At 47.8% G+C, this 230,686-nt stretch carries 202 protein-coding genes, 1 pseudogene and 1 riboswitch (1 of these 204 cut by a window edge); of the genes and pseudogenes, 77 read left to right on the plus strand and 126 right to left on the minus strand.

The window, feature by feature from the left end; translation table 11 throughout:
• Positions 1-214 precede the first annotated feature (214 nt).
• A pseudogene (gene rlmD, locus FN808_RS02080) lies at positions 215-970 on the plus strand (23S rRNA (uracil(1939)-C(5))-methyltransferase RlmD); the annotation flags it as partial.
• An 84-nt stretch (positions 971-1,054) separates the two neighbouring features.
• On the opposite strand, the gene FN808_RS02085 reads toward rlmD, so the two are convergent.
• On the minus strand, positions 1,055-2,197 hold the full coding sequence (locus tag FN808_RS02085; protein WP_142712897.1) for a lactonase family protein: 1,143 nt from the start codon (positions 2,195-2,197) through the stop codon (positions 1,055-1,057).
• Positions 2,198-2,529: 332 nt separating this feature from the next.
• On the opposite strand from FN808_RS02085, the gene FN808_RS02090 reads away from it, so the two are divergent.
• From FN808_RS02090 to FN808_RS02100, 3 genes are all read left to right on the plus strand, one after another.
• On the plus strand, positions 2,530-3,963 hold the full coding sequence (locus FN808_RS02090) for an SDR family oxidoreductase (protein WP_142712898.1): 1,434 nt from the start codon (positions 2,530-2,532) through the stop codon (positions 3,961-3,963).
• A 161-nt stretch (positions 3,964-4,124) separates the two neighbouring features.
• Positions 4,125-4,466: an SRPBCC family protein gene (locus FN808_RS02095; RefSeq protein ID WP_221929879.1), complete on the plus strand. Its 342-nt coding sequence runs from the start codon at positions 4,125-4,127 to the stop codon at positions 4,464-4,466.
• Positions 4,467-4,487: 21 nt separating this feature from the next.
• The gene (locus FN808_RS02100) at positions 4,488-5,969 is read left to right on the plus strand and encodes a phytoene desaturase family protein (protein ID WP_142712899.1); all 1,482 of its coding nucleotides are present in this window, start codon (positions 4,488-4,490) and stop codon (positions 5,967-5,969) included.
• Between the two features lie 19 nt (positions 5,970-5,988).
• On the opposite strand, the gene FN808_RS02105 is transcribed toward FN808_RS02100, so the two are convergent.
• The gene (locus tag FN808_RS02105; RefSeq protein ID WP_142712900.1) at positions 5,989-6,486 is read right to left on the minus strand and encodes a metallophosphoesterase family protein; all 498 of its coding nucleotides are present in this window, start codon (positions 6,484-6,486) and stop codon (positions 5,989-5,991) included.
• Between the two features lie 225 nt (positions 6,487-6,711).
• Here FN808_RS02105 and FN808_RS02110 point away from each other — a divergent pair, with 225 nt between their 5' ends.
• The 4 genes from FN808_RS02110 to FN808_RS02125 all read left to right on the plus strand — a co-directional run bounded on the left by FN808_RS02110 (position 6,712) and on the right by FN808_RS02125 (position 10,125).
• Positions 6,712-7,746, plus strand: coding sequence for a glycosyltransferase family 2 protein (locus tag FN808_RS02110; protein WP_142712901.1), 1,035 nt, complete (start codon positions 6,712-6,714; stop codon positions 7,744-7,746).
• Positions 7,747-7,920: 174 nt separating this feature from the next.
• A complete protein-coding gene (locus tag FN808_RS02115) occupies positions 7,921-8,757 on the plus strand; it encodes a universal stress protein (protein ID WP_142712902.1) in 837 nt (278 codons plus the stop codon).
• Positions 8,758-8,813: 56 nt separating this feature from the next.
• Complete coding sequence (locus FN808_RS02120; RefSeq protein WP_142712903.1) at positions 8,814-9,704, plus strand: DUF1684 domain-containing protein; 891 nt, start codon at positions 8,814-8,816, stop codon at positions 9,702-9,704.
• Positions 9,705-9,819: 115 nt separating this feature from the next.
• The gene (locus tag FN808_RS02125) at positions 9,820-10,125 is read left to right on the plus strand and encodes a hypothetical protein (RefSeq protein ID WP_142712904.1); all 306 of its coding nucleotides are present in this window, start codon (positions 9,820-9,822) and stop codon (positions 10,123-10,125) included.
• A gap of 516 nt (positions 10,126-10,641) precedes the next feature.
• Here the strand turns inward: FN808_RS02125 and FN808_RS02130 are convergent.
• From FN808_RS02130 to FN808_RS02140, 3 genes are all read right to left on the minus strand, one after another.
• Positions 10,642-13,053 (minus strand): ribonucleoside-diphosphate reductase subunit alpha, encoded by a 2,412-nt coding sequence (locus FN808_RS02130; protein ID WP_142712905.1) that lies wholly within the window; start codon positions 13,051-13,053, stop codon positions 10,642-10,644.
• Between the two features lie 86 nt (positions 13,054-13,139).
• A complete protein-coding gene (locus FN808_RS02135) occupies positions 13,140-14,126 on the minus strand; it encodes a ribonucleotide-diphosphate reductase subunit beta (RefSeq protein WP_142712906.1) in 987 nt (328 codons plus the stop codon).
• A gap of 233 nt (positions 14,127-14,359) precedes the next feature.
• Positions 14,360-14,506: a hypothetical protein gene (locus FN808_RS02140; protein ID WP_142712907.1), complete on the minus strand. Its 147-nt coding sequence runs from the start codon at positions 14,504-14,506 to the stop codon at positions 14,360-14,362.
• Between the two features lie 142 nt (positions 14,507-14,648).
• Positions 14,649-14,861: riboswitch (cobalamin riboswitch) on the minus strand.
• A gap of 514 nt (positions 14,862-15,375) precedes the next feature.
• On the opposite strand from FN808_RS02140, the gene FN808_RS02145 reads away from it, so the two are divergent.
• The 4 genes from FN808_RS02145 (at position 15,376) to FN808_RS02155 (ending at position 17,262) form a co-directional block, all read left to right on the plus strand.
• A complete protein-coding gene (locus FN808_RS02145; protein WP_142712908.1) occupies positions 15,376-16,020 on the plus strand; it encodes a 3-keto-disaccharide hydrolase in 645 nt (214 codons plus the stop codon).
• Positions 16,021-16,084: 64 nt separating this feature from the next.
• The gene (locus FN808_RS02150) at positions 16,085-16,288 is read left to right on the plus strand and encodes a hypothetical protein (RefSeq protein ID WP_142712909.1); all 204 of its coding nucleotides are present in this window, start codon (positions 16,085-16,087) and stop codon (positions 16,286-16,288) included.
• 122 nt (positions 16,289-16,410) lie between these two features.
• On the plus strand, positions 16,411-16,587 hold the full coding sequence (locus FN808_RS18815; protein ID WP_185958201.1) for a YegP family protein: 177 nt from the start codon (positions 16,411-16,413) through the stop codon (positions 16,585-16,587).
• Positions 16,588-16,701: 114 nt separating this feature from the next.
• Positions 16,702-17,262, plus strand: a complete 561-nt coding sequence (locus tag FN808_RS02155; RefSeq protein ID WP_142712910.1) for a tetratricopeptide repeat protein — start codon at positions 16,702-16,704, stop codon at positions 17,260-17,262.
• A 465-nt stretch (positions 17,263-17,727) separates the two neighbouring features.
• Here FN808_RS02155 and FN808_RS18820 read toward each other — a convergent pair whose 3' ends face one another.
• Complete coding sequence (locus FN808_RS18820) at positions 17,728-17,874, minus strand: hypothetical protein (protein ID WP_185958202.1); 147 nt, start codon at positions 17,872-17,874, stop codon at positions 17,728-17,730.
• 153 nt (positions 17,875-18,027) lie between these two features.
• On the opposite strand from FN808_RS18820, the gene FN808_RS02160 reads away from it, so the two are divergent.
• Entirely contained in the window at positions 18,028-18,573 is a 546-nt protein-coding gene (locus tag FN808_RS02160; protein WP_185958203.1) for a hypothetical protein, read from the plus strand.
• Here the strand turns inward: FN808_RS02160 and FN808_RS02165 are convergent.
• Complete coding sequence (locus FN808_RS02165; protein WP_185958204.1) at positions 18,566-19,957, minus strand: M20/M25/M40 family metallo-hydrolase; 1,392 nt, start codon at positions 19,955-19,957, stop codon at positions 18,566-18,568. The genes FN808_RS02160 and FN808_RS02165 overlap by 8 nt on opposite strands.
• Before the next feature lie 148 nt (positions 19,958-20,105).
• On the opposite strand from FN808_RS02165, the gene FN808_RS02170 reads away from it, so the two are divergent.
• The 7 genes from FN808_RS02170 to FN808_RS02200 all read left to right on the plus strand — a co-directional run bounded on the left by FN808_RS02170 (position 20,106) and on the right by FN808_RS02200 (position 25,078).
• On the plus strand, positions 20,106-21,332 hold the full coding sequence (locus tag FN808_RS02170; protein WP_142712913.1) for a dipeptidase: 1,227 nt from the start codon (positions 20,106-20,108) through the stop codon (positions 21,330-21,332).
• A 73-nt stretch (positions 21,333-21,405) separates the two neighbouring features.
• Complete coding sequence (locus FN808_RS02175; RefSeq protein WP_185958205.1) at positions 21,406-22,512, plus strand: alanine racemase; 1,107 nt, start codon at positions 21,406-21,408, stop codon at positions 22,510-22,512.
• Between the two features lie 180 nt (positions 22,513-22,692).
• On the plus strand, positions 22,693-23,622 hold the full coding sequence (locus FN808_RS02180) for an acyl-CoA desaturase (RefSeq protein WP_142712915.1): 930 nt from the start codon (positions 22,693-22,695) through the stop codon (positions 23,620-23,622).
• Between the two features lie 167 nt (positions 23,623-23,789).
• Complete coding sequence (locus FN808_RS02185) at positions 23,790-24,389, plus strand: hypothetical protein (protein ID WP_142712916.1); 600 nt, start codon at positions 23,790-23,792, stop codon at positions 24,387-24,389.
• An 80-nt stretch (positions 24,390-24,469) separates the two neighbouring features.
• Positions 24,470-24,616, plus strand: coding sequence for an oxidoreductase-like domain-containing protein (locus FN808_RS02190; RefSeq protein WP_142712917.1), 147 nt, complete (start codon positions 24,470-24,472; stop codon positions 24,614-24,616).
• A gap of 17 nt (positions 24,617-24,633) precedes the next feature.
• Entirely contained in the window at positions 24,634-24,858 is a 225-nt protein-coding gene (locus FN808_RS02195) for a translation initiation factor (RefSeq protein WP_142712918.1), read from the plus strand.
• A 34-nt stretch (positions 24,859-24,892) separates the two neighbouring features.
• Positions 24,893-25,078 (plus strand): hypothetical protein, encoded by a 186-nt coding sequence (locus FN808_RS02200; RefSeq protein WP_142712919.1) that lies wholly within the window; start codon positions 24,893-24,895, stop codon positions 25,076-25,078.
• A 51-nt stretch (positions 25,079-25,129) separates the two neighbouring features.
• Here the strand turns inward: FN808_RS02200 and FN808_RS02205 are convergent, their stop codons facing one another.
• From FN808_RS02205 to FN808_RS02220, 4 genes are all read right to left on the minus strand, one after another.
• Positions 25,130-25,624, minus strand: a complete 495-nt coding sequence (locus FN808_RS02205; protein ID WP_142712920.1) for a putative metallopeptidase — start codon at positions 25,622-25,624, stop codon at positions 25,130-25,132.
• 173 nt (positions 25,625-25,797) lie between these two features.
• Positions 25,798-26,622: an endonuclease VIII gene (nei, locus tag FN808_RS02210; RefSeq protein WP_142712921.1), complete on the minus strand. Its 825-nt coding sequence runs from the start codon at positions 26,620-26,622 to the stop codon at positions 25,798-25,800.
• Positions 26,623-27,049: 427 nt separating this feature from the next.
• Entirely contained in the window at positions 27,050-27,763 is a 714-nt protein-coding gene (locus FN808_RS02215) for a lysophospholipid acyltransferase family protein (RefSeq protein ID WP_185958206.1), read from the minus strand.
• A 48-nt stretch (positions 27,764-27,811) separates the two neighbouring features.
• Positions 27,812-29,371, minus strand: a complete 1,560-nt coding sequence (locus FN808_RS02220; RefSeq protein ID WP_142712923.1) for a DEAD/DEAH box helicase — start codon at positions 29,369-29,371, stop codon at positions 27,812-27,814.
• 167 nt (positions 29,372-29,538) lie between these two features.
• On the opposite strand from FN808_RS02220, the gene bamJ reads away from it, so the two are divergent.
• A complete protein-coding gene (gene bamJ / locus FN808_RS02225) occupies positions 29,539-30,294 on the plus strand; it encodes a BamJ family beta-barrel-assembly machinery protein (protein ID WP_221929880.1) in 756 nt (251 codons plus the stop codon).
• Between the two features lie 90 nt (positions 30,295-30,384).
• On the opposite strand, the gene FN808_RS02230 is transcribed toward bamJ, so the two are convergent.
• The 6 genes from FN808_RS02230 to FN808_RS02255 all read right to left on the minus strand — a co-directional run bounded on the left by FN808_RS02230 (position 30,385) and on the right by FN808_RS02255 (position 42,457).
• A complete protein-coding gene (locus FN808_RS02230; RefSeq protein ID WP_221929881.1) occupies positions 30,385-31,038 on the minus strand; it encodes an inorganic pyrophosphatase in 654 nt (217 codons plus the stop codon).
• Positions 31,039-31,225: 187 nt separating this feature from the next.
• Complete coding sequence (locus FN808_RS02235; RefSeq protein WP_142712925.1) at positions 31,226-32,560, minus strand: hypothetical protein; 1,335 nt, start codon at positions 32,558-32,560, stop codon at positions 31,226-31,228.
• Between the two features lie 339 nt (positions 32,561-32,899).
• The gene (gene recD / locus FN808_RS02240; RefSeq protein WP_142712926.1) at positions 32,900-34,738 is read right to left on the minus strand and encodes an exodeoxyribonuclease V subunit alpha; all 1,839 of its coding nucleotides are present in this window, start codon (positions 34,736-34,738) and stop codon (positions 32,900-32,902) included.
• Positions 34,731-38,345 (minus strand): exodeoxyribonuclease V subunit beta, encoded by a 3,615-nt coding sequence (gene recB / locus FN808_RS02245; RefSeq protein WP_185958207.1) that lies wholly within the window; start codon positions 38,343-38,345, stop codon positions 34,731-34,733. Before recB ends, recD begins: the two co-directional genes overlap by 8 nt.
• Position 38,346: 1 nt before the next feature.
• Positions 38,347-41,586, minus strand: coding sequence for an exodeoxyribonuclease V subunit gamma (gene recC, locus FN808_RS02250; protein WP_142712928.1), 3,240 nt, complete (start codon positions 41,584-41,586; stop codon positions 38,347-38,349).
• Positions 41,587-41,707: 121 nt separating this feature from the next.
• Entirely contained in the window at positions 41,708-42,457 is a 750-nt protein-coding gene (locus tag FN808_RS02255; protein ID WP_185958208.1) for a DUF1499 domain-containing protein, read from the minus strand.
• 231 nt (positions 42,458-42,688) lie between these two features.
• On the opposite strand from FN808_RS02255, the gene FN808_RS02260 reads away from it, so the two are divergent.
• The gene (locus tag FN808_RS02260; RefSeq protein WP_142712930.1) at positions 42,689-44,674 is read left to right on the plus strand and encodes an alpha-ketoacid dehydrogenase subunit alpha/beta; all 1,986 of its coding nucleotides are present in this window, start codon (positions 42,689-42,691) and stop codon (positions 44,672-44,674) included.
• Between the two features lie 146 nt (positions 44,675-44,820).
• Positions 44,821-45,780 carry a YihY/virulence factor BrkB family protein gene (locus FN808_RS02265; RefSeq protein WP_142712931.1) on the plus strand — a complete coding sequence of 320 codons (960 nt, stop codon included), beginning with the start codon at positions 44,821-44,823 and terminating at the stop codon, positions 45,778-45,780.
• Positions 45,781-45,803: 23 nt separating this feature from the next.
• Here the strand turns inward: FN808_RS02265 and FN808_RS02270 are convergent, their stop codons facing one another.
• Both FN808_RS02270 and FN808_RS02275 read right to left on the minus strand, forming a co-directional pair.
• On the minus strand, positions 45,804-46,526 hold the full coding sequence (locus FN808_RS02270) for an SDR family NAD(P)-dependent oxidoreductase (protein WP_142712932.1): 723 nt from the start codon (positions 46,524-46,526) through the stop codon (positions 45,804-45,806).
• On the minus strand, positions 46,526-47,173 hold the full coding sequence (locus FN808_RS02275) for a 7-carboxy-7-deazaguanine synthase QueE (protein ID WP_142712933.1): 648 nt from the start codon (positions 47,171-47,173) through the stop codon (positions 46,526-46,528). The genes FN808_RS02270 and FN808_RS02275 overlap by 1 nt, the downstream gene beginning before the upstream one ends.
• 205 nt (positions 47,174-47,378) lie before the next feature.
• On the opposite strand from FN808_RS02275, the gene FN808_RS02280 reads away from it, so the two are divergent.
• Positions 47,379-48,110, plus strand: coding sequence for an SIMPL domain-containing protein (locus tag FN808_RS02280; RefSeq protein WP_142712934.1), 732 nt, complete (start codon positions 47,379-47,381; stop codon positions 48,108-48,110).
• A 32-nt stretch (positions 48,111-48,142) separates the two neighbouring features.
• On the opposite strand, the gene FN808_RS02285 is transcribed toward FN808_RS02280, so the two are convergent.
• From FN808_RS02285 to FN808_RS02305, 5 genes are all read right to left on the minus strand, one after another.
• Positions 48,143-48,538, minus strand: coding sequence for a 6-pyruvoyl trahydropterin synthase family protein (locus FN808_RS02285; RefSeq protein ID WP_142712935.1), 396 nt, complete (start codon positions 48,536-48,538; stop codon positions 48,143-48,145).
• 180 nt (positions 48,539-48,718) lie between these two features.
• On the minus strand, positions 48,719-48,988 hold the full coding sequence (locus FN808_RS02290) for an MGMT family protein (RefSeq protein WP_142712936.1): 270 nt from the start codon (positions 48,986-48,988) through the stop codon (positions 48,719-48,721).
• Positions 48,981-49,874 carry a Rossmann-like and DUF2520 domain-containing protein gene (locus FN808_RS02295; RefSeq protein WP_185958209.1) on the minus strand — a complete coding sequence of 298 codons (894 nt, stop codon included), beginning with the start codon at positions 49,872-49,874 and terminating at the stop codon, positions 48,981-48,983. The genes FN808_RS02290 and FN808_RS02295 overlap by 8 nt, the downstream gene beginning before the upstream one ends.
• Positions 49,867-50,637, minus strand: a complete 771-nt coding sequence (gene amrB, locus FN808_RS02300; protein ID WP_142712938.1) for an AmmeMemoRadiSam system protein B — start codon at positions 50,635-50,637, stop codon at positions 49,867-49,869. The genes FN808_RS02295 and amrB overlap by 8 nt, the downstream gene beginning before the upstream one ends.
• Before the next feature lie 19 nt (positions 50,638-50,656).
• A complete protein-coding gene (locus FN808_RS02305; protein WP_185958210.1) occupies positions 50,657-51,268 on the minus strand; it encodes a 4'-phosphopantetheinyl transferase family protein in 612 nt (203 codons plus the stop codon).
• A 193-nt stretch (positions 51,269-51,461) separates the two neighbouring features.
• On the opposite strand from FN808_RS02305, the gene lysS reads away from it, so the two are divergent.
• Both lysS and FN808_RS02315 read left to right on the plus strand, forming a co-directional pair.
• A complete protein-coding gene (lysS, locus tag FN808_RS02310) occupies positions 51,462-52,997 on the plus strand; it encodes a lysine--tRNA ligase (protein ID WP_142712940.1) in 1,536 nt (511 codons plus the stop codon).
• 77 nt (positions 52,998-53,074) lie between these two features.
• Positions 53,075-54,301, plus strand: a complete 1,227-nt coding sequence (locus tag FN808_RS02315) for an ABC transporter permease (RefSeq protein WP_142712941.1) — start codon at positions 53,075-53,077, stop codon at positions 54,299-54,301.
• 65 nt (positions 54,302-54,366) lie between these two features.
• Here the strand turns inward: FN808_RS02315 and FN808_RS02320 are convergent, their stop codons facing one another.
• The 4 genes from FN808_RS02320 to FN808_RS02335 all read right to left on the minus strand — a co-directional run bounded on the left by FN808_RS02320 (position 54,367) and on the right by FN808_RS02335 (position 58,832).
• Complete coding sequence (locus FN808_RS02320) at positions 54,367-55,356, minus strand: aldo/keto reductase (protein ID WP_142712942.1); 990 nt, start codon at positions 55,354-55,356, stop codon at positions 54,367-54,369.
• A 100-nt stretch (positions 55,357-55,456) separates the two neighbouring features.
• Positions 55,457-56,629, minus strand: a complete 1,173-nt coding sequence (locus FN808_RS02325; protein ID WP_246068262.1) for a tRNA-queuosine alpha-mannosyltransferase domain-containing protein — start codon at positions 56,627-56,629, stop codon at positions 55,457-55,459.
• 64 nt (positions 56,630-56,693) lie between these two features.
• Entirely contained in the window at positions 56,694-58,532 is a 1,839-nt protein-coding gene (mutL, locus tag FN808_RS02330) for a DNA mismatch repair endonuclease MutL (RefSeq protein ID WP_142712943.1), read from the minus strand.
• A 99-nt stretch (positions 58,533-58,631) separates the two neighbouring features.
• Positions 58,632-58,832 carry a hypothetical protein gene (locus tag FN808_RS02335; RefSeq protein WP_246068263.1) on the minus strand — a complete coding sequence of 67 codons (201 nt, stop codon included), beginning with the start codon at positions 58,830-58,832 and terminating at the stop codon, positions 58,632-58,634.
• A gap of 171 nt (positions 58,833-59,003) precedes the next feature.
• Here FN808_RS02335 and icd point away from each other — a divergent pair, with 171 nt between their 5' ends.
• On the plus strand, positions 59,004-60,251 hold the full coding sequence (icd, locus tag FN808_RS02340; RefSeq protein WP_142712944.1) for an NADP-dependent isocitrate dehydrogenase: 1,248 nt from the start codon (positions 59,004-59,006) through the stop codon (positions 60,249-60,251).
• Positions 60,252-60,323: 72 nt separating this feature from the next.
• Here the strand turns inward: icd and FN808_RS02345 are convergent, their stop codons facing one another.
• From FN808_RS02345 to uvrC, 6 genes are all read right to left on the minus strand, one after another.
• Positions 60,324-60,881 carry a hypothetical protein gene (locus FN808_RS02345; protein ID WP_142712945.1) on the minus strand — a complete coding sequence of 186 codons (558 nt, stop codon included), beginning with the start codon at positions 60,879-60,881 and terminating at the stop codon, positions 60,324-60,326.
• Between the two features lie 125 nt (positions 60,882-61,006).
• Positions 61,007-62,215 carry a S1C family serine protease gene (locus FN808_RS02350; protein ID WP_142712946.1) on the minus strand — a complete coding sequence of 403 codons (1,209 nt, stop codon included), beginning with the start codon at positions 62,213-62,215 and terminating at the stop codon, positions 61,007-61,009.
• Positions 62,212-62,955 carry a DNA repair protein RecO gene (gene recO / locus FN808_RS02355; protein ID WP_142712947.1) on the minus strand — a complete coding sequence of 248 codons (744 nt, stop codon included), beginning with the start codon at positions 62,953-62,955 and terminating at the stop codon, positions 62,212-62,214. Before recO ends, FN808_RS02350 begins: the two co-directional genes overlap by 4 nt.
• A 78-nt stretch (positions 62,956-63,033) precedes the next feature.
• Positions 63,034-63,669: a hypothetical protein gene (locus tag FN808_RS02360; protein WP_142712948.1), complete on the minus strand. Its 636-nt coding sequence runs from the start codon at positions 63,667-63,669 to the stop codon at positions 63,034-63,036.
• Positions 63,653-64,300, minus strand: a complete 648-nt coding sequence (locus FN808_RS02365; protein ID WP_142712949.1) for an RNA polymerase sigma factor — start codon at positions 64,298-64,300, stop codon at positions 63,653-63,655. The genes FN808_RS02360 and FN808_RS02365 overlap by 17 nt, the downstream gene beginning before the upstream one ends.
• A 323-nt stretch (positions 64,301-64,623) precedes the next feature.
• Positions 64,624-66,483: an excinuclease ABC subunit UvrC gene (gene uvrC / locus FN808_RS02370; protein ID WP_142712950.1), complete on the minus strand. Its 1,860-nt coding sequence runs from the start codon at positions 66,481-66,483 to the stop codon at positions 64,624-64,626.
• A 345-nt stretch (positions 66,484-66,828) separates the two neighbouring features.
• On the opposite strand from uvrC, the gene FN808_RS02375 reads away from it, so the two are divergent.
• From FN808_RS02375 to FN808_RS02395, 5 genes are all read left to right on the plus strand, one after another.
• Positions 66,829-67,062, plus strand: a complete 234-nt coding sequence (locus tag FN808_RS02375; protein WP_142712951.1) for a hypothetical protein — start codon at positions 66,829-66,831, stop codon at positions 67,060-67,062.
• On the plus strand, positions 67,062-68,540 hold the full coding sequence (locus FN808_RS02380) for a sodium:solute symporter family protein (protein WP_142712952.1): 1,479 nt from the start codon (positions 67,062-67,064) through the stop codon (positions 68,538-68,540). Before FN808_RS02375 ends, FN808_RS02380 begins: the two co-directional genes overlap by 1 nt.
• Positions 68,540-69,265, plus strand: a complete 726-nt coding sequence (locus FN808_RS02385; RefSeq protein WP_142712953.1) for an RluA family pseudouridine synthase — start codon at positions 68,540-68,542, stop codon at positions 69,263-69,265. Before FN808_RS02380 ends, FN808_RS02385 begins: the two co-directional genes overlap by 1 nt.
• Positions 69,262-70,137 (plus strand): class I SAM-dependent methyltransferase, encoded by an 876-nt coding sequence (locus FN808_RS02390; RefSeq protein WP_142712954.1) that lies wholly within the window; start codon positions 69,262-69,264, stop codon positions 70,135-70,137. Before FN808_RS02385 ends, FN808_RS02390 begins: the two co-directional genes overlap by 4 nt.
• Positions 70,138-70,239: 102 nt before the next feature.
• A complete protein-coding gene (locus tag FN808_RS02395; protein ID WP_142712955.1) occupies positions 70,240-70,482 on the plus strand; it encodes a hypothetical protein in 243 nt (80 codons plus the stop codon).
• 86 nt (positions 70,483-70,568) lie between these two features.
• Here FN808_RS02395 and FN808_RS02400 read toward each other — a convergent pair whose 3' ends face one another.
• Positions 70,569-71,924: a DNA recombination protein RmuC gene (locus FN808_RS02400; protein ID WP_142712956.1), complete on the minus strand. Its 1,356-nt coding sequence runs from the start codon at positions 71,922-71,924 to the stop codon at positions 70,569-70,571.
• A gap of 505 nt (positions 71,925-72,429) precedes the next feature.
• Between FN808_RS02400 and metG the strand changes: the two genes are divergently transcribed.
• The 8 genes from metG (at position 72,430) to FN808_RS02440 (ending at position 82,378) form a co-directional block, all read left to right on the plus strand.
• The gene (gene metG / locus FN808_RS02405; protein WP_142712957.1) at positions 72,430-74,460 is read left to right on the plus strand and encodes a methionine--tRNA ligase; all 2,031 of its coding nucleotides are present in this window, start codon (positions 72,430-72,432) and stop codon (positions 74,458-74,460) included.
• Between the two features lie 223 nt (positions 74,461-74,683).
• Positions 74,684-76,042 carry a sodium-dependent transporter gene (locus FN808_RS02410; protein ID WP_142712958.1) on the plus strand — a complete coding sequence of 453 codons (1,359 nt, stop codon included), beginning with the start codon at positions 74,684-74,686 and terminating at the stop codon, positions 76,040-76,042.
• 68 nt (positions 76,043-76,110) lie between these two features.
• Positions 76,111-76,686 (plus strand): elongation factor P, encoded by a 576-nt coding sequence (gene efp / locus FN808_RS02415; protein WP_142712959.1) that lies wholly within the window; start codon positions 76,111-76,113, stop codon positions 76,684-76,686.
• A 9-nt stretch (positions 76,687-76,695) separates the two neighbouring features.
• Positions 76,696-77,205: an acetyl-CoA carboxylase biotin carboxyl carrier protein gene (accB, locus tag FN808_RS02420; RefSeq protein WP_142712960.1), complete on the plus strand. Its 510-nt coding sequence runs from the start codon at positions 76,696-76,698 to the stop codon at positions 77,203-77,205.
• Between the two features lie 13 nt (positions 77,206-77,218).
• On the plus strand, positions 77,219-78,568 hold the full coding sequence (gene accC / locus FN808_RS02425; protein WP_142712961.1) for an acetyl-CoA carboxylase biotin carboxylase subunit: 1,350 nt from the start codon (positions 77,219-77,221) through the stop codon (positions 78,566-78,568).
• Positions 78,569-78,582: 14 nt separating this feature from the next.
• A complete protein-coding gene (gene gcvH / locus FN808_RS02430; protein WP_142712962.1) occupies positions 78,583-78,963 on the plus strand; it encodes a glycine cleavage system protein GcvH in 381 nt (126 codons plus the stop codon).
• 50 nt (positions 78,964-79,013) lie between these two features.
• Positions 79,014-80,564, plus strand: a complete 1,551-nt coding sequence (gene guaA, locus FN808_RS02435) for a glutamine-hydrolyzing GMP synthase (protein WP_142712963.1) — start codon at positions 79,014-79,016, stop codon at positions 80,562-80,564.
• Positions 80,565-80,626: 62 nt separating this feature from the next.
• Positions 80,627-82,378, plus strand: a complete 1,752-nt coding sequence (locus FN808_RS02440) for an ABC transporter substrate-binding protein (protein ID WP_185958211.1) — start codon at positions 80,627-80,629, stop codon at positions 82,376-82,378.
• A gap of 33 nt (positions 82,379-82,411) precedes the next feature.
• Here FN808_RS02440 and mltG read toward each other — a convergent pair whose 3' ends face one another.
• A complete protein-coding gene (mltG, locus tag FN808_RS02445; protein WP_185958212.1) occupies positions 82,412-83,473 on the minus strand; it encodes an endolytic transglycosylase MltG in 1,062 nt (353 codons plus the stop codon).
• A gap of 15 nt (positions 83,474-83,488) precedes the next feature.
• Entirely contained in the window at positions 83,489-84,208 is a 720-nt protein-coding gene (locus tag FN808_RS02450; protein ID WP_142712966.1) for a Bax inhibitor-1/YccA family protein, read from the minus strand.
• Between the two features lie 502 nt (positions 84,209-84,710).
• Between FN808_RS02450 and FN808_RS02455 the strand changes: the two genes are divergently transcribed.
• The 10 genes from FN808_RS02455 (at position 84,711) to pckA (ending at position 97,705) form a co-directional block, all read left to right on the plus strand.
• Complete coding sequence (locus tag FN808_RS02455) at positions 84,711-85,238, plus strand: RNA polymerase sigma factor (RefSeq protein ID WP_221929882.1); 528 nt, start codon at positions 84,711-84,713, stop codon at positions 85,236-85,238.
• 9 nt (positions 85,239-85,247) lie between these two features.
• On the plus strand, positions 85,248-86,513 hold the full coding sequence (locus FN808_RS02460) for a hypothetical protein (RefSeq protein WP_142712967.1): 1,266 nt from the start codon (positions 85,248-85,250) through the stop codon (positions 86,511-86,513).
• A gap of 60 nt (positions 86,514-86,573) precedes the next feature.
• Entirely contained in the window at positions 86,574-87,482 is a 909-nt protein-coding gene (locus FN808_RS02465; RefSeq protein ID WP_142712968.1) for a hypothetical protein, read from the plus strand.
• Between the two features lie 30 nt (positions 87,483-87,512).
• Positions 87,513-87,959 carry a c-type cytochrome domain-containing protein gene (locus tag FN808_RS02470; protein ID WP_142712969.1) on the plus strand — a complete coding sequence of 149 codons (447 nt, stop codon included), beginning with the start codon at positions 87,513-87,515 and terminating at the stop codon, positions 87,957-87,959.
• A gap of 8 nt (positions 87,960-87,967) precedes the next feature.
• Positions 87,968-88,537 (plus strand): YceI family protein, encoded by a 570-nt coding sequence (locus FN808_RS02475; protein ID WP_246068264.1) that lies wholly within the window; start codon positions 87,968-87,970, stop codon positions 88,535-88,537.
• Positions 88,538-88,550: 13 nt separating this feature from the next.
• Positions 88,551-89,396 (plus strand): DUF5777 family beta-barrel protein, encoded by an 846-nt coding sequence (locus tag FN808_RS02480; protein WP_142712970.1) that lies wholly within the window; start codon positions 88,551-88,553, stop codon positions 89,394-89,396.
• 478 nt (positions 89,397-89,874) lie between these two features.
• Positions 89,875-90,450 carry a sigma-70 family RNA polymerase sigma factor gene (locus tag FN808_RS02485; protein ID WP_142712971.1) on the plus strand — a complete coding sequence of 192 codons (576 nt, stop codon included), beginning with the start codon at positions 89,875-89,877 and terminating at the stop codon, positions 90,448-90,450.
• A gap of 211 nt (positions 90,451-90,661) precedes the next feature.
• Positions 90,662-93,040 carry a serine/threonine-protein kinase gene (locus FN808_RS02490; protein WP_142712972.1) on the plus strand — a complete coding sequence of 793 codons (2,379 nt, stop codon included), beginning with the start codon at positions 90,662-90,664 and terminating at the stop codon, positions 93,038-93,040.
• Between the two features lie 50 nt (positions 93,041-93,090).
• The gene (locus FN808_RS02495; RefSeq protein WP_142712973.1) at positions 93,091-95,856 is read left to right on the plus strand and encodes a serine/threonine-protein kinase; all 2,766 of its coding nucleotides are present in this window, start codon (positions 93,091-93,093) and stop codon (positions 95,854-95,856) included.
• A gap of 250 nt (positions 95,857-96,106) precedes the next feature.
• A complete protein-coding gene (gene pckA, locus FN808_RS02500; protein ID WP_142712974.1) occupies positions 96,107-97,705 on the plus strand; it encodes a phosphoenolpyruvate carboxykinase (ATP) in 1,599 nt (532 codons plus the stop codon).
• Positions 97,706-97,763: 58 nt separating this feature from the next.
• Here the strand turns inward: pckA and prfA are convergent, their stop codons facing one another.
• Positions 97,764-98,837: a peptide chain release factor 1 gene (prfA, locus tag FN808_RS02505; protein ID WP_221929895.1), complete on the minus strand. Its 1,074-nt coding sequence runs from the start codon at positions 98,835-98,837 to the stop codon at positions 97,764-97,766.
• Between the two features lie 186 nt (positions 98,838-99,023).
• Here prfA and FN808_RS02510 point away from each other — a divergent pair, with 186 nt between their 5' ends.
• Entirely contained in the window at positions 99,024-100,184 is a 1,161-nt protein-coding gene (locus FN808_RS02510) for a 5-(carboxyamino)imidazole ribonucleotide synthase (protein ID WP_142713231.1), read from the plus strand.
• Between the two features lie 61 nt (positions 100,185-100,245).
• Positions 100,246-100,737, plus strand: a complete 492-nt coding sequence (gene purE / locus FN808_RS02515) for a 5-(carboxyamino)imidazole ribonucleotide mutase (protein ID WP_142712976.1) — start codon at positions 100,246-100,248, stop codon at positions 100,735-100,737.
• Positions 100,738-100,779: 42 nt separating this feature from the next.
• Here the strand turns inward: purE and FN808_RS02520 are convergent, their stop codons facing one another.
• From FN808_RS02520 to FN808_RS02540, 5 genes are all read right to left on the minus strand, one after another.
• Positions 100,780-102,165 carry a putative oxidoreductase C-terminal domain-containing protein gene (locus FN808_RS02520; protein WP_221929883.1) on the minus strand — a complete coding sequence of 462 codons (1,386 nt, stop codon included), beginning with the start codon at positions 102,163-102,165 and terminating at the stop codon, positions 100,780-100,782.
• A 259-nt stretch (positions 102,166-102,424) separates the two neighbouring features.
• Entirely contained in the window at positions 102,425-103,837 is a 1,413-nt protein-coding gene (locus tag FN808_RS02525; protein WP_142712978.1) for a Gfo/Idh/MocA family oxidoreductase, read from the minus strand.
• Between the two features lie 73 nt (positions 103,838-103,910).
• A complete protein-coding gene (locus FN808_RS02530; protein ID WP_185958213.1) occupies positions 103,911-105,914 on the minus strand; it encodes a ThuA domain-containing protein in 2,004 nt (667 codons plus the stop codon).
• Positions 105,915-106,014: 100 nt separating this feature from the next.
• Positions 106,015-107,676: a RagB/SusD family nutrient uptake outer membrane protein gene (locus tag FN808_RS02535; protein WP_142712980.1), complete on the minus strand. Its 1,662-nt coding sequence runs from the start codon at positions 107,674-107,676 to the stop codon at positions 106,015-106,017.
• Positions 107,677-107,694: 18 nt separating this feature from the next.
• Positions 107,695-110,610 carry a SusC/RagA family TonB-linked outer membrane protein gene (locus FN808_RS02540; protein WP_185958214.1) on the minus strand — a complete coding sequence of 972 codons (2,916 nt, stop codon included), beginning with the start codon at positions 110,608-110,610 and terminating at the stop codon, positions 107,695-107,697.
• Between the two features lie 535 nt (positions 110,611-111,145).
• Between FN808_RS02540 and FN808_RS02545 the strand changes: the two genes are divergently transcribed.
• A complete protein-coding gene (locus FN808_RS02545) occupies positions 111,146-112,189 on the plus strand; it encodes a LacI family DNA-binding transcriptional regulator (RefSeq protein WP_142712982.1) in 1,044 nt (347 codons plus the stop codon).
• A gap of 967 nt (positions 112,190-113,156) precedes the next feature.
• Here the strand turns inward: FN808_RS02545 and FN808_RS02550 are convergent.
• The 23 genes from FN808_RS02550 to FN808_RS02660 form a co-directional block, all read right to left on the minus strand.
• Entirely contained in the window at positions 113,157-113,972 is an 816-nt protein-coding gene (locus FN808_RS02550) for a methyltransferase domain-containing protein (RefSeq protein ID WP_142712983.1), read from the minus strand.
• A gap of 44 nt (positions 113,973-114,016) precedes the next feature.
• Positions 114,017-115,135, minus strand: a complete 1,119-nt coding sequence (locus FN808_RS02555; RefSeq protein ID WP_142712984.1) for a DUF4837 family protein — start codon at positions 115,133-115,135, stop codon at positions 114,017-114,019.
• A gap of 21 nt (positions 115,136-115,156) precedes the next feature.
• Positions 115,157-115,969, minus strand: a complete 813-nt coding sequence (gene trpA, locus FN808_RS02560) for a tryptophan synthase subunit alpha (RefSeq protein WP_142712985.1) — start codon at positions 115,967-115,969, stop codon at positions 115,157-115,159.
• Positions 115,970-116,045: 76 nt separating this feature from the next.
• Positions 116,046-117,239 (minus strand): tryptophan synthase subunit beta, encoded by a 1,194-nt coding sequence (gene trpB, locus FN808_RS02565; protein WP_434084125.1) that lies wholly within the window; start codon positions 117,237-117,239, stop codon positions 116,046-116,048.
• A 74-nt stretch (positions 117,240-117,313) separates the two neighbouring features.
• Positions 117,314-117,988: a phosphoribosylanthranilate isomerase gene (locus FN808_RS02570; RefSeq protein WP_142712987.1), complete on the minus strand. Its 675-nt coding sequence runs from the start codon at positions 117,986-117,988 to the stop codon at positions 117,314-117,316.
• A gap of 4 nt (positions 117,989-117,992) precedes the next feature.
• Complete coding sequence (gene trpC, locus FN808_RS02575; protein WP_142712988.1) at positions 117,993-118,802, minus strand: indole-3-glycerol phosphate synthase TrpC; 810 nt, start codon at positions 118,800-118,802, stop codon at positions 117,993-117,995.
• 4 nt (positions 118,803-118,806) lie between these two features.
• A complete protein-coding gene (gene trpD / locus FN808_RS02580; protein WP_142712989.1) occupies positions 118,807-119,838 on the minus strand; it encodes an anthranilate phosphoribosyltransferase in 1,032 nt (343 codons plus the stop codon).
• Between the two features lie 40 nt (positions 119,839-119,878).
• Positions 119,879-120,466 carry an anthranilate synthase component II gene (locus FN808_RS02585; protein WP_142712990.1) on the minus strand — a complete coding sequence of 196 codons (588 nt, stop codon included), beginning with the start codon at positions 120,464-120,466 and terminating at the stop codon, positions 119,879-119,881.
• A gap of 57 nt (positions 120,467-120,523) precedes the next feature.
• Positions 120,524-121,513 carry a tryptophan--tRNA ligase gene (gene trpS, locus FN808_RS02590; protein ID WP_142712991.1) on the minus strand — a complete coding sequence of 330 codons (990 nt, stop codon included), beginning with the start codon at positions 121,511-121,513 and terminating at the stop codon, positions 120,524-120,526.
• A 64-nt stretch (positions 121,514-121,577) separates the two neighbouring features.
• Entirely contained in the window at positions 121,578-123,056 is a 1,479-nt protein-coding gene (gene trpE, locus FN808_RS02595) for an anthranilate synthase component I (RefSeq protein ID WP_142712992.1), read from the minus strand.
• 251 nt (positions 123,057-123,307) lie between these two features.
• Positions 123,308-124,105: a CDP-diacylglycerol--serine O-phosphatidyltransferase gene (pssA, locus tag FN808_RS02600; RefSeq protein WP_142712993.1), complete on the minus strand. Its 798-nt coding sequence runs from the start codon at positions 124,103-124,105 to the stop codon at positions 123,308-123,310.
• 1 nt (position 124,106) lies between these two features.
• Positions 124,107-124,757 (minus strand): phosphatidylserine decarboxylase family protein, encoded by a 651-nt coding sequence (locus tag FN808_RS02605; protein ID WP_142712994.1) that lies wholly within the window; start codon positions 124,755-124,757, stop codon positions 124,107-124,109.
• Positions 124,758-124,761: 4 nt separating this feature from the next.
• Positions 124,762-126,099, minus strand: a complete 1,338-nt coding sequence (gene rseP / locus FN808_RS02610; protein WP_142712995.1) for an RIP metalloprotease RseP — start codon at positions 126,097-126,099, stop codon at positions 124,762-124,764.
• Positions 126,100-126,117: 18 nt separating this feature from the next.
• Complete coding sequence (locus FN808_RS02615) at positions 126,118-127,269, minus strand: 1-deoxy-D-xylulose-5-phosphate reductoisomerase (protein ID WP_221929884.1); 1,152 nt, start codon at positions 127,267-127,269, stop codon at positions 126,118-126,120.
• 103 nt (positions 127,270-127,372) lie between these two features.
• Positions 127,373-128,272 carry a histone deacetylase family protein gene (locus tag FN808_RS02620; protein ID WP_142712997.1) on the minus strand — a complete coding sequence of 300 codons (900 nt, stop codon included), beginning with the start codon at positions 128,270-128,272 and terminating at the stop codon, positions 127,373-127,375.
• A gap of 5 nt (positions 128,273-128,277) precedes the next feature.
• Positions 128,278-129,042, minus strand: coding sequence for a peptidoglycan editing factor PgeF (gene pgeF / locus FN808_RS02625; RefSeq protein WP_142712998.1), 765 nt, complete (start codon positions 129,040-129,042; stop codon positions 128,278-128,280).
• Positions 129,023-129,937, minus strand: coding sequence for a shikimate dehydrogenase (locus tag FN808_RS02630; RefSeq protein ID WP_142712999.1), 915 nt, complete (start codon positions 129,935-129,937; stop codon positions 129,023-129,025). The genes pgeF and FN808_RS02630 overlap by 20 nt, the downstream gene beginning before the upstream one ends.
• Positions 129,938-129,961: 24 nt before the next feature.
• Entirely contained in the window at positions 129,962-130,459 is a 498-nt protein-coding gene (locus FN808_RS02635) for an SRPBCC family protein (protein WP_142713000.1), read from the minus strand.
• Between the two features lie 236 nt (positions 130,460-130,695).
• A complete protein-coding gene (tmk, locus tag FN808_RS02640; protein WP_142713001.1) occupies positions 130,696-131,310 on the minus strand; it encodes a dTMP kinase in 615 nt (204 codons plus the stop codon).
• Between the two features lie 129 nt (positions 131,311-131,439).
• Entirely contained in the window at positions 131,440-132,138 is a 699-nt protein-coding gene (locus FN808_RS02645; RefSeq protein WP_246068265.1) for a PspC domain-containing protein, read from the minus strand.
• A 66-nt stretch (positions 132,139-132,204) separates the two neighbouring features.
• On the minus strand, positions 132,205-132,780 hold the full coding sequence (locus FN808_RS02650; RefSeq protein WP_142713002.1) for a 5-formyltetrahydrofolate cyclo-ligase: 576 nt from the start codon (positions 132,778-132,780) through the stop codon (positions 132,205-132,207).
• Positions 132,781-132,782: 2 nt separating this feature from the next.
• A complete protein-coding gene (gene bshC / locus FN808_RS02655; protein ID WP_185958215.1) occupies positions 132,783-134,399 on the minus strand; it encodes a bacillithiol biosynthesis cysteine-adding enzyme BshC in 1,617 nt (538 codons plus the stop codon).
• Between the two features lie 4 nt (positions 134,400-134,403).
• Positions 134,404-134,976, minus strand: a complete 573-nt coding sequence (locus FN808_RS02660; RefSeq protein WP_142713004.1) for a bifunctional nuclease family protein — start codon at positions 134,974-134,976, stop codon at positions 134,404-134,406.
• Positions 134,977-135,131: 155 nt separating this feature from the next.
• Here FN808_RS02660 and FN808_RS02665 point away from each other — a divergent pair, with 155 nt between their 5' ends.
• From FN808_RS02665 to nuoH, 9 genes are all read left to right on the plus strand, one after another.
• Positions 135,132-135,506 (plus strand): Mth938-like domain-containing protein, encoded by a 375-nt coding sequence (locus FN808_RS02665; RefSeq protein WP_142713005.1) that lies wholly within the window; start codon positions 135,132-135,134, stop codon positions 135,504-135,506.
• A gap of 184 nt (positions 135,507-135,690) precedes the next feature.
• Entirely contained in the window at positions 135,691-136,068 is a 378-nt protein-coding gene (locus FN808_RS02670; protein ID WP_142713006.1) for an NADH-quinone oxidoreductase subunit A, read from the plus strand.
• 21 nt (positions 136,069-136,089) lie between these two features.
• Positions 136,090-136,572, plus strand: coding sequence for an NADH-quinone oxidoreductase subunit B (locus FN808_RS02675; protein WP_142713007.1), 483 nt, complete (start codon positions 136,090-136,092; stop codon positions 136,570-136,572).
• Between the two features lies 1 nt (position 136,573).
• The gene (locus FN808_RS02680) at positions 136,574-137,086 is read left to right on the plus strand and encodes an NADH-quinone oxidoreductase subunit C (RefSeq protein WP_142713008.1); all 513 of its coding nucleotides are present in this window, start codon (positions 136,574-136,576) and stop codon (positions 137,084-137,086) included.
• 8 nt (positions 137,087-137,094) lie between these two features.
• Positions 137,095-138,387, plus strand: a complete 1,293-nt coding sequence (gene nuoD / locus FN808_RS02685; protein WP_142713009.1) for an NADH dehydrogenase (quinone) subunit D — start codon at positions 137,095-137,097, stop codon at positions 138,385-138,387.
• A 4-nt stretch (positions 138,388-138,391) separates the two neighbouring features.
• On the plus strand, positions 138,392-138,946 hold the full coding sequence (locus FN808_RS02690) for an NADH-quinone oxidoreductase subunit NuoE family protein (RefSeq protein WP_142713010.1): 555 nt from the start codon (positions 138,392-138,394) through the stop codon (positions 138,944-138,946).
• A gap of 2 nt (positions 138,947-138,948) precedes the next feature.
• Entirely contained in the window at positions 138,949-140,238 is a 1,290-nt protein-coding gene (gene nuoF, locus FN808_RS02695) for an NADH-quinone oxidoreductase subunit NuoF (RefSeq protein ID WP_142713011.1), read from the plus strand.
• Between the two features lie 147 nt (positions 140,239-140,385).
• Complete coding sequence (locus FN808_RS02700) at positions 140,386-142,122, plus strand: NADH-quinone oxidoreductase subunit G (protein ID WP_142713012.1); 1,737 nt, start codon at positions 140,386-140,388, stop codon at positions 142,120-142,122.
• Between the two features lie 15 nt (positions 142,123-142,137).
• On the plus strand, positions 142,138-143,142 hold the full coding sequence (gene nuoH / locus FN808_RS02705) for an NADH-quinone oxidoreductase subunit NuoH (RefSeq protein WP_142713013.1): 1,005 nt from the start codon (positions 142,138-142,140) through the stop codon (positions 143,140-143,142).
• A gap of 89 nt (positions 143,143-143,231) precedes the next feature.
• On the opposite strand, the gene FN808_RS02710 is transcribed toward nuoH, so the two are convergent.
• The 7 genes from FN808_RS02710 to FN808_RS02740 all read right to left on the minus strand — a co-directional run bounded on the left by FN808_RS02710 (position 143,232) and on the right by FN808_RS02740 (position 154,468).
• Entirely contained in the window at positions 143,232-144,314 is a 1,083-nt protein-coding gene (locus tag FN808_RS02710; protein WP_142713014.1) for an NAD-dependent epimerase, read from the minus strand.
• A 279-nt stretch (positions 144,315-144,593) separates the two neighbouring features.
• The gene (lhgO, locus tag FN808_RS02715) at positions 144,594-145,805 is read right to left on the minus strand and encodes an L-2-hydroxyglutarate oxidase (protein ID WP_142713015.1); all 1,212 of its coding nucleotides are present in this window, start codon (positions 145,803-145,805) and stop codon (positions 144,594-144,596) included.
• Between the two features lie 133 nt (positions 145,806-145,938).
• A complete protein-coding gene (locus tag FN808_RS02720) occupies positions 145,939-147,738 on the minus strand; it encodes an ABC transporter ATP-binding protein (RefSeq protein ID WP_142713016.1) in 1,800 nt (599 codons plus the stop codon).
• A gap of 39 nt (positions 147,739-147,777) precedes the next feature.
• Entirely contained in the window at positions 147,778-148,302 is a 525-nt protein-coding gene (locus FN808_RS02725) for a hypothetical protein (protein WP_142713017.1), read from the minus strand.
• A gap of 50 nt (positions 148,303-148,352) precedes the next feature.
• Positions 148,353-150,695, minus strand: a complete 2,343-nt coding sequence (locus FN808_RS02730; protein ID WP_142713018.1) for a GumC family protein — start codon at positions 150,693-150,695, stop codon at positions 148,353-148,355.
• 140 nt (positions 150,696-150,835) lie between these two features.
• Positions 150,836-152,764 carry a polysaccharide biosynthesis protein gene (locus FN808_RS02735; RefSeq protein ID WP_142713019.1) on the minus strand — a complete coding sequence of 643 codons (1,929 nt, stop codon included), beginning with the start codon at positions 152,762-152,764 and terminating at the stop codon, positions 150,836-150,838.
• A 489-nt stretch (positions 152,765-153,253) separates the two neighbouring features.
• Positions 153,254-154,468, minus strand: a complete 1,215-nt coding sequence (locus FN808_RS02740; protein WP_142713020.1) for a DegT/DnrJ/EryC1/StrS family aminotransferase — start codon at positions 154,466-154,468, stop codon at positions 153,254-153,256.
• A 667-nt stretch (positions 154,469-155,135) separates the two neighbouring features.
• Between FN808_RS02740 and FN808_RS02745 the strand changes: the two genes are divergently transcribed.
• The 4 genes from FN808_RS02745 (at position 155,136) to FN808_RS02760 (ending at position 158,285) form a co-directional block, all read left to right on the plus strand.
• Complete coding sequence (locus tag FN808_RS02745) at positions 155,136-155,864, plus strand: porin family protein (RefSeq protein ID WP_142713021.1); 729 nt, start codon at positions 155,136-155,138, stop codon at positions 155,862-155,864.
• A 606-nt stretch (positions 155,865-156,470) separates the two neighbouring features.
• Positions 156,471-156,656 (plus strand): hypothetical protein, encoded by a 186-nt coding sequence (locus tag FN808_RS02750; protein WP_142713022.1) that lies wholly within the window; start codon positions 156,471-156,473, stop codon positions 156,654-156,656.
• 23 nt (positions 156,657-156,679) lie between these two features.
• Entirely contained in the window at positions 156,680-156,865 is a 186-nt protein-coding gene (locus tag FN808_RS02755) for a bacteriocin (protein ID WP_142713023.1), read from the plus strand.
• Positions 156,866-157,754: 889 nt separating this feature from the next.
• Entirely contained in the window at positions 157,755-158,285 is a 531-nt protein-coding gene (locus FN808_RS02760) for a CPBP family intramembrane glutamic endopeptidase (protein WP_185958217.1), read from the plus strand.
• Between the two features lie 219 nt (positions 158,286-158,504).
• On the opposite strand, the gene FN808_RS19330 is transcribed toward FN808_RS02760, so the two are convergent.
• The 28 genes from FN808_RS19330 to rfbF form a co-directional block, all read right to left on the minus strand.
• Positions 158,505-158,633: a hypothetical protein gene (locus FN808_RS19330; RefSeq protein ID WP_281280759.1), complete on the minus strand. Its 129-nt coding sequence runs from the start codon at positions 158,631-158,633 to the stop codon at positions 158,505-158,507.
• 355 nt (positions 158,634-158,988) lie between these two features.
• Entirely contained in the window at positions 158,989-159,618 is a 630-nt protein-coding gene (locus FN808_RS02765) for an acetyltransferase (protein WP_142713025.1), read from the minus strand.
• On the minus strand, positions 159,619-160,227 hold the full coding sequence (locus FN808_RS02770; RefSeq protein ID WP_142713026.1) for a sugar transferase: 609 nt from the start codon (positions 160,225-160,227) through the stop codon (positions 159,619-159,621). It abuts the gene before it with no gap.
• Between the two features lie 12 nt (positions 160,228-160,239).
• Positions 160,240-161,238, minus strand: coding sequence for a sugar-transfer associated ATP-grasp domain-containing protein (locus tag FN808_RS02775; protein WP_142713027.1), 999 nt, complete (start codon positions 161,236-161,238; stop codon positions 160,240-160,242).
• Positions 161,239-161,509: 271 nt separating this feature from the next.
• The gene (locus tag FN808_RS02780; RefSeq protein ID WP_142713028.1) at positions 161,510-162,625 is read right to left on the minus strand and encodes a polysaccharide deacetylase family protein; all 1,116 of its coding nucleotides are present in this window, start codon (positions 162,623-162,625) and stop codon (positions 161,510-161,512) included.
• A 71-nt stretch (positions 162,626-162,696) separates the two neighbouring features.
• Positions 162,697-163,578, minus strand: a complete 882-nt coding sequence (locus tag FN808_RS02785; protein WP_142713029.1) for a hypothetical protein — start codon at positions 163,576-163,578, stop codon at positions 162,697-162,699.
• 130 nt (positions 163,579-163,708) lie between these two features.
• Positions 163,709-164,587 (minus strand): DUF3473 domain-containing protein, encoded by an 879-nt coding sequence (locus tag FN808_RS02790; protein WP_185958218.1) that lies wholly within the window; start codon positions 164,585-164,587, stop codon positions 163,709-163,711.
• 59 nt (positions 164,588-164,646) lie between these two features.
• Positions 164,647-165,681 carry a sugar-transfer associated ATP-grasp domain-containing protein gene (locus tag FN808_RS02795; protein WP_185958219.1) on the minus strand — a complete coding sequence of 345 codons (1,035 nt, stop codon included), beginning with the start codon at positions 165,679-165,681 and terminating at the stop codon, positions 164,647-164,649.
• Between the two features lie 67 nt (positions 165,682-165,748).
• Entirely contained in the window at positions 165,749-166,474 is a 726-nt protein-coding gene (locus tag FN808_RS02800) for a hypothetical protein (protein WP_142713032.1), read from the minus strand.
• Positions 166,475-166,481: 7 nt separating this feature from the next.
• Positions 166,482-167,216, minus strand: a complete 735-nt coding sequence (locus FN808_RS02805; RefSeq protein ID WP_142713033.1) for an adenine nucleotide alpha hydrolase family protein — start codon at positions 167,214-167,216, stop codon at positions 166,482-166,484.
• 57 nt (positions 167,217-167,273) lie between these two features.
• Complete coding sequence (locus FN808_RS02810) at positions 167,274-168,032, minus strand: adenine nucleotide alpha hydrolase family protein (RefSeq protein ID WP_142713034.1); 759 nt, start codon at positions 168,030-168,032, stop codon at positions 167,274-167,276.
• Positions 168,033-168,071: 39 nt separating this feature from the next.
• Entirely contained in the window at positions 168,072-169,067 is a 996-nt protein-coding gene (locus tag FN808_RS02815) for a GNAT family N-acetyltransferase (protein ID WP_142713035.1), read from the minus strand.
• A 21-nt stretch (positions 169,068-169,088) separates the two neighbouring features.
• Positions 169,089-169,892: a glycosyltransferase family 2 protein gene (locus FN808_RS02820; RefSeq protein WP_142713036.1), complete on the minus strand. Its 804-nt coding sequence runs from the start codon at positions 169,890-169,892 to the stop codon at positions 169,089-169,091.
• Positions 169,893-169,924: 32 nt separating this feature from the next.
• A complete protein-coding gene (locus FN808_RS02825; protein ID WP_142713037.1) occupies positions 169,925-171,049 on the minus strand; it encodes a glycosyltransferase family 4 protein in 1,125 nt (374 codons plus the stop codon).
• Positions 171,033-172,133, minus strand: coding sequence for a glycosyltransferase (locus FN808_RS02830; protein ID WP_142713038.1), 1,101 nt, complete (start codon positions 172,131-172,133; stop codon positions 171,033-171,035). The genes FN808_RS02825 and FN808_RS02830 overlap by 17 nt, the downstream gene beginning before the upstream one ends.
• 168 nt (positions 172,134-172,301) lie before the next feature.
• Positions 172,302-172,961 (minus strand): hypothetical protein, encoded by a 660-nt coding sequence (locus FN808_RS02835; RefSeq protein WP_142713039.1) that lies wholly within the window; start codon positions 172,959-172,961, stop codon positions 172,302-172,304.
• A gap of 458 nt (positions 172,962-173,419) precedes the next feature.
• Complete coding sequence (locus FN808_RS02840) at positions 173,420-174,745, minus strand: leucine-rich repeat domain-containing protein (protein ID WP_142713040.1); 1,326 nt, start codon at positions 174,743-174,745, stop codon at positions 173,420-173,422.
• A gap of 192 nt (positions 174,746-174,937) precedes the next feature.
• Positions 174,938-177,730 carry a leucine-rich repeat domain-containing protein gene (locus tag FN808_RS02845; protein WP_142713041.1) on the minus strand — a complete coding sequence of 931 codons (2,793 nt, stop codon included), beginning with the start codon at positions 177,728-177,730 and terminating at the stop codon, positions 174,938-174,940.
• A 729-nt stretch (positions 177,731-178,459) separates the two neighbouring features.
• Positions 178,460-179,461 (minus strand): ATP-grasp domain-containing protein, encoded by a 1,002-nt coding sequence (locus tag FN808_RS02850; protein ID WP_142713042.1) that lies wholly within the window; start codon positions 179,459-179,461, stop codon positions 178,460-178,462.
• A complete protein-coding gene (asnB, locus tag FN808_RS02855) occupies positions 179,458-181,353 on the minus strand; it encodes an asparagine synthase (glutamine-hydrolyzing) (protein WP_142713043.1) in 1,896 nt (631 codons plus the stop codon). Before asnB ends, FN808_RS02850 begins: the two co-directional genes overlap by 4 nt.
• Positions 181,354-181,356: 3 nt before the next feature.
• Positions 181,357-182,484: a hypothetical protein gene (locus tag FN808_RS02860; RefSeq protein WP_142713044.1), complete on the minus strand. Its 1,128-nt coding sequence runs from the start codon at positions 182,482-182,484 to the stop codon at positions 181,357-181,359.
• A 75-nt stretch (positions 182,485-182,559) separates the two neighbouring features.
• The gene (locus FN808_RS02865; protein ID WP_142713045.1) at positions 182,560-183,861 is read right to left on the minus strand and encodes an EpsG family protein; all 1,302 of its coding nucleotides are present in this window, start codon (positions 183,859-183,861) and stop codon (positions 182,560-182,562) included.
• 10 nt (positions 183,862-183,871) lie between these two features.
• The gene (locus FN808_RS02870; protein WP_185958220.1) at positions 183,872-185,017 is read right to left on the minus strand and encodes a glycosyltransferase; all 1,146 of its coding nucleotides are present in this window, start codon (positions 185,015-185,017) and stop codon (positions 183,872-183,874) included.
• A gap of 91 nt (positions 185,018-185,108) precedes the next feature.
• The gene (locus tag FN808_RS02875) at positions 185,109-185,981 is read right to left on the minus strand and encodes a glycosyltransferase family 2 protein (protein WP_142713047.1); all 873 of its coding nucleotides are present in this window, start codon (positions 185,979-185,981) and stop codon (positions 185,109-185,111) included.
• 1 nt (position 185,982) lies between these two features.
• Entirely contained in the window at positions 185,983-186,960 is a 978-nt protein-coding gene (locus FN808_RS02880) for a glycosyltransferase family 2 protein (RefSeq protein ID WP_142713048.1), read from the minus strand.
• Between the two features lie 53 nt (positions 186,961-187,013).
• Entirely contained in the window at positions 187,014-188,324 is a 1,311-nt protein-coding gene (locus FN808_RS02885) for a protoporphyrinogen/coproporphyrinogen oxidase (protein ID WP_142713049.1), read from the minus strand.
• Between the two features lies 1 nt (position 188,325).
• A complete protein-coding gene (locus FN808_RS02890) occupies positions 188,326-189,252 on the minus strand; it encodes an NAD-dependent epimerase/dehydratase family protein (protein WP_185958221.1) in 927 nt (308 codons plus the stop codon).
• Between the two features lie 50 nt (positions 189,253-189,302).
• Positions 189,303-190,148, minus strand: a complete 846-nt coding sequence (gene rfbF, locus FN808_RS02895; RefSeq protein WP_142713051.1) for a glucose-1-phosphate cytidylyltransferase — start codon at positions 190,146-190,148, stop codon at positions 189,303-189,305.
• A gap of 583 nt (positions 190,149-190,731) precedes the next feature.
• Here rfbF and FN808_RS02900 point away from each other — a divergent pair.
• Positions 190,732-192,429, plus strand: a complete 1,698-nt coding sequence (locus FN808_RS02900) for a PQQ-dependent sugar dehydrogenase (RefSeq protein ID WP_185958222.1) — start codon at positions 190,732-190,734, stop codon at positions 192,427-192,429.
• Positions 192,430-192,706: 277 nt separating this feature from the next.
• Here FN808_RS02900 and FN808_RS02905 read toward each other — a convergent pair whose 3' ends face one another.
• Both FN808_RS02905 and FN808_RS02910 read right to left on the minus strand, forming a co-directional pair.
• Positions 192,707-193,540, minus strand: a complete 834-nt coding sequence (locus FN808_RS02905; RefSeq protein ID WP_221929885.1) for a nucleotidyltransferase family protein — start codon at positions 193,538-193,540, stop codon at positions 192,707-192,709.
• Between the two features lie 123 nt (positions 193,541-193,663).
• Entirely contained in the window at positions 193,664-194,944 is a 1,281-nt protein-coding gene (locus FN808_RS02910) for a class I SAM-dependent methyltransferase (RefSeq protein WP_350354182.1), read from the minus strand.
• A 734-nt stretch (positions 194,945-195,678) separates the two neighbouring features.
• Between FN808_RS02910 and FN808_RS02915 the strand changes: the two genes are divergently transcribed.
• From FN808_RS02915 to FN808_RS02925, 3 genes are read left to right on the plus strand one after another with little or no spacing between them, the layout of a single operon-like run.
• Complete coding sequence (locus FN808_RS02915) at positions 195,679-196,233, plus strand: hypothetical protein (RefSeq protein ID WP_142713054.1); 555 nt, start codon at positions 195,679-195,681, stop codon at positions 196,231-196,233.
• On the plus strand, positions 196,205-196,735 hold the full coding sequence (locus FN808_RS02920; protein WP_142713055.1) for a hypothetical protein: 531 nt from the start codon (positions 196,205-196,207) through the stop codon (positions 196,733-196,735). Before FN808_RS02915 ends, FN808_RS02920 begins: the two co-directional genes overlap by 29 nt.
• The gene (locus FN808_RS02925) at positions 196,713-197,348 is read left to right on the plus strand and encodes a hypothetical protein (protein ID WP_185958223.1); all 636 of its coding nucleotides are present in this window, start codon (positions 196,713-196,715) and stop codon (positions 197,346-197,348) included. Before FN808_RS02920 ends, FN808_RS02925 begins: the two co-directional genes overlap by 23 nt.
• A 322-nt stretch (positions 197,349-197,670) precedes the next feature.
• On the opposite strand, the gene FN808_RS02930 is transcribed toward FN808_RS02925, so the two are convergent.
• The 5 genes from FN808_RS02930 to FN808_RS18825 all read right to left on the minus strand — a co-directional run bounded on the left by FN808_RS02930 (position 197,671) and on the right by FN808_RS18825 (position 202,518).
• Positions 197,671-198,696, minus strand: a complete 1,026-nt coding sequence (locus tag FN808_RS02930) for an NAD-dependent epimerase/dehydratase family protein (RefSeq protein ID WP_142713057.1) — start codon at positions 198,694-198,696, stop codon at positions 197,671-197,673.
• A 33-nt stretch (positions 198,697-198,729) separates the two neighbouring features.
• Positions 198,730-200,130: a nucleotide sugar dehydrogenase gene (locus FN808_RS02935; RefSeq protein ID WP_142713058.1), complete on the minus strand. Its 1,401-nt coding sequence runs from the start codon at positions 200,128-200,130 to the stop codon at positions 198,730-198,732.
• Positions 200,093-201,190: a GDP-mannose 4,6-dehydratase gene (gmd, locus tag FN808_RS02940; protein WP_142713059.1), complete on the minus strand. Its 1,098-nt coding sequence runs from the start codon at positions 201,188-201,190 to the stop codon at positions 200,093-200,095. Before gmd ends, FN808_RS02935 begins: the two co-directional genes overlap by 38 nt.
• Positions 201,191-201,244: 54 nt before the next feature.
• On the minus strand, positions 201,245-202,192 hold the full coding sequence (locus tag FN808_RS02945; protein WP_142713060.1) for a GDP-L-fucose synthase family protein: 948 nt from the start codon (positions 202,190-202,192) through the stop codon (positions 201,245-201,247).
• Positions 202,193-202,380: 188 nt separating this feature from the next.
• Positions 202,381-202,518, minus strand: coding sequence for a hypothetical protein (locus FN808_RS18825; RefSeq protein WP_185958224.1), 138 nt, complete (start codon positions 202,516-202,518; stop codon positions 202,381-202,383).
• Between the two features lie 55 nt (positions 202,519-202,573).
• Between FN808_RS18825 and mtaB the strand changes: the two genes are divergently transcribed.
• The 3 genes from mtaB (at position 202,574) to dnaB (ending at position 206,373) form a co-directional block, all read left to right on the plus strand.
• Positions 202,574-203,908, plus strand: coding sequence for a tRNA (N(6)-L-threonylcarbamoyladenosine(37)-C(2))-methylthiotransferase MtaB (gene mtaB / locus FN808_RS02950; RefSeq protein WP_142713061.1), 1,335 nt, complete (start codon positions 202,574-202,576; stop codon positions 203,906-203,908).
• 8 nt (positions 203,909-203,916) lie between these two features.
• Entirely contained in the window at positions 203,917-204,732 is an 816-nt protein-coding gene (locus FN808_RS02955; RefSeq protein WP_142713062.1) for a uracil-DNA glycosylase, read from the plus strand.
• Between the two features lie 183 nt (positions 204,733-204,915).
• Complete coding sequence (dnaB, locus tag FN808_RS02960) at positions 204,916-206,373, plus strand: replicative DNA helicase (RefSeq protein WP_246068269.1); 1,458 nt, start codon at positions 204,916-204,918, stop codon at positions 206,371-206,373.
• A gap of 34 nt (positions 206,374-206,407) precedes the next feature.
• Here the strand turns inward: dnaB and FN808_RS02965 are convergent, their stop codons facing one another.
• Complete coding sequence (locus FN808_RS02965) at positions 206,408-207,415, minus strand: glycosyltransferase family 2 protein (protein WP_185958225.1); 1,008 nt, start codon at positions 207,413-207,415, stop codon at positions 206,408-206,410.
• 420 nt (positions 207,416-207,835) lie between these two features.
• The gene (locus FN808_RS02970; protein WP_142713066.1) at positions 207,836-209,779 is read right to left on the minus strand and encodes an ATP-binding protein; all 1,944 of its coding nucleotides are present in this window, start codon (positions 209,777-209,779) and stop codon (positions 207,836-207,838) included.
• A gap of 838 nt (positions 209,780-210,617) precedes the next feature.
• Between FN808_RS02970 and FN808_RS02975 the strand changes: the two genes are divergently transcribed.
• Positions 210,618-211,418 carry an AAA-type ATPase lid domain-containing protein gene (locus FN808_RS02975; protein ID WP_142713067.1) on the plus strand — a complete coding sequence of 267 codons (801 nt, stop codon included), beginning with the start codon at positions 210,618-210,620 and terminating at the stop codon, positions 211,416-211,418.
• A 168-nt stretch (positions 211,419-211,586) separates the two neighbouring features.
• Here the strand turns inward: FN808_RS02975 and FN808_RS02980 are convergent, their stop codons facing one another.
• From FN808_RS02980 to FN808_RS03050, 15 genes are all read right to left on the minus strand, one after another.
• Positions 211,587-212,225 (minus strand): response regulator, encoded by a 639-nt coding sequence (locus FN808_RS02980; protein ID WP_142713069.1) that lies wholly within the window; start codon positions 212,223-212,225, stop codon positions 211,587-211,589.
• A 22-nt stretch (positions 212,226-212,247) separates the two neighbouring features.
• Positions 212,248-214,110 carry a PAS domain-containing protein gene (locus tag FN808_RS02985; protein WP_142713070.1) on the minus strand — a complete coding sequence of 621 codons (1,863 nt, stop codon included), beginning with the start codon at positions 214,108-214,110 and terminating at the stop codon, positions 212,248-212,250.
• A gap of 115 nt (positions 214,111-214,225) precedes the next feature.
• Positions 214,226-214,669 carry an anti-sigma regulatory factor gene (locus tag FN808_RS02990; protein ID WP_142713071.1) on the minus strand — a complete coding sequence of 148 codons (444 nt, stop codon included), beginning with the start codon at positions 214,667-214,669 and terminating at the stop codon, positions 214,226-214,228.
• Positions 214,670-215,551: 882 nt separating this feature from the next.
• Positions 215,552-216,571 (minus strand): sigma-54 interaction domain-containing protein, encoded by a 1,020-nt coding sequence (locus FN808_RS02995; protein ID WP_142713072.1) that lies wholly within the window; start codon positions 216,569-216,571, stop codon positions 215,552-215,554.
• 277 nt (positions 216,572-216,848) lie between these two features.
• Positions 216,849-217,598 (minus strand): ribonuclease III, encoded by a 750-nt coding sequence (rnc, locus tag FN808_RS03000; protein WP_142713073.1) that lies wholly within the window; start codon positions 217,596-217,598, stop codon positions 216,849-216,851.
• A gap of 2 nt (positions 217,599-217,600) precedes the next feature.
• Entirely contained in the window at positions 217,601-218,845 is a 1,245-nt protein-coding gene (gene fabF, locus FN808_RS03005) for a beta-ketoacyl-ACP synthase II (protein ID WP_142713074.1), read from the minus strand.
• 41 nt (positions 218,846-218,886) lie between these two features.
• Complete coding sequence (locus tag FN808_RS03010; protein WP_142713075.1) at positions 218,887-219,123, minus strand: acyl carrier protein; 237 nt, start codon at positions 219,121-219,123, stop codon at positions 218,887-218,889.
• Positions 219,124-219,261: 138 nt separating this feature from the next.
• On the minus strand, positions 219,262-220,011 hold the full coding sequence (gene fabG, locus FN808_RS03015) for a 3-oxoacyl-[acyl-carrier-protein] reductase (RefSeq protein WP_142713076.1): 750 nt from the start codon (positions 220,009-220,011) through the stop codon (positions 219,262-219,264).
• 66 nt (positions 220,012-220,077) lie between these two features.
• Positions 220,078-220,965: an ACP S-malonyltransferase gene (fabD, locus tag FN808_RS03020; protein ID WP_142713077.1), complete on the minus strand. Its 888-nt coding sequence runs from the start codon at positions 220,963-220,965 to the stop codon at positions 220,078-220,080.
• Positions 220,965-221,960 carry a beta-ketoacyl-ACP synthase III gene (locus tag FN808_RS03025; RefSeq protein WP_142713078.1) on the minus strand — a complete coding sequence of 332 codons (996 nt, stop codon included), beginning with the start codon at positions 221,958-221,960 and terminating at the stop codon, positions 220,965-220,967. Before FN808_RS03025 ends, fabD begins: the two co-directional genes overlap by 1 nt.
• 12 nt (positions 221,961-221,972) lie before the next feature.
• Entirely contained in the window at positions 221,973-222,956 is a 984-nt protein-coding gene (gene plsX / locus FN808_RS03030; RefSeq protein WP_142713079.1) for a phosphate acyltransferase PlsX, read from the minus strand.
• Between the two features lie 21 nt (positions 222,957-222,977).
• On the minus strand, positions 222,978-223,157 hold the full coding sequence (gene rpmF, locus FN808_RS03035) for a 50S ribosomal protein L32 (protein WP_073065333.1): 180 nt from the start codon (positions 223,155-223,157) through the stop codon (positions 222,978-222,980).
• Positions 223,158-223,181: 24 nt separating this feature from the next.
• Positions 223,182-223,688 (minus strand): YceD family protein, encoded by a 507-nt coding sequence (locus FN808_RS03040; protein ID WP_142713080.1) that lies wholly within the window; start codon positions 223,686-223,688, stop codon positions 223,182-223,184.
• Between the two features lie 46 nt (positions 223,689-223,734).
• Entirely contained in the window at positions 223,735-224,403 is a 669-nt protein-coding gene (locus tag FN808_RS03045) for a deoxynucleoside kinase (RefSeq protein WP_142713081.1), read from the minus strand.
• 4 nt (positions 224,404-224,407) lie between these two features.
• Entirely contained in the window at positions 224,408-225,694 is a 1,287-nt protein-coding gene (locus tag FN808_RS03050; protein WP_142713082.1) for a glucose-6-phosphate isomerase, read from the minus strand.
• A 149-nt stretch (positions 225,695-225,843) separates the two neighbouring features.
• On the opposite strand from FN808_RS03050, the gene FN808_RS03055 reads away from it, so the two are divergent.
• Genes FN808_RS03055 through FN808_RS03065 form a run of 3 tightly spaced genes read left to right on the plus strand, consistent with a single transcriptional unit; the run spans position 225,844 to position 229,995 of the window.
• Positions 225,844-226,863 (plus strand): polyprenyl synthetase family protein, encoded by a 1,020-nt coding sequence (locus FN808_RS03055; protein WP_142713083.1) that lies wholly within the window; start codon positions 225,844-225,846, stop codon positions 226,861-226,863.
• A gap of 26 nt (positions 226,864-226,889) precedes the next feature.
• Positions 226,890-227,675: a UDP-2,3-diacylglucosamine diphosphatase gene (locus FN808_RS03060; RefSeq protein ID WP_185958227.1), complete on the plus strand. Its 786-nt coding sequence runs from the start codon at positions 226,890-226,892 to the stop codon at positions 227,673-227,675.
• Positions 227,668-229,995 carry a penicillin-binding protein 1A gene (locus FN808_RS03065; RefSeq protein ID WP_142713085.1) on the plus strand — a complete coding sequence of 776 codons (2,328 nt, stop codon included), beginning with the start codon at positions 227,668-227,670 and terminating at the stop codon, positions 229,993-229,995. Before FN808_RS03060 ends, FN808_RS03065 begins: the two co-directional genes overlap by 8 nt.
• A 280-nt stretch (positions 229,996-230,275) precedes the next feature.
• Here FN808_RS03065 and atpC read toward each other — a convergent pair whose 3' ends face one another.
• Positions 230,276-230,686, minus strand: partial view of an ATP synthase F1 subunit epsilon gene (gene atpC, locus FN808_RS03070; protein WP_142713086.1) — the 3' portion only. The gene runs 9 nt beyond the window's last position; only the last 411 of its 420 coding nucleotides appear in the window; the start codon falls outside the window, past its right edge; the stop codon is at positions 230,276-230,278.

The raw sequence follows: 230,686 nt of genomic DNA on the forward strand, positions 1-230,686 counted from the left end.
AATCCATCCTGCATACTGGCTCGAAGCCTACTGAACTGTTCGTGGTTACACGGCGGTGGCAAATGGGCAGGGCAATCATTGCGCTCGAGTTCTATGGCTCAATGTCGTCTGACTGGTTCCCTGCCTGCCACCAACCTTCGGTTTGTAGGAATGTCTGCTCATCAATAATACCAGTCAATACGAAGTGCATTAAACATAGGATGTCGTTGTTCGAAGTTCTGAATATACTCCCGACCTGATGGTTAACTTAGTAACCAGCGAAGACCGGCCGGAACTGGTGCGGGAACTGTCTGATGCCCTTCTGGAAGCATTCCCTGCCATAACCACGGTCATCAATAACATCAACGACCGCCCGACTCCGACAGCGGTTGGCCGGTATGAACATATTCTTCATGGTCCCGGCTACATTACCGACCATATCGGGCCCTATGAATTCGAAATAGGCGCCAATGCATTTTTCCAGACAAACACGCGGCAGGCAGAACGCCTGTATGACGTCGCTCGGCGATATGCTGAAATCCAGGCCGGTGATACGCTCTATGATCTTTACTGCGGGGTCGGTACGCTGACGCTGTTTCTAAGTGATAAAGCGAGTAATGTACTGGGTATCGAGTTATCGGAAGTAGCCATTGGAAATGCCCGGCAGAATGCGAAAAAAAACGGGGTTAAAAATGTGGATTTCCTGCAGGGAGATATCCAGGAGGTTTTCAAAGAAGAGGTCGTCAGCCGGCACGGTATGCCCGACTGTCTTATTACCGATCCTCCCAGAGCGGGTATGCACCCGGATGTCGTAGACCAGCTAAATAAACTGAAAGTACCCAAAATGGTTTACGTCAGCTGTAACAGTGCGACGATGGCCCGGGACCTGAAAAAGCTAAATGAAGTATACTGCATAGAGGAGATTCAGCCCGTAGACATGTTTCCGCAGACGTACCATATAGAAACAGTGGCACGGCTGCGCCTGAAATAATTAGCACAATCCTGTTGAAGCCACCAGTCTGCGGTCCGATCATTTTGCAATGATGCCCCTTCAGACTGCAAGAGCCATAGTTTATTATTTTGCCGGGATCATTTTCAGGCACACCGGCATAGAGACCTGCAGTTCTGTACCGGTTTCCGAAAGCATCCCGGTCTTTTTGTCGCGCTTAAAGACAACAATATTATCGGTATTTCGATTGGCCACCAGCAGGTATCGGCCGGTGGGATCAATCATAAAGTTCCTGGGATGCACCCCGCCGGATTCGTGCCTTCCCACCTGCGAAAGCTGACCGCTGGATGGATCCACAGCATAGATTACAAGGTCATTCAAATCTTCCCTGTTGGACGCATACAGAAATCGTCCATCAGGAGACAAGTGAATATCCGCTCCCGTGACAGGACCTTCGTACCCCTCGGGAAGCGTTGATACCTGCTGGACCCTTTTCAGTTCTCCCTCTTCATAGCTGAAGACTTCAACAGTTCCCCCTAGTTCATTGATCAGATAAGCATACTGCCCGCTGGGATGGAATGTGATATGTCGCGGCCCCGATCCGGGTTCCGCACGGTAAGTAGCCGCGGGCTCCGGACGCAATTCCCCCTCATCGGCGTTAAACTTGTAGCTTCTCACTTCATCAGTGCCCAAATCAGCCACCAGAAGGTGTCTATTATCTGGAGCTACGTAGGTACAATGAACGTGCGAACTCTGCTGCCGGTTTTCAATGACACTGCTTCCCCTGTGTTCAAAATAGGCTTCCGCTTTCTGCAGGCTGCCATCACTGTTCACAGGCAGCATTGCCAGCGACCCTCCGGTATAATTACCGGCAAAAACCCACTGTCCCGTGTCATCCACCGATACATAGCAGGGATGGTCTCCCCGGCTCGACTGCCTATTTAGAAAAGTAAGCTCCCCTTTCTGCTTGTCAAAGGAAAATGAACTTACCGAACCGCCTTCCTCGCCGGCGGTTTCATTAACCGCATACAAGTAGCTTTGATCAGGTGAAACAGCCAAATAGGAAGGATTTTCAACCCCGGCCTCCTCACTGACATAACGAAATTCTCCTGTCTCCGCATCAAAATTATACACATAGATGCCTTCACTCTCAGCTGAAGTGTAGGTTCCAACAAAAAGATAAAAATCACTTGCAGACTGTCCCGAAAGGGAGGCTGGTGATAAGAACACACATATTACAACGCCTAAAAGACCTGCTGTTCGTTTCATGAACCGACTACCCATTTATAACTGTTACTATTGCCGTTTGATGATTAAAATACACATTATCATCACAATTGGTACCAAAATCTACAAAGTGTCGCATGAATCCTAATCTGGCGGCGGCTGTAAAACCTCTACTCTGGTATTGATGTGTTTAGGAACGAAGAGACGGGAGATAGTCGTTAGATTATTTTCTCTCACAAAGGGGCACAGGCGGATCATGCTGGCTGCGGACCGGGAGAAATCACAATCTGCCTATTCATCCCCTTGATTTATGATACTACAGGGTAACCGACCGAAAGGGTTAATGACTGAACAATTTAGATGAGTATACCCCTATGAATATTCTGCTCACCGGCGCAACCGGATATATCGGACAGCGGCTTCTTCCCGTGCTTATTGAAGATGGACACCGTGTCATCTGCTGCACCCGCGATAAACAGCGGTTTGACAGCTCTAAATACCCTGATGAACAGCTGGAGGTAATTGAAGTTGACCTGCTGGACCAGTCTACCCTTGAAGCCATTCCGGTAAAGATCGATGTGGCCTACTACCTTGTTCACTCCATGTCGTCCCAGAATGATGATTTTGAGTCGCTTGAACAGCAATCGGCACAGAATTTTGTATCCCGGCTGGAACACACTGAGGTTAAGCAGGTTATCTACCTGAGTGGAATCATCAACAGTGCAAACCTTTCCAAACACCTGCGTTCGCGCAAAAAGGTGGAGCAGATTCTCGCATCAGGTACGTTCCACCTCACCACCCTTCGTGCGGGCATTATCGTCGGCTCGGGCAGTGCCTCCTTTGAGATCATTCGCGACCTGGTTGAGAAACTGCCCATCATGATTGCCCCCAGGTGGCTCAACACACGCACCCAGCCTATCGCGATTCGCAATGTGATTACTTTCCTCAGGGGCGTACTCATGCATTCAGAAACCTTTGATCAAAGCTTCGACATCGGGGGTCCTGAGATTCTGACCTACAAGCAGATGTTGCTTCAATTTGCCGAGGTTCGAAAACTGAAACGCACCATCATCAGCGTACCCGTCATGACACCCCGCCTCTCCTCCTACTGGCTTTATTTTGTCACTTCCACCTCCTACCGGCTGGCCGTCAATTTGGTCAACAGTATGAAAGTAGAAGTAATAGCCAGCGAGAACAAACTGAATGAACTGCTCGATATAACACTAATCTCGTACAAGGATGCCATTCGGCTGGCCTTCGACAAAATAGAACAGCAGGAGGTATTGTCGAGCTGGACGGATGCACTTTCCAGCGAGGTGCTTAAAGAAGGGATCTCAAATCTTATTGAAGTACCCTCCCACGGTTGTTTTAAAGATAAAAAACAGCAGCCGATTGATGATGAGCAACGGGTGCTTGACCGCATCTGGTCGATAGGAGGAAAAAATGGCTGGTACTACGGCCACCGTCTCTGGGCCCTCCGTGGATTCCTGGATAAAATAGTTGGGGGCGTCGGATTGCGGAGGGGACGCAGGAGCAGTACAGAGCTGACCGTCGGCGATGCGCTTGATTTCTGGCGGGTAATCTATGCCAGCAGAAGTGAAAAGCGGCTGCTGCTCTACGCCGAGATGAAAGTGCCCGGCGAGGCCTGGCTTGAGTTTAAAATAGCCGACGGTACCCTCTACCAGACTGCCACCTTTCGTCCACTGGGGGTCTGGGGACGTCTTTACTGGTATATGCTCCTTCCCATCCATCTGTTCATCTTCAAAGGAATGATTCACAAAATAGCCAACCCCGCTCCAACCCACTGACTATGGCTTTTTACCAGCTCGTACGCACACAGCTACTACACGCTGAGATCGATGCCGTCTGGGATTTCATCTCTTTACCAGACAATCTGCAGATAATTACCCCCGATTATATGGGATTTCAAATAACCAGTGGTCCATAGCCAAGAGAGATGTATGAAGGAATGATCATCAGTTATGAGGTACGCCCCCTGCTGGGCATCAAGACTGCCTGGGTTACCGAAATCACGCACATCAAGGATAAAAAATTTTTCGTAGATGAACAGCGTATCGGTCCCTACAGAATGTGGCATCATGAACACCATATAGAAAAGGTGGCGAACGGAGTAAAAATGACGGATATTGTTACTTATCAGCCACCCTTCGGACTGTTGGGAGCTTTGACTAACAAACTGGTTATTCGGAAAAAATTACAGCAGATTTTTGATTACCGCAGGCAGGCGCTCACACAGCAGTTTACCTCTCAACACCGGGCTGCCCGTACCAAACCGGGCCTGCCGTCATAAACCTCATTCTATCCGTTGCCTATGAAAGTTATTGTAATTGGTGCAGGACTGGGCGGCTTGGCGACCTCCTGTTTGTTGGCTTATGCAGGACATCAGGTAACCGTGTTGGAAAAAAATGACCAGCCCGGGGGTAAAATAAATGAAATACAAGCCAGTGGATACCGCTTTGATACCGGTCCCTCTCTGCTAACCATGCCTTTTGTGCTTGAATCCCTTTTTGAGCGATGCGGGGCTGACCTTGAAGACTATCTTGCCATAAAACCACTTAGCCCCATCTGCCGCTATTTCTACAAAAACGGGAACCGCTTTGACTGTTACCAGGATGCCTGCTTAAACACAGCTCAGATTCAGACCTTCGCTCCCGAAGATCTCTCAGCCTACCGGAGGTTCATGGAATATTCCCGAAAACTTTACCATCGAACGAAGGAGGCCTTTCTATTTAACCCGCTTTATGGCTTCTCCGATATAAAATCGCTGAAGTTTTCAGATTTTCTTAAAATTGATGCCTTTAAAACGGTAGACCAACGGGTCGACCGGTATTTTGAATCGCCGGAACTAAGGAAGTTTTTCAAGCGCTTTGCAACCTACAACGGCTCCTCCCCCTATCAGGCGCCGGCAACCTTAAATGTAATCCCGCATGTGGAGCTCAGCCTGGGGGGCTATTACATCCCGGGAGGGATTTACCGGCTCATCAAAGCCCTCGTAAGTCTGGCCGGTACGCTGGGCGTAACCCTGACAACGGGCAAAGAGATCCGGCGGATTGTGACAGAGCATGGCCGCGCCGTTGGTGTAGAGAGACGGGATGGCCAGTTGCATCCGGCAGATATTGTTGTTTCCAATGCAGATGCCCACGAAACGTACCTCAACATACTGGATTCCTCTGACCTCCCGTTGGGGAAGAAGAAAAAACTAACCAGCCTTGAGCCCTCCTGTTCCGGGTTTGTACTCTTGCTCGGCATTAATAAGACATATCCGCAGCTGGTACACCATAATATCTTTTTTTCAGAGAATTACGAACGAGAGTTTGAGCAGATTTTCAAACAGCAGCAAATGCCGGAAGATCCCACCATCTATGTCGCCAATACCTCCCATTCGGACCCCGGTCATGCCCCACAGAACGGATCGAATCTTTTTGTGCTGGTAAATGCGCCATACCTGAACAGGAAGACCCCCTGGGAAGCTGCTCAGGCTGAGCAATACAGCAATCTTGTTATCCGCGAGCTGGAACGGCGGGGACTGGAAAAACTGAAGGACCATATCTGCTATTCAAAAACGATTACCCCGTCAGACTTTTACCGGAAATATCGCAGCAACAAGGGCAGTATCTACGGTACATCATCAAACAGCAGGTTTTCGGCCTTCCTTCGCCCCCGTAACAAATCGCGCTCGGTGGAAGGACTTTACCTGGTGGGCGGAAGCACACATCCGGGCGGCGGGATCCCCCTGGTTGTTCTGTCCGCTTTCCATGCCGCAGAGCTGATCGGACGATACGAAAGGTCGTAGATTGAATGATGGTTGGGGACTATTTTTCTCCCAGGTTGATCACTTCCATTTCATGAATCTTACCATCTTCAATGGTAAACCGCACACAGGTCCGGTATACCTGAACCCCATACCGCCCCGCGGCCCCGGGGTTGATAAACAGCATTTTATTCTTTTCCTGATCGCGTCCGATTTTGAGAATATGAGAATGGCCACATATAAAAACATCCGGGGGATCTTTCTCCATCTCCTCCCGGATAGGCAAACAATAACGCCCCAGCACCCCACCAATATGCGTCATCCAAATATCGATACCCTGCCGGTTAAACCGTTGATGAAGGGGGTATTCCTGGCGAATGTCCCGGCCGTCAATATTCCCGTACACACCTATCAGCGGGGCCATGGCTTTGAGTTCATCAGCAACGGCAAGAGTCCCGAAGTCACCGGCATGCCATATCTCATCGCGGTCCGCAAAATGTTCGGCCACCTCCGGATCGAGATAACCATGGGTATCCGAAATTAAACCAACCTTTATCATCTTAAATCTCCATTTTACTGATCTCAAAGATTCTTAAAGTACAAAATTCTTTGCTCTCTACTAACAGTTAGATTTAATAAACAGTTCTGGTTTTTTGATTGATTTTCATTCAAAGGAGTACTCTCTCATTCGTGATATCTGGGATGTTTTTATTATTTTAGAACAAATTTTTTGGCGGATGGTATAACGTTTCTGTTAATTGAGATCTTCTACTTTATTTTAAATATGCCCTTTTTCAGTATTATCATCGTTTCTTGGAATGCCCTCTCACACCTTAAAAAGTACCTTCCAAGTGTTATGGCTACCGAATACAGCAACTTTGAGGTGATCCTGGCCGACAATGCTTCCAACGATGGCTCAAAAGCATGGGTTGCAGATAAATACCCGGGGGTCAGGATTGTAGAACACGATGATAATTATGGCTATTGCGGCGGCAACAACCGTGCGGTCCCGCATGCCAGCGGAGAGATACTGCTTTTCCTGAACAATGATGTGCGCGTGGATCCTGAATGGCTTCAGGCTCTTGCCAAGTGCTTTTCGAATTCAAAGACAGCGGCTGTCCAACCCAAGTTCAGGGCTGACGAGAATCCGGAGTATTTTGAATACGCCGGTGCAGCCGGTGGTTTTCTCGACCGCTACGGCTATCCCTTTTGCCGGGGACGTATTTTTGATACTGTGGAGAAAGACCATGGCCAGTATGACGATTCGCAACCGATCCTGTGGGCAAGCGGGGCCGCACTGGCTGTGCGCAAAAAGCTGTTTGAGGATTTAGGGGGATTTGATGAAGATTTTGAATTCCATATGGAGGAGATTGATCTGTGCTGGCGTCTTTGGAATGCAGGCTATGAAGTTCGATACTGCCCCGAAAGCCTGATTTACCATCTCGGGGGCGGGTCGCTGCCTATGGGTTCACCGCGCAAGGTCTATTACAACTATCGAAACAACCTGATGATGCTTTGGAAAAATTGCAGCAGTCAAAGCCTAACCCGGCGGTTTTGGGTACGCTACGGCCTCGATATCATTGCGGGCATGCGCTCGTTGGTTGGCGGTCACTGGGCAGAATGCAGGGCCATAGGCCGTGCCCATTACCATTTCTGGCAATCCTTCCCGGACACGCATCAAAAAAGAGCTTTGCTCCAACAGCAGCGGGCGGTTGAGGAGGATCCCCCTACCCTGCTGCCAGTGAATATCGTCCTGGAATATTTTGGGAAAGGAAAACAAACGTATGAGGCGATTTTCTCATCTGGCCCGGGCCAGTGACCAACCCGGTCCAACGGAGAAGTGGACAGCATTATCTGAAATCGAGACTACCACTCAATTCTTTCGGGGCCTTGCCATTAGTAGCAATAGATTTTAAAAAAGTTTATTCTGATTTTATTTAATCCTGGTGAACACCTAGGTTTATAGAGTTGTCATGAAATCGTTTTTATTAATATGAAAGAATTGAAAACAATACTATTCCCAACGGATTTTACGGAAGATGCGGCCCAGGCCTATACCTATGCCCTGAAAGTAGCTGCACGGACCGGCGCAACCCTGCACCTGCTTCATGTCATTGAGGAACCCTTTGATTTTGCCACACGTGTCGAAGAAACGGTTGAAGCACTTGTGGAACAAGCAGAAGGTCGCTTTGAAACGCTGGTGTCTGATGCACGGGCTGATGAAGAGATAGATATTCAAATTGAGACCCATATCGCCCGGGGCGAACCCTATGGAGTTATCAATCAAAAAGCGGAAGAGGTCAGGGCTGATCTTTTAATCATGGGCACCAAAGGAGAATCGAGCCTGAAGCGGATCCTGTATGGTGACGTCACTTCAGATGTCATTCTGGATACCCAGGTCCCGGTTATGACGGTGCCCGTCAACAGCAAGGAACCTTATCTCGACCGCTTTCTGTTTGCCACGGATTTCCGTTCCAAAGATATGGAAGCGCTGCAAGCTACTGTAACTCTGGCCCGGGCTTTAGATGCTGAAGTCCATGTTCTGCATGTATCCGAAAAAAAAGACCTGGATGTTGATCTCCGGTTCCGCGGATTCAAGGATCTGGTAACCGAAAAGATTGCCTACGATTCCATGTTCTTCCACCATATCGAAGCTGAGCGATTTTCAAAAGGTGTCTCGAATTTCCTGGAGGAATATCCTATTTCATTAATCATACTTATTCGCTACAAAAAGGTTTTCCTCAGAACCCTTCTGTGGGCCAACAATACTCAGGAACTTACCTATCATACGCACGTACCGATGCTGGTATATATTCCAGAATCGTTGTAATAAGTATTAAAAGGCATTAAAATGCTCAGCCATTGAATTGCAAGATCATCGTCATAATGCTTCTTCTGGCGGGAGACCTTGTTTCCTGCAGTTCATCCGAAAAAAAGCCCCCGTCCCGGGCTGAATATCGCCAGCGTATCGAACAGTGGCATGCCCGGAGAGCAGAGTCGCTCCGTCAGGAAGACAGCTGGCTGAGCCTGGCAGGATTGTATAAAATAGCCGCTGGCCGGCATACCATCGGAGCCGATTCATCCCATGATATTGTTTTCCCGCCGGAGGCTGCCCGGCATATTGGCACCATCACCCGTAACGATACGGTCTTTACCTTCCGGTCCGGCCCCGAGACCAGCGTGACCTGGAATGGAGAAAAAGTCACCGAAAAAACCCTCCTGACAGATAATCCGGGCCGTCCCACTGTTCTTGCCCAAGACTCTTTTTTCTGGTATGTCATTGAGCGTCGCGGCGACTATTATCTGCGCCTCAAAAACAGGAATCATCCCGCTTTCAGGTTTTTTAACGGCATTGACCACTTCCCAATCTCCCGGGATTGGCGAGTAAAAGCAAGGTTCCAATTCTTTGAAGAACCCCGGACGCTCTCTATTCCGGATGTGCTTGGGAATGTATATCAGGACTCTCTTTACGGGATGCTGAACTTTACCCTCAACGGCAAACCATTCCGCCTGGCCCCGCTGGGGAACCCCCGGACAGATAACCAACTATTTATCATCCTGGGAGACAAAACCAATGGCAAAACAACCTACGGCGGTGGACGATACCTCTATATAGCACCTCCTGATGCTGAGGGTAGTACCTACATCGATTTCAATAAGGCCTATAACCCGCCCTGCGTGTTCACCTCTTTTGCCACCTGTCCCCTGCCTCCCGTCCGAAATCGACTCCCCATCCCTATACAAGCCGGTGAAAAAATGGTCAATCTACAGAACTAAATCACCATTGGTCGTCATCACAACCGGCTGGCAGACCCGCATCGCACAAACATGCTATTTAAAAGTGAAGCCCTGCTGTTCTTATTGGAGTGAACCGCAATCAGAACAACGTAGTATGACTGATCAAACCCTTACCCTTTTGACAGTAATGGTCGTTTTAACCGCAGCAGTGCTTTTTTCAGGATGTTCACACGGGCGCCTTATTCTTGAAGGTGAAAGAGGAGGCGTTACCATTGAAAAACACGAGCGCAGACCCTATTACGAACGAGAAACCGGGCGGATCCCCCCGGGCCATATGCCTCCTCCCGGAAGCTGCAGGATTTGGTATCCCAATACGCCACCCGGACAACAGCCTCCGCCCGGTGACTGTTACACCCTCTCCCGCAATGTGCCACCAGGTGCATGGCTTATCAGGGGATAATGTGATACAACTTATTAATTTTTTTCTGCATCATCGGGGGCCTGTTAAAACGACAGGCCCTTTTTTTAAAAAAAGCAAAGTGCCTTCGTCCTTTTCAGGATTTGTCCTTTTTAATACAATTATAGTGCTAAGCGCTTCTACTGCGGCCTATCTTACCTAAGCCTCGGAACCAGCGATATGGGCTGGAATAAATTCGTAAATTTAATCCGCGGCGATATGATCGGTCTCTTCCGCTGATGAGGGCTAACGGACCTCTCCTCGTCTGACAGAAATTTCAAGAGCTGGAGAGTTGTCACTTCCCGGAGAGTTATAACCAGAGGATGCATTATCCATTTGACCCGATAAATTCCGTAGAACTGCTGTAAATAATAAGTAAACCGCTTGCTTAGTTTTTATAAAACAATAATAAAAACCGCACCGCTGCTGAGCGGCGATGCGGGCTACAGGAACAACAATAGCGAGGGACAATTACCACCCTGTCTATTGTTGTTCTGCTTAGGTAGTTGATGAGGCCCGCTATTCACAGGCCGGACAAATTCTGCGCAGCATGGGGTCCGTGGGACAGGAATCGGCATCGGCTTCCAGGGCCTGGTCGACAACGTCATCACCAAACTTTTCACGCGCCTTTGCTTCCAGTTCCGCTTTACCCTCTTCTACCGGATCTGTCTTCTTTGGGGTTACGTTACTACCAGATGATCCGGGAGCTCCGAACCCTTTACGCGATCCGCGTTTGTTGACCTTTTGGGTGTACTTCTCCCCTTTCACTACTTTATCGATGAAGCAGTAATAGGTGGATTTCAGCTTCTTCTCCCACGCATACAGATAGATCTCCTCCATGTCATTGCGCAGTTGCTCATCGATGTACAGCGACTTCGAAACCGCCTGGTCGATGGATTCCTGGAAGGCGGCGGCAATATCGATCTGTCGCTTGGGATGGATCTCATAAGCCGTCTTATACAACTCCTTATTGATGATGCCATCAAGTTCATCAATACGCTGTACCGAGCCGTTATTGGCTTTGATAGTATCGGCCATCTCATCACTCCACTTCCCCTGCTCTTCCAGGTCTTGAATCAGCTGACGATTGATGACGATGTGCTTTCCGGAAAGGGTATCCCGCGAATAAAGATTACTGAAATAACTGTCGATGGATGAAGTTGTGCCGGTAATAATAGAGATCGACGCTGTTGGGGCAATGGCCAGCAATACGGCGTTGCGCCGCGGCGGGTAGCTGTAGGGACTGCCCCGTTCTTCCATCTCCTGGTAGTGTTGGAAGGCCCCCCGTTCTTCGGCCAGCTCTTCGGAAGTACGGTAGGCCACTTCACGCATAAAGAAGCCCAGTTTACGCGCCAGGATGACCGCTTCCTTGGAGTCGTAGGCGATCTCCAGGTCGATGAGTGCCTCGGCAAAGCCCATCATTCCGATACCCAGCGGACGCAGATCCATGGTGTTTCGTCGGGCCGCCTCGGAGGGATAGAAATTCTTATCCAGGATGTTATCGAGCCCGCAAACCATCACTTCAAGCGTATCTTCGAGCTTGTCCCAGTCGATGTCGTCCTGTGCTTCATTAACATGTTTCGACAGATTCACTGACGCCAGTGTACAGACAGCCGTGGAGTCCGGTCGGTTGGGAATGGAAATCTCCGTGCACAGATTTGAGCTGTTGATAACACTGTACTGCGGACAGGGATTATGCCGGTTGTGTTCATCTTTGAAGATCAGCCACGGGTGACCGGTCTTTGCCAGCTTAAACAGGTATTTCTTAAAGAAGTTCTGACTGTCCAGCTTCTTGAACTGCTCCAGCTCACCCGCTTCGGCCTGCTTAATACGCTTCTCATACTTTTGCTTAAAATCCTCGCCTGTTGCATCTACCAATTCTCCACAGACTCTGGGATCAAAAAGATAAATGGGTTCCCCCTCCTTGATCCGGTGCATCATCTCATCAGGCATCCAGAGCTTGGTGTTGAGTGAAGGGGTTCGGAAATAGGCATTGCCCGTCGTCTCGCGCAGGTCCATGAAGCCGTCGATATCAAGGTGCCAGGGCTGCATGGAGATCACCTGTGAACTGCGGCGACGTCCCCCCTGCTGGATCGAATTCACCAGCGTATCGAAGATCTTGATGAACGGTATAGCCCCCGAAGACGGAGCATTCAGGGATTCAATATTGGAACCTGTCGCCCGGATGCGAGTGACATCCGTCCCGACACCCCCTGCATACTTCGCCAGGAAAGCTGTTTCGCGGGCCTTATCCATGATGGAATCCAGTGAGTCGTCGACCACGCTCACGTAGCAGGAAGAATACTGCGAGGTGACCGTGCCCGAGTTAAATAGTGTGGGCGTGGAATGCAGATATTCCAGCTTAGAAAGCTTGTTGTAAATTTTAACAATCTCTTCATTGGAATTACCGATCCCCATGGCTACCCGCATAAAGAACCACTGCGGCTTTTCGATTACCTGCTGGTCACGATTCTTCATCAAGTAGCGGTCGTTGAGGGTCGTTAGACCAAAGTAGCCCAGCAGCCCGTCGCGCTCAAAGTTGAGTGAATCGGCCAGTAAATCCAAGTCAAATTCTTTCAGTCGTTTATCCAGCAATTCCTGTTCAAAAGCCTGTTCAAGGAAATCATGAAAATCATCCAGGCGCCGGTCGATGCCCTTGTTGATAAGCTTCAACAGCTGACGGGTGGCCAGCGTATCGTACACCGGGTGTTTGGGTATAAGCTGCTCAATAGCTTTGAGGACCAGCCGGTCAAGTTCTTCGGTAGTAACCCGCTCCGGGACCTTCAGTTCCAGCTCTTTCATAATCAGGAAGACGACTTCGTAGTCATCCTCCACTTCCAGTCCCTGGATGATCTCAAAAATAGCGTTGATAATTTGTTGCGTACGGAAAGGTTCTTCGGTGCCGTCTCGTTTTATAACTGTTCGTTTCATAGTAGTTGGGTTAATTTTATAGTGGCTGCTTGTAGAACATGGCTGCGCGTTATGCCGCCTCCCTAGCGAATAGCATCCGCGTCGTATTAGTAATTGGTGTATTCGGTGGAGGATACTTCGAAAAAGTTGATCAGCTTCTTGACGTCTTCTTTCTGCAGAAACCGCAGCGGATTTTCATTAATATGGAATTCCTGCTGAAAACCCAGTTCCTGCAACCTTCGGTCGGTGATGTACTTCAGGTAGCGCTCCAGCTCGCCGTATGAAATGCCGAGGATCGTACGGTTTCCGAATTTATGCTTTACATATTCGATTTCGAGGGACGTACCTTCCAGAATGACATCCCGGATGTCCTGCACGTACTGCTGATCCTCTACAATCTCCGGGTTCTCATCCAGCATGATGAGGATCGCTTCAATGCCGTTCTGCAGGTGCAGCGATTCATCAATCAGTACCAGCTCTACACCAGAAACCACGTTCTTCATCTTGGCCATATCCTTGAGGGCAAAAAAGTGCGCAAAGGAGGAGTAGAAAAAAATACCCTCCAGGATAATATTGTTAAGCAGGATAGCCCGCAGGATCTGCTTCTGTCCCTCGAGCGTATTGGGATCAATCTGCCCGTAGCTAATCTTATCGATTTCATCCACGATGAGCGACTGTTTCTTCCGCAGGATGGGATCGTCAAAGGCTACGTCGTACATCTTCTCACGGTCCATGCCGAACGATTGCAGTACAATCTCGAAGAAATCGCTGTGGATATTCTCCATAAACAGCTGCGTGCTGAAACTCATCTTGGCATGGGGATCGGTAAGCAACGGAAAAAAGGAATTAACCAGTACATTCTGCACCAGCAACTCCGATGAGCAAAAGTAGCCGACGGCAGTATCAAAGAGATCTTTTTCATCCGCCGATAGCGTGTGATAGTCTAATGCATCCTGTTGAATATTCAGCTCTTCCGGGAACCAGACAGCTTTTTTCTGCTTTTCATACAGCTCCTTAAAAATCGGATATGAGGGGTCTTCACTGAGTTTAATATTATCACGTACGGAAGTACGTCCAATGAGTTTGTTGTTCATAAATAAATAAGGTTTGTCGGGACGTATCATGGTACGTCCTCACATATTAAAATTTTATCCTTTTTCCGGATCAGGCGGGCCGCTTACATTATATTATCCAGGATGGCAGGGGCCCTTCCCAACCGCGCTTCTTGACGTCGGCAGTTACGAAAATTCCTGGGGGAAAATCGTTTCGAGCCACTGGTCGCAGCGCGAACCGTCGGTTACGGCGTCGGCCCAATACCAGCTTCTTTCTATTTGGTCCTGTTTAGGATGTTCAGGGCTTCCCGGGGTGCCATCAACTGTGATTTATCGATCCCGCCTTTCCAGTAGGATTCGACAATTTTTTTAAGGTCTCTTTTAATACCTATCCGCGGATATCCAAGGTTGTGAGTAAACATAAATATGTCGGTTGTTTTAGCTATAATTATTCGAGGAGGGAATACTAAAACATTGAAGAAGGCAGGAATAGAGATGCTTATCTAATTAATAAAAGAATACAACCTGTCTGCCTTTCAACAACGCCTTAACTCCCGAAGGCCTCGTTTACTCGACTTAAAGGCAGGTCTCCTGGCTAACCGACAGACTCTTTTGACCTTCCCGCCTCGTTTGGGGCTGAGACAGTGGTTATTCAAAAGATACATCGGCTTACAGTTGCGGGAACAGCTCCGGATTTTCCTCCCAATCGTTCGGGAGAATCACCGGATTCCCTTTTCACCCCGACCGTATCGGGGCACCTTTAAATCTTACTTCCAAGTAAATAGCTCAGCAGCTCATTGTCAATCAATACTTTTCCACATTTCCGGCAAGTTGTCAACATTTCAGGGATGCCTTCCTCATAGCGTGCCCCTCAACGCCGGTCTTGGGCCGGGAGCCATGCATTTATCACAACAATCTATTTTAAGTTCTGAAGAAAGCAGAGCAGCATGCAGGAGACGCTGAATTAGATAAAAGGGACAAAGAACAAACGCTCGGATGAGCATAAGACAATCAGATAGCTGACATCAGAGGTATTATGTTAGCGTTTTAAGGATTCAACGGATGAATCTACTACTATCACCTGCATCTATAGGATCATAATGTGATAATGATAAGCGCCAAGGGTGTACCATGGAAACAAAGCACATGGTCTCCCGCATTACAGTCCCGGAACCGATCACCGGGAAACGACTGTTGAATGGCATACATAAAATACGTATGGTAAGGCATGTAATCATATTTATTCTCAAAAGATCCTTATCCATCAATTTTAACATTCATTCACCTCATTATGACTACTACCAAAAAATTATGTGCGATCGCCGGAATTATCGGGCTGCTGCTGGGTGGAATGACCAACGTCTGGGCCCAGCAAATGGAAGAAGAATGGATTACCCTTTTTGACGGACAGACGCTGAACAACTGGAAAGCCAGTGAAAATCCGGGAACCTTTTCTGTAGAGAATGGCAAAATCGTTGTTGACGGTCCGCGTGCCCACCTTTTCTATGTGGGGCCCGTTGAAGATCATGATTTTCAAAATTTTGAATTTAAAGCTGATGTCATGACAACGGAAGGTTCCAACTCCGGAATCTATTTCCACACCGAATACCAAGAAGAGGGCTGGCCGGAAAAAGGATACGAAGTGCAGGTAAATAACACCCACGACGATCCGCGAAAAACGGCCAGTCTCTATGCTATCAAGGATGTGATGAACGACGCTCCCGCCCGGGACGGCGAGTGGTTTACGATGTATGTCAAGGTCGAAGATCGGGACATCACCATAAAATTGGATGGAGAAACGATGATCGAATACACCGAACCGGAAGAGGTGGACCGCGAGGGACGCGTGCTTGACAGCGGTACTTTTGCCCTGCAGGGGCATGACCCGGAAAGCAAATTGTACTACAAGAATATTCGGGTAAAACCACTGAACTGACATCATTCCGCCAAGCATACCCCGGTGACAGTAAACAATTTCAATTGAAAGCCAAAGCAGTATAATGGAAAAGATGGATCGCCTGCGCGATACGATAACCAACTATATCTATGAAAACGGGACCGAATACCAGCGATTGCTGGTCTCAAAAGAATTTCACCAGGCCCTGCTGACGGAGGCCGAGGAGCATGATACCCAAGTGGATCTGCCCCGTCTTGAGGTCAAAGAAAATGTTGATTATGACTTTAAGCTCCTTCCCCAATATTAACATATTCGGCCCAAAGGGGTTATATAGGCCGGTTCGAGAGAAGTCCTTGTTTCATAATTAGGTAAAAAGTGATTATGTTATGGGGGTATAACTTTAACTACTAAAAGATAAGCAGAATACTTATGCCACGATGTGAAATTTACAAGGATGTTAAAGGCGAATGGCGATGGCGTAGAACCGCCAAAAACGGTGACATCCAGGCTTATTCCGATGGCGGCTTTGAGGATAAAGAGGAATGCAAAAAAGACGGCAAAGAAAAAGGTAACTGTACCAGCTATACCCGCAGTAACTCCTACTAAAAGCAGGAACCACCGCATTGACCGGGCTGTTCAATATCAATTGGACAGCCCTAATTTTTATACGACAGCTTACCATCTCTATTAACTTACTTTGACTCACTACACAACAGAAAGATGGGACAACGTACCGACCAGATGTTTGAGCGTGGCCAGCTCTTCCTGAATAACGGTAATTATGAACAGGCCCTGCGCTTATTCAACCAGGTGCTCAACCGGGAACCGACCCACAAGGGGGCCCTTAAAAACAAAGTGCTTATTCAAATCGCTGAAAGGGAAACGGACAAAGCCAGGGAAAGCATCGAGTTTGCCTTGTCAGAAAATCCGAAAGATGATGAGCTTCAGGAAATTGCGGGATCTTTCTATATAAATAATAATGATATTGAATCCGGGGTAGCCCACCTCAATCGTGCGGTTGAGCTCAATGACGGCAATGTACTGGCTCATTACGGGCTGGGGATTGTAACCGCCAATCAATATGAAGATCACCAGCAGGCCGTGTTCCACTTTAGCAAAGCAATAGAACAGGACCCTGAATTCGCAGATGCATTTTTTAACCGTGGCTGCAGCTATCTTATTGAAAAACAGATGAAACAGGCCAGAAAGGATTTTGTCAGGGCCCGGGAGCTGGGTCATGAGGAAGCACAGGATCTTTTGGATTCCTATTTCATGGAATGACGCCAGACTTCTTCACAAACAACAGCTTGAATTGCTCTTTCAAGAGTGTTAGCACAGCTGGACCTTTCCCTCCCTTCGCCTGTTTTTAACCCCGATATAAAATACCACCTTCCACTGCCTGTACAGTCATTCCATAGCTTAGACATAGCTTTATGCCTTTATCATAACCACTTGATGTTAAACATATTACCCCATATGCCAATAATTCTCTCCCTTCCCTCTTTTAGCTGGGATCAAGAGGGTACCTTGACATTCTATTTTTCAAAAACAGTAAATCGGTATAGATCTGCATAGCCTAACAACTGCGTTGACTGCATTCAGATGCACCTTCCAGCCAACGCCTCTCCGTCCTTAGCCCTCTGGCTATGGCATCAAATAAAAAGCAGAACATATTCCTTAACTTTGGTTCCCGAAAATAGTACTGTAATGGTCTCCCGTTTCTTTTCCAGGAGTTAATCCATAGCCTTAGAGCCCCGGGAAAAAATAGTCAATTAAAAACTTTATCGCATAAACTATGCCAACCGCACCGGCTGTAAACAGCAAAACCGAAATGGCTATTGCCTTGCCTTCAGACATCTCTTTTTTGGGGGGCGATTTTTTCTTTTTACCCATAAGCTTTTCTTTACGGTTTATAAGGCTTTAACAGCAATCTATCAGCCCAATCCCCCAGTTGCAACTATTAATACAGTAATGGGTGCTTTTTTCCTCTACTTTTTTCCTCTATTATTGGGTGGAACCGGAATATAAGGCAGCACCTTGGATACTTTGAACAATATTATAACGATTACAGAACAGCGCCACCGGATATGGTGGACGGGAACAATCATCGCAGCCCTGTTTACTGTTTTACTTACCATGCTTTATTGGAATCAGAGCAACCCGCTCTGGATTGGTATTTTACGACTTGCCGCCTTTATTCTTTTTACGCTGACTGTTTTTGGCATACTCAAGCTTTCCAATGGCCCCCTTAGCATTGTTGTTGAACATACGCCTACTCATCTGACCATCGATTACCGACAAAAGGAAAAAACGGTCCGGCATGAACAATTTGAACAGACATCTATTGAAGAGCTGGTAATTTCTCAGAAGGAACAACCGCTCTGGCGACAGTATGTTCAATCTTCTTCAGCCACAATCAAAATCCACTTTTCTGAAGAAAAGAGAAACCATTACCTCTTCGAATTCAGCGGACGACCCCTGATCTTCAGTAAATCGGACCTGCTGCGGCTGAAGGACTTTATCACCTCCCGCAGAAGTACGGTTGGCCATTCAGACACCAGCCCTCCCGGTGAGCCTCAAACTTCTATCTGACAGGTAACGGGTAGACAGCAGGACTTCGGTTTCCGTACTGGTCTATGGCCCGCACCCCGAACAGGTAATTGTCTTTGGAGACGCCTGGAACAGTAAATCGCGTGGTATCCCCTGCAAATTCAGTATGCTCCCAAAAGGGCTGATTCGTTGATCTCCAAACTATCTCATAGCCTTTGAGATCTGGCTCGCTGTTGGCCTTCCAAACAAGTGTGGTGCTATTCTCCAGGCGCGAAACATCAATGCCCACTTCACGGGGCCTGGCCGGAGCATTAGCCAGTGTAGCCAGTACCGCTGCATTAAGCCTGGCAATCTTCCCCACATAGGAGTAGTCCACAAATTTTGGCAGATCGCCATATTGTGTGCCTTCCTCTTTCCGGACATCCTGGTGCTGGCGTTCATAGTACTCATGCGGTTCACTGAAACGCACTGCCGGGTACCCGTGCTCCAAAAAGGGCGAATGATCCCCACCGCGCAGATACCGGTCCTTCCGGTAGATAACATTCACCTTGAGTCCGGGCATGTATTCCCGGCCCACCCGGTGAATAAATCGGCCAAGCTGCCGGGAAGGAGTGTCATTTTCTCCGCCTGTCTGCAGCAGCAAACGCTGGTGTCGCGAAAGGCTGTCGCCCGGAGGAATTCCCTGGGCAAACACACGGATTTCATTATCATGCACCGAACCATCGGTACTCTTGATCGTATTACCTATAATATCGTTGGTAATCATGGCTTCTATATTCAATTGCTGCCTCCTTGCTTGTTCGGCATGGTAGGTTGACCCCAGCAGTCCCTGCTCCTCCCCTGCAACGGCCATAAAAACGATGGTGGCATCGAACTCCCTGCCCGACATCACCCGTGCCAGTTCCATGACTGCAGCTGTGCCGGAGGCATCGTCGTTGGCACCGGGTGCGTAACTGCTGTCATCCATTACATCCGAGACCCTCGAATCATAGTGACCACTGACCACATACATCCGCTCCTTGCTTTCCAGCTGGGTCCCTGGCAATATTCCGACGATGTTAACAATTCGAGTGGGTTCCTCTATGCGCGGATTATCAGTTTCTAAATAACTCTCATAAGAAACCTGCAGTCGACTGCCGGAGAGGGTGCCGTATTGTTTAAACCTATCATATATCCAGCGACGGGCAGCTCCAATGCCCGTGGTATCGCTTGTGGTGTCGGAAGAAGTGTGACGTGTATGGAAATCTGCCAGAGTCCGGATATTTGACTCTATAGAATCCACCGAAATAGTTTCCAGAAGCTCCCTTAGTTCTTGGTTTCCACTCTGCTCTCTTTCGCGGCCCGGCCGGCTGTCACAGCCCGTCATGAGCAGTGTCACAAAAAAAATAAGAGAGAAAACCGATACCTTTTTATTAAAGAATGCCATATGTAATGCCCGTAAAAATTCAGCTGTCGTGGATTTGAAGAATAAGGTACTCACCATCCAAATGTTGTAAAATATTTTATAAGATTTGCAAAGCAATAATTATTTCTGCAATCTTTATCTTCAGCTTTAATAAAGAAAAACAGTTTTCATGCGATTTGTAAAATGGTTCTTCACAGCCTTACTGTTTGCAGCACTGGCAACCGGCTGCTCCTCATCAGCCAAGGATCGGAAAAAGCAGATCCCAACAGGTCAGGAACTGGCCCAAAAATTCATCATCGTCGATGGTCATATTGACGTTCCCTATCGCCTGGAGAACAACTGGGAGGATATTTCACAAAAAACCGGGACCGGTGATTTTGATTATCCCCGTGCCAGGAAAGGTGGGCTGGATGCCCCCTTTATGTCTATTTACATTCCCGCCCGCTACCAGGAGACGGGCGGTGCCAAAGCCGTCGCTGACAGCCTGATCACCATGGTGCAGCGCATTGCCAGCGACCATCCGGATAAATTTGCACTGGCCAATGCCCCGGAGGATATCAGGAATCATTTTGACCAGGGACTTATCTCCCTGCCGATGGGCATGGAAAACGGGGCTCCCTTGGGTTCAGACCTTTCAAATGTCCGCTACTTCTACGATCGTGGGATCCGGTACATTACGCTGGCTCATTCCAAAGACAACAAGATAAGCGACTCCTCCTATGACATGAGCCGGGATACTCATGGCGGACTCAGTGACTTCGGAAAAGAGGTCGTCCAGGAAATGAACCGAATTGGAATGATGGTGGATGTCTCACATATCACAGACGAGGCCTTCAACGATGTGATGGAGGTCACCCGGGCCCCGGTGGTGGCCACCCACTCCTCCTGCCGTCACTTTACCCCGGGATTTGAACGTAACATGAGTGATCCCCTCATCCGGCGTCTGGCGGAAAATGATGGTGTTATCATGATCAACTTCGGATCCACTTTCCTGGACAGCACTTCCCGCATGAGCGCTGATCTGGTGCGCGATGAAATTGAGGCTGAAATTGAAAAGCGGGGCCTGAAGCCGGGCAGCGAAGAAGCTCGTTCGTTCAGGACCGTTTATTTCGAGGAAAATTTCCACTACAGCAATGTCGAAAAAGTTGCCGATCATATTGATCACGTCGTCGACCTGGTGGGCATAGACCATGTCGGTCTCGGTTCTGATTATGACGGTGTGGGCAATACCCTTCCCGCCGGACTTAAAGATGTCTCCACCTATCCCCATCTTTTATCGGAACTTTTAGACCGGGGGTATACCGGGGAAGAAATTCAAAAAATATGTTCGGGCAACCTCTTCCGGGTCTGGAATGCCGTGGAACAGGTGGCTCGGGATATACAGGCTGAAGAATAAATAACCGCTATAGGTTCCCCGCATGCCAGTGGACCCACGCGGGCCAGGACGAAACAATAACCATTTTGATATTATGCACTCAGTTAGCGAGCCAACCCTGCTGCTTAATGAAACAATCTGCCAAGCAAATATTGAGCGCATGGCCCATAAAGCTGCGACGCGGGGTCTCCAGTTTAAGCCGCATATGAAGACCCATCAGTCAGCGGTGATCGGCCAGTGGCTGAGATCATACGGTGTTACCGCTGTTACGGTTTCATCCGTGAGCATGGCCTCTTATTTTGCCCGCCATGACTGGGAGGACATCACAATTGCGTTTCCCTGCAACCTGCGCGAAACAGAGAGGATCAATGCTCTGGCCGAAAAGATATCCCTGACCCTTCTTGTCAACCGGATGGAAACGGCAGACACACTCCAGCAGCAGCTCAGCCATCAGGTGGATGTCTACATTGAACTTGACACCGGCGCAGGCCGTACCGGACTGCAGCCTTCCCAAACTTCATACATTATTCGCCTGATCAATTGTTTTAAGCAGGCTGACAAGCTGAACTGGAAGGGATTTTACTCCCATCCCGGTCACTCCTACACTGCCCGGTCAGAGGCAGAGATACAATCCATCCACCAAACGGTTTTGACACAGATCAACAGACTCCGAAGTAAACTGGGTACATCCCATGGTCCCTTTGAGGTCTGTATTGGAGATACTCCCTGCGCTTCAAAAGGAACTGAATTCAACGGTATCGATGCCATTAGCCCTGGCAATTTTGTGTTCTATGATCTGATGCAGGTACAGATAGGGAGCTGCGCCGTCTCTGACATTGCCACCGCGGTCTGCTGCCCGGTTGTTGACCGGTATCCCAACCGCAACCAGCTGGCCATTTATGGCGGTGCAATTCATTTTTCCAAGGAGCCACTGTCTGAAGATGATGAGGTACACTTTGGTCTTGCGGCAACAAAGCAGGGGCACGCATGGAACCCGATCGACGATCATACCCACCTTACACGATTGTCGCAGGAACACGGTATCGTTCAGTGCTCGCCGCGCAGTTTTGAACAGTTCTCCGTTGGAGATACGATCACCATTCTTCCCGTCCATTCCTGCCTTACCGCACACCTTCTGGGCCGTTTTGTCTCTACCGGAGGTACCACCATTCACCAGGCCCAGCTAAAAGATAGGATTTAAAAAATATCTTAGTCTCTTGACTTATAGATAGTTACATCATTCATCTATAATTATTTTATATATTGTCCCTTTCGATTTATCTTTATTTCCAGACTTCCTTCCCGGTCGGAAAACACTTTATTAAAACCTGCTACATTCATTATATTTGCTCCGAATTTTACTTGGCACGAAAATTGGTTTATGGAAGCACCCTATACCCCCAAAAAATATGACAAGAATCTCGATAAAATAAACTGGGTAAGTGGCCTCCCCTTCATACTGCTTCATCTGGCCTGTGGACTTGTTTTCTGGGCCGGTTTCAGCTGGGTCGCTCTGGCTGCGCTTTTGGTAAGCTATACAATACGCATGTTTGCCATTACTGCCGGTTTCCACCGCTATTTTTCACATCGTACCTTTAAAACCAGTCGCCCCTTTCAATTCATTCTGGCATGGCTTGGCACCACCTCCGCCCAGAAAGGACCTCTCTGGTGGGCAGCCCATCACCGCCACCACCACAAGTATTCGGATACGGAGAAAGATGTTCACTCTCCGGTGCAGCGCAGCTTCTGGTGGTCGCATGTGGGCTGGATCCTCAGCAACCGCTTTAAAGATACCAATTACGACATGGTCAAAGACCTCAAAAAGATACCTGAACTCAAATTTCTGAATGATTTCCACCTGGTCCCCCCCATTCAATTGGCTGTGGGAACTTATGTACTGGGTGAATTGCTCGACTATTACTTTCCCTCACTGGGCACCTCGGGCTTTCAGATACTGGTCTATGGGTTTGTTCTCAGTACGGTCCTGCTGTATCATGGTACATTCACCGTTAATTCCCTGGCGCATGTCTTTGGCAAACGACGATTTGAAACCAAAGACGACAGTCGCAACAACTGGTTTATCTCACTGATAACGCTGGGCGAAGGATGGCATAATAATCATCACCGTTTCCCCTCCTCCGAACGGCAGGGCTTCTACTGGTGGGAATTTGACTTTTCCCATTATATCCTCAAGGTTCTTTCGTGGTTTCGGCTTGTATGGGACCTGCGCGTACCCCCTGAGCGGGTCTATGCGGAGAGTAAATTTTTAAAGCGACCCCCGCATGTGATCGAGCATCCCCAGGGAAAATAACCTCGGCAACAGCAGTCCGGTAAACCCTCAATGACTCGTACAGCACGTATTTTAGTGATGTTCTGCCGGATAGTATTTGTTATATTATTCTCATCTCTTACAGAGACAAGGCAAAGCCAGAGTGGGTTTTGCTGAGACGACCCTATTGAATCCGAAAATTATTGTTCATGGACATTCAAACAGCTGACAATAAATTTCAAAATGTAACATTTGGAGAGGCCTCTTTCAATGAGCTTGAAGATGAGCTTAGCCGAACAGCCAATGACCGGCAGCATCACCTTTCGCTTTTCCTGGGGCTTTACGAGCCCAACAAGCAGAAGGCCCTGGACGAACTGGCCCGGAAGCTGAATCGAGAAGTTAAAGTCATCCACACCGAGGAGCTTATCACGAAAATCGAATCCGAAACGTTTGGCAACCTTGATAAGCTTTTTGAAGGGCTGGACCAGTCGGATGTTATCCTTTACTTTAAAAACGGCGGAAAACTATGCGGCACCTATACCGGCTACTCCCATTCGCGCATCAAGTACGCCACTCCACAGGAGCGTTATTTTTTAAACAAGGTCAAGGATTTCAACGGCCTGGTTATTGTCGACATCGATGAGTTTACCGATGCTGACAAGACCCTCCGGAGAGCCGCTCAATCGGTCGTCTCCTTTGTTCTGCCCGGTTCCAAGTGGCAGCGATTTCTCTGGCACCTGAAGCACTACAGCTTCCATGGTTTTGAGCTGAAGACGAAGCGCCCGGATGCCTACGGTGAAGCCAGTTAATATCTTTGAATACCATCAATAGCTTTGGCTATGATGAAATCAGCTGATATTTTTATCTATACCAATTCATTTCAACCATCATGAGAAAGCCTCTTAAACCTTTACCCACCGATTGTTGTGGCAGCGGCTGCACCCGATGTATTTTTGACATCTATCGAGACCAGATGGTCCAGTATAAGAAATGGAAGAAGGAACAGCAGGAAGAGGATAACAAAACCAACGAATAACCAATCATACTACTTTTATGGCCATTAAAATAAGAAAAGAGACGGGCGGTCGTCGGGGAAAGACGGTGACAATGATCAGCAATATCAAACATAATCCCCAGGTGATCGAAGACCTTGAAAAAAAGCTGAAAAAACACTGCGGAGCCGGTGGCACCAGCTACGCCAAGACGATTGAAATACAGGGCGATCACGTAGACAAAGTGCGAGCCTTTCTCCAAAAAGAGGGTTTCGAAGTACAGTAGCCCCTATTTTTCTCTAAACCCAAGTTGAATAGTTATGGATCTCAACATACCTGACGAACAATTCCAGGAAATTCTCAACCAAATAAAAAGTGAAGAAAGTCCCGTGGGCATTGATGCGGGTAAAACCCATGTACTGATTCTCCAGAAACTTCTGGATATTGAAAGCCGGCTCAACGACCTGGAAAAGGCATTATCCCGCCGCAATAAAGACGATAATTAACAAAAGGCGCAGCCAAACGACTGCGCCTTTTGTCGCTGCAATTGGTTTTTATTATAGGGATACTTTACTCTCCCGTTTGGGGTCAAGATCATACAGTGATGAGACGGTTGCCTGTACGGTCTTATACCAGTCATTACCGTATTTGTCGTTAATTTCATAAAAATCAGAAAAATCCGGTTTTCTGATTTTCATTTTCCATTCCTGGTTTTTGGCCTTGTACACCGGGTCCACATGCAAGAGCTGATGAAAAAGGACCATCTCACGTGTTTTTTGGTCCAGCATGTCCCACATCTCACCCGATATTTCAATCAAATAGTTGTTTCCGGAATAGTACTGCACCTCGCGGGAGGCTTTCACGCATTTAGCCGCTTTATATTTCGAGAGGTTGGGGTATACTAAAAAATATCCGATCTCGGCCGGACCAAAATCCAGGCTTTCCCGCTCAATTACCGTTTCAGCTATTTTAGCTATCTCGGGAGACTCCATCAGCTGTTTATTGCTGTGGGCAATAGTATCTCCCGGTTTCAATAAATCATTATCTTTCATGAACGATCTTCCAGTTTGTGATTCAAATTTTCAAGGGTATAAAGGTATGATTCTGTCGACATCTTTTCACCCGTTTTTGTGATAATTTGTATGACCATTGCAAGCTATGGTCAACTAATACAACAGAAGGCGAGGGGAAAGTTCATCCCCGTACCTAACAGCATTGGTCAGTCTTACTCTTCTATCTGGCAGCTGGGACAGTAGTAAATCTTTCGTCCTCCGGTTTTTTCCTCCTCGATCACAGCACCGCACTTGTGACAACGGCGTCCGGTCCGTTTGTAAACGAAAAATCGCTGATCCGTTTTATCGGCATTTTCCCGCTGCAGTGCCTCGATGATCGAGGGATCGTTCGTATGCCCTCCCCTTTCATAGGAACGCTCTGAAAGCTTAATCGTAGCTTTTGCCAGGGCTTCTTTCTCACTATCCGGATAAGAACGCAGCTTTTGGTGAGGATCTACTCCTGCATAAAACATGATTTCACTGCGCAGGTAGTTTCCAATGCCGCTCACAAATCCCTGGTCCAGCAACAACGTTGTCAGCTTCCTGTTTTGGAAAGTATCCGCTGTAAACTGGCCAATGACATCCTCATACGAGGTATCCGGGTGCAGCACATCAGGGCCCAGCTTCTTTATATAGGAATGCTCAGACACCTCTTTCCTCTCCAGCATCTCTATCTGCGAGGCAGAATAAAGATACGCTGAGTGTCGGTCATTGTGAATAGCCACCCTTAATTTGCGGTTGGTGTCGGGCTCCTCGCCATTGTCGCTCAGCATCCACTTTCCATAAAGTTGATTGTGGCTGTACATGACATGGCTGTTCCCAAAAAAAGTAAGAATGGCCTTGCCCCGGGCCTCAACCTTTTCAACTTTTTTTCCCTGCAATTCCGTCTCGTACTCCTTCAAACGGTCGAAAGCAAAATAAAGATTCGTAACAGGCTCTCCCTGCAGTGCATCACTCAAAAAATCGGCTGTACGCCAAATTTCAGGTCCTTCTGGCATAAATTTTATTTATTTAGAATAAGAATTACAGTTACACCGTCTACAAGTATCTCTTGTCAATCGTTCACAGATTTATCATCCGCCGTTGCTTCCGGTTATATCGCCCCTGCCCTATGTAATCTGCGGCGGAGGGCCAGTGTCCCGTTGTATCTTCGTTGTGAACTATCACTACCGGACATTAACCCTATCGCCAGTGTTGGCCCGGATACATCATAATTTGCCTGGAGGTTCCGGGCAGCCCTGCTGGCCTGATCTCAGCCACAGTCAGCCAATAAGCCTATCTTGAAATTCTGGTCCCTCTGCTGCTCACAGGGGCAAGCCACAACATCTTCTTAGATGAAAAGAAGAAGTACTGCCGGAACCAGCACGGTAACAGTCCTTCCGAGAGCTGATCACTTCCCCTGGTCCAAGAGATTTCCCTGAAGCGCTACAACAGATTATCAACTTCCTCCACAGGCTTTCCCCTCCATTCGGCCAGCTGGTGTGCTATGCGTGAACGCACCTCCCTGGAGGTCTTCTTGATGTCTCCATATCCAAGATCAGCGGTATCAAGGGGTTCCAGTATTTTTAATTTGATATGTTTGGCCTCACCAAATTTCCAGCTCCTCTTGGGCAGGGTGTTCTGGGTGCCATCAATCACCATGGGCAATATGGGGACCCCTTCTTTTATTGCCAGGTCGAAAGCTCCATTGGTAAATCGATTAAGTTTTCCGTTGCGCGATCGCGTTCCCTCCGGGAAAAACATGACCGAGCAGTTGCGTTGCAGGTAATACCGGGCCTGCCTGAACGTTGACTTTCGCCGGTTCCGGGCCCGCCGGTCAACCGCGATATCCCCGGCCAGTCTCATCATCCATCCAACAACGGGAACCTCAAAGAGCTCCTTTTTTGCCACCCATTTCATTTCCCATGGCAAATTGGATATCAGGGGAATATCGGCCTGGGACAAGTGGTTGCAAACCATTACATAAGGCCGTCGATCATCAATATCAGTCTCTCCGGAAATAACAATTTTCCAATTGGGATTAATCCTTGAAATAGCTTTTCCCAAGTTTCGAAACAGCTTTCCCGTATTATAGTAGGCTGGGTCACGATCAAAGAAACGACGCAGGGCCAGCATCGGCAGCCAGAAGATGATTAACAAAGCTACTCCTATCCATATGAACAGCGATGTAATACGGCTTACCATTTTTCAAAAAAGCTTGGGAATAAAACTTTTAATTACGCCCACGAATCCTTTGGCCGGTTTCAGGGAACGTCTATTTCTAACAACCGCCTGCTCTATGACTTCAGGCTGGAAAATATCTTCTTCCTGGTAGACCGGTTCCGAATACTCCTTTTTGTCAGAACGTCCCGAGCGGCCAGACGTTTTTTTCTTCCCGGATCCTTTGTTTTTCTGCCCCCCATTTTCCCGATTTGAACGTTTTTTATTTCGAGAACCGTTCTTTTGAGGCTGTTTCTTCCTAGTCTCCTGCTGTGATGGGGAGTCCTTTTCGGGCTTTTTCTTTTCCTTTTTCGGTCTTTTCCCGTTACTTCGGGAATCAGTGCTTTTCGACTCCTTTTGTGGCTTCCCGGCTTTTGAGTCACGACTGGGCCGTTCCTTACGTTTGGATTTGGATGTGGAAGGTTTGGATTCTTCATTCTTCCCTGGCAGGTCACGGACAGATAGTTGATCTCCCACGACCTTCTTAATACTGTAATAGTATTTTTTATCTTTATTACTGACAAACGTAATTGCCGTACCCGATTTGTCATACCGTCCGGTCCGCCCGATGCGGTGAATGTAGTCTTCCGGATTGTTAGGGACGTCAAAATTGACAATTAGCGATACATCGTCAATGTCAATCCCCCGTGAAAGTACATCCGTAGCCACCATTACCGGATGCGTCTTATTTTTAAAGAGCCGCAATGCTTCGTTACGCTCTTCCTGGTCGCGGTCACCATGCATACTCACCGCATTGACGCCCCGCTTTTTGAGCATTCGCTCCACTTCATCCGTACCGCGCTTGGTCGCACAGAAAACGATAGCCGTTTCATATTTGTCAGCATCAAAGAGCTGCTCAAAAAGATTCAACTTCTGCTTGGGATGCACAAAATAAATCTGCTGGTCTACGCTGTCAGCCGGTTTGGATACTTCGAATTCCACCTCTACGGGATCTTTCATCACCTTGTCAACCACCTTCTGCACTTCCTCAACCATCGTGGCGGAGAAAAGCATTGTCTGACGTTCTTTGGGCAGCTGATCAACAATTTTCATTACATCGGGCAGGAAGCCCATATCAAGCATGCGGTCGGCTTCGTCCAGTACCAGGTATTTCAAATGACTAAAATCAATATTCAGCACCTTCATCTGGTCAATCAGCCGACCCGGGGTGGCCACAATAATATCTACGCCGGCACGGATGGCCTTTACCTGCGTGCCATAGTCACTGCCGCCGGTTACCGTTGCCGAACTAATGCCGGTATGGTAACCAAGTGCAAAGATCTGTTCCTCAATCTGCTGGGCCAGCTCGCGGGTGGGCGATAATATCAGGGCCTGGGTGTCATCCGAGGGCTCATCGATAATTCGCTGCAAAAGCGGAATTACAAAGGCCCCTGTCTTTCCAGTTCCTGTTTGTGCCGCCCCGATCACATCCCTTCCCTCTAAAATCAATGGGATACATTCTTTTTGTATCGGAGTTGGCTCTTCGTAACGCAGATCCCGCAGCCCAAGGTGGAGCTGATCGCTCAATGTAAACTTCTTAAAACTCAAAAGTAATCCTGTTGTGTTTATTATCAATTATGCCTGAATAGCATTTATTCGCCCGTAAAGATACGATTTTATATCCAAAGCGCTTAACTTTGCACCCAAATTTTTTATAGGCCAAAATTTTGGATAAATTGGAAGCTTAACTGCAAATTTAAAATTCAACAATTGAAATGATTTCACAAAAGATTACACTCTTATTTTCAATGCTATTTGGTGCAATCCTTTTTTCGTTTGCGGGCTGCAACTCCGATTCCGGCTCCGCCACCACGGACGTGTCGCTGGAGACCAACATTGACAGTGTGAGTTACAGCCTCGGGTACCAGATTGCCTCCATGTCCTTAAAAAGACAAGGCATGACCGATATTAATGCTGATAAGTTTGCCAGCGGCCTCAAAAGTGCCCTTGAAGACAAGGATGCTGCTATCTCTCAATCCGAAATGCAGCAAGTTGTGCAATCCTATCAGATGAAAGCCCAGCAGCAAGCTCAACAGCAGCAACAGCAGGAAGCACAGGAAAACAAGAAAAAAGAAGAAGAATTTTTAGCTGAAAATAAAAATAATGAGGGTGTACAGGTAACCGAATCCGGCCTGCAGTACAGAATATTGGAAGAAGGTTCCGGTGTTTCGCCTGACTCTTCGGATGAGGTTCGTGTTCACTACGAGGGTACCCTTTTGGATGGAACTCAGTTCGATAGCTCTTATGAAAGAGGGGAACCTGTGGAATTTCCCCTGAATCAGGTTATTCCCGGCTGGACCGAAGGCCTACAGCTTATGAAAGAAGGAGGAAAATATAAATTCTGGATTCCTTCCGCTCTTGGCTACGGTCCCAATCCCCGACCCGGTGGTCCCATAGGTCCGAATGAAACGCTGATTTTCGAAGTGGAGCTCCTGGAAGTGAACCCTTCTGATTCTGCTTCTGCAAACTAAGCGTCTATCGTACACCTTTTACATCATTATAAAAAAAGGCAGGTTGCATAAACCTGCCTTTTTCATTTGTCTTCAGTAATTGACAGAAGACTATTTAAGGCCCGTCTGAATCATCTTCAAAAGCTTTCGCTTATCCACATCAAACCTGTTGTTATAGTCTTCCATGCTGCGTTTTATGACCTCCTTGGCTTCATCGCGACCATAGATGTGCGTAATTTCACATTCACGCTCTTCGTCGCTGAAGGGCTTTTCCTTGTACGTAAGGAAATAATGTGACAAACGGTCAATCATATGCTTGGGCACCTCTTCAATATCGCGCATCTGTCCAAAGGAAGCATCACCACTCAGAACAGCAATAATCTTATCGTCAGCTTCCTCTCCGTCAATCATCCGGAGCCCTCCCACGGGAATCGCATCGAGAATGAGGTTTCCATGCGGGATGTTTCGCTCGGTGATCACACAGATATCCAAGGGGTCGCCATCACCGACAATACCCTCTCGCCCTGTTTTCTCCATGCAAAATTCGCCCACCCGATCGGAGCATAACGTTTTGGGCACAAAACCGTACGGCATGGGGCAGATATTTGAAAAGCGCTGCGGACGGTCCACCTTGAGATAACCACTTTCCTTGTCCAATTCATATTTCATCGTGTCGCCAGGCACCAGTTCAATAAACACTTTTATCTTGTTGGGCGCATCGTCGCCAATATTAATACCGTGCCAGGGATGGGGTTTTGAAAACAATTTACTGGTTTCTAGAAAACGTCGGATTTGGTCTCTTTCCATTCTGTAACAATCGATCAATAGATTAACAATTAGATTGCCTAAAAATACAAATTTTTTGGCGTCAATGAGTAATGGAATGACAACAAAAAAAGGAGCCGACGTTCATGCCGGCTCCTTTGCAGCGGTTTCCTTTTAGGTAATTGTGTTAGTTGCCAATATTGATCAGAATGAGAAGATCGGCAACCACTTCTGCCTCAGCATCAGAACTCAAGGTCAACAAATTGTCAACCAATGATTCTACCGTTGAATAAAAGGTTGTGTAGGCCTCTACAATCGCCTCCGTATCCGCACTGGCTTCGATATTCGATTCCAAAGTGGCTTTAGCACCGGCAGTACCGTTGACCTCACTGTTAATGCTAACTATGGTCTCTGAGCTGGCAGAAAACTCCTGCTTAAGCAGATCCATGATGGTCTGGTTATAGGCAGCAAATAAACTTTTGACCTCACTGGCTCCTGCCATGGTCTTCGTCCTCAGCGCCGAACGCAATTCCATTCCTGCATCAACGGCGGCCTGAACCGAAGCATCGGCTGCCTCAGCGGCTTTCATGCGCGCCTGCACGGCATTGTCAACCGCGACAGCTACAAGAAGCGCAGCTTTGGCCCGGATTTCTGACTGAGCTGCATCCGAAAGCTCCGCCGCTTTCTCTACGACCAGGGTATTGGCCGCTTTTTTAGCTTTAGCGTAGGCATCGGCATCGACTCCCGCTTCCACATGGGCAGATGCAATGGTACTGATGAAGGTTCCATATGCTTCAGCGCGGGCAGACTGGCTGGAGGAGGCGTAGAGCGAGGCGTTAAGGTTCGCCAGCGCTTCAGCCTTGACATCCTTTATCTCTTCAAGCTGCTCCTCCGTAACCTCTATTCCCTGATCAGCAAAATATCGGGCGCGGGCATGGGCCTCCTCAACCAGCGCTTCCGCAAAAGCCGAGGCAGCCTCTCCATTTTCCTTAATAGCTGTTCCCGCTTCAGCATCAATATAGGCTTCAATATCAGCCTTTGACACCAATCCTGATTCGTCGTTGGCAACAACCTCCTGATAAACATTCGCTTCACCGGTAGATTCGACAGTTAATGGCTTGAGCTCAATGGACGATCCATTCTGCAGTTTATCATAAAGGAATGCTTTCCATTGCTGTCCAGATTTCTCGGCTCTGACAATAATTTTTTCCGAGGCATTGGTAGCGGCATTGGCATCAACCTCCAGGCTGAACTCTCCCTGCGCGTTGGTCTTTGCCTGCGCATTTCCAATGGACTCCAGACTTCCATCGGTGGTTATACGTGCTACCGTAACAGTAGCTCCCTCAACGGAAGCATGTCCACGGGAACCCGCAGCTTTGTTGGCTTCACTCTTTTCTACCTGCCCGTTTACAGTAGCATTGCCACTGCTGTTATCAGAGGAGGTGGTAAAGTCACTGCAAGCAAAACTTAGCATCGCTGTAGCTAGTACCAAAACGAGATTTCGTATCTGTTTAGATTTCATAATAATAACTGGTTAATTCGTATTTGTTAATAATTGCATGCCACTTCCATGGCATCATGTTAAAGGGGGATCGAAAAAGAGTTGTTCCAGAATTTCGGAAAAAAATCAGTAGAGAAAGGAGAAACAGCCCAAAAAATAAAAGGAACCGGGGTTCAACCGGTTCCTTTTTGTACGTTGGCTTTTCGGGGTACAAATCAATGGTCACAAAAGTAACCAAGGATCAGTATGTTCATCCATTCATACTGGCACCAGATAAATAAGTTCCGACTTTTCTCATTTTTTTTTAAAAAAAATTGTAAAGTGTAGAAAAATTACTGCCGGAAACACAGAGAATCTTTTTCAAGACCATAACTGATCGGACAACCCCGATGTTCGCTCTATTTTCTTTTCAATTCCCTGTCGCAATACCTCCGGGGCAGCAAAAATCCCAACCGACGTTCGGGCCCGCGTAATAGCCGTATATATCAGCTCCCGGCTGACAACCCTGGAAGGTTTGGCGGGTAGCGTCAACAGCACCTCATCAAACTCTGAGCCCTGGCTTTTATGAACTGTTAGAGCATAGGCCGTCTCATGATCCGGCAGTCGCCTTGGGGAGACCGCCCGGACCCGGTTATCATTATTAAAGTAAACGTTCAACACTCCCTCCTCATTCGGCAGGCATACCCCTGTATCTCCATTGAACAGCTCAATCTGGTAATCGTTCACATTGATAATAACAGGCCGGCCGGGATACCAATCCGCATATTTGGGAATCATTTCCCGTCGCTGCAGGAGCTTTTCAATCAATTGATTCAAATGGCGAATCCCCCAGGGACCCCTGCGATGTGCAGAAAAGATCCGGAAACGGTTGAAGGCTTCCAGCGCCTTAGCGGGACTGCCTGCCTCAACGATTGAACGAAAGTAGTCGGGCAGCCGCTGTTCCAGGACCTGTTCAAGGTCTGCAAGGCTGTCACTTTCATGCCATTTGATATCATTAAACTCTTTCGATTTCAGCAGAGCAATTGCCTCACTGGCATCTCCACTGTTAACCTGCCGGCTGAGGTGGGCAACTCCGCTTTTTTCGTCAAATCGATAGCTCTTGGTAAGGAGGGTGATATTATCTGTCAGCGCTTTGGGCTTCTCTGCCAAAAAGGTCTCGGGAACGGAAAGCGACATTTTTTTCAACCAGTTGATCTTTTCTGCAGAATACCGGTTTTGATTCACATTGCAAATGTCCCCCAAAACCGAACCGGCCTCAACGGAAGCAAGCTGATCTTTGTCTCCCAGCAGGATAAGACGGCTGTGCTCAAGCAACGCCTCCATTACCTTGCTCATAAGTGCCTGATCAACCATAGATGCCTCATCAATAACGACCAGATCGAAAGGCAGGGGATTTTCTGCATTATGTCGAAACCGGGAGCTGTATCTCTGCGCCCCCAACAACTGGTGCAGGGTATACGCTTCACTGGGAATAGCTGACAGAATATGTCCGGGAAGATCCAGTGTATCTAAAGATGCAGCAATGGATTCCTTCAACCGTGCTGCAGCCTTTCCGGTGGGGGCCGCCAAAACAACATCAGGAGACTGACCCTTCTGATCCGCTTCCTCCAGTATGAGAGCCAGGATCCGCACTACGGTTGTAGTCTTTCCGGTACCGGGTCCGCCCGAAATAATGGACAGCTTATTTTTTACGGCCGTTGCCGCTGCAACCCGCTGCCAGTCGACACCGGAACCGGCCGGACCGAATAACGTCTGCAATCCGTCGCGCAGCCGTGCATGATCTGTGAGTTCAACCTGCTGTTTACTTTTCCGGATCAGCTCTTTCCCCAGCGTATGTTCATAATGCCAGAGTTTGTGCAGATACAGGCGATGGACCTGATCGAGAATCAGCGGCTTGTAATCTCCGGGTGTTCCCACAGCGGGGCAAGAGCGTAACTGCTGAACCCACTCTTGTTGGGAGGGAGCCTTTAGGCTTACTCCGTCATCGGAATCGTCAAAAACCTGTTGTTCTGCGTATTGCCCTACAAGCAGGCATACATCACCCCGCCTGTAGAGGTAGCTGGTCAGGCATGCGGCCAGCAGAACCCCCCCCGGTATTTCGGGATGCTGTGTACAGAGAAAACGGCACAGTTCAAGATCAATGGGTCGAATAATCTCATTTTCCAGGAGTACCTCCAGCTTGTTCATCATATTATCCATTATCCCCTCCCCTGATGTATTGATCCAACTTTGTTATCACCTCTTTAACCGGCCGGTCAAAAAAGATCCCCTCTTTGCCCTCTTCATTAATTCCGCGTACAAAAAGATAGAATGCCCCGCCGAAATGATCATTGTAGGAATAGCCGGATATCCTCTTCTTCAGGTAACGATGCAATGCTAAGGTATAAATATGGTACTGCAGGTCGTAGGAGGCTTCCCGTATTTCGTGGGCCAGTTCATCCACCCGATAATCACGCACAGTATTTCCGAGGTAATTCGTCTTGTAATCCAGCAGGTAGTATTTACCCCGGAATTCAAACGTCAGGTCAATAAATCCTTTTAAAAATCCAGCCCCTGCCCTGCCCCTGTTTACCCAACCTGGAAGGTCATTTCCGCGGATGATGGAAAGCAGCTCTCTTGTCTCTATCTCCTCATTCTGGAAGTAAAACTCCATTTCCGGGATTTGGCAGTCTTTAACGGCCGCCAGGCTGAGACCACCGATTTCTGGATGCAGGTGCTTCGCCAATACCGTCTCCAGCATTGAAGATACCGTTTTTTTCCAGCCTGCATCGATACCGTGGAACTGCAACTGGTTAGCGATAACTTCATTCCTGTCTCCCGATTTGGAGTAGTAGTTTTCAAAGATATTATGGATGCAGGTCCCTGGCTGTGGGCCTTTTGGGAAGGTAAACATCGATTTTTCCCGTGGCGTGTCCTTCTGCCCGCTCCGGGCATCGGGATAGTCGATAAATTGATCGTAGTCATGAACATCCGGATCCTCTGCCTCCATCCAGCTGCTGAGCGAGGAAAAACTCGAAACCGCATAACTTGACCTGAGGGGTACAGGCCGGGTAAATAATCGAGGCTGCAGTTCGGAGCCCGAATCCAGACTCAGCAATTCCAGCTGCTGGTCTCCTGATCGCAAGCCGGAAGGAGACTTCCTGGTAAACAGCGACGGATACTCCTCACAAAATTGTTCTATGGCGTCTCGAAAACGCCGGTTACCAGCAGCATCATAACGTTTTTCAATGGTCTCCGTAAGTAACTCATGGAAAAAAGCAGGCTCAAGAAAAAGGTAACCGAGCGGTGAAAATTCAGAAGAGCGGGCATAGGCCCAGCTCAAATAGCACACTTGCTCGGCACGGGTCATGGCCACATAGGCCAGACGCAGGCTCTCAGCCAGCTCTTCCCTTGCCACCAGCAGTCGCTTATGACCGCGTTCCGGATCCGATTTACCGTTCAAATCCAGATAGGTCCGCTGCAGGTCTTCAGGATCATGGTACACCAACGGCTTGCCACCATCCTGGTACTGGGGGCCGTACCACAGGAACGGACAGAAAACAATGGGATATTCCAGTCCCTTGCTTCGGTGCATAGTCACAATCTTTACCAGCTCCCGATCGCTTTCCAGCCGCAGCTGCTCCTCATCCTGCTGTACTTTCTCTTCTTGTCTCTTTCGGGCAAACCACTTTAGCAAACCGCGCATACCGTTCTTTTGCCGCTTCGCCTCTGCCTGCATCAGCTCTCCCAGATGAAGCAGGTTCGTCAGACGGCGCTCACCATCATCAGACTGAATAACAAACTCGGCAATGCGGGCTTCCTTGATAACCGAGCGAAACATTACTGAAAATCCTTTTTCCTGCCACATCCTGTGCCACTTGTCAAACAGCTCCAGTACCGATAGCCATCGATCCTCATCTTCTTCTATTTCGAAGAGATCACGCCCGGTAAAGCTGGTGAGTGGTAATGCCAGTGCTGTGCGTACCCGTGATTCGCTTCCTGGTTCAACCACGGCCTTCAGAAAAATCGCGAGCTGCTCCGCTTCCTCACTCGAAAACACGCTTTCCTGGCTGTATTGCACGCTTTTTATTCCTTTTGAACGCAGGGCATCAGCCATTAGTGAAGCCTGTTTGTGGGTACGGACCAGAACCGCAATATCTTTGGCCTTTACGGCCTCTTTGCCAATGGTGATAGCTCCGCCTTTGCCATCCTCAAGGATCCGGTAGATCTCACTGGCAGTATCCCGGGCCGCCCATTCGGCCGCCTCATTTTTGTTGAACTGATCCCGTTCCCCCAGCGGCAGGCATCGAAACCTGATGGGCGGATGAACCTCGCCATATTCCCGGAGCCTCGAGTACGCTGAAAGATCCATGCCGGGTCGGACCCCTTCATAAGAAATACGATCAAGGATAAACGGATTTTCATGCTCCCCAAAGAGGGTATTCAGTCCTTTGAGAAGTTCAGGTGTGGATCTGAAATTCCGTCCAAGGTCATAGGTCTTCTCCGGGGGGGCGTCCTGTTTGGCTTTCAGGTAAGAAAAGACATCCGCCCCGCGAAAACTGTAGATTGACTGCTTGGGGTCACCGATCATGAAGAGTGCCGACTGTTCTCGGTCGGCATAAATCTGCCGGAAAATATCATATTGGCTGGGGTCCGTATCCTGGAACTCATCAACCATTGCTATGGGGTATTTTTCCCTAAGTTTATCAGCCAGTCCCTCCCCCCGCCCGGGATCGATGAGTGCTTTCCTGAGTCGAAGCAGGAGATCATCATACGACAACACTTGCAGCTCTTCCTTCTTTTGATCCAGTTCCCTGCTCAGATAGGCGAAGAGATTTTTTTTAAAGGTCACCTCTATTTCTCTTACTGAATCCAGTAAATCCAAATACTGCTCAGTCAGTTGAAAAAAGGGGTGGTATGGCGCTTCGGTGCATCCCTTGTTGAGGTTGTCCTCGAGCGTGGACATGGCAAAGTTGGAAAACTGCTTGAAAGGTATAATATCAAGAAAATCGGATTCTAAAAACTCTTCCATATACCCAAACCAATTGGCCAGGTAATCCTTTCGGTATTTTCGGCCGTTTAGCCCATCTGAAAGCAGCAGCTCCAGAATATCTTTTTGGCTGCCCGACCAGCTCTCCAGCATTTCTTCAAAAATGATTTTCAGTTTATCCAACCGGCTTTGTATTTCCCCTACGGACAGTGTTTCCCCGGGAAGGATATCCAAATGCGATTTCCCGAGATGGGGACCCAGTTCGCTAGCCAGTTTTTCCGGCTGATACCCCTTATCCAGGAGCAGTTTGAGCAGGGGCTGTCTTTTCGGCTGTTCAACAACACTCGCCACCCACTTTCTCCAGTAGTCATCTACTGCTTCCAGGATCAGCTCTGAATCGTCTCCTATGAGCTCAGCATCATACATCGCCCGGCTTTCGAACGCCTGCTCCTGCAGCGCCTGGTAGCAGAAGCCGTGGATGGTATACACGGCTGATTCATCAAATCCTCTAATGGCTTTTTCAAGACGTTCAACAGCCTGTTTGCGATTTCCCACATACTCCAGCAGTTCATGAAGAAACTGGTCATTTTCATCGTCAACCATTCCCTTTTTCAGGGTTGCAAGCGATTCCCTCATCCTGGTTATCAGGCGATCTTTGAGCTCTTTGGTGGCTGCTTCTGTGTAGGTGACAACAAGAATTTTTCCCACCGGGATGTCAAGTTCAACAAGCGCCCGGATGAAAAGGGACGTAATATTATAGGTTTTCCCTGTTCCGGCGCTGGCCTCTATCAGGTTGACACCCGCGAATGAGACATCAAAGGGATTGAGTGCCTTCATTTTAACCTCCCTCCCCGACGATAGCCTCGAAAAAAGGCTCCCAAAAATTCTCCGCGGCTCTTTTAAAAGCCTTTTTCTGCAGCGGATTTTCATCACCCAGCAGCAATTTATTATAAGGATCCTGTCCCTCCCCCGGATAGTCACTGTACTCCCGAATCCATTTGTTCCTGGCCCTGGACAGCCCGGTATCGGGACTGCCATTTTTATAACACACCTGCTCTGCATATGCAAAGGCAGACTCAGGAAAAAAGTAGCAGCAGCGCTGCAGTCCCCGCCAGTAGGTCATCAGCAGCTCCCCCAGGATCTGCCTGTACCCGGCTACACTCCCCAATTGGTATTCTGCATACCTCTTCTTTTTGTGCCGGGTAAACAGCCGGCTTGTGCCGCCTTGATTGCTTGTTTTAACCGCCTGCAGGCAAAGGTGCTTGATCCAAAGGTCAATCACATCCTTGGGACGCATGCTCCCAAACCGATAGTCAATACGATGATGATGCTTGTAGATACCCGTAAGCCTGCCAACTATACGAAAATCGCCCACCGCCAGATCGACCTCTTCATCCTCCATTTTCTGCCGATCGAGAAGCGACTTGAGGTTGTTTCCAAACTCCTGAACCTCCTGTACACGCTCAGTAAAATCATGTTCTCCAATCCATCCTTCCGGCAGCAGGTCGCGCGATTGAAAATATGGATAACATCCTCCCAGCGATTCTCCGCCAAAGAAACGATCCAGCAGTTCCTGTCCCACCTGGTAATTATCCAGGCCCGACAGCGTAAATGGCTCACGATCTTCAGTGACCACCCGCTCGTCCGTAAGGAAAATACCCAGTCGATTTTGAAGCAGGAATTTCGCCGGATGCTGAAAAAAAGAAACCAATTCATTGATTGAAACCTGTCGCCTTGCGTCATCGGGGTCCGGCAGATCGTTTTTCATGAAGATTTTTGCCCCTGCTTCGGTATACATCATCTTCCTGCTGATTTTATGCTGGGTCTGAGAGTAGCTAAACAGGCCCCGTTCCTTAAAATAGACAGCATCATAGGACTGCAATGGATGATCGGTCACCAAATCATCCAGATACAGGTCGTAATACTCCTCCAGGTAATCCAGGAATTCCCTTAGTACTACCGAGGGAGGAAATTGTGTATCCTGACGGTTACTCTGCCCCACATAGCTGAAGTACAGGCCATGACGGGCAGACAGGATATTTTCCAGAAACAGATTTCTATCTTGCTCGGAACGCACCGGATCACCCGGCTGTGGATCAAGGTACATGAGATCAAATTCGATGGGAATTTTAGAACGGGGAAAGGCCCCCTCATTCATGCCGATCATGCCAATCAGCTTGAAAGGAATGCTCCGCATCGGCATCAGAGAACTAAATGTCACCCCCTTTCCGATGTGCCCCCCACCGGTAGACTGTTCCTGCAGATGCTCCCCCAGCCAGCGCCTTATAACCGAAAATGAAATCCGCTGGCGATACCCTCCCAAATCAGCATCTTCGGCAAGCCGGCCAACCGACTCCCTGATTTTGGAAAGCTCCCAGAAATACTCCCTGGTATCCGGTAAAAACCGGTCCGCCATCTCATCCAGCAGTTGTTGCCACTGTCGCGGCCTGCGCGGTTCTCTCACTTTGTCAACAAGATCGAACATACGATGAAGTAATAGTGAAAGCCGACCGGCCAGTGCTGCATCGTCGGAACTCTCCACTTCACCGTAAGCGTATATCTTATTATACAGCTGGTCTTTCTCGGATTGCATCATATACCCCAATAAAATGCGTCGAAGCCCCGCTTTCCATGTAAAATGATCGCTGTCCGGCAGTCCCCGTTCATTTTTACTGTATCCGTCGACACCCCAGCGGATGCGATTATCCGCCACCCATTGTTCCAGCCGATTAAGTTCTTCATCCGTAAATCCGAATTTCTCCCGAATAGGATTGCTGTCAAGAAGATCCAGCACTTCCGTTACCTTGAACCGGCTTTCGCAAAGTTCCAATATCTTCAAAAATGCTTTGGTAGCAGGATTTGTCTGCCCCACTCCCCGGTCAGCGATAACATACGGAATATCAGGCTGCCCCTCATCAGGCGTACCGAAAACCGCATCGATCACAAGGGCATAGGTCTCGATATCCGGTGTCATAACAAGTATTTCATCAGGACGCAGTCCAGGATTCTCATCCAGCAGTGCCAACAGCTGGTCATGGAGCACTTCCACTTCGCGCATGGGGCTGTGGCAATTGTGAACCTGTATGGAACGGTCCGCAGGCGGCACCTGGAGATTGCGTCCATTTAACCGACTGTCCTTTTTTATATCGGATTGAATGGCTTGAAAGAAGCTTTTTTTTCCATGCGCTGATGTCCTGCTCTCCTTTCTCTCCATCTGTTCGATCAATTGTTCGCTGGTCTCAATATAAGACGTGAACAGACTCATAAAGCTGGTCCGTTCACGACCCATAGACTGCAGAAGGGGATTCCTGAACTGCCCGGTCTGCGTAACAGACGGGGCAAAAGACAACTGGTAAAAAAAGACATCCGTCAGCCGTGAAAGCCGGATCATTGTTTCTATGAAAGCGGGTGATACCGAGGAAACACCAAATACAGTAATGCGGCCGGGAAGCTTGTCAGCAGGCAGGGTTCCCTCGGCAATTGCATCCCAAAGTCCCTCCTGTAACTGTGCGCGGTGCAGGTATTGACCTTCATAGTTCTTCGTCCAGTGTTTAACCAGTGTTTTCCACAGTCGCGACTGCCACTGCTCCGCATAACTTGAAACTTGGTAATCATCCTTCTCCCAGTTAAGAATCATCCGGGGACGATAGATTAAATACTGGTCAAAGACATCGGCTATTTTCGAAGCCAGCTTCCAGCACCGCATGGAGCGCTGCAAGGGATCTTCTTCCTGGATATAATGATGCAGGTTATCAAATTTATTCAGGAATTGCCCGTCCCCGAAAAGCTCCATCAATGTCCAAGTCATCGGACCACGGTCGGAAGGAAGATGCTCCGGCAGGGTTTCATTCTGAAGTCGGATAAGACTCCAGATGCGCTCAGAGGGAAACTCAAATTTAAGATTAGCGGCAATGCCCTCCTTTTCAGCCATTCTAAGTGATAGCCACTGCCCAATGCCGTTATTCTGCACCACAAAAATTTCCTCGTCCAGGGGATGTGCCCGAGAGGGTTTTCCCAGCTCCTCAAAAAGTAGATCGGCAAGTTTTTCGAGTTCAGTACTGTGATAAAATTCGAGCATCTTTCCTTGCTTGATCAGCTAACTGCTGTGGTTTCAGGTGGTATCAAAAACCGAAAAAAGAAGGCAAAAGTAAATAGCCATCCTAAATCGCCCCCGGCTACGGGTCGGCCGCGCAGGGCAGCTACTGTTTTTTTACAGCTCTCAGATAATTGCGAATGCGGTGAGCATTGACCCCGATATCGCCTTTTCCGATACGAGAAACCGACCGTACATCGATCTTACTTCCCCTGTTCGATTCTGATGTATCAACCCGGATGACAACATCATCCACAAAGCCGAACCACGGCAACTGGTCGTATGCTTCAATAATCCCGGTTTTCTTGTCTGCCGTTACCACTTCCTCCCATGGCATCTCTTCCAATGCCCTCTCAGCGCGCTCAAAGGCCTCTTCATAAGGAATATCCAGGTACAGCGTCTGGATATCCGGATAAGCGTCGCGCTGGATTTCCGCCTTATCCTCGTCCCCATAGGTCGTATCGTTGGGAGCATCCGCCCGGAGGGGGACCACTGCCTGAAATCTGGGAGGATCGGCTATATCAGTCGTAATATCATGAATGGGCGGATACTGCTGGGCCTGATAAAACCAATACCCGACCGTACCCAGAACCCCCATCGACAGTACCAACCCCAGTATGGCCACGGTTGATCCCGTTTCATTTGGCTCCGCTGACCTCGCAAAGCTGTAAACCAAAGCCAGGGATAGTGCAATGAGTGCAATAATGGCACTTGCCGGTATGACCCAGGTGAAGGCCGTGCCAAGCCCCCACCAGTTCCACTGGTAGCCATAACCCGACACAAGTAGCAGACAGGCACCTGTGACAGCCAGGACAAGACTGAACAAGGCCCATTTGGATAACCTCTTCTTTTCCATAGTTCCTTTTTTACATTCCCTGTTGGCATCGTTGGGTAAGGTAATCAACATTCCTCATCGCAACAAAGAGAAAAAGGCCAGCTACACCTGCAAGAGTCCAGCCCGGCTTCCTCATGTAAAATAGCCCGTAAATTGTATTTTTCAGCCATTTCGACCTTGCAATTGATCCGTAACTGAACCATGTTTGAGATCAATCGCTGACACCAGAGTCTCTATATTTCACAATCGTACATGATCAGACCGGACCAGCCCCTGACGAAGCAACAAGCGCTGACTCTCTACAAGAAGCTGCTGCTGCCTCGACGTATTGAAGAGCGGATGCTGATGCTGCTTCGCCAGAATAAAATCAGCAAATGGTTTTCAGGCATCGGACAGGAAGCCATCGCCGTAGGAGTAGCCTCAGCCCTGTCTGAGGATGATTATCTGCTTCCCATGCATAGAAACCTTGGCCTCTTTACCATGCGTCAGGTGAATCTGTATAAATTATTCTGCCAGCTGTTGGGGAAGGCTGACGGCTTTACCGGCGGCCGCGACCGGTCATTTCATTTCGGCATCCCCGAAAAACGAATTGTGGGCATGATATCGCACCTGGCCGCTACCATGCCGGTTGCTGACGGCCTGGCTCTTGCCTCAAAACTGCGCGACAGCGGGTATGTAGCCGCAAGCTTTTGCGGTGATGGGGCTACCAGTGAAGGGGAGTTTCACGAAGCTTTGAATCTGGCCGCCGTCTGGAAACTACCGGTCATTTTTGTTATTGAAAATAATGGCTACGGGCTTTCCACCCCTACTGAAGAGCAGTACGCCTGCAAGGATTTAGTGGATCGGGCCTGGGGCTACGGTATTGGAGGAGTAAAAATTGATGGCAATGATATTTTCTCAGTGAGAGATGCAGTGAGGAAAGCCAAAAAACTGGCCCTCAAGGGACAACCCACGCTCATCGAAGCAAAAACGTTCCGCATGCGGGGTCATGAAGAGGCCTCGGGCACATTTTATGTCTCCGAGGATAAGATTAAAGAATGGAAAAAAAAGGATCCTCTCCTCCGGTTTGAACAGTGGCTGCTGCATGAAGATATCATTTCCGGCAGCGATGAAAGAACCGACCTCCAGGCGGAAGTGGATGAATACTTTATGCCCGTCCTCGAACGTGCGCTTGAAGCGGAAGAACCAGAATTTGACCGGCGGCAACAAGAGCAGCGCCTCTTTGCCCCGGTGGCAGTACATGATAAGCAACCTGAAAGTGAGAACGTCTCAGAAAAACGTTTTGTTGATGCCATCCGTTTTTCACTTGAGCAGGTCCTGGAGAAGCATGAGGAGTATCTTATGATGGGACAGGACATCGCTGAGTATGGAGGTGTATTCAAAGTCACGGAAGGCTTTGTCAATCGCTTTGGCAAAGAGCGTATTCGTAATACTCCCATCATTGAGGCGGGGGCACTCGGTTGTGCCGTGGGTCTCGCCCTGGAAGGCTTCAAACCCATCGTGGAAATGCAGTTCGCAGATTTCATTTCCTGCGGTTTTAACCAGGTTGTCAATAATATCTCCAAGGGGCAGTACCGCTGGATGCCCCCGCTCAACATCACCATACGTGCCCCACATGGCGCCGGTGTGGGTGCCGGCCCCTACCATTCGCAATCTCCGGAAGGCTGGTTTATGCAGCACCCGGGCCTCAAGATCGTGGTACCAGCCACCGTCGAAGATGCTCAGCACCTGCTCTACAGTGCGCTCATCGATCCCAATCCGGTACTTTTTTTTGAACATAAGAAGCTGTATCGAAGCATACGCCAAGTCACAAACGACCGGTGCATCCCCGAAGAGCTGGGAAATGCCAGAATCCATCGCCGCGGGTCGGATGTCTCGATTATCACCTACGGCATGGGCGTACACTGGGCGCACTCTATTGCCGATCAATACCACAAGCGAGAGATAGAAATCGAGATCGTGGACCTGAGATGCCTTGCCCCGCTCGACTTTGCCACCGTAAAAGAATCAGTCGGTAAAACCAACAGGGCGCTGCTGCTGCAGGAGCCCTCGGCAACGCTCGGTCCCATGAGTGAGCTCTCCTCCCTGCTCGGCGAACAGTGCTTTGAACAACTGGATGCCCCGATAATGCGGTGCTCTTCTCTCGACATCCCGGTCCCCTTCAGTCCCGCCTTGGAAAAACATTATCTGGCGGAAAACCGGTTAAAAGAAACGCTGGATCAGCTGCTGGCCTACTAAACAGGGAGATGCTATTACTGCTGTCATCGGATACTATGAAGACCAATCACCTGTTTGAAGAAGCTGCTTCCGTTTATAAACTCAACCTGAAACTCTGAACAACGTATTGGTGTATCAACAGTATTGATGAGTCACGACCAAGCATATTGCAGCTACTCGGAGACCTCATCGCCGGTAATACCGAGCGTCTGATTTTAAAAATGAAAATGACTGTCACACAGACCATAAAATGGTACCGCGACCTGCTGGTAGAAAGCTACAAGGAATTAAAAGCCAATGACCCGCTGCGGCTGAGTTCTTCCACAGCTTTCTTTGCCATGTTTTCAATCATACCCATGATCGTGCTTCTGCTGGATGTTACAAGTACCATTTTCAGCGTTGGACTGCTTCGGCAAGAAATATTCAAGACTCTGCAGCAGATGTTCGGCACCAGAGCGGCCGACTACCTCTCCTCTATTCTCGAGAACGTCCAAAACCTGCAGGACGGCCCCCTTGTAACCAGCGGAATCATTGTCTTCCTAACCTTCATTGTAACGACCCTCTTTCATGTGATCCACAATTCATTCAATGAAATTCTGAAGGTGAAACTCACAAGTTCCAGTCTTTTATTTTTTCTGAAGAGCAGGGGCTTTTTTTTGATCATTATCTTCTGTGGCAGCGTCTTGTTTCTTGCCACATTCATCATTGATGTGGCTCTCAGCTTTGCCGGAAACCGGCTTTTCGATTTTGCCACTATCAATCCCCTGTTGATATCCACCCTGGATATGCTTTTCTCAATGGCTGTTTTCTCGGTATGGCTGGCTATTATCTACAAATATCTTCCCGAGGTAAAATTTCCGTGGAAGCCGGTGTGGGTGGGCTCCCTCTTCACCACTATCCTTTCCCTTTTTGGTCAATTTATTCTGGGGAAAATCATGCTTTCCGGATCCCTTAGTAATATTTATGGCCCTTCAGCCTCCATCGTGTTGATACTGCTTTTTATTTTCTACTTGTCCTTTATACTCTACTATGGCCTGTGCCTGGCCAAGAAATATGCTGAAATGGAAAACTACGAGCTGCGTTCAACTGAGGTTGCCGTCAAATATGAGCTCAGGGAACTTGAATAGGTTTGACCAGGCATCCCGACGGACTACATGGGGGGAACGCGGCCGTGCTGTGGACTGACCAGGATTTCGTCAACCACCGTTCGCGTTGATAACTCCGCAAGGTTTAGAATAATCTTCGCCACATCATCGGGATCTATCAACAGGTCACGGTCAATCAGGGACCCTTCCCAGGAAGTCGACTGGGTCTGCCCCAGGTTTATGGCTGTGACTCCCACGTTGGTATCCATAAGTTCTTTGCGAAGCGAGCGGCTGTACCCGAGCAAGGCATGCTTGGAAGCCGAGTAGGCTCCACTATCCTTCAAGCCCTCAATCGCCCCGGCCGAACAGATATTAATGATGAGGGCATGTGACTTGCTTTTTAAGTCGTTCAAAAAATGCTGACTTACATTGACAGCCGAGTAGAGATTGGCCTGAACCTGCTGGACAAATTCATCGTGCCTGGTTTTTTGCAATGGTTTTAGCAGAAAAGAACCGGCATTATTAATGATGACCCTTGGTGCTGGGAAGCCGTTGGGCACTGTCAACCTGTCCACGGCTTTTGGATTAGCAGCATTGCAGGCTGAAATTGCAATTACGTTCTCTCCCACTTTTCTGCAAAGTGTCCTGGTATCTTCGAGGTCCGACCTGGTACGGGCAATCAAGAGAAGAGCATAGTCCGTTTGAGAGGCAAAAGCCTGGGCGATGCGACGCCCGATACCACGACTGGCGCCGGTAATGACGACGGAATGATGTTGCTGTACCGACACTACCGGACCCCCATAAATTTATGTGTCTGCAGACTGATCCCCCATTGGGGGTTGGCTTTCACATAATCGATTATAAGTTCCACTGCCCCTTCTTTTTCCCATTCAGGCTGAAGCAGCAGCTGGGTGTTTTCGGGGCATCGTTCCGCATTTTTCTCCGCCCACTCCAGGTCTTTGGAAGTCAACACAACCACTTTCAGTTCGTCAACACAGGGAAAAATTTCATCCAGCGGCTCTTTAAATCGCTTCGGAGAAAGGGTGATCCAGTCAAGGTAACCCGACAAGGGCGAAGAGCCACTGGTTTCTATATGCGTTTGCAAGCCGGCTTTTTTCAGCTGAAAAGTCAAGGCGTCAAGATCATGCAACAAAGGCTCTCCTCCGGTAATCACCGCAAATTCAGCACCACTCTGGCGGGCACGGCTTACGATATTTTCAACCGACTCGCTGGGATGTGCCCCCTCCTCCCAGCTCTCCTTGACATCACACCACCAGCAGTTCACATCACAGCCCGCCGTACGAATAAAATAGGCCGGGCGTCCGGTATGGGCCCCCTCGCCCTGAATGGTATAAAAGTCCTCCATCAGCGGATATTCCACTGCTCCTGCCTTCTCCGGCATATGTAATGTCTGCTGCACCTGCGATTTAAACATACTATATATTTTTTTACCTGCGAAGCCTAAAGATAGGCATAATTAAAGATAGTTAACATTATTTATAAGCCCATAACTGGCCCCTTCGTACCCGTAACGCAGCTGTTATTGAATTCTTGTCTTTATCGGCGAAGCTGATTATTATGGCTAAATAAAATAGTACCATGGCTGTTCATCGACAGCAACACTAATCAACCTCCAGTAGATGCCCGAATCGACTTCAACTAGTCTTCCTTTTGCCTTACTCATAGCCATCGGAATTGCACTCGGTGGCTGGTTCATTGGTGAAGGGTTTGTGGAAGCGCGAACCGGGGATCGTTTTGTAACCGTCAAGGGCGTTTCTGAACGCGATGTACTGGCCGATATGGCCCTGTGGCCCATCCGTTTTGTTGCCTCCGGGAATAATCTGGATACCGTCCAGGATAAAATTCGCCAGGATCGCAGCCAAATACAACGCTTTTTAACCGCTCACGGCATAGCTGAGGATGCCATCGAGTTGCAAAACCTTGAAGTTATCGACCGCACCGCCCAGTCTTATCAGGCGGGATCCTACGAAAACCGCTTTATTCTTGAACAGACCCTGATGGTTCGCTCGGAGGATGTCATGAAGATCAACAGGGCCAGCCAGGATATCGGCAGTCTGGTCGAAGCCGGGATAATACTTAACAGCCAGTATTCCGGGAGCGGGCCCACTTACCTGTTCAACGGTCTATCAGACCTTAAACCCGAAATGATCGCTGAAGCCACCCGCAATGCCCGGGAGTCTGCGCAGCAGTTTGCCCATGATTCGGGGAGTGACCTGGGAGGCATCCGTAATGCCAATCAGGGGGTTTTTGTCATTCTCGCACGCGACAAGGCTCCGATGCTCCAGGAGGAGAAACAGATTCGCAAAACCGTACGCGTTGTTTCGACTATAGAATATTACATTGAAGATTGACCTTTTACTCCTGTTAACTGACGATCAATCATTCAGTTCTCCCCATCCTCATCGGTATATTCAACCCAGCTGTTTTCTGTTTCCCAGACGGTGACATTCAGTTTAATTCCATCGGGAATACGCTGGAGCGTTTCCTTGTGGATAAATTCAGCGATCCGTTCAGCAGTAGGATTTACTGGCAGCTCTTCATTGAGGACCGAATGATCCAATCCGCCTTTTTCAGATCCTTTAGCTGCCCATTTCAGTTCATGAAAATCACAAACCATATCAGCACTGTCCAGATATTTCGATGGATTGAGCTGATTGGATGTTGCCGCAATATGTACTTTATAGCTGTGCCCGTGCATGCGGCCGCACTTGCCCTCATAACCCTCCAGAAAATGAGCTGCGTCAAATTTAAATTCCGTATGTAAGGTCCAACTTGGCATTGATTATCCAGGTTACTTTTTTTAGAAATTGCCATAGATCGTCCAATTGCAAAAAATAAGCATTTCCTGCGACAATTAGAACTGTTGCTGGTCCCGATCCCCCAACCAATAACGACCGGGTGGAGCGGACTGCCAGACGGTGCGAGCGGTTTTCATCTCAGTCCTCTGCCCAGCATGTATTCAATTCTCCCGCAGGTAAAGCGATGGATCCCACATGTACTCACTCAGATCCACGCGGTAATCTTCTGAAAAACGAACACCCTCCTGCTGCAGCCGTTCCCGCATGGTATCGTCCGGGAAGTGGCCTCTTCCCGTCAGCTCGCCGTTCCTGTTAACCACCCGGTGGGCCGAGGCCACTCCCAGATAGCGGGCAATGGCCCCATAGGTTGTCACTTTCCCTTCCGGGATAGATGAAACAACCTCGTAAACCCGTTCATGGTAATCACTCATGGTTCAGTATGGCTGAAAGAAGCTGACGAAGCTGCTTGGTCGATATGTCTTCCAGCAGGCCCGCTCCTTCAGCTCGGTTTACCGTTTCCATCCCGAGAACAGCGTATAATTCCCTCAACTCAGGTTTTCTACCTAACAGTTTCAAATGACTCTTCACAGTTTCAATATCACCGCGGACAACAGGTCCACTGATTGATTCATCAAAGGAGGCCGACTGTATGTTTCTGAGTGTCGTTTGAATCAATGGAAGTAGCACCTTTTGCACCTTTTCCTTGTCCAGTCCGCCCAGGGATCCTGCCTCCGTTGAGGCGTCAAGGAGGGTTACCAGGTAATTGGAAGCCATCACTGCGGCAGCATGCATGTGCGCCTTTTGCTCCTCGTTAATCTCCAGGGCATCTCCGCCCAAAAGGCCGGCAATATGCCGGAGCACAGGCATGGCCCCGGGGTGCCCCTGCAGACTGAAATAGATATCCTCAAAATCGGCGGGGACAGATTGCGGGGTGAACGTCTGCATCGGGTGCATGGAGGCCGTTCTCCCTCCCTTGGCACCCAGGGGCTGAAGAATGCCAGCCGACTCATTTCCGGAACAGTGAACAAACGTCTTACCGGCCAGGCTGCCCGGCAGGGCTATCAACCGTTCAGCGACTTCCGTTATCGCTGAATCCGGCACTGTCAGAAAGACCAGTTCTCCCAGCTCTTTCGCAGTGCCGGGAAAAGGCCCCGCTTCAGTTACTTCAAGAGAGGCTGTAATGCGTTGTACCGTTGCCCTGTCGCGGCTGAAGATACTGAAAAGTACGGCGCCGCGCGACACCAGCGCCTCTGCCAGCACAGAGCCCAACGCACCAAGGCCGATTATGGAAATAGAAGGTATTCGCATATCATCCATTAAAAACTGCGTGACAGCGCCCCGCATAGGCCGTCAACAAGCTTCCCCTGTACTGCTCAACCTCTGATTCAAGGAAAGTCAGATCAAGCTCCCATTTGCTGGCAACAATAACACCAGCAATAAAGGCGGTGGTTCCTCTTATGTTGGACGCGCCACTGTTCAGGTAATTCAACAGGCCGGAATGATTCTGCCTTTCTATCAGTTCGGTCACCTTTTGAAATTCATCGCGGTAGTGGTTTTCAAGCTCACAGCAAAACACGAGCAATGCACTCCTGGATGCCAACACCTCTTCCAGCACATAGGCCAGCTCCCTGACAATATCCGGATTGTCATCTGCAACCTGAATGCTTACCGCCGAAAAATCACCCGACAGACTTTGCAGAAACATCAGCTGCTGGAACAGGCTGATATCCTTGCCGAAGGCCTCATCATGGATATAAAAATCATCATCTTCATCACAAAATTCATTGCGCATAAAATCATTCACGGGCACAGTGCCCAACGGTGTCTCAAAATAAGCATTCGAAGCCATCGGAAGCTTTTTGTCCAGAGTTTCCTCATGCGACTCAATCACCACCACTGTTTCGCATGCCCTCAAGTCCACCTGGCTGTAAACGGTGCAGGCCCGTTCAAAGTTATCTTCATTGATGATTTTCGGAGCAAAGAGGAGCCGTGCATCGGTCATACCCTCCGGCTGTTTCTTCCGGGCCTTCTGGATTCCCTCTGTGATCTCCTGCCGACTAAAAGAGGTGATATTCTTCATGTGCTGTTCTGAACTGTCATTATTTGGAATAAAAAGCGATAGCTAACCAGTGTTCCTGATGTTGGAAACTACAAATTTTAGCCCTTTTGTAATGATTTTTTTCAATAAAGGTCTGGGCTGTTTCCTGCTCAATATGAACCCGGTTCATGTTCAATCGCAACCCCTCGCCCCGCAATTTAATATAGGCTTCCTTTATCGTCCATAAACGGATCATGGGCAGAACATCCCTGAGTCCATCCTCGCCGGGGTGCATGATCCGATCGCTGAGCTTCTGCGGTACGGCCCGTCCAATCGGTTCTATGTCGACACCTATGGGCTCTTCTCCGGATATACCACAAAAAACCCGTGTATCTGTGTGAGCGATACTTACGTAGTATTCCTGTTCCCGCCCTATCCCAAAGGGCTGGCCAAGCTCATCTTTCCGGATAGAAAAGGATTGCCCCGCTCCCCTTTCCCGGTACAGCTGTTTCAGGGCCAGCCGGGAGCTCACCAGCTCTTGCCGTCGTTTGGTGCTCTTGCACATATCTAATGCCCGCTGTTCCTGATCATCGAGCTGTTCCAGATCCTCCTCTGAAATCGATGTTATGCCGACCAGGGAAAAGGCAGCCTCAAACGGGAGCCGTTGTATCATTGCTGTAAGATAATCCTGCATGGGTATACTTCATTTCAATATCTCGACGTTGCCTCCGCAAAATCTCCTTTTTTAACCTTTTGTGAAACTATTTCCTTCGGTTGAGAAAAAAATCACAATTATGCATTGAATTCCTTATTTTTAGCGACTTAGCAAATCCCTGTAAAACAGAATTAAATAGTCTTTTATTCTCATGAGCAATACTGAATCTTCAGTAAGCGAACAACACGAAATCCGCCTGGAAAAACTACAAGAACTTCGGGAAATGGGACAGGACCCCTACCCCTATGCGTTCGAGGTCACCCACAAGAGTCAATACATCCATGAGCATCCCGAGCTGATCAAGCAGGACGAACAGGAAACAGACGAAGTGGAGCGCGTTTCCATCGCGGGCCGTATTATGACCCGTCGTATCATGGGGAAGTCCACCTTTTTCAACCTGCAGGACTCGCAGGGAGAGATACAGGTGTATATCCGTCGTGATGATGTAGGCAAGGAAAACTACAACAAAGTTTTCAAAAAGCTGACTGACATTGGTGATATCGTCGGTATCAAGGGATATGTGTTCAAAACCGGGACCGGAGAGACAACCGTCTATGCTGAAGAGTTTCAGCTGCTCAGTAAAACCCTCCGCCCCATTCCCGTGCCCAAGGAAGTGGAAACGGATGAAGGCGAAACCAAAGTGTATGATGCTTTTTCCAACAAAGAGCAGCGCTACCGGCAGCGCTACCTCGACTTGGTAGTGAACCCGGAAGTGCGTGAAGTATTTCAGCAGCGCACCCAGATGGTACAGGCCATGCGCAACTATATGAACGACAAAGGTTATATGGAGGTTGAAACGCCCATCCTGCAACCGGTCTACGGGGGCGCTTCCGCCGAGCCTTTCGTGACCCACCACAATGCCCTGGATATGAAGCTGTATCTCCGCATTGCCAATGAACTGTACCTGAAGCGGCTGATTGTGGGCGGCTACGACGGGGTCTATGAGTTTTCCAAAGACTTTCGTAACGAAGGCCTCTCCCGCTTCCACAATCCGGAGTTCACACAGGTCGAGCTTTATGTAGCTTACAAAGACTACAACTGGATGATGGACTTTGTGGAAGCGATGGTAGAGCATATAGCCAAAGCACTCCATGGTTCAACCAAAGTACAAGTTGGAGATCAAGAAATTGATTTCAAACGTCCCTGGCCCCGCATCCCGATGTTTGAGGCCATCGAAAATGAAACAGGGAAGGACCTGTACGGCAAAAACCTCGAAGAGCTTAAAGACATTGCGCGGGAACTGAATATTGAAGTTGAGGACAACTTTGGAAAGGGCAAAATTATTGATGAAATCTTTGAGGAATATGTAGAATCCAAGCTCATCCAGCCTACCTTTATAACCGACTACCCCATTGAAATGAGTCCACTGGCCAAAAAACACCGCGAGAAAAAAGGCCTGGTCGAACGTTTTGAGTGTATCTGCAACGGCAAGGAGATTGCCAATGCCTTTTCGGAACTCAATGACCCGGTAGATCAGCGTGAGCGGTTTGAGGAGCAGGCAAGGCTGCGTGCCGAAGGGGATGAAGAAGCCATGGCCCTCGACGAAGATTTCCTGCAGGCCCTTGAATACGGAATGCCCCCTACGGCGGGACTCGGTATCGGTATCGACCGGCTGGCAATGATTATGACCGACTCTGATTCCATCCGCGACGTCCTGTTCTTCCCGCAGATGAAACCGGGGCAGTAGTTCCCGCATAATTGTTACTGGTTGCTGAAAGCAGCCGCGGGGCCAACCAACCATGAACTGCTAACAAATGTAAATCCATGAATTTTGAATGGTACCTGGCCAGACGATATTTCAAGGGAAAACGGCAGGGCTCCCGTTTCCTGAGTTTTATCAAAATCATGGCCATTACTGGGGTTGCCGTTGGTTCGGCCGGGTTACTCATTGCCTTGTCTGTTGTTCATGGATTCAAGTCAGCCATCGACGATAAAGTACTGGGCTTTGCCCCCCACATCACCATTAGCCGGTTCAGCGACACCCCCATTTTACGTGCCGACACCCTCCTTTCTGACCTGGAGGCTTATCCGGAGATACAGCAGGCTCAGGCGGTCATTGAAGGCCAGGCCATGCTGCAGTCGCCGGAGGAGGTAACGGGAATTCTTTTCAAAGGAGTAGATCAGAAAGGAGATGTAACCGATATCCGACAGTACATTGACAGGGGTCGCTATTTCCTGGGCAAGGACAGTACCGGAATGCCGGGCATCGTCATCGGATCAAAACTGGCACAATCACTCAGTGCAGATATCAATTCCGTACTCACCGCCTATACTATTGAGGGTCTGCCTTCCCCGCTCAGCTCTCCTGAAATAAAGCAGTTCCGGCTCAGCGGCATTTATCAGACAGGCATTGGACAGTTCGACAACATTTTCGCCCTGGTCGCCCGCCCCCATGCGCAACAGCTGTTCCAGGTCCCCCCTGACCAGGCTTCTGTCATAGAAATCAGGCTCCACGACCAGTCCGGCATCGGCCCGTTCAAACAGCACTTGAGCGAAGATATCGGTTTCCCCTATTTCACGGAAAGCATATATGAAAAATACAGCAGCATTTTTGCCTGGGTAGACCTGCAGGAGGAAACGATTCCCTTTGTGATAAGCGTCATGATCATTGTAGCGGCGTTTAACCTGATCGGTACCGTGCTGATGATGGTTCTTGAACGCACGCGTGATATCGGTATACTGAAGACCATGGGAGCCAGCGACAAAAGTATCCGGTATATCTTTATGCTGGAGGGGCTCTTTGTTGCGGTTACCGGCCTTCTCATCGGCATTGGGATATCCCTGCTTTTTACCTGGCTGCAGTCCACCTATCACCTCATTCCCCTTTCCGAGCAGAATTACTACATGGCCTACGCCCCCACGGAACCCCATGGGCTCGATTTTCTTATTGTCACCGCCGTTACCCTGCTGCTCTGCACGCTCTCATCCTATCTTCCCGCCCGTATCGCGGCGCAAACCGACCCGCTCAAGGTGATAGCTTATGGCCGCTGATGGCCAGGGTCAGTTCCCGGTCGGCAGCAAATAAAAGCGACACTGCGGATGTGCCTCTCAGCTGACTAATACCGTCCACGGATATGGGACCGAATCTCCCCGTCATACAGTTTGCGAAGCTTCTTATGTACTACATCATTGAGCGGCTTGAGATCGGAAGCCCCCGTGTTGCTCGTAACATGCACTTTCTTGGTAGCCCCCGGAATGACCGTCGTTACCTGCGGGTGATCCAAAATCCATCGCAGGGCCAGTTGCGGCATATCGCCCTCGGGCATAATGTCTTCAATCTTTCGGACCAGCTCGAGTCCCTTGTCAAACGGAATACCCGAAAAGGTTTCTCCCACGTTGAAAGCTTCGCCGTCAGCATTGAAATTACGGTGGTCATCTTCGTCAAAGGTGGTATTCTCATCAAATTTACCGGTCAGCATACCACTGGCCAGCGGTACACGAACGATCAGGGCTACATCGCGTTCTTCCGCTTTCTCAAACAGCTCGTCAGCCAGGTGCTGTCGGAAGAGGTTAAAAATAATCTGCAGGGAGCTGATGCCCTCCTCATCCAGGCAGATCAGGGCTTCCTCGGTCGTCTCAACACTGGCCCCCCAGTGCTTAATGAGCCCCTCATCCTGCATTTTCCGAAAGTGATCAAAAACCGCTCCCTCTTCGAGCTGTTTTCGAGGTATGCAATGCAACTGATCCAGAAAAAGCTGGGAAACGCCCAGATTTTCAAGGGAACTCTCAACATGCTCACGCATCACCTTATAGGTAAAATTCTGTGGCCATCCATAACCGTTGTCCTGCCGGCGACCCAGTTTAGTGGCCACATAGATTTCCCGCTCGGAGCCACGCTGTTTCAAAAACTTGCCAATGGTACGCTCGCTAATGCCCATGCCGTAAATATCGGCTGTATCAATAAAATTACCCTCCTGGTTCACATAGGTCTGCAGGATGGACAGGGCTTCTTCTTCACCCACTCTTCCCCACTCACTGCTTCCCAGTTGCCAGGTTCCCAGTCCCACTTCAGCGACGGATGCTTCTTCCAATGTTCGATAGTTCATAAATGTTATCTGGTTTGATGTTATTTTAATTATTTTGAATATACATAAACAAAGGGTTCATGCCAGCCGGCGACATTGAACGCTCCACCCACCGGCTTCGCTACGACAAAGCCGAAGATATTGACATGCCGCTGCATTCTTCAAATACGGTGTCGTATTGCTCTATACGCTCATCCCAGCCCAGGTGTTTATTGATATTCTGAAGTGATGCCTTCGGCAGCGGATTGGTTTCACCGGTAAGTAAATCTTTGAGATAGTGAAACAAATCGTCTTCGGTGTCATAGAGCACCGGAGCATGGAGCAGCGGTTTGTGCAGACTCTTCGGAATCAGCTCCGGATAATGCAGACGGTTGGGCACCAGCGGATGACATCCACAATAGACGGCCTCCATAATGGCAACACAGAAAAACTCGTAGGTGGCCGTGGAGACGACGATATCACCTTTATGGAGCAGTTTGCTGTAACTTTCCTTATTCTCCACATAGCCGAAATGAGTGATATGCCGTCCATAGCGCTCCCAGGCTTTTTCAAACTCTTCCGGTTTCTCGTGCTGGGTATCCCCGGCCAGGATCAGATCAAACTTTAAATCGATGTCATTCAGGCGGTTGAGCACCCGGAAAAACATCGCGGGGTTCCGGTCAAACTGCCAGCGCTGATTCCAGACAATAACCGGGTTCTCATTGGAATCTCGCTGATCAGGCTGGGCATCAAAGCGTTTTAGATCAAGTCCCGGGTATAACACAATGCTTTTCGCCGCAATCTTGTCGACCGGATAATAGTGCAGATCATCGGGATAGTGCTGCAGAAATTTCGGGAGTGCATTCAAAAAGTCATCCCGGTGAAAATTAGAGGAAAAGATAAGCCGGTCGGCCGACAGCATGCTCAGATAGTTCAGGTAGCAATACGTCAGGTCCCGTTCTTCGCCCTCAGGTACCGGCTGTGTAAATTGGTTCTCATGCATATACATGACCTTGGGGACTTCTGAGAAACGCGGGTTGGTCAGCGACAAAAAGGAAGGCAGATCGGTCATGCTGCTTACCAGGAGCAGGTCGATTTCTGCCTCCACATCCTGAGCCATTCCCGCAAGCACTACCGCATTGCCGTGCATGCGCCATTTTCTGCCCTTGTAACTCAGGTTGACAGGAATGATGTTGTGCCTGGAATGCTCTTGAAGCCCCTTCAAAAAAGCTTTATGTGAACCGCTGTAAAAAGGTTCAACAGCTAATATATTCATGCGCTCTTCAAATTGATAATTGGTTGATCGAATGGGCACAGTATCTCAATAAAAGATCCTATTTCAAAATGATACACCCGGCCGCAGTCCCTCCGCCCCGGCCTCACCGGAACCGGGATTCAATGTCTTCCAGCGGAATATACTCGATGGTTGGTTTGTCCAGAGGATCCTTATAGGGTTCATCGCAGGCAAAAAGCTGATCCAACATATTTTCCATTTCCACATCGGTCAGCTTTTTGCCGCTGGGAATCGCGGTTTTGGAGGCAAACGCGATAGCCAGCTTCTTGCGCTCATCCAGCTCCACCTTGCCCTCCAGCTCTCGGTACTGGTATAACATGGATTTAAGAACAGACTGCTCATCCCCTACGTCGATATCCGCCGGGACCCCGCTTACCATGGCCGTGTTGCCACTGAGCAACTGCACATTGAATCCCATGCGCTGAAGGATGGGGTGCAGCTCTTCCAGCAGAGAAAATTCCGAGGCCGAAAATTCCACATTCTGGGCAAACAGAAGCTGCTGGGTGCTGGGAATAGCTTCTTCGGTAGCACTCAGTGCTTTTTCATAGACAATCCGCTTGTGTGCGGCATGCTGATCGATCATGCAGAGGCCGGAACGCGTCTGCGTTAGAATGTAGCGGTCATGCAGCTGCCAGAACCCCCGCTCGCGCATTCGCTCCGGGGCCGGATCCTGGTCCTGTTGACTTGAAGCAGCCGGTTGCTCCTCAAAGTCGTAAAGCTGACGGGAGAAATCGCTGTCTTTCTTCTCCGACTTCGATCCGTCGAAATTAATTCGGGAAGGAAATTTCATTGGCTCTTTTTTCCAGCTTTGTTTCTGTGACGATCCGCCAAAACTAAAATCGGAGGAAAATCCACTCGATGGGCTGGCCTGCCGCGAATGCTGGTTGTGACGAGGCACTTCCGGCACAAGGAACTGTTCATTCAAGGCTTTTTTAACTACGGATTTGGTCAGCTTGATAACACTGCGCTCATCCTCAAACTTGACCTCCTCTTTGGCAGGGTGTACATTGACGTCTACCTGCGTCGGGTCCACATTCAGAAAAATGGCATAAAAAGGATATTCTTTCTCCCCTGTCCACCGATCATAAATCTTTAGGATGACATGGGTCAGATACCGATGCTGAAATGGACGCCCGTTGACAAACAGGAACTGCTCGCCGCGGCTCCGTTTGGTCAGCTTGGGATCAGCCAGAATCCCGCGGACGCTCAGGTAGCTGGTCTGCTCCTCAAATTCTATGAGGCTGGCCTTGTAACTCTTCCCAAACATCTCGGCAATTCGTTCCTTCATCGGCTGCTCTTTGGGGAGATCATAGATCGTATCGGTATCAGCGACAAGCTTGAATCCCAGTTCCGGGTTGGCAAGGGCCGCCTGCTGGACGGCCTTTAGGATGTGCCGGAATTCCGTCGCATCTGTTTTCAGGAACTGCCGGCGTGCCCGCACATTGTAGAAAAGGTTCCGTATGGCCACGGAAGTACCGCTGTCCACCGCTGCCGGTTCAAAAGACTTCTCCTCGCCGCCCCAGATCTCATATTTATACCCTATGTCATCCCCGGGGCGCTTGGTCTTGAGGGTAACCTGGGCTACGGATGCGATGGAGGCCATCGCCTCACCACGAAAGCCCAGCGTCCGCACGCGAAAGAGATCATCGACATCCTGTATCTTCGAGGTAGCATGCTGTTCAAAACAAAGTCTGAGATCCTCTTTCCCCATACCGCAGCCGTTGTCGACCACCTGTATAAGCGTTCGGCCGGCATTTTGAATGACAATTTTCAACTGGTCTGCCCCCGCGTCAACAGCATTGTCCAGCAATTCCTTAACCACGGAACTGGGGCGCTGAATGACTTCGCCGGCAGCAATCTTATTGGAAATTTCAGGAGGAAGTTGATGTATGATGGAGTGTTGCGAATCCGTATCCTGGGTCAAAGTACGCGCTAATTTCTGGGTTGATTTTAATTAGGTGAAAAGACAGAGAATCACCGTCTCTGTTTGATGAAGGTCAGAATAACTACAAACGCTTGGAATCTATAACAGGTACATGATGTAGATCACCAGCGACAACCCGAGGGCATACATCAGCACCGAGCGGCCCTGATGGTACTTCTTGTGGTTGCGTTTGATTTGCAGACGCTCTCTTCTGCTTTTCTCCTTTTCCGGATCGTGATGGCGGAAAGGATAATTGAATTTCCTGGGCTTGGGCCGGTACCCGAACATTGGCTTAATCATGGCGGCTTCCTTTCTGTTGAGATAGAAGGTTTCCATTCAATATTATAAATATAACCAGAAATTTCATCAATTTGCAGCGGTTCTATTTGTTTCTTTTCATGCTGTGCACCTGCTTTATTTTTTTACTATACTTATAGGCAAATTAAATTCGAAATTTATTGCTGAAATCACATGAGTTACGACAAAATTACTGCACCCGAAACGGGCACAAAAGTAGAAAAAAAATCTGATGGTTCACTAAAAGTCGGGGATAACCCCATTGTTCCATTCATTGAAGGAGATGGCATCGGCGTTGATATTACTCCCACCATGCGCCATGTACTGGACAGCGCTGTAGAAAAGGCGTATGATGGCGAGAAGAAGATTGAATGGTTTGAAATATATGCTGGTGAGAAGGCCCTTGATCATTACGGAGACGACAACTGGCTGCCGGAAGATACTTTGAAAGCAATTGAGGATTATAAAATTGCGATTAAAGGCCCCCTTACCACCCCGGTAGGTGGCGGGATCCGTTCGCTGAACGTGGCAATCCGGCAGAAACTGGACCTTTTTGCCTGTGTACGCCCGGTGAAGTATTACCAGGGAACTCCCAGCCCGGTCAAGCATCCTGAAAAAACGGATATGGTTATTTTCCGCGAGAATACCGAGGATATCTATGCGGGTATTGAGTACCAGACCGGCACCAAGGAAAACAAAAAGCTCAAGGACTTCCTTATAAACGAAATGGGCGTCACCAATATCCGCTTCCCTGATACCACCTCGCTCGGCATTAAACCCATTTCCGAGGAGGGAACCAAGCGACTGGTGCGATCAGCTATCGACTACGCCCTTGAAATGGATCGCGACAGCGTCACCCTGGTACACAAAGGCAATATCATGAAATTCACCGAAGGAAGCTTCAAGAACTGGGGCTATGAAGTCGCACGTGAGGAGTATGATGCAGAAGTCATCGGTGAAGGCCCCTGGTGCAAGCTGCCCAACGGCCTGGTCGTAAAAGATGTGATTGCTGATGCATTTCTCCAGCAGATTCTTACACGTCCTGATGAATATGATGTCATCGCCACAATGAACCTCAACGGCGACTATATTTCCGACGCCCTTGCCGCTTGCGTGGGTGGCATTGGTATCGCGCCCGGAGCCAACATCAACTATAATACGGGTCTTGCAGTCTTTGAGGCGACACACGGTACGGCTCCAAAATACACCGGCCAGGACAAGGTTAATCCCGGGTCCATCATTCTGTCCGGCGTAATTATGCTGCGCTATATGGGATGGGGCGAAGCTGCCGATCTCATTGAAAAAGGAATCGAGGCTGCCATTAGCCAGAAACAGGTAACCTATGATTTTGAACGCTTGATGGAAGGAGCTACACTGTTAAAATGCTCTGAATTCGGCGACAAAATTGTTGAGAACATGTAATACAGCCCGCGCGCTTATTCAGAACCCGCAAAGTTGAATACACTTTGCGGGTTTCTTTATATGGGGAAAAAATTACAGATTCTGAAAGGCCGGGGACGCTTTAAGCGTATTCCAGATTTCCGGATAGTCGGCAAGTTTTTTACCGATCTGTTCGATAAGCTGCGCCTTTGAAAGCTCAACATTGGCTATTCCCCGTACTCCTCCCTCGCCTTCCAACGGCTTGGAATGCGTCTGCCGGGTAGAAACTTTAGCCGCGGCTGCTTCAGCGGCTTTCCGGTAGGCAATCAGGAATTCCGGATTGCCCAAACCCGACGCCTCCCCCGCTGATTGAGCTCTTTCAGCCCGAATCGACTCGAGCTTGTCGGATAATGAACGCATCAGCAGTATAGTGGCCCGGGAAACCGCTTTCGACTCTGCCGTAGCGGCATCGCTGCCAACTGCAGTTGCATAAGCCTGGATTGCCTCGTTCTCAAAGGTTACCGTCTCGCTGGTGAACCATGCGGGCGAGGGGGTTTCGGACACTGTGACAGAAGATTCATCGGTTTCGGGCTGGCGTGTATTGGAGGTACTGGAACAGGAAGATATGGCAAAAAGAACGGCAGCAAGTATAAGTATATAGTAGCGATGCATAATTTATTCTTGAAATTGCGCCGGCCGGGACCATCACGGGGATAATCGTACAGCCGGCTTGGGTTGGCCATTAAGATCACCTAAAGTTTAGGTACTGTCAAGCCTCCGAAAGGTTCCGCTTGAATCTACTCTTCCGCTGATGATGATAGTTCGGATTCCATCGGCTTCCTCTTCAGCATTCCCAGCGTGACATCCCGGACAAACTCCTCGCCGTCACGCCATATTTTAAGGGTCACCTCCTCCCCCGGCTGCAGTACCGCAATCTTCTGCTGCAGTTCATTTGACTCATTAACCGCAAAACCATCCACACTCAGCACTACGTCATCGCGCATCAGGCCTGATTCGTCGGCCGCGCCCCCAGGCCTGATATCCAGGATTTGGACGCCCCTGATGCGATCCATAGCCAGCTCACGGGCCACTGTGGCATCAACAGTATTTATGCTCACGCCCAGCAGCGCCCGCCGCACCTCTCCGAACTCGATGATGTCCCGGGCAACCTTCAAAGCCAGATTCGAAGGAGCTGCAAAACCATAGCCCTGATAGTTGCCGCTCATCGAGGCAATAGCCGTATTGACCCCGATCAGCTCTCCGCTCGTATTAACCAGCGCACCACCGCTGTTCCCCTTGTTGATAGCGGCATCGGTCTGAATGAAGCTCTCGATGCGCATCTGATCTTCGATAATCCGCATGTCACGGCCAAGCGCACTTACAATACCTGCTGTTACTGTTGACCGCAGCCGAAAGGGATTGCCAATAGCCAACACCCAATCTCCCACTTCCACTTCGTTGGAGTTCCCAATCGTTATGGCCGGAAGTTTCATGGCATCTATCTTCATAACGGCCAGGTCAGTGGTCGGGTCTCTGCCCACGACCCGGGCCGAAAAGGTACGTTTATCATGCAGTGTTATTTCAATGCCATCCTCTACAGCTCCGTCAATAACATGGTTATTTGTCAAGATATAGCCATCACTACTGATAATGATCCCGGATCCGACGGTCCGGGCCCTGCGAGGAAAAATTTGTCCCCAGAAATCCTGCTCACCGTCATGGAATTCATCATCCGGCATCTCGACCCGGCTCACCGGCACTTCCGTTTCAATATAAACCACCGTGGGTTTAACCTGTTCAGCTACATTCCTGAAAAGAAAGCGGTCATCAACTTGCTCCAGCTCTTCATTTGAAAAAATCGGCTTGCTGCTGTATTTGATCTCGGTGGCATTGACCTCCGCCCGGTCATCCGTATTCTCCCGGGGATACAGGACAATCACCATCCCCACCAGTACGCCAATCAAAAGCAATAATATCCCTGACAAATAACGATCCCGATTCTTCATAACGATTCCTGCAATATATGTTCAAATATGGCATCTGACTTTCGATCTTTTAACCCTTCAACATGGTACTTCAGATAGCGATCCAGATGCCCGATTAAGGCCTTGAGCTCCCCGTTTTGAAACGGGATGTCAAACAAGAGCGAACTCTTGGAACGAAGTGCAATCGCCAGAAACTGGTACTGGTTGTCTGTCAGCTTATAGGTATGTGACGTTACACTCTCGGTAGATATTAAACCAGATTCCAGGTTCAAATAGTTCGTTTGCCGGGGATTTGAGGATTCTCCAAGCTGAAGTCCGACCCCGACAAGCATGGCCAGTCGAACTTGAAGGTAGGGAAACAGCATCGGCGGGTGGATATCAGTCTCATCAAGCCAGAGCAACATCCTTCTGGTAAAATCGAAAAGCGGTTTGTTGACTTCGTTGTCATGGAGCAGCTGACTAATCAGCTCAACGGCTGATGTCATAGTTGCCATCTTCTCGAAGTCAGTACGCACGCTCCAAGTCTTTTCACTGTAACTGGCTTCACTCAGGATCTGTACCGACCGCGACCCCTTGTAATAATAAACCACATCCAGCAAGTTTCCCACCTCAATCAGGCCAGAAAATTTACTTTTTGGCTTTTTGGCTCCCCGGACCATGAGAGCTATTTTCCCATGCTCCCGGGTGAACATGGTCACAATCTTGCTTGACTCTTGATAATCAACGGCCCTGAATATAATGGCTTCGGTGTGGGTAATCATTCCTTTCCTATCATCATCGCATTATACACTTCTATAGAAAAGGACGTATAGTACCGTCAGAAATGCAACCGATAATTATTAATTGCCGGTCCCGGTCAGTTGTATCGACTTGACCGGCCGGTTGTTGATCACGGAATTTTCAATAAGCTTCAGTTTCTCGGTCGACTGTTCGATCAGGGCATTGAAATCTCCGTTACTCGGTGTCATTTGATCCTTAAAATAGAGGACATTCTGCCGGTCAACCCACGGCTCCACCCCTTGATCGCCGGCAGAAACCGTCTGGAATAGTGCTTCTTCCCCCTCTCCGAAGGAAAATACTGCGTTATTGCTGCCCGTCTGAGCCTCCACAGCAGCGGTCGTTGAGGCCGTCTGACTGCCCCCCTCCCCTGTATCCATAAAAAGCCATGCTCCCCCCGCTGTTATGGTGAGGGCCAGGGTAGCTGCCACGGCATATTTATAGACTGGCCTCACGGATGTGCCGGCCGCCCGGTTCTGTTCAGCTTTTTCAGCTGCCTGCGATAGAATACGGTCGCATAGTTCCGACGGAGGATCCTTCTGTGGCAGTTTATCGAGCTTGGCAAGCGTCTGTCGCATACTTTCAACTTCGATTAGAAGATTTTCATCCTCCATCATCGCCCGTTCCATCAGTAGCTCCTCCGAAGGATCCATCTCCTTCATCAGGTACCGAATACAATCATTATCCTCGTTGCGCATAATTTTGCTCTTCTTGTTCTTTTTCTTTATCAAAAAGTTTTCGAAGATTTATTAACGCATACCGCATGCGTCCTAGTGCGGTGTTTATGGAAACATCTGTCAAGTCGGCAATTTCCTTAAACGGCATTTCGTAGTAATGACGCAGCATTACCACTTGACGTTGTTCCTCAGGAAGTTCGGCTATATGTTTCATCAGACTACTTTTAGCCTCCTCTTTTTCAAGCTGTTCCTGTGCGCTGATAAGATCTTCATCAGGCAAACGATCGTAGAAGTCAGTGTTTGATTCCTCGTCGTAGTTAGAACTAACGTCCACAAACCGTTTTTGTTTTCTTAAATAATCAATTGTGGCGTTATGGGCTATACGCATAACCCATGCAATCCATTTACCCTGCTCATTGTAGGTATCGTCCATCTTCGTAATGACCTTGGTGAAGGTTTCCTGGAAGATGTCATCCGCCTTGCCGGCGCTTCCCACCATACTGTAGATATAGGAATAAATTTTCGTCTGATGACGATTCATTAACTCGCTGAATGCCTGCTCATCACCGTTTTGACGGTAAAATCGAACCAGATCCTTGTCATCCAGCTGTTGGTATTTTTTACTGATATGTTTGGATTGTTCAAGCTTCATAATATCCTCATGCCTGATTTAAGAATTTTTAGTCGGCAATGCAACTATTAATGCATTAAGATGCATCATGGTGACCGTATCTTATGATCAGAACAAAATTTGTTTGTGTTGGAATTCTCTTGTTTTGTTGTGGTTACTACTGAATACGTATTTCCTGTGCATTTTGTTCCATTTCGGTCAATAATCTATTTCCATGGTACTATCTCAGATTATCAATGTGTATCACATGATGATGTTACACGGGCATATAATTGCAATATTCATGCCGATCAAACAAATTCTGCCAGAATGGTGCAATGTGACTCACAGCCCCCCTCTTGCTGCTATTCCTCTTCGACGCCGTGATAATAGGCATACACTTTTTGTCCCGTCTTATTCCCGATCTCTTCCTGGAGCTGCTCCAGGGGCGCCTGCTGGACCGATTTAACAGATCCAAATCTTTTTAACAGCTGCTGAGCCGTTTTATCTCCGATACCCTCAATCTGGGTCAGTTCTGTTTTAATGGTTCTCTTTGACCGCTTATCCCGGTGAAAGGAGATGGCAAACCGATGGGCTTCGTCTCTGATCCGCTGCAGGAGCTTCAGGGCAGACGACTTTTTGGGTATCATGACCGGTTGCGACCTCCCCGGCAGGAAAACCTCTTCGAGCCGCTTGGCCAGGCCGACAACCTCACACTGCCCGTAGAACCCAATATCCCGCAATGCATTGACAGCACTGCTCAATTGTCCCTTGCCGCCATCCACAACAATCAAATCCGGGATCTGCTCCTTCTCTTTCATCACGCGGCTGTAACGGCGGCTGAGCACCTCTTTCATAGAGGCAAAGTCGTCTGGCCCCTCCACAGTCTTAATGTGAAACCGTTTATAGGAACTCTTGCGCGGACGGGCATCTACAAAACAGACCATGGAAGCCACCGGGTCCGTTCCCTGCAGGTTGGAATTGTCAAAACATTCAATGCGCCGGGGCAGGCGATCGAGCCCCAGCTGTTCCTTTAACTCTTTCACCGAATGCGGGATGCGTTTGCGCGCCGCCTTCTCTTTTTCAAGCTTCCGTTCTCCCAGCAGCAGTTTGGCGTTGGACAGCGCCATGCGAATCATCTTCGCTTTCTCTCCACGCTGGGGTCGATGAACCCGTACTTTCTTGCCGCGCTGTTCATACAGATACTGACGAAGTGGCTCATCGTTAACCAGGTCATCACTTATATAGACCTCGTCGGGAATAGCCCCCGCATACTGCCCGGTATAATAGTCCTCCACAAACGATTGCAGCATCTCTCCTTTTTCCAAGTGGCTGATATTCTTCAGGAACCGATGGAATTTACTGATCAGCTTTCCTTCCCGCACCTTGAATAACACGCCACAGGCCTCCGACAGTTCTTCATCCACTTTTATGGCAAAAAGATCCCGATCCACTTTCTTTTTGGCCACTACTTTCATCTTCCGGCTGTATTTCTGGACAGCCTGCAGGCTGTCGCGCAGCCGGGCGGCCTGCTCGAACGCAAGTGCGTCCGAAGCGATCTTCATCTCATCCTTCAGATCCCGGATCAGTGCATCGGTCCGCCCATTGAGCATGCGTTCAACCTTGTGAATGGTCTCGCGGTACTCCTCCAGCTCCCAGTCGCCGGAACAGCTCTCCAGGTAGTCGTCGAAACAGGAGTGCCAGCTGGGGGCTCCCCTCGTACGATCGATAGTCTTGCGGGAGACCGCACAGGTGCACAGTCCAAAAGCCTTTCGAATGGTCTCAAGCATCCGTTTCATATGCCTGACACTGTCGTACGGGCCGTAATATTTGCTCCCGTCGTTAATGACCGTGCGCGTGGGAAACACCCGTGGTCGGTCCGCATTGGTCACACAGATATAGGGATAGGTCTTGTCGTCGCGGTACATGACATTATACCGCGGCTGATGCTTTTTGATCAGGTTGTTCTCCAGGATCAGCGCCTCTGATTCCGAATCCGTGACTATCACCTCCAGGTCGTCAATTTTTTTGACCATCACCCGGATGCGCCCGTCATGGCCCCCGGAATCCTGAAAATAGGAACGCACACGATTGCGAAGGCGCTTGGCTTTGCCGATATAGAGCCGCCGGCCCTTCCGATCCTTAAACATATATACGCCCGGTGAAAGCGGCAGATGATCAACCTTGTCTTTCACATCTACATCGGGGCTGTGGTTGCTGCTCATATTACTCTGTATACAGTATTCCTTCCTCTTTGCACCGGCTAAACTTAACGACTCTGTTCCTGTTATGGAAGCGTCTATTTGCACATTCCGCCCCTTACTTCTAAAAACAAGCCGGTGAAGTTTTTTATTCATTCGGACTACAGCCCGGGCAGACGCCCAATGGGTAAGCCTCTGCCCGGTCATCCGTCATCATGCATAGGCATATTAATCCTCCCTGACTGCGGGGAAGCTTCAATACCTAAGAATGGAAAGATAAATAAAATTTCCCCGCCCTGAGGTTCAAATTGACTGGGAACTCAAAATTATTACCTTTGATAGGTACACGGCAACATCACCCTGCAATATATGACGCTGCGGAAAAAAATATTCCTTGGATTGCTGGTTACCATTCAACTCGCACTCATCTGGCCCATCTATGCTCTTTTCGGAGATGTTCATCTCATGGTTTTGGGACTCCCCCTTTCACTGGCCTGGATCATCGCAATGCTCTTTGCCTCCTTCTTCCTGCTTCTCTGGTACTACTGGACCGATCCGTCCCGTACTTCTTCTCCCCGCCCTCCCAAATCCAAGAGGCCCTGATGGAGAACTGGATCCTTATCCTTATCATATGCGGCATCTACCTGGCAATTACGCTGGCCATGGGGATTATTCCCGGGCTCAAGGTTTCCGACAGCGTCACGGGCTTTGTAGCCGGCGACCGCAGCATGAACCTCTTTATCCTCTATTTTGTAATGGGCGCTTCGGTCTTCTCTTCTTTCGCCTTCCTGGGCGGACCCGGCTGGGCCTATTCCCGGGGCGCAGCGGCCTTCTATATCATTGCGTACGGGATAACCGGCATGATTCCAATCTATTTTTTCGGACCCAAAGTTCGACGGCTGGGCAAAAAGCACGGTTTTGTGACCCAAGCTGAAATTCTGCAGGACCGCTACAACAGCAAGACCCTCTCGGCACTGCTCGCCGCACTCAGTATCCTTGTCTTCATTCCCTACCTCACTCTCCAGATGAAAGGAGCCGGCTATGTAATTACCACCGTAAGCGAAGGCGCCATCCCGCAGTGGCTGGGGGCTGGCGTCGCCTACCTTGTGGTTTTGCTATACGTCTATTTCAGCGGCGTTATGGGGGTCGGGTGGACCAACACCTTCCAGGGCATTTTCATGATGATTATCGCCTGGTTCCTCGGCCTCTACCTGCCGTATAAACTATTTGGGGGCGTTGGTGCCATGTTCACCCAGATTGCCCAGAGTCCCGATGTCTCCAAGGCGATCCTTCAGGCCCCGGGCCTGAATGGGAAAGGTGCCCCATGGAGCTGGTGGGGCTATAGTTCCGCCGTCCTGATTTCCGCCATCGGATTTTCTGTATGGCCCCATCTTTTCATGCGGGCTTTTGCAGCAGACAGCGACCGGACGATGAAAATGACCGCCGTACTTTATCCCACTTTCCAGCTGTTCCTGGTGCCCATCCTGATAATCGGCTTTTCAGCCATTCTCGTTTATCCTGACGTCACCCCGGCCGATACCATACTCCCCTATATACTTACGCAGCTTGATCTTCCCGTACTGCTTGTGGGACTGGTCTTTGCGGGCACACTGGCCGCCTCCATGTCATCGGGCGATGCCATTCTTCATTCGGCGGCCTCCATCGGCGTGCGCGACGGTCTTTCCCTCCTGTTGCCCGACCACCTGAAGACGGACCAGAAAGAGCGGCGTTATATTCGTGTATTGGTAGTCGTCATCAGCATTACCGCCTACTATTTTGCAGTCATCTCGGATGTGCCCATTGTAAACCTTCTGCTGGGCTCCTATGGAGGGGTCGCACAGATATTCCCGCTTGTTTTCTGTATGTTTTACTGGGAACGAGCCACCGGTAGCGGGGCCCTTGCAGCTTTGACGGGGGGAGTTGCCACAACTATCTTTTTCCTGCTCTACCCTGATCTTCGGCCGGTGCCCATGCATGAAGGGATCTATGGTCTCATAGTCAATATTTCCCTGCTCACCGGCGTTAGCCTGGCGACACCGCCAGAATCTGAAGACCGAATTGAACGATACATCCAAGCCTGATGAAACATACCCAAACACAGCCCGACATTCCCATTGTCTTTGAAGATGATCACCTGCTTATTATTGATAAACCGGCAAACCTGCTCTCCCAGAAAGACCACACCGGGGATCCCGATGTACTGACACTCTGCAAACAATATCTCCAGCGCAGCAAAGGAGCAGCGCGCCCCCCCTATCTCGGCTTGGTCCACCGGCTTGACCGGCCGGTCAGCGGTCTCATGCTGCTGGCAAAGACGAGCCATGCGGCTCAGTCCCTGGCCCGGCAGATCAATGACCGGACCGTGCAGAAAACCTACTGGGCCGTAACCGGTGGGCGTCCTCCGACCAATGGCATGCTTACCCATTACCTGCTCAAGAAGCATGATAAGAACATTGTCCAGGTTGCCTCTTCCAAAAATAAAAAGGCTAAAAAAGCCATTCTTTCTTTTGTAACCATTGATCAAAGAAAAGAGCTTAATCTCTTATCCATTCACCTGCAGACAGGACGCCCCCATCAGATTCGTGTTCAGCTTGCCAGCGAGGGATATCCCATCTGGGGTGACTACAAATACGGTATCAAGCAGCCGGACGGCCGTCATATTGCACTGCGGGCTGCCGAACTGGCGTTGCGCCATCCCATCACCGGTGAACACCTTCATTTTGAAGCTGAACCTCCGAAAGCGGCTCCCTGGTCGCTTTTCACTTCCGCTCATTCCCCACAAGACCAGGATGCCCCGAGTCCATGAAACCAGATCAACTGAGCCCGTCTGCTTCTTTTATTGCTGTCAAATTTTTTGGCCTGACCCGGGAGCCGGAATTCCGCGATCTCTTTGATACAGGAACCGTCCGCTATTATGAAAAAATCTGTGCCTCACTGCCCTCGCCATTGCACTATTATCACTATTGGCTAAGGTTCAGATGGGTACGTTCGCTTTACATAAAGATTGAAGAGCTGCTGCTGCCGGGAGATCTGCTGCATATTCTTGCCCGCAAATGGTACCTGCGGCGGTTGGTTGACCGGCTGCTTTCGGAGGGCTATGAGCAGGTTTTTGTGCTGGGGGCAGGCTTTGACCATCTCGGCCTTCATTATGCCCGCCGGGGCCTGCCGTCGCTTGAACTTGATACCCCCCGGATGATCAGATTAAAAAAAATGCTGCTCGACCGACATTACCCCGCACACCCTCATCCTGCGCTTCGTCCGCTGCATCTGCCTCGCCAGTCGCTGTCAGATTTTCTCCGGCAGCAGCACTGCCTTTCAGCAATGAAAAAAACAGTTGTCATTGCCGAAGGTTTTTTCGATTATCTGCAAAAAGCTGTTGTTGACGATATTCTGTCAACCCTGAAGAACTATTTTTCTTCACCGGCCCTGGTCAGCACCCATTTTGCTCTCAACGAGCTGCCGCCTGCTCATCGCTGGGTCTTCCGGACCAGCCTGAAGATAGCGGGAGAACATCTGCAATTTGATGCTTCCATGGAAGAGTTCCAGGCGCTGCTGCAGGATCACCAGTTCCGGTTGCAGCAAAAGATGGACCGCGAACAGATGAAACAGGAATTATTTTCCACCCTTCACACCCGTTTAGACCTCCTGAAAGGATTTTATATCTTTTCGACCCAATAAATTGTATTAGTGCCACTTTATTGGAACACTGATGAAATCCTAACTGTTGAAGAAATGGAGCAAAGCCACTCTAACCCTCAGAGCCATGACAGGATATGGACCATGATGGATAATGAAGGCCTCACAAAGTATGAAGCGCTTGAACTTATTACCCCCGTTGTGGACGACGAGGTGTGTGAGGAGACTCGCAATGCTTTTTTTCAATACATCGCCCGCCATCAGGATGTAAGGAAGAAATATGAATCGATTAAAAACATCAAACTGCTGGTCGGATCCCGATGCCCCAGCGCCTGTGCACCTGACACCCTTCGCGATGAGATAAAGCGGCTGATCAAACAGCAGTAGGACTAATATTCTGTGATTCCTGCACACATGGAGTCTTCGGGCTGTCCGCATTCATTCATCCTGATGCAGGCTGGAAAATCACGCTCTTATTCCTTTCGGTCCTCGACCTGCTTTTTTTCTGTCAGTTCCCCCGGCAGGGTTTTACTTGATTTGGCCCCGAGCTCACGCAGCATCTCCACCTGGCGCACCACATTGCCGCGCCCCTCGGAAAGACGTCCCATCGCCTCATCGTAGCTTTCCCGGGTTTGCCGGATGCGCTGCCCGATATCCTTCATACTCTCCACAAAAAGCACAAACTTATCATACAATGCTCCCCCCCGGTCGGCAATCTCCTGCGCATTTTTACTCTGGTACTCCTGCTTCCAAACGCTGTCGATGGTAGCCAGGGTAGCCAGAAGCGTAGAGGGACTTACAATCACGATATTTCTATCAAATGCATCGTAGTAGAGGCTGGCGTCCTGCTGCAGGGCCACTCCAAAGGCCGATTCAATGGGTACAAACATGAGGACGAAATCGGGGCTGTTTCCGCCATAGAGCCGTTCATAGTTCTTGCTGCTGAGACCCTTTACATGGCTACGCAGGGAAGTAATGTGCTGTTTTAGTGCCTGGTTTCGCTCTGCTTCCTCATCGGCCGAAGTAAACCGCTCGTAGGCCGTCAGCGATACTTTTGAATCAATAACCAGCCGTTTTTCATCGGGCAGATGCACCACCACATCGGGGTACAGGCGACGGCCGTCACCGGTGGTGTGGTGTTCCTGAATTTCATATTCCCGCCCCTTGCTCAGCCCCGACTTCTCGAGTATTCGCTGCAGAATCACCTCACCCCAGCTGCCCTGGGTCTTTGATTCTCCCTTAAGTGCCCTTGTTAAATCCTTGGCCTCCTGTGCCATATGCTGGTTCATCTCTTTAAGGTGCTTCAAGTGCTGCTCCAGAGAACTGCGTCCCTTGATGTCCTCCTTGTGGGTTTCCTCCACCTTGTTTTTAAACGCCTCCATTTTCTCACCCAATGGCTTCAGCAGCTGATCAAGCTTCTCTTTGTTCTGTTCGGTAAATTTCTGGGATTTTTCTTCCAGGATCTTATTCGCCAGGTTCTCAAACTCGTCCCTGAACCGGTCCTGCAGGTTTTTCATCTCTTCTTTCTGCTCATTCAGGCGCTCCTTCAGGTTTCGATAATCCGCTTTAAGTTCAGCCAGCTGCTTCTCCGCCTCGCTGGCGCGCCGTTCCGCTTCCTTTTTGTCCTGCTCGGTCTCCCGCAGCTGCGTCCCCAGGTTCTCATTTCGCTCCTCCAGGCGGGAGATCGTCTGCATGGCCTGTTCGCGCTGCTGCTCCAGGGCTTCAGCCTCTTCCTGGTCCAGGGCCCGGCTGCTTTTGCTTTTGAAATGGGCGATGGCATACCCCAGGACAAGACCAACGATGATAAATAAGATTGCAGTCAGTTCCATTTATTATGAATTGAATGTTGAAGGTTTTTGCTTATGACTTCTGCCCATAAAAGGTAGAAAGTAAAAAGGATAAAGTTTAATTGTTCGCCTAATTCCTTCTTCATTCTCCCTGCCTGCAAGATAAGCCTGTCAGTGACAGGGTTATGTCACCCTCAAATAGGCTATACATACCCCGCCCAGAATACACCAGAATATTCCTTACTACTCTGCCGATCGCAGTAGTTTGCCCGGCGCTGCATAGCGGGGGGTCACCACGAGCAGATGCGCAGTAAGGACCACCGGCTAACACGCTCGTCCGGCGTTTCTGAATCTTTTGCCCCCCCTGTCGGGCGGCTTTGCTCATGATCGCTCTCAACGGAGGAGTCATTATGGCTTTATCCGGGCAGAAATAAAAGCGTGCGGAGAAACCAATACATCGATATTCCACATGTAAAACCATTTTTGTTATTTTAGGGCGGATACACTTATTTTCGACCACTCTTGTTGAACCTGAATCTTGTTATCGATGTCAAAACGTACTCTTGTCACTTCTGCCCTGCCCTACGCCAACGGCCCCATCCACCTGGGCCACTTAGCCGGTGCTTACCTGCCGGCCGACCTCTACGTCCGCTACAAACGGCTCAAGAGGCAGGATATCCTGTATATATGCGGCTCGGATGAACACGGTGTCCCCATTACCATTGCGGCAGAAAAGGAAGGGGTGGATCCCCAGGATATTGTGGATAAATTTCACAGCCGCAACAAAGAGGTTTTCGACAAGATTGGCATATCCTTTGATTATTACGGGCGCACCAGCTCCCCGGTTCACCACGAGACTTCCCAGGATTTTTTCTCGAAGCTGTATGAGGACGGCGTCTTTGTTCAAAAGACCGAGGAACAGCTCTATGATCCCAAGGCCGATATGTTTCTGCCCGACCGTTACGTGAAAGGAACCTGTCCCAACTGCGGCTACGAGGAGGCCTATGGGGATCAGTGTGAAAACTGCGGGACTTCACTCTCGCCCACTGAGCTAATTAATCCCAAGAGTGCGATTACCGGCGATACGCCCGAAACCAGAAAGACCAAGCACTGGTACCTGCCGCTGGGCGATTTCCAGGAACGCCTGGAAAAATGGATCGACAGCCGGGAAAACTGGAAGCCGAACGTTGCCGGACAGGTTAAAAGCTGGCTCAATGACGGCCTGGCTGACCGGGCGGTCACCCGCGACCTTACCTGGGGCGTCCCGGTCCCCCTGGAAGAGGCCGAGGGCAAAGTCCTTTACGTCTGGTTCGACGCCCCCATCGGCTACATTTCAGCCACCAAGGAGTGGGCCCAGGAGCAGGGCGATCCGGAACGATGGAAGACCTACTGGCAGGACGAAGAGACGGATCTCATCCACTTTATAGGCAAAGACAATATTGTATTTCACTGCATCATGTTTCCCGCGGTCCTGATGGCTTACGGCAATTACGTACTGCCCAAAAACGTACCCGCCAATGAGTTTTTGAACCTGGAAGGCAGGAAGCTCTCTACCTCCCGCGGCTGGGCTGTGTGGCTGGAAGATTATCTTGACGATTTTGAAGCCGATCTACTTCGCTACGTGCTGGGTACGACGCTTCCCGAAACCAAGGACTCTGACTTTTCCTGGGAAGACTTTCAGAATAAAGTGAACAGCGAACTGGCCGACATCCTGGGCAACTTCGTCTTCCGAACCACCTCTTTTACTCATAAGTATTTTGACGGGACGGTTCCCGAATTAAAGGACCCTTCAGAACAGGACCGGGAGGCCCTCGCCCAGATAGCGATTCAGAAGGAAGCCATAGCAGAGGCGTACGAGGAATTCAAAATGCGCGAAGCTATTGCCGAGACAATGAAGCTGGCCCGCATCGGCAATAAGTATTTCACGGACATGGAACCCTGGAAAACTCGCAAGGAGGATATGGACACCTGCGGCAACACCCTGCATGTGTGCCTGCAGATTACGGCGGCCATAAGCATCCTGTTTGAGCCGGTGCTGCCACACAAGATGGCCACCCTGCGCAAAGAGCTGCACCTGGACGACAACCTCAGCTGGCAGCAGGTGGGTCCGAGCCTACTGCAAAGCGGGTCCGGCATAGAAAAAGGAGAAATATTATTCACTAAAATCGAGGATGAGCAAGTGGAAGAACAGCTGGAAAAACTGGAACAGCGCGTCACAGAAAATCAGTCTGCCGACGAGAAGTACGAACCGCTCAAGCAGAATATGGAGTTCGACGACTTCCTGAAGATGGACCTTCGGGCCGGTCGTATTGTGGAGGCCGCGGCCATTGAAAAAGCAGACAAGCTCCTGAAGCTGACGGTTGACCTCGGCTTTGAGCAGCGCACCATCGTTTCAGGCATTGCCAATGATTTTGCTCCCGGCGAGATTGTGGGCCAGCAGGTATGTGTGGTTGCCAACCTTGCACCCAAAAAGCTGATGGGGGTGCAAAGCAACGGGATGATTCTGATGGCCGAAGAAGAGGACGGATCTCTGAAATTTGTGGAAACCGACGCCCGGCCCGGATCACCGGTAACCTAGGAGAAGCCGGGGAGCAGTTCCTTGATAAACGGCGGGGCGGGGCCTGCCCCTCCAGTGATGGACTCGGTTCTCCACCACCGATGGCATATTGCCGACCTGCAGAAACGCCATTTACAATTTTTGAAAAAATCCATTTGTAAGTAAACATCCTGCATTACATTTTAATGCCAAATTATTGCTGAAAGGCGGATAGTATCTACAGTTAACATAACGAGGATTAGCATTGGCTCAGACAGACACAACAGCACGGGGTAACTGGAATTCAAAACTGGGATTTATCCTGGCAGCCGCAGGCTCGGCCGTCGGACTTGGAAACATTTGGGGCTTCCCCACCCAGGTTGCCTCCAATGGAGGGGCCGCTTTCCTTTTTATCTACCTGCTATGTGCTTTTGCGATCGGCTTCCCTGTGATGGTGGCTGAAATAACCATGGGACGAAAGACCGGTCGTAATCCCGTGGGGGCTTTCAAGGCTCTCGGAGACAATAAGCTGATGTATTCGGCTATCGGCATGTGGGGGCTTATCTGCGGGGTGATGATCCTTGCCTTTTATACCGTCATTGCAGGATGGACCGTAAGCTATGTTTTTGAAGAGATTTTCTTCTACCTCCAGATGAATGAATGGGCCACGTGGATTTCCGACACCGGCAATGGCCCCATCAATGCTGTTTTCGCTACGGTCTTTATGGGAGCTACTATTTCCATCATCCTGGGCGGTGTGAGCGAAGGAATCGAGCGGGCCACCAAATTCATGATGCCCCTGCTGCTTGTGATTCTTGTTATTATGATCGGCTATGTTCTAACCCAGCCGGGGGCAGGCGTCGGACTCGAGCAGTACCTGGTGCCCGACTTCTCCAAGGTGACAGCCGGCCTTGTTTTCTCGGCTATGGGACAGGCCTTCTTTTCCCTCTCACTGGGGATGGGAGCACTGATTACCTACGGCTCGTACCTCAGCAAAAAAGAAAACATCCCTGAAGCGGCCGCTTATGTCACCCTGACGGATGCTTTCATCGCTTTCCTGGCCGGTCTGCTGATCATTCCTACCATGTACATGGCCCAGGCGCAGGGGGTAGCGATCTTCGACGAAAGCGGCAACCTGTTGGCCAGTGCAGCCCTCATTTTCCAGGTCCTCCCGCAGCTCTTCCATGAAATGGGCGGATTGCTGGGACTTATTTTCGGAGGCACATTCTTCTTTCTGCTCAGCATTGCAGCCCTCACCTCCACCATTTCGCTGCTGGAGGTCCCTGTCTCCTATGCCATCGACGAGCACAATATCTCCCGCAGAAAAGCGGCCAGGTATATCGGCGGGGGAGTCCTGATCATCTCCCTGATCATCTCTTTTGACACCTCTCTTATCGATCTTTTTGTCGTCATCTTCAATGAGGTGGGCTTGCCGCTTGGCGGTTTTCTGATCTGCATTTTCCTGGGCTATTACTGGAAAACGGATAACGCCCTGCGGGAGATGGAATCCGGCTATCCCAATGTTATGAAGAGTGTTTTTGCCAAAATATGGCCCCTGTTTATCAAAGTTATAGCGCCCCTGGCCATTTTATACAACCTCTTGTCTGGGTTGGGACTAATTTAATGCTTGTTATCCTTCATCTGACATGGTATTTTTGTGCCACTAATTTTGAAGAATGATAACCACTATTTATGGCAAAAGTTTCTACCTCTAATTTTAGAACCGGCATGGTGATTGAGGTTGACAATGAGCTCTACTCCATTGTTGACTACCAACATGTCAAACCCGGCAAAGGCGGGGCCTTTATTCGTACCAAACTCAAGGGCGTTGTCAACGAAAAAAACATTGAGAAAACCTTTCGCTCGGGTGAAGATGTCATTGAAGTCCGTGTAGAACACCAACCCTACCAGTTTCTTTACCGCGACGGCAACCTCTACTATTTCATGCACCAGGAAACCTACGAGCAGCTTCCCGTTGAAGAGGAACGCGTAGAAAAAGCGGAGTTCATTGCCGAGGGCCAGGTTTGCACACTCGTTGTCGATGTGGACAACGAAAAAATACTGTATGCCCATCCTCCCGACCATATTGTGGCTACAGTGGCAGACACCCGCCCCGGCCTCAAGGGTGATACCGCTCAGGGCGGCAGCAAGCCGGCAACCCTCGAATCCGGTGCAACCGTACAGGTGCCTCTTTTTATCAATGAAGGTGAAAAAATAAAAGTCGACACCCGTACTGCTGAATACATCGAACGTGTAACATCAAATTAATTGTCTATTATGGATTTAAAAGTTATTGAAAATCTTCTTACTCTCATTGCCAAAAGCGAAGTAAATGAAGTGTCGATAGAGGAAGGAGATTTTAAAATCAAAGTAAAAAAGAAGGCTGATGTTGAACAGCCGGCGATGCCCGTACAATACCAGCTGCCAGCACAGACCGCGGCCGTACAGCCGCCCGCCGGTGCCCCTCAGCAGACTCAGCAGGCCCAGCAGCAGCCGGCCCCGGCCCCCGAGCAGGAATCCACTGATGAATCTTCCGCCTCTGAGGAACCTTCCGGCGAAGTGGTTAAATCGCCCATTGTGGGAACCTTCTACCGATCCCCCTCTCCCGATGATGATCCCTTTGTGCATGTTGGCGACCAGGTTGAAAAAGGTCAGACCATCTGCATTGTCGAAGCCATGAAAATCATGAACGAAATCGAATCTGACTATTCCGGTGAAGTTAAGAAGATCCTAGTAGAGGATGGAGAACCGGTAGAATACGATCAACCATTATTTATCATCGGATAAAAACAGATTATTCATGTTTAATAAAATTCTTATCGCCAACCGTGGCGAAATTGCGCTTCGTATCATTCGTACTTGCAAAGAGATGGGCATTAAAACGGTGGCTGTATACTCCACCGCCGACAACGACAGCCTTCATAAGAAATTTGCGGATGAAGCCGTCTGTATCGGTCCCCCGCCCAGCAAAGACAGTTATCTGAAAATTCCCAGTCTCCTGGCAGCAGCTGAAATAACCAATGCAGAGGCTATCCATCCCGGATATGGCTTCCTCTCCGAGAAAGCTGAATTCTCACGCATCTGCAAAGAGCATGACATCACCTTTATCGGCCCCTCCCCGGATAGCATAAGCAACATGGGCAACAAGACGATGGCCAAGGAGACCATGATCAGAAATGAAGTACCGGTCGTGCCGGGCAGTGACGGTGTGGTAGAGAATATTGAGGATGCACGCAAGGTATGCGAAGAGATCGGCTACCCCGTCATCATCAAGGCCTCGTCGGGCGGAGGCGGTCGCGGCATGCGTATCGTCCGTGCAGCCGAGAACCTGCAAAAGTCCTACAGCATGTGCAAGAATGAAGCCGAATCGGCCTTTGACGACCCGGATGTCTATATTGAAAAATTTGTTGAGGATCCGCATCACGTGGAAATCCAGGTGTTGGCCGACCAGCACGGCAATGTGATTCACCTTGGCGAGCGCGACTGCTCGCTGCAGCGTCGCCATCAAAAGATCCTGGAGGAAGCCCCCTCCCCTCTTATGACACCCGAGCTCCGTGAAGAGATGGGACAGGCAGCCATCAACGCGGCAAAATCCGTGGACTATGAAGGAGCAGGAACGGTTGAGTTCCTGGTCGACAAAAACAAAGACTTCTACTTCATGGAGATGAACACGCGCATCCAGGTTGAGCACCCTGTCACCGAAGAAATTACCAATTACGACCTGGTTGCAGAACAGATCAAAGCAGCTGCTGGAGTAGAACTTGAGCAGAAAGAGCTCAAGATGCGGGGACATGCCATCGAGTGTCGCATCAACGCCGAAGACCCGGAACATAACTTCCGGCCCTCGGCAGGAACCATCGAAGTTTTTCATACTCCCGGTGGACACAGCGTTCGGGTCGATACGCACGCCTATGCCGGCTACAAAATTCCACCCCACTACGATTCGATGATCGGCAAGCTGATTGTGAGCGCACCTACGCGCGAAGATGCCATCAAGCGCATGCGCCGCTCCCTCGAAGAATTCATTATCGAAGGGGTCAAAACAACGATTCCCTACCACATCCAGCTTATGGACGATGAAAATTTCCAGCAGGGCAAGTTCAACACCCATTACCTTGACACGTTCAAATTTAACCCCGACCGTAATTAGAAAGGCATATTATTATGAGCTATCCCGAAGATCTGAAGTATACAAAAGAACACGAATGGATTCGCGACAATGGTGATAACACTGCCACTATAGGCGTTACTGATTTTGCCCAGAGCGAACTGGGTGATATTGTCTTCGTGGAACTCGAGCCGGAGGGAACCGGGTTTGACAAGGATGAGGTTTTTGGCACCGTGGAAGCGGTCAAGACCGTATCCGAGCTTTTTGCACCGGTTGACGGCGAGATTATTGAAATCAACGAAGCCCTTGAAGCCGAGCCCGAGCTGGTCAATGACGACCCCTACGGCGATGGGTGGATGGTCAAAATAGCGATAAGCAACCCTTCGCAGCTCGATGATCTCATGTCTGCTGACGAGTACCAGGACATTGTTAGTTAATCCAAACCACTATACAGCACCCGCCGCGGTGCCTTTATCTTCCTTTTGGCATGCAACACCGACCTTCTGATTGGATTCTGATTCTCGACTACGGTTCCCAATATACCCAGCTGATTGCCCGACGTATTCGTGAGCTGAATATCTACTGTGAAATTCATCCCTTTAACAAAGATCTTGATGCCTTCCGTAATCAACCGCCCAAAGGAATCATCATGTCAGGTGGTCCCAGCAGCGTCAATGATCAGGGGGCTCCCGGACTGAACGAGGAGATTTTCGATTTAAAGGTGCCGGTTCTGGGCATTTGTTATGGCCTGCAGATACTGGCTCACAGCAAGATTCCCGGCAGTGTTGAACAGGCTGATCACCGGGAATTTGGCCGCTCTGATCTCATTGTTGATGACAGCTCCGACCTGCTCAAGGAAATTCCACAGGAATCCGTTGTCTGGATGAGTCACGGAGATCATATCAAAAAGCTCCCTCCAGAGTATGAGATCATTGGCCATACCGATAATGCCCGGGTGGCTGCCGTGCGTCACAGAAAAGACCAGATATTCGGGGTACAATTCCATCCGGAGGTGGTCCACACCGTGTACGGGAAGCAGATATTGAAAAATTTTGCCTATTCCATCTGCAGGCTCGAGGGTAACTGGACGGCCCGGTCGTTTATTGAATCAACGATTGAGGAGATCCGCACCAGGGTAGGAAACGACCGGGTCATCTGCGGCCTCAGCGGTGGTGTTGACTCCACGGTTGTCGCCACGCTTGTCCACGAAGCCATTGGCGATCAGCTGCAGTGCATTTTTGTAGACAATGGGCTGCTGCGTAAAAACGAATTTAAAAACGTACTGGATCTTTATGAACAGGATCTCCATCTCCCGGTCAAGGGAATCGATGCCTCTGATCGCTTTTTGAAAAATCTCAAAGGCGTGGTAGATCCCGAAGAGAAGCGTGTCATCATCGGCAATACCTTCATCGAGGTCTTTGATGAAGAGGTGGAAGGGAATAATGACTTTAAATTTTTGGCCCAGGGTACCCTCTACCCCGATGTGATTGAAAGCATTTCCTTCAAGGGACCGTCGGCTACCATCAAGTCGCATCACAATGTGGGAGGGCTTCCGGAGGAGATGAACCTCGCGCTTGTGGAACCCGTTCGGGAGCTCTTCAAGGATGAAGTACGCAATGTGGGCCGCGAGCTGGGCATCCCGGAACACTTTATCAAACGCCATCCCTTCCCCGGTCCGGGCCTTGGCATCCGGATCATTTCGGATATAACCCAAGACAAACTGGACCTGCTTCGCGAGGTCGATGACATTTTTATCAGTGAACTGCGAAAGAAAGATCTGTATGATGATGTCTGGCAGGCCCTGGCGGTCTTGCTCCCTGTGCAGAGCGTAGGGGTCATGGGCGACGAGCGTACCTATGAATTTACAGCGGGTCTTCGTGCGGTGACCAGTGTAGATGGGATGACCGCCGACTGGGCGCACCTGCCCCATCCTTTCCTTGCCCATGTATCAAATCGCATTATCAATGAAGTCCGGGGAATCAACCGCGTAGTATACGACATCAGTTCGAAACCGCCTTCAACGATTGAGTGGGAATAAACCCAGAACAAAATACGTTAAGTGCGGTTAAAGGTATGTCCGAATCTTCAAACAGAGACCATATGAGATCACTTACTTTGTACCTTGCGCAACCCTTCCTATATGCCCTCACTATCCTGCTGTTTTCCGGCTTCAGCCCCGATCAATCAATCCATGCCCAGTCTTTTGAGCGCGGGGTTACCTTGTACCAGCAGGGAGAGTATGCCCAGGCAGCCGCGCTTTTTGACCAGATTCACTCTGACAGGGGATTGCTCTTCGCCGGAAAAGCATACCTCGGACTGAAGGATTATGCGACAGCCAAAAGCCGGCTGCTGAACATCTCGGACGCAAGCACACCCCGTATTGCAACAGAAGCGAACTATACCCTGAGCCTGGTCCATTTCAAACAGAAAGATTTCGGGGAAGCCCTCAACAGACTCTTCGTACTGGCCTCCCAGGAGATAAATCCAGAAATTGCATCCGAAAGCCAGAAACTATACCGTGACCTTCTCAACTACCTGACCTTCGACCAACGCCGGGAGATACTGGACAATGCTGAAAGCGACACGGTTAAATATGATTTGGTGTCCACTTCCCTTGGACGAGTGGAACGCGAGGAAGCCCAAATTCTTTTTACCAGCTTGCGCAATGCCACGGATGAAGTCTCTTCCGATCAGCTTGAAAAAATTTCATCAATAATCAGCGACAAAGCCCGCTACCGGGACCTCCAGGCAGACACCGCTCTTGAGGCCCCTGAAGGACTTACCTACAACATCGGCATCGCACTGCCCGCCTATTCTCCCGAAAAGAATGAATATCCCGTAGCACAGGGATTGTACCTCGGATATGCACTGGCTGTTGAACAGTTTAACAAACAGCACGATATTAAAGCAGGGTTAACCTATCATAATACAGGCATTGAATCTGATTCTGCTCAGCAGGCACTGGAAGTTCTGAGCTCGACGGGAGTAGAAGCCGTCATAGGCCCTCTTTTTTCCGAACGGGCCAAAAGCATGGCGGCGGTCTCTGCCCAGCACCGGACCCCGATACTGGCTCCCCTGGCCAACTCGGAATCCATTGCCGAGAAAGGGGGGTACTTTTTTCAGGTCAACCCCACGTTCAGCACCCACGGGCAAAATATGGCCCGTTATGCAGTACAGGCCCTGAATCTTGACAGAGTAGCTGTTATTGCGGAACGCGGAACGCTCGGTGAAATATCAGCCAGGGCATTCCGGGAGGAGATGGAACAGCTGGATGCTGAAGTCCCCTATTTTTTTTCTGAGGAACTCGGTTCTCGCGGCTACGGACTCTCACAATATACCCGTTACTTTTCTGAAGATCGTCCTGCTATGGCAGATTCTCCTGTATCGGCCGTATATGCCCCCTTCACCGGCGACTCTGCACCAGCCCTGATGGATCTCTTGCTGGGACAGCTAAACTCACTTGAAAGTAATGTCACTGTTCTGGGGTCCCAGGAATGGGCAAACGCCAATTTCTCCTCTGGAAAGATTGGAAATCGCCCGGTTTATTTCACGGAAAGCTTTTACAGCCGCCCGGGAAGTACCCGCATTCAGGAATTTGAATCAGCCTTCCGGGATCGATTTGCCAAAACGCCCAATCGCTTTGCCATGATTGGTTACGATACCGCCATGTTTTTGCTTCAAACACTGGATCGGGTGGTTAATCCCGCCCTGCTAAAAAAAGGATTGGCCGAACAGCCTGCATACAATGGTCTGGTTACCAACATTCATTTCGACGGAACAAATATCAACCAGCGGTTAATGCTGTTCAAAATTACCGATACGGGCTCTCACCTCATCAGCGAATCTTTATAAAACTGGGTTGGCTTGCAAGGCAAGCAGTCTCTGTCAGTTTGTGCTGCTCTCGCGCTCCTGCTCTCTTTTAATGCGATACTGCTTTTCGAGCCATCTCCTCCATTCGGCACTCTTGCGCTGATGCTCGCTGTAAGTCTCAGAAAAATTATGGTTTCCTTCAGGACTGGCTACCATATAAAGATAGTCATGACTTTCGGGAAACAGGGCTGCTTCTATTGAACCTTTACTGGGGTTGGTGATAGGGCCGGGCGGCAGGCCGGCGTGGACGTATGTATTATAGGGGTGATCTATTTTGTAGTCTTCGTACAGCAGGCGTCGCCGCTCTCCCACCGCGTAATTGATGGTCGGGTCAGCCTGCAGCTTCATTCCCTTTTCCAGGCGATTCCAGTAAAGTCCGCTTATGGTGTCTTTTTCACTTTCAAGCGTGGCTTCCCATTCGATAATGGAAGCCATGGTGATAATTTCATTAACAGATTTGTCAAGTTCTTTAAACCGCTGCTCATACTGGGAGATGATGTTTTCCTCGAACGTCTTAAGCAGTCGATTAATCACACTCCGCGGGGATGCGGTCCAGTAAAAATCATAGGTCGCAGGGTACAGCTGACCAATGACGTTCTGTGTATCCACTCTCGCCTCTGCCAGAAAGCTACTGTCCGTCAGTGTCTTCTTCAAGGCTGTTGAATCAAAGCGAAATGCTTCCGAAACCGACCTGACAATACGGTTTCGGGTCTGTCCCGGCAGGATCGTCAGGCGAATGGGATCCTGTAGCCCCCTGCCCAGCCTGGTAAAAAGTTCTTCATAGGATGTCTGGGGGCTGAAGCGGTAGTGCCCTTCCCTGAAGTTGCTCCAGTGAAGCGTCTTCAAAGCCCACCTGAACTCCTCCCTCCTGGAGAGAAGCCCCTGTTTTTCAAGCGCCTTTTCCAAGCCATCGGCATTGACTGGCTCGGCAAGATAAAGATCAACGGCCTCATCAGTGGCTAGCACAGGCTTCTCATAGAGACGATTCCATCGCGATTCAGCCACAAGAAAGGCGACAGCAAGCCAAAGCAAAAAACCCAGTATAAGTTCTCTGACTGAAATGAATCTGTTACTCACACTCACCTGTGTTTTCTATCGGCGCTGTAATTTGGAAAGAAGACGAAGCAATTCAATATACAACCAGACAAGGGTGATCATTAATCCAAAAGAGGCATACCATTCAAAATACTTGGGAGCGCCCGCCTGGGCTCCTTTCTCTATCATATCAAAATCGAGCACCAGGTTAAGGGCAGCCACCCCGACAATAATCAAGCTGAAGCCTATGCCCATGAGCCCATCGCCGTGAATAAGGCTTATATTAATGCCAAAGAAACTGAGGACTATACTTGCCAGATAGACCAGCGCAATGCCTCCGGTTGCTGCAACCACCCCCATTCTAAATTTCTGGGTGACCTCAATGAGTCCCGATCGATAGGTCATCAACATTGCCGCAAAGATACCAATTGTCAATAAAACAGCATTAAAAACAATCCCATTGTACATGCCGGCATACTGAAGGGAGATACCGCCCAGGAAGAGTCCTTCCAGCCCTGCATATAGGGGGGCTGTTACCGGTGACCATTCCTTTTTAAAAATCGTTATCATTGCAATAATAAAGCCCCCGATAGCACCGCCCCATATCAACAGGGATGAGGGCTGGTACCAGCTGATAGAGGCGCCGAGCAGCAGAATAAGAAATAAGACCGACGTTTTGTTTACGGTGCCGCTCACGGTCATGGTCCCGTCAGCCGATACGGCCTGACCGGTCTGTCGGAATGTTTCTTGTGTAAGAGTGGGATTTCCAGTTCTCATATATAAAGTTGTATTCAAATTCAGGCGAAATATACCATCTGATTACCATGAATAACAACTTTATACCCTAAATATTTTATTCGAAAATCAGGTGTAACTTTACTGATCAATATTCGTAGCATCCTACATAACACAATACTTGGACGCTTCTATGTCCAAATGCCCTAAAAATAAGCTCTCAACCTTGATCGGTTGAGAGCTTTTTGTATTTGGGTACATATTCCTCCCCCTTGCCGCCGCCCCTTCAATCCGTCTTTTCGTTCACAACCTCCGCCCTTTCATCAATCCGAATCCCATAGGTGCCTGATCATTCCTTATCAGGTTGTTCACAACGCCTCTCAGGTTGACAGGGAGCGAGAATCCCGCGTCTCCTTCGGTTGGTAATTCGCAACAAATATTAATTGCAAGGCAACCCTCTTCCCAATAATGTTGTATAGTAAAGTAGAACAGGAAATGCTCCTGTAGCTGAAAACACAAATCTGCTCTTTAAAAAGATCCGATTTTGATTAGGGAAATAATAAAGGGATGCCAGCACCGGCATCGGCAAAGTCAGAAGAAACTCTATAAAATGTTCTATGCCTATGGCATGAGCATCACACTGCGCTACGCCGACAGCAGGGACCAGGCAGCCCAAACCCTTAACGATGCATTTATGAAGGTCTTTACCAACATTGATCAGTACGACATCAACCGTCCCTTTAAACCCTGGCTCAGGAGAATCATTATCAATACGGCCATCAACCATTTTCACAGACATGCTAATGAACCGCAGGAGGAACGACTGGAAGCAGCTCGCAACGCTGTGAGCACGAGTGAGACGATCACAAGCGGTATAAACTATGCAGAGATCATTGATATGGTCCAAGAACTTTCACCGGCTTATCGTACGGTGTTCAACCTTCACGTAATTGAAGGCTTCAAGCACAAGGAAATTGCCGAAATGCTTGACATCTCCGTTGGCACTTCCAAATCAAACCTGTCGAAGGCCAAACATAATTTGCAGGCCATTTTGGAAAAAAATTTTATCTAACAACGCATTATGTCTGATAATAATAACAAGGATCCGATTGAAGAACTCTTCAAGAAAAAGGTTGAGGAATACGATATTGATTATCGTGAATCTGATTGGATCGCACTTGAGCAGCAGCTGGATCGGCAGGCAGAACAACAGGCGGCACAGAAAAAACGGTGGCTGATCGCCGCCGCTCTCCTCTTCCTTTTTTCTCTTCTTGGCTACGCTGTCTATCAAAATTACCAAGACATCCAGCATATTAATGAGCAGTTAAGCCATCAAAATACGCCTGCCCAGTCAACCGACGACAATGAAGAAGGACGATCCGGCCAGGCCGACCCAACCCAGGAACAACCGGCCGGTCGTGACACAGCCAACAACAGCAGAGCCCCCGCTCCTGCCGGCGACCCGGCCCGGGCGGCACAGCGGTTCCCCGGCACCGGAGAGGGCGCAGATGAACAAGCGGATGACGGCGGTCAACTCCGCATAGCAGCCGAGGCCATTGAAATGATCCCTTCCAGACGCCTCGGTTGTGCTTCATGCCAACTCAATGAATTAAAAACTGAACCTGATACCCCTATTCTTGCCAAGGCTGCTCCTCCGCTCCCCCGAGACAAACAAACGGCCAATGCTACAGATGCCCCACAGAAGTCCCCTGCTCCGGCGACCCGTCCCGAACCTCAACCTCAGCCGGCGGCTGCTTCCCGCACATCTGTCAGTCTTGCTGCAGGCCCCGACCTTAGTACCGTGGGATCGTTGTCGGAGTTCTATGACCCGGGCTATAATCTCGGCTTGCTGTTCTCCTATCGCCTGACAAATAATGTGAGCATCCGGGGAGGGGTTATACGCTCTTCTGTACGGTATGTAGCAGATGGGAATGAATACCGGGCTCCCCGGGGATTCTGGTCTTACGGTACGATCCCCTCCCGAACAACGGCACAGTGTATCATCCTTGATATCCCGGTCAGCCTGCAATATGACTTTTTACACCTGGCAAAGTCCGAGCTGTATGCTTCGGCAGGAGCAAATTCCTATATCATGCTCAGCGAAGACTATCAGTTCGACTACAACAGCTCCAATAGCCACCTGGTTCAGCAGTGGAGCGGAAAGACAGGCACCCGACACTGGTTGAGCAACCTGCAGCTGTCTGTTGGCTACAGGCACCGTTTGAACGCCGGGTTGAGTATACAGGTCGAACCCTTTATAAAACTGCCCCTTAAAGAAGTAGGCTGGGGCAATGTCAAACTGTACTCCATTGGAAGCCTTGTATCTCTAAACTACAACCTCAATTAAGAATACGATAGCGTATGATCTCTCATTACAAATCAAATTTTGACCCTTAATCCTCTCGTCATGAAATTACTCAATACCCTTCTTCCGCTCAGTATGACCATCCTTGTAATGGTACTCACTACAGGATGCAGCGACAGCAGCACGCCTGCGACCCCGGGCCTCTCCTCTGAATTTGATGTCCAACTGGTCTCAACGTCCGACAACGGCGAAGTTCTGGCTGACAGTACAGGCGGGGTCCTGTATATTTTCTCCCCCGACGTCCACGGTAAAAGCAGTTGCGTGGGTGAATGTGTGGAAAACTGGCCGATCTTCCATAGCGGGCAGCCCCGGGTCGGCAGTGGCCTGGAGGCTGACGATTTCACTGTGATCAAGCGGTCAGACGGACCCGCCCAGACTACTTTCCAGGGGTGGCCGCTTTACTATTTCTCCGGGGACGAACAACCGGGAACAGTCAATGGAGACGGTATCAACGATGCATGGTATGTGGCCAAGGCGAACTACTCCGTAATGATTGCCTCCCAGCAATTGGTTGGCCACGATGACAGGAACTATATGATCGATGAAAGCGGCCGTTATGTAGAGGGCGAAGGTGTAACCTCCCACCTTGTTGATGCTGAAGGAAGGACCCTCTATATCTTCATCAACGACTCTGCCAATACCAACAACTTCACGGCTGAAGATTTCAGCAATAACGGAGTTTGGCCGATCTATGAAATAGAACCCGAAGCTGTTCCCAGCACCCTGAACAGTGAACTGTTTGGCTCCATCAGTGTATATGGCCGCCAGCAACTGACCTATAAAGGATGGCCGCTGTACTATTTCGGTCAGGACGACATGCAGCGTGGTAACACCAGGGGCGTAAGCTTCTCAAGTCCGGGCATCTGGCCGGTAGCACAAAAAGGGATGGACGCCGCTCCGGGTTATCAGAATAATGACAGCAGTGACGGACCGGACGATCCCGGTTATTAACCTTTAACCTAACATCACACTCTTATTGCTATGAGACCTCAAAACTACACTCACCGGTATAACAGCTTGTTATTTACACTGACCCTTGTATGCCTTTCTGCTATTTTGATAACTGCCTGCGGCGATAGCAGCACGGGTCCTGACAATAACAACAATGATAATGGCACCAACGGAAGTGATGAGCCAACCTTTGCTAATGTCCAGCAAATACTCACCGAAAACTGCGGGAATTGCCATATTGGCAACCGCACCAGTGGCGTACGGCTGGATAGCTATGAGAACGTCATGGGCAGCGTCGGCGATCAGTATGGGGGCCCCATCGTTATAGAGGGCGAACCCGACAATAGTCCCCTCGTTGATAAAATTGAGTCTGACCCGTCACAGGGTGCGCGCATGCCCCAGGGTGGGCCTTCGCTCAGCACGCAGGAGATTACGCTTATTCGCAACTGGATAGAGGAAGGAGCTCAAAACAATTAGCCATGCGAATGATGAGCAGTAAACAGAAATTGAGGCTGGTGCTACTCTTAGGGGGCTTTTTGCTGGCACTGTCCGTCGAAGGAATTGGCCAGGTATACATGACAAAAAATGGTCATGCCGAGTTTAAATCATCCGTCCCACTGCACTCCTTCACCGGGCATTCCGATAAGCTGGTAGGTAAAATAAGCCTCTCCGATTCAACCGTTGACTTCTACGTGGATGTCCATACCCTGAAAACCGGTATCCGGAAACGGGATGAAGACATGCTTGAGACCCTTCAGGCTGATCAATATCCCTTTGCAGAATTTTTTGGGAAGCTGGCCTCGCCTTTTGATTCCTCTTCCTCCGACGCACAGGATGTCACGGTCCGGGGGGATTTCAGCATGCACGGAATAAGCAGAAAGCTAAGTGTCGACGGTACACTCCAAAAAACGGACAAGGGCCTCAAAGTCGACGCATCGTGGACCATCAATATGGAAAATTATAACATCGAACCCCCGGGCATTCTGTTCTACCGGGTCAGTGAGAAGATCCCTATTTCGATCTCTGCCACCCTGGCCTCTCAACCATCAAAATAACTGTGGTGTCATCATGCGATTATCTAAAGCTTTTTACATTGTTATTCTGCTCCAGCTTATAGCTGTCACCGGCTTGCAGGCACAAATGCAACGACAGCGGGTTGCCGTTGCATCCACCGTTGATGACGCGTTCTGGACTCCCACCCTGATCACTCAACCGACAACCGAACACATTCCTGCCCGTAATCTCAATGTTACCATCATGCATAGCTTCGGGATCGCCACAACCGACGCCATAAGCAACTTTTTCGGTTTTGATAATGTCCAGAATGTACGTCTCGGCCTTGACATGGGATTGACGAACCGCTGGTCCGTCGGCATCGGACGCTCATCACAGCTCAACGTTGTCGATATCAGGACCAAATACGCCCTTTTCCAACAGGATTCCCTGAAAAAAATGCCGGTGAGCATCTCCTTGCAGGGAGATTTAGGCATTATCACCCAGGAAAACAGGCAACCCCTGTCCGATGATGTCAGCATAGCATCCTCGTTAATTTTTTCTCGAAAATTCAGCAAGCGCTTCAGCCTCCAGATTCTCCCCACCTATGCTCATTTCAACCGGTATAATGCCATTGGAAGCCAGAATTTATTCGCTCTGGGGATGGGAATGGCCATTCATTTGTCCAAACGCTATGCACTTACCGCCGAATATTACCCCGTATTGGGAGAACACCTCCCAGGAACCAAGAATGCGTTCTCCCTGGGCATGAACATCCAGACCGGCGGGCATGTCTTTCAGCTTTTCTTTACCTCTACAGAGTGGCATCTGCAACAATTTGTCATCGCAGACAATGATCAACAATTCTGGGCCGGCGACTTCCGATTTGGCTTCAACGTCAATCGCATCTTTGGGCTGTAGTTCGCTCCATAACTTTTCAAAAACCAGCCCCAAGAACTTGGCCCCGGTTATCCAATTCACCAGGAACAGTTTATTCATTTGCATTATCGTTGTACAAATAATGCATCCTCCCATGTCGGTTGGCTCCAGACTGTGTTATTCAACTCATAAACATTATCCAGGTACAGCCCTGTATCTTAGCATATTTTTTATATATAACCGTATCCAATACATTGACTTAAATAGTAACTTTCTTTATATAGGGGCTGTGGCTTTTCAAAAGCGGTAAATCATGCAACTGGATTAGGGGAATAAGATAAAATTCCGTTTGCAGATGAAATGGAAGACGTGGAATTGCAGTAACGTTGCTTGAGATCAGTGTGGTACTCTTCAATTTTATCAGAGCCCCTGAATTATCGTCTATCGCATAGCTGCTATGTTCAAAGGTATTTCAAAACATCAGGTTAAAAGGTCGTCGATAAAATAATTACTGTCATAGATGGAAAAATCTGAGGTTACACAGCTGTTAATCCGTCTAAAAAAGGGAGAAAATAATATTTATGATCAGCTCTACCCCCTCATCTACGAAGAGATGAGGCGATTGGCTTACGTCCAAATGAGCAAGCAGTCTCCTGACCATACGCTCTCCAAGACGGAACTGGTTCATGAAACCTATCTTAAAATGATTGACCAAACCCAGCTTGATTTCAAGGATAAAAGTCATTTTTTGGCTATTTCCTCGCGGTGCATGCGTCAAATCCTTATCGATTATGCCCGAAAGAAGCATGCCCAAAAACGGGGAGGCAAGGAAAAAGATGTAACTTTTATTGACGAGCTTTTTGAAAGGCAGGATCGGAAAGCCGAGGAACTTATAGATATCGATGCAGCTCTGAAAGAACTGGAAAAACTCAATGAACGACTCAGCAAAGTTGTAGAAATGCGTTTTTTCGGGGAAATGACCATTGAGGAAACAGCCGAAGCACTGGACATTTCAGAAAGTACGGTTAAGAGAGACTGGATGAAAGCGAGGGGATGGCTCTACAAGGAGCTCAAAGGTCAGTTTGAAGTCAATTAATTTGAGCTGTTTCATGTTGCTGCTGCGTATATATAGACCGAAGGGGAGCTATATGTCTCTGTCCCGATATGCTGAACCGTTTAATCATCAGAATCGCAGTTGCAGCATATCCAACTCCCAACAACCGTTTGGTGATACAAAAAAGTATCTCCAAGGTCACAGAACTTCCTAAAGGTGATAACGTCTGTCTTAGAAAATAACTCCAACATTCATGACTGATATCAACTGGGACAAAGTTGAAACAATTATTGATGAGGCGCTTGAGCTGCCTGAAGGCAAACGCAACAGCTTTATTCAACAACAGTGCGAGGGAAATCCGAAACTCAAGGGAGAGGTCACTTCGCTGCTGGAGTCAATTTTCCATTCCGAAGGATGGCTCGAGAATCCGCAGACATACATGGAGGACTTTTATCATGAAATGTCCTCCGATATCGAGCTTCTCTCCCCCCATGACTCCCTGACTGGGCGGGTTATTGGGGCCTACACCATCAAGGAACAGATCGGGGAAGGCGGGATGGGCGCTGTGTACCTGGCTGAACGCACCGATGGCCAGTTCGAACATCAGGTTGCCATCAAGATTATTCAGCACGGAAAAGCAACCAGGGAAAATATTCAGCGCTTTCGCCGTGAACGCAACATCCTGGCCGGACTTAATCATCCTGGAATAGCCAAGCTTTTCGACGGTGGCATTACCGAAGATGGATTTCATTATCTCATCATGGAATATATCGAGGGTACTCCCATCGATGAGTACTGCCAACAAAACGACTGCACGGTAGAGCAAAAAGTCAGCTTGTTCAAGCAGATTCTCGAAGCAGTCCGTCATGCTCACGAAAACTTGGTCATTCACCGGGACCTTAAGCCGAGCAACATCCTGGTCGACCCGGAAGGCAACGCAAAGATTCTTGATTTCGGAATATCCAAGCTGCTGGAAGAGGAAACCTCAGCCGATCTTACCCAAACAGGTGCCCGGTTGCTGACACCCAGGTATGCCGCGCCCGAACAGATTACGGAATCGAATATAACGACAGCTACCGACTTATATGCCCTGGGCATTGTCTTCTATCGGCTGCTCAGCGGCAGCCATCCCTATGAGCTGGACACACTCTCTCGTTATCAAATGGAACAAAAGGTTCTCAAGGAAGCGCCTCCCAAACCGAGCGACAAGGTATCTTCGCCCGCCTTCAAGAAGCAGCTACGGGGAGATCTCGATGCCATTACTCTGAAAGCAATCCGCAAGGAGGCAGGCCAGCGATACCGCGTAGCCAATGAATTCTTAGAAGATCTGAATCACTATCAGCAGGGACTGCCGGTATCTGCCCATTCCGATACGCTGAAATATCGCAGCAAAAAATTCCTGGCACGCCACAAAATAAGCCTTCTCACCGGTATCGGATTCTTACTCCTTCTCATTGGTTTCGGGGCACTTCACACCACGCGTATTACCCAGGAGCGAAACAGTGCCCGGCTGGAGGCTGAACGGGCGACACAGATAAAAAATCTGTTCAGTGAGATTCTGCAGCAGCAGGATCCCTTTTCACAGCCTGACAGAGATATTACACTCGCTGAAGTACTGGATCGCGGAACCGGTGATATTCAAAGAGGGCTGGAAGACCAGCCCGAGGTGAAGGCTGAGCTGTTGGGACTGCTCGGTGAAAACTACATATCACTGGGCGACTTTGACAAGGGGGAAAACCTCCTCCGTGAAGCTCTCGCCCTTTATTCTCCCTCCCAGCCCCAAAGTGCCCAGCAGACCTATATCAACAATCTGAGTCGCATTGGACGCGTATATGGCCGGACGGGAAGATTTCAACAGGCAGAAGCTGCCTATCTGGAAGCCCTGCAGCTGATACAGTATGAATACGGGGAAAATACCAGCTATGCCGCCCCCTTCTATGGATCGCTGGCATCCGTCTACCGGGAGCAGGGGAAACTCCTCAAGACAGAGGAATACTACAAGAGGGCGATTGAACTGGCCGACTCGACCCATAAACTGTCGCTGGCAACTTCACTGGGAAATCTGGCCATTGCCTACCGCGACCAGCAAAAATATGACAAGGCCGTCAAGCTGCACAAACAGAGTATCAAGCTTGAACATGAAGTCCACGACAGCCTGCATCCCGATATTGCAAGCGGTTACAATCACCTCGCCTTCACCTACCAGCAGATGGGGAATTACCCCAAAGCCGACTCGCTGCATCAAATAGCGTTGGGCATGCGTCGCAAACTATTTCCCCCCGACCATCATCATATTGCCTCCTCCCTTGTCCGACTGGGACTATTGAAAATCAAGCAACTGCACACCCGCGAAGCCGAAAATCTGCTGGAGGAAGGGTATCAGATTCTCCGGGATAAGCTTCCCAACGACCACTGGCAGGTCATCAGCGCAAAAGGAGGACTAGCCGTCAGCCGGGCCATGCAGGGTGAATTTGAAAAGAATGTACCCATCGTAGAGGAGGCCTATGAAAAATTCTGTGACAAGTTTGGAGAAGACGACTGGCGTAGCCTTGAAGCGGCCTCGGCCCTGTCCAACCTGTTCCAAATATGGGGAAAACCGGATAAAGCCCGATTCTACTCGGCAAAACACTAACTCGCACCAGCACTGGAAAAAACGACGCTGGCTTCGGAAACGGTTAGGAGATGAATCACAATCACTGGGATAGAATAGAATCCATCATTGACCAGGTGCTTACCCTCCCTGAGCACAGGCAGCAAGCTTATATTGAACAGGCCTGCGAAGGGAATGAAGAACTCAAGGGAGAAATAACCCTGCTTCTTGAATCAATTTTTGACTCCAAAGGATGGCTTGAAAATCCGGGGGAATTTAAGGAAAGCCTATACGAAGATATTGCAAATGAACAGGCCTCCCTCTCGGATTCAGCAACTCTGCTCGGCTATACCATTGGAGCCTATACCCTGGAAGAACTACTGGGAGAAGGCGGCATGGGGGCTGTCTACCTGGCCCGCCGCTCAGACGGAGCCTTTGAGCACCAGGTTGCTGTCAAGGTTATCCGCGAGGGACGAGCTTCCGAGACCAACATTCGCCGTTTTCAGCAAGAACGTAACATCCTGGCGGGACTCAACCATCCGGGCATAGCCAAGCTTTTTGACGGCGGAGTCACCGACGACGGCTTCCCCTACTTTGTCATGGAATATGTGGATGGGGTCCCGATTGACCAATACTGTCAAAAGCGTAACCTTTCGCTCAATCACAGGATAGCCCTTTTTACAGATGTGCTGAAGGCGGTTCGCCATGCTCATGAAAACCTGGTAATCCATCGCGATCTCAAACCCGATAATATTCTCATCAACACCAGTGGAGAGGTTAAAATACTGGATTTCGGTATCTCCAAACTGTTGGTTGATAACGATAATTCCATCTCGCTGACTCAAACCAGAAACCGCATTCTTACTCCCCGCTACGCGGCCCCGGAACAGATTAGACAACAAGCCGTCACCACAGCCACCGACATCTATGCCCTCGGTGTCGTCTTGTACCGGTTGCTGTGGCAGTCCTATCCCTACAACATAGACAGTGCATCGCAGTATCAGCTGGAGCAATGCATCGTAAAGAAGCCCCCCCAGCCTCCCAGCGCGAATGCTCAGCCAGAAGATCCCCGGCAGATAAAACAGATTAAGGGTGATCTCGATGCCATAGCGTTGAAAGCAATACGCAAAGAACCCGAGGAACGGTATCGGGGCATCAGTGAGTTCATCGAGGACCTGCACCGCCTCGAACAGGGCCTTCCGGTATCGGCCCGGGAGGGATCGTCGCTCTACCAGGTAAAAAAAATCCTTTCACGCCATAAAAAAGGCATGTCCATGGCGGCCGGTGGAATGGCACTCCTGCTTGCGCTCATCGGTTTTTATACCCAGCGGATTGCGGAGGAGCGAAACCAAGCGCAGCTGGAGGCCGCCAAGGCGAGGGAGACCAAAGACTTCATGCTCAATATTTTCAACCAGACCAACCCGGCCCGGGAGTCCTATTCCGGCAATGATATTTCGGCCAAATCATTGCTTGTCAGTGGAATAGATAAAGTGGAAAACAATCTGTCGGATCAGCCTGCCACCTACATTGAACTGCTGGTGTCCATAGGTGATGCCCTCGAGAATATCTCGGCGTATGAATCCAGCGAACAAGCATATACCAAGGCCCTGAACAAAAGCAGGAATTATTATGGGAAAAACGCCCCGAAAACCGCCGCTGTTCTATCAGACATGGCTACCCTGGAACGCATTCGCGGCAACCAGCAACAGGCAGAATCCCTGATTGTGCGAGCCCTTAATATGGTGGAACAAAACCAGGAGGGACCTTCACTCGACTTTGCCCACAAATATGCCATCTACGGACAAATAAAGGCGTTTCAGGCCGAATATGACAGCGCTCAAACACTTTATTACAAAGCCGACCATCACTATACCGCTTCGGGCAACAGCCAGTCAGTGCACCGTTATACCACCCTGGACAACCTGGCAGAAGTGGAGATCAGGCTGGGTGAATATGCCCAGGCAGAGGAACACTTGCTTGAGGTACACCGGTTTTACGAAGAGTTCTACCAGCAGCCACATTACAACATCACCCAGACCCTGTCATCCCTGGGTGGCCTTTATGCTCATATGGGGAAATACCAGAAGTCCAATCAGTACCTCCAAAAGAGTATAGACGTCAAAACTACCCTTTTGGGTCCCGACCATATTGCTCTGGCCACCACCTATGATGCCTTATCAGTCAATTACCGCGAGCTTAACGAACTGGATAAAGCCGAAGAGTTTGCAAGCAGGAGCTTATCACTCAAAAAGACGGTACATGGAAAAAAAAGCCTGCCCTATTCCTACTCCCTCAATAACCTGGGCCTTGTCTTCCTTGACCGAAAAGAGTATGACAGGGCACAGGCCAGCTACGAGGAGACCATCAGTATCAAGGAGTCCCTGCTGGAACCGGACCACCCCTCGCTGGGGGTAGCCTACTACAATTATGCGTCGGTGTTGCAGGATATCGGTGACCTGGAAGAAGCCAAGTCCTACTTTGAAAGAACACTGGCTATCGATAAGGAAGCCTATAGTCCCGAGCACTATGGAGTGGCCATTGACTATAATGCCCTCGCCTCTGTTCTTACAGAATTGGGCAGCTTGAGCAGGGCCGATTCTTTGTTCTCCCTCTCGGGGGCTATCTATTCAAAAGAACTACCGTCAGATCACTACCGGATAGCTCAAAATCTTGTTGAACACGCCAAACTTCAATTTATTCAACAAAAATACGAACAGGTACAACAGAAACTGGAGAAAGCCATCTCCATCTACAAGGTCTCATTCAAGGACACGGACCCCCGTATCAGGGAAGCAAAATCGCTTCTAGCCAGATCCAGGAAGCAATACCAGCAGGATTCCAAGTCAACATTGAACTGACCGTCACCGGGATTCCAGCCACCTTCATTTTTTTCATTCCAGAAGCAGCCTGCGGATCCAATTACTAAAGCAGAAATTACCTGAACATAACTTTTTAAGGATGTAAGCGCATACCCATTCTGATAGGTATGTATTTTTATCCCCCCTCCCACTTTGACGATAAGAATGCTTATACTTTTGTTTTGACGGACTTCTGAACAGATAATGTCTTGTCCATATACCCCGCTAACAAAATAAACCGGCTATTCCCATGGCTAAAAGCACACTCCCAAGAAGCACAAACGGACTCGGGTACCTGAACCTTGAAGATAATGTGGATTCCATTTGGAACCTTAGTCCACCGGAACTCTATGAAGAGGCCATAAGAAATGGAGAAGCGATACTAACCGGTGACTATGTACTCCGCGTGATGACAGGGAAATACACCGGCCGATCCCCGGCCGACAGATTTATTGTAGATCAACCATCGATCCATGATGACATTGACTGGGGCAGCATCAATCAACCCATCACCGAAGAAGTCTTTGAACATCTTTTTTCAGAAGTAACAGCCTACCTTTGCAACAGGAAGCTGTATGTCAAAGATTGTTATGCCGGTGCTGACGAGAAGTACCAGCTCAATGTCCGGGTTGTCAGCGAAGCAGCCTACCACAGCTTGTTTGCCCATAACATGTTTGTCCGGCCTTCCGAGGAGGCTTTGAAAAATCATATTCCTGATTTTACGGTCCTGGCTGCCCCTCATTTTAAAGCTGATCCTTCCCGGGACGGCACCTCAAGCGAAGCATTCATCCTCATTAATTTTGAAAAGAAACTTATCCTCATCGGCGGCACCCTCTATTCCGGGGAAGTGAAGAAGGGGATCTTTTACGTAATGAATTATCTGCTCCCCCAGCAGCAGGTAATGGCCATGCACTGCTCTGCCAACACCAATGACGAAGGTAACGCCGCTCTGTTCTTCGGGCTCTCCGGCACCGGAAAAACAACGCTGTCTTCCGATGAGAGTCGCATTCTCATCGGCGATGATGAACACGGCTGGAGTGAAGATGGCATATTTAATATCGAGGGCGGATGCTATGCCAAAACGATAAACTTGTCTGCCGAGAACGAACCACTCATTTACGCCACTACAAAAATACCGGGCACCATCCTGGAAAATGTAGCATTGGATGAGGACCGCCGGCCCGATTTTACAGATGTAAGCCTGACCCAAAACACTCGCTGTGCCTATCCCATTCACTATATCCCCAATGCTTCTGACGACGGAACCGGCCATCATCCCTCAAACGTTATCTTTCTGACCTGCGATGCCTTTGGCGTTCTGCCCCCCATTTCCCGCTTGACGCCCGAACAGGCCATGTATCATTTCATAAGCGGCTATACGGCTAAAATCGCCGGAACAGAACGAGGAGTCGCCGCCCCCAAGGCTACCTTTTCCGCCTGTTTTGGGGCTCCATTCATGCCACTGCACCCGGTGCGTTACGCTACATTGCTGGCTGATAAATTACGACAGCATAACACCTCGGTCTGGTTCCTGAATACAGGCTGGACCGGCGGCCCCCATGGCGTTGGACGGCGCATGAGTTTGCCTGACACCCGCCGGATATTATCGGAGGTTCTCAGCGGAAATATTGAAAAGACCACTTTCAAAAAAGACCCCATATTTGGTCTGTCGATCCCTGTTGAAGTGCAGGGCGTTCCCGGTGACATCCTGGATCCGCGCAACAGCTGGGATAATTCAGCAGCCTACAACCGAAAAGCGAATCAGCTTGCATCAATGTTTGCCGAAAATTTTGCCCAATATGAACAAGAGGTGAGTAAGAACATTACAGAGGCGGGGCCAAAAATCTGATGCCGTGAGCCCGGCCATTATTTCGGAGGTGCCTGCAAGGCGTGAGTCCGGGAAACAGCTACTCTTCCATCACGGCATTTAGTTTGTCCAGGTTATCCTGAACCCGCAGGGCTTCAATAACCTCATCAACCTCTCCCTTCATGATATCTTCAAGATTATAGAGTGTCAGATTTATGCGGTGATCGGTGACTCGGCTCTGGGGGAAGTTATAGGTTCGAATCTTGGCACTGCGATCGCCGGTTGAGATCTGGCTTTTGCGTTCCTGCTCCCGTTCCTTTCGCAGTTTTTCTTCTTCCATTTCATAGAGCTTGGAACGCAGCATCTTCATGGCCTTTTCCTTGTTCTGGTGCTGCGAGCGTTCCTGCTGACATTCAACCACCACCCCCGACGGTTCGTGCGTGATACGTATGGCCGAGTCCGTTTTATTGACATGCTGTCCGCCGGCACCACTGGCCCGGAACGTATCCACCCGAAGGTCAGCGGTATTTATGTCAATGTCCACCTCCTCCGCCTCCGGCAGCACCGCAACCGTAGCCGCTGAAGTGTGCACCCTCCCCTGGGTTTCGGTTTCAGGAACACGCTGCACCCGGTGAACACCGCTCTCGTATTTCATTTTTCCAAAGACCTCCTCGCCTTCAAGCCCGAAGGTAAGCTCCTTATATCCACCCTTCTCCGATTCGCTGAGGCTCAGCAGGTTCAGTTTCCATCCCATTTTATCGGCATAGCGGCGATACATATCAAACAGATCACCGACAAAAATGGCTGCTTCATCGCCCCCTGTCCCGGCCCGAAGTTCAACAATAACATTTTTGGAATCATCGGGATCTTTGGGGATAAGCTTGAACTTGATATCTTCTTCCAGCTTTTCGAGGCGGGGCTTCAGCTCATCATTTTCCTCTCTCGCCATCTCGGTGATTTCCGCATCGGCAGCCTCCTCAATGAGCTCACTGTTTCCCTGAATCTGCTTCCTGACGTGCTTCCATTCCTCATAGAGATCAACCAGCTCTTTCAGTTCGCTGTGCTCTTTAGTCAATTCTGTATATTGCTGAGGGTCATCATAAATCGCCGGATCGCTCATAGCAGCCGTAACTTCTTCAAATCGTTCGCGGACCTGCTCTAATTTCGCCTCAATGTCCATGCCTCGGTATTACTTGGATTGTTAATGTTCAAAAGTTCTGGCTTAAAATACGATTCTTTCTCCAAAATGAAGAATTTGCCACAAAGAATTAAAATTTTCTTTTTGACTGTGTGCCTTAATTTCTAAACGAATAATTAGTATGTTTGAGTCGAAATTTAACCCTTGAAATCTATGCATCTAATGGACAAAAACCCCCTATCCGCGGACTTTAGACTTGGTTTTCTGGGAGCCGGACAGCTGGCTCGCATGTCAGGATTGCAGGCCTTCCGCTATGGCATACAAGTAGGCGTATTTTCTGATCGACCGGAGAATGAGCCTGTTCAATTTATGACCCCCCATTCCCAATCCGGCTCCTTTAGCTCGTCCGACGACCTTGCTTCATTTGCCGGGACCTGTGACGTACTGACCCTGGAAAATGAGTTCATAGACTCGGATATCCTCGCACGTGCGCAGGAAGAGAGCGGTACCCCGATTTACCCGTCACCACAGACGTTTGCCCTCATTGAAAATAAACTTATTGAAAAAAAGACCTTTGAAGAGGCCGGTATTGACGTCACGCCCTATGCCCTAATTGGTGATGAAGACGCTTTAGAAAGTTTTGGTGCCACACACGGCTGGCCATACCTGTTGAAATCATCCAAAGGCGGCTATGACGGCTTTGGCAATGAGACGGTTCACCAGCTTGAGGATGCCCGTGAAGCATTTGACAAACTGGGAGGCCATGACGGCCACGATATCATTGCAGAAGCCTTCGTTGACTTCACCCATGAACTGGCCGTACAGGTTGCCCGCAATGAAACCGGCCATGTTGTCTATCCCTGCTGTGAGACGGTACAGGAGAATCACATCTGCGTAGCCCTCAAAACCCCGGCCCCCGTAGCCCCCGCCATCCAAGAGAAAGCACGCGAAATTGCTGTGCATGCTACAGAGGCTATTGATGGGAAAGGGCTTTTTGCCTTTGAATTTTTCCTGACCCCGGAGGGGAAGCTTCTGCTCAATGAGTCGGCTCCCCGTCCCCACAACTCGGGTCATTACACCATCGAGGGCTGTGTCACCTCCCAGTTTGAAAATCACGTCCGTGCTGTAATGGGACTTCCCCTCGGGGCAACGGATCTTCGAAAACCCGCGGTGGCAATGATTAACCTGCTGGGTACCGACCAGCGTGATGCCCAAATTGATCACGCCCTGGCTAGCCTGCAGGCATCCGACGGGCACCTGCACGTTTACGGCAAGCTCGACAGCCGGCCGGGACGAAAGATGGCTCATTATACCCTCCTGGGAAATGAGATGGAATCTACTTATAAAAAAGCACGGGAAGTTACCCGGGCCATACGGATATAGTTGAGATTTTAAATCAGTACTATCAGAACATCAGCACTAATACGTAAAATCGACCAATATTATGAGCAAAGAAACGCCTTTGGTAGGTGTCATTATGGGCAGCGACAGTGACTGGCCCACAATGAAAGACGCCTGTTCCATCCTTGAAGAGTTTCATATTCCTTATGAAAAGAAAGTGGTTTCGGCCCATCGCACACCAGCCATGATGGCTGACTATGGCAGGGAAGCCCGCAGCCGGGGCATCAAAGTTATTATTGCCGGCGCCGGCGGGGCCGCCCATCTTCCCGGCATGACAGCCGCCCATACCACGCTGCCGGTTATTGGGGTACCCATCAAGACGAGCACGCTCAGTGGCATTGACAGTCTCTACTCCATAGTCCAAATGCCCAATGGAGTTCCTGTTGCAACGGTGGCTATCGGCAAAGCGGGCAATGCCGGGCTACTGGCTGTACGCATGCTGGGCATGGACAACCCGGAACTGGCCGAAAAACTATCGGCCTATCACAGGCAAATGGCAGAGGAGTCGGAGAAAAAAACGCAAAATCTGACGTAGCCGCTCCCCTCTTCCTTCAATACTAAGAGCGAGAACCCGGAACTACCTGCTTTTGGCATACGCCTGCATTGTCAGGTAATATTTTGTGAGCATGTTCTTGCGTTCCCAGCCGGGAATCTCCCCGTCGGCAAGGTATTGCAGATACTGCCGGGTCACCTGGGCAAAATGGGCCTCGTGACCCACGCGGTGCTTCTCGGGGATGACAACCTGCCAGCCCCCCGGAGCTGTAGTCAGTGATACGCCCGAATAATCCCGGGCAATATCATCAATAGCTTTTTTCAGGGTCTCTTCGTAGGCCTCACCCCCGTTCCCATCCAGCGGTTCAACATAGAGCGTGGGTACGTAGTTTTGTTCCTCCCCCTGCCGGATGACCAGGTTGGCCTTGCTCCCCCGCATGATGGAATAGTGCGTATCCCCGGTACCTTCAGGAGCCTGATAGTTCCATTCAACGGAGACTTTGCCGTGCACCCCGTTGACCTGAAAAACGAAAGAACCATTGGCAAAGACATTCAGATTGTTTTCATCATCAAGATCTTCCTTCAGATAATCGGGGTACGACTCCATCCGGGTCACCTTTTGGAATTCAGTCGGTGTCATTTCCGTAGCCCAGCGATCGGCCTGTACAACCTGAACATCCGTCGTGTCAATGCCCTGTCCCGGGAAGGTTTCCCAAAGGATAAGATCAACCAGGTGCGTGGAAACATCCACTATGGCTTCACCCTGCTGGTCCACATCAAAAAACCAGCCCGGACGGGTGAGGGGCTGCCCCGAAACGTATTTAAAGAAATGATGCACACTTTCTTTGGTGATGGCGGGATTTTCAGGGGTCCCCTCCACAATTGATCCAAAAACATCGGCATTCATGGAAAGCCTGCGCTGTAGCAAGGTGGTGATCTCAAACCGTTCTGTCATGATATCATACAGCAGTATACCATCTTCCTGAGCCTGGGCCAGGGCCTCCCTGAGCATGGGAAAATCCTCCGGTTTAATAACCATGGGTTTGTCCGCGAGTACATTCAAACCGGCGTCAACCGATTGTTTAATGTAGCTTGTCTTCTGGGCATTGTTACCTGCAAGCACCACCACATTGCCCGGCTGCTCCTGAATCATTTTTTCAAAGAAGTCGGGACCGGTATACACCTTTTCAACCCAGTTTGTCGGATTTTCCTGACGACTGTTATACTGCTCAATCCGATCCAGGTGTCGTTCCAGCCCGTCCGAGCCTTCGGGGGCATATACATACGCCACCGAATCCACCTGGTCGTATCCATACTTTTGAACCAGACCGGCATGAAAATGGCCCGGATCCACCGTCATAAGCTTCACCTCTTTGTCGGCACCGGTAAATGGTTTTTTATCTTCGGGCTTTTCCCCGGATTCGGATCCTGAGCATGCATAGGTCATAACCGGGATTAATAAAAGAATCATATATTGCCTTGCCAATGAATTGTACATTATTTCCACCTTCGATATTTTGGCCTTGTAACTTAGTATTCCTCTTCATTCAGCTGATGCGGCCAGGGAGCAGTGCCGTATGCGATATGGCAATCGGTACTCCACAAAACCGTTGCCGGCTTACTGGGCAATCCGAAAGGATCAGGGTGAAACGATGAGCACCATCCCGATCTCCGGGCCGCATAAAGTAACACATCAGCATTTAATATGATAGCTGCCGATAATCTCCGATTTACAGCTGAAGCTGTTCAATATGCTTGATGCCCCACGGGGATCGCTGAGTGCGGGAAAGCATGGCATTTGCCTCATCATCATTTTTAAACCGTTCGTTGACCGGGTCCCACTGTAACTTCCGCGGCAGCTTCATGGCAATGTGAGAAATCAGGCAGGCACTGCAGGAACGGTGAGCCACCTCGGCCGGGGCCACCGTCCGTTCACGTGTTTTAATGCACTCCAGCCAGTTCTTGTGCTGCTCCTCACTTTCGTAAAGATGTGTTTCATGCTCTCCTATTTCTGATTTCAGTATTGCCGGATCACTGGCCTGGAAAGGAGCGGCCTGGTTCGCGTCGCCGCTGCCGGGGTCACTGTCCGTAACGCCTGCATCGCCGCGCCTGACATAGATCCACCCGTCTGAGCCGATGAACCGAACGCCCTGTTTGTTATCACCGCCAACCGTCATCCTAATCCCATTGGCATATTGGGCCGTGACCCTAAAATTGCCATGCACATTCCACAGGCCCCGGTAATTGGGATCATCGGTTGGAAACCGGGCTGTTGCCTCCAGTTCAACCGGTCCGGTATACTCGGTATTCATGCCCCAGTGAGCCGTGTCGATATGATGAGCGCCCCACCCGGTGATCATGCCTGCACTATAGGCTTCGCAGCGCAGCCATCCGGGCCGCGAGTAGTCATCCTCGGGATGAACGCGCTGCTCTGTATAGGGAACATCGGGGGTGGACCCCACCCACATATCATAGTTCAGATTGCCCGGTGCCGGCGTGGGCGAAGGATTTCCCCCGCCAGGATCGCCGGGAAGTCCGACTTCAACCCGCCGGAGCTCGCCAATCCGGCCGTTGCGGACCAGCTCGCATGCTCGCTTGAACTGGGGCCAGGGATTGACCGAACGCTGCTGGCTTCCGATCTGAAATACGGTTCCCGTGCGATGAATAATATCACTCATCGCACGCCCCTCCTCCACCGTCAGTGATGCCGGTTTTTGCAGATAGATATCCTTGCCGGCAAGAGCCGCTTCAATAGCGGGCCGGGCATGCCAGTGGTCTGGTGTACTGATGATAACAGCATCAATTTCAGGATCCTGCAGCATTTCCCGGTAATCCTGGTATACATCCACATCTACATAATTTTTTTTATTCTTTTCCTCAGCATAGTACTGTTCAATGAATTTCTTTCCTTCAACTGCCCGGTCCATATCCACATCACTGACCGCAACAACGCGCGCTACATCGTTATCCATCGTCGATGGCAGGTCGTGGGCTTTGGCAATACGGCCGAAACCAATCTGTCCTATATTAATCTTCTCACTCGGAGGATTGGGCCCCAGCACCGAAGCCGGCACGATGGAAGGAGCAAAAAGCAGCCCGGCAGCCCCCATGGCCGATGTTTTCAGATAATCACGACGTGACATTGTGTTACTACTGTTAGTCTGTTGGTCCATATTATCTCCTGTCAACTTTTAATCTTATGTGTATGTAATATTATCATTTGAAAGAACCGCCTGTCACGGCCCACTGGATGCCCCCCAGAACATGGTTCATAAATACCGGATCGTCATAATCCTCAATGCTGTGACCGAGACTGGTGTACCAGGAACGCCCCCCTTCAAACTCATGGTACCAGGCCAGCGGAAAGGTGTCGCCGAATACCTCTCCCGGATAGTCTCCCTTCTGATCATCCTCAACCGTGCTCATATCAGCATGCAGCAATACCTGAACCTCCGGATTCAACTGTTTTAAATAATAGCACTCGTCCTCGCGCACCCACGGATCCGTCAGGAATGAGGTAGACGGATGGTCATTCTCCGTGACCTCAACCGAAAACTCCTGGAAAGGGGCGTGCCGGTAGAAGGTCCCCCCCACCAGACTCCAGAACCAGGGCCAGTCGCGTTCCGATCCGGAAGCAGAATGAATACCTACAAAATTACCTCCCGACTCCATATATTTCTGGAGAGCCTTTTCCTGTGCTTTTGTATTGAAAATGTCATTGTTGGTATTTGAAAAGATCAGGGCATCATACTTTTTCAAATTCTCCTCGGTAAAATCGGAGGGATCCTCCGAGGCATCAACCGCGAAGCCATGCTTTCTTCCGAGCTTCCGAATCGCCTCGATGCTGTTGGGAATATTCTTGTGCACGTATCCTTCTCCGTTCCTGGTGTACACCAGAACCCGGCTCCCGGCCAGGCCCGTGGGCTGTACCTCCACTTCCGGCGGATTTGCAAAATCCTGCCAATACCGTTCGGCGTCAACACTGTCAATCTTTCCGTCATATACCATCATACGGTACTTGAGACTGTAACTGTTGCCCGGCCAAAGCGTCCAGTCCTGTTCCTGGACCGGATTGAAGTTGAAATAAACATTTCCTTCGCCCCCATTCGCACCGGTGGGCCAGATGCGCAACTGCTCCGGAAAATTCTGGTTCCCGGGATGGGTCATGAATAAAATGCCCGATGTCCCCCCTTCGGAAACACCGTTAATGTCGGTCCAGCGTGCCCGCGTGCCATTGCCATTGCTTTTATTCTTTCCAGCCGATGTCAACAAGACAGCGGTTTCATCATTCCATTTCTCGGTCGCCCGAAGACTGAATCCCTGGTAGCGATAGGCCTTGATGGTAACCGGAGAATCCGCTGCCGGATTCAGAGTTGAAATAAAATCAATCAGCCAGATGTCCTGCTCCGGGTCGGCATTCCAGGCCTTGATCTCCCAGCTTTCATTTAAAGCTACTTTCTCGCCGGAGGGTGCTCGCAGGTCAATATGATTGAGGAATGCTCTGAATCCGCCGTATATATCACCCTCTGTCGTTTGCGTCAGGGCCTTGTGACGAACGGTTCCCTCTCCATCACCGAGGTTCCAAAAATCAATCTCGCGGCCCTCAAAGCTTGTCTTGGTCCACGGGTTCCAGATGCCGTAGTGATGGTAATGATCGGAAGGCTGGATCCTTGTAAGCACTTCTCCCTCCGGCGTCCACAGCGGGTGGATATAGCCGCTGCGGGCATAAAGATCTGAAACACCATCGGGCGGCGGCTTCGGAACATAACGATAGCTGAGAACCTTCTGATCGTCAACGTTCAGTGTTAATGACATGCCGTCGTCCGAGATCTGTACAGAATCGGCGGGAGAAGGCGCCCTTCCTTCGCCCTCACTCTTCAGGATATAATTGCGGTTTCTTCCCCGGGGAGTTTCTCCGCCCAGTATCCACCGAAGTCTCTTTTCATCGCCACTTTCATCGAGCTGCGAGGCGATCGCCACTTCCTTTCCGTCCACAACCTCATAGAGCTGCAGTTCCTGTCCGGTTTGCAGGCCCAGGGACATCCCCTCAAGAGAGACCCCCACCGGGGTGTTCATCCGGTGATGGTCCCCCGCTTTAACCGTAAAATGGGCAATTTCCCGGGACTGGCCCCAAAGACTGGAACCCAGAGCAAGGGTGAAGAAACAGCTAATAATTAAAGATGATAAAACGTTAAACAGGCTCCTTCCGATTTTATTCATAACACTGGTTGATCTCATTGCACGTTGCTAATAACTGTCCTGCAAATACAAGCAGGACTGTTAAGGGGTATAATATAGAAGATTAGATATCAGCGTAAAATTAATAACCCGGATTTTGCTCGTACGTACCAGAGGTGCGATTGAGCTGTGTTGCGGGTATAGGCCGCAACCGGTGGTATTCCTCAATATTATCACGGGATTCCTGCAATCCGGCATAATTTCTGACCCGTTCAAGCAGCCTACCCGTTCTTTTGAGGGTAATCCACCGCTTTTGTTCGCCGTAAAACTCCCTCCCCCTTTCGTTGAGGATAAAATCCAGCGAAACCTCTCCCGCCGTTATCGCCATGCTGCTCTCATGGCCCGGCCAGGCCGCCCGCCTGCGCACCGCATTGATATGATCGGCCGCCTGCTGCAGGTTGCCCATTTTGAAGTGGGCCTCGGCTGCAAAAAGATAGGCTTCGGCAAGGCGATAGACGATATAATCCTTGTTGCCGGCCGGTTCATTGACCGACGGCCGCTGGAAGTCATCGTGCTTTATCAGGCTCGGAAACATATTAATATTATCCGAAGTATGGGATGTAGCCCACGATATCAGGTAGTAGCTGGTCGCCTCCTGCTGCTGTCTGACCTCGTCCTGCGTCATATCCGGTTCAATGTGGATGGCCGTGTCACCAACAGCCGGATTGGAGTTGGGCGCATCGGGAAATTCGGGAATGGACGAGGCATCATTGTAATACCATGTGTCCTGGAAGCTTTTGTCATACCGTGAATCCTGGTCTATGGGACGAAAATTCTGCAATGCGAAGGGGGTCATCTTGAAGCGAATCCAGGGGCGGCCATAGCCAGGAGCCAGGCTCCGCACCAAACCGTTGCTGTAGGTCTCGTACCACGGGCGATAATACAGGTGGCTTCGATTGCCCGGCCCGTTAATCAGCGGATCTTTCCCATACTGTACAGCCCAGATAATTTCGGCGTTCTGTTCGTTATCATTATCGAAGATCATCTCGAAGTCGTCCAGCAGCGAAAAACTGTAATCATCAATAACGCTTTCAGCCAGTGCGGCCGACCGGCTGAAGTCTTCGCTCTCGGCATAGTCCTGGTATCCCCTGGTCAGCAGAACCTGGGAAAGCAGCATTTTCGCCGCCGGCTGTGTTGCCCGTCCCCATTCCTCCTGCGATGGGGGAAGGCTGTTGACAGCAACCTCCAGATCACTGACAATTTGCTGGTAAATTTCCGGCAGGGCCGTGCGGTTAGCCTCCGTTTCGACCCCCTCTGTTTCCTCCGTTGTAAGGTGTACCGCTCCAAAATGCTGAACCAGGTTGAAATAATAGTGCGCCCTCAGGAAATGCACCTCCCCGAGTCTTCTTTTTTTCAGTGCATCGTCTATACCTTCCAGTTTTGACGCACGGTTGATGGCGGCGTTACAGGTATTAATACCTACATAATAGCTGTTCCAGATGCTTTCCATCGGCCAGGCTTCCGAGTTCAAACCGGCATCGTACTGGTTCATATAATGATAGCCTCCATGACCTGCATTCTGGACAAGATCCGTTCCATATTCGGTAAGATTTCCTCCCTGTTCCGCGCCGTAGAAATCACGAAGGGGCTCATAGGCTGCGTTGACAGCATCTTCAAACCCACCGGCAGTGGTAAAATGATTTTCAGCCGTTACATCGGATACGATCTCCTCCTTCAACGCATCACAGGACACTGCTGCGGTGACCATCATCAAAAAAAGCGATATGTAAATTAATTTCTTCATAACTTTAACTCCTAATCATTAAAAATTAATATTGACTCCGAGGGTATACAGGCGGGTGGTCGGAACATCGGCTTCGATCCTTCCGCCATATTGTTCGGGATCAATATTCCCCGTTTTGGAAAACAGCAGGGGCGTTTCAGCATTGATATATATACGCATCGAGCGGATCCCGATATGCTCCACTGCGCCCGGAGGAAGGTTATAGCCCAGCTTCACATTTCGCACCTTCAGAAACGATCCGTCCTGGTAAGCCTGGGTTGATCGGTACAGCGGATATTCCCTGCTGGCGTCGGGTCTGGGATGCCTGTCGGTGGGGTTGTCAGGCGTCCAGTAATCGACGTCCAGATTGTTATAGCGGCCGTTAAGCGCAGTGTCCTTATACTCGTTAAAGATCGTCTGTCCCGTGCTCGCATACAGGAAAACCAGGAGATCCACGCCCCTGTAACTGAAGTGGTTGGCCAGCCCCCCGCTCCAGTCGGGCATATCCGTACCCAGGATCACGCGGTCCTGCTCGTTGATAGTGCCGTCCCCGTTTTGATCCTTGATTTTAATCTCGCCGGGATCCTGCCCGTAGGAATCCGCCTGCGGAGCCTCATTCTGTTGCCATATGCCGATTTTTTCATAGTCGTACCATACGGTGAGGGGTTCCCCAATGAACCACTGGTTACCGACATCATCCTGCTTGTTCCCATACAAATCAACAATTTCTTCCCTATTTGAGGAAAGAGTCAGATCACTGCTCCAGCTGAACCCGCCGCGTCCCTGGTCTATGATGTTCTGGCTGCTGAGCGTCAATTCGATGCCGGTGTTCCGGGTCTCGCCTACATTTTCAAATACACTGCTGAACCCGGAGGTAATGGGCAAGTTTCGTTCCAGAAGCATATCGGTGGTCGTTGTTTGGTAGTATTCAATGCTTCCCCTTATTCTGGACTCCCAGAGCCCGTAGTTCAGCCCGATATTCAGTTGCCTGGATGTTTCCCACTGCAGATGGGCATTGGATATTTGACCGGGCCGGTATCCATAACCTGCATTTTCGCCAAACTGGTAGGTCGTCCGGGTCAGGGTACCCTGTGTCTGATACGGGTCGATTGCCGTATTGCCGGTGACGCCGTAACTGAGGCGCAGCTTCAGGTCCGAAAAGAGGGACTGCCCAGACATAAATGGCTCTTCAATTATTCGCCAGCCGACAGCAGCGGAGGGGAAAAAGCCCCACTTCTTTCCCTCCGCCAGCCTCGAGGAACCATCCGCTCGACCCGTAACCGTTAAGAGGTACCGGTCATTAAACTGGTAATTTACCCGACCCATGAACGACATCATCGACCACTCTTCGTAGTAACTGCCATAATCCTCGGCCGTACTCGCCGTCCCCAGATTATGATATTTCTGGGTCTCATAGGGAAGTCCGGAAACCGCTATACGATCGGTCTCGTACTGGTCTGACTGAATACTGAAAAGCCCCGTGGCTTCAATATCATGCCTGCCGGCAAAGGACTGCTGGTAATTCAGAATATTCTCGAGGGTATAGGCAAACGATCGCTCCTCATCCTTGCGGGCATAGGGAACGCCCTCTCCCCGAGCCGTTGTCAACGTTCCCTGGAATATCCCCCTGCGCCGCGAAGACAGGTCCGGACCAAAATTCAACCGATAACTGAAGTGATTCGAAAGGTCATACGCTCCAAAAATATTACTGAAAATCCGCATGCGGTTTCGGTCGTCCAGCATTTTTCCCGCAACCAGATCATTCAGCGGGTTGGCAATCAGGCCGTCGTCAGTGGGACGAAAGTCAAGGGTTCCGTCCTGTTCGTACGGGTTGCCCAACGGATTCATGGCAACAGCCGTCCCGTAGGGATTCGTGCCATATGCCTGTACAAAACGGGACAGCAGTGTTGAAGTACCAATACGGAATCGGTCACTCACATCATGATCCAGGTTGATACGCAGCGTGTACCGATCAAAATTCTGTCCCGGAATAATGCCCGTTTCATTAAAGAAATTCCCGCTTACCGCAAACTGCGTATGTTCATTGCCCCCCTGCACCGTCAGCTGATGACTCTGCTGGTACCCGGCGTCATCAGTGACCAGATCGGGATAATCATAGGTAGCCCCCTGCTGAATCGCCTTCATCTCCGGATCTGTGAATATGGCCTCATCACTGCTGTAGGAGTCCGTGGCACGAAATCCCTCTCTGCGCATTTCAGCAAACTCGTGACCGCTCATCATATCCGGTTCCTCCAGCTGGCGCGAAACTCCGAAATAGCCGTCGTATGAAACAATAGTCTTATGGTTTCCGCCGCGCTTGGTAGTCACCAGGACTACGCCATTGGCGCCCCGGGAACCGTAGATGGCTGTGGCCGAAGCATCCTTCAACACCTCCATGGACTCAATATTCTGGGGATTGAGATCGTTTAAATTACCACTGAACGGAATACCGTCAACTACAAAGAGGGGATCATTGGAGGCCGTAAGGGAGCGTCGCCCCCGAACCCGGACGGTGACCCCATCTCCCGGCTGGCTGCCCGACTGGGCTACCATCACGCCGGCGGCTCTCCCCTGGAGGGCAGAGGCGGCATTACTTACCGGAACCTCGGCTATCTGAGCAGAGGAAACGGAAGAAACGGACCCCGTGATGTCCTGCTGCTCCTGCTGACCATAGCCGACCACCACAATGTCCTCGCCTACAATGGCTTCCGTGACCAGTTCCACATTAATACTGGTTCTCTCGTTTATGGGAACCGTCTGCGTCTGAAAGCCCACAAAGGAAAACAAAAGTGTGTCCGTCTTTGACGGAACAGTAATAGAGTATTTCCCGTCGGCTCCGGTTGAAGTACCCGCGGAGGTACCCTGAACGGAAATATTCACCCCGGGAAGCACTTCTCCCGTCTGACTGTCAGTTACAACCCCTGAAACCGTATGTTCCCGGGATGACTTTTGCATAACAGGAAGTGTATCGAAGCCAATGACCTGCATTGGTTGAATCAGTACAAGCCCCATTATCCCAAGACAAACTCCACAGATGTGCCTTATAACACGGACACCCTTCATTATCCCATCGGTATGCATAATATCCCTATATCGTTGAATTTGTATTAAAACCCGTCAAAGAGAACTTCTGCATGACGGCTGCCGGTTAAACAATATTAAAAATCTTTTATTCATGCAACCGATTGCGTTAATTTCCCCTTTTTCATCCAACCGTCGTCTATTTCTTACAGGTTCATTACCTGAACAATCGTAATTTATTAGCATAAGGAGGAGTCAACCTATATAAAGCTTCAAAAAAATTGAGCTATACATTCCTGGGACGTATATATAATAACACAATCGGTTGCATAGTTATCATCTTCATAGTACATTTCTTTTGACTTTTTTACAGGTCAAAGAAAATGTTTTGCGCTTTCATATTATCGTTATTTTACCATGTTGGCTTGTATACCGTCAGTCCATTTTAGTTTTAATCATTCTTCAACCGATGCCCGACCATTCGCAAAAGCAGGACGTTACCATTTATGATATCGCCGAGGCCCTGGGAGTCTCTCCTTCAACCGTCAGCCGAAGCTTGAAAGAACATCCTTCCATCAGCAAAGAAACCATTCGCAAAGTCAGGAAGCAGGCCAAAAAAATGGGGTACCGCTCCAATATTTTTGCCCAAAATCTCAGGCGCCAGAAAACCAACATTATCGGGGTCATTGTCCCACGGCTAAACAGTCACTTTATGTCCTCTGCCATCTCGGGCATGGAGAAAGTGGCCAATAAAAATCACTATAAAATCATCATCAGCCAGTCGCACGAACAGGCCGTGAATGAAGCCAGTAATGTGGAAATGATGCTGGAACAGCGCGTGGACGGACTCATCGTCTCGCTGGCCTATAACACCATGGACCTGCATCATTTTGACGCTATTACGGAACAGCACACCCCTCTCATCTTTTTCGACCGGGTGGCTGATTTGCCCAACTCCACCAATGTGGTGATTGACAATTACCAGGCAGCCTACAAGATGACGAACCACCTGATTGATGAAGGCTGCTCACGTATTGTTCATATTACGGGCAATACTTCACGAAATGTCTATTCAGGCCGGCTCAAGGGGTATAAAGAGGCGCTGCTGGAACATCAGCTCAGCTACGACTCCGATCTTGTATTCATCAATGACTTGCGGGAAGAAGATGGAGAACAGGTGGCCCGAAAAATACTTGAAATGGATCAACTGCCGGATGCTGTTTTTGCATCCAATGATGTATGCGCCGTAAGCTGCATGGCCCTCCTGCAGGAGCACGGCATTGAAATCCCCCGGGATATTGCCATTGCCGGCTTTAACAATGATCCGATCTCCAGGTTTGTAAAACCTAAAATCACCACTGTTGATTATGACGGCGAACGGGTAGGCGAAGTTGTTGCCCAAAATCTTATTAACCATCTGGAGGGAGACGACCATATATCCATTACCAATACCATCGTCTTAAATTCGGACCTGATCATACGTGATTCCTCCCGCAAACAAGATGCAGGCTAAGCCGGCTGGAAAGGAAAACGGAGCTCACCACCGGTCAGACACAGGTCAGTTTTGTATTGACCACAAGTACAGGCCGTTTGGCTGCGGTCATGGTCATGCAAATCAGGCGGAGCTTGCAGGAACCTCCCGAATTACGGCACAACTCCACCCCGGGAAAAGGTTATGCGATCCGTCGTTTTGCTCCCCTGCAAGACGGTGGCAGACAGGATGCTTGAGTATCCTCAACGGCCGCCAGCCTGCGCCATCCCCCCTGCCATCTCCGCGGCAACACTCCGTCACACCCCTGCTCTACCCTACGACATGCCCCTATCGCCTTCGCGACATCTTCCTGCTCTATCCTACGACATATTCTTGCTCTACCTTAGAACATGAACCTGCTCTACTCTACGCCATGTCCCTGTCGCCTTTGTGACATATTCCGGACCACACTGCTGACCTACTCTGTACAGGAACCCAATCCTATGGGCTGTTGAAGTTGGGGGCTTTTTTTAACGGCCAAAAAGGAACCAAGAAAAGTCGATGGTTGAGAAAACTCCCGTCAGGTTGCACCGTGGCTGCGGAAAATAAGTTACCCTCATCACGGCTCTTCCTCAGGCAAAAATTATTTTTAATCCTCCGCCACTGCTCCATCTACCTAAAAACGCTGGTCCTATCGTTAGGCCGGAAGGTTGTTAATCCGTCATGAAAGCGAGAAGTCCCGTACGGGGAAAGTTCTATTTGAAATGTATGCAGAGCGTACGGCGGGTAGCTACGCAGCGCATGGGTACCAAGTAGTAATTTCGGTTTGCTTGCCTCTCATATCTCCGTCCTGTATGCTGCTCCACCAGTGGCTTCCCCACCAACTGATGTTGTATAAAACGATGGGGCGTTGCTCTTCGTTCTGCCAAAAATTATGCACATGTGCCGGTTTCGAGATATTACAACGCAGGGCGGTGTACTGTAATAACCGCTGGACTTTATCAGCCGTTCAGTAATCTTTTTTTACAGCCAGAAACACCAGGTGGTTGCTTACCGTCACCGCCCCGCCGGCGGAATCATCCCAGTGATTGACAAGCATTTTCAGCTCGCGCGGGCTCAGAGCACGCCCCTCCTTCGGTGTTGAGGCCCCGATTTCCTTCAGGTGGGCAAAAAAGTCGTACGCACTTTCAAACGTCTGCGTAGCTGTATCCTCATAGTAATCGACTTGTGAGGGCCCCACCGACATCTTGATAACCATCTCTTCAACATCAGGAAGACTGTTGCCGGTAAATGGAATTCCCAGCTCCCGGCAGTGTTTCTTCCATTCGGGAAAGCTTTCACCGCCGGGAAAGGCCGCCAGTAACAGCCCGCCCGGCTTCACTGCTTCGAACCACCGACTCATCGTGAGCGACGGATCCTCGAACCACTGCGCGACGAAACTACTTACCACCAACGCGTATTCCTGCTCATCAGCAGGCAGCTGCTCAGCATCCAGAACTGAAGCATCCAGGTTTTTAGCATCGCTTAATTTTTGCCGGCATCGGGCAACCATTTCCTCCGATATGTCGGTAGCCTGAATGGTTCTCTCCGGGTAAAGTTCCAGCAAACCTTCCGTCAGGAAACCAGTACCGCATCCCAGCTCAATAACAGGCCCCGGCGGGATAATCGCCTGCCATGGCTTCAGCGAGGCCACCAGCCGGTTAGCCACCTCTTTTCGCAGCTCGGCCTGGGTATCATAAACCTTCGCCGCAGTCCCGAAACAGTTACGGATCCGTCGTTTTACCTGCCGGTAAGCAGTTGCCGATGATTGTTCTTCGTGATTCATGGAAACCTGTCTCTCGCTTTCCTCCGAACCGGATTACCGTCGCGTTAATTCTGCTCTGTGAGTGCTCCAGATCCCCCCTGCCAGGTCGAATCGCTTGAAAATGTACGCAGCATCGTACGGAACTGTCGTACGAAACGCCGCTTGTCGTACTTGGGAGCGAACTGTCCAAATTCAAGGATAAAAAGCCGGTCTGTTTCTGAATCATAGATCGTAAAATTGACAAACGGTCCTCCCATGGCGTCGTGGGTCATCCGCCAGGTTCCCAGCGTCTCATGTACCAGGTGCCCATTCATCCGGAATGATTCAGATTCAACGGGTCGCGCGTACTCCGTGGTTACGTAGGAACTGTCCCGCGTGCCGCGGATCCACTGTTCCATGAGGGAATCGCGCTTGGCATTGATCCAGTCGTCGTCCAGGTAAGAGATATCGCGCACATCCTCTTTCCACCAGGCCCAGAACCAGCGGTTATTCTCAGGCAGCGGTCTGCGCATGGTCAGAAAATGCTGCTCCTCCCCATTTTTAGTATAAGTGGTATCAATATTTTTCATCCAGTCGTGCTGTATACGGATTTTCCACCCGTGTTCCGTCCAGATACTGTCGGCAAGCATCGTCTGTTCGCCCTGCCCATAAATCTCTTCTTTCCAGCGCTGAAACTCTTTGCTGAGTATATTATCGGTCAGGGTTTTCTCTGAATTGCGGATCTGTTCCGCTAATGCCGTATCACTGGGGGCGGTCAGGATCATGGACCACTGGTCTTGATACCATTTGTCCTGCAGCGGAAAGGCAAAGGATTCGCCGTTGCGCACCTGGGCCTCCACCTCGTCGCTGAGCAGCGCGCGTATCCATTGAGAGGTATTGGTGCTGTCATCGATAGGTGCGGCGATAATAATGTTTTTAAATCTCTTCAGCTGATCCAACTGGTCATTGTTTCTAAAATCTCTGAATCGCAGGTTAAAAAGCGGCTGGGGTGTGGGAATAGTATAGATACCCTGGCCAAAAGTCTCCCGTATGGCATCGGCCGTCTCACTTTCCCACTGCGTGGAATCCATCACCACGATGGCTTCGCCAAAACCACCCCGTGCCTTTTGCCGGTAATCACCTTCACAGCCCAGCCAGGCCGCTGCAATGACCAGTAGTACCGTAACTTTTGAAAATAGGTTCATAGCAACTCAATCTGATTGAAATTATAACTTACCATACTTCAACGAATGAACAAAAGCAAACACCTCATCCTTCCATCCTTCTTCAGGATAATGGGCTCTTATGGTATCTATAAGGGCACTTCCGACAATGAAGCCGTCCATATCGCGGGAAATACGCTGGGCGTCCTCATGCGATTTAATGCCAAAGCCAACCATTTTCGGATTGCGGGTGACATTCGTTTTAACGCGTTCAATAAACCGCTGTACCGACTGGGCAACCTCATCGCCTTCACGGGCTCCCGTGACGCCAGTAACAGAAACACAATATACAAAACCCTCTGAATGGGTATCAATCCTGCGCATACGCTCATCCGAGGTATTGGGAGCTACAAGGTAGACAATGGGGAGCCCGTGGGCCCTGGCCTCATCCACCATAATCCCTGATTCCTCAAGGGGGATATCAGGGATGATCAGTCCGTCTACACCGGAGGCGGCTGCCCGCTCACAAAAGCGGGTGACCCCATACCGCAGCACAGGATTAATGTACCCCATCAGGATAATCGGGATCTCAGAGTGTTTGCGCACCTCCCGGACCATATCAAAAATTTTATCCATGGTGATGCCCTGTTCTATGGCTACATTGCTGGAATATTGAATGGTCGGCCCATCGGCCAGGGGGTCGCTGAAGGGCATCCCAAGCTCTACAAGATCAGTACCGTTCTCTTCAAACCCCAAAATAAGCTCAACAGTCGATTCCAAATCGGGGTAACCGGCCGTCAGGAACAAGCTCATTATTTTGGATGAATCGCTGTGTTGTTCAAAAAGATTGTTAATTCTATTTTCCGTCTGAATCATGACTCTTCTGTTTTATACTGTGAAATTCCGGTTGCAGGACACTGCCTTTTTCCTGTTGACCGACTGATGCACTGCATTACAAGTTTTTGGAGATCGTTCCCATATCTTTATCACCACGGCCTGAACAGTTGAGTACAAGCAGTTCATCCTCCGTGGTCCTGGGCATCAATTCCTCCAGGTAGGCTACGGCGTGGGCCGTCTCGAGCGCCGGAATAATGCCCTCCTGCTCAGATAACAATTTTACGCCCTCCATGGCCTGTTCATCGGTAATGGGGGCATAGATTACGCGGGAGGAATCCTGCAGGTAGGCATGTTCCGGGCCAATACCCGGATAATCAAGTCCTGCACTGATCGAATGTGCCAGCTGAATTTGTCCCTCTTTATCATGCAGAAGATAACTCAGGGAACCATGGAGCACGCCGGGATCCCCAATAGTAAGGGTGGCAGCAGTCTGATCGGTATCGGCACCCAGTCCCGCTGCTTCCACGCCATACATTTGAACCTTTTCATCCTCAATAAACGGATAAAAGAGACCTATAGCGTTGGATCCGCCGCCCACGCATGCCAGCAGATAATCCGGGAGCCTTCCTTCGACTTCCTCCAGCTGTTTCCTGGTCTCATCACCGATGATGCGCTGGAAGTTTCGCACCATCTTGGGGTACGGATGCGGACCCACCGCCGAGCCGATGATGTAGAATGTATCCTCTACATTGGTCACCCAGTCGCGTATCGCCTCATTGGTAGCATCCTTCAACGTCTTTGAACCGCTTTCAACCGAACGCACTTCGGCCCCCAGCAGTCGCATGCGTTCCACATTCAGCTTCTGGCGCTCCATATCCTCGGCTCCCATATACACGATACAGTCGACCCCGAATTTCGCACAAGCGGTAGCTGTGGCAACCCCGTGCTGGCCGGCCCCCGTCTCAGCAATAATCCGCTCTTTTCCCATACGCTGTGCAAGCAGGATCTGCCCGATCGCATTGTTAATCTTGTGAGCCCCCGTATGGCAGAGATCCTCGCGCTTCAGGTAAATCCGCGCCCTGCCGTAATAGTCCGTCAGCCGATTGGCATAGGTCAACTTTGTCGGACGGCCGACATAGTCCTGCAAAAGATCCAGATAGGTATTTCTGAATGCCTCGTCATTCCAGGCCCTGTTATAGGCTTCTTCCAATTCCTCCAATACGGGAATCAGAATTTCCGGAACAAACTTTCCGCCAAAATTACCGAAGTACCCCTCCTTTGTTGGTAAATTATATCTCATAGCCGCCATAGCTTTTTAACCTTAGTTGCTGGTATTTAGAAGTTAGAATATTTATAGATAACACCTATAACCATTTGATTTATTTACAATTCACCCATTTCCTGCTGCTCCCAAATGGTCCGCATTTCATTCATAAATGCTTCAACCTTGTCGTAATCCTTCTTCCCCGGCTCACTCTCCAGGCCGCTGGCCACATCCACGGCATAGGGGTGAACCAGCCTACAGGCCTCATGAATGTTTCCGGGGGTCAGTCCTCCGGAAAGAAAAAAGGGAAGGTCGTCGGTAATCTCATCCAGCAGCTGCCAGTCAAAGGTTTCACCTGTACCGCCCCATTGCCCTTCCAGCTTCGTATCAAATAGCAGGAACTCCACATTGCCCAGATAGGGTTCAATACGCTTCTCGATATCCTTGGGCTGGTCGCCCCGGCCGATATGGATAGCCTTGATCACCGGCTTGTCAACAAGATGACAGTAGTCTGGATTTTCATTTCCATGAAGCTGTACATAGTCAATTCCTGTCTGCCGGCTGATCATGTTCACATCGTCCAGCGGCTGATTGACAAATACCCCCACACACTCCGGGCCCTCCACCCAGTTTATGACCGCCCCTGCCTTGGCCGGGGTGATATGGCGCTTGCTGTCTTCATAGAAAATGAAGCCCAGATAATCGGCCAAGGCCCCCGATACAAATCGGGCATCTGCCAGGGTGGTAATACCACATATCTTGACTTTGGATCGTTCCTCGGGATCTGCAAACATCGGTTCAGCTCGTATGATTTATAAGTTGCTGTAATTCCTGTTTCATCGCACCTACGGCTTCACCGGGATTCGGCCGGCGCATGAAGTGTTCGCCTATAAGGGCCGAATGAATACCTTCATTGAATAAAAAATACAAATCCTCAGCCGATCCCAGTCCGCTTTCAGAAACCAGGACCGTTTCTTCCGGGGCCTGCTGCAGGATCCCCACCCCCCGGTGCAGATCCACCTCAAAGGTTCTGAGATCACGATTATTCACTCCCAGAATGTCAACAATATCGAAAGAAAGACGGTTAAAATCTTCTTCGGAATAACATTCAACCAGCGCCTGCATTCCAAACTCCCGCGTGGCGTGGAGCAGTTCCTCCAGCTGCTGGCCCTCGGTGATTGTAACAATCAGCAATACCGCATCAGCACCATAGGCCCTGGCTTCCTTAACTTGATAGGGATCAATAATAAAGTCTTTGCGCAGCAATGGGATAGAAACTTCTTCAGAAGCTTCTTTTAAATACTTTAAGTGCCCCTGGAACGCCGGCTGGTCGGTAAGCACGGAGATGGCCGAGGCCCCTCCCTCCTCGTACTGACCTGCTATCCTTCGCGGATCGAAGTCCCGGCGGATAAGTCCTTTTGAAGGCGACGCCTTCTTGATCTCCGCAATAATGGAAACATCCGATGGGGTGTTCAGGGCCCCTTTAAAATCTCGTACCGGCTGTTCATACATCTCATGCGACTCCAGATCCTTAAAGCTGACTTTTTTTCTGCGCTTTTCTAAATCAAGGGCCGTCTGTTCTACAATCTCGTCAAGTATCGTTGCCATAATGCTAAATCTGCGCTACCTCGTTTGTTACTTCCACATACCGCTGCAATGCTTTTTCTGCTGCGCCTGAAAATAGACTTTCCTCCGCAAGCGATTTGGCTTCGGACAGGTCGTCGGCTTTGCCGGATGCGTGAATAGCGAAAGTAGCATTCAGCAAGGTAATGTTCTGTTGCGGCGCTTCAGCCCTGTTTGCCATGATAGAACGGATAATGTCGGCATTATATTCAGCGTCCCCCCCCTGCAGTTCCTCAAGATCGGTCCAGCTGAAGTCGAGGGAGCGCGGATCAAAGGTTGTCGCCTCCTTCATCATCCGGTTGGTCAATTCATAAATCTCGGTCTGGGCACTCAGGCTCACCTCATCCAGTCCATCATGGGCATTCAGCGTATAGGCAAACTCGGTATCCAGGTTGGCCAGGATGCGGCCGATCTTGCGGGCGATATCCTTGTTGTATGCTCCGATCACCTGTCGTTTGACCATTGCAGGATTCAGCAACGGACCCAGAATATTGAAAAAAGTGCGAATTCCCACGGTTCGCCGGGCTTTCATCACATGTCTCATGGCCGGATGAAAATTAGGGGCAAACATAAAAACAAGACCTGCCTCCTCAAAAACCTGTTCAACCTGCTCCTTCTGAAGGTCTATTAGCCCGCCCAGTGCTTCCAGAACATCAGCACTGCCGCTTTTGCTTGACACACTCCTGTTGCCATGCTTCAGCACCGGAACACCGGCTCCGGCCACGATAAACATCGAGGCCGTGGAGATATTGAACGTTCCGGAGCTGTCTCCCCCCGTCCCACACAAGTCTACCGCACCCTCGGTATCCACCTGGGGTTTAATGGCGGCCTCCCGCATCACTTCCACAAAGGCCGTCAGCTCTTCGATGGTCTCTCCCTTCATCCTCACCGCTGTCAGGAAAGACGCAATTCGCTCATCTTCAACCTTCCCCGTGATGATCAACCGCAGGGCATGCCTCGCTTCTTCCAGGGTTAGATCACCATGGTTGACCAGCTTGTTTAAGATTTCAATAAAATCCATAAAGCATTATATATTATAAGGTTACAAGTTATACCTTAAATTATTTTTGTACCTTCTGTTCCGTTTTCATGTCCATCCAGTTCTTTATGATATCCGGTCCTTCCGTGGTCAGAATGCTTTCCGGGTGAAACTGGATGCCTTCAACCGGGAAGGTCCGGTGCCGAATGCCCATGATCACCTCATCATCACTGTGCGCCGTAACAATCAACTCGCCGGGAATCTGTTCCGGATCCAGAACAAGGGAGTGGTAGCGGGTAGCCGTAAACTCATTAGGGATATCGCGAAAGACAGACTTCCCGTCATGCCTGATCGTGGAGGTTTTGCCATGCATCAGTTTTGGTGCATGTATGATCTTTCCGCCATAGACTTCCCCAATGGCCTGAAGTCCCAGACAGACTCCCAAAATTGGCGTATCGGGCCCCATTTCTTTAATCAGGGGCTCTGTAATGCCTGCATCCACCGGACGTCCAGGACCCGGAGATATAAGGATTTTATCCGGCTTCAGGGCACGAACCTCTTCCACTGTGAGCACATCATTCCTGACGACCCGGTATTCGTCGGTATGCTGGGCAATAATATCCACCAGGTTGTAGGTAAATGAATCGTAGTTGTCAATGATCAGGATCATAAGTCATTCGGTTTAGATAGCACCCCAGGTTGTTGACACGCTGCAGGGCGCATGTCGTTAATCAGCAAAATCATAACTTTTAAATATGCCTGTAACCTCGCGGATCGGCGCCATTACAGACTCGGCTCGCTCCCGGGCCTTTTTACTGCCCTCGGCCAGGATATCCCGGACCGTATCCACATCCTGAGCCAATTCTTTGCGTTTGGCACGGGCCTCGGCAAAATAAACCTCAATCATATCCAGCAGCTCATTTTTCGCATGCCCGTACCCATAGCCGCCTGCACGATATTTCTCTGCAATCTCATGCTGTTTCTCCTTGCCCGCAAATAGTTTAATGAGTGCAAACACGTTGCATTTTTCCGGGTCCTTTGGCTCATCCAGCGGCGTAGAATCTGTTTCTATCGACATCACCTTTTTCTTAAGGGCTTTCCCCTCATCAAATATATCAATGGTATTGCCGTACGATTTACTCATTTTTCGCCCGTCCACTCCCGGCACCACGGCTACTGATTTTACAATGTATTCTTCCGGGAGCTTGAGGTATTCATCCCCGTAATTATGATTGAATTTTCCCGCCAGATCGCGGCAAATCTCAATATTCTGTTTCTGGTCCTGCCCCACAGGCACGACATCGGAATTGTATATCAGTATATCTGCCGCCTGCAGAATGGGGTAGGTAAAAAGACCGATATTGGGCGTCAGCCCCTGGGCAACCTTGTCTTTGTAGGCAACTGCCTTCTCCATCAGGCTTACCGGGCAAAAGGTACTCAGCATCCAGGCCAGCTCTGTAACCTGCGGCACATCGCTTTGTGCAAAAAACGTACATTTTTCAGGATCAAGTCCCAGGGCAAGGTAATCCAGGGCGATATCAATCGTATTTTGATAGATCTCTTCCCCATCGTTTATTGACGTCATGGAATGGTAGTTGGCGATAAAATAAAACGCATCCCCCTTTTCCTGCATCTGGATATGCTGGCGCAAAGCCCCAAAATAGTTGCCAAGATGCAATTTGCCGGATGACTGAATGCCGGATAAGATAGTTTTCATCTGTAATCAGTAGCTCATTTAAAAATTATCGTTTTTCTTATAAAAGACCTTCTTCCATTCAACATCATTCACTGCCCGCCTCTGTAATTTCCAGGGCCACACTGAGTGCCTCTACAAGTGCTCCAGCCTTGTTCTTGGTTTCAATATACTCCTTATACGGGTCACTGTCGGCCACAATACCTGCTCCCGCCTGTATATAGACTTTGGAATCGGTTACGATCATCGTCCGGATTGCTATACAGGTGTCCATATTGCCGGAAAAGTCAAAATAGCCGACGGCCCCGGCATAAGGTCCGCGTTTTGTAGGTTCAAGTTCATCGATGATCTCCATCGCGCGGATTTTCGGGGCCCCGCTCACGGTTCCAGCAGGAAAGCACTGCATGAGTGCATCCACCGCCGTCTGATGTTCTGCCAATTGACCCTTTACATCCGAGACGATATGCATGACATGGGAATAGCGTTCAATAACCTGCTCACGAACAGGCTGAACGGTGCCGGGACGGCATACACGGGATAAATCATTGCGGCCCAGATCAACGAGCATCACATGTTCCGCAATCTCCTTGGGATCGTTTTTAAGATCCTCCTCCAGCGCCTGATCCTCCTGTTCTGTTTCTCCACGGGGACGCGTGCCGGCGATGGGCAGCAGCTGGGCTGTGTCATCCTGTACGCGAACCAGTACTTCCGGCGACGAACCGACCAGGGCAAAATCATCAAAGTCCAGGAAAAAGAGGTACGGGGAAGGGTTCACCATCCGGAGCGCCCGGTATAACATAAACCGGTCTCCCTCAAAGTCACTTTCAAACCGCTGCGATAGCACCACCTGGAAGATATCTCCCTCGTAAACATACTCTTTGGCCCGGCGAACCATTGATTCAAACTCTGATTGCTCAATATTGCTGGACAGACGTTCGGGATTTATGGAAAACGAATGGTCTGTCAGCGGGGCCGGGCGGCGAATCAGGTCTTCAAGCTCGTCGAGGCGGGCCTGGGCCTCCCCATACCGTTTCCTGACCGGGTCATCCCCATCAACAAACACTGTTTTAATGATAATGACCTGCTGTTTAACATGATCAAAAGCAAAGACCTCGTCATAAAAGGCCCAGATAGCTTCCGGTATATCAACATCCGATGCGGGCGGATGAGGCAGCTGCTCAACCTCTCGCACCGTATCGTAGGATGAAAAACCCACGGCCCCTCCCGTCAGCCGGGGGAGGCTGGGGAGTTTCGGCTCGCTGTGCTGAGTTGTCAATTCTTTCAGCGCTTCAAAATACGGCTGATCCAGGACCGATTTGCCGTCTTCGTTCTCCAGACTAACCTCGGCTCCGTCGTACTGCAGCACCTGGTACGGATCGCGGCCCAGGAAGGAATAGCGGGCCAGCTGCTCGCCTCCCTCCACCGATTCCAACAAGAAAGGATACCGGCCATTTTCCCTGAGTTTCAAAAATAAAGACACGGGGGTTAAAATATCAGCCATAAGCTGACGATATACCGGAATAGCGGTATAGCTACCAGCCAGCTCTTTAAATTTATCAACGTCCATATTCGTTTTGACTACCTCAAACTATTATCCAAATAAAAAACCCACTCCAGTTTCCTGCAGTGGGTTCTCAAAAGCTCTTTCAAAAAAATCTAACTCATAATGCTGCCACTGCCTGTATGTATTTCGCTACAGGCCACCACCAATTGCTGTTATTATGAGATATCTTTTCCATTTCGGAATGAATATAATAGCCGTATCAGCTAAAAGCAAAAAAGATTGTTTTTCAAAAATTAAAACCTTCCACACCTGCCCTACTCTCCGAATGCTTGCTTGTAGAACAGAACAGCCCCAATAATGATGCCTTTTAGTACAAAGGCTGAAAAGACCATCATGAGCCCGATTTCCTGGAATAACAGGATAAGCACGCCATAAAAAAGAAATAGTGCAATCTTGCCCTTGTATTTTTTTAGAGAATATTTGTCGAAGCTGGGGATTTTATCAAACGGTATTGTACTTACCATCAAAAATGAAAGCAGGATGATCAGGGGAACCAAAATAGTGTTCGGACCATATTTAAAGTCTGCGAAAAGATCCAGCCGGTTGTAAAAGGTGAGGTAAAAAGCAGCAATCATGATTGCCTGAGCGGGAATGGGCAATCCCTTGAAAAAATCTGTCCGGCTCTCCTGTACATCAACATTATAGCGGGCAAGCCGCACCGCTCCGCACAGCGGAGGCAGGGCACTCAGGATAATCCCGACAAAAGGCATCTCGCCCAGTCCGAAGCTGAAAAGCAGGAAACCGGGGGCCACACCAAAAGAAACCACATCGCTGATGGAATCGAGCTCAATGCCGAACTGGCTGGTGGCATTGGAGAGACGGGCCATAAAGCCGTCCAGTGCATCAAAGAGGCCTGCAAATACGATAAGCCACGCTCCAAAAAAAAGCCGGCCCTCTGAAATACTGATAATGGCCAGAAAACCACAAAAGAGATTCATCAGGGTGAAAAAGCTGGGCACCACAATGCGGGGAATCTGCTTGGAGGGACGATCCTTTTTTTTCTGTCTCCTGCGACGTCGGAATCGTTTCCACTTTTGTATAGGATATTTCATTTCACGAGTTAATCGTAGCTAAAATTGTCTTTCCGGCCACTGCTTTTTCACCTTCCGATACATTAATTTCCACATCAGCCGGAACAAGTATATCCATTCTTGAACCAAATTTCATCATTCCAAACCGTTCGCCTGCCCTTAGCTGATCACCCTTCTCAATATGATAGACGATTCGGCGTGCTAAAAAACCCGTTATCTGCCTGAAAAAAATCCTGGTATCGCTCCGGTGGCGTATTCCAAAATCTGCACGCTCGTTGAGTTCTGATGCCCGATGGTCCCACGCCATCAGATAGGCTCCCGGATGATATTCCAGATATTCCAGCTCGCCACCAACAGGAAGTCTGTTCACATGCACATCCAAAGGGGAAAGAAAAATACTGATCTGTGTGGCTTTACCCTGTATATAGTTCTCTTCCTCAACCTCCCTGACCAGCAGGATTTTCCCGTCCGCCGGGGAGAGTACGAAATTTTCTCCCTGGGTAATATCCCGATCAGGGTCTCTGAAAAAGTAGAGTATGAACATGACCAGCACCCCCATGAGGGCATAGATGAGATACGTGGACCAATGATCCAGGAAGGATGCCCCCAGGCTGACCAGGAAAGCAAAAAGTAAAGTAACAACGATCGTCGTGTATCCCTCGCGAGCAAACATAATGCTAGCCGAATTGTCTGAGAATGTCGTTAAAGGTAACGAAAATGAAAAGCGCAATAATCAGCAAAAATCCAATTTGCTGGAGCCACATCCGTACCTTCGGCGAAGGCTCCCGGCGGGTAATTCCCTCATATATTAAAAACATGAGGTGTCCGCCGTCCAGAACGGGGATCGGCAGTATGTTCATAATAGCCAGGGTAATACTTAGAAAAGCCGTGATATTCCAAAATCCGACCCAGCCTCCCCGGTCGGTAGCCTCCTTGGTGACATTAGCGATAGCAACCGGTCCGCCCAGACTTTCGCGGACAGCGATATCTCCTGAAAACATCTTACTGAAACCCTGTACAATACCCGTCAACGTAGCATTCGAGCGCTGTACGCCAACTCCCAGGGATTCGAACAACCCGTACTTAAAACGATCAATGGCAAACAAGCTGTCTGGATTCGGAGCATAAATACCCAGCTTGTTGTTGGCATTGGGCATTATGCTGAAAGCAAGTGTCTCTCCCTCCCGGTTAATCGTCATTGAGACTGAATCTTCGGAGGTGCTTATCAGCTGCACAGCCTCCGGCCAGTAGCGTACTGACTGCCCGTTAATGGAGGCAATGATATCGCCCCCTTTGAGTCCGGCCTCTTCGGCCGGACTTCCCGGCTGTACCCTGCTGATGCTGCTGGGCATTGCGTTGGCTAAACTAATGAGTCCGTCCTGTCCTATTTCATTCAGCATGCTGTCTGGAACGGGAACAGTGGCCTGCCTTCCGCTGCGCATCACCATGTAGCTAAGATCAGAAGAAGTCATGATCTCTGGAGCGAAAAGATCATTAAAATAGGCTACTTCCTCGCCGTTTACCCCGATCAGTTTATCACCGGTCTGAAAACCAATCTGATCGGCCAGTGACTCCTCGCTTACATAAATGCTGTTGACGCTGTCCAGCCTAATCTTGGTTTCACCCGTACTGTAGGCCAGTCCCGCATAGATAAAAACGGCCAATATCATGTTAAAGATAACCCCGGCTGTTATCACCACTATCCGCTGCCAGACCGGCTTGCTGCGAAATTCCCAGGGTTTGGGCTCCTCTTCAAGATATTCGGTATCCATGCTTTCATCAATCATCCCCGATATCTTGACATAGCCTCCCAGCGGTGTAGCCCCGATACAGTAGTCGGTCTCCCCTTTTTTAATACCAAAAATCCGGGGCGGAAATCCCAGTGAAAAGCGCTCTACACGCATTCCAAAAAGCTTAGCCGCTAAAAAGTGCCCCAGCTCGTGGAAAAAAACCAGAATAAGCAGGGCTGCAGCAAAGATTGCAAGTGTTGATAATAATCCTAAAATCCATTCCATGAAACTTAGCTATACTGTTTAAATGGTTTGTGCCAGATTCCTGGCCTTTTCATCAATTATTTTTAGTGTATCCAACGAAAGTGTTTCTGAATTATTTAACTGGACCAAACAGCGTTCAATTACTTTGGGTATGTGAGTATAGGTAATTTCCTCCTTTAAAAACCGGGCAACAGCCACTTCATTGGCTGCATTTAGTATGGCAGGTGCTGTACCTCCCGTCCTGGCGGCTTCCAATGCCAGTTCCAGGCAAGGAAACCGATCGTAATCAACGGGTTCAAACGTCAGTTCAAACGCCTTGTGCCAATCCAGTCGCGGAACATCCAGCATTTTTCGCTCAGGATACGTAAGTGCGTATAATATGGGGACCTTCATCGTGGGAGGTCCCAGCTGGGCTTTACTCGATCCATCATTGAACGTTATTACCGAGTGTACAATGCTCTGGGGATGAACCACTGCTTCGATGCGCTCCAGGGGGATATCAAACAGCCAGTGAGCTTCAATAATTTCGAGTCCCTTGTTCATCATGGTTGCCGAATCAACCGTTATCTTGGAGCCCATAGACCAATTCGGATGGTCAAGGGCATCATCAACGGTAATCTTTTCCATTTCCTTCTTGCTCCAGGTGCGGAAAGGTCCTCCACTGGCAGTGATAACAAGCTTTTCAACCTGCTGCACGGGTTCACCGACCAGGCACTGCAGCATGGCACTGTGTTCGGAGTCCACGGGAATAAGCTGATCGGGCTGCTCACTAATAAGTTCACGAACCAGTGCACCGCCCACCACCAGCGATTCCTTGTTTGCAAGGGCTACCTTGTTACCTGATTTCAATGCCGCCACTGTAGGTTCGAAGCCGGCGTACCCCACCAGGCTGTTTAAGACAATATCCGCTTCGTCCAGGGTAGCCAGCCGCAACAAATCTTCCCGGCCGCCAAGCAGGGTGGTCTCGGAATGACTGACAGCATGCTTAAGAGAAGAAAAACCCGCTTCCTCAGCCAGCAATGCGTATTTTGGTCGAAACTCATTGACCTGCTCCGCCAGTTGCTTCCAGCTGTTATTACAGCTCAGCGCCAGTACCTGAAACTGATCCGAATGCTGACGTATAATCTCCAAGGTCTGGCTGCCGATGGAGCCGGTAGAACCAAGTATGACAATGTTTTTTTTAGAACTCAATGGTACGATGCTTCAAATTCAAAAGACCCCCGAAGATAGATAAAAACCGATAGAACTCAGAATAGAATTCCATCTTCGGATAATTGCGCACCACCCTGGCAATTCAGGATGCCCAGGCAAGCGCTTTTTTATACATCTCAGCATGAGCCAGCACGGTTTCCTTTACGGTTGGCGCATAGCCACCTGAAAGCAACAGCACCAAGGGTATCCCCTTTTCGACAACGGTTCGAATAACAACCTCATCCCGGTTTTGCAGTCCCTTCATCGAGAGCGAAAGCCGCCCGAAATGATCGTCTTCAAGAGGATCTATCCCTCCCAGATAAAAAACAAGATCCGGGTCAAACTGACTGAAAATATCATCAAGGGCATCACCAAGCGTACGTAAATAAACCTTGTCTCCCGTCTTGTCGGGCAGTCCGATATCAAGCGAAGAGGGGGGCTTTTTAAATGGATAGTTTTTCTCCCCATGCATTGAAAACGTGAACACGTCTTGATTATTTTCAAATACTTTGGCAGTACCGTTACCCTGATGCACATCGCAATCGAGCACCAAAATGCGTTTTGCCCACATCGACTGCTGCAGTACTTTTATGGCAACGGCTACATCATTAAATACGCAGAATCCCTCTCCAAATCCGGGCATGGCATGGTGCGTCCCCCCGGCCAGGTTGCCGGCGATACCATCTTCAAGCGCCATCAGTCCGGCATTAATCGTCCCCTGTACCGCCAATCGAGATCGCAGTGCCAGCCGTCTTGACCAAGGCAGTCCCAGCCTGCGCTGCTGCTTTCTATTCAACGTACCCTCCATAATTCCATGAACATACTCCCGCGTGTGCACAGTGAGCAGGCTGGCCACGTCAACAGGAGAAGGAGCCACAACATTTTCTGGATAAATAAGCTGCTGCCCGGTAAGATAGCGGTGCAAACCCGTGAACTTTTTCATCGGGAACACATGACCTTCCGGCAGAGGAGCATAATATGCAGGAGCGTAGGAAACTCTCATGGAAGCTATCTTTTGATCCGTATCAATGCCATCATGCGGCCGCTTTCCTCCCCTTCCCTGCGATAGGAGTAGTAATCCCGGGACCCGGCAACGGTACACTCACCGCTAACCTCGATATGCGAGTCTTTTAGTCCCTCAGACCGAAGCTGGTTTCGGATAAATCCTTTCAAGTCGACATGGGGCTTGTGATAAGTGTCCCAGTCGACAAACGGGGAAGGAAACTGTTCGGCCACCTCTGGACCCACTTCAAAATTTTCCAGTGAAATACAGGGACTGACAAAGGCCCTGAGGCTTTTGCTTGCCGCTCCCCGGCGTTTCATCATCGCTAAGCCCCGGGGGATAATCTCCGCTACCGCCCCGCGCCAGCCGGCATGGAAGGCCCCAATAACCTGACTGGAGGAATCCCATATCAGCACGGCCGCACAATCGGCTACCTGTATGGCTAGAGTCAGCCCCGGGAGCGTTGTTATCAGTCCGTCCGTGGATGCATAGGTCCCGTCATCAGTGACTACCTGTACCCTGCTGCCGTGTACCTGATCAGCCAATGCCACCCATTTCGGATCAATACCCAGATCTTCAAAAAGCAGCAGTCGATTCCGGGCAACTACGGATTCCTCATCCTGCGTATTAAAGCCTAAATTAAGCCCTTCTACGCGGCTGCCGGCCAGGCTGTGCCCCTGATTCTTTAGCACGAACCAGGCCTCCACCCGGTCGTTTTCAACCGCAGTGTGCGGGATGATATAGGAAAAATCACTGCTGGAAATGTTCATGTAACAACTTCCGTATGTTATCAATGGGAAACGGCCGGCCCGTCCAGAGTTCAAAAGATCGACTGCCCTGCTGAATCAGCATCTCCAGCCCACCGATCGTTGTCGCTCCAGCCTTTTCAGCCAGTGCCAGAAACTTCGTTTTCAGCGGGTTGTATACGACATCATAACAAATACGGCCGGCCAGAAACTCCTGTTCAGCGTCCTTGACCGGGGAAGTGTCAATTCTGGGATCCATTCCCAGGGGCGTAGTATTCACGATAAGCACTGCTTCATCCGCATAGGATGTCCACTGGTTATACGAGATGAGCGTTACGTTTTCCTCCCGGTTAAAGGAATCAATGCGTCCCGGCCGGCGGGACACCAGGTACAGCTCTTGCATTCCCAGGGAGGAGAGAGCGGTGACGATAGCCCGGGCAGCCCCCCCTGTTCCAAATATGACGGCACGTCCCCCTTCAAGCCTATCCGCATGGTCCTGCAGCGGGGCCAAAAAACCGAAAACATCCGTATTGAAACCCTGCAGCTGGAATCCTTTCTTCACAATGGTATTGACAGCCCCGACCGATCGGGCCTCAGGATCAATGGTATCCAGGTAGTCTCCAATCACCTGCTTGTAAGGGATGGTGATATTGGCACCCTGGAAAGTTTCCCGGTTGAGGTAGGAGGCCAGCCGGCTCAATTCGGCCGATTGAATTTCGATGGCATAATACCGCGCTTCCATACCGTAGTGTTGGAGTGCCGTGTTATGCATCAGTGGAGAAAGGCTATGCTCCACCGGATTACCAAACAGCACATAATGGGGGGCATGTACCTTTTCACTTTTCAGAAACGATGAGAGTGTCATATAAAGAAGAAACAGGTTGGCAAAAAAAATGCGCACCTTTCTGCAAGTGCGCATTTAATTCTTAAATTTATACCCCTTTTACGCGGCGGCTTCCTCTTCTTCTGCTTCTACAGCAGCTTCCATTTCAGCAATTGTAGCATCCGCTTTTTCCTTGAAGGTATCGGATTCAACTTCTTCTTTAAAGCGCTGTAGATCTTTCTTCATCTGTGCCGGCAGTCCCTGGATGAACTTGGCCAATTCCTCATCAGGTTCGCCATAAAATGTACGATAATCAAGACTAAAGTCGACGCGCGTACGTTCTCCGTTATCTAGTGGAGTAAACCGAATCGTTCCGGTCTGATTTAAGTTTCCATTGATAGTAATCCACGCAAACCGGGTATTCCGTAAATTATCGATGATATTTGTGGTCCATTCAAACTGCTCTCCTCCCATCTGGGTAGAAAATTCAAACGTTTGAGAGTTTACTTTTTTAACTCGATCAATTCGTTCAAAGAAGTGTGGAAAGTAGGTAGGATCACTTAAATATTCATAGACTTTGGCCAGTGGCAGATCAACTTCAATTCTTTCGTGCGCCATAATGTATATACTTCAAGATTGGTTAAAGTTACTAATTGAAACGATAAGAGAGATAATCCAGTTTTAAAGTAGGATTCACCCACAATGCAATAAATTTACGCATTTTTGGCCTTATCAGCAATTAATTATGCCCTTAATTTTAAAGTTTTTTCAACCGTTACTCCGAGACATCTATCAGCTGCCCGAACCTGATTCATGAGTATCCCCTGGCAACAGTCCGATCATAGCCTGTTTACCTATGGCCTGGCCGGGAAAAGGGTCTGGACCTGCCTCCAGATTAACTGCTGCACCTGTTGCGGGGGTTTGGTGGCATCAACCGTAAAAAACCGCTCCTCCTTGTCAGCCATCCGGTCAAAGCCCTCGATCACCCTGTTGAAAAAGGTATCTCCCGCCTGCTCCATACGGTCTTTATAGGTTTCGGCCATGCGTTTTTTGGCCTCCTCCAGCGGAACCTTCATGTAGATGGTGAGGTCGGGCGTGCGTTTGTGGCTGGCAATCCTATTGATATATTCAATCTCCGTGAGAGGCATTGACGATCGCCCATACCCCTGGTAGGCGGTTGTCGAATCATAAAAACGATCCAGAATCACCACAGCCCCTTCCTGCAGGGCCGGCAATACCTTCTCCGACACCAACTGAGAACGGGCTGCAGAAAAAAGGAGCAGTTCTGTAATGGGATCCACAGAATAATCGGGATTCAACAGGATTTCCCTCACCTTCTCCGAAACTTCAGGTCCGCCGGGGTCACGAAAAACCCTAACCTCGGCCCCCTTGGCTTCCAGATGATTTGTCAAGTGAGTAATTTGAGTTGATTTTCCACTCCCGTCAATTCCTTCAAAAGTTATAAACACAGGTCCCTGGATTTAATCCGATTTGAAATTTCAGAGAGGAATATAACAATCATCTCTCTCCCAATGAATTGATTTATAAGATAGGACTCTGACACCTTGGAAACATGAATAGTCGACAATCAGCCGGCGTCAAATGCCGTATTTATCCAGTTCGGGCGGCTCCTTGTCGAGCGCAATAGCCAGGGCGATATACACCAACAGCGAGGTTCCGGAGCCGGCGAAGAAAGCAAAAATAAAAAGAAAACGGACCACTGTTGTACTGATACCGAAATATTCTGCCAATCCACCGCATACGCCGGCCAGCTTTTTGTTCGAGCGTGATTTATACAATTTTTTCCGCTGCCGGAAAGCATAACGATCAAACTGATACTTGTCGTCGGAGAATCGACGGTTGCCTCCCTTGCTACTGAGATCGTTATCAAGTTTGTATGCCCCTTTTTTCTGTTCGGTCGACTCAAAATCATAGGTACGCTTTTTGCGCTCTTCTTCCCTTTTCTTTTTTGCCTGTTTCTCTCTCTTGCGATCGCCCACGAAAAAGCCGAAGCCAACCAGGGTAACCAAAATCCCGCCGATGAGCGGCAGAAACTCTACAAATCCTGCCAAATCGGGCCCTACTCCCAGCCCAAGGATCGCCTGGATCATATACACCATAACAACCAGCAGCATCGCTATACCTGCTATTGTCGCAAAATTCCAAATATTGGCCGGACGCTCCTGTTCTTTGTCATCCATGAATTCATTCAAGGTCTGCTGGAGTTCATGCTCCTCAAAGTCCATGAATGAAGCAGAAGACTGCGTGCCTGATTTTTGTCTTGTTTTAGATGCCATAATATTTTACCTCCTAACTTACCCCCGTTTACGAAGATCTCGGAACATTGTTACAAATAAAATGCATCATTGCCGATAAATAATACGTTTTTCTGTAATGATTTTATCCAGCGGCACATCATAGTCTTCAGTAGGTAAGCAGGATACGATATTCTGTTCGAAACAAAGGCCGATTGTCGGGCAGGAAACCCCTTTCAGAAATCGATCATAATATCCACCGCCATACCCTATGCGGTGCCCCCGCTCGTCGCCGCCCACCATCGGTACGATGACAAGATCTAATGCCCCCGGTTCGGCCTGCCGCCCACTTTTAGGCTCGAGAACCCCCCATTTATTAGGCCGCAGGTCATCAAATGATCGCAGTCCGATGTGAGAAAGCCTCTCATCCTCGAAATGAGTTACAGGCACTACGACTCTTTTTCCCTGCTCGATCATCATTTTTATCAGGACATGCGTGTTGACCTCCCGCCGGTCATTCATCGAAACATAGCAGTGAATCACGCTGGCAGACCGGTACTCCGGCTGCTGCTGAAGCTCCACGGTAATCTCCCGGGAAAATCCCATAAAGTCGGCTCCGGAAATGCGGGCACGCCTTGAACACAGCCTTTTACGCAACTTCTCTTTGGACTGCCCGGCTGCCATCGTCACAGTTTAATTACTTTATGCTGATCAAACGTCTCCTGCTCATCCAGCGAGGCGAGCAGCTCATCCCAGATATCAAGGCCAAATTTGTTCATAAAATAGATAGCCGCAACCGATCGCTCCTGCAGGTTGTCGCGGGGAAACAGATTCTGCTTAATTCTTCGTATCCGGTTTAACTGAGTCTGATCCTGCTGCTTTACCGCACGATAGACCTTGCCTTTTAACTTGTCGAGTTCACCAAAATAAACGGCTGTAGCCTTTCCCGCTGCCCCTTCCAGTGTGGGGTCAACGGTGGCCACTTTCTTTTTCTTTGCCCGGGCCAGCTCGCCGACCTTCTCCTTCCATTCCGAAAAAATAGCTTCGATATCCATTTTCTCCGTATGCTCAACATAGGCTGCGTCGAGATCCTCAATACGATTGGCGTATTCATGAAATTCAAAGGGCAATTCATCAAATATACGGTCAACCGCCGGTTCAACAAGGGTCGCAGACAGGCGGGGATAGATTATGGGCATTTTTGCATCAAAGCGCGCATAAAGCTGTTTCATCTGCCCATAATAAGCGAGTTCTCCCGGCCCGGCCACATAACCAAGAGTTGGGATCAGCTTATCCTGCATAATGGGCCGAAGAAAAACATTGGGTGAAAAAAGTTCCGGATTTTCCTCCACCTCCTGCAGCAGCTGTTCCCTCGTCCACTGATGCCCCTGCTCCGTGGCCCACCCTTCGGTACTGGCGTTGATCTTCAGCCGGTTGCCTTCACCAGAAATATAAAAAAGGTTGGAATCATACAGGGTCACCTGCTGATGAAACTGTTCCTTCATCCTGCCGGAGGGTCCTTCCAGTGCTTTCCGGATATCCTCTGCATCCTCAACAGACTGGTACACCACTCCTTTTACAAACTCTTTAATCCCCGGATCATTACTTCCGGCCAGCACCAGTCCATGCCTGGAAAAAAGCCGGCTGATAAAATTGCCAAACGCCCCTGCATAGGTTGTGCCGGGGTAAAAACAATGATCCAGCAATTCCCAGACCGCCGATGAAAAATCAGTCTCATATAAATCAGATCGCATGGCATTGCGCAGCTGTTCAAGTTCACCGGGAATCTTCATCTCAGCAACCGGCGGCAGCGGAAATGAGCGGGAGGGCAGCTCATAGGTTTGCAGCTTGCCATCTCCAGGCGCATAAACCGAACGCACCTCTTCATAATCGTGATCTTCATCAGCAAGCCAAAAGACCGGGATGACCGGCCGATCAAGCTGAGCTTCCATCTGCCGGGCAATATGGATAACGCTAATCGTTTTTAGCACGGTATACAGCGGCCCGCCGTAGAGCCCCAGCTGTTGTCCCGTAACCACAGCCAGCGCGTCATCCTGCTGCAGGCGATCCAGGTTCTGCAGTGCATTCTCGTGAAGATCATAGGGATCGTTAAAAGCACGGAGAAGATCCGTCATTTGCCGGCGGTCTCCCCGATACTGGTGCTGTCGGGCTTTCGCTTCTATCTCCTCCCTGTCAAAGGGATTGTAGTCATAAAACGCATCGACCCGGGAAAAGTCTGAAATGTATGTTTTGAAAAGGCTGGAAAATGGAAGGTGTTCAAAAGACCTGTTTATTCTCTGCAATGTTTTAACTTTTAAGCTTCTGGATTTCATCACGCAGGCGCGCCGCTTTTTCATAGTTCTCGGTATCGATAGCCGTTTGGAGCTCACTCTCGAGTTTTTCCAGTTTGCTCATCTCCTCGCTTTGCTTCTGAGCTTTGGGCGTGGCCCCCAGCTCTCCCTCATGCTCGGTATCAGAGACGATACCCGCCTCATCCAGAATTTCACTGTCAACGTAAATCGCAGCGTCAAAACGTACGGCAAGAGCTATGGCATCACTGGGACGCGCATCCTGCTCCCGTTCATTACCATTGTCATCATAAATGATCTTTGCAAAAAAGGTTCCTTCACTCAAATCATTAATAAATACCTGCTGCACTTCTGCGCCAAAGGCCTGGATCATATTTTTCAACAAATCGTGTGTCATCGGACGCGGAGGCTTTATGTGCTCGAGCTCAAGTGCGATAGCCTGCGCCTCGAACGTACCGATAATTATGGGCAGTCGGCGGTTTCCGTGTTCTTCTGTAAGGATTAATGCGTAGGCTCCTCCGCTGCTGGGGCTGGTGGAGAGCCCTAAAATGTCCATCTTGATTTTATCCAAAGCTTTATCACTTACTTTTTTAAATTCTTGATATGTACGAATACAAATTTACAGATTTTTCTTGTACCCGTAAACTTTATCGCACTTATTCTTAAACGGATTTCATCTGTACTTTGTTAGGTTGATAAAGAGAATTAATAGGACGAGGTTGAGTTATGATACAAAAAATAAAATCCCCCCAAATTAATTCCATCAAATGGGGAAAAATTTCAACGGGCGACGGGCACGAATACAAGGATGCCAAACTCTTTCCCGGCGGTTCGCGCGAATGGGACTGGAATGAAACGGGCACCCACCACCGTCCGGGCATCCAGCCGGCCGATGTGGAAGAACTGTTGCAGCACGGGGCTGAAGTCGTTGTCCTTTCCAGGGGCTTTCACGAACGGCTGCAGACAAGCAGAAAAACCGAAAATTATTTAAAAGAACGGAACATTCCTTATCATGTACTGGAGACCGAAGCTGCAGTTCAAAAGTATAATCAGCTACGCGAAGAACAACCTGCAGGAGCTCTGATACACTCCACCTGCTAACCATTCAAGGGTGCCTGAAGGCCGAAAAACACCTGCTGTTTATAACCATTTTAAATAGTAAAACCCCTCGGTGGGCTGTATGTTTTGAATGTAATATATCCTATATTCACTGCCTTAATTTCCATTGACATTATGAACGTTGGCCCCTAATTTCCGACTGATTCAAATAAATTGATCTTAACCAATGCTCTCTAATTATATACCGATTATAATTCTGGGTGGAATTGCCATTGTTCTGGCCATTCTACTGATGACGCTTTCCAAAGTCCTGGGTCCCTCCCGCCCCAATAAAACCAAGCTCCAACCCTATGAGAGCGGCATGGATCCGGTTGGAGAGGCAAAAGATCGCTATTCCATCAGTTTTTACCAGGTGGCCATCGCATTTATTATTTTTGACCTGGAAGTTGTCTTTATCTATCCCTGGGCGGTTCGTTTCCTCGACTTTGAGTTCGGAACGCTGGTTTCGATGATCGTCTTTATTTTAGAGCTTTTCGTCGGTCTTGTATACCTCATTAAAAAGGGTACACTAGACTGGGACATGAAAAAAGGAATGTTTAATTAATTTAATCTAGCCTGTAACTATATGGGTATTGAAAGTTCACTTGGTGATGGTTATTTCACCACAAAAATTGATTCTCTGACAAACTGGGCCCGCTCCAATGCTGCCTGGCCCATGCCGATGGGACTGGCCTGCTGTGCAATCGAAATGATGGCTTTTGCCGGCCCGAAGTACGATGCAGCCCGGTTTGGGTCAGAAGTGATGCGTTTTTCACCCCGCCAGAGCGATGTTATGATTGTTGCAGGCTGGGTCAACTATAAGATGGCACATGCGATCCGTCGTATCTGGGACCAGATGCCCGATCCGAAGTGGTGTATCGCCATGGGCGCCTGCGCTTCTACGGGCGGCATGCATCGCTGCTACGGCGTTGTTCAGGGATGTGACAACTTCCTGCCGGTGGATGCCTATGTTTCGGGCTGTCCTCCCCGTCCTGATGCCCTCTTGCATGCCCTGATGAAAATCCAGGACAAAATTCGCACTGAACACTCTGTAATGCTCGATACTTAATATGGATTTAGAACTGTCTGAAACACTTCAAAATGTTGTCGATGGGCTGTCCGAGGATTTTACGGATTCGTTCATCGAGGTCTATCAGTCCTCCGGTGATACCTTCATTCGCGTGGAGGTGGATGCGATCATTGATATTTGCCGATACCTGAAAAATGAGCATCATTTTATTTACCTTAGCGATGCCTTCGGCGTAGACCGCTTTACCTCCAATGAACGCTTCGAGGTCGTCTATAACCTGGTTTCCCTTCGCGCGCGCCAGCATCTTTTTGTAAAAGTACGCCTGCCGGAAGAAGGGCCGGTTCTTCCTTCAGTCACCGGGATCTGGAAATCGGCAAACTGGATGGAGCGTGAAATATACGACATGTTTGGGATCAGGTTCACAGGCCACCCCGATTTCCGCCGAATTTTCATGCCCGAGGATTTCGACTACTACCCTCTTCGCAAAGAATTTCCACTGTTGGGTATTCCAGGTTCCATCGAATTGCCAAGCACAACGCCTGACCCCGAATAGTTATATTTATGGATACAAAACGTCTCTCCAATCAATTTGAGCCAAAGTTCTTCAAGGAACACCAGGAAAAGCTGTATCAGGCCCTGGAAGACAAGCACACCACCGTCGAGATGATGGACGAGGACGATCCGCTCAATACGAAGATGGTCCTTAATATGGGTCCTCAGCACCCGGCGACGCACGGAGTGCTCCGATTAATTCTTCAACTCAACGGTGAGCTTATTGAAAAAGCCAAGGTTGATGTCGGTTACCTTCACCGGGGAGTGGAGAAGATTGCCGAAAACAAAACATACCAGGAGTTCATGCCCTACACCGACCGCATGGACTACCTCTCCCCCTACAGCAATAACGTAGCCTTGTGTACGGCTGTCGAAAAAATCGCCAATGTTGAAGTACCCGAACGTGCGCATTACATCCGGATGATCGGTTGTGAACTGGCACGGATTTCATCCCATTTAATTTGGCTCGGAACCATGGTAATGGATGCGGGAGCTGTCTCCTATTTTATCTGGGCATTCAGAGAACGGGAAAAGCTGCTCGATATTTTTGATCAGCTCACCGGCCACCGCTTTACGGTATCTCATGCACGTATCGGCGGAGTGGCCAATGACATCACGGATACGGCCATGGCCATGATTAAAGAATTTGTAAACACCTTCCCGAAGGAGCTCAAGGATTGGCACAAGACGCTCGACCGGAACCGTATTTTCTTTGACCGTAACAGGGGCGTCGGTGTTTTGGATACGGAAGATGCCCTTGAAAGCGGGGCAACCGGACCTACCCTGCGGGGCTCGGGTTATGCCTATGATATTCGCACCGTTACCCCCTATGCGCGCTACGAGGAGGTGGAGTTTGAAGTCCCCACTCGCCTGGAAGGTGACAACCTGGCCCGCTACTATGTGCGCATGGAAGAGATGCACGAAAGTATTCGCATCATCCGACAGTGCCTGGAGAAACTTCCCAAGGGTCCCGTACGAACCGACAATGCCAAGCAGGCCTACCCTTCCAAAGACGAAGTATATTATTCCATGGAAGGCATGATACATGACTTTATGATGACTGATACAGGCATCTGTCCGCCCGAAGGCGCTGAAGCTTATCACGCTGTTGAGGCCGCCAAGGGCGAACTGGGATATTATATTCAAAGTGACGGTTCAGGACATCCCTGGCGTATGAAAATAAACTCACCCTCCTTCAAGAATCTCCAAATTTTAGAACAGATTCTGGAAGGCGAGATGGTTGCAGATACCGTCGTAATCATTGGGGGCGTTGACCCCGTAATGGGAGAATGTGACAAATAATTTTATGGCAGAACAAGAACTAGCTTTTACACAAGAAGAATTAGACGAAATTGAACGGATTAAGGCCAAATTCCCAACCGACAAAGCGGCGACGCTCCGGGTCTTGTGGGTTGCACAAAACAAGTACGGTCATGTAAAGCCAGAAGTGCAAAACCTGGTGGCCGACACCCTGGAGGTTCCGCGATCTCACGTACACGGGGTAGCCAGCTTCTATACCCAGTATTACAAGGAAGAGATGGGGAAGTTTGTACTTGATGTCTGTACCTGCCTGAGCTGTCAGCTCTGTGGAGGGTATGAGATACTGCACCACCTGGAGGATGAACTGGGTATCAAAGCCGGTGAAACCACCGATGATGGGCTGTTCAGCATCCAGGAGGTAGAATGCCTCGGGGCCTGTGGATATGCTCCCATGCTGCAAGTGACCAACGGGGTTTATGCCAACAACCTGACCAAGGAGAAAGTTGATAAACTCATTGAGAACCTGCGCAACGGCAACCTGCCTGAATTTGAATCGATGGTAATGCGTCAAAACGAAAAACGTAAGAAAGCGGTATCATAATAATGATTGAAGACTGGAAATCATACGAACCACTGCTCATCCCTGACATTCCGAATCTTCATAAAATTGATGTCTACGAAGAAAACGATGGTTACAGCGCTCTTAGAACAGTGCTCAATGACCAGGAGAAATGGTCGCGCACGGATGTGACCAATGAAGTGAAAGCAGCAAATATTCGCGGACGAGGCGGTGCCGGCTTTAATGCAGGGCTCAAATGGAGTTTTATGCCCGAACCGGATGATCGTCCCCGCTACCTTGCCTGCAATGGTGATGAGTCGGAACCCGGAACCTTCAAAGACCGCAATATCTTTGAGTTTAACCCCCATATCTTTATCGAGGGTGCTTTGATCGCCGCCTACGCGATGTCCGTTGACACCATCTATGTCTACATACGCGGAGAATATATCGACTGGGTCCATATCCTGGAACAGGCTGTTGAAGAAGCCTACGACCGGGGGTACCTGGGAAAAGATATTCTGGGCAAAGGAATTGACATTGACCTACACGTCACCTACGGCGCCGGGGCTTACATCTGTGGAGAGGAAACGGGCATGCTCGAATCGCTGGAGGGCAAACGCGGTTACCCTCGTGTTAAACCGCCCTTCCCTGCCCAGAAAGGTCTCTGGGGAAATCCTACCACTATTAATAACATTGAAACGCTTGCCAATGTCCCGCTCGTAATCAACAACGGGGCCGAATGGTATCAATCCATTGGCGCAGAGGGACACAATGGACCTGTGCTATATGGCATTTCCGGACATGTGAATAAACCCGGTGTCTACGAGTACCCGGCGGGAATGTCTGTCGAAGATCTTATTTACGAAGTTGCCGGTGGTATCCGGGGCGGCAAAAAGCTGAAGGCACTTATTCCCGGTGGAACCTCAACCCCTGTGCTGCGCGCCGATCAGCTGGAAGGCGTAAGCATGGACTCCAACTCGCTGCGCGACGCCGGGTCCATGATGGGAACGGCCGGAATGGTGGTGATGGATGAGGATACGGATATGGTAGACCTGCTGTGGCGCATCAGCCATTTTTTCCATCACGAATCCTGTGGACAGTGCACCCCCTGCCGGGAAGGAACCGGATGGCTCGAGAAGGTACTGCTCAAAATCAAGAACGGCGAAGGAGAAATCAAGGATCTCGACCTTTTGCTTGATGTCACCACCCAGATGGAAGGGCGTACCATCTGTGCTCTTGCTGATGCTGCGGCATGGCCTGTGCGACATACGATTAACCGGTTCAGGGATGAATTTGAAGCCCGCTGTAAGAAGTCGGTGCATGCAGTAGCATAAGTACTGAGTTTTGTATCCTATCCGGGATAAACGTTCAGATATCCCGGCAGTCGGGAGTGAACATACATATACCTTCATTGGTACAAATTCGAAATTTGGACATTACAGACGCCTTAATGCGTCTCTGAATTCATAAACAGAAGATCGATGCCTGAAGTATTTATAGATAACGAACGTTACGAATTTGAAGGAGACCAGATGGCCCTCCAGTTCATCCTCGATCTGGGGATGGAGGTGCCTTTTTTCTGCTACCATCCCTCCATGTCAATTCCGGCCAACTGTCGGCAGTGCATGGTTAAAGCCGGGCAGTATATAAAAGATCAGGAGACCGGGGAATATGAACTGGATGACGACGGAAATCGAAAGATTCGCTGGTTTCCCAAGATGCAGACTTCCTGTGCCCTTAAACTGTCCGATGGAATGGTTATTCAGACCCAGGAGACATCGGAAGAAGCCGAACGTGCACAAAAGGATACGCTTGAATTTCTGCTGATCAATCACCCGCTCGACTGCCCCATTTGCGACCAGGCCGGCGAGTGTCCGCTTCAGATTCAAACCTATAAATATGGACCTGAAGGCAGCCGCTTTGAAGTAAAGAAGGTTCACAAGCCCAAACGTGTGCAACTCGGACCACGAGTCACCCTTGACGCCGAGCGGTGCATTAACTGTACAAGGTGCGTCCGTTTTGCCGATGAAATAAGTGGCAGCAAGCAGCTGACAATTGTTTCCCGGGGAGACAAAAATTATCCAATGACCGCTCCGTCGGAAACCTTCGACGATCCGTATTCCCTCAATACCGTTGACATATGCCCGGTCGGTGCCCTCACCTCTACCGATTTCAGGTTCAAGGCCCGGGTCTGGGAAATGAATCAGACCCCAAGCATTGACATTACCAACGGGAAGGGCTGCAATATAGATCTGTGGACCCGTGACAACGAAGTACTGCGCATTACTCCGCGTCACAACAGTGAAGTCAATGATTACTGGATGCCCGATGAAGGACGTAAAGCATTTGAACAGTTTAACAACAACCGTGTATCCCGTCCGTCTGTCAAACTGGACGGCGACAATCACTCCAATACCTCCTGGAATAACGCCATTGAAACTTTTGCCGAAGCCCTGGAGGCGCATGCCCCCCAGGAGCTGCTTCTAATTGGCAGCCCGCACGCCTCGGTTGAAGAAAATTATGCGTTCAATAAGTTTTTCAACCTGCTGGGTGCCTCAACCGCCAAATTCATCCCCCACCTCATCTCCGGCTACGGCGATGACTTTCTGATTACAGACGACCAGGCCCCCAACACCAATGGATGCCGTCTGATCAGTCTGGAAGAAACCGACAGTGCCGGAATCAAAACAGCAGTCGCTGAGGCTGAGGTGGTAATTATCCTCGCGGATGACCTGGTGGGACGCGAAGCTCTTTCCGCTGATGATTTGTCGGCTAAATATACCGTATCCCTGGCTACCAACAAGACCCTGACAACCCGGGCTTCCGACCTGGTTATCCCTATTACCTGTGTGGCCGAGCATGCCGCCAGCTATGTGAATGTGGATGGACGCATACAGCGCTCTTTCCCTGCCAAGGAGACCAAATACACGAATCGCAGGCTGAACCTGGAGATGTCTGAAGGTCGTCTTGATCGATACGGGACCAATTTCGACAACTGGGTCAAAGAAGAACATAAAATTGACTGCCTGCCGGCATGGGAATTCCTGAATCACCTGGCAGATCGGCTTGGACTGGAATTTCAGTATGATCATTCCCGGACCATCTTCGCCGAACTCAGTGACCAGATTGAATCACTTCGTGGTGTCACCTACGAACGGATGGATGATGAACAAGGCGTTCAGCTTCCCATCGAACAGAATGAAGTAACACAAGCGTAAATACAAAATCATTACATGGAGCCTGTAACTACAACATCATATATTGTTTTAGGAATTGCGCTGTTTATGCTGCTCAACTCAGCAGCAATAGCCGTTTATGCTGAACGACGTGTTTCAGCCTTTATTCAAAACAGACTCGGCCCCAACAGAGTGGGGCCACTGGGGCTTTTCCAACCTCTGGCAGACGTTGTAAAACTCCTGCTCAAAGAGGATGTAACACCTGCCAAAGGATTCAAAACAATTCACGCCATAGCCCCCGTCATTCCTGTGGTTACGGCGCTGATGACCGTGGCTGTCATCCCTTTCGGCGATGGCCTCTATGTAACCGATATTAACGCCGGCGTGCTCTACCTGCTGGCTGTAAACTCCCTCGGGGTGTATGGTGTTACCCTTGGCGGATGGGCCTCCAACAGCAAATATTCCCTGCTCGGCGGGCTTCGTGCCGCAGCCCAGATGATAAGCTATGAACTGCCCATGGGCATGGCTATTGCCTCCTGTATTTTATTCGTTGGATCGTTGAGCATGATAGATGTCGTTAATTCCCAGGAATACTGGTGGAATCTGTTTCGAAATCCCATCGGGGCCGTCATCTTTATTGTTGCTGCCTTTGCTGAATCCAACCGAACTCCTTTCGACCTGGTTGAGGCCGAGCAGGAACTTGTCGGTGGTTTTCATACCGAATACAGTTCCATGAAGTTTGGAATGTTCTTTTTGGCTGAATACATGCACGTTGTTATCGGAAGCATGCTGATAACAACTTTCTTTTTCGGTGGATATCACCTCCCCTTTGCCGGCTATTGGCTGCCCGAAATGGGATCAACGGCAAAAGCCATTCTGGATGTTTCCGTCTTTACCCTTAAAACGGTGTTTTGGGTCTTCACCTATATTTGGGTTCGGTGGACGATACCGCGCTTTAAATATAACCAGGTTATGAAACTGGGCTGGAAACGAATGCTACCGATCAGCATCGCAAACTTTATTGTGTTGGCAGTGCTTATCTATGGCTATTACCACCTGTAGGTAAGCGTACAGGGGTTACACATTCCTTTACTGATAAAGAAAAAGGGAAGAAAGCCGTTAAGCTTTTTTCCCTTTTTACGTTCCATGCTCTATGAAGGCAATACTGGGTTTTGCTGCTTCCTCTCGATGAAATAGCTTTTATACCAGCCAATAAATTCCTTAATGCCCTCCTCTATGCCCACACGAGGTTTAAAATTGGTGTAGCTAAAAAAGTCATCTACCTCGGCCCATGTTTTGGGGACATCTCCCGGCTGAATGGGAAGCATGTTCTTTTCGGCCTCAACCCCGAGCTGTTTTTCAATTTCGTGGATAAAATCCATCAGCTTAACCGGATTGCTGTTGCCAATATTGAATACCCGATAGGGGGCAAAACTTGTTGCCGGGTCGGGGTCGCTGCCTGTCCAAACGGTATTTGAAGTCGGCGGTTTGGGAATCAATCGGACGATGCCTTCGACAATATCATCAATGTAGGTAAAATCCCGTTCCATCTTCCCATAATTGAATACATCGATCGGCTCATTGTCAAGCATTGCTTCAGCAAACAAGAATAAAGCCATATCCGGACGTCCCCAGGGGCCATAGACGGTAAAAAAGCGCAAACCGGTTGTGGGGATGTTGAAAAGGTTGGAATAGGTATGAGCCATAAGCTCATTTGATTTTTTGCTGGCCGCATACAGACTCATCGGGTGGTCCACATTATCCGAGGTGGAAAAAGGCATATTCGTATTTGCGCCGTACACCGAACTGGAAGAAGCATAGATGAAATGCTTCAGTGAGTGGTGCCGGGCACTCTCCAGCAAATTCAAAAAGCCGATGATATTACTGTCGATATATCGGTAGGGATCTTTCAAGCTGTAACGCACTCCCGCCTGGGCCGCCAGGTTGATGACAATATCAAAATCCTCTTCACGAAACAAATGATCAATTGTCGATTTATCCTCCAGGTCGGCCTTGATGAATTGAAAATTCTCGTTGTCTGAACTATCAATCAAGGTGTTGCAGGTAATGCTGTCCTTTATGACTCCCAGTTCTTCCAGTCGGTCATATTTAAGGTCCACAGAATAGTAGTCATTGATGTTATCAAAACCAATAACCTCATGGCCTTCACTTACCAAACGTCTCGAAAGGTGAAATCCAATAAAACCTGCCGCCCCAGTTACTAGTATTTTCATATATTTTGCTCTCTAACTGTTGAAATTTTTGAGAATTGAACACTTCCTGCTGCACATTACAGACGTTTCAAAAAACGTGCCACAGTACAACCGCGCCCGGAACCGCCGTTGAAACGGTTCAGCATACATTCCACTTGCTTCACGGCTTCTCATCTCATGGCCTTACTACTCAGTGAGTAATTTTTACTACCCGTCGAGTAAATATTTACGAGGCATTCAGCTACCGAGGGGCTGTGCAGTACGGATCGTCTGCCCCGCGCTGAAAAATCCACAGGGGTACTAGCCCGCCCTGGACATCCCTGACTCCCGCCTCATCACATACTGTGCGATCCTGTCCCCGATCTCCAGGGAAGCCGTAGCTGCCGGTGAAGGTGCATTGCATACATGGATACTTCGCTCCCCATACCGGATCAGGAAATCGTCGACCAGGCTGCCATCCGGGTTCAGTGCCTGGGCCCGCACACCGGGGACTGATGCTATCAGGTCATCTGCCTGTATCTCCGGGATTAGTTTTTGAAGGCTTTTAACAAATTCAGCCTTGGACAAGGATCGATACAGTTCCCTGAAGCCTTCTTGCCAGTGCTCGCCGACAAGTTTCCAGAAACCCGGATAACTCAGGGAATGCCAGGCATCGGACGCCTCAAACGAAAACTTGGAATACCCTTCTCTTTTCAGGCTGAGTACTGCATTTGGCCCTGCATGGATGCTCCCATCAATCATCCTCGTGAAATGTACTCCGAGAAATGGAAATGAGGGATTGGGGACGGGGTAAACAAGATTATTTACCAAATAGCGTCGTTCCTCTACAAGCTCATAGTACTCTCCTCTGAAGGGGATAATGCGATGCTCCAGAGACACCCCGCTTTTTGATGCAATTATATCACTGTGCAGACCGGCGCAGTTGATGACGCAACCCGCCTCATACGATTCCCCCCCCGCATTGACGATACAGCGTTGCTCATCCTCGTGCAGGGAAGTAACCTGCTGCTCAAACAGAATTGTCCCGCCCTTCCGCTGTAGTTCTTCACTTAGCACACGGGCAACCTGCCTGTAATCTACGATGCCCGCTTCCGGCACATGCAGTGCTGCAATACCATTGACATGGGGTTCGGTCTCCTTGAGCTCTCTTCCTGAAATTTTACGCACGTTCAACCCATTCATTCTTCCCCTTTCCAGAAGGGTATTCAGATAGGGCAGTTCTGCCTTCTCAGTGGCAACGATCATTTTTCCGCATACTTCGCATGCAATATCAAACTGCCGACAAAACCTGACCATCCGCCGACTGCCCCGTGTTGCAAGTTTTGCTTTCTTGCTTCCGGGCTTGTAATACACTCCCGAATGAATCACTCCGCTGTTTCTGCCCGTCTGGTGCGTTGCTACTGCTTTCTCTTTTTCAAGTATGAGTACAGTAGATTCCGGACGTGCCTGCATAATAGCATAACCTGTGGCGAGGCCAACAATCCCTCCGCCCACAATTGCAAAATTATACATAATGGTTTCCTCCTTATGTTGATGGCCGCCAACTAAGTCCCTTCATTTTGATATCCATCGACTCTTGATCTGTTACCTCTTTTCTCTCGATTCTCCTGATGCTTTTATTGCCCGGACTACAAACTCATCATTTTTAACCCTCCAGGGCCATCTCTCTGAACCTGACATTGGATTCTATCAGATCGTAGTAACTACCCTCCTGGACAATTCGCCCCTCCTCCATGTAATAGAGCTTGTCACAATTCTTTACTGTTGTCAACCGGTGGGCAATCATGATCAGGGTCCGTTCCCCCCGCAATGATTCGATGGCACCGGTTATCTGCTTCTCCGTAATATTATCCAATGCGGAAGTAGCCTCATCCATTACCAGGACCTTTGGATTATGGTACAGCGCACGCGCTATTCCCACCCGCTGGCGCTGGCCGCCTGACAATCGCGTTCCATGTTCCCCTACAATGGTATCCAGTCCATTGGTAAGGCGATTAATCATCTCTTCCAACTGTGCCAGTCTAACAGCCCTCATGACTTTGTCGTCATCAATCATTGACTCTGGCAATCCGAAGGCAATATTTGAGCGCAAGGTTTCATCAGCCAGATAAATGGATTGCGGTATATAGCCGATATTCCGCTGCCAGGCTGAAATATTACCATTAACATCTATCCCATCGACAAGGATATCCCCGTCCTCCGGCTCCAAAAGTCCAAGTATAATATCTACAATGGTTGTTTTACCTGCCCCCGAGGGTCCCACAAATCCAACTGCTTTACCTCTTGGTATGCTAATTGAGACCTGTCTGAGGGCCTGTACATCACTTTCCGGGTAGCTATAACTCACATTCCTGATTTGTATTTCTTCATCAAGCTCCAACTGCTTGTCGTTTTTTCGATCAGCAAGAAATCTGGTATTATATTCTTCCAGGTCTTTGAGATCATGGTAGAGTGGCTCAAGGGAAACCATGTTATATCGCAGGTTTGTGTAGTTTGCAACCAACTGCTGAACCGATGGCATTAACCGGACCGTAGCCATGGCAAAAAGTGTCAATACTGGTATGATGGTTTCCATAGGCCGTTCCTGCCAAACCAGAAGTACAGAAACCAAAAGCATACCCAACACCGCTGTAGTCTCAACCACCGGCCGGGGAATTTGTTGGATAAACTTGATATATGTTAACAAGCGAGTACTTCGGAATGCCTCTTTACGGAATTTGTCAATGAACTCCTCTTCCCGGTTCAGTACGCGGGCGTCTTTTATGCCTCCCAGCCCCTGGTTAAGCGCCTTGATCATCTCTGCCCTGCGTACCTGTTCTTCCTCACCATACTCCTTCATTTTTCGTTTGTTAAGCAAAATAAATGTTCCAGCACCCAAGCCCGACAGGCTAATCACAAGAATTGTTATGAGGGGTTCCATCACAAATAGAAAGACAAGAATGGATAGAGCCATTACTCCTTCCCTGGTCATCCTTAACATGTTGGAGACCACATTATTGATAAACACATTCACCTCGTGGGTTATGTTTCTCAATAGTTCCGCTGTATTTCTTCCAAGGTGAAAGGTATATGGCGCATGCATATACGCCCGCATCATCCGGTGGCAGATGGTATACCTTCGGTTGTATACAAAGCGGGCCTCCAGGTAATTAAATGCAATGATATAGGCACTCTTAATAATAAAGATCCCGACCAGGCCAACGGAGCCCCAAACCAGGAGGTCCCGGGAGGTCTCAATGCCAAGCACGGAAAAAACAGATTGCAGCCATCCTATTTCCATTACACTCTCCGGATCTGCGATGATAGCCACAAAAGCGGGTATCATACCGATACCGGCCACTTCCATCACAGCGGCAATCAACATTAGCACTAAAAGGATAAGCAGTTTAACAGGATCCCCTTTGGGAAGGATATAGAATATTTTCTTCAGCGTTTTTGGTAACATCCAGTCTCTGGCTTTAAGCCCTTTTTTAAATATTTCTCGTTAATTACCGCGCAGGTTTTCAATAAGAAGTATGGAAGTCGCGATAACGCTTACCACCGGAGCAATGACACCCACATAATCGCCAAATGATGGTTTCCGTCTCACCTGGAGCGTCACGATATCATTATTCTGCAGATCAAATTCAAACATTTCCACTGGCTCCGGGTCCTGATACCGGTACCTGAACAAGGCCACATCCACCATCTTCCTGTTTTCATTATAGCGGGATACTTTTAGTTCAATTTGTGTTTTTGCCCAGTTTATATCCGATTCCCGTCCTCTCAGCTCGCTATAGCCAAAAGTATAGGAGATCAGCTCAGGCAGGGTTGTCTCCTCGGGTATGATATAGCGGCCTGCACTGTTTACGTCTCCCCAGACATTGACAGAATCCGTCAATTCTCCCATCTCCGCTACCCGTATATACCGGTTGCTCAGTCCCTCTGACGGAAACTGGGCGTATAATAGTGTCGGTCCGAATACAAGCAAGCCCGCAATGACAATGATATATTTAATTTTTCTATCCATAACTTTACGTTTAAATATTATTAGACTGCTCTTTTTTGCTTTAATCATCACTACCGGTAATCCTCGTAGTTGCTGTAAAGCGACTGGTAGTAACCATTCCCATAGTAACTGCCGGTCTCTTTTTTATGATCAAAGTCATTAAGAACAATACTGGTTACATTCGCATTGATTTGTTCAAGCTCTTCCATCGTACGAAACAGCATACCCCGATTTGTCTTTCTGTATTTTGCTACGACAACGGTTGCTTCTGCCTGTTTCAGCAGGGCTGTTGAATCACTGATAATTCCATATGGAGGAGTATCCAGAATGATAACGTCAAATACCTCCTGCATTTTTTTCAATAATTGTTTGAACCGCATGCTATTGCTGATAATCTCGGGCATTTCCGCATCCTTTCCGGCAGAAATCACTTTTAGTGATTCCACATCTGTATCCTGGAGCAATTGATCGAAAGGCAGGTTTCCGTTGAGATAGTTGGATAACCCTGTATCACCCGACAAGCCAAAATACTCGTGTAGCTTGGGTCGTCGAAAATCAGCCCCAATGATGAGGGTCCAGTATCCCTCTTCAGCAAATGCGATACCAAGGTTGGCGGCTACCGTTGATTTTCCGTCCCCCTTTTCGGCACTGGTGATGGCAATGGTTTTCGGCGGGGTCTCCCCATTCTGGTAGATAATATTGTTTTTAAGCCGTCTCACGGACTCTGAGGCAATGCTCATACGGTCCTGAAGCAATACCATTTCATCCGGTACTTTGCCACTGCCCGTATTGAATGACCTCCGTTTCCTTTTTGAAACTTTCTCAAAAGATGGGATGACGGTGAGCGGTGGTAGATAAACCGTTCTGAGCTGACCTACATTATTGATGCTGTTATCCCTGAACTCCTTGATTACAATAAATCCTACCGACAAAAAACCGCCCAGCATAATACCCACAATAACATAAATCTTTCGGTCCGGGCCTACAGGTGCATTCGGGACGTTCCCCTGGTCAATGATACGTCCAAAACCGAACTGGGATTGCCTCAATACAGCCATGTCAGCATGCTGGCGTAAAACATTCAGATAAAGTTCTTCATTTATCCTTACATCACGCTGCAGTTTTGCCAGTTTGACCATGCCTTCCGGCAGGGAATTAAAATTGGCATCCATTTCATCCTTGTGGGTTGCGAGTGAACTCTGCCTGGATTCCAGCTGTTTTTTCTGCATCCGGAGCTCGACCAGCCGGCCCTGAATCTGAGAAACCATTTGTGCCCGGTCTTCACTATTCATCCCCATGAACTCATCATCACTGGTGAAGAGTTTTTTCGATAGCTCGTCAATTTCCCCCTTGAGACGGGCGATCTCCTTGTCGAGATACTGAAGGCGCGAGGGAACCGGATTTCGTTGTCGAACCCCTGGATTTTTCGCAATAATCAATGACCGTTCCTGTTCCAGTCGGGCCATCATTTCCTGGGCGTTTCTTATCCTTGGCCCAACGGCTTCAGAGAATTGCTCCGAAAGTCCCGGTTTGATCTGCTCGAGCTGCTGTTCGTAGTTTGATATGTTCTCATTGACGGTTTCAAGCTCGGTCCGAATACGCTGTAGTTCGGCCTCTGTATCAGATTTCTGGGCAACCATTCCCGTAGCTTGCTCATCGACCTTGACAATGCCCGTGGCATCCATATATCTGCGGAGAGCTTGTTCAGAATTCTGCAATTTCTGTTGCAGTCGTTCTTTCTCCTTTTCAAGAAAATTTGCTGTTGACTGTGCAGCCCGTCGGTTTTGCTGAGTCGAGGTTTCAATATAGGTTTGCATCACCAGGTTCACGATCTTGGCAGCCTCATCAGGCGAAGTACTTGTATAGTTGATCCCCACAATGTCTGATTCTTCTTCCTTTGGCTCAATAAACCTAATCCCTCTTCGGATCCTGGTGGCTACCGCTTCTTGTGAGGCTTTCTCCAGATTCCCATTTTCATCCGCGTTCCAAAGAATAGGAAACGATCTACGGCCACCCGGCTCTTCTTCCATGAGTGCATCGGCTACCTGGAGGGAAAATTTCCTGGACTGCAGCACCTCTAACTCATTTTCAAATGTAGAACTTGTCCCCTGCCCGGAAGTCTGGGAAATAATTTTAGAAAGTTCTTCAGTGGGAGAAGTATCGGCCGAACTGATCAACAGCGAACCCGTACTTTGATAGGTCGGGGTAACGGTAGAGGCATAAAACCATGCTCCAACACCGCCTGCAATCAGGAAAAACATTATACTCCATTTGTACTTGAGCAAAGTTGCAATGATCATATGGGGATCAAGTCCATTGCTTTCTTTATTAGAAGCATAATCATGAGGAATGTACTGATACCGCTCTATTCCTTCTTGATTATTGTCGTCATGTTTTTGAAGTGAACTAGACATTTCCGAACCTTAAGTCTTAAGTTTTATCCTTTATTGCTTTACTTCTGACAGCTGAACACAGCTTTTGCCAGGTTATTAAATCAAATCTTGCACTTTGTAACAGCTCCTTCGTCATGTTCTCCCATATTTTTTCAGGAGTATTAACCAGCCAGCAGTGATCTGTCTGTCGTTGCTCTTACTGATCCATTGAACTTCTTCATTTCCTTATATGAATAGGTCGGGACCATTTCTTTCAGGTGCTCCCTTATAAAGGGTGTATTTCCATTCTCGAGGAGATGCAGCAAATCAGAAATTTTTTGTTCAAGCTCTTCAGTCGTTACTTTTCTGCTGCAAACCGCTTTAAAAATCTCCTTGTGCCGGGTTTCAGTAACCCCCTCCTCTGCATTTAACAGTTCTTCAAACAGTTTTTCGCCTGGCCGGAGCCCCGTAATTTGAATCTGGATATCTTTTCCCGGCTCCAGATTATGCAACCTGATAAGCTCCTTCGCCATATCCAGAATCTTCACCGGTTCTCCCATATCAAGTACAAAGACCTCTCCCCCTTGTCCCATAGACCCGGCCTGCATCACCAGCAGGACAGCTTCTGGAATCGTCATGAAATAGCGTTTCATCCGGGGATCCGTGACCGTGACCGGCCCCCCGTTGTTGATCTGCTCAATAAACAGCGGCACCACAGATCCTCTTGATCCCAGTACATTACCAAACCGGACAGAAATGAATTTCGTCAGGCAAGTGCCATTCTGTGCCATACAAACTTCTTCCGCGATACGCTTAGTTGCGCCCATCACGTTGGTGGGATTTACTGCCTTATCCGTCGACACCATCACAAACTTGTCGACCTCATGCTTGCAGGCAAGCGATGCAAGGGTATAGGTTCCGCCCACATTCACCTTGATCGCCTCCTCTGGAAAGCTTTCCATCATGGGTACGTGTTTATAGGCAGCAGCGTGAAAGATGACATCAGGCTCGATCTTTCCAAATATCTGGTCCATTTTAGATTCATCTGTGATGCTGCCCACATATGGAATGACCGTCGTGTCCCTGTCCTTGAATTCATTTTCAAGATAGAACAGTTCAGTCTCATCAATGTCCAGGGCAATTAATTTCTGTGGTCCCAGACTGGCGCATTGCCGAATCAGCTCACTCCCTATCGATCCGCCGGCACCAGTAACCAGTACGGTCTTTCCCTGTATGCTCGCTTTTATTGAATCCATGTCGATTTCAACCGGCTCTCGTCCCAGAATATCTTCAATACTTACATCCCGAATATGCCGGACTCCAACCGGATCATCCGTCAGGGAATGAAAAGACGGGAGGACCTTGATGTCCATGTCTGGACGAATTTCCTTGACTTCATCCACCAGCTTTTTCAGATCCTTTTTGGGTATTTCCGGAAATGCGATAATTAATAATTTTACAGGGTACTGCCGAATATGGTTAATCATTTCCTCCCTGCCCCCCAAATTGCGAACCCCGTGCAAAAGCAGGCCAGGCAGTGTCCGGTCGTCAAAAACTCCATATACCGACAAATCCCATTGATCATTCCGGAGAATATCGCGAAGTATTTGCTCTCCCATGCTCTCTCCGCCGTAAATAATCGTATGCTTTTTATTCTTCTTGGAGGGATTCACAAACTCACAGTACATTCTTTTACTAATTCTAAATCCGCCAATTCCCAATGTGGCACTGGTCAGGGTAAGAGTCGTAAATGCATATTCATAGTTTCCCGCATCCTGAAGAAACCGCATTATTACCAGTGAACTCATTCCACCGAAAATAACCGCCAGCACAATTCTGACCATCTCTCCCAAACTGGTATATCTCCAGGTTACCATATACATCTTGCATATTGTTAATCCTGCCAAGACCGAGCCTACGATGACCATGGTATGTTGAACGGGGAATGCTTTCACATTGGCCACAAACGGGGACAAAATCATATAGGCAAATGATGCTGATAACAGCAGCAGTACAGCATCCCCTATCAAAAAGAAAAGCCCTCTCGTAAATTTATTCCGATACTTGTACTTATCTTTATAAGACTCTATTTCCTGATGGTTTCCACTCATTTTCTCCCTTTTCCTACATTGAAATTGTTAATAAGAACATGCGCCGCACCAAATTGAGCTTCTATTTACATTCAAATAATTCAAACCATTTCATACATCGTGCTTCCTAATTGAAAGAAGCGTATCGACTTATCTTAATACTACAAGAGTTATGCCAATTCAGACGGGGTATGTAATCAACCACTGATTGTACGGTTAAAAAGTCCTTAGGTACGCATGATCCCACTTTCCTGTATGGGAACTGTTCTGCTACAAAAGCCCCTGATGATTTTCTACATCGCACTCCCCGGCAGTATGTGTTATATTTGTTCAGGTGATCGAGTAAAAATTACTCGATACGACCCTTTTATATTTTCATGGAATAAAGACTGACTATACAGTGTTTTCCCCCGTACCATGCTGATTCTACTGACTTCTGTATCTTCTTCACCTCGTGCGCTTATCAGAAGAGCCTATACAAGCTGCAAGCATTAGAAAAGGAAGCATCTGTCAATCCAGGAGATCATGAATGACACTAACAATTCGCTGACGATCAGAACTTGAAAGGTTACTCCCTGAAGGCAAACAAAGACCACATTCAAAGAGCTTGTCCGAAATGCCATTACCGTAATAAGGGAAATCGCTATAGAGCGGCTGCATATGCATCGGTTTCCAAAGCGGACGACATTCAATATTTTCCTCTTCCAGGGCCTGTCGAATATCTTCTCTTGTGACCCCCCCGGTCTCCTGGGGGTTGACAAGAACAGTAGTCAGCCATCGATTACTGAAATGCCCTTCCGGTTCTTTCAAGAAGTAAATTCCACTTGTCGCCATACGGGCTTTAAAACCAATACCCTGCCCCGTCTCTGCGCTATCTGAATCAAGCCAGTTCCCGTTCAGCTGCTCAAAATAATAATCATGATTCGATCGCCTGGCCGCTATATGTTCATCCAGAACCTTTATCTGTCCCCTCCCTATGCCAGCCACTATATTACTCATCCGGTAATTGTAACCAAGTTCTGAGTGCTGGTAATGAGGTGCCTTGTCGCGCGCCTGTGTTGCAAGAAACCGGGCTTTTGATATCAGTTCCTTCTGGTCACCCAATAAAGCGCCTCCTCCAGAGGTGGTGATAATTTTATTTCCGTTAAAGGAGAGCACTGACAATTCCCCAAAATTGCCACATCTCTTCCCCCCCGCAGATGATCCGAGTGCCTCTGCAGCATCTTCGATGACCGGGATATCGAATTTCCGGGCGACCTTCAGAATATCATCAACCTTGGCCGGCATGCCGTACAAGTGTACAACGATAATTGCCTTCGGTTTTCCGGCTGTTTCTCCATTCTTCTCCATACGGTCCAGGATGGCATGCTCTAAAAGCTGTGGATCCATGTTCCAGGTCTCCGGTTCCGAATCAATGAAGATGGGGGTGGCTCCCTGGTACCTGATCGGATTGGCTGTAGCAGCAAACGTAAGCGACTGGCAAATCACTTCATCTCCTGCCTGCAATCCACACAAAATAAGTCCCAGGTGCATTGCTGCGGTACCGGAGGTCACGACAGCGGCATGACTTCTGCCGGTGTAGTCCTGTAAATTCTTCTCGAACTGATCCACGTTTTCACCCAGAGGAGCAATCCAGTTTTTTTTGAATGCATCGTGAATATAGTCGAGTTCCTTCCCTCCCATATGAGGAGAGGAGAGGTAAATGCGAGATGTAGAATCGTCCATAATCAATTGTATAACTGTATTTTCTGATGCAGATGGTTTTCCAGCCGACTTTTGATAGGGGTATCCCTATTTAGCTCAACTGGAAAACATCTCCTCTCTTGTTGGAATACAAGAGTTATGCCAACTCAATACAGCTGGCTCATCTAGCCGGGCAAATAGCTGAATCAATAAGACTCCATCTCCTGTGAAGCGCTCACACACCCACTGGAAACCCAAAATTGTCAACCGAAAACAGGAAAGGGATATCTGTAGACAGTGTTACTTTTGTTCATCCGCGTGAGTAAATTTTACTTGGCCTGCGTCTTCAGTTGTTTCGAATTTTTCCCCTGCAGCCCTACACCCGTGTTACGATCATTTACAACAGCAGCCTCCCAGCACGACCGATCAATGCCCCTATACCGCTGCAGTAGAACAGGTATAAGCCGGATGGGATGGAACAAATTGCATGCGGCCGTGGAGATCCCGGGTATAAGGGGAAATGCCACACATTAAAATAGGTCCAACCATGCCATTTTGGACCTATTCTTGCATGATACAGTTACTGCAAGCCGAAGTAATTCAGAGCTTGGCCTATTGCATATGAGGCATAGCCAATTAGAATCCCCGTAGTCTGAGCCTTATATCGACGTGGGAAAATTTATGATAAATTATTAAACACGGAATTATAATGAATGGCTTTCATTTACGATCACTTCCAGCAGGCCTCCTACTAATCGTCCTGTCGGGACTTATTTATCCTGCAACTGCGCAATCAACAAATTTTGGAATAACTGGTGGCATGAATATCAGTTCTCACCTCAATGCATTCAGATATGTTAATGGGGATATCCGATTAAATCTGGACCCCAAAATAACAACCGGCTATTATGGCGGAATGATACTCCGGCAAAATATCTCGAAAGCTTTTCGTTTGCAGATGGAACCCTCCCTTACCCTTCTCGGAGCCAAATATGAAGAACCCTTCATGCTGCGCGGCTCGGAGCTACAAACCGACAGCAGAACAAAGCTGCTGTATATCCAGCTTCCGCTGGTACTGCAACTTTCAACCGTGCCTCCACAGCGTGTCGTTTACGGTCGTGATACCCCTAAAACCACCTATCATCTTACCGGCGGAGTTTTTGCCGGCTACCTGTTGGATGCCCGGTTCAAGGGTCAAAATACCGGAGCTCCCATTGGCATCTCATTTGAAGGAGAATTCTCCAATGATATCACTTCCCAGTATGCCGAATACGACGGAGGAGTCGTTTTCGGCATGGGAGTTGAACATGGCCTGAGAAGAAAAATTGGCCTTGAAGCACGTGCACAATATTCCGTTTGGGATTCCGGCAATGCAGAAGAACTGGCATTCTACCCGCACAACATGGCCGTAACCGTAGCTCTCTATTTTATTCTCTGAAATAATGGACGACTTTCAGTTGCTGAAAGCCCATGGTATATTTGTGCCCATTAGAATTCTGCGGTATCAGTCGGTAGTTTAATTAGAACCAGTTCATTCCTGTTAGTCACGGTCTGTTATTTAGCACCAGTAACATGGCGGTACCCTGCTTTTGAGATCTTTCCAAATCTAGGATCATCATTATCTGTCTAAAAGCCTGAAGTATAATTTAGGAAAGGAAGTTATTAGCTGGAAATGTCGATCTGCATATTTTGAAATGGCGTTTTTGGAAACCCGCACGTACTGGCTGAGAGTCGAGGGCTATTTCTAGATGATCCGGGTGCCAAAAGCCCCACATATACCGGAGGCGACCTTGACTTTCGATATAAAGGTAATAACCTATCCCCTTAATATTCTAGTTAACTGTAAGAGGTAACCAGATTCCATGTATTGTTCATATTTCATCAACATTTACCAGATGCTCTTGGCCAGTTCTTTCATGCTACTGTTTCAGTTTTTTTTAAAAAATGAGCCACTGTATTTATTTATTCAGTAAAGTGTAATTCATTATAGGTGTATCTAATGCTGAAAACGGTTTTCACTAACTAAAATTAAAGGTAGAATGTTATGAAAAATTTAACCGAAATGGATTTAATTGCATTGACTTATAATGAAACTATTCGTTTAGGAGGTGGGAGACTTGGCGCCCTCAGAAAGGGCTGGAAATATTTTAAGAAGTTTGCAGAATATACCGGTTTAGCTGACGCCACCGAGGATTTTGCTAATGGTTTTAGAGATGGTTGGAATGCATAACTATTGTCAAAGACATATAAATTATGAATACTCCAGAAGAAATAAACATTTTTGAATTAACCGAGAACGAATTAACATCAGTATACGGTGGCAGAAAGAGTTGGGCTTATAGGATAGGTTTTGCTACTGGGCGGCTTGCAAGACAAATCTGGGAAGATATTAAAACCTCACATAGAGCACGAGCTGAGGGTCAAATACAATCATATTAAATAACATCTTAAAGCGAGTTTCATCATCTCGTAAAGCATGACAAGCTTTACATTTTTATAACATATTCTATGCAATGAATAAATGATATGATATGCGCCAGTAAATTTCTGATGTAAAATCATGAGATTTTATCCAATATTTTATTATAGATTTTACAGCTGGCCGCAACGTTAACTGAAGATGCTTTGTCATTAATCAGTCATTAACATCTAAAGCCATTTATATCATTACATAGCTAAGTGGTCCGCCTCCAGGCTCCCACGGTAGGGAGCTTAAAATAGATAAATCTAATCTGAGCAAATTTTAGATATGTGTAGTCGTGGGACTGAGAGGCCGACCATTATATACCGGATCTTCAAAACATCAGGTGGAGGTCTTATGCAAAAAATTGTCCGCTAATGCCTGAAACAAGTCTGCCGTATTTTACATGGGAAAAGTTGATTCGCAAATCATCAGTTCACAGATATGGTTTGCAGGGCTATAACGAACTTCTTGATGTGGACTATCATAAGCACATTGAGTTGAACATGATAAAAATAGATTCGTTAATTCATCGAGTCCTACAATCATCATTAAATCCTTTGGAAACTCTGCCAAGTGGCGAAGAACTCAATTCATTGGTATCCCAAGCACATGTATTATTTCTTTTGATACACCGGATTTTCACTTTATTCACCGAAACAATAACTAATCCAACTATCTCAGTAAAGGCCCGCTCTAAGATATTTGTTACATTATACCCATTTTAATTAATTAAAAAGTCTACTTATATAATCCTAAAATGTTTTATCGGTTTTCTTCACTGATAGGCCATAACATACTTTTAAAAAAATTTACCAGCTCATATGTATGCATAAATAAGAAATGAGAATATACCAACTAAGAGCTATGCATCGAATAGGAACAGATTTATATGCTGCAGGAATTCACTACTTACGTACGATAAAAAAATACAAGACAGTTAGATTCCTATTTGAACTAACTCTTCTATCTCTTGTAGCAAAATTATTGTTTGTCATGGTTATTGGGTGGGGCTATGAAACTTTCACTGATTCAAATTTTGCAGCACTTGAAACACCTATAGACAAAAGCAAAAAAACTTTTTCACTTTTTTTTCTTGCTTGTTTTTTTGCTCCTTTTGTGGAAACCTTTTTTTTTAATCTTATTCCAATTTATTTACTTCATAAGGTAATTGATAATAGTTGCCTACTTATTTTGGCAGCCTCTATTGTTTTTTCGATCATACACATCTCATATGATTATATTTATCCAATTATAATATTTCCTTTATCGATCATACTTTCATTTGGATTTGTCGTTAAAATGAGAGTTTCTTTTAGAAAAGCTTTTTGGGTAACCTTCTTAATACATGCCCTTCATAATTTTATTAGTATAGCTATTTTATTCTTAACTGAATAGTATCAGCATTAATGCTTTTCTGTTTTCCTCTCCATGCAAGCTATAGATCTCCAATAAAATTACAATTGCTATGATATGGCTTAATATATATCTAAAGACAGGGAAGCTGACCTGGCACCTCAATGCCTTGAGCAGGTTGTTCTTACTAGAGACGTTCGGGTACAAGAAAACCATCCTATTTACGGAGGGTCCTTTAAAACGCATTATGGAACTGATCATCTAAACCTCAGCCAAATAAATAAAGATCCCCTTCCCCGGGTTGTTGTCTATGATATGACCAGCGAGCAGAAAAATATAAAAAGAATCAAAAAGAGGATGCTTTCGACGGGCGTCATCAGCAAAGTTCATGACAAAATGAATCTGGAGCGCCTTGTATCCTTCACACATCAAACAGCGGAAAAGAATCTAGAGCTTATCAGGCATCTGGGAATCCCCATGATGGAGGCCGACCTGTCAAATTCACTGGGTAATTCAGAAAGGGAAAGGCTGAGAGAATTTCTGTCTTTCTATTCCAATAGATCTGATCGTTGTTGGCGTAAATGCAAGGTCCTGCAGCCTCGCTTTTCCATCCCCTGTCCCGTTAGATGAGCAAAATCTGCAGACACACCGGAAGTGCTTGATCATCCAGCAGAATGCAATACCAGCATCGAATTACCCCACCTAAAAGAGCCCCCTTATGATCAAGGTAAACTATGCCGTTATATCAGCCAATAATTTTGGCTGGTACTCCTGCAACCGTTGCATTGGGTCTTACTGAATGAATAACCATGCTTTGTCCACCCACCGTACTATCCCTGCCAATCCGAATATCCTGGAGGGTAGACACCCCTATTCCCATATCCACGGCCTCTTCAATTATAGTATGCCCTCCCGTATTTACCCCCGGAGCAAAGCTCGAGTATCTGCCCACCGTAGTATGGTGACCCAGTGAACAGTTTACATTGATCACTACAAAATCTTGGATTTCAGATCTAAAATTAATAGTCGTACCCGGATAAACAATGCATCCCTTCCCTATGGTTACACTTTGGGAAATCCACGCTCTTTCGTGAATCAGTGTGGGATACAAAAGAGAGGAGTTAGAAGACAATTTCATTAAAAGTTCTCTTTTCACCTTGGGAAAGGCGATACCAATCACAACAGCCGCATTCTTCATATCCAGGGCTTTATCGACTCCCCCTATCACCCTCAGTCCAAATTGCTGCGTGCCGATCTTCTCCGGGTCGTCGTCCAAAAAACCGACGACATCGAACTTTTTGGAATATTCACTAATATTCAGCGCCAAATGGCCACCGACACTTCCTGCGCCTATAATATATAGTTTCTTCTTCATTTAGCTTGTCCCCCTGAAAGGCTGCATAGGCTGGGCATCAGACTGATTAACACCCTCCCGCTTTAAAATTTTTATGACAGTGAGACCCACAATTTTCATGTCCAAGGCAAAGGAAAGGTGGTCAATATAGTAACGGTCATATTCAAATTTTTTCTCCCAGCTGATGGAATTTCGACCGTTTACCTGCGCCCAGCCGGTAATACCCGGCCTTACCTCATGTCTTCTCCGCTGTTGTTCGGTGTAATAGGGAATATATTCAAACAACAAAGGTCGGGGACCAATCAGGCTCATGTCTCCTTTCAACACATTGATCAGCTGGGGAAGCTCATCCAGCGACAGTTTGCGGATCCGGCTTCCAATTTTGGTCATACGCTCCATGTCCGGAAGGAGATTGCCCTGCTCATCACGTTTATCCGTCATGGTTTTAAATTTGATAATTTTAAAAGGCTTTTCCCTGAGTCCCGGCCGCCGCTGGTAAAAAAACACTGCCCCCTCATTTTGAAAATAAAGTAACAGACCAATAACTAATAACATGGGAAAAGTGACGACCAAAAGCAGCAGTGAAATAACCACATCAAACAATCTTTTGCCATATTTTCTATAAACCATGTCATTATGTATTTAAAACTCTTTTAACGCTGATTTCATCCCCCTTCTCACTGGTAATTGCCATAAAAGTTTACACCAGTCGTGGTTGCCTTCGATCAATCCGGGACCCTTTTCAGTTATAACCACATCCCAGCCGATGGATCTATTCTGTGGTCGGTGAAGAGCCGCTTTTTTTACCATCTCAAGGGTCTCTTCCCAGTAAGGAATTTGGAAGCCGGGAATCTTTACCTTTGTCACAGGATGACATTCTTGTACTTCCTTCGTTATGTCGCTGTAAACAGCCGGACCGCTCAGTTGACCGGTTGTTTCATCTATGGGAGCCGCCAGGTTTCCGGCCGCCATATTGTCCACCGGTGAGTTGACTGATATCCGAAGCCTGCAGCCCAGTATCACAACTTCATTCCTGTCGTCGAGCTGTGTAAAGATGCGAACAGTATTGACCGCAGAAGGCGACAGTCGATTTAATTGAGGATGCTGCTCAATAAACTCTTCAACCAACGGAAACCCTCTCTTCTCCATAAAATCCAGGATACTTGCACGGTTAAAGTCCGAACATCTTTTAATTTCAACATCGGTCCCACAATTCCCCTCCGCCGATTTGAAGACAAGCCTTCCGGACGGGTTGGCAAGTATTTCATCTGCAATTTCCGGCTGATTTTTGATCGTCTCGATATCAGCGACCCTGTGAACAAAAAAATCGCCGTAGTGCTTATAGAAAAGGGTCTTGTCTTCCAATATATGCCGGTCATTGCGTGGATTCATCCTTAGCTGGTATTCATACATATATCCGGTTCCAGCCCATTGCTCCCGCTCTTTTTGGGATAGATCAAAAAAACCAAACTGGAAATACTCCAGTATCGAAATATTATAGGTGAAGACGCTTCTAACAACATCAGACAGAATAGCGGTCCTGGGTTTCCCCGTAAGCTTGCTGGCATGATTAAGAAATACCCTGAATTTCTCGCGGTCCAGCTTTTTCAAATAATAGCCGAGATATATAGCCCTGTTCATTTTCATTTTTAATGACTCACATTTTAAACGGTCAATACCACTTTTTTTAATACAACAGTTATGCCAATACGGTTTGGGAAAACAGTGATTCTGAGTCATAACTATTTATCAGCTTCATATGCCTTGAGAGTATCTTTCTTAACCGCCCGGATGGAAACCGGTTAGAGTGACAACCGAACCGTTTCGGGTTATTTTTATATGTTCGAGTAAAAATTACTCGACCTTTCCTGAAAGCATTCCTGTCATCTTCAATCCCTGTGATCACTACCGCTCACGAATCGGAATTAATTAACGCCCCCAGCTCATTGGCTGCCATAAATTCAACATCCGGCCATCTACTAACGATCTTCTTCAATAGCTCCTGCAGCGCTTGTAATCCCCTCTCTCTGTTTTTGGGATCGATGTGTCCACAGAAATTTACCCGGTGCGAGCTAATGATTGCAGGACGATTCCATCGAAAAGCAGCTTCAATCTGTTTCATTGCGTACGATACCCAGTTTACGCCTCGATCTTCGGTAGGCTCAAATACCACGTTGCGTACCAGGTACGTTTGACCCAGCGCATTTTTTTTACCGGTATAGTTGAAGACTTTCTTGTACACTCCCCTTCCCTGGTGCTCTTTTTTCAATAAAGGGGTATCAATGTACTGTACTCCCTGCTCTTTCAAGGGACGGTGTATGATAGGATGTTCACGCCCACCAGGCGGATTAAAATGATTGGGTTTGTAGCCATAAACCTTTTCAAAAGCTTCCAACCCGTCACAAATCAAATCTTTATAACGCTCGTTTTCTTCAATCGACCAGAAATCAAAAGCAGCCATTGGTGAGATCGTGCTATAACCACTGGACCTAATGCTTGTATACGATCGATTCTGGAGAGCTGTAAGTACTTCATGGTCTCCTGAAATCAACTTCTCCTCAAGTACTTTCAAATTAAGATGCTCTCTTCCGTGGAACAGCGGAACAATCAGTTCCTTCTCCATCCCTTCTTTTAACAAATCCCATGCACCCACATAGGCATTGGGTTGCATAATAGATAGTTTCTGAAATGTTTCGGGCAACAACTCATAATGGTAGCGCCGGTATCCTGTTTCAGCTATTTTTTCAAAATTAATATTACATGGCACTGCAAAGGAAGTAAAAACAGGATGTTTTCCCCCTTGGTCCTCCACAGAAGTCAACACCTGAAACAACGCTTCAAGGTCATCACGGGTTTCCAGGGTATCATAGGCATCAAAACGGTTCATGACCTTGAGCCCCTCTTTGTCCATCTTATCACGGGCAGTTTTTGAATCAACCCGCACGTTCCCATAGTCATCGACCGAAAAAACCACAATCTTTCGCTGTGAACGCCAGCCGATCATATTTTTCAAATTTAATGTAATCATCTTTTCTACTGAGAACCTTTATCGATATCACTTCAGTTTCACCTTGGCGTCAAACCTATTTTTATTAATTTCTAATAAAAATAATCAATGAATTTTGCGAATGCTTTATCCGCCCCACTTAACCTGTGGTAGGAAGTGTTCATAGGTTTTTCAGCAATGTATATGTGATCTTGCATACGGAATTTATTGCCAGCTACAAGGTGTTTTAAATAGAATGGCCCCCGAGCCGTTAATTTTTTTAAAAAATCTTTATCTCCATCAATCATGAATGACAATTCATCCACAGGATTTGATACTAAATTTTCATATTTAATTCTCTTATAAGAAATTCCTATAGAAAGAACATAGGTTAAAAAGTTTTTAAGTAGCCAACTTCGAAAAACATAGGAGGATCCCAGAGGTACAATATCATGCTCAATCCCCTCTTCTAAGTTTCTAGGAACTTCTTTCTTGTATGAATTCAATACATCACCAAACCTCCTGGTTAAATGCATCACCTTAATCTTATAGTTTAACTTTTTTAAAACCAGTAATCTTCCCGGAGCCTTAGAGGAATCTATGATAACTTTTGAATCAGTAATCTTAAAAATAAGGTCAAACAACTTATTTGTATCTTCCAAAAAGCAATGTAATTTTTTGGATGGATTCCTCAGTGAAATATAGGATGACAAAATATATCTTTTACTTGTCAGCCTGCTTTGTAATTTGATATATTCATCCAAATCCAAAGTTCTTACCTTATCCCACTCCCTGATTATGTTGGACCAAATGCTGCAACTGGGAACCGGGTTCCCGCAAGCACAGTACTCTCTATTTTTTATTCCCTTTTGGGCAAAAAAAATAAGTTCCCCAGAGCTAAATGCACTTTTTTTAGCTCCTAAAATAACATCGAGTAGGGTCGTACCCGAGTGTCCTTCTCCTGATATGTAAATAATTGTTCTATTATTCATCATGAATAAACCATAGTGATTGCAACCTTTTGAATGAGGAACAAGCTTATAAGCCTTTAGAAAACGTTCCCAGTTTTTATCGATAGTGGCTGTAAATTTAATGTCCCATACGTCAACAGATGACAATCAGCAGTCATATCTTCAGCATTTTTTGGCAAGTCTTCCTTTTTTGGACCAGACTGATCATCGTGTCAAATTCATAGTTCGTCAAAAGCATTTCCAACTTGGGATAGACCGTTTTTCTATTGAGCCACATTGATTTCATTTTATTACGTTTTAAAAATCGTGCCTTTCTAAGCTCTTCAAAATAGTATTCCGGATACGGTTCCGTATCCAGTTCATAAGGATGGACATATACAATCGCCGGTCGTTCCCTGATAATCATTTCAAAAGCCTTTTGGGTCAACCATTCCGGAGAAAATCGCAGGTAGCCTCCTCCACATACCGGCATTTGCCGTCCCAGTATCTGAATGGTAGACATCGGCACCTCCATAAGTTCATACCCGGATGGCGTTTTTATTTTACATATCTCCCTGGGAAAGTCCGGCCAGCCATAACGTATTCCGTTGATCGGCATAATGCTACTGTCGTAGGTAAATCCGGCTTCTGCAATGACATCCAATCCCCATTCCGTTTCTGGTGTAATGGAAAAGGCGGGCGCCCGGTGTCCCCAAACAGCTTGCCCCGATATATCCTCTATAAGCTTTTTTGCACAGCTTATTTCATTAAAAGCCTCCTGTCTTGACATGCAAAAAAACTGCCGATGATGGTATCCGTGTACGCCCAGTTCATGCCCTTCTTCTGCTATCTCCCCTATAAGTTCCGGAAACTTTTCTGCAACTTTACCCAGAATAAAAAAAGTGGCTTTAACCTTGTGTTCATCCAGAAGACTGAGAATCCTCTGGGTCAATCGAACTACCCGGTCTGTCTGTTCCGACTGCTTCGAGAATGCATCTCTCATGGCTATGCTTATGCCATCCTCCACATCTATAGTAAAAGCAGCCTTACTCAAACTCATAGCCTTTTAAATTTAATTTTTACGGCAATCATTCTGAATCGAGATTCCGTTATCTACAATTGTTCCTCAAAAAACGGACCATTCAACGCCTCCGGCAACCAGATTAAGGGCGCAGAATTCCACTCCAGGAGCACCGGATCCCCCAGCTTATTCACAGTAACATCCCATCCGATAAATCTTAAATAGGGAAAAATTTTATGGGATTTTATACACTGATCCAATACCTTTTCATAACTGGGTATAGCAATTGACTTAAATGTGATCCCACTATCCGGATGCCGCTCTCCTATTTTTATCCCGAATCTATTATAGGCCCCTTCCGCCAGATGACCGTTGGACTTCACAAAACAAAATCCTCCCCCGGATGATGCATTATCTACTCTTGACTCTCCGATTCCAAATCGCAGGTAGGCATATTTGATATCTATCTCTCCTTCGTCATTGAGATAAGTGAGAACTCTCACCGTATTAACAGTTTTGTCATTTAGTAATCCTAAATCCTCATGTTGTTGAATAACCGGCTGGATAATGTAGCTGGATATATGAGAGTAGGTGTCAAGATCAAGCTTCCCAGACTCAATAAATTTGACTCCATGGCCCCCGAACCCTTCATCTTCCTTTAGAACCACCTCATCATTATAGTCAGCTAGTATGTTTTCTGCTTTATTGATTGCTATCGGCCTGCGATCACTGTCATAGATATTTTTACCTATTTTCAATAAAAGAGGATCGGGAGCAAAATTAGGAAACACTTTATGATCAAAAGTCTTGTAGGCACTTATTCTGATGGACTCCGGGTTATATTGTCGTGATAAACAAGCCAGGAAATAGTCATTCGGGATCCATCCTGTTTTAAATTCTCCCCTGATTTCTGTATAAAGGGATAACCATGGCCAGAAAGAGGAACTTCCGAAAGTTTTCTTCGCGTACGATTTCAACATCCTCATTTTTTTCTTGTCCACTATTTTATATCCCCTCCTGTTAACCAACTGTTTTATTAAGCGGTGTGCTTGCTTTCTGTAAAAATAGAGGCGTATTTTCTCCTCTGAATATCTATGGACTCTCTTTACCATGTCTATGCTATTCATAGCCACCCGCATCTATTATTTACTGTTAATGATTCAGTCTGTAACGGCTTCTATTTTTCTTCACAAATTAGAATCTGTCATTTAACAATCTTGGAATATACTTCATAATTCCCTTCTCATGTTTTTGATAATTATTACGCCACCACCTTCGAAAAGGCAATTGGATACCTGCTACAATCCTTGCCTTCAAAGGCAACCGCCATCCCATTCCTGCCATCGCCACATCAGTACAGGGACCGCAGAATCCACAGGGACGACCGTTTTGGGGTCGCCTACAAAACCACGTTATTTTCATTACCTCCATCCACCCATTTTTCTCGGCAATATTAGCCATTTCTTTTTTTGTAAGACCCAATACCGGAAATTCAAAATATTTAAAAATGGGAGAATTAGACTTAAAATAATCGAAGGTCTCACTGCTGATCACACTTAACTCCATCGGAAAAACCCCAATCTGATCACAGTACCTCGCTAAAATCTCGTATTGAAGATTTATTTTTTTTGACTTTGCAATTTGTCTGTACTCAGCTGTTATCGCCTTATTTTTTTTAATCTCTCCTATACCTATATAGGAAATTGGGAGAAAAAGATTCTTCATTTCTGGATGCTGCCGTAATATTTTACGACGAATATTATGCATAGTATCAATTTCTTTACCCGTACACTCCTGAGCCCTTACGATATAATGGGTTTTAACCATTTTATTTTCCAGAAATAAAAGTTGTAACAAGCGAAAGGTCGAATCCCATCCCCCCGTCCACAGTAACTGCGTTGTATTATTGATCTCCTGCATGGTGCCTTCATTTATTTAATAAATTCACTACTGGACTATGATAGATTTTCTTCAAATACTTCCCCCCAAACCGAAGCAGCCAGGGTATCCGATGACCCGCCCCCTCTTCTATGGCAATACGGCAGGGATTACATACTCCACAGGGAATCCCCTTTTTAAACGGATGATAGATCGGATGATGGCAAAACCATGTCAGGTCCAGCAGGTCCAGCCAGTCTTCTCTTTCTGCTATTTTCTGCATCTCCTGCCTCGTTAAATCAATAATGGGAAGGGTGAAGTACTGGAAAATTGTTTTCACATCGGGGGCCATCGAATTTGTATCCAAACAGTCGACTATAGATTCAGAAACACTGTCTTCATTATCCGCTTCAATAGAAAGTTCTACCTCCCTCAATCCATATTGTTTACATAAGCTTGCAAACCAGACATATTGTCTACCAACATGCCGTTCTTTTCTAAGGCGTCGCCAGGCGTTTGAAATTTCATGATCTATTTGTATTTCACTTATATCGATATAGATAGTCTGTTTCAACAGCTCACCAACCATTCCCCCTCTGGTAAGTTCTCCCCTGATTTCATTCATGGCTTGGAGTTCGTGAATAGGCGACCGATGCGAGAGATCAAGGACATAAAGCGGCTGCACCTCCCTCTTTTCCAAAAACAGCAATTGAAGAAGCCTGAATGTCGAATCATAACCTCCCGTCCACAGTAATAATGTTGTATTTTTCGTTGCAGATTCCACGATAGCTATTGATCAACTATTTAAAAGATTTTCAATATTTAAGGTCCAGTACCTGTTTCATTTAATAAAGTTCATAATTGAACTATGGTACATTTTCTTCAAGTACTTCCCCCCAAACCGAAGCAGAAAAGGTATCCTGTGCCCAAACCCCTCCTCAACAGCTATGCGACAGGGGTTGCAAATTCCACAAGGAGTGCCATTCCTGAAGGGATGATAAATGGGATGATGGCAAAACCACGTTAATCCCATGAGACCCATCCAGTTTTCTCGCTCCGCTATGTGCTGCATATCCCTTTTGTTCAGATTTATTATCGGAAAAGAGAAATAGTTAAAAATGGTTTTTTCATCGGCATCCATTCTGTTCTCTTCAAGATTATAGGCAAGGGATTCGGAAATGCTCTCCTCGCTACTTCGCTTTTGAATAGAAAGTTCTATTCCCTCTAAGCCATATTGTTTGCATAAGCTGGCAATCCACACATACTGTTTGCCGAGATGCCTTTTCTTGCTAATGCGGTGCCAGGCATTTGAAATCTCATCGTTAATATCTATTTCACTCTTGTCTATATAAATAGTGGGTTTCAGCAGGTCGCCAACCATACCCCTGCTGGCAAGCTCTCTCCTGATTTCATTCATGGCTTGGAGTTCGTGAATAGGCGACCGATGCGAGAGATCAAGGACGTAAAGCGGCTGTACCTCCCTCTTTTCCAAAAACAGCAATTGAAGAAGCCTGAATGTCGAATCCCAGCCTCCAGTCCATAAGAGAATCGTCAATTCACTGTCGACCGACTGTCTAATTTGTTCACGTATACTTTTCATAGGATTTTATTAATAGACAATGATACCATCAGTGTCTTTTCAAATTGAATCATGCATACCTGCAACCAGGGACCAATTTTCAATCCTGCTTACTTTGTTTTCAATGGCCAAATCAATAGGTAGTGCAACCATATGTTTCATCTTTTTTTTGATAAATCCATTCTTCCACAACTTCGGGGTCCCGAACCTCCGGTTATCCATCAGCGCAAGGAAAGCCGCATTCAAAGACCTTGCCACTTCTACAACTTCCCTAAACAAATAACCGGACAATGCCGGATCCCCAAGGATATCCACCAGAACCATCTCCCTGCTTGCTCCCTTCCGATTCAGTGTAAAAATGGCCCCGATCATTTTGCTGCACCGCTCAATACTCACCATTCCATACTGCCTGTTTGGCCTGTCATGGTATCTCCACTTGTGGAAGCCAGCTTTTCGATTAATGGATACATATTGATCAAAATTCTCTCCTTCCCTGGCCAGGATATCCAACAGGCCGATATCCAGGCTGAATGCATCATCAATACTCAAAGACGTGGATAACTCACCACTAAGCGTTCCCATCGTCATGCTTATGGGTTTCAAAATTTTTACCCACCAACTGATTTCATCCAGGTATTGCCCCCCAATTTTAAGATTCACGGGGAGGCTGTTGTTATTCGGGAAATTAAACAGCAACTGATGATTGCTGTTTACGGCCTCTTCTATGCCTCTCATTCTTAACTGTTTGAAAATGCCTCTCCCCCTGTAATCAGCGGCAACCACTGAATCACAGGGCTGATACGCTTTTATGATGGTGCCCCTGCACTTCAGCTCCCATGGCCACAGATGATCAATGCCAACAATTTTGCCCTCTTCTTCAGCCACATTGATGACAGAACTCCCAAAGACACTGGATTTGAATTTCCATTGCCAAAAATCATCCCCCCTTCGGGTAGATGACCTTTGATTCTCAGAAAAAACGGCATCCAATAGATTGAGAATCGCCTGTCGATCCCCTTCATCAGCATGCCTTATATTTAGTTTATGGCCTTTCATCAGCGATCCTATATTTCTGGCTCAGTTCAAAATTCTCTCATTAGAGAACTTGTACCAGGCAGCCAGATAAAATTGTTTTATTTTTCTTAACAGCTTAAATGGGACAAAATAAAAAGGTGGTTTTACTCCCTGTAACTTCCATGCCTTTATTTGTCTTTGCTGGGATTTCCACAGCGTTTTCTTGTAGTTTGATGTGCTCCTTCCTCCCATGGAAAACCGTAGGATATAACTATCCAGTCTTTTGATTTTCAAATCATTGAAATAGAAATAGCGCAATACAAATTCATAATCCCCACTGCCTCCCAGATCTGTTCGGTAATATCCCAACTGTTCAATTACTTCTCTTTTTAGATAGATACTTTGATGGGAGGGCATCCAGCCTGCTTTAAAGAGTGACTTCCTGAATTCCGGGCTTCTGTTAACCCTGACGGGTTCATCTTTCTGATTTACCAGGACACTGTGCCCATACATACCATCAATCTTGTTGGTCACAAAATGTACCGCTATTCTTGCAATAACCCTTTCATCAAACAATCGGTCGCCCGCATGGATCAATCCAACAATGTCGCCGGTAGCTGATTTTATTCCTTTGTTTATGGCATCATACATTCCCTTATCCGGCTCTGAAATGATTTTATCGATATGACTGCCATATTCACCTATAATGCCCAATGTATTGTCAGAAGACTGCCCATCAACTATGATATATTCAATATCATCATAGGTTTGAGTAATAACTGATTCCAGCGTATCTCTGATATCATTTTCGTTATTGTAACAAATCGTAATCAGTGATACCTTAAAACTGTTAGTTTTATTATTCATCACAAAAATTTTGAAGACTTATACAGATAAGATTATTTTCCATTTATCTGATTTTCACCAATTGACAAAAATCGTTTTGCTCTTTCTTTAGGTGTATTAAAAAGCTTTAAATTTTTTTTCCCTTCAGATATTAAGTTTTCCTGAATTTCTGGATTTTGAATTAAATTTATAATTTTATTGCTAATATCAACTGGTTCCATAGGGTTAAAGTAAACTGCGGCTTTTCTACAAACCGTCTTAGCAAAGGGTAAGTCTGAAGTCAGTATAGGCTTACCCATGGCCATTGCTTCCACATAAGATGCAGAAAAACATTCCAATAGTGTTGGCAAAAACATCATGTCACATTCACTGTAAAGAGTAGGGCAATGGTCTATGGGTACAGGACCAACATTTATGATATGTTGCTGGTATTTTTCCTCATTAAACCTTGTGAATGCATCCTCAGGTAAGGTTAAGACGAACTTTACATTCGTGATTTTATTTTTAAGTAATTCATCAACTACTTCTAAAATGATGTCTAAATTTTTATGACCATAATTGGAGCTAATTGTTAATAGCCTAACTTCACCATCGACTTTCGGGGGTAATTTTTTTTCCTGCGAGATGGAATCACTAAACACGCCATTTATAGTATTTGAAACGGTATGTACTTCTACATTTTTTAATAGTTTTTTTAGTCTCTTATTTACATCATCTGTTTGAACTATAATTGCATCCGATTGTCGATAAAAATATAGATCAAAGTGTTTTTTTATTTTCCAGTATATCTTCTTTTTACTGGATATTTTATTAAAATATGGAGATTCAGGATATATGTAATGAGGAATATTGAATGCCGTAATCAATGGAGCTTTAGGTATCCAATAACCATGTCCCCCAGTTGAAATGACAACATCCGGATTAATTTTTCTTTCCAGCCGATTAAAATATCTACTAGTCTTAATAATATTTAAAAAGCTTGCCCCCGTTCTTCTTTCCATTCTATAAAAGTGAAAATTTGAACCAAAGGCATCCAAATCCAAAGAATTGTAAATGTTATTACACAAAAAAATATAATAGTCATTAACCGTTATACTCCTGCACTCATTAATAAAGGAGTGAACTACCTGTTCTGCTCCCCCTTTATAAATCGCGGCTGCATTAATGATTACTTTCATGACTTAGGATAAATGAATAAAATTTATCAGCTATTTCATCAGGTATAAAATCCTGAATTCCCTTTGGAGCATTTTGTTGGAATTTTTTTCTAACATTCTCATTACTCATCAGTTCTTTCAAACAATCTTTAAAGGCTTCCTGGTCAAATAAAGGAACCAAAAAGCCATTTTTGTTATTTTCTATCATATCCGAAGGCCCCGCATTGCAATCATAAGCAACTACCGGTAGTCCCGCTGATAAAGCCTCTCCTATTACATTTGGAAAGCCCTCTGAACTGGAGCTAAAGGCAAATATCTTGCTTTTGTTGAAATATGGGTCAATATGTTGTTGTTCCCCTTCCAAAAAAACAGATCCTTCAGCATCCAATTCCCGAACAAGCGTTTTCAGTTTTCTTGAAAGGTTTTGTTTCTTGGAATCTCCTCCTACGATCACCAGTTTCCAATCGGGTAGTCCGATATCAACGAACATTTTAATTAATTCATCAAAATGTTTAGTACGTATTAGTCTCCCAATTGACAAAACAACATTTTCCCGCTTCGCCTGACCATTTGAATGAATCTGACGAATGGGATTACCAATTACTTCAATATTATTATTCCATCGGTTCATAGAACAAATCTTCTTAGCCTCCTTGGTCTGAGCTATATAGCCTGCCGCTTTCGGGTACAATTTGCTACGGAGAAAATTATGCAACCTTCCAAGATCTTTTCCAGGTTGGCTGCGATCAGAAATATAGACCGGAAAACCAGCCCCGTACAAAGCAATCAAAACCAGGTTATTCCATATTTCTCCAAAGCTTAAGATGGTATCTGGCTTAATCTTAAGCACCCGGGATCTGAGGAAATAAATTGTCCGGAGTGTATCTACCGTCCGCCTGGAATTATTAAATATAAAACCAGGCTTATGGACGACCACGGTCTTCGGGATCTCATAAACTACCTTGCGATCCCTGCCTATGAGAATCAGATGAACTTCGGTACCTGTCCTATCGGCAAAATTGACGGCAAGCTGTGCCATCACTCTTTCCATTCCCCCGATACCAAGCGAGTGTATAATCAAGCAGATTGTTTTATCAGTACTCATCTAATAATCACGCTTCATATTCTGAACAACCCGAAAGTGCATTGCATTAGAATTGGATCTATTTATTGTGGCCCATATCCAAACTCTCTCTGCCTGTTATTTATCCGGCCGTATTATATGACAGTGGCAAGTTGTAATTTACAGCCAGCTTTCTTGTCTCTCTTCCAGCTATTGCACCACCGTAAAAACGGTCTGTACATCTGCAGGCGTCTCTCCAATTACAGCAAACTTGGTACCGGCAGAAAAATCAAAATCCTCGTATCCAGTTTTAACCCTATCCAAAATTTCTTCTACTTTATCATAGCTAAAATTTGGTTTTCCATCGTTAACCATCCTGCCTGGGAGATCTTCAACGGCAAGTTCCTCCAAGTCAAATACCGGATTAGTACGAAGAGACCAGATCACCAACTGTATTTCGCGATAGGTAACAGTCGGATCATTTTCCATTAAATCCTGTTTAATATTGAGCAGATAGTTGATGGGCTTCCATTCTTCCACTTGAAAAGTAGAGTACAGTTTAACTCCTTCGTAAACCCCGCCATCCGAATCAATGGGAGTTTCCCAGTCAATACACCAGCCCTCTTGAATACCATTTTGAATGATATCATTGGCTTCTATATCACTGAAATCAATCTGATAAAAAGCTTGTGAATCTTTATTCACCTGAATTGTAGCACTATCTCCACCTTGAATGGCTTTTACTTCTTCAACCGGATCTAATGAATCGGGAAGATCGGGTTTTTCACCAGTTGCATTATCCTTACAAGATACGCTGAAAAGCAAAACGCATGTTACCAAGTATATGGTTAAGTAATTGAAAGGTTTCATATCTATTATCTTTTTTATCATAATTATAAATTGATACCATGCCAAGAAGCCAACAAATAGTATTTCTGAACATGATATATCGTATATAAATTATACTACAAGAGTTGTGCCAACTTAATACTGTCGTCTCCGTCCTGAACTTCGATATGCCATAATTATCAGGCTGGATCTAATAAAACCTCACTGAACAAGGTAATATGTTTTAACATGCCCATCACAGTTGTGAGTTACAGTGTTTTTGATTTTAAAATACCCGAACATGGTAAACACACTTCCGAGTAAAAGTTACCCATTCATTTTAAGCTTAGTCCACATTTTTTACATATGTCCATCCATCAAGAAATAATGATTTCCAGTATTGAAAAGTTGTTTTTTATTTGACACAAAAGCCGGATTCCCTCTGGGAAATCCGGCTTTTAATGAGGTATTGGGCAGTATGACTCTGGACAGGTTAGTTGTTAAAAATTATTGCCTCCCACTGAAATCCGGGGGTTTCCATTCCCTTCCACCCGATTCATAGCATCAGTACAGTTGCTATTCAAATCATTGTTTTTCAACCACGCTATACGCAACTTGGGATTATCCAGTTTTTCCCAAAAGTCACACGAGATGCTTCCAGTAAGAGCATTATCATTCAAATATAATGTCTTAATCTGATTAAAGTCTGGCCAGCCTGACTGCGGCATATCGCCCGTAAAATTATTCCAGCCCAGACCAATAATCCTGATGTTACTCGGAACTGAAAGAATGTTATCTATAGAACCCGACAATTTATTGCCTTCAAGGCCAAGACTCTTCAGGTCCGGTAAGTTCTCAAATCCATGCAATGTCCCTGTTAAGTTATTCCATGAAAAACGTAGCGTATACAACTTGGTGAAATTACCGTTATTCCAGTAGTGTGGATATTCACCGGTTAGATTATTATCCGTAAGTACGAGGCTTCGCAACTCGGTAAAATTACTGAAATCAGGCAATTCACCCGTCAGATGGTTATCAGGAGTATCATTACTACTTTCCCCCAAATTTAGAAATGTAAGCTGGGTTAAATTTTGGAAACTTGCCGGTATTTCTCCCTCTAATTGGGCACTTGCTATGTAAAGATGCCTTAAATTTCTCAGATTCCCGATGGATGATGGCAGGGTAGTACCTGAAAAATCATTAAAACTCAGATATAGGCCTTCTAACTGTGATAGGTCTCCTATTTCGACAGGGATGGGACCTTTAATATTTGGTTGGTTCGCTATCTCAAGGCGTAATAAATTCGATAAACCACCAATTGTCGAGGGAATTCTGCCACTGAAGTCATTGGTATTGGAATAACGTTTTCCCGCATGATAATGCTTCGTTAAACGCTCCGGCGGCTCTTTCAGGGTTCCGCCAATCTCGTAGGTGCGTCCGGCCAGGATCAGCCATTCCAGGCTGGCCATATCGCCAATCGACGACGGGATCTCGCCGGATAACTCATTTTTCTTGACGTTCAGATACCGGACCTTCGTCAGGTTCCCAATGGATTCCGGCAGGCGGCCGCTCAGCCCATTGTCAAACAGGTCCACGCGCACCACACGTCCATTGGCATCGGTCTCAATGCCGTACCAGCCGTCGGAGGGATCCCCGCTGCCCCAGCCACTGTTGTTGTGCCAGTGGTCCCCGCCCGTCGCCTCATACAGGTCCAGCAGCGCCTGCCGGTCTCCCGCTACGCTGTTTACAGAAGCTTGTGCTAACACTTCATTTACCAGCCCCATTAAAAGAGAAAATAATAGGACGGTTAAGAATTTTTCTCTCATAGTTTGATATTAGAAGCTTAATCTTTTGAACGGTTAATTTCTCTCTATTGATTGAATTAATACAACTTAATAGATATAAATAGCTTATTTAAAATAACCTTTAGATACAAAAAATAACAAAAGCCGGATTCCCTCTGGGAAATCCGGCTTTTAATGAGGTATTGGGCAGTATGACTCTGGACAGGTTAGTTGTTAAAAATTATTGCCTCCCACTGAAATCCGGGGGTTTCCATTCCCTTCCACCCGATTCATAGCATCAGTACAGTTGCTATTCAAATCATTGTTTTTCAACCACGCTATACGCAACTTGGGATTATCCAGTTTTTCCCAAAAGTCACACGAGATGCTTCCAGTAAGAGCATTATCATTCAAATATAATGTCTTAATCTGATTAAAGTCTGGCCAGCCTGACTGCGGCATATCGCCCGTAAAATTATTCCAGCCCAGACCAATAATCCTGATGTTACTCGGAACTGAAAGAATGTTATCTATAGAACCCGACAATTTATTGCCTTCAAGGCCAAGACTCTTCAGGTCCGGTAAGTTCTCAAATCCATGCAATGTCCCTGTTAAGTTATTCCATGAAAAACGTAGCGTATACAACTTGGTGAAATTACCGTTATTCCAGTAGTGTGGATATTCACCGGTTAGATTATTATCCGTAAGTACGAGGCTTCGCAACTCGGTAAAATTACTGAAATCAGGCAATTCACCCGTCAGATGGTTATCAGGAGTATCATTACTACTTTCCCCCAAATTTAGAAATGTAAGCTGGGTTAAATTTTGGAAACTTGCCGGTATTTCTCCCTCTAATTGGGCACTTGCTATGTAAAGATGCCTTAAATTTCTCAGATTCCCGATGGATGATGGCAGGGTAGTACCTGAAAAATCATTAAAACTCAGATATAGGCCTTCTAACTGTGATAGGTCTCCTATTTCGACAGGGATGGGACCTTTAATATTTGGTTGGTTCGCTATCTCAAGGCGTAATAAATTCGATAAACCACCAATTGTCGAGGGAATTCTGCCACTGAAGTCATTGGTATTGGAATAACGTTTTCCCGCATGATAATGCTTCGTTAAACGCTCCGGCGGCTCTTTCAGGGTTCCGCCAATCTCGTAGGTGCGTCCGGCCAGGATCAGCCATTCCAGGCTGGCCATATCGCCAATCGACGACGGGATCTCGCCGGATAACTCATTTTTCTTGACGTTCAGATACCGGACCTTCGTCAGGTTCCCAATGGATTCCGGCAGGCGGCCGCTCAGCCCATTGTCAAACAGGTCCACGCGCACCACACGTCCATTGGCATCGGTCTCAATGCCGTACCAGCCGTCGGAGGGATCCCCGCTGCCCCAGCCACTGTTGTTGTGCCAGTGGTCCCCGCCCGTCGCCTCATACAGGTCCAGCAGCGCCTGCCGGTCTCCCGCTACGCTGCCCGAAGTGGAACCATTGGTCACCTTCTCTTCTATATTGAAGCTCCAGACCGAGGACCAATTACTGCTGTTGTTGTCTCCTGTTGCCTGAACTCTCCAAAAATACTGTCGCCCATTTTCAAGCCCTGAAACATCAAAGGAGGCGGATGTAACGTTTTCATCTACGATCGGTGAAAAGAAATCGCTGCTGGTAGCCAGCTGCACGTTATAACCATTTGCTTCAGTGAGTTCTTCCCACTCAAGTGTCAAAGAAGCAGTGCTGTTGGTGCTACCATCCGACGGTGCTATAAGGCTAACCGCTGGAATCGGTGTGCTTCCTGATGTGGTTGTAAACTGCCATATCCCAGACCATTTGCCTTCGTTTCCATCCCGAACCGCTCGCACCCTCCAATAATGGGTGGATTCAGATGACAACCCATTTGATGGAGTATATTCAGTACCATCTACCTGTTCTTCTACTACCATATCGTTTCCATGGCTTGCGTGCAAAATATAACCGTCTGCGCCTTCTACTGCTTTCCATTTGAAGGTGGGTTTTAACGAAGCATCGGTCATTTCATCGTCAGGAGAAACCTGGACCGGTGCGGGCAGGCTGTCCGCCTTTGTCGTCGTGAACTCATTAATATCCGACCATATTCCTTTATCTCCATCCCTGACCGCTCGCACCCTCCAATAATGGGTGGATTCAGATGACAACCCATTTGATGGAGTATATTCAGTACCATCTACCTGTTCTTCTACTACCATATCGTTTCCATGGCTTGCGTGCAAAATATAACCGTCTGCGCCTTCTACTGCTTTCCATTTGAAGGTAGGCTTCAAGGAAACCTTGGTAGCTTCATCTTCAGGCAAAAGATCCGAAGGTGCAGGCAAACTGTCTGTAGCAGACGTTGTGGTATTGGCAGACTGCCCAACGGTCGTAAATGTATATACTTCGGACCACTCTGTTTCACGTCCCTTCGTCTGGGGTTCAACACGCCAGTAGTAATCCTCGGAATGATTCAGCTCACTAACGACATAGGATGTGCCCTCTATTTTCTGATCAACTATGAGGTTTTCAAACTTCTGATCATCAGCGAGCTGCAAACTATATTCCGAAGCACTGGCTACAGCTTCCCACTGAAGCTTAACTTTGGTAGGACTATCTTCCAAGCCATCATCCGGCGATTTAAGTTCTGTTGAAACCGGATCAGGTTTACTTGGTTTGGAAGTCGTTTTGAAATCCCAGGTATCAGACCATTCGGTTTCCTGATCTTCTATCACAGGACGGACCTGCCAGTACACAGTGGTATCATAGGGCAAGCCCTGAATATTGAATTTCGTAGAATCAATGGTACTATCGGCAATTGTCGACAAGAACTCTTCCTCAGTCGATAATTGAATTTGAAACGAACGTGCTTCCTCTACTCCACCCCATTCGAGGGTGAGCGATGTTGATTGTTCGGAGTGAACCTCAGGAGCAATAAGACCGGGCTTTTCCAGGCTGGATTTTGTTTCCTTTTGAGTCCCCTGTGTTACTGAATCGGTACATTGGGCTAGTGCTACAAGCATAAATATGCCTGCCAGTAGGTATAGTGATCGGTATTTCATGCGAAGTAGAAAGTAATTTTATTTTAGAAATGAGCGAGAGAGAACCAGGGTAGGCTACTACCCGAGACCTGTAATATTTACTAACAACTATAATTATTACAACAGTTTATTAGTAATTATTACAAGTTTATTAATACCTACTGCTACAAGTGAATGTTCCATTTTATGAAAAAAAATGGACTTTTTTTTTACATTCACTTAAGCTAATGGGAGCCACATAATTAATACCCTACAGCAAGTGAAAAATGACAAGGAAGAGGGGCATTTTTCATAAAAAAACCGGCATTATCGATCAATAATACCGGCTTGTTGTGCGCCATATTACAGGAAATAGCTTATCAGCTAAAGCTGCTGCAACAAGTAGGAGTCAAAAGTAAGGATGGATCTGATGTAAAAAGATTGGAAATCAGATGGTAATAATTTTTGCTTGAGCAAGGTAGCAATAATCCATCAGGCACAGTCAGCTTGCTGTTTTTTCAGGCATGGTACGGCAGTACTATGTATTCAAGCTATCCTGTTTACTTGTCAACCGCTTGAGAGATGGAGCTTACCAGAGATCACCCCGGCGAACACAGTTGTTATAGAGAAAGGGGTTCAGGCACAACCGATCAGCAACCTGACCTTTGTTTGCACAGGTGCCTGTAATCGAGTCTGTCAATATCAATCAGCATAGGAAGAAAAAATGGTCTTTCAGGATATCAAACTTTCAACCATCCATCCCTGGGCGTCAAATGGACCATCATACCAGTTTAATTTTCGATCCCAGTACCCCGTACATGGATAATATACCTCTTTTATAAATCCATAACTGAGTTCGACAATCATGGGTTGTCCATTTTCAAACACATAATCAATGGCCAGGCATTGGCTGTCAATCTTTTCTGCCACCTCAAATGACAGACGAATCGTCTCCTGATCAAAGTGGTGTTTGTCATAAAGCACATGACCACTGCCCGAGGCCCTGAAATCTCCCTCACGCACCAATCGCTTAATGGCAAAAGCCTTCCCATCAATAACGATGACCCGAATATCAAAATCATTTTCAGGAATAAATTCCTGAAAATAAACATACCCTCTTTCAGGTCCCACTACTCTTGCAAATTCAGTAGTCTTTGCAAACCGCAGGACACCTTTTGCCACATTCCACAGACTTGTCTTGTCATTTTTGTAATGATACCAGCGATCTTTCAAATTTTGAATTTTATCATACTGGCTAAATCCCTTTGAAAAGGCGCGATTAACCTGTTTTATTGCTTCCGATCTATTTCTGACTAATTTTACATGTGCTGAACCAGCCCCTCTTCGTAATTTAAAAACTTTGGGGAAGTCGGCCTCACCAATCCATTGCAAGGCCTCCTGTTTGTCATAAAATACATAAGAAGGAACCAGTGGTACCCCTGCCGCCTCCAAAAGATATTTCTGCCCCACTTTGTCATCAAAATGCCAAACCGTATTGAAATCGGGGAACACTTTTTTCCCGGCCGATTGCAGGGCATATATCAATTGTTTAGCAAAAAGAAAATCCTTCGGATTGGACTGGCTAAAATGCCACATCAATGCATCGCATTCTTCAACCTGCTTGATGATATCATTCGAATAGCAGTCTACAATCTTGTATTCGATACCATGGTTTTCACAGTATTCAATCCATTTAGAACTAAAATCATTTGCTTGTTGATGAATAGCTATCATTGATCTAAATATTTTTTTGCCCATACTTCAAATGCAGTCATTAACCAAATAGCATCCAGTTGAGCAGGATTAGCATGCTCAACATTAGCCACCCATTTGGAGATTACCTTGGTATGAAATATGTTTCTTTTTTTTATTCCGGGTTCAATCTCATTCAGCCATTTACTCTGGAAGTCAGAAGATTTCATAAAATCCTTCAGTGGAATGCCGAATCCTTTTTTCCTGCGAAATGCGAACTCATCACCAAATTTTTCTCGACAAAGTTTCTTCAGTAACAATTTAGCTTCTTTCCTGCCATTCCGTTTGTCAATTAACTCTTTTCCCGATATTCCCAGCGAAATTTTTACCATTTCATTATCAAGAAAAGGAACCCGATTTTCAATACTATGTGCCATGGACATCTTATCCTGTCTCATAAGTAAATCAGGCAGATATGTTTTAAGCTCATATTTGCGGTGTTTTAAAATACGATCACCTGAGAGGTTATTTAAGATACCAGCTCTTTTTGTCATGGCCGTTCTAAAATTGAACTCAGGATATATATCCTTCACGGTAGCAAGGCTTCCAAATGACGAGTCCATAATCAAGCGACTCCCATCGTTAATGTAGTATCTTAAAAAATTCAATAGATCCGCTGAATTTTGTTTAAGCTTGCTTAAAAATTTTCTATTGAAATATGCAGATGACACAGTATTGACAAACCGGTCATATCCTGCCAATGCCTCATCCGCCCCCTCTCCGCTCAGTAAAACTGTAACATGTTTTTTTGCTTCCTCACTCAGGTAATAAATACCAATCGTATTGGGGTGATTAAGAGGTTGTTCAAAATGCCAAGTTGCGTTTTCCAGGTTATTAAAATAGTATTCCGGATCCATTAAATATTTATGTGCATGCAGATTTAATTTTTGTGTGACCTCATCAATATATTTTTCCTCAGAAAAAGAAGGATTTGAGAAATTAATCGAAATGGTCTCCAGGGCACCTTGATCCAGACTTTGTTCTGCATAATAGGTGACCAGTGATGAATCCACCCCCCCAGAAAGCTGACAACCCAGTTTCACATCACTTATCATCTGTCGATTCACACTCTGCTCAAGCGTTTCTCCCAACGTAGAAAAGGACTTTTCTTTGGCTATCGGAATTGTTCCCTCGGTATTAACATCATAATAGACATGCTCTTTTATATCACCCGAATGATTTACACTTACATATGTACCCGGCGTACAGTTATGAATATCTGTGAACAGGGTATCATTAATCACATTTCGGAATAACAAAAATTCATCAAGCTTTGATTTATCCAGTTCAAAAGAGAAATCAGGCAACACCTGAAAACTTTTTATTTCTGAAGAAAAAGCAAGCCGGTCCTTTCCTCTCAGAATATACAGTGGCTTAATCCCAAACCTGTCTCTGGTCAGGAAAAGACATTTCAGTCTCATGTCCCATATGGCAATAGCGAACATCCCGTTAAGCTTTTTAAGCATGCCGTCGATCCCGTATTCCAGATAAAGCTTCAGAACAATTTCCGTATCAGTCGTGCTCTTGAACTTGTATCCCTTCAACTCCAGTGTTTCCTTGTAATCAAATGCATTATAAATCTCACCATTCATCATCAGAGCAACCTGGCCATCGTCAGAAACCATCGGTTGCCGACCATTACTTGATAAATCAAGAATACTTAACCGATTAAACCCAAAAAATAGATCACCGGCATTTCTGGCCTGGTACTCCCTGCGAGCAACTACCTCACCCAGCCCCTTATCGGTATCAATACTGAGAACTGCAGAATCATCAGGTCCACGATGCTTTTGCAAATCAATCATTTGCCATATAGTCTGAATACTATCTTCTTTTCTATGACTTAGATTTATATAACCTGCTAATCCACACATATGCTAGTTATCCATTATTAGCTTAGCCAGTTGATCAGAACTCATAAATTCTACTTCTGGCCATTTTTTTAAAATTTTATTGAGCAGCTCATACAGACAATCAAGGCTTTTCTCCCTGTTATTAGGATTAATACTACCGCTGAAATTGACTCTGTGAGCTGAAATAATAGCAGGTTTTTTCCAAAGGAAAGCGGTGGATATTTCATGCAGCGCCTTGTCAACCCAATCGATACTGGGATCAGATGTTGGTTCAAAAATCACATTTCTGATGGTATACACCTGGCCGTACTTATTTTTTTGACCGGTATACCTTCGAATAAGGTTGTATTTTTCCTCGTTACCTGTCGGCTCTTTCTGTACTCGTCCGGACTGTATTAGATTAATACCATACCTATGAAAAAACTCTTCTGTTTTTCTATTCCATATATAACAGGGAGCTATTATCGTTTTTGACCTGTACCCCCAAATTTCTTCAAACAGGTCCAACCCTTCCTTTATTTTCGTCTCCAGTGAAGTCAGCTGATTTTCATCATAGGCGGCCAGAGCATCGAGAAATTCACTTTTGCAACTGGAGTTTTCACCTTTGTAGTAGGTAAACATATCGTGATCAAAAATTTCAAGTAATTTCTGACTTCCATTTCTCAATGTATTTATCCAATGATCTGCATGGACATGTTCCCGACCGTGAAATTGGGGTTTAAGCAGTTTTTCATCTATCCCCTTTCTGTACAGACTCATCACTTTATCGCGATTAGGAAATCGCTCAAGAGAGGCTACAAAAGGTTCATAAAAGTATTTCCTGAAATTAGCCTCCTTGATTTTCTTAAAGTCAGGATTGGCCACAATATTGTTAACAGTGAAAATTGCCGGATGGCCTTTTGCATCTCTTACTGAGTTCAAAATGTCGAGTAAGTATTCCAAATCCTTGTTGGTTTCAAGCGCATCATTCGAACTATAGGTGCATTTTTCAAGAGGATAACCTTTCAGGATTAATTCATTAAGGGTCTCTCTGGAGGGCATCCTGATGCTTCCCCAGTCATCACTTTCAATTACAACGATCGTCCGATCGGTACGCCAACCAGGCCAGTTGGATACATGGCACATAATATTTTGCTTGACTTTAGAAATCATCGGAATCAAATGCTGGTTATAGAAGCTGAATCGTTATTAATTCATTACACGGTAATAAGTTCATCTTTTATCAGGTCATAACACCATTTTCAATACATCATTCAGGGATATATTTTCCCCTGAGGTAAGTAATGCAATAACAGGATTACCCAACAGCGCTGTCGCACTCATTGAGTAAAGCCCCTTCCGAACGGAGACCACTACAAACAGCAGCAATGCCGGGGTAGCTGCTATTATGAACCGTTTCAAAAAAACTTCATGCTCCCTGTTTTGCACATACAAAATAATAATGGCCAGGGCACTCATGTTTGCCACTGCGGTAAATCTTTCACCGGATGGCAGTGAGCTAAACAGATTCGCCACTCCATAAAAAAGAAGGGCAAATGACATCATATTCGCCCACCCCCTGTTTTTGTCAAAGAAATCCCTTCCTTTTAGGAACAGCAGCCCGAGAAAGCCCATTACCGACCATTTTATCGCCCGGCCATACCAGGAGGCATACCATACCCGGTTTTCATTGCCTCCTTCACGGTGTGTCTCAACCTTATGTTCACTCCGATAAGCAGATGTTCGCTCCTGCACCACTTCTGGGGCATAGTTCTCTATTAAATTATTGAAAGCAGTTAGGTCTATTTCAGAAATGAAAAAAGTTGTTAGAAAAAAAATAAAATAGACCATCAGCCTATTTCCCAGAAACAGATAGGCAAACAGCACCCCGACCGGAACCATGAATGAGTAATGAACCAGGATTGCCATCGCAGCAATCCACAGACCGCTTCTCCGTCCCTCAAAGAGAAAAGGCAGCAGGCCATAAATAAAAATATGGGCTGCCGTCCACATACGGAATGTCGTGATATTCCAGATAGGGACAGTCAGGGTAAAACACACAATCAGCAGCAGACTAATGGGTTTTATGCTGCCTTTCAGTCGATCCAGTATAAACCAAACATTCCTGGAGAAGAAAAAGCCAAAAATAATACCATATACCAATGTCAGGACGGCTTGGCTGTCTGTAAAGCGAGACAGCACCACTGCAATGACCGTTCTTAGGATATCAATCTCTCCACTTTGCTGGTAATATTCCAGGGCCCCGGTCATCGTCATTTCAACAGTATGTAATCGCTCGACCTGTGCGACATAACCTACAATATCACTTCCCTGGCTTTCCGCCCCGATGGCAAAGGTAAATCCATAAAAAGCTATAAATGCCCAGAGTATATTTTTGCCCCACTTGGAATTATGATTCCAGAAAGCCGATACGACCGCCAGAAGAGGCCAAACCAAAAATATCATGGCCGCATAGTACCCTGATTTTTCATCCACATCCTGCGCATTGGGAGCGGACCATTCAAATAATTTGTGATCTTTTGTTTTCATCGCTGTCTCATTACCGTTGGACAGATGCCATCAACGGCATACTCTCCTGCGTTAATTGTAAAAACTGCGTACACACATTTTCAATCCGGTACTTTCTGTAGTCTTTAAAATCTCTTTTATTTTCAAAATTGTACTCCAAAAACTCTTCAAATACCCGGTCACTGAAGGTGTCATTTTTATAGACCAGTATTGGTTTTTGCAAGAAATTGTAATCGACGAGTTTTAACGATTTTTGTGAATCATTCTGATACGGAAAGTGAACCAGAAAATCGACCCCGCTCAGTTCCTGCAGCAAAACATCCCTTTCCACATAATTTCTGAGCACGCACTTGCCAAGGGCTTCCCGGGTTAATATTTTCTTAAAAAGCTCCTTTCTTCGCGTATACACAATAAATTTATAAGGACGATCAATGGTATTTAATTTTTCCAGAAATGGAACGGCATAATGCAGGTAACTCTTAATATTCCCGAAATAAGCAAAGGTTATAAGCCCGCTTTCATTGTGGCTTGTATCACGTCTTTGGGGAAAGGAAAAGCCCTGAGGAATAACCCTTATCTTGGAATGAAATTCTTCGAAATATGCTGATTGTCCTCCTTTATAAGGAATAGTAATATAATCGACCTTCCGACAGAACCATTTCTCTATCCATGCAAAATAAAAGAGTTTGTTGAACGAATCATTTTCCAAGCCATAGTACGGATCACCGCAGTCAGCCACCCAGGTCTGAGCAATCGGATAGTCCGTCCTCCAGGCCCAGGCAACGCCCCAGTGAACGGGATAGGGCGTTGCTATGGAAATTAACAGGTCGTATCCGGATTCTGCCTTAATTGCTCGTTGCACCCGGTACATCAATTCAATATCGGGATATTCAAATAACATAAGCAGCAGCCGGCGTATCCCCCGCTTAACCAACCGGCTTAAGCCCGTACTGCCTTTTAAGTCGATGCTGGGAAACCGAAGCTTTCCGAGATCTTTAATCTGAATCCCAAACTCTCTTTCAAAAGACCCGTGGAGGTCTTCATCTTTCAGGGTAATCAGTGTAACGTCATGCCCCCGCCTGGCAAACTCTTTCACCAGCTCGGTAGTACGATGTGAGCGAGGCGAGTTTTCGGGATAAAAGGAACGGCTGACAATCAATATTTTTTTCATTTTCATAAAATCCATCTTCATTCAAACCTGGCAATACATTATTGATACATTCAAAAATGATGCCCAATGGTTGCTCATCCTTTTTTTCGGTTACCCATTATTCTCTTACTTCATTTGGATTGATCAGCCGCAGGACAAGTCCGCCATAAATTAAGGTCCGATAGAGGTATCTCGTTATATCTATGGCAAAAATAACCGCTCGCTCAACCCTGCTCATTGCCTCAGGTATATTATCTCTTCGTATTTTTGGAGCATGAATTAAATGACTGCCCATGATCCGGAGGTAGCTGTGCCCATATTTTTCCCGTGCGTTTACGGCCCCCCCACATACCAGGCGACGCTGTTTTTTGAAAATAGTAGTGAGCGTGCGCGCCGGATGCAGTACCAGTACGTCCGAACTGTAGATCATGTCGTAGCCCATGTCGGTACAACGGAGCGTAAATTCCCAGTCCCCCCCCGATTTAATGGTAGAGCTAAAACCACCGGCCTCATCAAATACCGATTTTTTAACAAACAGGTTTGCTGTCACGCCTCTCCCCTCGGGCACGTGCCTATGCTGGTGAAATGCCGTTACACTTTCGTACAGGTAACCGTACTTATTCCCCGCTTCATTTTGAAAGATCTTTACTTTTCCCCCTACAAGATCGCATGTTGACTGGTCAAAGCAAGCTTCTCCGCTGGCCAGCCAGTCTTCATCGGGAATACAGTCGGAATCCGTAAAGGCCAGGATCTGTCCCGAGGCTTCATCAACGCCTTTATTTCGTGCTACATAGGAACCGGGCTTCGGCTCATGAACAAGCTTAACACATTCTGGCATTACAATACCAGAAGGAATGATCCCGGCTTCGCTATTATCTACCACAATGACCTCATACCGATCTTTCGGCATGCTTTGTTTGTCCAGAGCCTCCAGACACTTCACAAGCCTTGGCCAGTCGTTATATGTTGGTATGATAACCGAAAGTTTCATATCAGCTCGCCCTCCTTAGCCGAATACCTACCGCTTTAGAAGCCTGTAGCACTGATTCGCGAATTAAATTTTTGAAAAATCGGCCTGTTTTAAATTCTATCCCCAACTGCCACAGCTTATCACGTTGTTTTCTAAATTCAGTCAGTGATTGATTTCTGAAAAGATCCCGGGCAAGGATGATGTAGTATTTCTTCATTTCAATATTCAAACTCTTTTTTAGTTCGTCATCGCTCAGGAAATGGGGCCCATAAGTCAATAAACAGTACAACCTGGCACGTAAAAAAGCATGATTTTCCTTGGCCTGCATATTGCTCATACTCTCCTCATGACGCCGCGTAAAGGTTAAAACCTGGTGCACAAAGCCGAAGTCAGACTCCTGCAGAAAATCGATACAGGCCGGCGTATCGGTCGCCAGCAGCGACTCCTCGTATACCTTCTCCCGTTTTCGTATCAGATCCGAGCGAAGCAGGATTGACGACGGCGAGCCGAAGTAGGACGTTCCGCACATTAAATATCTTCTTGCAATCTCCATGCCCGTATTAAAATTGCTGGGATACGGCAGCCCGTCCAGCCCCACCTTCCTGTCATCCAGGCGATAAGCACTCACAATTCCCACACTAGGATGTTCCTCCATTACTTTAACCATCCTGGTAATGCAGTCCGGAAAAAGCCAGTCGTCTGCATGGACCACCTTGCAATACTTGCTTTCCGGTGATATCTGGTGAAAAGCATGGTTGAGATTTTTCATCTGGGGCAAAAATGCTTCGTTATTATGCACCCTGATCCGTTTATCATTCGCTGCATATTTTTCCATAATCTGCAGACTGTTGTCGGAACTCTGATTATCCACAAGTACATATTCCCAGTGGCTGTAGGTCTGGCTGAGTACGCTCTGGATACATTCTTCAAGATATTTTTCTCCATTGTAGACCGGAGTCAGCACGCTTACAAAGGGTTCGCTATGTATCGCTTCTTCCATTGGTCTTTAAGTGCTCTCTTCTGTTTTAATGACAAATCGTGATGTAATGTCCACTAGCGATCTACAATCTTCTGTGCAGCATGCTCACCACTTTTGAACGCCTGGTCGGTCCACTGGTACCCCCAGTCTCCGTATCGCCCGCAATAGCGTACGCCGATATCATCCAGAAAACCGTGAACGGATTTAAGAGCCTCCTTTCGCTCCAGGTCAAAAATTATATTGGCATACTTGATAAACAAGGTACTCTTGTGCACGATTGTATCTTTCTCGTTAAGTAATCCGCAGCGTTTCAAATCTGCAATGACCGGTTCAATGCATTCTTCCGGGGTGCGGTCCACAGGACGATATTTATCGGAAAAGTAAATCTCCGCCTGTATGCTTCCCCCGCCCCGCGGTACATTATTGGGCGACATCAGATGAGGGAAGCTGAGCCTGGTAAATATGATATCCGGATCATAGAAGTAGCTCCATACGGCTTCTGTGAAGTCATCCCGGTCTATCCCTATGTTTACTATAATGCAGCTCGTACAGGCCAGTTTGCTGCCGGCTTCCACAATATCGTCGGGCACCCCGTCGATAATATTGGTCACCAGCTCCGGCAGTGGAATGGAAGAAATCACCTCCTCGTAGTCAACGCAGCTACCATTGTCGAAATAAATCAACTGGTTTTTCGGATCTATCCGGCTTACGTTGTGATCCAGGTTGATATTCGCCAGCGATCTGAACTTTTCGAGATAATGAACAAAGCCGTGGTTGGTGGGATACCTGAATTTGTCGACATAATGAACGTCGGGCGTGGAAGGTTCCAGGGCTCCCTTCAGCACTTCCTGCATCTCCGGCTGATACAGCCTTGGCCCCAGCCAGTCAATATCCATCTTCTCGGCGTCGACGGTATGATATTTCTTTCCGTAAACCATCGGAAAGGTCTCCGCAAACGTCTCACCGAACTTTGCATACAGCCATTCCTTGTAGTTTTTGACATCGCCATTGCCCTTGTATTTAGCTTCTGCAAAGTCATCGATAATATCAGCCACCAGATCTGAGGGCAACCCATGGAGATTACACTGCGCCGGATGTTTGATCCAGTGTCCCTTCCAGTAGTTATTTACTGTGGCTTTCAACGTTTCATATTCCTGATCCACATTTTCAGCAAATAACTTCTGAAGCCTCTTGTCATCAGTAAATGAGATATGCGGCCCATCATCAAAGATAAAGCCATCATCTGTTTCAAAAGAGGCCGTATGTCCCCCGATATAGGAGTTTTTGTCATACATGTGGAGGTCTTGGGTCAAGCCCTCCTGACGCAGCCGGTATGCGGCCCCGAAACCGGCCATTCCTGTTCCCAAAATGCGAATCTTCTTCATATTAATAATTGTTCATGGTTATCTTTTGATTCTCTTTCCACCAGTCGATCGTGGCGTCAATTCCATCGTCCAAACTATATGTTGGTCTCCACCCGACTTCCTTACTGAGTCTGTTGACATCGGCAAATACCACCGGATGACGGTCTTTGGTGTTCCCTCGCTTTCCATAGGAAATAAATTCCGGTGCATTCAGCTTTCTGCCAATCATATCAACCATAGACCGCAATACTATGGGGCGGCCGGATGCGATATTAACAGCCCCCTCTACGTTACTTGCCAACAGTGCTACCAGGGCGCCGGCCACATCGGCGACGTGCAGGTAGTCTCGTATCTGGTTGCTGTGCGTCAGTGACGCCTGCCGTTTTGCCAGCAGGGATTTAATAACATGGGCAACAAGCCGATTCTCGGACTCATGAGGGCCGTAGACGAAGAAAATCCTCCCAGAGGCAAAATGAACGCCTTTCTGCCGGCAATAGCCCTCCACAACTTTGTTCAATGAAGCCTTGCATTCCCCGTAGAACGACTCGGGATCGGTGGGAGTAAACCGTTCCCTGCAGTACCCATACCGCCAGTCATACTCCGCACAGCTACCGGCCTGCACAATTTTTTGTCCGCCATTTTCAATAAATGACCGCACCAGGTGCAGCGAGGCCCCGACCCATGCCAGGTTCTCCGGTGAAGACATACGGTCGCCGGGCACATCATACCAGGCAAGGTGAAGCAGTTTTTCAGCCTTCACTTCCATGCAGAGCTGCCTCACCCGCTCATAATCAAAGATATCCACTTGATGCCAGGTAGCATTACCCGCCGCCTTCCCGGTCTTTCCCCTCGAGGTAAGGGCATGAATATCAAAACCGCGCCTTTGAAGAAAGGGAAGGGTTTGTCTGCCGATAAATCCTGTTGCACCTGTAACAATTACTTTCTCCATAAAACCTGCATTAGAGTCCCCGTTCATTTGCCCATCCGCAGTGATGCATCTTATGCTTTTACCTTAAGCTGATGTTCGCGCATTTTATTCTCCCTTGATTTACTCTCCACAACTTTGCGCTCATCCCATATCTTCCAGGGTGGATTCTCCGAACTCCAGATCCCTTCCAGCACTTTTTTATCGCGCAGGGTATCCATGGGCTGCCAGAAATCATAATGTTTAAAGGCGACAAGTTCACCACTTCTCGCCAAATTTCTCAGCGGTTCGTGTTCCCAAACGGTATCATCCCCCTTTATATAATCGATCACGCCCGGTTCCAGCACGAAAAAGCCGCCGTTTATCCAGGCCCCCGATCCCATGGGCTTCTCCTGGAACGAGGTAATCTCAACATCATCATCCTCCAGCTTGAACACCCCGAAGCGACCGGGTTCCTGAACAGCTGTAAGCGTAGCCAGGGCCTCCTGATTTTTGTGAAATTGAATAAGTTCAGTAATGTTCACATTACTGACTCCGTCACCGTAGGTCATGCAGAACGTTTCATTGCCGATATACTCTTTGACTCTCTTCAGTCGCCCTCCGGTCATCGTCCCATCGCCGGTATCTACCAGCGTTACCTTCCACGGCTCAACATGGTTTTGATGTATTTTCATGCTATTTTGCTCCATATCAAACGTAACGTCTGATCGATGCAGAAAATAATTGGCAAAATAATCCTTGATCATCGATCCCTTATAGCCGCAGCAAATGATGAATTCATTAATTCCATAGTGGGAATATATTTTCATGATGTGCCACAAAATCGGTTGATCCCCGACTTCAACCATCGGCTTGGGTCTAATATAAGTCTCTTCACTCAATCTCGTTCCATATCCGCCTGCAAGTATGACTGCTTTCATCGCTTGGTACCCCTCATAATTGAATTAGATTTCTGTTCAACCCGGAACTGTTGAAATCGCTTCCACACAACAACCGTGTAACATCCCATATGCTTGATATAGCACTTCAAAATTCCGGCTAAGCCCAAAAGTACTGTCTCTATTTGATTGTTCAGCCGTATTCCTACGGTTCAGTGAATAGTAAATCAATAAGCATGCCAGTTCATCAAAAAAAACAGGAACCTCCTGCAGGCTGCGCTGACGGTCATTTTATTTGTGCTTGTTCTCCTCTGATCACTTTCTTCGCTCTCAGAATGGAATAATCAAGTAATTTTTACACGGATGGTTAATTAAAACTACACATCTCTTTCGAATCTATTATTCTTCTCCGGTATTTGATTTTTATCTTATCCTCAATTAAGGCGTCCCAGCAGCGGTATCACCATTCCGCTTAAATTACATCCCTACAAGAATAATATCTGTTCGATTGGCATAACTCTTGTAGGACTATTATTACAAAGGAAAAGCTAAGAGAGGCTCAAGATTCATCATTAAACCTATTCAAAGCACCGTTGGTAATTGTTAAATGAAGGGGGAGCTTGGTATGAAGATGGGAACGCCGTACAAGTATGTTTTTTCAATCTCAGTTTTCGGAGTCATTGCATTTTTTCTTTTCGGAGGCTTCATTATCGGTTTGCACAAGCTACCGTCGTATGGCTTCTTTCGAAGAGTTGAATTGAACCTGTTCGGGCGTGTGTTTGAACGGATGGTGGAAGAAGAAGCGCCTGAATATTATGACTCTATTTTTCTCCGGCTCTACGATACCCAAACCGATATCAGCGACCGCATCAGCAGGGAGGGAAGGGGCGGCGGGCTGACCTCATTCGGCGATGCGGTGTTATTGTTGACCCACGACGGACAGGTCTTAGCGGTACGCTCAGCTGATGATATAAGGAATACAGATGTTACCGTACCGGACAATGGATTCCAGGCATACAAGCAGGTTACAGAATTGGAACAGTACAAAAATCTCAGCCACAATTTCAAACAGTTCAGATACAATGACATCCTGTTTTATGAGTCGGAGCGTCACCGCGGACTGGCTGTATCCTACACTGACTTTGACAGCACGGCCCACTGTTACCGGAATACCATAGCAGTATTGCCTGTTGATTCGAATATTAACTCTGTTGATGAATTAACAGCCCGGCCAGGCGACTGGAATATCATATACCGTTCGAAGCCGTGTCTCCCCTTCAAGAATATTCATTATGCCCTGGAAGGCGGACTCGCTGGCGGCAGAATGGCTTTTCGTGGCCCCTCAACTATCTATTTCGGAAATGGGGATTACCACTGGGACGGCATCTATGCCCCTGAAGCTATTGCTCAGAAACCTGAGTCGGAATACGGTAAAATCATGAAAATAGACCTTTCCTCACAGGAAAGTCACATCGTTGCCACCGGCATTCGGAATCCACAGGGTATTGTCTTCGATGAAAATGACAACCTTTGGATTGTCGAACACGGGCTCCGGGGAGGAGATGAACTGAACCGGATAAAAGAAGGCATTAACTACGGCTGGCCCGTTGAAACACTGGGAACCCAGTATTCAAAGCTTCCGGTCCCCAACAGTACGGCTGAATCATACGGCCGTCATAATACCTACAAAGAGCCGGTCTTTGCCTGGCTGCCCTCCGTTGCTATCTCCAACCTGACACTGATTAAAGGATTTCACAGCAGTTGGGACGGTGACCTTTTAATGGGATCATTAAAAAGCATGAGCCTTTTCCATATTCGGATCAAGGATGACAGGGTACTCTTCTCTGAAAAGATAGAAATTGGTAATCGGATACGATATGTACATCAGCATACCGACGGCCGTATTATATTATGGACTGACAGCAAAAAGCTGATCTTCCTTACCGGCAAGCCCTATACCGACAATTATATTACGGACTATTTGGAAGATGCTATCAGCAATGAATCCCTGCGGGAACGCGTCAAAACGACTATTGATGCCTGCAGGCAATGTCATGCTATTGAACCCGGCGATCATACCGGTGCCCCCAGCCTGGCAGCAGTATTCAATGCTGAGATCGGCTCTACCAGTTACGAAAACTATTCCGACGCCTTAAAAGAGAATCAGGGAATCTGGACACGGGATAACCTCAAGAAATTCCTGTCCGACCCACAGCAGTTTGCCCCCGGCACTGTGATGCCGGATCCCGGGATTAGCGACGAGGCGATAATGGAGGAGATTGTCAACCTGATGCATGAATTCAACAAAAAGTCCCGTGATTGAAGCCAAGCAGGGCATTGTACACTACCCATGGCGGCTCATGCAGGCAAATCGGGTCGGTTACCACCGATAACCGGTACGTTCATCATCCCGGTAAATACGGGGATCAAAACTTGTCAGGCAACCGGTGCAACACTCTGCGCAGAGCGATATCTTCTCTCCTTTCTGCTCATGCAGATGCATCGTATAGGGAGGAAGCGGGAGATCACAGGCTGCAACTTAATATTCCAGCCACGAAGCTGTCAGCCATACCAGCGGACATCGGAATGCTGGCATATAATCAATTCTTCAGCTCCTCTCTGCCAGTTAATTCGGAACGCTGCTGGAACTCATCATTCCATACTCTCTTTAAATCAGGAATAGTACCAATATCTAGAAAATATCCGTCTGGAAACAACACCGTATCTACCTTGAGCCCATCTCTCAGGGCCTGGTGTATAACATCTCCGATAAAAATCTCCCGGCTACCTTCGCCCTGCAGCATTAGCCCTTCCTGCGTCTTTTGAGCAGACACGAAATGATGAAGGTACTCTGAAAAAGACGGGGTCCAGACAGCAATAATCCAGGTATACGTTAGATTCGTCTGCTCAGGTTTGATGACGATTTCTTTGACCCTTCCCTGTTCATCTATATCAACCATATCCGCCTTCTGAGGGTTGGCAGCCTCAAACAACCCCAGAACAACATCAGCCCCCGTCTTCTTTTGTTTCTCAAGCAGGGCGGGAAAAGCATTTTTCGGTTTAAACAAAATATCCGGAAAGCCCAGTAAAACCATTTGGTTACGGACAAACCGGTAGGCCAGATCGATAGTCTGATGAGTACCCGCTGTGGGTTCGGTGAAAATATAGGCCAGTGTATAGTCCGGGGTAGTCCCAACCCCGAGATACTGTGGAATATCCCACTTTCCCTTTCGCGTAACCATATATACCTGGTTGATCCCCGCCTCCGAGAAGCTCTCAAGCAGATGTGATGCCGCTGCCTTAATAGTGGGTGATTGTCCCCCCTCTTCGAAACCAATTGGAAAGATCTCCTTGCTGCAGGGAACCGGTGATATTCTCGATGCATTGCCGGCGGCGGGAATAAGCCCGACCATTTTTATTTCTTCATTCTTCATCTGTCTTTTAAAAGTAAGTCCCTGCTGTGATCGTGAAGTATATCCCCTTAAACCCCTGCACTTCCATCTGCAGCCCGGCGTTGATCCAACTTTGAGTTTAGAAGTCCGGCTGCCCCTGTGTGGCTATATCTTCTGCGCTACCGCCTTGCGGGGAGTCAGAATCGTCGGCTCGGGTATGGGGATAATGAATTTACCGCCCCATTCCTGTACGTATTGAATTTGATTCATTATCTCCTCTTTCAAATTCCAGGGCAGAATAAGAACATAATCCGGCCGGGTATTCCTGATCTCGTCCGGATGAAATACAGGTATCAGGGAGCCCGGCAGATAGTGATTCTGCTTGTGAGGACTGCGATCCACGGTATAATCAATAAAGTCGGTGCCTATTCCGCAGTAATTCAGCAGCGTATTTCCCTTACCCGGTGCTCCATAACCGACAATGCTTTTACCCTGATTCTTCAGGTCTATAAGCAGGCTCAGGAGCTCTCTCTTCGTCTGCTTAACTTTTTCATCAAAAGTGGTATAGAAATCGACATCCAGGTACCCCTTCTTTTCTTCCCGGAACAGAATGTCTTTTACGTTGGTGCTCACATCATAATTGTCGTTGGCCTCCCGGCTTACGAAGATTCTGATTGATCCCCCGTGGGTTGACAGCTCCTGGACATCAAAGATTTTAAAGCCATGATTCTTGAAAATGGACTGCACAGCATGCAGTGAATAGTAGAAAAAGTGCTCATGGTAAATGGTGTCGAACTGGTTATTTTCGACAAGCTGCAGTAAGTGGGGAAATTCAAACGTCATCATTCCCCTTTCGCCTAAGATAACATTCAGTCCCCTTATAAAGTCATGTATTTCAGGCACATGAGCCAACACATTGTTTCCCAGCACCAGGTCTGCTGACTGGTACTTTCCTTTGAGCATTTCCGCCGTCTGCCGGCCAAAAAAGACCTCTTCGGTGGGAATTCCTTTTTCTATGGAGGCCTGAGCCACCGTACTGGACGGTTCAACCCCGAGGATGGGGATCCCTTTCTCTTTGAAATACTGAAGAAGGTAGCCGTCGTTACTTGCAATCTCAACGACAAAACTCTCATGACTTATCCCATAATGACCCGTTACCATTTCAACATATCGTTTCGCATGGTTGAGCCAGGAGTCCGAGTAGGATGAAAAGTAGCTGTAATCGGAATAGATTTCTTCCGGACTTACCTGTGTTCCCACTTGCACCAAGTAACATTCTTCACAAACATAGGTATGTAATGGATATGACCGCTGGCCCCTGTTTAGTTCCCCAGGCTTGATAATTTCATTGCAAAGAGGTGAACTCCCCAAATCAGCAAACGTATACGTTAATTCATTCCCGCAATTGCGACATCTTATATTATTCATATTCCCCGAATTTTTCATCTCTCTTACTTATTATTAAATGACTGTTATTGTGACATTTGATCTTGACAGTAATATCCCCTTCCTGCTCTGTACTCAAAGCCGGCTACCGTACGTTATAATATGTACAATAGTTGTGCCAATCCCCCCCTTCTACCACAAATCAAGGATCCTGAGACTCATACTCCGGGTAGATAATCGAAAACGCACAAGTAGTAATAAAATGGCCAACATTAGAAAAGGTGAAAGGCATTGGCCCCGGGCATACTGAGTAAATATTTGCCGCAGATGATGAAAAAATTACTCAACCGCTCTTTCTCCAGTTAGCAGTAGTGCATTGTGATTATAACGCACCCGCTTAAAAAGTGGAATCCCAGTATTCAAGGTCCCTCCTTTTTTGAGCATTATCGCACCCCGTCACTTTTGCCCTCATACCGGTAAGACCTAAATTTAAAAGCATAACCCTCCCACAGCGAAACAAATAAAATTATGGTACAACTATTGCATTATTAAAAAATGCAATGCCTCCACATAACATAATTGAAGGTGCCTGCTGCTAATATAACACCTTGGCTTACAATCGTTGGCGATATTCAAGTTCATTAGCAGAAAATAATTTCATGAAACAAAAGGCGCTCAACTTCATAAACCACGGAGTACAACGGGAGGAATAAAAAACATATGAAAGACAGCGCTCTACTACCGCTTTGCGAGTGGTATTTTCGGCTCCGCTTTTTTTCTGCAACCATGATGCCATGAACCTGCCAGGATCCAAAATTAATCTGCTCATAACATCCATTATTGCACTTTTCATTCTTCAGGAAGTGCTGATTCCCCGTTATATAGCCGAACCCTATCCGGCCCTGAAAATGCCTCCCTTCCGTGGAAACACCATGAATGAAAATGGATTTTATGAGACAATAAATGTGGAGATTATAGTCACCTTTGGACCAGAAGATACTATGGTACTTACTCCGCGCGCATTTCTGTTCAATGCTCCGCCGAGTTTTCACTGGGCATTGCTGGGAAACTTCAAACCAACTGAAAAATCAACAGGCAAACAACCCTTTAAAAAGCTGGAATTCCTCCGCCCTGTCTTTCCCGGGTTTTTCATAAGCCGGGGCCGAAGCACGTATGATATACAGCAGCATTCCCAAACAGCCGACTGGCTTCGCACACAGGTCAAGGCTATAGCTCCTCATAGACAGCCCGAAAACGTTTCTTTTATATGGTACAGGGAGCAATATGATCCCGGAAGTTTATCCCAAAGCAACAGGGAAGTTGCAGGAACAACAACGATTCAGCTATAGTATGCGCAATACAATTACATCCTGGTTTTCCAATTGGCCTTCTCCAAATACAGAGGCCCTGCGTAAGAATCTTCTCGTCTACCGAGTTATTTATGTACTATATATTTTTGTCGCAGTATTACCTCGTTTTTTGTGGATACCACACTATCCGGATACTTTCTTCCTGCCTAGAATAGGAATAACCTTCTTCTTCAGCGGCTTTCCGGGTATGGCCTTTTTTTATGGTTTGATTTTATTGCTGGTCTTGGCCCTGCTTATCGGCTATAAAACAGTGTATTCCTCTCTGGCCGTAGCTATGCTCCTCTTTATAGGAAATGCCTGGGCCTACTCCTTTGGCAAGATCAACCACGACATATTTTTAATCCTTGTACCCCTTGTACTGGCGCTTATGTACTGGAGGCAAGGATTTTCCACAGGTAAAAAAAACCAACCCTATGCCTGGCCCATTCCCGTCTTTGCGCTCATCATTGGGGGGGGCAATGATGACGGCCGCACTGGCTAAAATTACAACTGGATGGCTGGATCCCTCCACTTCGGCGCTGGCGGGTCACATGATTAAAAGTTATTACGTTCTTGAACATGAAACCGTTTTCGCTTCCTACCTGCTGTCGTTCAACAACTTTTACCTGTTTAAATTCCTGGATTACAGTACGCTGCTGCTGGAATGTGCTTTTATTTTCTGCGTATTTTCTCAGCGGTATTTCAGACTGGTATGTGCAACGGCCTGCCTGTTTCATTTCGGCGTTCAGCTGACAATGGAAATCTCATTTACCCCCAACGTCATAGCCTACGCCTTTTTTGTTAACTGGGGTGTCCTCTATCGCATGGAACCACTAAAAAAAGGAGCCCAAAAGTTACAGTCTCTCTCCCATGAATTCGGTATCATGCATCTTGTCATTCTTACCCTGCCGATCTGGACTATGTATACACAGTTTCGCAACCCTTTCACCTTTGATCTTGGCCTGAGAATGTTTACCGGCGGCACCATAGCAGAGACGCTCATTATGCTGGCCGCCGTATATATCTCCCTGAAATATATACATCACCTGCTGCATGATGCCATTATAAACTCACGACTCCATCCATCCAAGAAAGAAGCCAAGTTATATAACTGAGCTGTCATCTAAGCGCTTCCCGGAAGGCTTAAGGGCACTGCCGTAAAAGAACAATGGACGTGATGGATAGGATGACCATGGCAGTCACACTCCCAGGTCTGAACAACCATGAAACAATAAGATGATAGATAGCCTATATCTCCCCGGATGGACAAAGATCCAATCGACAAGCGATAACCGCCCTCATTCATTTTCTATAGAACGAGGGGGCGTGCATTTCTAATGGAGCAGGCCCAGGGTGGGATCTCCTTTCTCCTCCCCTCCATACACCGACCGGTCGGTCCTGTGAAGTCCTCACCCGATTTCCGAGTTCACAACCTCACTACACCCAATACAGTTCACTTGTCACCTGATTGGTTTGCAACAGGTATTTCAGCTGTTTAAGCCGGGTATAGGGTCTGGCTTCAAATATCTCCGGCTCCATATCAATCTTGTTAAAAATCTCGTAAAGCTCCTTCGCTCCATCCTCCGCGGTATACGCACAGGAAAAGCCGGGAAGTTCACTATTAATTTTATCAAAGGATACACGGTAACTTCTGTTATCTCCCCCGTTTGATCCGAAGGTCGTTTTACAGCCCGGAAAAGCTTCGCCGACGATTTCAGCAATTTCCCTGACTCTGAAGTTTTCTCTTGTATCCCCCACATTGAAGACCTGGTTGTGCACCGCTTCCCTCGGGGCCTCCAGCACGCATCCAAAAGCCTTGCTGATGTCTTTGATATGCACAAGCGGGCGCCACGGCATGCCATCACTGGTCATTTCAATGACGCCCGTCGTCCATGCCAGACCTGATAAATTGTTCAATACGATATCGAAACGCATTCTGGGTGAAGGTCCATAGGCTGTGGCGTTCCTCATGAACGTGGGTGAAAAATCATCGTCCGCCAACTTGCTGACGTCTCGTTCTACTCTCGTCTTACATTCGGCATAGGCCGTCTGTGGGTTGACCTCTGACGCTTCTGTCTTATAGCTGTCGTTCCCCTCTCCATAGACGCTGCATGAGGAGGCATATATAAATTTTTGGATCCCCATATCCTTGCAAAGCTTGGCCAGCTGCACACTTCCCATGTGATTTATCTTAAAGGTAATTTCAGGATTCAGCTTTCCAAGTGGGTCATTGGAAAGTTCCGCCAGGTGAACCACCGCATCAAAACCTTCGAGATCCTTCGGGACGATGTTCCTCAAATCTTTATGAATATAGGATGGGTATACCATCTCGCCGTTGTTAAAAAGCCATCCCCCCCGGTAAAATCCAGTATCAAGCCCCGTCACCTCGTGACCCCTGCTCAGTAAATATGGTCCCAGAACTGACCCTATATATCCATCTGTACCCGTTACAAGAACTTTCATAATCATCTCTCCTCAGTTTATTTTATCTCTTGTTTATGCTTTCCAAATTTGATTTTTTCCCCTTGCCTTCACCTGCTTCATAGCATTTCTTGTATCAATAATAATATCGTTCCAGTCTGCAAGCTCCTGGTAATTAATGTCGGAATGGTTTGTAGCGATAATAACAGCATCAAAAGAGGAAATGGTATCCCTGTTCCATGACACCGTCTGTAAACCCGCCCATTGGCCATGCTCTCTCGTCTCCCATATTTCAGGAATATAGTGGTCGTAATAGGATACGTTTGCCCCATATCCCTTGAGCAAATCCATAAGTTTAAAAGTGGGTGATTCCCTCAGATCGTCTACATCGGGTTTATAAGCTAAACCTACAATTAAAATGCGGCTGTCGTTCAAGGCTTTCTCATGAGCATTCAATGCCATGATTGTCCTGTCAATAACATAGCGCGGCATGCTGGTGTTAATTTCGCCCGCCAGTTCAATAAATCGAGTATGCTGATCATATTCCCGGGCTTTCCACGTCAGATAGAAAGGATCAATCGGGATACAGTGCCCTCCCAGGCCGGGTCCAGGCGTAAATTTCATAAAACCAAAGGGCTTGGTATCTGCTGCATCAAGAACTTCATGAACATCAATGCCCATCTCCTGAAAAACAACTTTCAGTTCATTAACCAATGCGATATTAACCGATCGGAAAATATTTTCAGTGAGCTTAACAGCCTCAGCCGTTCTGTTATTAGAAACAGGTACGGTTTCCACCACGATGGTATCATACAGGGCCCGGGCAGCTGCCAGGGCTTCTGGTTCATTGGCACCGACCACCTTGGGAATTTTTGAGGTGTTGAATGTAGCATTTCCAGGATCTTCCCGCTCCGGACTGTAGGCAACAAAAAAATCTTCTCCCGTTTTAAGTCCCGAGACCTCTTCAAGGATGGGGACGATCAATTCATCGGTGGTACCCGGATAGGATGTTGACTCCAGAATGATGAGCTGACCTTTCCGAAGATGTTCAGCTACCGTATGTGCTGTTTGCTCAACATACTGCATATCCGGTTCCCGATAGGTATTCAGCGGCGTTGGTACACACATGATGACAGCATCAGCTTGAGCAAGACCGGAAAAATCCTGTGTTGCCCTGCATCGACCAGAAGCCGCCAGTTTCTCCATCATCGTAAACCCGAGATGCTTGATATAGGGACGTCCGCTGGCAAGCTTCTCAATCTTGTCCGGGTCCACATCGAAACCAACCACTGGAAATCCGGCCTCATGAAAAGTCCACAGGAGGGGCAGTCCCACATATCCCAGCCCGATGATGCCTACCCGGGCGCTTCTGTTTTGTATCCGGTGGATAAGCTTGTCCTTTATCCCGGCAGCCCCCTCTTTCCCCGATACCTTGGTATCATTGGATATATTTTGAAATCTTGGCAAAATCTTCATTGTTGTCTATGACCAAATTTATTTTATCCTGATCTTCCTCGATCATCTCGGCGACCAACTCATCAAATGTATATTTGGGATACCACCCGAGCTGCTCGTGGGCCTTGGTAGCATCCCCGATCAACAGATCCACCTCGGTGGGGCGAAAGTAACGGGGATCGATCTCAATAACGGTATCCCCGGTATCGGCATTGATCCCCTTCTCATCAATGCCCTCACCGATCCATTCGAGCCTGATTCCCGCATGGCGGAACGCTCGTTCACAAAATTCACGCACGCTGTGCGTCTCACCCGTGGCGAGTACATAGTCCTCGGGATCCTCCTGCTGCAGCATCAGATACATCCCCTCGATATAATCTTTGGCATGGCCCCAGTCTCGCTGGGCTTCAAGGTTACCCAGGTATGTTTTATCCTGTACCCCGGCCGCTATGCGCACAGCTGCCCGAGTGATTTTCCGTGTAACAAATGTCTCCCCGCGTACAGGTGATTCGTGGTTGAACAAAATTCCGTTCACGGCATACATGTCGTAGGCTTCTCGGTAGTTTACAACAATCCAATAGGCATATAGTTTTGATGCCGCATAGGGAGAGCGGGGATAGAAAGGCGTTTTCTCACTTTGTGGGACTTCCTGGACTTTTCCAAAAAGCTCGCTCGTCGAGGCCTGGTAAAATTTGGTCTTCTGTGTTAAATCCAATATTCGAATGGCTTCAAGCAGCCGAAGAACCCCCAGGGCATCGCTGTTTGCGGTATATTCAGGGGCATCAAATGATACCTGCACATGACTTTGGGCCCCCAAATTATAGATTTCGTCCGGCTGTACATCCTGTATTATTCGTATCAGATTGGTGGAGTCGGTTAAATCACCGTAGTGTAAATGAAAAGGTAACCCCCGGGTGTGCGGATCCTGATATATGTGATCAATCCTGCCGGTATTAAAGGAACTGGATCGCCGCTTGATACCATGAACTTCATAGCCCTTGTGCAGCAGGAATTCAGCCAGGTAAGAGCCATCTTGTCCCGTTACACCTGTAATTAATGCCACTTTCTTCTCTTTCAAAATAACCTCTAATTTATCTATGTTTGAATTTACAAAGCACTGGCAGCCTGCTCTATGCTATATCGTTACTTCCTTCAATGCATTTCTGTGGTTAATAAACCAGCGATAGGTTCGTTCAAGCCCGGTCTTAAGATCTGTTCTATGGTGCCAGCCTTCCGAATGGATCTTTGAAACATCCAGTAGTTTACGGGGTGTGCCATCTGGTTTGCTTTTATCCCATACTATATCGCCCTGGTGCCCGGTAATCTGTTGAACAATTTTGGCCAGCTTCTTTATGGACAGGTCCTCGCCCGTCCCGATATTGTACATGCTATCCCCTAGCCGGTTTTCATAGGCAAACAAGACAGCCTCTGCCAAATCCTGTACGAACAAAAACTCTCTCCGCGGGCGGCCGGTGCCCCAAAGCCTGACCGGTTGATGCCCGTTCTCACTGGCCTCGTGAAACTTTCGAATCATGGCTGGAACCACATGCGAGGTTTCAAGGTCAAAATTATCTCTGGGCCCGTATAAGTTTGTGGGCATCAGGGTGAAATAGTTTCGACCATACTGTTTGCCTAAAGCTTCACACAGCTTTAGCCCGGCAATCTTGGCCACAGCATACCATTGGTTGGTTGGTTCAAGCGCACCAGTTAACAAATATTCTTCCTTGAGAGGCTGGGAAGCATTCCTGGGATAGATGCATGAGCTGCCTAAAAACACCAATTGCTCAACATCATTCTCATGGGCCGCATTGATTACATTATTCTGTATTGCCAGGTTATCGTACAGAAACTGGTATGGGTATTGATCGTTGGCCAGAATGCCACCCACGCGGGCTGCAGCCAGAATAATGGCCTGAGGCTGCTCTGCTGTTATGAATGATACCACCTCCTGCTGATTTCGAAGATCCAGTTCGCTGCTTGTTCGCGTTATAATATTGGAATAGCCCCTTCTCTGAAAAACATCAAGCACCGTCGATCCTACCAGTCCCCCGTGACCAGCTATATATATTTTATCCTCTTTCATATGATAGATGTATGGATGTCAAAAACCATGTTGACAATATGTAGTACATCCTATGGTCACAACAATTATGCCAACTCCATCACGTCCCTTTTCAATAGGTGCAGTGCCACTCTTCCGCTCTACCAGCTGATCCGGGCAATGATTGGAGAGTAATTATTATATACCGTTCCCGGGGATGGGCAAAAATGTTACGTCTCTTCACTGCTGCTTGCTCGTCCCCGCACGGAAAAAATAATAACCGGATCCTGAAGCCGGCCTTCCCCTGTGGCCCACCCCTGCCGATATACGTCGATATTTTTACAACTGTTTTGTATTTTAGATTGCATTAATGATCAATGCTCAAAAGGGATTCCCAGCGAATCTAAGCTAACAAACCAATTGATGAAGAAAGTTGCTTTTAAAACCCTTGGCTGCAAGCTGAACTACTCGGAGACCATGGCCATTCAGCGTGACTTTGAACAGGCCGACTACCGCGTTACAGATTTCGACACACAGGCTGATATCTATATTATCAATACCTGCTCGGTAACGCAGAGCGCCAACAGCACCTGCCGCAAAACCGTTCGAAGAGCCCTGCGCAGAAATCCTGAAGCCTTTGTGGCTGTCATCGGTTGTTATGCTCAGCTTGAACCCGGCGAAATTGCTGAAATTGACGGTGTGGATGCCGTTCTTGGTGCACAGAACAAGTTTAATCTCCTTGAACTTTTCGACGATTTCAGCAAGCGGTCAGAACCCATGGTCTACAACGCCGATGTCAACGAAGCCGTTGACTTTCACAACGCTTTTTCGGCCGACGATCGTACCCGGGCCTTTCTGAAGGTCCAGGACGGGTGCAGCTACAGCTGCTCGTTTTGTACAATACCCATGGCCAGGGGGGAGAGCCGCAGTCCCGGTATAGCATCTGTGGTAGAGAATGCGGAGCTCCTGGTGGAGGAAGGATTCAAAGAAATCGTTGTCACCGGCGTTAATGCCGGTGATTTCGGCCGGGGGCGGGATGAGGATTTCTTTATGCTGCTCCAGGAACTGGATGAGGTGGATGGTCTGGAACGTATCCGGTTTTCGTCGGTTGAACCAAACCTTATGCATGAGGAACTCATTCACTATACAGCCGAATCTAAAAAGATCCAGCCCCATTTTCATATGCCCCTGCAAAGCGGAAGTGACCAGATGCTGGGTCTTATGAGACGCCGGTACCAATCCGGACTATATCGTGAGCGGGTAGAACTGATAAAAAAGCTGATGCCTGATGCTGCAATCGGTGTTGACGTCATTACGGGACATCCGGGGGAAACGGAAGAGCTTTTCCGGGAATCCTATGATTTTATTGACGCTCTTCCGGTCTCTTATCTCCACGTTTTTACCTATTCCGAGCGACCAAACACACACGCTCTTACGATCCAGCCCAGCATTCAGGACAGTATTCGCAAAGCGCGTACGCACAAGCTTCGCCGGCTGTCCAAGAAAAAGCGGTTCGCCTTTGATACCTCCTTTGCTGGGAGTGTCCGCCCGGTCCTTTTTGAGGGGGCCGACCATAATGGCGCCATGCTTGGATGGACCGATAATTACGTTCGCGTAGGCATCCCCTACAACCCTCATTATGAAAATAAAATTCTCCCTGTCCAGCTCGGGGCACGTACCAGAGAAGGGTACCTGATTGGGGAATTAACTCCCGAAGCCAAGGAAGAGCAGCAGGTTATCGCAGAACTTACAGCTTAACGATCCCGATGGATAATTCTGAACAATCTCCCCGGAAACTCATTGATGACATCATCCATTTTATCAGCCAGGAACGCAGCCTCTACGGCGATTTCATGGTAAATGAAACTAATGCTGCAGCTGAAGAGGAGGCTTCTGTCACTGATGATTCCTCATCCTCCTCCCCTGTTCGCACTCCCGAAGCAAAATCATCCGATCCGCCGGATAAAGACTCCGCCGGCAAAGCAGCAGACAATATCTATGACCAAATCAACCAATGTAATACCCTTGAAGAGCTGGAGGCACTCTGTCGAAAGGCCGATGTACTTCGTACCGACTTACAGGGAACTCAGCTCGTTTTTGGGGTCGGCAATCCCAAGGCTGACCTTATGCTCATTGGCGAAGCGCCTGGCGCCGAGGAAGATAAGCAGGGCGAACCTTTTGTGGGCAGAGCGGGACAACTGCTTGATAAAATTCTTGCAGCGATCAACTTTAAACGAGACGAAGTCTATATTGCCAATATTCTGAAACATCGGCCACCGAAAAATCGAAACCCCAAGCCGGAGGAGCGGGAGCGCAGCCTGCCTTTTTTACTGCGCCAGATCGATTTGGTAAATCCCAAGCTTATTTTATCGCTTGGCAAAGTTTCAGCCCAGACGCTGCTCGATAAAAACCTGTCGCTTTCAAAAATGAGGGGAAAATTTCACCCTTTCCGTGATAAATATGAGCTGCTGGCAACCTATCACCCTGCAGCTCTGCTTCGCCACTCCAAGTGGAAGCGCCCCACCTGGAAGGATGTTCAGCGGCTCCGCAAACGCTATGATGAACTCGGCGGTAAGCCTTAATTTTTTCTATTTGCGTCGGGATTTTTACTTCGTTTAAAGCCGTGCATTTGTTATACTTTATGATCCCATAATCGTTCTAAAGTTTGGGCCATGAAAAGTACTACTCATCCTTTTTGCTAATCAGATTTTCTTGTTTAAATGGCGTCACCAGGATCCAATTTTAAGAACAATACGTCACAGCAAATGCTTGGTAAGGAAGGAAGGGTCCCACCGCAGGCTGTTGAAGTGGAAGAAGCTGTTTTGGGATCAATGCTGATCGAGCATGAGGCCGCTACGGTTGCTCTGCAAATGCTTTCAGGCAATGATTTTTATAAACCCGCACACCAGCACATCTTTGAGGTTCTCCACGATCTATATGAACGAGACAATCCCCTCGACCTGCTAACGGTCGAAAATGAACTACGCGACAAGGGTTTACTGGATACCTGTGGAGGAGCCGGTTATCTTTCTGAACTTACGAGATCGGTCAGCTCAGCCGCCAATGTTGACTATCATGCCCAGATTATTGCTGAAAAAGCAACCAAACGAAATCTCATTCTCGGCTGCACCGATATCATCAAAGAAGCCTATGACAGTTCTTCCGATCCCTATGATGTGCTGGATAAGGCCGAGCAGCGGATTTTCGATCTTGCCAACTCCAAGCAGCGTGCCCAGGCTCAACCCATCGGTGATGTGCTCAAAGATACCCTCTCGCACCTCGAAGACATTCGCGGAAAATCAGCCGGTATCACCGGCGTCCCCACGGGCACGGATGTCGATAATAAAACAGCCGGGTGGCAGGATGGTGATCTTATTATCATAGCTGCCCGCCCCTCCATGGGTAAAACAGCTTATGTGTTGACAACAGCCCGCAACGCGGCTCTCCACCAGGATCCAAAAATGCAGACCAAGGTTGCCATTTTCAGCCTTGAGATGTCCAACCAGTCCCTGGTGCAGCGCCTGCTTACCATGGAGGGACGCATTAACGCACAATCTGCGCGTTCCGGCCGTTTGAATGATGAAGAATTTAAGCGACTGATTGATGCGGCCGGACGATTGTTTACGGCTAACATTTTTGTGGATGATACCCCCGGGCTCAGCCTCATGGAACTGCGTACAAAGTGCCGGCGACTTAAAAGTGAACATGATATTGGGCTGATCATCATCGACTACCTGCAGCTCATGACTGCTTCCGGGAAAGACTTTGGCACGCGCGAACAGGAAATTGCTTCAATATCACGAGGTCTCAAGGCCCTGGCGAAAGAACTGAATGTGCCGGTCGTGGCCCTGTCTCAGTTAAGCCGGGCCGTGGAACAGCGGGGCGGCGACAAGCGGCCACAACTCAGTGACCTTCGTGAATCCGGCTCTATTGAGCAGGACGCGGATGTCGTCTGTTTTCTCTATCGTCCGGAGTATTATGGCATAAAAACCACCCCGGAAGGACAGTCGACCACAGGGTTGGCCGAAGTTATTATAGGCAAACAGCGAAATGGCCCCGTCGGCAGTGTGCCTCTCTACTTTGTTAAAGATTATGCCCGATTTGAAAACCTGACAACGGCCGATTCCGGTCCATTTGAAGAGGGACCCAGTGATTCAAAGAGTGGAACCGGAACACCTCCCATGGGACACAGTCCCGGTTCCGATGAAGAGGCCCCCTTCTGATGAGTACAGATCAATTTAGGCTCGACTTTCCTAATTAAACAATCGATTTGTACGCCTGGAAGTAGGTGTTGATGGTATACAAGCCCATTGCCAGGTTGGTCGTCCCCAAGAGACCCACGAACAGCCACAACCACACAAAAGTCAACGTCCCCCCCGCAAATATCCATCCTGCTATATTAGCGGCAATCATCAAAGCAGTAAAAACCAGCATCGTCATGACAGAAGGCGTCAGCATATCCAAAACCTTCTTGAAATAGGTCGGTGATCTTCGGCTAAGCGCCGCCTTGCAAAATTCAGGCAAATAGCGTCGCACGAGAGAAATCTGCTTACTATTGCTCCATAAAAGACGTTTTCTGGACTCTCCATTGCTTCCTGGAAGCTGTTTCCAGACAACCGCCTCCGGTGCGAAGTCTACATCTATACCATTGAGTTGCAGCCTGAGCCCATAGTCCGTGTCTTTTTCCAGGGAATGAATCAACTCCAAATTCTCGTGGAGTGTATCAGTGGAGAAGCAAAAATTATTCCCTCTCAGGTCCATGCTGTACTTCAGCCCTTTCCGTCCCACCGGGTGAAACAAATTTCTTGTGAAAAAATTCATCTGCCGGCTGTCGTGTTCTCTCACGCTGGATTGCGGCAGCATCAGGCTGCTGCTCTGAATGACTTTGCTTCCATGATCCAGGTAGTAATTTATGACGTCCAGGTAATTGCCTGAAATCAGACTTTCGGATTCGATAACCAGTACAGCGTCATACGCATTGGAGCCATTCAGAATTTGCTCAATAATCCCGGACAAGGTGTATTCCTGGCTCCTATTTGTCATAGTATCCCCGTTGTATACAATGGCTCCCATTTCGCGGGCAACCCGGGCGGCCTCTTCTGAAAAACGATCGCCCAGCAGGATCACATCATACAGATTCTTTGGATAGACCAGGCCAAAAAGACTGTACAACGACTTTGATAGAACCTGTTCATCCTGTGTTGCTGACAGCACTATGGCAAAATATCGATTCCGGTCGGCCTGTAAAGAATTTTTCTTTCTCATCCTCAGTTCATAGACATTGCGTATCAGCTGATAACTGAGCAATAGTATGATCAAACCAGCCAAACCATATTGTATTACTGAAAGGATAATCATTTAAAGCACCCTGGAAATCCTGGTATGTTATCCAATAATGAAATAGGAAAAACAGGCCCCGGCCCTGTCTTCGCTTTGTACCGGGGGCTACCTGATTCTGCTGTATCAGTGGACCTTTTGCTCACCATTCTACCTTTTTTTGAGAAAAACTCTCATTTTAACTACTCCCCTTCATCTCAATTATCTTCTTTATTAACCTGCAACAAATGTACCATTACCATCATGCATCGCCACTGCCCTTCATAAACCAGTCGCTTATAAACAGATGACGATCATAATGTATTCGTCACGCTCTCTCTGTAATTTATGGTAGATCAACCCATCAGATTATTGATGGTTCTTGCCATTTCCATCATTTCGTGGAAAAGTCAGCTCAGGGACCTGTACCACCGGAGCCTTGATTGCAGTGAAGTGCTCATTCAATTTTTGCTGATCTGAACAATCAACATCTATGAAAATGCCCGATGGATCTTCCCTTTTATAAATTTCATGGATCACTCCCCACTTCAGCGGCTCCAGATAGATACGATCGACGAAAGACATCCACAGCGAAGAAGATTCCGTATTATCCGTAACCAGTATGATGGAGTACCCCAACCGCCGCGCCTCGTTAATTAACAGCAAGGTAGGGATGAGGGATGACACCCCCTGGGGCCCTGCGTGTTCGGAGGCCAGCACCATAATTGTTTTATCGGGATCCTTCCCCCTCGCAGGTTGGGGAAAAGTGGCCGAAATCAAAGGCAGATCTACTTGATACTCCTCCCGCTGCTCTGAAATATCTTTTTCTGTGATTCCAGGATATTTCAACGAGAGGATACTGGTTATCCGACTATCTGAAAAACCACAGCTTCTTAAATTTTTCCACTGTAATTTTGCCACCGTCGTAACAGATTCCTGCTGTAACTGCCATTCAAGATCCACAATTAACTTTATATGGACCAAAAACCAAGAATCTATATGTGTGGCTCGTTGGAGGTCTTCGACTGAAACCCCAATACTCAGTGCCTGGTACAGATGAAACAATTCATCCCAGTACGGATGCTGCAGGCACTGGTTTATAGATTCCCGACCTGTGATTATCGTGTTTCCATCGCCATACCTGGCATCACCTTCGCGCCAGGCTTTCTGCAAAACCTCGCAGAAATTATGGCCTATATATATCTTTTCCTCCTTTGGCTGCTCTCCTGCAGATGAACAAAGATCTCCTGTCCCGTTTTTATTTCCGGGAACAGACAGCAGGACCCGATCGGTGTTCTTATGCTCGAACCCCCTCTCTAAGCCCAATTCCCGAAGCCTGCTCCCCATCGCCAGCTTGGTAAGCACTTTATACAAGGGGATTCCGGCACTGAGAGAAACCAGGGCAGACCGGTTGATATTAAATGAAACGTCCGAGACCAAAATATTTCCCTTGCTGGAATCGAGAATAAATTTTACGCGACAGAAACCGGCAAAATCTTCAAGTTCTTTCACAAGCTTAAGCGCTGCCTTGTATAAAAACCTACGGTCATCGGTATTGAGCGTCTGGACAGGACTGATTGAAAGCCGCTCGCTTGAGGCAAAAACCGGCATGACATTTTCCGAGGTCCATATGACTCTCGCTGTGCCCCCCTGATCTTTTAGAATGCCAATACTCACCTCCTTGCCATCCACCGGGCATTCTTCTGCATATAGTTTTTCAGAACAGTCTCCTTCAAAATGTCGTTTTACCTTTTTATTAAAGTCCTTAAGCTTGGCAACGGTTGTTCGCTCATTTCTTCCGGTATGCAGTGTGACCGGAAGGCCACCCATACTTTTTAGTATTTCCGGGACCTCATCCACCGAAAGAATATCAGCACAGCCCGGCTGTTGTAAATTGGCTTTGGATATAGCTATTCGAAGTTTCTGAAATCGCTTGTATTCGTAACCGGTGGGCAGATTGGCATTGATCAGTCGAACATTATTTTGCTTCCAATAACCGCACTCCTCCAGTTTTTGAACCATTTCCCATCCTTTTGAGTCTATAAAGGGGGCAAAGACAGCATCAATGTTCTCTTTATTAAGGATGGCATCTACAGCAGCCTGCGAAAAGGAGGAGGAATAACTCGTCACATTGAGAATGGTACTTATCACCTGCTCCGTGCCAACACTTGTCATGAGTATGGGACGTTTGCCCTCTTCCATCAAGGCTTCACAACACTGGATTTCACCGCCGGCTGAATTATAATTTCCATTGATCGGTCTCTCTCCCGTTCCGACAAGTAAAATACTTTCTTTTGCATCTTTGAATTTCATTAAACTCCCCCATTCTGTTAAAGTACGGTAGTTGCCATCTTACAAAATCGTAAGTGCCAGTCGCCACTGCTATTCATGACCAGTGCCACCGTCAATAATAAGAACAACTTCCGTGCCAAGGGTGCCATTTGCCACTTTATGCCCAGCAGCTCCGCTAAACAGAGTCTTATCTCTTTAATGGTGCGGATTAATTGCACGTGTTTTTTTACATCGTGAAAAATATCTACATCTTTTCTGGGTAAACCGATGGTTAACTGAACCAAAGATGACAGAAGGCCCTGTGGCATGTATCACAAGCTATATGGTAACTTTCTACGCTTCTCGTTTGAGCATATCGTCCTTTTGCCCGGTTACAGGAACAATTTTTTACGTTCAGTTTGGCTGCTGCAGACTTAAAATAGCATAGCCGGAATAGCTCGAGTATCTGCACCGTTATTCCCTTCCCACATCCAACCTAACATCTTGCATCTATATTACACATTGATGGAAAAAATCTTGTGAATAAATTTCACAAGACCGCCGCAACGGACAGCCGCTCTTCTGCACGGCCTGTACCAATGCTCGGGTACAGCGTAGAGATTGCGGAAATTTCAACTCCTTTATTGCCTGTATGCTGAATTGGCATATTTGTTGTGACGTATAGAATAAAAAGATGGTCACTGAACAGAAACCTTGCTGTTAAATTCTTCAAAGTGCTCACTGAGCTTGTGAAAATCTTCCCTCATTAATCGAAACTGTAGAATTTCATGTTCTGTCGGCTCTTAGATTCGATATATTCTGAATCAAACCGACGCAACAGAATATCCGAGCGCGGTAACAATCAAATCCATTTAACACAATGCTAACGACAAAACCCTTTTTCAAAAAAAACCTCCTGCATGATATAGAAAAATCATCGAAGAGTATCCTGATGCAGGATATTTTCTACAAAATTCTGCGATTGGCCAAATTAGATTCAAATGTCATATTGGTTGGTGAAATAGGCTCCGGAAAAAAAAGGCTTGCCAAAATAATACATGAAAACAGTCATCGGGCTGAAGGACCTTTTCATACATTTTACTGTCTGAATATCGATGAGGAGGAATATAAAAATGCTTTCTGGGGACGGTTGCAATTTGAGGACAACCACCTCTCGCTTAAATACGACCTCCTCGAAAAAACCATAGATGGTACGCTTTATCTGGATCAGTTCTCAGAGCTTTCCCCTGCTTTTATGCTCGATGTTATTATCTCATACCACAAGGGATGCAAACAGTTATTTCGCCACCGGGATGATGACAAGGGCAAACCTCGCCTAATCCTCTCCCTGAACCAGGAATTTTATCACGAAATACTTCATCAGGATGTTTGGGAAAAACTGCTGGATGAATTAAATCCTGTCGTTATTATGCTCCCGCCGCTTCGAGAACACAAAGAGGACATCCCCCTTATCATCGACTATTTCCTTGATGAGATCAGAACCAACTACATCGACTATAAGAATCTGAGCATGTCGGCCCATGCACTGCTGGCATGTTTTAACTACGACTGGCCGGGCAACCTCCTGCAGCTTAAAAATGCAATTCTCCAGGGAGCCATTCTTTCCCGCGGAAATACGATTGAGCTAAGGCATCTTCCTTTCTCACTGAGTCTGGACTAACGGCCAATTTTAAGGGGACGGCTGAAGAATCAAAAGTAAAACCTTCCGGTTTGTTTTAGCAATCCGGAATACCAGCACGAAATGCCGATATCCTAACAGGAAGAAATGCTCACTGGTATCCTTCCTTCCGAAATCATAGTGTCACAGGCATACCCAGCATGCCCTTCTTCAGTCGATGAGATTTTGTTCAAGAGCATACCGGGTAAATTCTACATTGGATTTTAGTCCCATTTTATCTTTGATCCGGGATCGGTAGGTATGGACCGTCTGCACACTGAGCGAGAGTTCTTCAGCTATCTCGTTCACCTCCTTACCAGATGCAATCATGCACATAATCTGATATTCACGGTCGGAGAGCGTCTCATGGAGGGGCTTGTCTCCACTCAGGTCAACATGACTGGCCAGCTGTTCAGCTACATCCTGACTTATGTATTTCTTTTGCTGAATGACAATTCTCTGGATGGCATTAATGAGCTGCTCCGAGATGCTCCTCTTATTTAAATAGCCGTGGGCACCCGCTTTAAGGGCACGAACAGCAAAGCGGTCTTCCGGATGGATACTCAAAATGAGGACCGGGAGGTCGGGATACGACTCCTTCACCTCTTTCAGTACATCCAGTCCGCTTTTACCGGGCATGGCGATATCCAGAATCAACAGGTCGGGTTCTGTTTCCTTCAGCTTTTCCATAAGTTCGCTTCCGTCGGAGGCTTCCCCAATGACCTTGATATCGGTAGCATTCTGCTGCACTACTTTCTTCAGCCCTTCCCTTACCAGCGGATGGTCATCGGCTATAAATATTGTAATCATGATTTCCTCTATAATTCATTAGTTATTCTTTTTCCATTGGAATCCGAACCGTCACACGTGTTCCTTCATTTTCTTTGCCTTCTATGTAGACATCGCCTCCCAGGAACCGCGCTCTTTCACGCATGCCTATGATTCCATAGGCTGAACGGGCCTCCATTTGGTCCCTGTTGATACCCACCCCGTCGTCATCAACCATTAAAAGCAAATTGTCCTGAATTTTCTGCAGTTCAATCTTGACTGATGTGGCATCTGCATGTCGTATAACGTTGTGCATGGCTTCCTGAAATATTCGGTACAGCGTTGTGGCTATGTCTTCTCTCAGGAAATCAGTCTTATTGATATTTGTCTTGAACTGAATATCCAATCCCGTCCTTTTTGCAAATTCCCGTCCCTGCCATTGCAGGGCCTCAATAAGTCCCAGGTCGTCCAATACCTCCGGCCTCAATTCCGTGGTAATGCGCTGCACAGATTTTATAATCGTATCTATTCGTTCAGATATTTTTTCTGATTGCTCTTCATAATAATCGGTAAGGTCTTCCGGCAATTTTTTTGTCACTTTCCCGCTCATCATGGAGACATCCATTTTCAGTACGGTCAGCATCTGTCCCAATTCGTCATGGATAGTCCTTGCAATTCTTATACGCTCTTCCTCCCGCGTTCGTTCAGCACGTTCGGACAACTTGCGGAGCTGTTCACTGTATTGGCGTAGTCTTACTTCTTTCTCCTTCTGTTCCGTTATATCCTGCACAGTTCCTATCATTTTAGTTATCTTTTCATTTTCATCGGTCAGCACCTGTCCCCTGCCCAGTAACGTCCGCACTTCATTATCAGAGCGAACGATTCTGTGTTCAATAGAAAAAGTACTCTTATTCCTCAGGGCCGCATCCAAAACAGCTTTTACACGCCTGCGATCACTGGGATAGATATGATTGACAAATATATCATAGGAGCATTTATCTTTTCCCGGTACCATTCCGTAAATCCTGTACATTTCATCCGACCATTCCATATGCGATCGATTTTCTTCATGCAAACTCCACTCCCAACTTCCAACCTTGGCTATCTGCTGGGCTTCGGTCAGTTTGGCACGGTGTTCTTTTAAATTCTGCATCCGTTTCCTGCGGTTTGTGATATCCCGCGAATTAATGACAATAATCGATCCTTCACGGCTGCTTGGGATATTCTTGGCAATACTTTCGAGATACCTCCATTCCCCATTGTTATGGCGAAAACGGAAAACAACCGTCCGGGCCATCTCACCGTTGCTTCTGATATCATAGAAAACATGTTTTACTTTGTTGACATCCTCATGATGGATAAACTGGAACGCATTCTTCCCAATAAGCTTCTGGTGCGGATATCCAAGGATATGTTCCGTGGAGGGACTGGCAAACTGTATGACTCCCTTGTAATCAACCACTGTTATAATATCCTGCGCATTCTCAATAAGGGACTGAAAATAGGCCTTGCTGTCGGATAGTTCTCTTTGAATCTCTTTCCGACTTTCAATCTCCTTCTCAAGCTGTTCATTTTTTTGATTGAGCTCGTCGACCAATGCCCGATAACTTTGAAGCTTCACTTCAAAGGGAGCCATCCACTCCTTGCAATAATCTGCAGATTTCTCAAATATCTCTTCAGAAGGAGAGATATGCTCACTTTCAAAAATTTGTGCTAATACTTCGTGGTGCAGTCCAATCATTGTCAACTCGGTGATTCCTTCTTCCAATATTTTTCGGCTTTCTCCATAAGCCTCATACAAGTACTTCTCATCTCCTTCGATTACATAACCGTGGAACCCCTTGAAATAAACGGACTTTACTGTTTCCTTTTCTGCACTCATATCTCCCCCGCTCATCTCAAGAGCTGCAATCCTGAATGTAGCCATTCAGATATGATAAGCGTGCACCATTGCACAGCCTGCTGTTTGGAAATACTCATGTTACCACCCGATCTATACACATGTCAATACTCCTTGCGATATTCTGCATCGTATTTTCAACTTAATCCTTGTCCAGGTATTTGCACATCCGTATGGTCGTTCCCTCATCACGGGCCGTTCGGATCTCAAACATGTCCATGAAGCGCTTGGCTCCCGGAAGACCAATCCCCAGACCACCCCGGCTGGAGAATCCTTCTTCAAGAGCCTTCTGTACATCCTTGATGCCGGGTCCCTGGTCTTTGACCGTAATAAAAAGGCACGGTTTTTTTGAGCCCACGACTTTGATGGTAACTGTGCCTTTGCCAGCATGGTCAATCACATTTCTGCATATTTCATAAAGTGCGGTAGAAATCATTGTACAATTATCCGTACTGAATTCCATCTGAACAGCCAGTGAACGACAATATTCTCTAATCTTTATCAAGTCCTCATCAGAATTTAACGGCAGGGTTTTACCCGCTGACTTGTTCTTTTTCCTCTCTATGTTCATTCTTGTTCCCCGCATCACGTAATTTAAAACGGTTTAGCCAATACCCCTCTCATTCACTTATGAGCAGGCCGCATTAAGATTTTTTACTTATTATTCGAAGCTGTACTCAATCTGGTCCAAGCATCTTACCGTACACTATCATCCATATCCCAGCAGTGCCGTTCACTATTTTCCTGCAAAGATCCACGGACCGGACAATATCAAATAGAATCTTCCATGACACCATGCGATTAATAAATGTAATGGTGTACTAAATATTAATGTCCGTCATACTAATCTTTATTTCAAAAAGCGTGCCAGTTGACTATAGTAAATTAATTTAGTCATTAAACCGATTGTATGGATATAAGACCCTGCCTGAGAAACCAGCCGTATATGCGGAAAGATAACATTGAGTAATTTTTACTCGTCCAGCCTTTTATTTTTATACAGCACGTCTGGCTGAATAAATTTTAATCAGTACTTCCAGCTACTCATTTTATGGTTGGGCTGAAAGTAAAACGGATCTTTATTCCTTATCTATTGCATGCTGAAGTAAGCCCCAGGATGGGGGGGCGTCAATCAGAAACGGAATAAAACCAAGGTTTTGCTCGGGGGTTGAGTGTACTTATTGTGATCCTGCACCACCGTAAGTAAAAATAGAAATGCACAACCGATTAAAGCATTGACTGTATTATGATCCACTTATACTCATTCAGGTGGGGCATGGATCACGATTCAATTCCATGGAAACGCCATTCAAAAAAAAAGAAGGGGGAGTAATGTACATCAGCTCTAAAAAAATCACCTCTCCATACCAAACCTTCAATCCCGGCCGAACCACTACCTTCTGTAAGAGAATAAAGGCTGGTTCATCCAACCAGCTTCCTGTACTGTAGGGTAGTTATTACCCCAGGGTTATTTTTTTGAATATCTTTCCAGCTTGTTATGTAGCGTTTTTCGACTAAATCCCAATATTTTTGAAGCTTCTGTTTTATTATTATCCACGGAACTCAGGGTATGGTTGATAACCTTTCGTTCAACTTCTTCCAGGCTTATCCCGATCGGAATTTGAATATACTTATCAAATTCACCGTCCATGTTGACGGGGTATATTTTATCATCAGCACGAATGTGTGAAGGTATGGCATCTACCTGTACCTCTTCTCCCTGGCATAAAACCACACACCGTTCAACGATATTTTTCAGTTCTCTTACATTTCCCGGCCAATCATAGGCTTTGAAGAGTCCCATGCATTCCTCGGAGAATTCGATGGGTTCCATTCCATAAACCTCTGCAAAATGATTCTTGAAATAGGTTATTAGCAATGGAATATCCTCCCTGCGGTTACGAAGAGGAGGTACATACAGTTCTATTACATTAAGCCTGTAAAAAAGATCTTCGCGAAAATTCCCGGAACTAACCTGGTCAATTAATACTTTATTCGTTGCTGAAATTATGCTCACATCAACATCAATTTCCTTTTTGCCTCCTACTCTTCGAAATGCACACATTTCTACAGCCCGCAGCAGCTTAACCTGCGTATCTTTTGGCATTTCCCCGATTTCATCGAGGAACAAAGTACTCTTGTCAGCCAATTCAAAACAGCCCTCTTTTCTTTCACTGGCTCCTGTAAATGCACCTTTTTCATGCCCAAACAGTTCACTTTCCACCAGATCAGAGGGGATCGCACCGCAGTTTACGGCAATCATTTCTTTATCGCTTCTCGAACTGTAGTAGTGCACCAACCGGGCCAGCACCTCTTTTCCTGTTCCATTCTCACCGGTAATCAGCAGAGTGGCTTTGGTCCTGGCTACCAACTTTATTTTCGCCAGCAAATCCTTCATGGCCTGGTTTTGAGTAATAAAAACCGGTTTTCCTTTTTCTTTCGACTCTCCCTGTTTGGTACTGGTATTACCGCTATTATCGTTACTCATTATGTGGTTCCCTCTTTGTTTTACTTTTTACCAACAATTCTCTTCTCTTTTTATAAACGTCCTCACTTCAGACGGTATACTTCAAGACATATACTCGTCTTTTTCGGAAACTCTCTCTCTGTTTAAAAAATCAGGATAAAACAATTTAGCCTCTCCTATTTTTGTTTTAGCCCTACATGCTTATCGCGTTCGGTAATTTAAAAAAAATTAAGAACTATTCAAGGAAGATATTTAGAATATTATTTACTCTTTTGTAATAGTACTACCTACAAAACTCCTAGTTGTTCTGCAGAATGGTATATGCTTTGTGTGCGGCTTTTTGTTCCGCTTCCTTTTTGCTTTTTCCAATCCCCCTTGCAACAGGATTCTGGTCAACATAAACCTCCACTTCGAACGTTTTATCGTGGCCGGGCCCCTTTTCGGAAACAAGGCCGTAGGTGGGAATTTCCATTCTTCGGGCCTGGGCAAACTCCAGCAGTAAACTTTTGTAGTTATCCAGGGAAGTTGTCACCTTGTCAAAATCTATATAACGGTCAATGATTTTTCGTACGAAACCAGAGACGGCTTTATAACCCCCATCGAGATACATGGCGCCGATAAGTGCCTCAAAAACATCGGCGAGTATGCTTTTGGAGTTTTCTATCCCCTGACCGCGTACCTGATCGGCCAGCAGCAGCAATTTATTAAGGGCGAGTTTCCGGGCGAACATAGCAAGGGTATCTCCCTTGACAAGCTTTGCACGTAATTTGGTAAGAAATCCTTCATCCTTGTTGGGAAACAGATCAAAGATAATCTCGGTAACAATAAGATCCAGAACGGCATCACCCAGGAATTCCAGCCGCTCGTAGGAATCGGTATGTCCAAAATTGTCATCCACCAGCGTAGAACGATGACGCAGCGCCTGGACATAGATATGGGGATTATCTATGGGCGTCTCAATAACTTTTTCAAGTTGCTCGATGCGTTGCTTTAGCTCAGGTGATAATTCCTTTTCTGATTTAAAAAGAGCCCGGAGCTTCTCGAACATTGCTATTCTTCAAACTTTTTAAATACAAGCGTAGTGTTATGTCCGCCAAAGCCGAACGCATTGTTCAACGCATATTTGACATCGCGAACAACCGCTTCGTTTACGGTATAATCCAAGTCGCATTCGGGATCCGGCGTTTCATAATTGATGGTGGGTGGAATTATACCGTGATAAGTGGCAAGCATAGTTGCCAATGCCTCCATAGCGCCGGCAGCGCCGAGGCTGTGCCCTGTCATCGATTTGGTAGAATTGTGATTGATCTCGTAAGCATGGTCCCCAAAAACCTTTTTTATAGAATTGGTCTCGGCAATGTCTCCAAGTGGAGTGGAAGTGCCATGCATATTGATGTGATCAATATCTTCGGGCTCGATGCCTGCAGCATCCAAGGCCCTGTTGATGGCCAGGATAACCCCTTTTCCGTCAGGGTCGGGAGCAGTAATATGGTGCGCATCGGCAGAAAAACCATACCCTATAAGTTCTCCGTATATCCGGGCGCCGCGCTGTTTGGCGTGTTCATACTCCTCCAGGAACAGAATGCCCGACCCTTCTCCCAGAACAAAACCATCCCGGTTCTTGTCGAATGGTCGTGAGGCCGTTTGGGGGTCGTCGTTACGATTCGACATTGCGCGCATGGAAGTAAAACCAGCCACGCCTATACGCGATACCGGTGCCTCCGATCCCCCGGAAACCGCCATATCGCACTGCCCGCTTTTGATGGAATCGTAAGCAAGGCCAATGTTATGCGAGCCGGTTGCACAGGCCGACACGGCACAGAAGTTAGGCCCCTTGAATCCATATTTTATTGATATCTGTCCCGCAACCATATCAGGAATGAGCATGGGAATAAAGAACGGAGAAACCCCTCTTGGACCATGCTCATGAAAAGAGATGGATTGATCATAAAAAGTGATCATGCCACCGATTCCCGTTCCTACAATAACAGCCACCCGGTCCCTGTCGACCTCTTCGAGATCAAGTCCCGTATCCTGGATGGCCTCTTCGGCAGCTATAAGCGCATACTGGCATACTTTATCCAGGCGGCGGGCCTCCTTGCGATCGAAATAGTCCAGTTCGTCGTAATCCTCGATCTGGGCGGCAAATTTTGTAGGAAAGTCTTCGGTATCAAAATGCTCGATGGGACGAGCACCACTCTTTCCTGATATTAATCCATTCCAGAAATCCGGTGCCGTCTTACCTACAGGGGTAAGGGCACCGATTCCGGTAATGACTACTCTACGGTCAGACATGCTAATGATTTAGCGTAAAAAATTAAAGTATGCAGTTATCTCTATACTTTATCCTGGAGATATTCTACAGCATTACCTACCGTTGCAATATTTTCAGCATCTTCATCGGGAATGCTAATGTCGAATTCTTTTTCAAACTCCATGATAAGTTCAACAGTATCCAGCGAATCGGCACCGAGGTCATTGGTAAAATTCGCATCATGCGTTACTTCTTCTTCGTCAACACCTAACTTGTCAACGATAATTGCTTTTACTTTTGATTCTACGTCTTGTGACATAACTATATGTTTTAGCTTGAATTTAAGTTAATGATAAAGATAAACCTGCCTACTTACGCAAAGCATGGGCAGAAAATACAATTAAAATTATTAAAAATACACCTTAAGAGGTTGAGCTTGAAAAAAAGCTCCTTTTCGTCACATGGCCATCCCGCCGTCGACCCTCAGTGTTTCACCGGTAATGTACGAACTAAGCTCTGAAGCTAAAAATGCGACGGCATGGGCCACTTCCACCGCTTCACCCGGACGTCCAAGCGGGGTCTCATCCTCAATACTTTTGAGAATATTATCATCCAATTCGCCGGTCATTTCAGTGGTTATATACCCGGGTGCAATCACATTTGCGCGTATATTACGCGAGGCCAGTTCCTTGGCAAACGATTTTGTAAACCCAATAATCCCCGCTTTCGAAGCAGCATAATTACTCTGTCCGGCGTTTCCGCTGAGCCCGACAACCGAACTGATATTAATGATGGATCCCCCCCGGTTGCGCATCATCGGCTTGGCAACGGCTTTGCTGTAGTTAAAAACACTTTTGAGATTGGTATCAATAACCTGATCCCACTGTTCCTCGTTCATCCGGAGAATCAGGTTGTCGCGTGTGATGCCCGCATTGTTAACCAATATATCGAGCTTGTCCCAGTCATCGATGATGCCGCCGATCACGTCTTCAGCTTTATCGTAGCTGACGGCATCGGCCTGCAGTGCTTTCGCTCTGGCTCCCCTTGATTCGATCTTTTCTTTTACAGCTTCAGCTGCTTCAACAGATCGGGCGTAGGTTATGGCCACGTCGGCCCCCAGTTCCGCCAGATTCAGGGCTATGGAGCGTCCAATACCCCGGCTTCCCCCTGTAACAAGTGCTGTTTTCCCTTCGAGTGATAATGTCATAGCATTTACTTATTGTGCGCTGATGCATCACTTCCACAGGATGAAAGAATGCATCACCAATTAATATTATTCGTATCCGTTGATTTCTACGTCTTCAAGAGTTCGTTTGACCAAGCCCTGCAATACTTTTCCGGGCCCGACCTCCACGAAAGCATCTGCTCCATCCTTGTGCATATTCTCCAGCGTTTGGGTCCATAATACCGGATTCAAAAGCTGGTTGAGAACATTGGACCGAATTTCTTCCGGATCCATTGTCGGCTCAGCGGTATAATTACTGTAAATCGGGCAATCTGGCTTGGCGATTGTCAATTCTTCCAGACTGCTCTTAAGTCCATCATAGGCAGGTTGCATCAGGGAAGAATGAAAAGCGCCGCTGACCGGAAGAATCTTTGCGAGACGGCATCCCTCTTCCTTTAACAATTCCACGGCTTTTTCCACCGCGCCCTTGTCACCCGAAATCACCAGCTGACCGGGACAGTTGTAATTGGCTGCAATAACTTCAGCTCCCGTCTCACGGGTTGCCTGTGCGCAGATATTTTCCACCACCTCGTCATCCATGCCGATCACTGCTGCCATGGTACCCGGGTTTTGCTCCCCAGCCTGCTGCATCAGCTCTCCTCTCCGACGTACAATGAGCAAAGCGTCTTCAAAATTAACAGCACCGCAGGCCACCAGGGCTGAGAATTCGCCCAGGCTGTGCCCCGCAACCATGTCGGGCTTCGCCTCCAGCATGTGATAGAGCGCTACCGAATGCAGGAAAATGGCGGGTTGCGTAAACTCCGTCTGCTTAAGCTTTTCTGCCGGCCCTTCGAACATGATGGTTTTTAAATCAAATCCGAGGACCTCGTTCGCCCTGTCGACATAACCGGCGAATGCCTTTTTTTCTTCATAATGCTCCAGAGCCATACCGACGGATTGTGATCCCTGTCCGGGAAATAAATATGCAGTAGTCATTATTTGCCTCCCCATTTCATGTAAATTGAACCCCAGGTGTACCCACCGCCAAAAGCAGCGAGTATCAGGTTATCTCCGTGATTAAGCTGGTCTTTCCAGTCATACAGACAAAGTGGAATTGTTGCAGCGGTCGTATTGCCATAGCGATCGATATTCACCATTACCTTTTCACGATCCAGTCCCATGCGATTCGCCGTCGCATCTATGATACGCAAGTTTGCCTGGTGCGGAACCAGCCAGGCCACATCGTCGGCCGCCAGGTTATTTTCTTCCATAATCTCCGCAACCACATCGGCCATGCCCACCGTTGCCTTCTTAAAAACGGCACGGCCATCCTGTTTAATAAAGTGCAAGCGGTTGGCCACGGTATCCTCGCTGGCCGGATTCATACTTCCCCCCGCGGGCTGGCAGAGGGCTCCGTTTGTATCTCCTTCGGTATGATGAATATAGTCGATTATGCCCGTTTCATCCTCTGATGCTTCAAGCAGCACCGCCCCTGCCCCGTCACCAAACAAAATACAGGTTGACCGGTCGCTGTAGTCCACGATGGAACTCATTTTATCCGATCCAATGACCAGCACTTTCCGGGCCTGTCCGGATTCAATAAAATTTGCACCGGTGGAAAGTGCATACAAAAAGCCCGAACAGGCCGCCGAGAGGTCAAAACCGTAGGCATTGCTGGCACCGATTGCTTCCTGTACCAGGCAAGCAGTAGCGGGAAAGAGGTAATCGGGAGTAACCGTGGCCATAATAATGACATCAATCTCCTCAGCATCGACACCACGCTGCTCCAGGGCCTCCCGGGCAGCTTCTGCTCCCATGAAAGCGGTCGCCTTGTCCTTGTCTTTTAAAATCCGACGCTCTTTAATACCGGTTCGTGTCCGAATCCATTCATCATTTGTATCGACCATTTTTTCCAAGTCGCTGTTGGTCAGCTTATCTTCAGGCAAAAAATGGCCTACAGCTGTAATGCCTGCTCTTTTTGTTTCCGCCATGTAAGGGATTATTTAATTGAGAGATGCTACAATTTTTTCATTGATATTGTACTCAATGCATTTGGCTGCATTCAATATCATGTTCTTTATGGCTTGAGGAGTACTGCTTCCGTGCCCTACCATACTGACACCATCAACTCCCAGGAAAGGAACACCACCCACGCGATCGGGATTGAATTCGTTCAGTGAGGCCTTTAACACCTTTCCCACCAGTTGTGTCTCCTCGGCCCCCATATCCAACTGTTGAATCCCCCTTTTGACAAAAATCTCCAGGGCTTCGGGAATAGACTCGCCGAATTTAAGCAAAATATTTCCCACCAGGCCATCGCATAAAAATACATCCGCCCTGGCATTGAAAATATCCCGTCCTTCCACATTACCGACAAAATTGGGAAGTTCATTCAGCTTCTGAAAAGCTTCCTTCAGGTTGTCCGTACCCTTTTCTTCCTCCTCACCGACATTCAGAAGTCCTACGCTGGGATCATCAATACCCATAATTTCACGGACATAGATACTGCCCATCTGGGCAAACTGGAGGTACATCTCGGGCCGCACCTCCAGATTTGCACCGACGTCCATGAGCAGCCGCACGCCTTTGACCGTTGGATAGATCGCAGCTATGACCGGGCGTGATACGCCTTTAAGCTTTCCCAGCAAAAATGTGGAAGCGGCCAGCAATGCACCAGTATTGCCACTGCTCACAAAAGCATCACACTTGCCGGCCTTGTGCATGCCCACTCCGGTGACAATCGAAGACTTTTGCTTGGTCTTGACAGCCTGGGCCGGGGATTCATTCATTTCTATTATTTCAGGCGCATGCTGTATCATAATGCGCTGCCGGTCATATTCCTGATCGGCAAGCTCATTATTGATTAAATCCTCGGGACCGACCAGAACCACTTTGAGGTCAGCAACTTCATTAACAGCTTCAATAGCTCCCTGTATCGGACTTTCAGGATAATGATCTCCCCCCGCGGCATCTACAGCAATAACCATGAAAAAGAAATTAGGATAAAATTATTTATTTACATCTAATACTTGCCGGCCGCGGTAGTATCCGCATTCGGTACAGATATGATGGTACTTGTGATATGCACCACAGTTTTGACATTCTGCCAGGGTGGGTTCAGCAATCTTATGATGCGACCGCCGTTTGTTGGTTCGTGAAGATGAATGTCTGCGTTTTGGATGTGCCATTATAAAATTGAAATAGTGTTTCTGTTAATTCTTAAGTTTCTTTAGCTTTTCCCAACGGGGATCCACCTGTTCGGTTTCTTCCTGTACATCACCGAATTTTTTAGTTTCAAATTCCCTGGGATTTCCATCCGCATCAAGGAATTTGGGATGCAGCTTCTTTATCGGAACATTCAGCATGATGGTATCGCGAACCTCCTCTTCGACACTGAGCGTGTTTGAGGAAAAGTTAAACCGCCGTATGGCGCCATCCTCGTTTTCCGTTTCTTCCTGTACATCCACTTTAAAAAGAACTTCATAGTCTGATGCTATAGGCTGAACATAGGACTCAAGCGAACGGTCGCATACCAGTTCAACATCTGCATCCACATGGAAATTAACCCGGATAAAGTGAAGCGTGCGGTAAAACGACAGATCAACCTCACCACCTTTGAAGGCATGGGGAGACAAATCCAGATCCTCGTCAGACAATCCAACGGTTCGCCGGCTTTCCCCTTCGGGTATTTCAACTATTTTAAATTCAAGTTTTGACATAACAGTAATAGCTTGCAAAGTTATGAATATTTGGGTTTATCCGCAATCAATTAAACAACCCAAATAAACGTTGCTCCACGAGTTCTATTATGCGCCCCAAATCCTCGTCATTATTTACAAAGTCAAGATCATCGGTGTTGATGATCAGCTTTTCATGGGGATACCGTTCGATCCAGTCTTCATAAAGACGGTTCAAACGTTCCAAATATTCGATGCGGATGGTATTCTCGTAGTCACGTCCGCGCTGCTGAATCTGTTCCACGAGCGTGGGAACCTGCGCCCGGATGTAGATCAACAGATTCGGGGCCTGCAGGTAGTTGACCATCTCCTCGAAAAGCGCGTGATAGTTGTTAAAGTCACGGTCACTCATAAGGCCCATTTCGTGGAGATTTTTGGCAAAAATTTCCACGTCTTCATAAATAGTACGATCCTGAACGATACGCCCCTCCATCTCAAGCATTTTCTTCTGATGGCGAAACCGGCTGGAAAGGAAATAAATCTGAAGGTTAAAACTCCAGCGGCGCATATCCTCGTAAAAATCAGACAGATAGGGATTGTCATCCACCGACTCGTAGACGGGCTGCCATCCAAAGTGCCTGGCCAGCAGTCCCGTCAGTGACGACTTCCCCGCCCCGATGTTGCCGGCGATGGAAATAAATTTCAGCTCATCCCCGGATGAATGGTCTGTCAGTTCCTGATCGTTGTTTGAAGCCATACTTCTATTGCTTACCCAGTAATTGGTACATTTCCTTTTTGTAGAACTCAACGCCGGGCTGGTTGAATGGGTTCACGCCCAGGCAGTAGCAGTAGACGGCCGTCACAAGCTCGTATAGGTAGATAAATGCACCAAGATGCTGGGCATTGAGCTTTTCCATGGTCACTGCTATGCAGGGAACACCGCCTTCGTGATGGGCCGAGATAGTTCCCTCAAAAGCACGGCTGTTGATATCATGAAAGGAGCGTCCCTCCAGGTAATTCAGCCCGTCATGATTCGGCTTCTGCGCCTCAACCTTCAATCGACTGTTTCGCGATTCCACGCACAGAAAGGTTTCCATGATATTGCGTGTACCCTCCTGAATGAACTGGCCCAGGCTGTGCAGATCAGTCGAAAATGTTGCCTTTGCCGGAAACATCCCTTTGTGATCTTTGCCTTCACTTTCTCCCAGCAGCTGCTGCAGCCAGCCGCACAGGCCATGTAGTTCGGGTTCAAAGGTAGTAAAAATATCTATGGCTTTCCCCTGCTCATAAAGGGCATGCTTAACAGCGGCGTATGCAAGCAGCTGTTCGGCATTCTTTTCCAGCGATTCATATTTTGAAACCGCACCATAAAACAGGCTTCGAATATCAATGCCGGCCACAGCAATGGGAAGCAGCCCCACCGGGGTCAACACAGAAAATCGTCCCCCCACGTCGTCGGGAATGACGAACTTTTGATATCCATGCTCCTCTATAAGCTTGTTCAGAGCACCGCCCTCGGCACTGGTCGTGCAGATAATGCGGTCGTTCAACTCGTCATACTGATCTGCCATCCAGTTACGCAGCATGCGAAATGAAAGTGCCGTCTCCAGCGTTGTACCGGATTTGGAAATAACATTCAGATATACACTCTTGGCTTCCCCGTCGCTGTTGGGCGTGCCGAGATAGTCGATCAGCTCGGCCAGGTACTTTCCGCTCATATGGTGCCCCGCATAAAGTACCTCGGGACCCTCCTGCCCAAAAAAGGAAGTCAAGGCCTCGATCACGGCCCGCGCCCCCAGATATGACCCCCCGATACCGCACACAATAAAAACATCGGCATCATCGCGAATAGCGGACGCCAGGCCATCCAGCTGCTCCAGGATGGCATCATTGGGATCGGAAAGCAACGTGCGCCATCCCAGCCACTCGGCCCCCTCTCCATCCTTCTGCTGCACCTGCCTGAAGGCCTGTTTTGCCTTTTCATAACTGCTGTCGAACTCCTGGTCCGTTACAAAGGTGCGAGCACGACTTATTTCAACTTCGATCATAATAGATTAAAAATTTAGTAATTGGCTATTCATATTCTATATTTCCGTAGCAAAAAGGTATCGGAAATGACGGAAGTATAAAACCTGAATAATTATTAAATTTCAACTTTTATTTACCGCCTTAATATCAAGGTATACAATGTGGGTACATGATTGAAACGCAATTGAAAGAAGTCGCCTCCTTTAAAGGAAAAGACAAAAAAACGCTCCGGCAGATTACGCACCCGGTATCGGATGAGCTTTCCGAATTCCGCAATTTCTATAAAAAGGCATTGCGAACCGACGTGTTTGTGCTCGACCAGATTGTGCAATATCTGTTGCGACAGAAAGGAAAGGAGATCCGTCCTACCCTGGTGTTCATGTCGGCACGTCTTTTTGGCAATATTACCCAGCGAAGCTATGTGGCAGCCACAATGATTGAGCTGCTCCACACGGCAACGCTCATACACGATGATGTTGTTGACGATGCCGAAGTGCGGCGCGGCTTTCTGAGCATCAATAAAGTATGGAAAAACAAAGCCAGCGTGCTGCTGGGCGACTTCCTGCTCTCGAAGGGCCTGCTGATCGCCCTCGACTACGATGAATTCAAGCTCCTGAAAGTTCTCTCAAAAGCTGTCAAAAGCATGAGCGAGGGCGAGCTCAGACAATTCAAGGCCGCACGGCTCTTTAACATGGATGAGGAGTATTATTTCAAGGTTATTTCGGAAAAAACCGCCAGTCTTATTGCTGCATGTTGCGAGTGCGGGGCCATCTCTACTACGGATGACCCTGCCTATCATCAGAAAATGCACGATATCGGGATGTATACCGGCATCGCCTTTCAAATCCGCGATGACCTTTTTGACTACGGCGTGGGTGACATTGGCAAACCGAAACGCAACGACATCCGTGAGCGCAAGGTGACGCTCCCTTTCATCAAGGCCCTGGACAACGCTTCTGTGACGGAGACCATCCGTATCCGGTACCTGATGCGAAAACGTAACAAGAGCCAGTCCGATATCGACAACATTGTCTCTTTTGTACACGAGAAGGGAGGCATGGAATACGCACGCTCCATTATGGATGACTATGCCTCCAAAGCCCTCTCCAAGCTCTCCACGCTGCCGGAATCTGATGACCGGCAAGCCTTTGAAGATCTCATTGAATTTATTATCAGGCGGAAAAAATAGCGCTGCTATTGCAACGGATGGATGAATTGACCTTATCCCCCCCCATTTTATTTCTGTCGGATGCACATTTGGGTGGTTTTTCCGATGCCGAAAACAAGCGCATAGAATCGGATCTCATTCAGCTTATTGATTACTGCCGGCACCATGAGATCCGGATAGCTGTACTGGGCGACCTCTTTGACTACTGGATGGAATTCCCCGGCCATATCCCATCACTCGGGCGCCGGCTCCTTGACCGTTTCGAAGAATACAACAGGGCCCTGGGACCCACCTTCTATATCACCGGCAACCATGACAACTGGACTTTTGGCCATCTTGCCGACCGGGGATTCCGGGTAGTTTCGGAACAGGTCGAGCTGACAGTGGACGAAAAAAAAATTCTGCTGCTACACGGCGATGGCCTCGCTGATCCCCGGTTTGAGCTGCAGAGGCCTCTGGTACACCGCATCCTGCGCCACCCGCAATTCATCCGGCTCTACCGGAGCCTGTTCTCACCGGCATGGGCCCTGCGGCTGATGAAATCCTTCTCGAAATGGAACCGGAAGATCGGTTCTGACGAAGAGGATGGAGCCCCGCTCACCCGCTGGGCCAAACGCCAGCTGAAGAATTCCGAATATGATCTTGTCATATGCGGTCATGATCATATTCCACGCATGAAACAATTTGCCTTCGGAAGCTATATAAATTTGGGTACCTTTTACCAACACCGCACCATGGCTTACTACAATAATAGGTCCATCGACCTCGTTTCTTGGGATGCGGGGGCACAGATGCTGCAACTTTTTGATTCAACAAACACCATAGATGAGTAATTCAGATTTCGACAACGAGATGGATCGTTATTTCAACGATCCGGAGTATCGCAGACAAAAAGCCAACGGAGGTGATGAAGAACAAAAATCACCGTTCAACTGGGATCTTTTCGCCGGCAAAAACTACCATATGGACGAGATCTACAAGTGGTCAGGCATCGCCGGTGGCATCCTGATCATCCTCTTTACCGGTTTTTTGATTTATCTTTTTTCCGGCCTCCCCTCTATACAGGAGCTTGAAAATCCAAAAACGGCCATTGCTTCGGAGGTAAAGAGCCGTGATGGGGTGACGCTGGACCGCTTTTATACCGAGAACCGTTCCTATGTGCCCTATGAAGACATCTCTCCCCATGTAATAAATGCCCTTATTGCAACCGAGGATCACCGTTTCTACAATCACTGGGGCATCGATATGGTGCGCACACTTGCGGTACCCTGGCACCTCCTTAACGGGCGGGTGCAAGGGGGGTCCACTATCACCCAGCAGCTGGCCCGAAATCTCTACAAGAAGATCGGACGGGAATTCTCCATTGTCCGGAAACTGCGGGAGATGATTACCGCGGTAGAAATTGAAGACAACTATACCAAGCGCGAAATTATTGAGATGTACCTCAATACGGTTGAATTTCCCAACAGTGCCTTCGGTATACAATCGGCCGCAAGAACCCATTATGGCAAAGATGCCAAGGATCTCACCATTACGGAGGCGGCAACGCTCATCGGTTCGCTCAAAGGTGTTTACCTGTATAATCCCCGCATCAACCCCGAGAATGCCACCGCACGCCGCAATACGGTTATCCGGCAACTCAACAAACGGGCTTTTTTGAGTGATACCGCCTCCACGCAACTCCTGGAGAAACCCATTGCACTCGACTATCATCCACCTTCGAAAACAAGGCGGGAAAGCAAATATTTCGGGCAATATATACGCCAGCAGGTTGATGACTGGGCTGAGGAAAATGGGTATAATCTCGATACCGATGGACTCACCATCTACACCACCATCGACTCTCGCCTGCAGCGGTATGCCCAGCAAGCCGTCGAAACAAAACTTGATTCTATTCAGGCTGTTTTTGAGGATGAATGGACCTCTCCCAACGGGGAGTTTTTAGACATCCTCTGGAATCGCTACCCCAATTTCCTGGGCAGCCTGATTGAAGAAACGGATCGCTATAAAAACGGATTTTCAAAATACAATACAGACCAGCGATCGGTTGTCATGGACAAGCTCAAGGCGGATGAAGCGTTCGTCGATTCCGTCATGCGCGACCGGATGCGCCTGGAGGCCGGCTTTGTGGGAATAGATCCCCAGAACGGGCATATCCTGACCTGGATCGGGGGCTCCAACTATGGAAATGTGCAGTTCGACCATGTCTATCAGTCCAAGCGGCAAACGGGATCCACCTTCAAGCCGTTTGTTTACACGGTAGCCATTGACAACGGCTACAAACCGTATCACCGGTTTTCAAACGAACCCGCCAGCTTCAAACAGAAGAACGGAAATACCTGGAGTCTGCGTAACTTCGGCGGCGAAAGCGGCGGTAAGGTTCCCCTCAGGGAGGGCCTGGCCCGCAGCCTCAACAACGTAACCGTCGCCCTCCTTCCCGAACTCGCCGGCGCCCCGGGCACCAACCGACTGGAAGATCTCATACCAGCGGCCCGCAAAATCAAACAGATGGCCCAGAACATGGGTATTGATATGGAAGGAGTCAAACCCTATCCCTCCATTGCCCTTGGAACGGCCGAAGTAACCCTTCTTGACCTGGTAAGCGCCTATACCACCTTCGCCAATCAGGGCGTGCACATCGAGCCTATAGCCATTACTCGTATCGAAGACAAAGCCGGGAATGTGGTCAAAGAGTATCAGCCGGAATTTCAGCAGGAGGTGATTAGCCCCGAAACCGCCTATATCATGATCGACATGATGCGTGGAGTCATCAACGGCGGGGAAGACTATTACGGAACGGGCGTTCGGCTGCGCAACAGCTATCAGGTAAAACAGGATATCGCCGGCAAGACGGGAACCACGCAAAATGCAGCCGATACCTGGTTTGTGGGTGTTACCCCCCACATTGTTATGGGGGCATGGGTTGGAGGAGCCGACCGTCGTATTCGTTTTCCCGTGAACAGCAGGACGGGGCAGGGAGCCCGAACCGCTCTCCCCATGGTGGGCCAATTCATCAAGCTGGCTTCCAATGATCCGGAAGCGCCCTGGAGCTTTGAGCCCTTCGAGCCCCCCCCCGGTTTTGTTATGCCCGAGCGGAATAACAACTTTCAAAACAATGGCAACAATACCGGAACCGGTCGTATTGACTGGTAGTGGAACAGGGGCGAATTCATCTGATATGGGCTGATCTGAACCTGCAAGAAGCAGGGGCTGCCCGTTTCAACTGCCTCATAGCTGCTCTTGTTGCAGTAAAGGTATGCCATCCCCATCCTTGTCTGTATCCGTTTCAGCCGGTGCATTGACTCACAAACCATGCTATGGGCATTCTGCGGCCTCTCGGACCATCGCATGTCTGTCCCGCTCCAGTTACCACCATAAAAAAAGGCGACCTCCGGGAGAGATCGCCTTCGACAAATATCAGAACCTGAGGCCTTTACTGGGTAGATACCGATACATCGGCATAAAGCCTGATCCGGTTTTTAGCCCGTTCAAGTGCTTTCTGGGCCCGGTCCTTGTCAATACCCTCACCGCCAGACTCCAGGCGCTCAAGGGCGCGTTCCTTGGCCGCTTTCGCCCGATCAATATCGATTTCCCCGACCGGTTCAGCAGCTTCCGCCAGCAGGTTCAGCGTATTATCCACGACTTCTACAAAACCGCCGGTGATCGCAAAATGCTGTTCTTCACCAGCAGCCTTTCGAACCACCACCTCACCCACTTCAAGTGTTGATATGATGTTGGCGTGAAGCGTCTTCACCTCAAAGCTGCCCAGCGTACCCGGCAATTTAACGCCGGTTACCTCGTCATCAAAGAGTGAACCTTCAGGAGTTAGAATCTGTGCTTTGAA

This window comes from Fodinibius sediminis, from assembly GCF_900182555.1.
In the GTDB taxonomy this organism is placed as follows: Bacteria; Bacteroidota; Rhodothermia; order Balneolales; family Balneolaceae; genus Fodinibius; species Fodinibius sediminis.

Coding starts and splice junctions, on each gene's coding strand:
- FN808_RS02085 (WP_142712897.1), bottom strand. CDS start 2,197: ATGAAACGAACAGCAGGTCTTTTAGGCGTTGTAATATGTGTGTTCTTA.
- FN808_RS02090 (WP_142712898.1), top strand. CDS start 2,530: ATGAATATTCTGCTCACCGGCGCAACCGGATATATCGGACAGCGGCTT.
- FN808_RS02095 (WP_221929879.1), top strand. CDS start 4,125: ATGATCATCAGTTATGAGGTACGCCCCCTGCTGGGCATCAAGACTGCC.
- FN808_RS02100 (WP_142712899.1), top strand. CDS start 4,488: ATGAAAGTTATTGTAATTGGTGCAGGACTGGGCGGCTTGGCGACCTCC.
- FN808_RS02105 (WP_142712900.1), bottom strand. CDS start 6,486: ATGATAAAGGTTGGTTTAATTTCGGATACCCATGGTTATCTCGATCCG.
- FN808_RS02110 (WP_142712901.1), top strand. CDS start 6,712: ATGCCCTTTTTCAGTATTATCATCGTTTCTTGGAATGCCCTCTCACAC.
- FN808_RS02115 (WP_142712902.1), top strand. CDS start 7,921: ATGAAAGAATTGAAAACAATACTATTCCCAACGGATTTTACGGAAGAT.
- FN808_RS02120 (WP_142712903.1), top strand. CDS start 8,814: ATGCTTCTTCTGGCGGGAGACCTTGTTTCCTGCAGTTCATCCGAAAAA.
- FN808_RS02125 (WP_142712904.1), top strand. CDS start 9,820: ATGACTGATCAAACCCTTACCCTTTTGACAGTAATGGTCGTTTTAACC.
- FN808_RS02130 (WP_142712905.1), bottom strand. CDS start 13,053: ATGAAACGAACAGTTATAAAACGAGACGGCACCGAAGAACCTTTCCGT.
- FN808_RS02135 (WP_142712906.1), bottom strand. CDS start 14,126: ATGAACAACAAACTCATTGGACGTACTTCCGTACGTGATAATATTAAA.
- FN808_RS02140 (WP_142712907.1), bottom strand. CDS start 14,506: ATGTTTACTCACAACCTTGGATATCCGCGGATAGGTATTAAAAGAGAC.
- FN808_RS02145 (WP_142712908.1), top strand. CDS start 15,376: ATGACTACTACCAAAAAATTATGTGCGATCGCCGGAATTATCGGGCTG.
- FN808_RS02150 (WP_142712909.1), top strand. CDS start 16,085: ATGGAAAAGATGGATCGCCTGCGCGATACGATAACCAACTATATCTAT.
- FN808_RS18815 (WP_185958201.1), top strand. CDS start 16,411: ATGCCACGATGTGAAATTTACAAGGATGTTAAAGGCGAATGGCGATGG.
- FN808_RS02155 (WP_142712910.1), top strand. CDS start 16,702: ATGGGACAACGTACCGACCAGATGTTTGAGCGTGGCCAGCTCTTCCTG.
- FN808_RS18820 (WP_185958202.1), bottom strand. CDS start 17,874: ATGGGTAAAAAGAAAAAATCGCCCCCCAAAAAAGAGATGTCTGAAGGC.
- FN808_RS02165 (WP_185958204.1), bottom strand. CDS start 19,957: ATGGCATTCTTTAATAAAAAGGTATCGGTTTTCTCTCTTATTTTTTTT.
- FN808_RS02170 (WP_142712913.1), top strand. CDS start 20,106: ATGCGATTTGTAAAATGGTTCTTCACAGCCTTACTGTTTGCAGCACTG.
- FN808_RS02175 (WP_185958205.1), top strand. CDS start 21,406: ATGCACTCAGTTAGCGAGCCAACCCTGCTGCTTAATGAAACAATCTGC.
- FN808_RS02180 (WP_142712915.1), top strand. CDS start 22,693: ATGGAAGCACCCTATACCCCCAAAAAATATGACAAGAATCTCGATAAA.
- FN808_RS02185 (WP_142712916.1), top strand. CDS start 23,790: ATGGACATTCAAACAGCTGACAATAAATTTCAAAATGTAACATTTGGA.
- FN808_RS02190 (WP_142712917.1), top strand. CDS start 24,470: ATGAGAAAGCCTCTTAAACCTTTACCCACCGATTGTTGTGGCAGCGGC.
- FN808_RS02195 (WP_142712918.1), top strand. CDS start 24,634: ATGGCCATTAAAATAAGAAAAGAGACGGGCGGTCGTCGGGGAAAGACG.
- FN808_RS02200 (WP_142712919.1), top strand. CDS start 24,893: ATGGATCTCAACATACCTGACGAACAATTCCAGGAAATTCTCAACCAA.
- FN808_RS02205 (WP_142712920.1), bottom strand. CDS start 25,624: ATGAAAGATAATGATTTATTGAAACCGGGAGATACTATTGCCCACAGC.
- nei (WP_142712921.1), bottom strand. CDS start 26,622: ATGCCAGAAGGACCTGAAATTTGGCGTACAGCCGATTTTTTGAGTGAT.
- bamJ (WP_221929880.1), top strand. CDS start 29,539: ATGATTTCACAAAAGATTACACTCTTATTTTCAATGCTATTTGGTGCA.
- FN808_RS02235 (WP_142712925.1), bottom strand. CDS start 32,560: ATGAAATCTAAACAGATACGAAATCTCGTTTTGGTACTAGCTACAGCG.
- recD (WP_142712926.1), bottom strand. CDS start 34,738: ATGGATAATATGATGAACAAGCTGGAGGTACTCCTGGAAAATGAGATT.
- recB (WP_185958207.1), bottom strand. CDS start 38,345: ATGAAGGCACTCAATCCCTTTGATGTCTCATTCGCGGGTGTCAACCTG.
- recC (WP_142712928.1), bottom strand. CDS start 41,586: ATGCTCGAATTTTATCACAGTACTGAACTCGAAAAACTTGCCGATCTA.
- FN808_RS02255 (WP_185958208.1), bottom strand. CDS start 42,457: ATGGAAAAGAAGAGGTTATCCAAATGGGCCTTGTTCAGTCTTGTCCTG.
- FN808_RS02260 (WP_142712930.1), top strand. CDS start 42,689: ATGATCAGACCGGACCAGCCCCTGACGAAGCAACAAGCGCTGACTCTC.
- FN808_RS02275 (WP_142712933.1), bottom strand. CDS start 47,173: ATGTTTAAATCGCAGGTGCAGCAGACATTACATATGCCGGAGAAGGCA.
- FN808_RS02280 (WP_142712934.1), top strand. CDS start 47,379: ATGCCCGAATCGACTTCAACTAGTCTTCCTTTTGCCTTACTCATAGCC.
- FN808_RS02285 (WP_142712935.1), bottom strand. CDS start 48,538: ATGCCAAGTTGGACCTTACATACGGAATTTAAATTTGACGCAGCTCAT.
- FN808_RS02290 (WP_142712936.1), bottom strand. CDS start 48,988: ATGAGTGATTACCATGAACGGGTTTACGAGGTTGTTTCATCTATCCCG.
- FN808_RS02295 (WP_185958209.1), bottom strand. CDS start 49,874: ATGGATGATATGCGAATACCTTCTATTTCCATAATCGGCCTTGGTGCG.
- amrB (WP_142712938.1), bottom strand. CDS start 50,637: ATGAAGAATATCACCTCTTTTAGTCGGCAGGAGATCACAGAGGGAATC.
- FN808_RS02305 (WP_185958210.1), bottom strand. CDS start 51,268: ATGATACAACGGCTCCCGTTTGAGGCTGCCTTTTCCCTGGTCGGCATA.
- lysS (WP_142712940.1), top strand. CDS start 51,462: ATGAGCAATACTGAATCTTCAGTAAGCGAACAACACGAAATCCGCCTG.
- FN808_RS02315 (WP_142712941.1), top strand. CDS start 53,075: ATGAATTTTGAATGGTACCTGGCCAGACGATATTTCAAGGGAAAACGG.
- FN808_RS02320 (WP_142712942.1), bottom strand. CDS start 55,356: ATGAACTATCGAACATTGGAAGAAGCATCCGTCGCTGAAGTGGGACTG.
- FN808_RS02335 (WP_246068263.1), bottom strand. CDS start 58,832: ATGATTAAGCCAATGTTCGGGTACCGGCCCAAGCCCAGGAAATTCAAT.
- icd (WP_142712944.1), top strand. CDS start 59,004: ATGAGTTACGACAAAATTACTGCACCCGAAACGGGCACAAAAGTAGAA.
- FN808_RS02345 (WP_142712945.1), bottom strand. CDS start 60,881: ATGCATCGCTACTATATACTTATACTTGCTGCCGTTCTTTTTGCCATA.
- FN808_RS02350 (WP_142712946.1), bottom strand. CDS start 62,215: ATGAAGAATCGGGATCGTTATTTGTCAGGGATATTATTGCTTTTGATT.
- recO (WP_142712947.1), bottom strand. CDS start 62,955: ATGATTACCCACACCGAAGCCATTATATTCAGGGCCGTTGATTATCAA.
- FN808_RS02360 (WP_142712948.1), bottom strand. CDS start 63,669: ATGCGCAACGAGGATAATGATTGTATTCGGTACCTGATGAAGGAGATG.
- FN808_RS02365 (WP_142712949.1), bottom strand. CDS start 64,300: ATGAAGCTTGAACAATCCAAACATATCAGTAAAAAATACCAACAGCTG.
- uvrC (WP_142712950.1), bottom strand. CDS start 66,483: ATGAGCAGCAACCACAGCCCCGATGTAGATGTGAAAGACAAGGTTGAT.
- FN808_RS02375 (WP_142712951.1), top strand. CDS start 66,829: ATGACGCTGCGGAAAAAAATATTCCTTGGATTGCTGGTTACCATTCAA.
- FN808_RS02380 (WP_142712952.1), top strand. CDS start 67,062: ATGGAGAACTGGATCCTTATCCTTATCATATGCGGCATCTACCTGGCA.
- FN808_RS02385 (WP_142712953.1), top strand. CDS start 68,540: ATGAAACATACCCAAACACAGCCCGACATTCCCATTGTCTTTGAAGAT.
- FN808_RS02390 (WP_142712954.1), top strand. CDS start 69,262: ATGAAACCAGATCAACTGAGCCCGTCTGCTTCTTTTATTGCTGTCAAA.
- FN808_RS02395 (WP_142712955.1), top strand. CDS start 70,240: ATGATGGATAATGAAGGCCTCACAAAGTATGAAGCGCTTGAACTTATT.
- FN808_RS02400 (WP_142712956.1), bottom strand. CDS start 71,924: ATGGAACTGACTGCAATCTTATTTATCATCGTTGGTCTTGTCCTGGGG.
- metG (WP_142712957.1), top strand. CDS start 72,430: ATGTCAAAACGTACTCTTGTCACTTCTGCCCTGCCCTACGCCAACGGC.
- efp (WP_142712959.1), top strand. CDS start 76,111: ATGGCAAAAGTTTCTACCTCTAATTTTAGAACCGGCATGGTGATTGAG.
- accB (WP_142712960.1), top strand. CDS start 76,696: ATGGATTTAAAAGTTATTGAAAATCTTCTTACTCTCATTGCCAAAAGC.
- accC (WP_142712961.1), top strand. CDS start 77,219: ATGTTTAATAAAATTCTTATCGCCAACCGTGGCGAAATTGCGCTTCGT.
- gcvH (WP_142712962.1), top strand. CDS start 78,583: ATGAGCTATCCCGAAGATCTGAAGTATACAAAAGAACACGAATGGATT.
- guaA (WP_142712963.1), top strand. CDS start 79,014: ATGCAACACCGACCTTCTGATTGGATTCTGATTCTCGACTACGGTTCC.
- FN808_RS02440 (WP_185958211.1), top strand. CDS start 80,627: ATGAGATCACTTACTTTGTACCTTGCGCAACCCTTCCTATATGCCCTC.
- FN808_RS02450 (WP_142712966.1), bottom strand. CDS start 84,208: ATGAGAACTGGAAATCCCACTCTTACACAAGAAACATTCCGACAGACC.
- FN808_RS02460 (WP_142712967.1), top strand. CDS start 85,248: ATGTCTGATAATAATAACAAGGATCCGATTGAAGAACTCTTCAAGAAA.
- FN808_RS02465 (WP_142712968.1), top strand. CDS start 86,574: ATGAAATTACTCAATACCCTTCTTCCGCTCAGTATGACCATCCTTGTA.
- FN808_RS02470 (WP_142712969.1), top strand. CDS start 87,513: ATGAGACCTCAAAACTACACTCACCGGTATAACAGCTTGTTATTTACA.
- FN808_RS02475 (WP_246068264.1), top strand. CDS start 87,968: ATGATGAGCAGTAAACAGAAATTGAGGCTGGTGCTACTCTTAGGGGGC.
- FN808_RS02480 (WP_142712970.1), top strand. CDS start 88,551: ATGCGATTATCTAAAGCTTTTTACATTGTTATTCTGCTCCAGCTTATA.
- FN808_RS02485 (WP_142712971.1), top strand. CDS start 89,875: ATGGAAAAATCTGAGGTTACACAGCTGTTAATCCGTCTAAAAAAGGGA.
- FN808_RS02490 (WP_142712972.1), top strand. CDS start 90,662: ATGACTGATATCAACTGGGACAAAGTTGAAACAATTATTGATGAGGCG.
- FN808_RS02495 (WP_142712973.1), top strand. CDS start 93,091: ATGAATCACAATCACTGGGATAGAATAGAATCCATCATTGACCAGGTG.
- pckA (WP_142712974.1), top strand. CDS start 96,107: ATGGCTAAAAGCACACTCCCAAGAAGCACAAACGGACTCGGGTACCTG.
- FN808_RS02510 (WP_142713231.1), top strand. CDS start 99,024: ATGGACAAAAACCCCCTATCCGCGGACTTTAGACTTGGTTTTCTGGGA.
- purE (WP_142712976.1), top strand. CDS start 100,246: ATGAGCAAAGAAACGCCTTTGGTAGGTGTCATTATGGGCAGCGACAGT.
- FN808_RS02520 (WP_221929883.1), bottom strand. CDS start 102,165: ATGATTCTTTTATTAATCCCGGTTATGACCTATGCATGCTCAGGATCC.
- FN808_RS02525 (WP_142712978.1), bottom strand. CDS start 103,837: ATGTCACGTCGTGATTATCTGAAAACATCGGCCATGGGGGCTGCCGGG.
- FN808_RS02530 (WP_185958213.1), bottom strand. CDS start 105,914: ATGAATAAAATCGGAAGGAGCCTGTTTAACGTTTTATCATCTTTAATT.
- FN808_RS02535 (WP_142712980.1), bottom strand. CDS start 107,676: ATGAAGAAATTAATTTACATATCGCTTTTTTTGATGATGGTCACCGCA.
- FN808_RS02540 (WP_185958214.1), bottom strand. CDS start 110,610: ATGCAAAAGTCATCCCGGGAACATACGGTTTCAGGGGTTGTAACTGAC.
- FN808_RS02545 (WP_142712982.1), top strand. CDS start 111,146: ATGCCCGACCATTCGCAAAAGCAGGACGTTACCATTTATGATATCGCC.
- FN808_RS02550 (WP_142712983.1), bottom strand. CDS start 113,972: ATGAATCACGAAGAACAATCATCGGCAACTGCTTACCGGCAGGTAAAA.
- FN808_RS02555 (WP_142712984.1), bottom strand. CDS start 115,135: ATGAACCTATTTTCAAAAGTTACGGTACTACTGGTCATTGCAGCGGCC.
- trpA (WP_142712985.1), bottom strand. CDS start 115,969: ATGATTCAGACGGAAAATAGAATTAACAATCTTTTTGAACAACACAGC.
- trpB (WP_434084125.1), bottom strand. CDS start 117,239: ATGGCGGCTATGAGATATAATTTACCAACAAAGGAGGGGTACTTCGGT.
- FN808_RS02570 (WP_142712987.1), bottom strand. CDS start 117,988: ATGTTTGCAGATCCCGAGGAACGATCCAAAGTCAAGATATGTGGTATT.
- trpC (WP_142712988.1), bottom strand. CDS start 118,802: ATGGCAACGATACTTGACGAGATTGTAGAACAGACGGCCCTTGATTTA.
- trpD (WP_142712989.1), bottom strand. CDS start 119,838: ATGGATTTTATTGAAATCTTAAACAAGCTGGTCAACCATGGTGATCTA.
- FN808_RS02585 (WP_142712990.1), bottom strand. CDS start 120,466: ATGATCCTGATCATTGACAACTACGATTCATTTACCTACAACCTGGTG.
- trpS (WP_142712991.1), bottom strand. CDS start 121,513: ATGAAAACTATCTTATCCGGCATTCAGTCATCCGGCAAATTGCATCTT.
- trpE (WP_142712992.1), bottom strand. CDS start 123,056: ATGGACGTTGATAAATTTAAAGAGCTGGCTGGTAGCTATACCGCTATT.
- pssA (WP_142712993.1), bottom strand. CDS start 124,105: ATGAAATATCCTATACAAAAGTGGAAACGATTCCGACGTCGCAGGAGA.
- FN808_RS02605 (WP_142712994.1), bottom strand. CDS start 124,757: ATGTTTGCTCGCGAGGGATACACGACGATCGTTGTTACTTTACTTTTT.
- rseP (WP_142712995.1), bottom strand. CDS start 126,099: ATGGAATGGATTTTAGGATTATTATCAACACTTGCAATCTTTGCTGCA.
- FN808_RS02620 (WP_142712997.1), bottom strand. CDS start 128,272: ATGAGAGTTTCCTACGCTCCTGCATATTATGCTCCTCTGCCGGAAGGT.
- pgeF (WP_142712998.1), bottom strand. CDS start 129,042: ATGAACATTTCCAGCAGTGATTTTTCCTATATCATCCCGCACACTGCG.
- FN808_RS02630 (WP_142712999.1), bottom strand. CDS start 129,937: ATGCGCACTTGCAGAAAGGTGCGCATTTTTTTTGCCAACCTGTTTCTT.
- FN808_RS02635 (WP_142713000.1), bottom strand. CDS start 130,459: ATGGCGCACGAAAGAATTGAAGTTGATCTGCCACTGGCCAAAGTCTAT.
- FN808_RS02645 (WP_246068265.1), bottom strand. CDS start 132,138: ATGGCATCTAAAACAAGACAAAAATCAGGCACGCAGTCTTCTGCTTCA.
- FN808_RS02650 (WP_142713002.1), bottom strand. CDS start 132,780: ATGGCAGCCGGGCAGTCCAAAGAGAAGTTGCGTAAAAGGCTGTGTTCA.
- FN808_RS02665 (WP_142713005.1), top strand. CDS start 135,132: ATGATACAAAAAATAAAATCCCCCCAAATTAATTCCATCAAATGGGGA.
- FN808_RS02670 (WP_142713006.1), top strand. CDS start 135,691: ATGCTCTCTAATTATATACCGATTATAATTCTGGGTGGAATTGCCATT.
- FN808_RS02675 (WP_142713007.1), top strand. CDS start 136,090: ATGGGTATTGAAAGTTCACTTGGTGATGGTTATTTCACCACAAAAATT.
- FN808_RS02680 (WP_142713008.1), top strand. CDS start 136,574: ATGGATTTAGAACTGTCTGAAACACTTCAAAATGTTGTCGATGGGCTG.
- nuoD (WP_142713009.1), top strand. CDS start 137,095: ATGGATACAAAACGTCTCTCCAATCAATTTGAGCCAAAGTTCTTCAAG.
- FN808_RS02690 (WP_142713010.1), top strand. CDS start 138,392: ATGGCAGAACAAGAACTAGCTTTTACACAAGAAGAATTAGACGAAATT.
- nuoF (WP_142713011.1), top strand. CDS start 138,949: ATGATTGAAGACTGGAAATCATACGAACCACTGCTCATCCCTGACATT.
- FN808_RS02700 (WP_142713012.1), top strand. CDS start 140,386: ATGCCTGAAGTATTTATAGATAACGAACGTTACGAATTTGAAGGAGAC.
- nuoH (WP_142713013.1), top strand. CDS start 142,138: ATGGAGCCTGTAACTACAACATCATATATTGTTTTAGGAATTGCGCTG.
- FN808_RS02710 (WP_142713014.1), bottom strand. CDS start 144,314: ATGAAAATACTAGTAACTGGGGCGGCAGGTTTTATTGGATTTCACCTT.
- lhgO (WP_142713015.1), bottom strand. CDS start 145,805: ATGTATAATTTTGCAATTGTGGGCGGAGGGATTGTTGGCCTCGCCACA.
- FN808_RS02720 (WP_142713016.1), bottom strand. CDS start 147,738: ATGTTACCAAAAACGCTGAAGAAAATATTCTATATCCTTCCCAAAGGG.
- FN808_RS02725 (WP_142713017.1), bottom strand. CDS start 148,302: ATGGATAGAAAAATTAAATATATCATTGTCATTGCGGGCTTGCTTGTA.
- FN808_RS02730 (WP_142713018.1), bottom strand. CDS start 150,695: ATGTCTAGTTCACTTCAAAAACATGACGACAATAATCAAGAAGGAATA.
- FN808_RS02735 (WP_142713019.1), bottom strand. CDS start 152,764: ATGAGTGGAAACCATCAGGAAATAGAGTCTTATAAAGATAAGTACAAG.
- FN808_RS02740 (WP_142713020.1), bottom strand. CDS start 154,468: ATGGACGATTCTACATCTCGCATTTACCTCTCCTCTCCTCATATGGGA.
- FN808_RS02745 (WP_142713021.1), top strand. CDS start 155,136: ATGAATGGCTTTCATTTACGATCACTTCCAGCAGGCCTCCTACTAATC.
- FN808_RS02750 (WP_142713022.1), top strand. CDS start 156,471: ATGAAAAATTTAACCGAAATGGATTTAATTGCATTGACTTATAATGAA.
- FN808_RS02755 (WP_142713023.1), top strand. CDS start 156,680: ATGAATACTCCAGAAGAAATAAACATTTTTGAATTAACCGAGAACGAA.
- FN808_RS02760 (WP_185958217.1), top strand. CDS start 157,755: ATGCATCGAATAGGAACAGATTTATATGCTGCAGGAATTCACTACTTA.
- FN808_RS19330 (WP_281280759.1), bottom strand. CDS start 158,633: ATGAACTTTGCTGATGACGCCCGTCGAAAGCATCCTCTTTTTGATTCT.
- FN808_RS02765 (WP_142713025.1), bottom strand. CDS start 159,618: ATGAAGAAGAAACTATATATTATAGGCGCAGGAAGTGTCGGTGGCCAT.
- FN808_RS02770 (WP_142713026.1), bottom strand. CDS start 160,227: ATGGTTTATAGAAAATATGGCAAAAGATTGTTTGATGTGGTTATTTCA.
- FN808_RS02775 (WP_142713027.1), bottom strand. CDS start 161,238: ATGAACAGGGCTATATATCTCGGCTATTATTTGAAAAAGCTGGACCGC.
- FN808_RS02780 (WP_142713028.1), bottom strand. CDS start 162,625: ATGATTACATTAAATTTGAAAAATATGATCGGCTGGCGTTCACAGCGA.
- FN808_RS02785 (WP_142713029.1), bottom strand. CDS start 163,578: ATGATGAATAATAGAACAATTATTTACATATCAGGAGAAGGACACTCG.
- FN808_RS02795 (WP_185958219.1), bottom strand. CDS start 165,681: ATGAATAGCATAGACATGGTAAAGAGAGTCCATAGATATTCAGAGGAG.
- FN808_RS02800 (WP_142713032.1), bottom strand. CDS start 166,474: ATGCAGGAGATCAATAATACAACGCAGTTACTGTGGACGGGGGGATGG.
- FN808_RS02810 (WP_142713034.1), bottom strand. CDS start 168,032: ATGAAAAGTATACGTGAACAAATTAGACAGTCGGTCGACAGTGAATTG.
- FN808_RS02815 (WP_142713035.1), bottom strand. CDS start 169,067: ATGAAAGGCCATAAACTAAATATAAGGCATGCTGATGAAGGGGATCGA.
- FN808_RS02820 (WP_142713036.1), bottom strand. CDS start 169,892: ATGAATAATAAAACTAACAGTTTTAAGGTATCACTGATTACGATTTGT.
- FN808_RS02825 (WP_142713037.1), bottom strand. CDS start 171,049: ATGAAAGTAATCATTAATGCAGCCGCGATTTATAAAGGGGGAGCAGAA.
- FN808_RS02830 (WP_142713038.1), bottom strand. CDS start 172,133: ATGAGTACTGATAAAACAATCTGCTTGATTATACACTCGCTTGGTATC.
- FN808_RS02835 (WP_142713039.1), bottom strand. CDS start 172,961: ATGAAACCTTTCAATTACTTAACCATATACTTGGTAACATGCGTTTTG.
- FN808_RS02840 (WP_142713040.1), bottom strand. CDS start 174,745: ATGAGAGAAAAATTCTTAACCGTCCTATTATTTTCTCTTTTAATGGGG.
- FN808_RS02845 (WP_142713041.1), bottom strand. CDS start 177,730: ATGCTTGTAGCACTAGCCCAATGTACCGATTCAGTAACACAGGGGACT.
- FN808_RS02850 (WP_142713042.1), bottom strand. CDS start 179,461: ATGATAGCTATTCATCAACAAGCAAATGATTTTAGTTCTAAATGGATT.
- asnB (WP_142713043.1), bottom strand. CDS start 181,353: ATGTGTGGATTAGCAGGTTATATAAATCTAAGTCATAGAAAAGAAGAT.
- FN808_RS02860 (WP_142713044.1), bottom strand. CDS start 182,484: ATGATTTCTAAAGTCAAGCAAAATATTATGTGCCATGTATCCAACTGG.
- FN808_RS02865 (WP_142713045.1), bottom strand. CDS start 183,861: ATGAAAACAAAAGATCACAAATTATTTGAATGGTCCGCTCCCAATGCG.
- FN808_RS02870 (WP_185958220.1), bottom strand. CDS start 185,017: ATGAAAATGAAAAAAATATTGATTGTCAGCCGTTCCTTTTATCCCGAA.
- FN808_RS02875 (WP_142713047.1), bottom strand. CDS start 185,981: ATGAAACTTTCGGTTATCATACCAACATATAACGACTGGCCAAGGCTT.
- FN808_RS02880 (WP_142713048.1), bottom strand. CDS start 186,960: ATGGAAGAAGCGATACATAGCGAACCCTTTGTAAGCGTGCTGACTCCG.
- FN808_RS02885 (WP_142713049.1), bottom strand. CDS start 188,324: ATGAAGAAGATTCGCATTTTGGGAACAGGAATGGCCGGTTTCGGGGCC.
- FN808_RS02890 (WP_185958221.1), bottom strand. CDS start 189,252: ATGGAGAAAGTAATTGTTACAGGTGCAACAGGATTTATCGGCAGACAA.
- rfbF (WP_142713051.1), bottom strand. CDS start 190,148: ATGAAAGCAGTCATACTTGCAGGCGGATATGGAACGAGATTGAGTGAA.
- FN808_RS02900 (WP_185958222.1), top strand. CDS start 190,732: ATGAAGATGGGAACGCCGTACAAGTATGTTTTTTCAATCTCAGTTTTC.
- FN808_RS02905 (WP_221929885.1), bottom strand. CDS start 193,540: ATGAAGAATGAAGAAATAAAAATGGTCGGGCTTATTCCCGCCGCCGGC.
- FN808_RS02910 (WP_350354182.1), bottom strand. CDS start 194,944: ATGAAAAATTCGGGGAATATGAATAATATAAGATGTCGCAATTGCGGG.
- FN808_RS02915 (WP_142713054.1), top strand. CDS start 195,679: ATGAACCTGCCAGGATCCAAAATTAATCTGCTCATAACATCCATTATT.
- FN808_RS02925 (WP_185958223.1), top strand. CDS start 196,713: ATGATGACGGCCGCACTGGCTAAAATTACAACTGGATGGCTGGATCCC.
- FN808_RS02930 (WP_142713057.1), bottom strand. CDS start 198,696: ATGAAAGTTCTTGTAACGGGTACAGATGGATATATAGGGTCAGTTCTG.
- FN808_RS02935 (WP_142713058.1), bottom strand. CDS start 200,130: ATGAAGATTTTGCCAAGATTTCAAAATATATCCAATGATACCAAGGTA.
- FN808_RS02945 (WP_142713060.1), bottom strand. CDS start 202,192: ATGAAAGAGGATAAAATATATATAGCTGGTCACGGGGGACTGGTAGGA.
- FN808_RS18825 (WP_185958224.1), bottom strand. CDS start 202,518: ATGCAATCTAAAATACAAAACAGTTGTAAAAATATCGACGTATATCGG.
- mtaB (WP_142713061.1), top strand. CDS start 202,574: ATGAAGAAAGTTGCTTTTAAAACCCTTGGCTGCAAGCTGAACTACTCG.
- FN808_RS02955 (WP_142713062.1), top strand. CDS start 203,917: ATGGATAATTCTGAACAATCTCCCCGGAAACTCATTGATGACATCATC.
- dnaB (WP_246068269.1), top strand. CDS start 204,916: ATGCTTGGTAAGGAAGGAAGGGTCCCACCGCAGGCTGTTGAAGTGGAA.
- FN808_RS02965 (WP_185958225.1), bottom strand. CDS start 207,415: ATGAGAAAGAAAAATTCTTTACAGGCCGACCGGAATCGATATTTTGCC.
- FN808_RS02970 (WP_142713066.1), bottom strand. CDS start 209,779: ATGAAATTCAAAGATGCAAAAGAAAGTATTTTACTTGTCGGAACGGGA.
- FN808_RS02975 (WP_142713067.1), top strand. CDS start 210,618: ATGCTAACGACAAAACCCTTTTTCAAAAAAAACCTCCTGCATGATATA.
- FN808_RS02980 (WP_142713069.1), bottom strand. CDS start 212,225: ATGATTACAATATTTATAGCCGATGACCATCCGCTGGTAAGGGAAGGG.
- FN808_RS02985 (WP_142713070.1), bottom strand. CDS start 214,110: ATGGCTACATTCAGGATTGCAGCTCTTGAGATGAGCGGGGGAGATATG.
- FN808_RS02990 (WP_142713071.1), bottom strand. CDS start 214,669: ATGCGGGGAACAAGAATGAACATAGAGAGGAAAAAGAACAAGTCAGCG.
- FN808_RS02995 (WP_142713072.1), bottom strand. CDS start 216,571: ATGAGTAACGATAATAGCGGTAATACCAGTACCAAACAGGGAGAGTCG.
- rnc (WP_142713073.1), bottom strand. CDS start 217,598: ATGTTCGAGAAGCTCCGGGCTCTTTTTAAATCAGAAAAGGAATTATCA.
- fabF (WP_142713074.1), bottom strand. CDS start 218,845: ATGTCTGACCGTAGAGTAGTCATTACCGGAATCGGTGCCCTTACCCCT.
- FN808_RS03010 (WP_142713075.1), bottom strand. CDS start 219,123: ATGTCACAAGACGTAGAATCAAAAGTAAAAGCAATTATCGTTGACAAG.
- fabG (WP_142713076.1), bottom strand. CDS start 220,011: ATGACATTATCACTCGAAGGGAAAACAGCACTTGTTACAGGGGGAAGC.
- fabD (WP_142713077.1), bottom strand. CDS start 220,965: ATGACTACTGCATATTTATTTCCCGGACAGGGATCACAATCCGTCGGT.
- FN808_RS03025 (WP_142713078.1), bottom strand. CDS start 221,960: ATGGCGGAAACAAAAAGAGCAGGCATTACAGCTGTAGGCCATTTTTTG.
- plsX (WP_142713079.1), bottom strand. CDS start 222,956: ATGGTTATTGCTGTAGATGCCGCGGGGGGAGATCATTATCCTGAAAGT.
- rpmF (WP_073065333.1), bottom strand. CDS start 223,157: ATGGCACATCCAAAACGCAGACATTCATCTTCACGAACCAACAAACGG.
- FN808_RS03040 (WP_142713080.1), bottom strand. CDS start 223,688: ATGTCAAAACTTGAATTTAAAATAGTTGAAATACCCGAAGGGGAAAGC.
- FN808_RS03045 (WP_142713081.1), bottom strand. CDS start 224,403: ATGGCTTCAAACAACGATCAGGAACTGACAGACCATTCATCCGGGGAT.
- FN808_RS03050 (WP_142713082.1), bottom strand. CDS start 225,694: ATGATCGAAGTTGAAATAAGTCGTGCTCGCACCTTTGTAACGGACCAG.
- FN808_RS03055 (WP_142713083.1), top strand. CDS start 225,844: ATGATTGAAACGCAATTGAAAGAAGTCGCCTCCTTTAAAGGAAAAGAC.
- FN808_RS03065 (WP_142713085.1), top strand. CDS start 227,668: ATGAGTAATTCAGATTTCGACAACGAGATGGATCGTTATTTCAACGAT.